Consider the following 230,686-nt stretch of genomic DNA (forward strand, 5'->3'; position numbering starts at 1 on the left):
ATGATTTTGTGCACGCTGTATAGCTTCTTGCACAAGCGCATCATTATCCAGAAGCTTATCAGATTCTTCACGAATTAATGCCTCCCGGGCTTTTGCAACCGTCATACGACGTGATTTTTCAGAACGGTTCATGAACCCTTTCATCATATCGGTAAAATTGATAATCTGGGCCGATGGCATCCCCGGTATATCCATTTGATTAACAGGAGAGGATATATCCGCCACTTTGATATCTATTTCCTTATCCTCTAAATCTCCATTAACCAGCATCTGCAGGAATTTATTACGTGTTTCTGCTGTCGCTCCATCTCCCACCAACGCCGTTACTATTCTTTGATTGGCAGCATCTTTTGCCTTTTCAACGACATTGCGACGTTTCACATCACGCAACATGACCAAAGATGCTTCAACCAAATCGCGAATAATGCTTTCCACATCACGACCGACATAACCAACTTCGGTAAACTTAGTTGCCTCAACTTTTAAAAATGGAGCTTGTGACAAACGGGCTAATCGACGAGCAATTTCCGTCTTACCACAACCCGTTGGTCCAATCATCAAAATATTCTTAGGAACAATTTCTTCCCGCATCCGGTCAGGTAACTGAGCTCTTCTCCATCGATTGCGCAAAGCGATAGATACGGCCTTTTTTGCTTCATGTTGACCAACAATATAACGATCAAGTTCTGCAACAATTTTTTTCGGAGTATAGGTCGGGATTTGCATATATTATTTACTTTCTGCGTTCAAGGTCTCTACAACAAGGGAGTGATTGGTATAAATACAAATATCCCCAGCAATTTTCATGGCTCGACGTGCGATTTCTTCCGATGTTAGTCCATCAACAGTCAAAAGCGCCCTTGCGGCCGCCAGAGCATAATTACCACCGGAACCAATGGCTACCACCCCGTCTTCTGGTTCCAGTACATCACCATTACCTGTTAATGTGTATGAATGAACATGATCAGCCACAAGCAGCATTGCCTCAAGTCTTCTTAAGTAACGATCCGTTCGCCAATCCTGAGCCAACTCGACACAAGCCCTTTCCAACTGATTGGGATAACGCTCCAATTTCTTTTCCAAACGTTCCAGCAAGGTAAAAGCATCCGCTGTCGCCCCTGCAAAACCAGCCAATATAGAACCGTTTTGTCCTATTCTCCTGACTTTCCTCGCATTACCTTTTACAACTGTATTACCCAGTGTTACCTGGCCATCACCTGCTATTGTCACCTGCTTTCCGTAACGGACACATAAAATAGTCGTACCATGCCACTGAATAGGATCATACGTAGATAAAGTGTTATTTTGCATATCTAGGGTTAACCTTACATAAAATTATATGATAATAATTATCCGAGCTGGTTAAGAAATCAATTCTTCTATACGCTTTGTCAATACCCCAAGGGAAAAAGGTTTGGTTAACAATTGTATTTTATTGTCAAAAGTCATGGTATTGATACCATGTGCATAACCAGTAATAAATAATATCGATAAATTCGGCCAGATCTTACGCGCAAATTCAGCAAGTTTGTTTCCATTTACTCCTGGCAACCCGATGTCGGTTAATAGTAAATCGACATGCATATGATTACAATCCAAATCTTGTAATAATGCCATTGCCTTTGTGCCATCTTCAGCGGCAATTACCTCAAACTGCATTTCATCCAGCAATTCCACCAATAATGGGCGTAAAATGGAGTCATCCTCAGCAACCAAAATTATTTTTTTTGTTTTTTGTTTTTGTGCTTCAATCAACATTTCCTTATGCCTTTACGTCAAAAGGAAAAATATAGTGTTCAGACTCTATAATCATTTTAAAACTATATATTCACTTCGTTATCTATATTATCATTTAAAAAAAATATTAAAAAGCAATTAAAGAATAAAAATATGCATCTACATTTTATATAAAAATCATATTAGATTGGTGACATAATATAATATTAATTTTTGATTTCTATTTAATTAATTTATATTAATATTCAAATATGTTGATGGAAATTTATTAAATATCTATCTTTCCATTTCACTATATATGGGTAAATATATACTTATATTTGTTCCTGCTCCCAATTGACTTTGCACATTAACCTGTCCCCCCGACTGTTGTGCAAATCCATAAACCATTGCCATTCCCAGTCCTGTTCCCAACCCCATTTTTTTTGTTGTAAAAAAAGGTTCAAAAATATGAGCAATGGTTTCAGCACTCATTCCCTCGCCTTCATCCTGAATGATGGTGACTGCATAAGGACCCGGATTTAAATGAAGTCGTTTGCCTTCATCCGGACCAACATCTTTCTTATCCAAAATGATAGTTATTACACCTCCATTTTTCATGGCATCTACTGAATTGATACACAAATTCATGACAGCCAATTCAAATTGTGATGGATCTGTCTTAACCGTCAAAATACCCGATACATTATTTTTAAATTCAAGATGAATTCTATTTGATTGGTTGGTTTCAATCTGTTCTTTGAACCTTCTTTCATAACGCATCTGAAGAGTTTGGGACAATAGATCGAAATTTTTTTGAATAGTCTTGGTGAGATCCACTTCCTGCAAAGATAATTTCTTTCTTCTGCTGAAACTCAAGAGTCGCTCTGTCAATGTGCTACCCTTTTTTGCCGCCTCCAAGGCATTGTTCTGTAACTGCTTAATTGTATCCATGATTTCAGAATTACCCGAAACCTCCAACAGCTCTTCGGATAATTCCAACGAGCCGATCATTGTTGTCAACAGGTTGTTGAAATCATGAGCAATTCCCCCAGCCATTGTACCAAGGGCCTTCAATTTTTCCGACTGCCGCAACTGCATTTCCAATTCTTTTTGTTTAGTGATATCCAGCTCCATCAGTACAGAAGGATGCGTAATTTCACCCTTTGCTCTATCCAGCAATAAACGGGTAATCATAAACCATTGTGACGATTGTTTGGAATTATTCGAGGGAACCTCCAATATCTCCACAAAGCGCTCCTCTTTTTTCAAACGCTGGTTAAATCTTGACAATTCTTGCGACGTAAAGGACGGTTCAGTTTCCTCTTCTGTTTTTCCAAGGCATTCGGCAATGGTCAATCCACGCCGATTGGCCGCCAACTGGTTCATACGGGTGAAACGACCCTCCTCATCTTTGAAAGCAAGGCCATAGGGCAGATTATCCAACAACCCTTTTAACAATAAACGTTCATGCATTAGTTTTCTTTGAAATTCTGATCTTTTAACGGCCCGTTTTACAATTTCCTTTACCATGAAAGGATCCAGCGGTTTTGGAATAAAAAACGATATTCCCCCTTCGTTCAACGCCTTGATCAGAATATCCGTTCGGCTTTTTGGTCCCAAAAGAATACGTGTAGCAACAATAAGATTACGAACACGGGCAAAAAAAATATTTCCGAACATGCAGGGCATGAAATTATTATAGATAATGGTGGAAAAATGAGCCCCCTTTTTAATCATATCCAAGGCATGATAGGAAGATTCTGTAAGATATAAAGAGTAATCCTGACCCAGAATTTGTTTGAATTCCTTTAAAATCCTGGAATCATTATCAATGATTAATATCGAAGGCTGCGTATTGTTACCCATACCCAATTCTCTAAAAAGTATTTATTGATATATATGGTTTGCCTAGATCAATAATTAAACAGGATCTACAAAAATACCATTCCACTTATTTTTCTCAGAATATCTGATATGGCAAGTAAATTCACTGAAAATTAATATGTTTCGGTTAATTAATTATTTTAATTCAAAAAATTAAAGATTTATATAAAGAGTTTTATTATAAGATTTATATCAATATGCTACAGTGTATCTTCTTTTTATTCAGTTTAAGGATAGTTTCGTGAATAAATTTTTCTTTAATAATACACGATCAGAAGAACGGCTAGGCCACATCAGCCAAGAATATACCGATTCAAGAAATTCATCCAAAGTGTCCAATCCATTTTTAAATATTCTCTGGTTCGCTTGTCATTTCTGCTTTTACTTGATCCAGCAAGTCGCCGAAATTTTTGCCCCGTTATTCTTGGTTATTGGTATCATATGGAAATTATTGCCTGCCATCACTTCTTCATTAATAGCCGTTATCTCCTCATCAGATCCTCAAACAGGTGAGCTTGTGAAACATGGAGGCAACCTGATTCCCCATTCAATTATGATTGCAGGACATAGTTTAACTGCAGGAAAATTAATTTTCGATGGCGTTTTACTTATTATGTTAACCGCATTATGTGCGACCGTAACTGTTTATTTGGGACGTAAATTATAATCCATTTCCTTATCTGCCATGAAACCTTTCTGCAATGATTCAACTTGACAAGGTAAGCCTTTATTACAGACAAGACTGTCCGATTTTATCAAATGTCACACTCCATATTCCCCAAGGTAGTTTTTGCTGGTTAACAGGACCATCAGGAATTGGAAAATCAACCTTGCTCCAGATGTTCCATCTTGAATTAATGCCTAATGCTGGGCAATTACAAATTTTGGAAACAAACATACATAAAAACCGTCGTTCAACTATTTGCCACTTAAAACAAAGAATAGGCATCATTTATCAAGATTTTAAACTTATTCCCAATTTAAGCATTTATAATAACATCGCTCTACCCCTTCGACTGCAGAATACGGATGAATCCATAGTAAGTCGTTGGACAAATCGAATTCTCCAATGGATGAATTTGCAAAATAAGGCTGAACTATACCCTCGAACCCTTTCTGGAGGGGAGCAACAACGCGTTGCAATTGCCCGAGCTGTCATTCACAGACCTGATATTTTGTTGGCTGATGAACCCACCAATGCGCTGGATGAGGAACAGGTATTACGTTTAATGGATCTTTTTTTTGATCTTAATGATTTGGGGTGCACAATCATTATCGCCACCCATAATGATAATCTCATCCATCAATTCCCTGCCCCTAGACTAAAATTAAATAATGGACAAATACGAATTGATGATGCTGTTAAAACATAAAACCACTGATGGATTGAAAGTCAATCTGGCTTTACCCGGACAATTTTTAATTCCCCTTGTTGCTGCAATGACCTTTTTGGCCACCCTGATGATTGCGGGAACCTATGCTGGTCAAAATCTAGCAAATCGTTGGAATACAGGGGCAGCGTCCACAGTAATTCTACAAATTCCCCAAAATAACCTCCAGATTTCGTCTCAAAATACAAAACAAGAGAATTCCGACAATAATGCATCAATCCAGCAAATTATCACCCTTCTCTCGACCTCCAGGGAACTTGTCTCTTTTCACAAACTTGATGATAATGAAATAGATGAATTATTAGCCCCTTGGCTGCATGAAGATTTTGACAATCTTGCCCTTGCCATTCCCGCAGTCATCGAATTACATTTAAAAAATAATACAAAAATTTCAGGCCAGCTTGAAACTTCCTTACGCAAAATCGAACCCAATATCGTTATTGAACAAAGTAACTTCTGGGGTCAACGCTTAAATGTTCTTGCAAATAGTTTGCAAACCTGTGCATTCCTTGCTTTTCTTACCATGATTTTTGTCGCAGCCATTGTAATAGCCATCGCCACCCGAACTGGTTTGATACAATGCAAACAAACAATCGAAATACTTCATAATCTAGGCGCGTCAGATCACTATATATCCATACGTTTTGCACGAAGGAATGCATTTCTTTCCCTTATCGGAGGTGGCATCGGCTTAATTTTCTCAATTCCCTTATTGTTTTTTTTAACCTATCTTAGTCTGCCCTTCAGCAGTAATCCAAACTGGGAAACAGTTTATCAGGGGTGGTTTAGCATTTTAACCTTGTTACCATTTAATCTATTGATTTTAATTATTATTTTACCTTTGTGCAATTATTTTATAGGCTGGATTTCAACAACATTCATTGTATATTATTGGTTAAGACATTTGACATAAAATGAAAAAAAAAATCTCTCAGAATTTTTTGATCAAGATTATTGGAATCATTATTTTTTTATGGTTAAGTGGTTTTGTTGTTTTTATATATGATTTGTTAAGTTTCTCATCTATCCCCCCTTTAACGGACGGTATCGTCGTATTGACCGGTGGAACCGGAAGAATCCATACAGCCATTAGATTTCTTGAAAAAGATTGTTCTCAATATCTGCTTATATCTGGAGTTGGAGCAACAACAACCCTGCAAGATTTAAAGAATTCAATTACGAATTTTCCTGCAATTTCATGTCAAGACCATATTTTACTGGGACATAATGCAACGTCCACCATGGGTAATGCCATTGAAACAGCGGCATGGGTTCATTATTACCGTTTGCAATCCCTGACGGTAATAACTTCAAATTATCATATGCGTCGAGCCATTCTTGAACTTAGAAACCTTCTATACGATATTCCTCTTTATCCCTTCTCGATCAAAACCATCAATAAGGATAATGTTTTAAAAATATCTTCTATTCGATTATTATTTATCGAATACAATAAGCTACTTATGGCCTATACAGGATTAATTCACACGACAAAACCAAAGCATGATTTAATCAATATTAAACATTAACGGATTTCATGACCTTTATGACTTTTATTCGATCACTACTTTTCTCAATATATTTTTTTACCCTAACCCTGTTCATGGGTCTTTTTGCTTTTTATATCCGTTATTTTGCAAAAAAACATGCCTTGGCCTATGCACAATTATGGACTGAGCTTTCAATCAAGGGTCTTACAAAAATCTGTAAAATAGAGATTGATATAAAAGGCAAGGAATTCTTGCCCAATGACTCATCTTTTATAATAGCATCTCAGCATCAATCCGCCTTTGATACCCTGATATGGATGAATCTTTTACCGCGTCCTGCCTATATAATGAAAAAAGAGTTGATACATCTTCCACTTGTCGGGCCAATGCTTCTCTTATCCGGAATGATTCCCCTTGACCGTCAAGGAGGTGCAAGGGCTTTGAAAAATCTTGTCATAAATTGTAAAAACGCTATAAAAGATCAACGACAAATTATTATCTTTCCTGAGGGTACACGTTCACAATATGGTAAAAAAGTTAAACTGCAGGCCGGTGTTGCAGCTATTGCAAGTCAACTTGACCTTAAAATTGTTCCAGTTAGCACCAATTCAGGGTTACATTGGGGGCGCCACTCTTTCTTAAAAAAACCTGGAACAATTTATATTAATTTGCATCCAGTCATTACAGACCTGTCAAATCGCAAGAAAGTGTTATTTGCCATAGAAAAAAGCTGGGATAATAATATCATGTAACATTTTTTATGAATTGTGGATAAGTTAGTGGATCTATTTATTGAAAATAAAATAACTTTAAAAAAAAGAACACAACGAAAAGATAATAAGTTGCGCCTACAAGCCATTCTTTACGATTCCTTTTCGATTTAACACACGCTTTGACAAAATGTGGATAATTTACCGATAATTAATAATTCTCCATAATTATTATCGCAAAATTAAATCTTGCTAAATCATGCATGCTTACTTAATATCCACACATTAAAAATTGAAATCATTAATTCGTAAATTATCCATCATTAATTTTAGCTAAATTGATGAAATCATTCCTTTTTAAACCTATCAAAATTGATCTTTTGCCTTACGTAAGCGTGCAAACTCCTCAACGGTCAAGGCCATCAAAAAAGGATTGGTTCTCTTTTCAATTGCCAGCATGACAGGCAAGGATGGTTTATTTTCCGAACGCAATTGCTGCACTTGCTTCAAACGATTTAACAAATCTTCATTGTTTGAATCCACTGTCAGGGCAAAACGACCATTATCTTCAGTATATTCATGAGCGGCATAGACCATAATTTCATCAGGCAGGGACTTTATCCGTTTGAAACTTTGAAACATCTGTTCTGGACTGCCTTCGAATAAACGACCACAACCAAGGCTAAATAGAGTATCTCCTGTAAAAATTATACCTAAATCATATGAATAATAACAAACAGATCCCAGAGTATGACCTGGCGTGCTTATAACTTCAAAAAAACCGAAACCCAGGTCGATCTGTTCATGATCCTTTACATAATCCGTAGCATCCACAATACTGTTTTTTTCTTTATCAGGTGCATATATCTGACAATTAAATTTGTCTTTCAATTGGCGAATGCCCCCTGTATGATCTGAATGATGATGCGTGACAAGTACCGATTGCAAATTCAGCTTTTTATCTTTTATAGTATTAAAAACGGGAGTAAAATTACCAGGATCGACAATAGCTGCATTTCTGGTTTTCTTATCATATAATAGCCACGCATAATTGGTTTCATAAAAAGGAATAGGCTTAATAAGAACAGACATTCTCTTTCTTTATTTCAATATTTTATTCTTGTATAACAAAATGATTCTTCTGGAAATCAATAATGAACCCCAAGGCTAATTCTAGTATTATACCAAATAATACTCAACCAGGATCAGTAATCTATCTTACTGATAAGTTTCTGCACCTGTGGCCAGATCTACGAGGGCTTTCTTTACTCACCCTTGGTGCCATTCCTCAAGATTTCATTCTGCAATCTTCACCCCATAATCATATTCAGGGTAATCTTGCAGAGAACTTACATGAATTATCCAATTTAGAAAATTTTCCATCAGTAAAAACATGTTGTTTTACATACAATCGTTTTCCTTTCGCAAAATGCAGTTTTGACCGAATCATGTTTTATCCATTCTTTCCGATCGGCATCTATAACATTCATAAAACTTTAAGGTCTTGTTGGGAAATTTTAAAAGATGATGGCAAAATTTTGCTTTTACTTCCTAATAAATTAAAATGGTGGGGAATATTTAATTTATCTAATTTTTTTGAGTATCAAAAAAAAAGCTTTTACATTTATCAATTAAGAAAAATATTAAAAGAACATATGTTTCAACTTGTTTATTATGAAAAAATTATTTATTTTCCATCTAAAATAATGAATTCCTTTTCCCTATATGGAAATAAGCTGTTAGAATTTTTAGGTCATTTTTTCATTCCCTTTGGAGGAGAATACCATCTGATTGAAATCCGAAAAAAACTCTATGCCCCGATTACAATCTTTTCCGCTTCGAAAAAAAGAATTTTAAAACAAAAATTACCGAAACCCAACTGGAATCGCAAAAGAAAATTGTAAAAATAACAAACGACCATCCCCTAAGGAATTCCCTGATGTCTATTTTACATTCAATCCGAACAAATATTAGTAAACCGCACAAAGCTGGATATCCTTTTCTCTGCATCTCTGCTTTGATAAGTTTTATTGGCTATCGCATTCATGCTCGGATCGGACATTTAATTGGTCTTATAGGAAGCTTATTTTTTGGGTTTTGCTGGTATTTTTTTCGTAATCCCAAGCGAATTATCCCCCATAAAAATGATATTCTTGTTTCCCCAGCAGATGGAACCGTTTCAGCCATAAACTATATTCCCCCTCCTGTTGATTTAGGTTTGGGTGACAAACCGGTCTGGCGCGTTTCTATTTTTCTTTCCATTTTCAACGTCCACTTACAACGCATCCCTGTCGCTGGAAAAATTACCGCACGATCATATATCAAGGGAAAATTTTTTAACGCTTCACTGGATAAAGCATCAGAACATAATGAACGCAACGCAATTTGCATAACTTTACCAGATGGAAAAAAGGTGGTTGTTGTTCAGATTGCCGGATTGATTGCCAGAAGAATTGTATGTAATGCCGATATAAATCAACAATTTAATATGGGTGATATTTATGGGTTGATCCGATTTGGCTCCAGAGTGGATCTTTACCTGCCCGATGGGTGTCAACCCTGCATTGAGGTTGGGCAAACCATGATCGGCGGCGAAACAATTGTTGCAAAATTATAAACGCTCTTTTAACCCAGAACATAAATTAATGTTACGACAAAAAATTCGTCCCCGAGTCAAGGGAATTTCCTTTAATCGGATTATTCCAAACTTATTGACAATTCTTGGATTGTGTGCCGGTCTGATCAGTATTCGCAGTGCAATTCATGGAAGGTTCAATGAGGCTGTTATCGCCATATTGATTGCTGCCTGTTTTGACGGGTTGGATGGGCGAATTGCCCGTTTATTACGTGGTACAAGTCGATTTGGTGCAGAATTGGACAGCCTTGTCGATTTTTTGTCCTTCGGGGTTGCTCCAAGTCTTGTCTTATACTTATGGTCCCTCAAAAATGGAGGGGATTATTCTTTTATTCCCTGTGCAATATTTACGGTATGCATGGCTTTACGCCTGGCACGATTTAATGCCGCACTTGATGATAACAAACCTCAATATGCCAGCAATTTTTTTACGGGTGTCCCTGCCCCGGCAGGTGCTGGAATAGTTTTATTTCCTGTTTTTCTTGGCTTGGAAAGCAAGCATTATCAAATTGATTTTCTTAATTCCATCGCCCATTCCGAAATCCTGACAATTACAATTTTAGTCATAACATCTTTTTTGCTGATTTCTACCTTACCAATCTGGTCATTCAAAAATTTTAAAATTCCCACTTCTTACGTCATGCCTATATTTTTAAGCACCTGCATCTTCGCAACTATTCTGGTAGCAGATCCTTGGGGAACATTGGCTTTAAGCGGGATTTTATATCTGGGTCTAATTCCGCTGAGTTATCGCAGTTACCATCGTCTAAAAGCTGATGCCCAGACAATTCTTGTGAAGACGAAAAAGGGGGAGGACTTTTTGAATAAAAATTAGAAGACGTATTCCGTTTCAATTTCATTAAACAATCCATAATTGTGGAAGGTAAAGGCGGACATCCTTCAATTTGCAAAATACATTCCTCGTCACCAACATTTTCACCCAAGATCGCATAATTACTTGCAAAAATATGTCGGTTAATTGCACATGATCCAATTGTTACAATCGCTTTTGATTTAGCAATCAATTTCCAGCTTTTTTCAATATAAGGAAGCATAGCACGAGTAATCAGCCCTGATATTAACAACAAGTCTGCATCAGCAGGATGTCCAACAAATTTTATCCCCGCATCTTTTATATCATATGCGGTCCCTTTTAAGGCCTGCAGTTCAAACGTGCATCCATTGCAGTCTCCACATCCAATATGAAATACATGTATATCCTGTTTTTTTTGACCGGCAAATTTTTGAACAGGTTTTATTTTTCCAGTTAATGAATCGATCAAGGATTTAATAAAAACCACTAGTTTTCCTTTTATAGATCTACGCCTGTTACCAAATGACCAAATGACGCCTTTATCAAGACATGATTATCAAAATGTTCATTTTTTAATACATCTTGCAAGACATAGGCCTGATTGGCACCAGGATCACGTATAAATACGTCTTTTATAACCCCCGCTTCTAATCTCACATAATACCATAAATCCCCTTGTACCCCTTCACAAACACCAATCCCTTCCCCATTTAATTTTTCGATAATAATTTCTTGAGAGGATTTGAACGCTTCCTCGCTATTTTCTTCCTTTAGAAGTATATCGATTATATTTAACGATGTTTTTATCTCAACAAACCATGACTGCATACGTGCATCAACGTCCCCTTTTGTAAAATTCGGAGGTGGCAGCCATTCCAACCGGTATTCAGACATGTACCGACGCAAATCCACATCCCGTCCGGAAGCCCGCCCAACAATTCCACCTATATTGAAATCAATCGCTTTTTTTAGAGATAAAATTCCCATATTTTGAAGATAGTCACCCAGACCAGGCAAGGTTATAGCCAAATTAAATGCCTGATCAATCAAATATTTAATTTTTTTAGGAAAATGTCTTTTTTTATCATTTTCTTGCCCTAAAAAAACGGCACCAGGAAAAACACAATCCATTAACCAGCGATGCCCAAAATAATGTATATTCCAACGCATAAGAAGTTCACGCGCCAGATCACACCGGCTGGCAACCAACTCTACTTCTAACACGCGAAATAAGCGTGTTAAATAAAGCAGATAGGCTGCAACTCTGGATAATTCAGAATATAAGATACGTTTTCTCAAAACAGGCAAGGAAGGGACAAAATTTGCAATATCTTCAATCGCATGAGAAAAGGCAATCTGATGCGCAACGGAATCAAGTGCGTTAATACGGCTTATTAAAGGTAATATTTCCAAACTATTTCTATTATACAGATTGGATAGAATTCCTCTATGCGTATATCCGTACACTGATTCAGCTCGGATAATCCGCTCACCCATATTAAGAAAACGCCACAGCACAGGCAATTTTTCTGTCGCATTGGAGGGATCAATAACCGTTATCTCCCCTCCATTATTCAGTAAATGAGAGACAGATGGATTTTCTTGTCTTTCTGGAGGCCATAAGACAGGCCCTGGTTTTTCTGACAATGGCCAGCAATTATTCCATAAACCCCGATCCAACCATGGGCGTAAATCAACAGCATTCATTGCTTCCTTACCCCATAACTCCCAGATCATTCTTTCATATATAATGGCAGCGGGTCTTACAGAAGACAAGGCCAGATAACGGTTCATTGATGCGGAAATACGAACGCCAATGGGCTTGTATCCATTCTCAAGAAATAAAACAAAAACAGTATCCTCCTTACACCACATCGTAAGAAACATAAGCCGATCAGTTTTTAATGCCGCAAGCATCTCCGTCCATTCTTGTTCATCAAGAGAAATGAAAAACCTACTATCTGTTTGATGATTTTTAAGACAATCTATTAATTTTAGGGAACGCTGAACAAATGTTTTTTTATCAACCATTTTTCAGAAACAATCACTTTTGTATAAACTGCATTGCAATTTGAAATAGCCAATATTTGGCAATGATAGGAATAACCAAAGAGGGTAAAAAAATCATGCTCAATAAACATCCACCCTCTTTTGTAAAAATATTTCGAGAAAATAATTGAATATTATTTTTTTTAAACAGAAAAAAGCCTCTTACAAAAAACAATAAAAACAAGCATGATCCCAACCAGGGAAACTGTGCAAACAAACTCGCAATCAAAATTGCACATGCAAAAAATATGCCAAATGGCGGAAATGCAGATATGGCAATGACAAACCAACCTCTAGAATCCACAGCAAAAGGACTTTTTCGAAGAATATACCCTAACGGTGCATAAATAACCAGAACGGTTATGAAAAGGCAAAAACTGTATAAACCCTGAAATCCATTGGAAAAAATACCAGCCAAAGCTGCCAAAATAGTGATCAAAAACGGGGAATACAAAAAAGGATCATCATTCTCCTTTATAATAATGATAATGAAACTGATCAACCCTAATATCATGAGAAATGATTGAGGGTTTTGATAAGATGAGATTTGAAATAATCTTATGAATAAGGAGAGAAAAGCAACTGGGATGATAAAAAAGATAATACTGCCAATTAAAGTGGGCAAATGAATGACAAAACGTAGAAAAATGATGAATACGGGAAACAACCCGATCATTTGAACAATACTAAACGCCAGGATAAAACTGCCAAAACGGGGTAACAAGGGATAGGTTTGTCCAACAGATAACTCAAGAATGAAAACACCCATCAAAGCCATTATCATAAAAAAAAGCATATAGCGGAAGTATTCCCAAGCCGCCTGTATCTGTTCTCCCCCACCATGAATAAAACAAGCCAAAAAAGACAGGAAAATCATGCTATGCAAACAAATCTGCGCTATAAAAAAATTATTAATAGCTACAGCCATCATGGCGGTACAGATAATTAATTGATAGAGGCCGAGACTATAGGATAATTTTTTTTGCTTTCCAGATGAACTTAATTGGCCAGGAACCATGAATTTCAAAACTATTGATGCAATAATGCTACCTATAGCGATCATAACCCTTAAAAAACTTGTTAACTCGTCATGTTTCCAAATAACGGAAAGATAAAAATCATCATGAATAAATGCCGATGCAACCGTAATAAAAAAAAGGATTATTGTTACAATAAAATGACATCGGATTTTTGCACGCTGATGATGACAGGCATAAATTCCTATGATTCCTGCCACGGGCCAGAGAACACAACTCCAATACAAAATTTTTGCTAAATCACCATTTCCGAACACAGTCAACCTGTCCAAAACGTTGCATGATAAAAATAGAAGCTAGCAAAAAAACAACATAAAAAGCAAAAAGAGTAAAAAATGCATAGAATTGACTATTCAATCCAACGACAAGGGTTAAAGCATTCAATACACATAGCATACCAGCAATTTGTCCTCCGATTGCTTGACTGCTCATGCTATAAAATACCCCAACCAGAATTATAGATAAAACTATTCCATATTCCAAGCGGAACAATGAAGGCGGCAATACATGGACAACAAGGGAAACAGCAAGAATGGTCAAGAATAATCCTGTAAATAAGGTTTTCAAAGTATACTGGAAATATTGTCCTTTCAAAATGACCGTAAAAAAAATTGCCACAGTGAAAAGCATAAAAAAACTCAATAACGTAATTTTACTGTTAAGTGCATTCTGCCAACCAGATAAAAGACAGCATCCCGTCAGTATAGAATGAATAACTGCCTGTAACGAAGACGAGGAAATGCCGCTTATCGTAATCAGTAATAGCAGACTCATAAAAAAGGCAAATACCATTCTATATTCCGCCCAAACCTGCAAAATAAATGACAACGGCCACAAAATTCAATACTGTTGCGATACCAATTTTGTAATAACCCTTGGACAAAAATAAGAAATTTCTCATTATAGAAATTACAAGACATTCTATGACAATTTTACCACTCCATGCCAATAATCCAAAAAAAGCGGTTAACAACCAATACATCAAGGATTTTGTCTGTAAATCAAAGATGGCAATACTCTGGGGCCATATTAAAAACGCAATCAGGGATAGCCAGATCAGAAACTGGAGACTAGAAATATAAAACAAGATTGCCTTCTCGTCTCCATCAAACCCATCTTTCTCAATAAAATTCACAAAATCCGGTATATCTAGAACAAGAAAAAATAGAGAACATGCACATATAAAAAGAGGACATAGGGCCAAATTTATCAAACTTGTGGAATTATGAAAAAAAAGTACAATATGCGAAAGTTCTGTACTTTTTGTATTTAAACGGCAAACCATAGCGATCTGTAAAATTGCAGGAATATACATGAAAGTTTGGAACATAATCCGCTGCGATTTTTTGAAACATAGCAGTGAGCAATCTTGAAAAACAAGAAAAAATATCAAAAAAGGTACAAATATTAACAATATCGTAACAAAGATAAAATCGAAATTATTGTTAACCAGGATATTTGTTGAAAATATAGGAATAGATATTGCCACAGTTACTAATAATCCAATAATTATTAAATAAATCAGGGTATTGACAGACAATATTTTTTTAAAAAGAAAATTTAAAATTCGTGAATATATAATTTTGATATTTTGTAATACATATTGGGATGATTCCAAAGGTTTTCCCTGAATTTTTCCATTCAACCTTTCCATAAACACCATAATTAAAGGTGCCATACCTAAAATCAATAATACATGAAATAGGATCATTAATAGGGACATCAACCAATACAGAAATATCATCTAGCAAAAAATCCTATTAATAACAAAGAGATAATAATTATAGATATAAAGACTTTCTGCTCATTTTCCCAAATCAATAAATTAAAATAATTTCTATAATTAGAAAAGCAACGATAAAATTTTACACTTTCTACATATCCTTTACGTTTTATAACTAAATATTTTTTAAAAAGTAAAATATCAGTCAATATATAGATAAATGTTTTTTCACCAAAACCGAAACTGGTTTTATCAACATGATCCTCATAGACATCCTGTTCTGAAACAGCATATTTTTTTGTTTGATTTATCAACGCTTTAAATTTAATTTTCTCTTTCACAAGATAAAATAAACCTACCAAGATTAATAAATATATCATTGGAAAAACAGGGGCAAACGAAAATTGCAATTCATCATTTTTGAATGCAAACCAGTGTAATTTTTCCGTGTGAATTAGATTTTTTTTTATTGGATAGATTAGAAACGATATTATGCCTGGACAAAAGGACAAAAAAAATAGACCGGATAAATAAATCCTGATCCCTTTTCCGTTTTTTTGTAAAAAATTAAATGATAATTTTGATGATAGATTAAATTGATGCCGATTTTTTTTATAAAGATTTAAAAGTAAGTTGATCCATCCCAGAACCAAAAAAAGAAAAATAACAGAATTACATCCTATAAAAAATAATGCAAATATCATATTGAATAAATAATGATTGAATATGACATTCATGCCTAGTTGCAAATTCCCCCATAACAGCGTAAATCCGGGAAATGGAGGAAAACCAGACAACAACAGTGCTAGGCAAAAAAAGGTACAAATTGAAAATGCCTGATTGATATGTCTTTTCAAAAAAAAAGTTAATAGAAAAGCCAGTGCAAATCCTAAATTCTGAATTAGTAATCCAAAGAAAAGAAAATCATACGTCAAAGACAGTATGGCTAATTTTTGAAAATGAATTGAAAATAAAAGGATGCAAACAAGCTCAAGCCATAATGCATTGTTCAAAGAATATAAATATCGTAACCGATCGTATACAGTTACACTTTTTAAACTGGACCAACCCAAACGCAATGCAGATGTTAAGCCTAGAAATCCAGTAAATAAAATCAAGATAAGGGAAAATTTGTAATCATTAACACTGATGATAAATCTTAATAATGCATAAAATCCAATCAAGCTTTTTAAACAAATCAAATAGAAAGAAATATCACCAATTCTATTAAGTTTTTCATCAGATTTTTCGTTATGAAAAAAATCAAATAATCCAAGCAGAAAACATATAGGCAAAAGCGATAAAAAAAACAGACAATCTATATTATTGGATTGCATAATCCTAGAAAAATCAATATCTCTTGGACTAAACTGGTTATCACTCATAACAGGTAAAAAGCTCATGACCCCCAACAAACATGCAAAAGCAATCCAATAAACCAAATTTTTCTTCTGATCTGCCTGATAAATAATCAATAAAACCAATGATAAAAGAAAAATCAGAAAAAAGAAATTTCCTGCAACAAAAAAGGATATGGCGATAATATTTAAAAAGAGGAAATAACAATTTTTAGACAACAACGGTTGATAATATAAGAATAAAAAGGCAGTCGTAAACAACAACAAAAGGAAAAAACAAGATAGTCCATCTAAATAGAAACTGATTTTATATACGTCACTTAGAATAAAAGGATAAAATGATAATGGATCGGAATGAAATACCAGTGCAAGAAAGGCAAGAAAAGCCCCAGTGATAGATCCATAAAGTGGAAAACTACAAGATAACTTAGGAAAGTAATATTTTTCAGATTTTATAAACCCAACGTTAACAAGATAGAGTATACTTGTTTGATAAAGCAATAAAATGATTCCTAATATGATCAAACACAAAATTAACGTTGACAGAATTTTACCCCCTCAAGACTCATAGTAATTTCAAATAATATGATTTACGAATAATATTTCATAATCGCTTGATCAACTGTATCAACCTTTTTCCCACCCTTTTTCTGTTTGTTTCCAATAAGTCAAATCATGTCCAGCCTTTTTCAGTTTACGCCACCGTTCACGAGCCGCCAATACAAACTGTTCCTCTTTTCCATCAAATAAATCGAACACCCGTTCAAATTGACTGATATCATTCACTGATTGACCATGAACAACAAACAGATAGGCTGCCTGGTTTGGATTTTCCTCAAAAGTCGTCAACCAAATTGGTTGCCATTCAGGATATTCATCCCGATAGTCTTTTGCATGACAACCATGTGGTAACCAAATAGGGTCTATAACATTCCATAAAATCTCTGTCAGTTTTTCCAACTGTTCATCATCCTTGCATAGAACAATCCCTTTTTGTTTTTGTTGTCTTGTGCGTATCAGCAAAGAGGGAAGCGCCTGCTCCATACTTGTTCGGGTCAAATGATAAAAACCAACAGAGGTCATCGAATTCCCTTATTTTTCGTAATAAGTTTCAACAAAATGGTTTAACAGATTTACACCGAAAGCTGTCGCCCCTTTTGGACCGCAATAATTGGGTTTTGCCGTGTAGGCTGTTCCGGCGATATCCAAATGAGCCCATGGAGTATCATTAACGAATCGTTTTAAAAATTGTGCGGCGGTAATGGATCCTCCATCACGCCCACCAATATTTTTCATATCCGCAAAATCAGAATTGATCGCTTTATCATAAGCATCGCCCATTGGCATACGCCATAATTTTTCTCCGGAATCATGACCGGTTGTCGACAATTTACCTGCCAGTTCATCATCATTTGAAAAAAGACCGGCATATTCATATCCAAGTGCAACAACCATGGCTCCGGTTAATGTTGCAAGATTGACCATGAAACGCGGTTTGAAACGATCCTGCGTATACCAAAGTAAATCTGCCAGTACCAATCGTCCCTCTGCATCCGTGTTCAAAACCTCGATTGTCTGTCCAGAGGCACTGCAAACTATATCTCCGGGGCGTTGCGCATGACCAGATACCATGTTTTCAACCAGACCTACAACACCAATGACATTCACCTTGGCTTTACGTTTGGCCAGAACAGACATCAATCCTGTTACAGTCGCGGCGCCAGCCATATCCATTTTCATGTCTTCCATGCCATTCGCTGGTTTTAAGGAAATCCCTCCGGAATCGAAAGTGACACCCTTTCCAAGAAAGGCGAGAGGCGGATCTTTATCATCAGGATTTCCATTCCATTGCATTACAACCGTATAAGGTTCGTTATTACTACCTTGAGCCACACCCAGAAGGGCACCAAAACCTAATTCTTGCATTTTCTCTTTATTGATAACTTCAACCATAAGGCCCAATGATTCAAGCTTTTTGATACGATTTACAAATTCGGCAGGGTTTAACTGATTAGCGGGTTCATTAACAAGATCCCTGGTCAAATAGACCCCGTCAGCCACCGCAGACAAGCCGGTCCATTGTTTTTGCGCCCCTTCATAGTCAGAAGCCATAATTTTTATCGCTTTTAATTGCCTGAATTCATCTTTTTTACTTTTATCAAGGCAATATTTTTTAAATTCATAATTTTTCAAAACGGCGCCTAAAACAAGATACCCCGCATATTCCGTGAAATCCCAATCCGCCATAATATGAAAAGATTCCACTTTCCTTTGCAAGGCCTGAAGCGCAATTCCACCCACTTCTTTGGCTTTACTGACGGAAAACTTATCCTTCATTCCCAGACCAACGACCAGGATATAATCATGATTTTCATCAGGAGAAACAAGTTTGCAAACCTGTCCAAACTTACCCGTATAATTATCTGCCTTCATCGCCCGATCCAGGGCATTATGAATAATCTTATTAATAACCTTTACAGAATCACCACCCTCATCATTCTCAAACGAGAATAACACAATATTACCTTTTTCTGGTTTATGCAGGTTCGTAAACTGAATATCGAGTGTCACGAAATTATCTCCACTAAAATAAAGTTACTATATTCTATTCAAATTTATCATTGATCGTAGTATTTATGACTATAAATTACGTCCATTTTTTGAAAAAAAGATACCGAAAATCAATCTGTCACTGATTTTAAAGTATTTTTCTCAGCTTTCTGCCTATCTTATCAGATCAATTGACCCTAGTGTTGGATTTTATTTAATGACCCATTTTTCTGATACAGAACTTGTATCGAGAGTTATCTCCATTGCTCAACAGGCTGCTGACGAGATCAATTCTATTCGTAAAACGAATTTTGACATAAAAATCAAAGACGATTCAAGCCCTGTTACCGAGGCTGATAAAGCTTCAGAAGTAATAATTATTCAGGGGCTGAAAAAATATACTCCCTCTATTCCCGTTATTGCTGAAGAGGAAATAGCTTCAGGGATACAAATTCCGGTAAAATCCGAATTCTGGTTGGTTGATCCCCTGGATGGAACAAAAGGCTTCATTCAACATAGTGACAATTTCACGATTAATATCGGTCTGATAAGGGATCATAAACCTGTTCTTGGTGTTGTGGCCTGTCCTGCTTATCACGAATATTTTTTTGGTGTTGTGAATAAAGGGGCTTGGAAAATTGATAAAACTGGCCGAATTATACCCATTCATGTTCTTTCCCCACCCAATCAACAGTTTCGTGTTCTTTTTTCACCTCGATGCATAAAAAATCCATCCTTTGAAAAATTTTTGAAATTATTTAACACTTCATCTGTTGAACGTTTTGGTTCAACCTTAAAAATCCTGCGCATTGCAGAGGGAAAGGCAGATTTACACCCTCGTTTCAGTCCAACCATGGAATGGGACACCGCTGCACCTCAGGCAATTCTCGAGGCTGCAGGTGGAATTATTCACGATTTCAATAATCAGCCATTGCAATATGGTAAAAAAAATTGGAGAAATCACAATTTCTACTGTTCAAGCATACCGATTGATTCTTATTTAAAAAATACAGACTTTTAATTTCAATGACACTTTTACTTACCAACACGCCATTCAATATCCACAAAGCCGCTTCGATTTTACATGATGGCGGATTGGTTTCCTTTGGAACTGAAACAGTTTACGGATTGGGCGCCGATGCCACCAATAACCAGGCTATCGCAAAAATTTATCAGGCAAAAGGACGTCCAAATTTTAATCCGCTTATTATCCATTTTGCACAACTTGAGCATGTTTTCCAATTTGTTGAAAAGAATGATCTGGCATATGAATTGGGTATTAAATTTTGGCCTGGTCCATTAACTCTTATTTTAAACAAACAAAAAAACACACAAATCAGCCAAGCCGCAACAGCTCATCTGTCAACAATGGCCGTCCGTATTCCAAATTCGTTAACAGCCCGTCAGCTTATTGAATACAGTCAAAAGCCGATTGCCGCACCTTCCGCCAATGTTTCGGGCCACGTCAGTCCTACAACAGCTCAACATGTCTATCAGGAACTTAATGGAAAAATCGATGCTGTTTTTGATTCTGGTCCGTGTCAAATTGGTGTCGAAAGTACAATTTTGGATGTAAGCGGTGATTATCCCAAATTACTTCGACCTGGCGGAATATCTGCTGAATCTCTGAGTTCCATTTGCGGACCGCTATCTTTTAAAGATTCTGTAGAAACAAAAATCACCGCACCCGGGCAATTAAGTTCGCATTATGCACCTTCTTTAACGGTTCGTCTGAATTGCACACATGTTTTGGCAAATGAAGCATTGCTTGCCTTCGGTAAAACCACCTTACAGGCCCCTCTTTCGGTTAACCTAAGTCCGACTTCAAATCTTGAAGAAGCTGCGAGGAATTTATTTGCAAATTTGAGGTTTCTTGATACAGAAGGGAAAAAACTCGGATTGCAAAAAATTGCCGTTATGCCTATTCCCGATTATGGCATCGGTCGGGCTATTTGTGATAGACTTCAACGTGCTGCCGCACCTAGACCATAGTTGGATTCATGACCGAAAACATTGATAAAAAAGAGCTGAAAATACTGGCCGATATCCTGGCTTTGGTTCTTGAAAATGAACCAGGTCAATCAGCAAATGCCCTTGAAACCCTGAAAAAAAGGGCAAAAAAGAATATGGTTACTGGTGGAGCAATAAAAAACATTTTTTATTCCATTGCAGAAAATCCACCAAAACCTGAAACAAAACCATCATCCCGCAGTCGTAAAAGCACTACTAACAATGCTGATCTTATCAAAGCACGATCACAGATTAGCAGCCTTACTCAAGATATTAATCGATTGGATACTGTCATTCGCAGCTTACGGGTTCAAAACGAATCGTTACGTTCCGAATTATTGTTGACGCAACAATCACGGGCAGAAATCCAATCAGTACTTTATAGTAATCAGGCCAAGGAACCCTTTAAAAAAATTCTTGGCATCATTTTTTTCATTTGTGGTTTATTAATTGGCATTGCCACTTCCGCTATTTATCACTCTGTTTCTTCAACACCCCCTCCAAATAATTCAATTTATTTAAATTAATGTGAGTTTTTATGGATAATTCTGATTTTATCAATAACCTGACCTCTATTCTTGACACACAAGGAATAATTACAGATCCTAAGGAAAAAATTTCCTATGATACGGATTGGCGCGAAATTTTTCACGCTAACAGTCTTGCCGTTGTCCGTCCAAAAACAACAGAGCAGGTTGCTGAAATTGTAAAATTATGCAATGACTACCAAATTGCAATTGTACCTCAGGGCGGAAATACAAGTCTGGTGGGAGGAGCCTCCCCCACTCCAGATAAAAAGCAAATCGTGCTTAGCCTCAATCGTATGAATAAAATCAGGGATATCAATACAATTGACTACACTATGACCGTCGAAGCGGGTCTTGTTCTTGAAGAGGCGCAAAATATTGCTCTCAAATCTGATTTATATCTCCCAATCATGATATCATCACAAGGATCAGCCCAAATAGGCGGAATTATCGCCACCAATGCAGGTGGTAACAACACCTTACGTTACGGTAATACACGTGAATTCATTCTAGGATTGGAAGTAGTTACAGCAAAAGGCGAAATTTTAAATATTTTGCGGCATTTGAGAAAAGACAATACGGGTTATGATCTTAAACAATTATTTGTAGGATCAGAGGGAACGCTTGGCATTATAACGGCGGCAGTTATCCAGCTGCATGCGAAACCAAAATCAACTGAAGTTGCGTTATGCGCCCTTGCAGACATCCATCAAGCCTTGAAACTTTTAAGACTTTTTCACAATTATAATCCTGCTGCACTACAAGCTTTTGAATATATTTCATCAACAGGAATGCAATTAGTTCGTTCTAATATCGAGGACATCTATTTTCCCCTTGAAACAGAAACATCAACTTATATTTTGGTTGAACTGGCTCTGCCTGAAAAAGGAGATAAATTAAAAGCATTACTGGAAACCGTTCTTGAAGAGGCTTTTGAAAAGGGAATTGTATTGGATGCAGTTCTGGCCGAAAGTGAAACTCAACGGCAAAACCTATGGAAATTGAGAGAGGAACAAGCCGAATCCCAAAAAAGGGCTGGTGCAAATATCAAAAATGACGTTTCCGTTCCAATTTCAGCCATTCCTGAATTTATTGTTCGTGCCACCCAAGCTTGCCAGGAAACGTATCCAGGTATCCGCGTCGCACCATTTGGTCATTTGGGAGATGGAAATATCCATTTTAACCTTGTTCAGCCTGAACATGAAGATCCTGATGAATTTATGCAAAAAAGTCACAATTTAATGAATATTGTATCCAAAATCGTGTTTGATCTACACGGTTCTTTTTCAGCAGAACACGGTGTGGGACAACTTAAAAATTATATGATGTCCGAATGGAAAAGCGAAACTGAACTTGATTTGATGAAAAAAATCAAAAAGGCACTTGATCCCGATAATCTTTTAAATCCTGGAAAAATATTCCCCAAATCTTAAAGATCACGAATAAAATCATCTGCAACTTATTCAGAAAAAAATAAATTAGCAATATTTTATTCTTGCAATATCTGCCTAGAATAAAATATTGCTATTATCATTCGTTATTATAATTAATTTTACTTTTGTATTTAATTAGAGAAAGCCTTTTAGGTATAAAGCAGGATATTAACTAATGCAATTTTTTACATTCTTGCGTCTACCTATGATTGACCGTTATATTTTACGGCAATTACTAATTGCCCTGATTGCCACCACGGGTGGATTAGCGGCTCTAATCTGGCTAACCCAGTCTTTACGTTTTGTCTCTTTGGTTGTTGAAAGAGGACTGTCTCTTAAAGTTTTCCTGCAATTAACCGGCTTGTTAATCCCATCTTTTGTCGCCGTTATTTTACCGATAACAACATTTGTCGTTGTCCAATTCATTTATCAGCGACTGGATGGTGATCGTGAAATCATTGTTATGCGCGCGGCTGGCATATCCTCCTTTTCCCTGGCAAGACCAGGTTTGATATGCTCAATTATTTCAATGATTTTCTGTTATTTATTAAATGTTTGGATTGTTCCAACCTCCTATCACACTTTCCGGAAATTTGAATACAAAATTCGCAATAAAATGGCGGCATTCATGCTGGAGGAAGGAGTATTCACTAACGCTTCTGATAATTTAACCGTTTATATTAAATCCAAAGACAGTAACGGCAATCTACAAGGAATACTAATTGAAGATGATCGCCAACCCAATAATAAGGCAACCATTCTGGCAGAGAGAGGAAATCTGGTCATTCTAAATGATCAACCTCAAGTTGTGTTATTTAACGGATCCAGAGAGGTCATTGATCACAAAACCGGCCGTTTGAATATTCTAAATTTCGAACGTAATACCATTGATTTGTCCTCTAATCGTAACGATGCCGCACGATCCCGTGATGCAACAGAAATGTCAATTTACGAGTTATTACATCCCGATCCAGAAGAGGTTGCCAATAAAGATTACGGGAAACTTGCCGTAGAGGCTCACCGACGATTAACCTCACCTCTGACAATTATATCTTTTACACTCATTGCTCTTGTCAGTGTTTTAAAAGGAAGTTTTGCTCGGTTTGGCAACATTCTAAGACCTCTGGCAGCAATTTTTACGATTGTGGGTTTGCTCGCCGCCTCGCTGATTATGCAAAATTTGGCCAGTCGCAATACCAACCTGATTTTTTTAATGTGGATTATTGCCATACTTCCAGGAATAATCGCTGGTGTAACTTTATTCGGATCTGAAATGATGGCTAAATTATATCATAATGCATCATTCCATCCTTCCTCATACAGCCGAAAGTTATAGATTATGCTCACCGCTTATACAATCTCGATCTATATCGCTCGACAATTTTTTTCGGCTTCCATTTCCATGATTCTGGCCTTGACAGGATTGGTATCATTATTCGACTTTATTGACCTTTTACGTCGCATTGCCACAAGACCAGGAGTTTCAACAAGTATTGTTGCGTATATTGCCCTGGATCATATTCCCAACTTCTGCATGCAAATCCTCCCCTTTGGAATTCTTTTGGGGGGAATAATCTGTTTTTGGAAGCTTACACGATCTTCTGAACTTATTGTTACCAGAGCAGCAGGAATTTCCGTATGGCAGTTCCTAATGGCACCTACTGCCTGTGCCTTTATAATAGGGTTATTTTCCACACTAATCATATCCCCCATTTCTTCCACCCTTTACAGACAGGCAGAAATTCTGGATCAAACCTATTTAACAACCGGTGGTGGAAAACTCACGAATATGTCAGGTGGCTCTTTATGGATAAGACAATCTGATAAAGAATTAACCTCTCGAGGTGTGGCAATTTTGCATGCCCAACAAGTACATGTTATCAACCGCAATTTACATTTAAGCGATGTTAGTGTTCTAAGATTAGATGAAGCGAATCATTTACTGGATCGTATTGAATCACCATCAGGGTATTTGCAACATAATCTTTACTGGGTATTATACAATGCTTATTCTATAAAACCGAATAAGTTCCCGATTAAATTAGGAACTATTAAAATACCAACTGATTTAACTTTACATAATATCGAAGATAGTTTTTCATCTCCAGAGACCTTATCATTTTGGGCGTTACCAGGATTTATTAAATTGCTAGACAAATCAGGTTTTTCATCCATTAGCCACAGGCTTCATTTTCAAGCGCTTTTAGCCCAACCTTTACTTGCAAGTACAATGGCATTGGTTGCGGCGGGGTTTGCCACTCGATCAACTCGACGCGGAGGTGTTGCAAGAATGATAGGCTCTGGTATTGCAGCGGGATTTGCCTTATTCACTATTTCCAAAATAGCTGAACGTTTTGGAGAATCGGGTGCCTTGCCAACTTTTATCGCGGCATGGGCTCCGACCGTAGCCGGCTTGTGTCTCGCAATATCCCTACTTATTCATCTGGAAGACGGCTAATGTCTAGATCCATATCCTCCTTACTTATTCAAAAAATTATGAAAGCAAGAATCCTTCAAAATCAATATTACTCTTTTCTTGCATTCAGTATTTTAAGCAGTTCTTTTATCGCTAATTTATGGATTTTTTGTTCTGTCACCAATGCCCAACAACAAATGCAAATGGCTCATAGTAATATTGGAAAAACCAATGCGGCACCTTTCAGTGGAAAAGACCCCATCACATTTCAGGCTGACAAAGTTTCCTATGATTCCAAGGCTGGTGAGGTTGTTTGGGAAGGTGACGTGCATATTTGGCAAAATGATCACACCTTGAGGGCTGATAAGGTTACTTTTAACAAAACAACAAACATCGCTACTGCATCAGGTAATGTCGCCATGGTCGAACCCGATGGTGAAATCTTGTTTACCCAGCATACGCAACTGGGAAATAACATGCAGGAGGGAATTATGGATCAGGTCTATGCCCTGCTTGCTGATGGAGGTAAACTTGCCGCCAACGGGGCTCGTCGGACAGGAGGTAAAGTCCATGATTTTAGTCGATCAGTTTATACCGCCTGCCCCATTTGCGCGAAAAACCCCAAAAAATCACCTTTTTGGCAGTTTCGATCCTATCAGGCTATCCGTGATATGGAAAATCAACGCATTGATTTCTCAGATACTTTCATTGATTTCTGGGGAATTCCGGTATTTTACATGCCTTTCTTTTCAATTACGGATCCATCTGTAAAACGGCGTAGTGGTTTCCTAATTCCCAGTATCAATTGGAGCAGTAAATATATCGGGGCCTACACAACCATTCCCTATTATTGGGCTATAAATAAATGGTCTGACCTAACCTTTATTCCTCTTTTTGCGACCAAAACAGGGCCACAGCTTTCCACAGTCTATCGCGCCCGTTTCAACAAGGGAATGTTAAGAGTGGAAGGTGGCATTGCCGATGATACCGTTGGTCAACATGCCTGGTACAATTCCTATGCCGACCGATCTGTAGATAAATTTAAAAAAGGTGCACAAGGCTATTTATTCCTAAAAACAGAATGGGCATTGAATGATCACTGGCGTTATGGTGGAAATATCAATGTCGCAAGTTCTGCAAATTACATGCGTGATTACCGTATTAACGGTTATGGACAAGATACTTTAGAATCTGATTTGTATCTTGAAGGGTTTGGTGAAGGATCCTATTCAAAAGTTAGCGTACAAGCCTTTCAAGGATTAAATCGCGGAGTTATAAACAATTCCGATCTTCCTTTTTCTTTACCTCGATATACTTATAGCTATTTTGGACAACCTGATGCACTAGGCGGAAGATTTTCGTTAAACACCACTGATTTTGTTCTTTATCGTCCACGTGGTGTTAATGACCAACGTGGTGAAGTTGCCTTGAATTGGGATAGACCTTTTGATGATAGTGCAGGTAGAAAATGGCTTATTACACTACATGTTGATTCAAATATATATCGAGGAACACATCTCAATGAACAGCCCGGGTTTTACAGAACCAGAAAAAGCCAATTTACAGGACAAGCACTTCCTACATTTGCCGTTAAAATGAATTGGCCCTTCCTGAGAGAGTTTCACATAGGTGACTCAACAGGAACTCAAATCATAGAACCTATTGTTCAATTAATTGCCGCTCCTCATTCAAAAGGTGGCCGCAATTTCTATATGCCCAATGAAGACAGCTGGAATTATGAATTCACAGATACAACCCTTTTTGCCTTAAACCGTTTTCAAGGCACTGATCGTTTGGATGGCGGCGCCCGTGCCAATGTTGGTGTACATGGAAATTGGACCTGGAATGGCCATCAAGTCGATTTTCTTGTCGGGCAAAGCTATCAGGAACATATTCAAGGACACATGCCAGCACGTTCAGGTCTCGACCATCATATGTCTGATGTAGTCTCTCGCCTGCGTATATCCCCTGTCCAATGGTTAACCGCAACAGGAAGAACTCGTGTTGACCCTTATGACGGTAAAGTCAATTTTGCAGACGCTTTATTCAATTTTGGATTCTCTCATTTTGGCATTAATGGTGGATATATATATGAACCTGTAACCCCTTATTATTACTTCTATAGAAATCCATATGATCATGAGGGCGCCTCCAAATTATATTGGCAGAAAACAAACGAATTGACATTGGGTGTTTCAACCGATTGGGATCATTGGCATGCCTCCGCCTTTGGAAGAAGAAGCATTTCACGAAAGGAAACAGTTGCCTATGGAGGTACTGTTGGTTATCGAAACGACTGTTTTAGTGCCGATGTAATTTATTTCAAACAAAAAACAATGATTAACGGTGAAGAAAATAGTGACATGGTCCTATTTATGCTAAACTTCAAGACAATTGGCGTATTTGGAATTAACGGATGATGACAATTATTATGTTTATGCTTTCAGAAACTGTATTAAAATATAAAAAATATATCATATCATTCCTATTGGCTGGTTACGTTTTTACAGGTCACGGTATTGCACATACCATGGCAAATATAAAACATCACGCCATTTCCAATTCCCCAATACCTCCAACAACTTTGCATGATGGTGAAGATCTCTCATCTACAGCAACCTCATCTGATGATGAAAACAAAATTATCGCCATTATTAATGGTCAATTATTGACACAGCGCGATATAGCAAATCGTGAGAAACTCTTTGAATTAACAGCCGGAATTCATTTAAGTCCTGAAGTGATGCAACATATGCGTCCACAACTGATTAAACAGATGATTACCGAGCGCCTGCATATTCAAGAAATGCTAAGACGCAGCGTCAACATTTCCCCTGAACAGATTGCCAAGGCAATTTCAGGAATTGAAAAACAAAATAATATGCCTGAACACGCCTTAAGGGATAAATTGGCTGAGGATGGAGTTTCTTTAACCACTTTAATTGATCAAATCAGATTGCAAATTGGTTGGGGAAAAGTGGTGCAACAAGAATTGGGCACCCAATCGCGAATTACTGCGAAAGAAGTTGAACAGCGTGAAAAAGCCCTTAAACAAGAAGTGGGACAACCTGAATATCTTATCAACGAAATCTTCGTACCGGTTGAAAATGCTCGTCACCCTGAACAAGAATTGCAATTTACTGAAACCATTATTCAGCAATTACGTAATGGTGCTGCTTTTCCAATTGTAGCGGCCCAATTTTCACAATCCCAGAGTGCTTTACAGGGTGGTGCATTGGGATGGGTTCAAGAAGACAATCTGGATCCAGAAGTGGTAGCTATTGCAAGAAAAATGCCTATTGGTGCAATCTCAAATCCTATTAAGGTAGCAGGCGGCTATATTATCGCAATGCTTAGCGGACGCAGAACCATTGGTAATGAGATGGGAACCCTGATGAAAATACGACAGGTTTTCCTACCTTTTAGTTCCAAACTGAACCCTCAACAACCAACCCCGCAACAGGTTGCCACATTAAACCAAACAACAAAATATAAAAGCACCTTACATTCATGCCAACAAATGGAAGACGCCAATAAAAAGGCTGGAAACATAAGACCTTCCGATCCTGGAGAACTTCAACTTGAACGCTTAAATCCTGAAATGGCTAACATACTTAAAGATTTGCAACCGGGTCAAATCAGCAAACCTTTAGTTTCCCTTGACGGTATCTCATTGCTTATGGTCTGTTCAAAGGAACGCAAAAATCTTTCCGACATTTCTGCAAGTGAAATTGCCAATCAGTTATTGAATCAACGTGTTGAACAAGCCTCTCAACAATTAGATCGCGATTTACATAGACAAGCTATTATCGAATATCACACCCCTGTACAAAATAATGACTCCGACAAAAAACAAACAAAACAACATTCTTCCCCCTCTAAAGGAAACAATTCATAAACATAATCTCTTGGCTAAAAAATCACTGGGACAACATTTTCTGCTTGATCCAAAAATCAACGAACAGATTATTGATCTTGCTGGAAATCTTGAAAATAAGAACATTATCGAGGTTGGCCCAGGCCCAGGGGGACTCACACGTGCTATTTTATCAAGTAATGCCGAAACGGTCATAGGTGTAGAAATTGATAATCGTGCCGTTATCCTATTACAAGAATTAAAAAAATATTACCCGCAACGATTTAAAATTGTTGAACGAAATGCTTTGGAGTTTGATTTAAGCACTTTATGTCAAGCACCAAGACAAATTATCTCAAATTTACCTTATAATGTTGGAACCGCTCTTTTACTAAATTGGTTAAAACAGGCAAATCACTGGGAACGCTTTACCTTGATGTTTCAGCAAGAAGTTGCCTATCGAATTTGTGCGGCACCGAATACTGAATTTTATGGTCGGTTATCCGTTATTTCTCAATGGATTGCATCCTGTACCATTCTTAAACAAATTCCACCGGGTGCTTTTTTTCCTCCTCCAAAAGTTTATTCATCCGTGATACAAATTATTCCATATAAAAAACAACCTTCCCCTGCCTTATTTAAAGCAATGGAGACCATTACTGCCGCCGCCTTTGGCCAACGTCGAAAAATGTTGCGAAGTTCTCTTAAATCAATTAACGGAAAAACCCTACTTGCAAAAGCCAGTATTGATGAAACAAGAAGAGCGGAAACTTTGAGTATTAATGAATTCGACCTGCTAGCCCGTCTTTATCTTGATAAGCAACATTCATAAAATTCAACTTGGACACTTATTTTTCAAACATATAATTTCGTGTCAAAGGTACGGCGGTTAAGGAAGGGGAAATTTGCAACTGAAAATTCATATGATTATGGTAATAAAAAGACAATTCTGCCGCTGATAAATAAAATTCAAACATTCTATAGAATTTTTCATCATACATAGCAATTATATCCTGTTGATGGTTTTTAAAATTCCCTAACCAAAAATGAATGGTTTTTGCATAATGTAAACGCAGAATTTCACAATCAGTTACCCATAAGCCGTTTTTTTCAATAGCAGCAAATGTCTCACTTAACGAAGGAGAATAACCGCCAGGAAATATATATTTATTAATCCATGCATTTGTCGAGCCTGGACCATCTGATCGACCTATGGAATGAAGAAGCATAACTCCGTCAGGCATCAATATATTTTTAATTTCCTTAAAAAAATCCGTATAGTAATGTATACCCACATGTTCAAACATACCAATTGATACAATTCGATCGAAAGATCCCTTGACCAGCCGATAATCCGTTAAATAAAATTGAACTTTATCTTGTAACTTTTCCTCTTTGGCTCGATTCCTGGCAACTTGCAATTGTTCCTGAGAAAGTGTTATCCCTGTTACTTCCACATCATATTCTCTGGCAAGGAATAAAGCCATGCCGCCCCAACCACAACCGATATCCAAAATTTTTAAATTGGGTTTATTTAACAAAAGCTTATTAGCAATATGTATTTTCTTTGCTTTCTGAGCCTCCGCCAGATTTTCATTTCCATTTTTAAAATAAGCACATGAATACTGCAAATCTTGATCCAGAAAAAGCTCATATAAATTTTTTCTTAAATCATAATGATGTGCAACGTTTTTCTGGGATTGCTGAATACGATTTAGTTGTGACCAGAACCGTTTGCAATATCGCCATATGGAAGCAATTTTTTCACCGATATGATCATGAGATAAATCATTACTCATTAAAATATTCAGAACATCGTAAATTGAACAATTGACAGGACGGATTTCGCCACTCATATAACCCTCACCAAAAGCCAACCCAGGATTTATGAGTAATCGTTTGCATATTTCAAGTGTTAGCAATTCAACACAGGCATAATGCTTACTTTGTGCATGTCCATAAAATTTACTATGCTTATCAGGATAAATAACCTCCAAATATCCTTTTTTTATCAAATGCTTAAAAATTGAATCCATTAATTTCATCATATCTTGCTTATTTCTTATCATTTTGAAAAAATAGAATAATCATATGAGAAAAATTATTTCCATTTGTAAATCAATGATATCGCAAAAAATTATTCATTAACAGATAAAAAAAACGAGAGGATAAACCTCTCGTTTTATCAAAATTCCATGAAAAAAGAATATATTCAAAATGTTTTATTCAGAAACAGCTTTTTCCTCTGAAACCGCTTCAGTTGGGTCATCCTGTGGTGTATTTTCAAAAACTTCCACAGCGGTTGCTTCACCTTGTGCCTGACGTTCAGCCTCTTCGACGGAACGGGCAACATTAACTTTAACATCCAAATGGATTTCAGGATGAAGTTGAACTCTCACCTGATATAATCCCAACATCTTAATTGGATGGTGAATTTCAACCTGTTGACGGGAAATCGTTAACCCTTCCTTGGAAACACCTTCGCTAATATCCCGTGCGGAAACAGATCCATAAAGGTTTCCGCTTTCACCTGCCTGACGAATAATCGTTACAGAAAGTCCCTCCAAACGTTCCAAGAGGCGTTCAGCTTCTTCACGATGTTTAATGTTTTGTGCTTCAAGCTGGCTACGTTCTCTTTCAAAACGTTCACGATTTATCGCTGTTGCACGAATGGCCTTACCTTGAGGAAGCAAATAGTTACGGGCATAACCAGGCTTAACTCTAACAACATCCCCCATTTGCCCCAATTTTGCTATTCTTTGAAGTAGGATAACTTCAGTTGCAGACATATTAATGTTCCTCCTCAATCCTGAACAAATGGCAATAAAGCGAGGAAACGGGCACGTTTAATTGCCTGTGCCAATTCACGCTGTTTTTTTGCGGATACGGCTGTAATACGGCTTGGAACGATTTTACCGCTTTCTGATAGAAAACGAGATAATAAACGAATATCCTTATAGTCGATCTTTGGTGCATTTGCTGATGAAAAAGGACATGTTTTGCGTCTGCGATGAAAAGGACGACGAGCACCAACAGCAATACGACGTGCAGCTATATTTACCTGAATTTCTTCTGACATGAATTAAGCCTCCCTATCCTCTTCAACTTCGATTGAAGAAACAACCACTTCTTCGTCAACCAGATCGGAAGCATCTTCATCTTCTGAAGCATGTTTACGACCACTGTCAAAGCGACCGGATGCTTTTGATACAGAACGATTTGAAGTACGTTCCTTTTCATCCCCTTTACGTGAAAGTGTTGGAGAAGGTGTATCATCAATTTCTTCCACCCTTAGGGTCAGGAAACGTAAAACATCTTCATTCAGATTAAATTGACGTTCAATTTCCTTGATGGTTTCTGGTTTAGCATCAATGCCCAAGAGCATATAGTGACCTTTACGGTTTTTCTTGACTCTATAAGCAAGGTTGCGTAATCCCCAATATTCGCGTTTTTTAACGGAACCTTCTTCATTTTCAATCAAAGAAGCAATTCCATTAGCAATGTCTTCAACTTGTTGTTGAGTCACATCATTACGTGCAATAAACACGCATTCATATAATGGCATAATATCTCCCTTCGGCTGACTTCAACCCAATTACCAAAAAATTATTGGCATATATTCCTTCATCTAGCGGGTATAGCCAAGGCATAGCCGTTAAACCTTGGCAGGAAAGAAGATTTCTAAAAACCATAAAAAATAAAAAAATGCAAGTCCTATAAACTATAATCTTCCATAAATAATTAGTTTCCTTATTGTTTATTAGAAAATATCTATATAGAAGACTACAATTTTAAGAGTTGTATCAAATTGAAAAAATCTTATTGGATCTTAGTTGTCATCCAAAAATGACCGTAATTTGCGACTGCGACTTGGATGTTTTAATTTACGCAAGGCTTTTGCCTCAATCTGGCGAATACGTTCACGTGTGACATTAAACTGCTGTCCAACTTCCTCCAGCGTATGATCTGTATTCATTCCAATACCAAAACGCATTCTCAAAACACGTTCTTCCCTTGGGGTCAAGGAAGCCAGAACACGTGTCGTCGCTTCTCGTAAATTTGTCTGGATTGCTGCATCCAATGGAATAACAGCACTTTTATCCTCGATGAAGTCCCCTAAATGGCTATCCTCTTCATCACCCACTGGAATTTCCAGTGAAATAGGTTCCTTAGCAATTTTTAATACTTTTCTTACCTTTTCCAGAGGCATCCCGAGTTTTTCCGCCAACTCTTCCGGCATTGGTTCCCTGCCAATTTCATGCAGCATCTGTCGTGAAGTCCGCACTAATTTATTTATAGTTTCAATCATATGAACAGGAATACGGATTGTTCGAGCCTGATCGGCAATTGAACGGGTAATTGCCTGACGAATCCACCAAGTTGCATAGGTTGAAAATTTATATCCTCGACGATATTCGAATTTATCAACCGCTTTCATTAAACCAATATTGCCTTCTTGAATCAAATCCAAAAATTGCAATCCACAATTCGTATATTTCTTTGCAATTGAAATGACCAACCGCAAATTCGCTTCGATCATTTCTTTCTTGGCACGAGACGCATCGCGCTCACCATACGAAACTGTAGAAAAAACCCGTCTAAATTCTGTTACCGGCAATCCCACCTTTTGAGAAAGCTCGGCAATTTGATCACGATATTGACCAATTTCTTTACCGTATTTTTCAACGTAAAGTTTCCAGTATTTGCCAGGTAAATTTCCAACCGCTTCAAGCCAGTCAGGATTCAATTCATGACCATGATATTTTGATAAAAAGTCATCACGGGAAATTTTGCATTTTTCAGCTGCACGCAACATACTTCCCTCTAGGCTGGCAAGCTTTTTGGAAACCGTTTTCAACTGTTCCACAAGAAATTCGATTTTATTACTTTGCAGATGAATTTGCTGAACCTCTTCAATAAGCTTATCCCTTAAAGCCTCATATTTTGTCTCAAATTTACTGGTAAGTTTTTCACCGGCCTGAATCGTTTCCAAGCGCTGAGCCTGTAACTCATACAATTTGGGATAGTTCTTTTCAATTTCACTGAAATGTTTGAGGATCTCGTCCTTGTGCTTTTCCTCTAGAGCAGCAAGAGAAAGATTATTTTCTTCATCCGCGCCACTCTCCGTTTCCTCACCATCCTCATTTTCCTCCTCACTGTCGTCAGAAGTATCATGATCAAGCGAAGCGGACAAAGAACCATCCATATTTGACAATTCAACCTGGTCATATTCATTCTCAGTTGCTTCCAGATCAACAATATCCCTTAACAGCACCTCTTCGGTTTTTAACTGTTCATACCACCCAATGATTGCCCTAAAAGTCAGGGGGCTTTCACATAACCCCCCAATCATCTGGTTCCGTCCAGCCTCAATCCGCTTGGCAATGGCAATTTCCCCCTCACGCGAAAGAAGCTCTACCGCCCCCATTTCACGCAAATACATCCTAACGGGATCATCGGTTCGACCTGTATTCGTTTCAGTTGCAACCGTTTCTTCCGAATCATCTTTATCTGACTCATTTTCGGATTCTTCACCATCCGCATCCTCTTCTTCATTCTCTATAATCTGGATGTTCATTTCTGAAAAAATAGCCATAACATCTTCAATCTGTTCAGAAGACATTTTATCTTGGGGCAAGATAGCATTCAATTCATCTAAAGTTACGTAACCGCGCTCTTTCCCTTTACTTATCAAACGTTTTACAACAGCGGATTGTGTATCCAAAACATTTGTATCGTTATCACTTGAATTTTCTTCAATTTTAGATGGTGTTGTGACTGCCATTTTTGCCTCAAAAAAGCTTCCTAATTCTACCTAAACCTTAACTTCAAACTTACCTTTAAGGTATGCTTTAAATTATTTATAAAATTTATATGCTTGCTAATATTAACATTGGCTCACAAAACTAACTTTCGCACGATGAATACTATAAAGAATTACTAAACAACATTTACAGCCAAATCTAAAGCAACATATATTAGACATGATATCTACGGAAAGATAAATCAAGTCTTTATCATATCCCTAGCTAACAATTATTATAAGAAATCATCCTCCCGTTCATTGTTTGAACCTGTCCTGGCAATTTCAAGGGCTTTTACACGTGCGACAAAAATATTCTGATGCTGTTCATCTGGAGATTCAACCCATGCTTTGCGAGCCAGCTCAACCTGGTTTTCAAGTTCCTGAATATTCAATAACCCATAGAAATGCCACCATTGTTTTTCAATTAAATGTAAATCAAATTTTTGCGATAATTGATCTGAAGAAGAAATAGAAAATTCATCATTAATTGCATTAATTAAATCAGAAAAACCCTCTTTTTCAAGGAAATTTATTCTATCATCTAAGGTCGTTCCTTCAAAAGGAATTCCAACAAAAAATTCTCTCAACTTAATAAATTTTGCAGGCAAGTCTAGCTGACAAAAAGCGGACTCCACAGAAAAAAGAAGTTCTGGATAATGCAGCAAGATAGCGAATAAAATGCAAATCCTTTTATAATCAATCTGTTCCTTATCAATTTTTTGAATCCGATTTGACAAATTTACATCAGTTTTTTTTGCAAATGTTCCATATCGGTCGGCTTTTGGATAGAATTGCTGATAAAAGCGATCCAATAAAATACGGCGATATTCCTTTGACAGAATCTTGTCATCAATATGCTGAGCAATTGAAATTAGCCGCGTTTTCAACGCAGCCCGTTGTTCAGGGGATTTTATATCCACATGAGCCGATACAATCCCGTATATGGCATCACATAAGGATTGTTTTTTAGGAATAAGCTTTAAAAATGCCTCTCCACCCTGATTCTTAACAAAACTGTCAGGATCCTCACCTTCGGGAAGTGTCAAAAAATTCAATGTATGTTCAGAAGTTAAAATCGGTAAAGATTCCTCAGCTGCATGCAACATGGCCTTGTGCCCAGCCCTGTCCCCATCAAAACAGAGAACAGGTTCGGGGGTTACACGCCATAACAAACCCATCTGATCTTTTGTCAAAGCCGTACCCAATGGTGCAACCGCTCCATAAAATCCTGCCTGATATAACGCAATGACATCCATGTACCCTTCAACAACGAGAACTGTATTATATAATGGATCCACCTCCTTTCTCACAAAAAGTGATGATAAATGATTTAGCCCAAATAAGGTACGACGCTTTGAAAATAAAGGGGTTTCCGGACTATTCAAATATTTCGGCTGTCCATCGCCAATAATTCTTCCGCCAAAAGCGATAGGTCGACCCTTACGATCATGAATGGGATAAATTACTCGATTAAAAAATAGCTCCCCACCCCATTCAGTATCAGATTTTTTTCGTAGAAGTCCAGCCTCACCAATAAGTTCAAGATCATATCCTTTTTCCTTTAAGAAATGGATAAGACCTCCACGACCATCTCCAGACCATCCCAGTTTAAACGTTTCAAAAGTTTCTTTCAGAATTCCACGTTCAAGTAGATATTGCTTACCTGTCTTAGCCAAAGGTGTATCTAGGGCCAAACGATAATAATCCTGTGCGGCAAGCATAACATCGTATAAACTATGCTGTTTTTCAATCCTTTGCCTGTCCTGATATGTCTGTTCAGGAATATCCAATCCCGCCAGCGCGGCAAGCTCTTTAATTGCCTCACCAAAGGTTCTTCCCTCACTTTGCATAACAAAGGAAATGACATCACCATGGACACCACATCCATAACAATGAAAATGATCCTCATAAATATAAAACGAAGGTGTTTTCTCCCCATGAAAAGGACAACACGCTTTCCAGAAACGCCCTGAACGAGTAAGTTTTACTTTCCGTCCGATAACGGTATGAATCGGGATACGTTGCCGCAATTCTTCCAGAAATCTTTGATCAAACGCCACAAATCACCCTAAATAAATTAAGAGAGTTTAGCCTTCACCAATCCGTTTACCTTAGAAAAATCAAGAACAGAACCATAATTTTCCTTTAGGTAACCCATAACCTTGCCCATTTCCTTAATAGACGAGACTCCTGTCTTTTCCACTGCCTCATCTACAACGTCCCGCATTTGATCTTCATTTAGTTGCGCAGGCAAAAACGTTTCAATAATCGTGATTTCCCCCTGCTCCTTTTCAACCAAATCCTGACGATTTGCCTTTTGGTACATTTCCACAGATTCACGACGGGACTTTACCATACTTTTAAGCATTGCGATAATTTCATCTTCGCCAACCTGATCAATGCCCTTTGGACGAGCATTAATATCCAGATCCTTCAATTTGGCCCCAATCATCCGTAACGTGGCGACTTTCCCTGCCTCTTTAGCCTTCATGGCAGTTTTCAATTCTTCTTTAAAACGTTCACGCAAACTCATTTCTTTCTCCATTCTTAAAGTATAGCATTTTTTGATAAGGAAAAAAATTCCCATCATATTTATTTACATTCAGTGCTGGGATTTTTTTTCCCAATCCTATATACATATAATATTAATAATTATATTCGTCCAACATAAGGTCTAGGGACATGACAGATATTGACACAGTTATTTCCAAGCTCGGCGGTATTGAAAAGGCGGCCAAGATTGCCAGAGTCTCTACCGAAGCAATTCGCAAATGGAAGCAGGCTCATGCCATTCCTTCTAAACACTGGGCTACAATAATACAAGCAACAGGATTAACTTTAAAAGATTTGCAACCTGAAAAAAATAATTATGACGATAATTCTATCAGCTTAAAGACCCAACGCCCATCAAAAGCAAATGCCATTCTTTTACTGGAGGATGGAACCGTCTTGTGGGGAATGGGATTTGGTGCCCATTCTTCAAAAAACAACCTTGCCCTTGGAGAAATCTGCTTTTCTACCGGAATGACGGGATATCAAGAAACCCTCACAGATCCATCTTTTGCTGGCCAGCTTATTACCTTTACCTTTCCACACATTGGAAATGTAGGTACTAACGACGATGATAACGAGGCAGATACAATTGTTGCAAAAGGACTGATCATCAAAGAAAAAATTACTGAACCTTCCAACTGGAGATCGACCAGTCATTTAAACAGCTGGCTTAAAAAGCAAAATGTGACAGGAATTTATGGAATTGACACTCGTGCCCTTACCCTCCTTATCCGTGAAAAAGGTCCACAAAATGCTTTGATCTTCTGGCCTGAAGACGGAAATTTTGATCTGGAATTTTTACGGAAAGAAATTAAAAGATGGCCTGGATTAAAGGGAATGGATCTCGCAAAAGAGGTTACTTGTCCAAAATCCCATTCCTGGAAAAAAAATGTCTGGTGCTGGAAAAGCGATAAAAAAAATCAAAACAAGCCTGCCTATAAAGTCGTGGCCATTGATTACGGTGCAAAATATAATATTTTTCGTAATCTTGTCAATGTCGGATGTGATCTTGTCGTTGTTCCCGCTACAGTATCAACTGAGGAAATATTGAGCTATAGTCCTGATGGTGTTTTCCTTTCGAATGGGCCTGCAGACCCAGCGGCAACAGCTCATTATACAGTTCCAGTTTTAAGGGAGTTGCTAAAAAGAAATATTCCAATTTTCGGAATTTGTCTTGGCCATCAGCTTTTGGCTCATGCCTTGGGCGGTAAAACTTACAAACTGGATCAGGGACATCGCGGGGCAAATCAACCTGTTAAAGATTTAAAGACGGGCAAGGTTGAAATTACCAGCCAAAATCACGGTTTTGCTGTTGATCCCAAAAGCTTACCCGATACCGTACACGAAACGCATATCAATTTGTTCGACCATTCCAACGAAGGGATTGCCTCAAAGATTTATCCGGCCTTTTCCGTACAATATCATCCAGAAGCAAGCCCCGGCCCAACCGATAGCCATTATCTTTTCAAACGCTTTGTTGAATTGATGGATCAGCATTCCTCTTCCCATAAAAGATCATAGAGTAACCAATATGCCTAAAAGAACTGATATATCTTCAATCATGATTATTGGTGCTGGTCCAATTGTTATTGGCCAGGCCTGCGAATTCGACTATTCGGGTGCCCAAGCCTGTAAGGCCCTGAAGGAAGAAGGGTATCGCGTAATTTTATTGAATTCGAATCCCGCGACAATCATGACAGATCCTGATATGGCTGATGCAACCTATATCGAGCCAATTACTCCTGAAACGGTAGAACGCATTATTCTGAAAGAAAAACCCGATGCCATTTTACCAACTATGGGGGGACAGACAGCTTTAAATACCGCCATTTCCCTTGCAAAATCAGGTTTTCTAGAAAAAAATAATGTTGAGCTGATTGGCGCAAAAGCCGATGTTATCGACCGGGCGGAAGATCGTTTGAAATTTCGTGAGACCATGGATGCCATTGGTATTGAAAGCCCTCGCAGCGCCATTGCTCATTCTATGGAAGAAGCAAGAGAATCCTTAAAAGAGATTGGATTACCTGTGGTCATCCGTCCATCTTTTACTCTGGGTGGTTCTGGGGGCGGTATTGCATACAACACGGATGAATTTGAAAATATCATCAGTGCGGGTTTGGATGCCTCTCCAACAACAGAAGTCCTGATTGAGGAAAGTATTGTTGGATGGAAAGAATATGAAATGGAGGTGGTCCGTGATAAGGCGGATAACTGTATCATCATCTGTTCCATCGAAAATATTGACCCCATGGGAATTCATACCGGGGATTCAATCACCGTCGCACCGGCACTGACTCTCACCGATAAAGAATATCAACGCATGCGGGATGCCTCGATTGCATGCCTGAGAGCGATTGGGGTTGATACAGGTGGATCAAATGTTCAGTTCGGTCTGAATCCAAAAAATGGACGTATGGTCATTATTGAAATGAATCCCCGGGTTTCGCGTTCATCCGCTCTGGCTTCAAAGGCCACCGGTTTTCCCATCGCCAAAATTGCGGCCAAATTGGCGGTAGGTTACACCCTTGACGAACTCAAAAACGATATTACCAAAACAACACCTGCTTCTTTTGAGCCAACCATTGATTATATTGTAGTTAAGATTCCCCGCTTTACCTTTGAAAAATTTCCTGGTACCCCTGCCCTGCTCAATACAAGCATGAAATCTGTTGGTGAGGCGATGGCTATCGGACGTAGCTTCCCGGAAGCACTTCAAAAAGGTCTGCGTTCTATGGAAATCGGTTTGACGGGACTTAATCCGGTAACCATTCCCGGAGATGGTGACGAAGATTCTTTCCGTGCAGCTCTTTCCCAACCAAGACCCAATCGAATTCTAGTGGCCGCTCAAGCCATCCGTGCGGGAATCTCACTGGAAAGTATCCATGAAGCCTGCCATTTTGATCCATGGTTTTTACAACAACTTCAACAGATTATTCTTGTTGAAAATCAGATCGAGAAAAACGGATTGCCCTCTGACCCATTTGAACTAAGAAATATTAAGGCTATGGGATTTTCTGACAAACAGCTTGCAGAATTGACACAAAAGTCAGAAAAGGAAATAGCGCAATATCGTCAAAAACTCAACGTTAATCCAATTTACAGACGAATTGACACCTGCGCGGGTGAATTTGCCTCTTCCACTTCTTATATGTACTCAACCTATGAGGGTGGTTTTAATACACCAATTTGCGAGAGCCATCCAACTGATCGTGAAAAAATCGTCATTTTGGGGGGTGGCCCCAACCGTATTGGACAGGGCATTGAGTTTGATTATTGCTGTGTTCATGCTTCATATGCTTTAAGGGAAGCGGGATATGAAACCATTATGGTCAATTGCAACCCTGAAACTGTCTCAACCGATTATGACACGTCTGACCGTCTTTATTTTGAACCTCTAACGGCAGAAGATGTCATTGCGCTTATTCGTCGCGAACAAGAAAAAGGGGTCTTAAAGGGATGTATCGTGCAATATGGTGGACAAACGCCACTTAAACTTTCCAAAGCACTGGAAGAAGCTAACATCCCCCTATTGGGTACTCCAGCGGATGCTATTGATCTTGCAGAAGATCGGGAACGTTTTCAGGCCCTGTTACAAAAACTTGGTTTACGGCAACCGTCAAATGGAATTGCTCATAATGCCGAAGATGCCGAAATAATTGCGGAAAAAATCGGTTATCCAGTGGTTATTCGCCCCTCATATGTGCTGGGCGGACGAGCCATGGAAATTGTCCATGATAGAAATAGTCTGCATCGTTATCTGAATGAGGTTCTTTCCTCTGCTGGTGTCGATGTATCTTCCGGCCCATTATTGATTGACCAATATCTTAATGATGCCATTGAAACCGATGTAGACTGTCTGGCCGATGGAGAGGATGTCTATGTCGCCGGTGTAATGGAACATATCGAGCAAGCCGGCATTCATTCTGGTGACAGTGCCTGCTCTATTCCACCTTACACCCTTTCACCCGCCCTGGTAACAGAATTGCAGGCACAAACCACGACCCTGGCAAAAGCTTTGGGAATTGTTGGATTGATGAATGTACAATATGCAATCAAGAATAATGAAATATTCATATTGGAAGTCAATCCACGCGCCTCAAGAACTGTTCCATTTGTTGCAAAGGCAACCGGGGTACCCATTGCCAAGATTGGGGCAAGAATCATGGCCGGGGAAAAATTGAGATCCTTTTCGTTAAAACAGCGTTCTGTTAGAGGTCATGTCGCCGTTAAAGAAGCGGTGTTCCCCTTTGCGCGGTTTCCCAATGTAGATATCATTCTCGGCCCTGAAATGCGATCTACAGGTGAAGTCATGGGTATTGACACGTCATTTGAACGTGCCTTTGCAAAATCTCAATTGGGTGCCGGTGTAACCTTACCCTTAACAGGCAATGTTTTCCTTTCGGTACGTCATAGTGATCGCCCCTCTCTATTGCCTCTGGGCAGAAAACTGACAGAAATGGGATTTAAAATTCTGGCCACACGTGGAACAGCCGAAACCTTAAAGAATGCTGGTATTGAAGCCAAGGTGGTTAACAAGGTATTGGAGGGTCGTCCACACTGTGTCGACGCGATCCTTTCCGGAGAAGTCCAGCTAATTATCAATACTGTTCAGGGTGCACAGGCAACCGCCGATAGTTTCGACATACGCCATTCCGCGCTGACCCATAATATACCCCACTATACAACTATGGCAGGTGCCGCCGCCGCCGTCCATGCCATTGCGGCTTTGCGTGAAGGCAAACTGGACGTGGCCCCGCTGCAATCTTATTTTAATCATTAAAATTCTAAGGTCATTTTCTTAACTAAAGCAGGTGATTATTATAAACCTGCTTTTTTTTATTGACTATATGTTTCCATAAATCCGGTAAAAATACTTCTTGCACAAGTACTGATTGACTGGAACAAATGAATACCGATCTTCTTGCCCATAAACCAAAATGGCGATAATCAATTGGCAGGAGTTCTCTAGGATATTTTGTTATTTCAATTTTTGACCTTTCAAAAACATCTTTTTGAAATAATACAGACCCGAGCGGTTTATTGCCAATTGCCTGAAAAAGGTTTCCCCTGCAATCCTCCCCTTTGGACAGGATAATGCTACGGGCATATATCCAGGCTTGACCTTGTCCCTCCAAAACAACCTGCCTGACCTGTTTCAGACTTGGATAACCAACCTCTAATATCCCGCATTCATCTTCCCTGATTTTTTGTTTTTGTTCAGACAGACGCTTTAATGAAAATTGATTTCGACTTAAACGAATTAACCGTTTTGTCAAAGATTCCGAATTGAACAGCCATTCATCTTCATGGGTTGAAAGACGGGATTTCCATCGGGAGTGATCTGCCCAGCATAACTTTTTATGATACATGAAATCAAATATAGAGATTGAGAATTGATTTAGAAATAAAATAATGTAATATGCTACAAAAATTTTCTTTATAGAAAAATATGTTTATAATAACAATTGTATTTATATAATATTCTTAATTTGTTTCTTAAAGGACATTCAACTTTGCAAAAATTTCCAATGACGGCTCAAGGGCTACGACGTCTGGAAGAAGAGCTACGCAGACTTAAAGATAAAGAAAGGCCAGAAATTATACGTGCGATCGCTGAGGCACGCAGTCATGGCGACCTTTCTGAAAATGCAGAATATGAAGCGGCGCGTGAACGCCAGTCTTTTACTGAAGGACGCATACTGGAACTTGAACAGATAATTTCATCGGCTCAGGTTATCGATCCATCAAGCCTATCAGGAAACACTGTTAAATTTGGTGCAAAAGTTGTTTTGATTGATGAAGAAACAGAAAAAGAGTCCACCTTTCAAATTGTTGGACTTCATGAAGCCGATATCAAATTAGGTCTATTGTCAATTTCATCCCCTTTGGCCAAGGCTCTGATCGGTAAGGAAAAAGGAGCAACGATCTCTGTCCCTGCACCTGGGGGAGATCGATCTTATGAAATCCTTGATGTTATCTACGCTTAACCCCTGATTTATACTATTATGATTTCAATTAACGACGTCCATGATGCGGCGCAACGGATAAATAAAAATATTATCCGCACTCCTACCCTGTTTTGTCAGTCCCTGTCAAAAAGAGTAAATGCAGATATCACCTTGAAACTTGAAAATCTTCAAGCCGTTGGCTCTTTCAAGGAACGTGGCGCTGCCAACCGACTTGCCCTGCTGACTGAAGAGGAAAAAAAACGGGGGGTTATCACCGTTTCAGCCGGCAACCATGCCCAAGGCGTTGCACGCCATGCACAATTACTAGGCATTGATGCGATTATTGTCATGCCGAAATTCACACCTGTGACAAAAATCAACCGAACTGCGGCCTGGGGTGCCAAGATTGTTTTGGAAGGTGAAGATTTTACCGAGGCCACCCAATATGCCAATCAACTCGCCAAGGAAGATGGACGTGTTTTCATTCATCCTTATGATGATCCCGCAGTCATGGCTGGACAGGGAACATTGGCACTGGAAATTTTCGAGGATACAAAATCAGATCTTGATTACCTGATTGTTCCCGTTGGCGGGGGTGGACTGATTTCAGGATGTGCTGTTGTAGCTGCCGCTTTAAGACCCTACACAAAAATAATTGGTGTTCAAAGCGATCGTTATTTTTCATATTCCTTTGCCACCCATAAAGCGTTAAAACCGCCTGGCGGTGCAACCATTGCGGAAGGTATAGCCGTTCGCAAACTAGGTTTTTATCCTTTTGAAGTCATAGAAAAATATGTGGAAGATATCGTTTCCGTCCCAGAGGAGGCCATTGAGGATTCTATAACCCTTGTAGCGGAACATGCCAAGCAAATTACCGAAGGAGCGGGGGCAAGTGGTCTGGCTGCCATTCTAACCTATCCAGAACGGTTTAAGGGTAAAAATATTGCCTTTCCCATCAGCGGGGGAAATATTGATACACGTATATTGGCCAACACCCTACTTCGAACCCTCCTACGGGAAGGAAGACTATTACGTCTAAGATTCTCAATTCCTGATCGTCCAGGTGTATTGGCTGACATTTCCCACATTATAGGAACTGAAAAGGGTGGAAATATCATAGAGGTATCACATCAACGGTTATTCTCGACCTCAAGCGTTCAATCGGCCATTCTCGAAATTATGGCGGAAGCACGCAGTGCAGAACATGCAGAGGAAATTATACAAAGCCTTCGAGAAAAATATACTGTCGAAAGAATTTAGTCTGAATTGATTGAATACGAATATATTTCAACCAATTCGTATTCAATCACCTTAATTAATTCAATGATTTTAAATCCTGTATAAATATTTATTTTAAAATTTATTTAAAGCTGTTGAATTAAACATTCAAAAATATTTTTTGATAAATTCATAGTCATACTTAAACTTTTATATAAAAAATTAATACAGTAAATTATAACACTTTTAAATTACTTTTATTATTCATCAAATTATTTATAAAATATTGAGTATTCACCAAATAAAGTAATTTTAAACTTAATTATTTCTTTTAAGCTGCTTTTTAAAGAAAATAAATCATATATAATCAATTCTTCATAACAATGACAATTTCAAGATTTTATGCCACTTTATTTTCTTAATCTGTTTAATTTTCTTGTAGCCGATGTTCGAGACGGTTTAGGACCTTTCCTAGGTGTGTTTCTGCAGCAAAATCATTGGCAAGTTAATAAAATCGGTTTTGTCATGACATTGGCTGGGTTAACCAGCATAATCATCACCACACCCGTAAGTATGCTGATTGATCATATTCGTTACAAAAAAAATATAGGTATTATTGCCACAATCAGTATCATTATGGGCTGCTATTTTATCTATCATTATCCCAATTTGCCAATGACAATCATTTCTCAAATGTTAATTGCCATTGCCGGAGCAACCCTTATTTCAGCAACAGTCAGCATAACAATGGGATTGGTGGGACCCGATCTCTTTGATAAACAAATTGGGTATAATGAATCATTTAATCATGCAGGAAATGCTTGTGCAGCCCTTATAGCCGGAATAGCAAGTTATTATTTTGGATTAAAGGCTATTTTTATTTTAATGAGCTGTTCAGCATTCCTGGCTATTACAGCCCTTGCATTAATCCCATCCAGACAAATTGACAATAAAATTGCACGGGGGTTAAATGTCAACCAAACCAGTCCCCAACCCTTTTTCAAACTCTTAAAAAATAAAAAACTTTTTATTCTTGCTGTTACGATCGGTTTGTTCCATCTTGCCAATGCAGCGATGCTTCCACTTTTAAGTCAATCAATGGTCGCAAAAAATATTATCAATAAACCGGGATCCTATACCGCCATGACGATCATAATTGCTCAGGCAACAATGATCCCAATGGCCATTTTTGCCGCGTTTTTTGCAAAACGGCATGAATATAGAATTCTGCTTGTTTTAGCCCTTGTTGCACTACCTGCAAGAGGATTACTGATTGGAACAATTCAACATCCCCTTGTTTTGCTTCCTGCCGAAATTCTTGACGGTGTTGGTGCTGGTCTGATCGGTGTTGCCATCCCTGGAATCGTTGCCAAGATAATGCAAGGATCAGGACGATTTAATACGGGACTAGGCATTATCTTCACATGTCAGGGATTGTGCGCATCATGCAGTCATTATCTTGCAGGAACAATAGCAAAATACCATGGTTATGATCAGGCTTTTCTCACGCTTTCACTGATTGCCCTTTGTGCCCTGGTTTTCTGGTTGGTTTTTACTAAAGACGTATCTTTTGGCTAAATGAACTATTTTATTTGTCTTTCAAAATTGAGTGCAATCCCGTTGATACAATACCTTTCCCCATTTGGCGCAGGTCCATCCTGAAACAAATGACCCAAATGTGCCTTACATCTGGCACAATGAACCTCAATCCTTTTCATATGATGACTTGTATCTACTTCCGTTTCGATCGCACCATTTATTACAGAAAAAAAAGATGGCCAGCCACAACCACTTTCAAATTTCATATTTGCCTTGAACAGGGGTGCATGACAGGCAATACATTGATACACCCCTTCTCTCCATTCATAATTCAAAGGACTGCTGCCGGATGCTTCAGTACCATGATCTCTGATAACGTGTAATTGCTCTGGAGTTAGATTCATCATCCATGAATTCTCTTTTTTCATTTTTAAAACCTTTATATTTTTAATTTTTTATAAAAAAATCTATTATTTGCAAATTATTTCAATAATAATAAATAATTTTAATTTATTTAAACAATTATACTTATATTTATTAATTATTTTTATATAATTTCGTTAAAATTACTGATATTATTTCAAGCATTAAATAAATATCCCCATGAAATCAGATTATGAATCATAATACTATGATTTTCCAAAATATGGTTAGTTTATAAGATCATAGTCAATCATTGATAAAATTTAAATTCTGGTTGCATTCATTTATCTACTTAACTAACTTTTAACTATATAACGTTCATCAAAAACAAAAATCAAAACGATCCATGAACAAATAAACAGGACATAAAAATGACTCAAAAAAAATATCGCCCCGTTATGCTGACAATCCTTGACGGATTTGGGTATAACCCAAATAAAAAAGATAATGCTATTGCCAATGCCAGTATTCCCAATATTGATGCACTTTTTAAAAATTCTCCACATGCTCTTCTTGATGCAAGTAATGAAGATGTTGGATTGCCTCATGGACAAATGGGAAATTCTGAAGTCGGACATATGAATATCGGCGCTGGCCGTGTCATTATGCAAGAACTTCCAAAAATTACCCATGCCATTAAAACTGGAGACATTCTGAAAAAACCATTGTTTAAGGATTTTGTTGAAACCCTGAAGAAAAATGGCAAGACTTGCCATTTACTCGGACTTTTCTCACCAGGAGGCGTGCACGCCCATCAGGAACATGCCATTGGTCTGGCCAAGGCCTTACACGATTATGGCATTAAAGTTGCACTACATGTCTTTACTGATGGACGTGACACTCCTCCTGAATCTGCGAGGGGCTATATTGAGATGGCTTTAAATGAACTACCAAAGGATGTAAAGATTGCCACTGTTTCAGGACGTTATTATGCAATGGATCGTGATAAACGTTGGGATCGCGTTGAAAAAGCCTATGATGTTATTGTAGAGGGCAAGGGTCCTCACAAAACGGATGCGTTAGCTGCAATCTCTGAATCATATAATCAAAAAGTTACCGATGAATTCATCGTGCCAACAGTTATTGGTGATTATAAGGGAATGGAGGATCAAGATGCCGTTTTATCCTTTAATTTCAGAGCTGATCGTATCCGTCAGTTAATGGATGCGTTATTGGAACCTGATTTTACAGGTTTTAAACGTACCAAAACCGTCCAATTTTCTAAAGTGTTGGGGATGACACAATATAGCGATACATTAATCAAGAAAATGGGCGTGCTATTCCCACCAGAAACATTAACCAATGTTCTGGGTGAAATCGTTTCCAACGCTGGATTGAAACAGCTCAGGGCTGCGGAAACGGAAAAATATCCTCATGTCACTTATTTCTTGAATGGTGGTCATGAAGACCCCTTCCCTGGCGAAGATCGTATTCTGGTCAACTCTCCAAAAGTTGCAACTTATGACCTTCAACCTGAAATGTCGGCACCCGAATTAACTGAAAAAGTTGTAAATGCCATCAACAGTGAAAAATATGACCTAATCGTTGTCAATTTCGCAAACCCTGACATGGTGGGTCATACAGGTAAGATTGATGCTGCCATTAAAGCGGTTGAAGCGGTTGACAAAGCTATAGGAAAAATTGTTCCAGCCATCAGGAAACAACATGGAGCCCTAATTATTACGGCTGACCATGGAAACTGTGAAATGATGGTTGATGAAAAAACTGGTGAACCTCATACTCAACATACGCTTGACAGAGTTCCCGTTATCCTTGACGGTGTTGAGAATGTTCAACTGCATGACGGTCGTTTGGCAGATCTGGCACCAACGATTTTAAAATTGATGAATTTACCACAGCCCAAGGAAATGACAGGTAAAGTGCTGATCAAAGAATAAAATATTTATCAACCGAGTTTTGCATGTCATTAACGAACCTTTAGAATAATTCATTCTAAAGGTTTTTTATGATCTTCATTTTATCACTGTAAAATTTTAATATATCAATGATTGAATATTTTTACATAAATTGAATTTATCGAGGCCGTTCTGAAACTCTGTCATTTATCTTCATTTTTTAAATTTCATGTTTTTATATTTATAATCCAGATAAGTATTTTCCTTACCGGACTACCCCATCATGCCTGTGCTCAACAGCAAAAGCAAACGAGATTGCAGCAAATTCTGAATAAAAGCGAACAAACACAAAAACAGCTTTTGAAAGAAAAAGAAAAAATAAATTCAAATTTGGAAACTATTCAAAAAGAAAAACAACGTGCAATTTTAAAAGCCCGGCAAGATAAAAAGCGAACGCATCAAATCAATAACAATATGGTTCAGGCAACTGAAAAACTACAGACAACCGAAACCCGAATTCAGGAAATTAACAAGGAAATAACAAATCTGAAATCTAAGATTGTAACCTTGAATATACAGTTGCAAAACGAATCAAAAAATTTTTCAAAATTCCTCCCCTTAATTGAACGGTTATCCCTGTATCCCTCAGATACATTACTCGCGGCGCCTTCGCCATCCTCCCATGCAACAATAGGTTTGTCCATCATACAGAACCTATCCAAGCAGCTGGAAAATCAGGCAAAAGTTCTTAAGCAACATAAAGAGGAAATCAATCAGCTACAAAATCAATTTACAATTCAGATCACGAATCTTGCCCAACTTCACAAAAAACAGGAAAATGAACAAAATCAATTAACCAAGGCTTTAAAGCAGGCCCGCATCACTCAACAGGAATCTGCCAAAACGGTTTTTGAGATTTCCCAGAATGCAGCTAATGCAGCTCAGAAGGCGCAAAGTCTTAATGATGCAATTCGACAGATCAATCTAACAAAAATCAGGGCACAACACGCTTTAAAAGCTGAAATTATCCGCGCGCAAAGAGCACATAATATGGCACGATTGCAGAAAGCACGGAAAGAGTCAGCCATGATCTCATCAGCCAACAACGGTCCTGGTCTCAATTCAAGAACCACATCCAAGGCCAATGCACCCGTCATCGGACCCATTGTCTCATTATGGGGAAGTAAAACAGAAACTGGTCCAGCGCAGGGAATTACCTATGCCCCCCAATCTCAAGCAACAGTCCGTTCCCCTTGCAGCGGATTAATCGAGTTCGCTGGACCTTTTAGAGGGTATGGGCACATGATCATTCTGAATTGTGGAAAAAGCTACCGGTTCGTGTTGGCTGGTATGGATAGTTTATCCGTAGCCATTGGACAATCGATCCAAAAAGGGATTATGATCGGTCAAATGCCGGCCTGGTCAGGCGGAAAAACCGGACGTCCCACCCTTTTTGTGCAATTACGACGGGGCGAGAGAGCAATCAATCCATCTCCTTTTTTATAAGATAATTTCGTTTAATGTTATAATGGTAAAGATATTTCTTAACATATAACATGATTTTAATTATAAAAGACAGGTTAACATTTCCACTTTAGGATCAAGTATTAGGAGAAAATCAGCATGAAGTTCCGTACAGGATTATTGCTAGGTACGACACTTTTTATCGCTGGCATTGGATTGGGATCACAGATTCAAAATTGGATACGGTCGGATAACCAACTGACCATTCAAGCATTGGCCGAAGATGTAAAAAAAGATCAGGTACAAAATAACAGTGCTGAAACCTATCGCTTACTCACCTTATTTGGAGATGTGTTTGAACGCGTTCGAGCCGGTTATGTTGAGCCTGTTGCGGACAAGGACTTGATCACCAATGCGTTGAATGGAATGTTGACAGGACTTGATCCCCACAGTTCATATATGACGGAAAAACAATTTGCCAACATGCAGATTCAAACCAAAGGTGAATTTGGTGGCCTTGGCTTGGAGGTACAAGAAGATGAGGGGCATATTAAGGTAGTTTCACCAATTGATGGAACACCTGCCGCACGGGCCGGTATAAAACCCGGGGATTATATCATTGCGATTGATGGCAAAAATATTGATGGAATGACCCTAAATGCAGCCGTCGATAAAATGCGTGGCAAACCTAAAACACAAATCACCCTGACTTTGATCCGTCTGAAAGAACCGAAACCTATTAAAGTAACCCTGATCCGTGAAATCATTCACATTCAAGTAATAAAGTCAGCTCTTTATGATCGTATAGGCTATATTCGAATTTCTCAGTTTAACGAAGAAACAGAGAAAAATATGCGTCAGGCCTTTGATAAACTACAAAAAGAAAGCAACCACAAACTTGCAGGTCTGGTCATTGACCTTCGTAATGATCCAGGCGGGCTACTTGATCAGGCTATTTCTGTCAGCCGGGATTTCATAAAGGAAGGTGCCATTGTTTCAACCAAAGCACGCAATCCTAAGGATAATCAAAGATGGAATGCCAAGGGGAAAGATATTACCAATGGATTGCCTATTGTCGTTCTTATTAATGGAGGTTCAGCATCGGCAAGTGAAATCGTGTCTGGAGCTCTGCAAGATCATCATCGTGCTGTGCTCGTAGGGGAAAAAACCTTTGGTAAGGGATCTGTTCAATCTGTCATGCCTATTCCTGGAAATGGTGCAATCCGCCTAACGATAGCGCGATATTACACACCATCTGGCCGTTCAATCCAGGGGTTGGGTATCAGCCCCGATATCAAGGTGCAAGATAGTTACGATGCACCAGAATTTAACATTCGTGAAGCTGACCTAAATCATATTATCAAAAATGAAGGCGGAAACCAAACCAAAGCTCCCATCAGAAATGATCTACCTGCAATTGCGAAATCAATACCGGCCCAGCCTCCTAAAGATTGGGCAAAATTTGATTATACGAACCCCTCAACTGATTTCCAGTTACAACAGGGTCTAAAAGTTATAAGATCCATGGCCGGATTATCCAACGATAAACCTTTTCCTATCCCATTAAAAAAATCGGCCTCTTTGGACAGTAAAGGTAAAAACACCGTTCAGCAAAAACCTTCCAACGATAACAAAGCCAATTCTTCAAAACAAGAACAAAAGCAGCCCAATCATCAGGACAAGTCTGTTCCTGATCATCCTGCTATCCATTCCAAATAAGGATTTTATCATGAAAGCCCTACCTTATCGTCGTAATGTTGCAGCTTTTATCCTTAACAAAAAAGGGGAAATTTTCATTGCATTACGCCATGATCTGGCAAAAGATAAGATATGGGCCTTTCCCCAAGGTGGGATCGACAAAAATGAGACCCCGCAAGAAGCGCTTAAACGTGAATTGTTGGAAGAGATTGGTACAAGTAACATAAAAATTCTGGAGGAATATCCCGAATGGTTATCCTATGATTTCCCATCCAATATGATTGGCAATCCTCTTAAACGTAAGTATAAAGGACAAACCCAAAAATGGTTTGCTGTTAGATTTCTGGGGAAAGATAGCGATATTGATCTAAATACCCATAATGAAAAAGAGTTCAATGAATGGAAATGGATTTCATCTTCCGAATTGGCGAAAATCAACACCGGGTTCAAACATGATCTTTATCAAAAAATAGCCGAATATTTTCATAAATACATATAATTAGCTATCTACCTTTTTTTTCTTTGCTGTATAGCCATCCAGAAAAAAACAAAATGGTACGAGAAGAAAAGCCAAACAACCTAAAATCATAAATACATCGTTAAAGGCCAAAATTGCCACCTGTTTAATGAAATCCTGATAAAGATACTTCATGGCTGTTTCTGCCTGATCCTGTGTTGCATATCCCAATTGCTGAGCCACTGCACGCATATGTGCCAAATAATCATTAAAAGGCTGATGGAAAGGAGACATCCAATGTACCATGTGTGCCTGATTTACCTGCCTTCTTTCAGTGATTAAAGCTGTTGCTCCAGAAATACATAAGGCTCCCAACACGTTTCTTGTCATACTAAACAATGCCGAAGCATCTGCATTATATTTTTCTTCAATTGTCATAAAGGCAATGGTTGAGAGAGGAACAAATAGGAAAGCGAGACAAACCGATTGTGATATCCTGTACATGACCAAATGCAAAAAATCCGAATTTGGCACCAAGTTGGCTGAATAAAACAACGCGCAGCCGAATAGGAAAAAACCCATCGCTATTACATAACGTATTTGAACAACATTGATCACTTTACCAATAACAGGAATTAAAATAATGATGGCAATCCCACCTGGTGTTAGAACCAATCCAGAAAGAAAAGCCGTGTATCCAATAATCTGCTGCGTAAATTGTGGAACAATTACAGCTGATGCATATAGACATCCACCCAATCCAGCCATTAAAATTGAGCTTATTGCAAAATTACGATCTTTGAATACTTTTAGATCAACAACAGGTTTTTCTGTATAAAGAAGCCATATTATTGCGCCTATGATACCAATTACCGAAAAAAAACCCAACCAACAGATGAAACCCGAACCAAACCAGTCAGCATTTTCCCCACGATCCACCATGACTTCCAGACAACCAAGTCCCAGTGTTATTAAGCTGACTCCAATATAATCAATTCGTTCACTACGCTTTCTGGCCCATGGCGGATCATCAACAAGCATGGCCACCGCAAACACTGTTATGATTCCGACAGGAACGTTAAGAAAGAAAATCCATCGCCAGGAATAACTATCCGTGATCCATCCGCCCAAGGATGGACCCAATACAGGTGCAACCACAGTGGCAATTGCCGTTAGTCCGAAAGCTGCCCCCCGTTTATCTGGAGGGAAGGTATCGAGAATTATCGATTGCTGGTTTGGTTGAAGCCCCCCCCCAAAAAATCCTTGCATTAGGCGGAATAAAACGAGCTGAGCCAAGCTATTTGCGATACCACATAAAAAAGAAGATACGGCAAACATGAATATACAAATAAGAAAATAACGTTTTCGTCCAAGGATCCTTCCTAACCATCCCGAAATTGTTAAAACAATTCCGTTAGCCGCCAGATAGGAGGTCAATGACCAAGTCGCATTATCATAGGTTGTTGATAAACTGCCGGCAATATGGGGCAAAGATACATTGACAATTGTCGTGTCCAGAATTTCCATAAAAGCGGCAAGAGTTACGACAATGGCAATTAACCATGGATTATGTTTTGGCTTCCATTCCTCTTTTACGGTATTTAAGGTAGCGGATTGACTCATTTCGTGTAAACCGTTGGCACGACTGAAAGACCTATGGCCAAGGGAACCTTGGGATCCAGTCCTTCATCAATCAATATTTTAACAGGAACACGCTGTACAATCTTGACATAGTTACCCGTAGCATTTTCTGGTGGAAAAGCACTAAAGACAGATCCTGTTCCTGCCTGGATTGAATCAACATGCCCCTTTAATTTCATAAATGGATATGCATCCACCTCAATTTTAACCTTTTGACCCGGACGAACATTGGTAATCTGTGTTTCCTTGTAGTTTCCAATTACCCAAACCTCTGGCTCAACTATGGATAAAAGGGATTGACCAACGGTTACATAACTGCCCTGCTCAACGTTACGTTTGGAAATCCATCCATCATGCGGTGCCCTGATTTCAGTCCATCCAACATTTAAAGCGGCCGTTTCCAATTGTGCTTCCGCTGCCTTAACAGCCCCACCCTGATCAGAAACCTTACTTTTGACATTGCCAATATTGGCTTCGACTGGAGTGGCAATTAAATAATTACCTTCAGCTCTGTCCACTTCCGCTTTTGCCTGGTTAAAAGCGGAAGTGGCATAATCAATCGCCTGCTGGGTTGTAGCAGGACGCGCAATATTATGTTGACGAACATAATCCGTTTTGGCCTTGAATAATTGCGCTTTCGCGGCTTCCAGTTGTCCCTCGGCAACTTTTAGCTGACCTGGATAATTCTTTTTTGCAACTTCCAATAAATATTGTGAGGCAAGATACTGGGCTTTTGCCCTTTCCAAATTACCTTGCGCCTGTAAAAAAGATGCTTTGTAATCCCTTGAATCAATCCTCAACAAAACCTGACCCTTATGGACAAACTGATTATCATTGACCAATAATTCAGTCACGTAACCATTGACATGCGGTGCGATCGTAATGGCACGCCCGGCGGTAAATGCATCATCCGTACTAACATCATTACGTGTAAACCACCAATATAAACCAATTAAAATGACAACAATGATCATAATGAAAAACATTAGATACCGGATTGCCTTTTTTTTATTTTTAGGATTGGTGGATTTTTTTTCTTCAGATGAATCAAGATCCTGTTTCGAGTCAGTTGTATCCGCTGTCATAAATGTCCATCCACAATGATAAAATTATTAATAATCCAGATTCTGCGTCTGTATCAATCTGGCATACATGCCCTGCTGTTTCATTAAATAATCATGATTTCCCTGTTCTACAACTTTCCCATCCGAAACAACGATAATGACATGTGCTGTTCGTATAGTAGACAAACGGTGGGCCACAATTAAAGTCGTGCAATCCCTTCGCAGTTTAGCCAAGGCTTTTTGTATGACATGTTCACTTTCCGTATCCAATGCACTTGTCGCTTCATCCAATAACAATAAACGAGGGTTTCTTATTAACGCACGTGCAAGGGCAATTCTCTGACGCTGACCTCCTGAAAGACATTGTCCACCATGACCAACATTTGTATCCAGGCCTTTTGGTAAATCTCCAAGAAAACGATTGATAGCTGCCCCTTCCAAGACTTTTTCGATCTCCTCTTTGCTTGCATACGGATTACCGATCCGAATGTTATCGATAATAGACATATCAAATAACAACGGATCTTGTGGAACATAGGCGATTGCTGAACGCAATTCATGAATTTTGATGTTCCGCAAGTCAACTCCGTCAAAAATGATCTGTCCCTGCTGTATATCATGTAGACGGGGGATCAAAGTCAACGCCGTTGATTTTCCCGCACCCGAGGGCCCAACCAGGGCAACAGTCTGGCCTGATTCAATTTCAAAATTCAAACCATGCAATCCAACTTCACGACCTGGATAAATAAAATGCACATTTTGAAATTGAATTTTCCCTTTTCCATTAGGTAAAGGCAGTGCATTCATTTTATCTTTTATTTTGATAGGTTGATCAATAATATTAAAAATACGGTTTAGACCAGATATGCCTTCCTGCATTGCCGCATTTAAAGATCCCAGGGCCCGCAACGGTCTTGCCGCCAAAAGCAAAGCCGCTACAAAGCCTGAAAAATCCCCCAAGGTTGCACCGCCCATCGCGGCACGCCAGCCAGCAAATCCTAAAACCGCCGCAACGGCACTTCCTCCCAAAACCTCCATAATTGGATCAACTTTTGCACGACCTCGAATAATTTTTAGAGTAGCATCATATAATTGATCAAATGATTGACCCAACCGTCTGATTTCACGCTTTTCCATTCCATAGACACGAACGGTTCTGGCCTGTGAAAAAGTCTCATTCAATAACGCTGCGGTTTTTCCAACCTGTTCCTGCATATTTCCGGAAGCTTTGCGCACTCGCTTTCCCAATTTTTGAATAGGTACAGCAGCGATTGGATATAATAGAGCCGCAATTAAACTCAACTCCCAATCCATATAGAACATCGAAACAATCAAACTAATAACCGTAATTGCATCTCCAAACGCATTAACCATTCTTATCATGGCTTCACGTATGGATAATGCATCAGTGGTAAAACGGGCGGAAAGCTGTGCGGGGGCTTCCTTTTCAACTAACGAGATATCTGCATGAACCAGATGCAAAAACATTTTTTTCTGCAGCCCCCGTATAATCTGTAAAACCAAATCTTGTACGGAAAGCGTCTGAATATATTGTGACGCGGCCTTTGCGGCCGTCACCATAACAACCAGGGCGGGGATCTGATACAAAATTCGAGGATCATTATCCTTAAACATATCCAATGCGCGCTTTATCACCAAAGGGTATAAAGCTGTCAATCCGGCCATAAAAATTGTCGAGATAACAATCAATAAAATACGTTTCGGATAAAAACGTATTTGCTCTCTCCATAAACGTTGAAGAAAAGGCCAACTTTTGTCTTCCCCCAGTATCAGGGATAAAATCATCTTTCTTTTAGTTTGTTTCTTATTGTTTTTCTGTTCTTGATTCACACTTTGATACTTTTACATGGAGCAAATGATATGAAAGCTTTTTAACCCAAATTAAAATATTAAATCGAATATTTAATCTGTATTTTTCAAACTGTGCCTTTTTAACCACTCTATACAATCCAAGGCGGAAGCATAACATCCACCATCAATCCACCATATTTTAACCGATTCAAGAATTTTCCCCATTATTGGACCTTTTTCAACTCCCAGTTCAATTAAATCCCTACCTTTTACGGGGAAAACTGGTGTCGGTATATCAATAACCCGTTTACGCCATTTATCCCATAGAATGAAATCATCATCCCGGTGTTTAATCTGTTCTAGCCAGCTTTGGCCAATAAGAACGTCAAGAGAATATAATGCCTTTAATTGAACAAGCCGCTTATCCGATGCATCGGCTTTTAAGGATAACGGTTTTTCCAATCTTGATAAGAATTTAGCATCTTTACTGGACAATTTAAACTTTTTTGCAACTAATATGGCAGACCCCTTAATTAAGGCAGACAGGCGGATAATTGCATTATCAGGCACGCCTGCCGCGATAAGTTTAACAAACGGATCAAGACGATACCCAAAAGGCATTAGAACGGTTAAAACCCCATATCTATCCATCAAATTTAATACATCCCCAGCTCTTGGACCCGTGATAATCTTTTTTAATTCTGACCAAACTCGCTCTGCCGACAAAGTATCAAGCTGTGTCGCATAAAACTGAATGGCATTCACAGCATCTAAATCCGGTTGAGTTTTTCCATAGCGCGCATAAAAACGAAAATATCTTAAAATCCTTAAAAAGTCTTCTGCAATACGTTCATGTGCCGTTCCTACAAAACGAACATGACCTAATGAAAGATCTTCCTGTCCATGGAAATAATCCCATAATTTTCCGTTTTTATCACAATATAAAGCATTAATTGTAAAATCACGTCTGGCAGCATCCTCTTGCCAGTCCTGTGTCCAAACAACCTTGGCATGTCGCCCATCAGTCTTAATATCCTTACGTAATGTCGTTATCTCATATGAATGATGATTTATTATTGCCGTAACTGTTCCATGTTCAATACCTGTAGGTATCCCCTTTATCCCTGCCCGACTTAATTTTTCAATTATACGGTCAGGGAGATCCATGGCTGCGATATCAATATCAGAAATTGGTTTCTGAACAAGCAAATCCCGAACCACACCGCCAACTAAACGTGCATCAGGAAAAATATCCCATAATTTTTTTAAATCCTTTTTGGATTGATCAGGTAATTTATCCAAAATATTCATGAAACAGTCACTTTTATAATCATTCTATTGAAACGACCCATCCTATTTCTTAGAAATTAATTCAACAATAGACCCATCAATAATTCTTTGCGACTTTGCAAACCTGTCAGTAAACAATACAAAATTAAAATTATTTTCTTGAAAATTTATATCATTCCCATTTCAATTCTTTCTTGATGAATAATGGTTATGTTATAAATCTATCATGTCCACATCATCCCTATTCTGAATTTTATCATTATGTCATAACAAATAAACTGTAAATGCATATCCATGAACTTAATATGCAAAATATCTTTTGAAATATGATATAAAGAAAGTGTTTCTTATTCATGATTGATTTGATAAAAGAAATATTAGCTTTAGGATTTTGGTTTCTATCAAGAGAATAATCACATGAATTATCAATCTCGTTTATTATCTTTGCTATTCTGCCTTGCGTTCAGCGGATATTTTACATTACCTGTCCTGTCTGGCGTTGCCCAGACAGCAAAAAACAACCCTAAACAAAAAACATCAAAAGTAACTTCTTCATCCAAAAACAACAAGCAAAATAGTCAAACAAACAAAACATCAACAAATGATGACGATGATGATCCAACTGATGATGATTCAAATGATGATGATAGCAAAAATCCAACACAATCCCTCTTTGAAGCGATCAATGTCGGAAACCTTTACGCCGCACAAGATGCTTTAAACCGTGGTGCCGATTTACATGCAACCAACGTCTTGGGTCAAACACCTCTGGAAATGTCCATTGATCTTAATCGCGATCGCATCACCTTTTTGCTTTTGTCAATGCGTGGCTATAATAACTCACCTCAAAAACTAAATGGTGATAGAGAAATATCAACGGTTTCGGTTAAAAGTGAAAAAGGATATTTATCCATTAAAGGTCAAAATCAACGTAAAACTGTTTCAAATCTCAACCAATCAAACACATATTCACATTATAACAATATTTCCAAACCTGAAATCGGCTTTCTCGGTTTTAACAAAAGCTAGGTTTTACATTTGAATTTAAGATTTGGCCAATTTAGTCATTGCATTATATTCATTACGCAATATATCAAGAGCATATAATCCTCCATTTCTTTCGAAATGCCAAAAGGTCCATCCATTACAAGAAGGTGAATTTGTTACAAGGGCCCCAATTTTATGAATGGAACCTCTTTTGTTTCCACTGATAACAGTGCTATCGGATGTTACTGTAGCAAAAACGCGTTTATTTCGATCCATCAAGATTGTTCCTGGCTGAATAAATCCCTGTTCAATCAGGTTTCCAAAAGGAACACGAGGAATCTCTCGTTTGGAAGGGGTGACTTTAATATCTTCAATCGATAACGGCTTTTCATTGTTCACACGTCGAAGGGCGGCTTTCATATAGTCTGGATGACGCTCAATCCCGATATAACGTCGCTGAAGTTTTTTTGCCACGGCAAGGGTTGTTCCAGTTCCAGCAAAAGGATCCAATACAACATCTTCAATATTTGTAGAGGACAAGATAACGCGATATAGCAAGCTTTCTGGTTTTTGGGTCGGATGTAATTTTAGTCCATGTTCATTTCGAAGTCTTTCATGTCCAGTACATAAAGGCAGAAACCAATCAGAACGCATCTGAATATCATCATTTAGGGTTTTCATGGCCTGATAATTGAAACAATATTTACTATCAGCATCTTTGGCTGCCCATATTAATGTCTCATGCGCATTGGTAAATCGTCTTCCCTTAAAATTTGGCATGGGATTGGATTTCCGCCAAACAATATCATTCAAGATCCAGAAACCAAGATCCTGTAAAATTGCTCCAATTCTGAAAATATTATGATAGGAACCAATAACCCAAATTGTTCCATTTTTTCTCAATAAACGATGACATTCCTTCAACCAGCTTCGACAAAATTGATCATATAGTTGGAAACTCTTAAATTTATCCCAATCTTCATTAACCCCATCCACAATTGTATCATCTGGACGACGCAATTCTCCCTGTAATTGCAAATTATATGGGGGATCGGCAAAAATACAGTCAATTGACGCAGAAGGTATGGTTTTCATGACCTGAATACATTCACCATTCAAAATCTGATCCAAAGGTATATTTAATTTTACTGCTTCACTCATAAAATCCTTGACCTTTTACTTGCTCTTTTTGCTCTACATCCATTGAAAACGAAAATTGTCTTACGGTGATATATCCTTGGCGATGATGTGGAGAACAACCATATTTCCTCAAGGCCTCACGATGCATAACCGTTGGGTACCCCACATTATGCTCCCATCCATACCGATCCCATTTCCGTGCCAGACCAACCATCAGCTTATCGCGCAAAACCTTTGCGATAATTGATGCCGCAGCAATTGAATATGAAAATCCATCCCCCTTGATAATGGTTTGCGTGGCACATCCAAAATCAGGATCGATCGTTCCATCAACCAATACAAGATCAGGAAGAATATTTAGTTTTGATACAGCCCTTTGCATTGCCAAGCTGGCAGATTTCCTGATATTTAAATGGAAAATTTCATCAACTGATGCCGCGGCCACACCAATCTTGACATGCGGCATTTGATTTAAAACCGCATAAATTTCTTGTCTCAATGCAGGTCTGATTTTCTTTGAATCATCAAGCAATTCTGAAATATCCTCAGGAATATTTTCCTGAAACATTACAGCGGCAGCAACAACAGGACCAGCAAGACAACCCATTCCCACTTCATCCACGCCTGCAATTGATACTTTATGATGCATTCTACTCAAATAATTCGTTTCTAAACCAATAACCTACTATACTCAACGAGTCGCAAATGAATAGCCCTAAAATGAAAAAAATAAAAAAAGCTGTTAATAACTTCTGATTAACAGCTTTTTTAAGCCTAAATTTTAAATTTAATTATTAGCTTATTTACATTTACGATGTTTACAACAACATTTAAACATCCTTGATAAAAATGTTCCGGCAATCAAAGCTATAACCAATGCTGCAACAGGACGGTTTCGAATGAAATTCATCAAGCATTCCATTTTCCCCTCAGAACCATATAGACGCGAAAATTCATTATCGGCAACACCCGCAAAATCCTCAAAACGTTTTCCTTTTTGATCAGATGCTTTATTTCTTAAATCCTGACCTTTTTCTCTGGCCTGGTCCGCGACGTTTTGAACCTTGTCTTTTAATTGATCAATAGTATCCTGTTTTTTATCCTGGGCACGAGAAAAGGCATCCTGTGCTTTATCTTTGGCATCATCAATCGAGCTGCCAATTTTTGCACCAACTTCCCTTAAAGTATCTTCCATATTCTTTGACATTGTTCCCTCCTTTAAAAAAGGATTGCAATCTTATCATTTTTTTATGTTTTTAAGTGTATCTTTTGCTTCGTTTTTCACCGATTCATAATTTTGCTTGGCATGGTCAACCGCGTCCTTTAATTTTGCCTTTCCATCCGTTAATGTATTTTCAATTTTTTCAGCAGTATTTTTAATAAAATCTTTTACATTACTCATATTATGCACCTTTTATAACAACAATTCATAGACTATTGGTAATTATGACAACTCCAAACCAAAAAGTCTATAAAATTATCAATCACTTAGATTACAATACCGCTTTTTAGAGATATAAAATCTCCAGGGTTAAGGAATATTAAAAAATGAAGTGATCAACTTTAATATTGATTAAATTCTGCAATGATTTATTTTGTCACAATTAGTTTTGTTATTTTGATTTTTAATTATATAAATTTAGATATTGCCATTAAAAATAAGTTTCTTGCATATGACTTTACCCCAAAATACAACAAATTCTGATAAATCTCACTCACGTTTGCATCCATGGTTAAAAATATTTTTATATATCGGTCTAATAGCTGTCATTATTGGGGTGGCATATCGTTTTTATGGTGTATTTTCATCAACTTCCGAGCATTCCCATTATGTTGTTGAACAACCCGTTGCAGCAACAATTGTAAAGAAAAGCCATCTACCTGTTATTCTAACTGAACTTGGAACAGTCGTTCCCATTTCCAATGTTACCGTACAAACACGAATTTCCGGCTATTTACAACAAGTATTTTTCACGGAAGGGCAATTGGTTAAGAAAAATGATTTACTTGCCCTTATTGACCCACGTCCCTCAGAAGCTTTGAAGGCACAATATGAAGGCAATTTAAAAGCCGACACGGCCTTACTGCAACAGGCAAAATTGGACAATAAGCGCTATCAAACCCTTCTAAAACAAAATAGTATCGCCCCCATGACGGCTCAAGATCAGCAATATAAGGTTGCCCAGCTTGAAGGACAGGTCAAAACAGATCAGGCCCTAATCAAACAGCAAGAATTAAATCTTATCTACTGTCACATCCGTGCACCTGTTGACGGTCGCATCGGGATCAGACAGGTTGATGCGGGAAATTATATTACCGAAGGCCAAAGCGGAGGATTGGCCACTTTAACCCAGATGACCCCCATGTCGGTTATTTTTACCTTACCTGAAAATCAATTGGGCATTGTCTTGGAAGCTTTGAAAAATAAAAAAGAACTAACCGTTGAGGCTTGGAACACCGATAATACGACCAAACTTGCCACAGGAAAAACAAGCGTGATAGACAGTCAGATTGACACATCAACAGGAACCGTTCGGTTGAGAGCCATTTTTGAAAATAAAAACTGGGAGCTTTTTCCAAACCAATTTGTAAATGCCCATTTACTAGTCAAGGTTATTAAAGATGCTTTGATTTTACCAAATAATGCCATTCAAACAGGACCAAATGGTTCCTTTGTGTATGTTATTCAAAAAGATTCAACGGTTAAAATACAGACAATCAAAACAGGATATAATGATGGTGAACATACGGTTATAACCGCTGGTTTAGTTGAGAATGAAAAAATAGTTACTGACGGAATTGATACTTTACATGAAGGTTCAAAAGTCATCATTCCCGAAAATACGCAATCTTCTGAATAATAATTAACTTGAAAATCATAACAGTTTCCTAATTTTGTCAAGTTTATAAATAAATCGAGATCTTTATGAATCCATCACGCCTTTTTATTTTGCGCCCCGTGGCAACAACCATGCTTATGATTGCCATCATGATCTGCGGAATATTAGGCTATCGTTTCTTACCCCTGTCCGCGTTACCTGATGTTGACTATCCAACAATAACCGTTTCAACATTTTATCCGGGCGCAAGTCCGGATGTCATGATGACCTCGGTCACAGCACCATTGGAAAGTGAATTGGGATCCATCCCTGGATTAAATCAAATGATTTCCCAATCCTCTGGAGGGGCTTCAGTCATCACGTTACAATTCAATCTTTCAGTCTCCATGGATGTCGCGGCCCAGGAAGTGCAAGAAGCTATCAATCAGGCCAACTCCCTTTTGCCCACTGATTTGCCTGCACCTCCTGTTTATGCAAAAGTAAATCCTGCTGATACACCTATCCTTACGCTTGGCATTACTTCAAAATCTCTACCCCTGACCGAGGTTGAGGATTACGTTAATAACAGGTTGGCCACAAAAATAAGCCAGATTAATGGGGTAGGACTGGTTACCCTATCAGGAGGACAACGTAAGGCAATCCGTGTACAAATCAATATTCCTAAAATAACTTCATATGGAATTGATCTGGACAGTATCAGAACAACAATCGGTAACGTTAATGTCAATTCCCCCACCGGAAATTTGGATGGCCCAAAACGCGCCGTCACCATCCAGACCAATGGACAAATAAAAAATCCGGAACAGTTACTTAGCCAAATTATCGCCTATAACAATAATGGACCTGTTCGATTACGTGATGTGGCCACTGTCATAAACGGTCCAGAAAATAGTCAATTGATGGCATGGGCAAATAAAACACCAGCCTTGATTTTAAATGTACAACGGCAACCCAAGGCCAATATTATCTCGGTTGTTAACAATATCAATGAAATATTACCACAATTAAAAAAATCATTGCCTTCTGGTATAACATTAACGCCATTGACCGATCGCACGACATCCATTCGCGCTTCAATTCATGATGTAAAATTTGAGCTCATTCTGTCAATTATCTTGGTTATTTTGGTCATCTTTATCTTTTTAAGAAATATTTCTGCAACAATCATTCCCAGTCTTTCCGTTCCCCTATCCTTGATCGGAACCTTGGCGGTAATGTATCTTTTTAATTTCTCACTAGATAATTTATCCTTGATGGCATTGACAATAGCGACCGGTTTCGTTGTGGATGATGCAATTGTTATGATAGAGAACATTACACGATATATCGAAATGGGCGAAAACCGGATTCAAGCCGCTTTAAAAGGGTCAGAAGAAATAGGGTTTACAATCATATCGCTTACGATTTCTTTAATCGCTGTCCTTATCCCTCTATTATTCATGGGGGATATTATCGGTCGTTTATTTTACGAATTTGCAGTTACCCTGTCTATTACAATCATCATATCCGCCATTGTTTCCCTAACCCTGGTTCCAATGTTGTGTGCGCATATTCTGACCGAAACCGAAAAAAAACAGAACAACTATTTTTTTGATCGTGTGATAGACAGAATAATAGAATTTTACAATACCGGACTACAATTTGTCTTCAAACACCAGCCTCTAACCTTATTTATCACCTGTTGCACCTTTGTCATAACCCTCATAATGGCTTACTACATCCCCAAGGGTTTCTTTCCCGTTCAAGATAACGGTATGGCACAAGGCATATCCATCATGCCTCAAAATGCCTCGCTGAAAGCGGTCGCAAACAAGCAAAAAGCTCTGGCAAACACAATTTTAAACGATCCAGACGTGGATAACCTTTCATCATTTATCGGCATTGACGGACAGAATATGACCCTTAATCAGGGACGTTTCTTGATCAATTTGAAAAACCGAAAGGAACGTAAAACATCTATTGAAAAAACAATCAAAAGAATAACCCGGGCATCAAGACAGGTTGTTGGAACACAACTTTATCTTCGACCCATACAAGATCTCTCGCTAGAAACAACTTTTTCAGCCACCCAATACCAACTTTTGATCGAAAATCCGGATTACAGGCAACTTGAACTCTGGGTACCTAAAATTGTTAATCGTCTGCAAAAAGAACCTACCCTTTCCGATGTCTCCTCAAACCTGCAATCACAGGGATTGGTTGCCAATATCACCCTTGACCGTGCCACAGGTGCTCGTTATTCCATCACACCTCAAACAATTGATAATGTTTTATATGACTCTTTTGGCCAACGCCAAATTTCCACTATTTTTACAGAATCAAACCAATACAGGATCATTCTGGAAGCCGATCCAAAATTTCAAAAACATTTGACCTCTTTGAACCAGCTTTATCTTCCCGGAATAAATGGCAACAATTCCGCTTCAACTTCTGGTCCAACAAGAAATCCAACCTCTGGTCTGGTTCCTTTATCCCAGGTGACAAGAATCACTCATGACACCGCACCCCTTCTAGTCACCCACTTCGGTCAGTTTCCAGCCATATCGATTTCCTTTAACATCAACAAGGGTCATTCCCTGGGGGAGGCAACACAAATCATCAATTCCATCCACAAGGAACTGAATCTTCCCTCAAGCTTCCAGGTCAGTTTTCAAGGAATAGCGGCTGCATTTGAAAAGAGCCTTAAAAATGAATTGTTTCTTGTTATAGCGGCCATTATTGCTGTTTATATTATCCTTGGCATTCTTTATGAAAGCTTCATTCATCCCATAACTATTTTGTCAACCCTTCCCTCGGCCACGATTGGTGCACTATTTGCACTATGGATTGATGGATGCAATTTAGATATTATGGGAATTATTGGCATCATTCTATTAATTGGAATTGTCAAAAAAAATGCCATTATGATGATTGATTTTGCGCTGGAGGCTGAAAGGAAAGACAAGAAATCCTCACTGGAGGCAATTCATCAGGCAGCACTTCTACGGTTCAGGCCCATTCTGATGACAACCCTGGCGGCCATGTTGGCGGCTATTCCCATGATGCTGGGAACAGGAACCGGATCTGAACTAAGGCATCCTTTGGGTATCAGCATTTTTTGGGGGCTTCTTGCCAGCCAATTGCTCACTCTTTTTACAACTCCCATTATTTATCTATATATGGAAAGACTTAAAAACTGGGGACATCATTTTTTTTCATCATTATCCAATCACCAACCAATTGATGAAAAACCTGAATCATGAATATAGCAAAACCCTTTATACAACGGCCTGTTGCAACAATTTTACTCACAGTTACATTATTTCTAACAGGTATACTGGGTTACGAACTATTACCAGTTTCTGATCTCCCCAACGTGGATTTTCCTGTAATCATGATACGTGCCCAACAAGCGGGCGGCACACCAGAGGAAATTGCCAGCTCAATTGCTGCACCATTGGAGAGAAGGCTGGGACAGATACCTGGCACCAATGAAATGACCTCACAATCAACCCAAAACCAGGTCAGGATCATTTTACAATTCGATCTTTCCAAAGATATCAATAATGCGGCAAGGGATGTAGAAGCCGCCTTACAAGCGGCACGTGCCGACCTTCCCTCTTCGATGCGTTCCAATCCATCCTATTTCAAGATGAATCCCTCCACCTCTCCCATCATGATCTTGGCCATGACATCCAAGACCAAAACCTTGCCACAGCTTTATGATTATGCGACAACTGTTTTGCAACACCAGCTCTCAAGTATCAAAGGGGTCGGGCAAGTTGAACTGGGGGGAAGTTCACTACCGGCAGTCAGAATTGAACTAAACCCGCATGCCCTTTACAAATACGGTATTGGATTTGAAGATGTCAGGGCGGCACTGGCATCAACCAACGCTCATACACCCAAAGGTTTTATTGAGGAAGGTGACAAACGCTATCAATTAGCAACCAATGACCAGGCAACAAAGGCTGAAGCCTATCGAAACCTCGTAATTGCATACAGAAATCATGCACCTGTCATGTTAGAGAATATTTCAACAGTAAAAGACGACGTTGAAGACTTACATCATGCGGGATATTATAACGATAAACGCTCCATCATTCTGGTTATTTTCCCTCAAGCCGGTAGTAATGTCATCAAGACAACCAGTTTGATTCATAAAAAGTTATCATTGATAAAGGCAGCCTTACCTACCGATGTGAATCTGCACATTGCCATTGATCGTTCAACCACAATCAGGGCCACCCTGTTTGATACCCAAATGACATTGGTCATATCTATTGTTCTAGTCATAACGGTTATTCTGGTTTTTCTAAGAAACATTCGAGCCATTTTTATTCCTGCCGTTGTTTTGCCAGCCTCCATTATCTCCACATTTGCCATTCTTAAATTATTGGGTTATTCACTTGATACGTTTTCCTTAATGGCGCTAACCATCGCAACCGGCTTTGTCGTGGATGATGCCATTGTTGTGCTGGAAAATATAAACCGGCATTTGGAGAATGGTATATCTCCCAAAGCTGCCGCTTTATATGGCGCAAAGGAAGTCTCGTTTACGGTAATCTCGATCACTATATCTTTGATTGCCGTGTTCCTGCCGATATTGCTGATGGGTGGTTTGATAGGAAAATTGTTTCATGAATTTGCCATGACCCTTTCCATAACCCTGATTATTTCGATGATCCTTTCCCTGACCCTAACTCCCATGATGTGTGCCTTTATTCTTATGCGACACCAAGGAAACAATAATAAACGGGGATATAAAATTAATCATTATTTTATAAAATTATTTGATTATTGTGATCAACTCTATCAAAGCACTCTTTCGCACATCCTTAAATATCCCCTTCTTGTTGTCCTATCAATTCCTGCAACGATTATCCTGATGATTTTTCTTTTTATAACCATGCCTAAAGGTTTCATGCCTAATGAGGATATCGGGGTTTTGTTATGCCATCTTCAGGGCGATCAATCCATTTCCTTTCAAAACATGAAAGAAAAAATCCAGTTTGTTCAGAAAATACTTATAAATGATCCGGATATTGCATCCATTTCCTCCTTTACCGGAGGCAAAGCGGTCAATCAGGGAAATATCTTTATTTCCTTAAAAGATAAAAAGTTACGAAAAAATAATATTTTTGAAACTCAAGCGCGACTTTCTAAAAAATTACAAAATATGGTTGGCGCGAAATTCTATATTTTCCCTCCCAATATATTACATGTAGGCGGGCGTTCAAGTAACGCAAACTATCAATATACTTTACAATCAGATTCCTCTAGCGAATTATATAAATGGATGCCCAAACTTGTTGAAGCACTAAAAAAGCATCCCGGTATCATCACAGATGTCTCTTCCGATGTCCAACAGGGAGGTGAGGCAATCAATATTGATATTCTTCGGGATACAGCCGCACGAGTTAACTTAACACCACAACTTATTTCAAATACGTTGTTTGATTCTTTTGGACAGCGTGCCGCTTCAATTATTTATAATCCATTAAACCAATATCGGGTCATTATGGAAACGGATCCGCGTTACGCCCCTCATACCGGTGCCTTGAATCAGGTATGGGTCAGTGTTGCAGGAGGATCACCCGGTGGCGGAACCGTATCAAATACAATCCGTGTCAAATCGAATGCATTTTTAAGTCAAGAGGATAAAATCGAGCAGGAAAACTTTAGAAACCAGATCGCGAATAGACTTGCCGGGGGTAATGGTGCATCCAATGGTTCAGCTGTCTCCACCAATCATGAAACCATGATCCCATTATCTTTTGTCACTAACCAGAACAAAGCATTGACCTCATTATCAGTCAATCATCAGGGTATGTTCGTTGCCGCGACTTTATCATTTAACTTGGCAAAAGGAAAATCACTGAGCGATGCCATTCAGCTCATCAAAACGGAAACCGTCAAAATTCATTTACCAAAAAATATAGCAGGAAGTTTTTCTGGCAATGCAGCCCAGTTCCAGAGCAGCATCAAAAATAATATCATTATCATATTTGCCGCAATTGCCGCCGTTTACATTACACTGGGTATATTATATGAAAGCTACATCCATCCTTTAACAATTCTATCCACCCTTCCCTCGGCAGGTGTTGGCGCATTACTGGCGCTTGATCTGTTCGGGGAAGAATTTACTATTATAACCATGATTGGCATTATCCTACTTATTGGGATTGTCAAAAAAAATGCCATTCTTTTGGTTGATTTCGCTATCAAGGCAGAAGAGTCAGAAAACATGGATACAAAATCAGCAATTTTACTAGCATGTAAATTACGCTTTCGTCCCATTCTCATGACTACCGTTGCAGCTGCATTTGGTGCAGTTCCCCTTATTCTTTCCAATGGATATGGTTGCGAGATCAGACGTCCACTTGGAATCGCGATTGTAGGGGGTTTAGTGGTCAGTCAGGCTCTGACCTTGTATACAACCCCGGTAATTTATATCTATATGGATCGATTACGACATAACCGTCTGTTAAAGAGACTATTTTTTCATGGGGGACAGCAACGTGCATAATAGGGGCATCAACCTGCTCTCCTTACGATATGTGGGGACCACTTTCTTTTTTTTGCTAAGCGGCTGTATGGTTGGACCAAATTATCATCGCCCCGCTCCAGTCATTTCACAACGGTTCAAGGAATTGAAACCAGTTAACGGATGGCAGACAGCCAATCCCAGTGCCGCCGCCTTTCCTAAAGGTGAATGGTGGACTATCTATAATGATCCTGTTCTTAATCAGCTGGAAGAACAGGTTGATATTTCCAACCAGAATTTAAAACAGGCAGAAGCAAATTATCGTTATGCGCGTGCCTTGATTGACCAAACTAAGGCAGCTCTATACCCAACATTAAATCTTGGCACGAATTTTGATCGTCAAGGTAACGGCGGTGGTGCAAGAAGTATTGGTAATGGGGGCGGAAATATTAATTATTCGACCGGGATGACCAGAAATACTTATGCATTACAAACCTCTGCGAGCTGGGATCTCGATCTGTGGGGAAAAATACGACGTAACACGGAAAGTCAGGTTGCTGCTGCACAAGCCAGTGCCGCAGATCTTGCCAATGCAAGACTATCTTATCAAAGCCAGTTGGCCCAGACCTATTTTAACTTGCGATATCAAGATTCATTAATCGATTTATTGCAAAAAACCGTTAAAGCCTATAAGCAATCCTTAAAAGTAACCCAGGATCAACATAATGCCGGTGTTATTGAACCCACGGCGTTATTACAGGCACAGACACAGCTTGAGCAAACCAGGGCACAATTGACTGCTGCAGGTATTTCTCGAGCCCAATACGAACATGCTATTGCCACTCTAATTGGAAAGCCCCCGGCAAATTTATCAATTCCTCACGGTATTTTAAATGACAACATACCTCAAATTCCAGTAGGTGTTCCATCCATTTTATTACAAAGAAGGCCTGATATAGCTTCAGCCGAACGCCATATGCAAGAAAAAAATGCCCAGATAGGAGCTGCTATTGCAGCGTTTTTCCCCGATGTAACCTTATCAGCCAATTTATCCTATAGTGGCAATCCGGTGGGCAGCCTTGTTCAAGTTGCCAACCGCATCTGGTCTTTGGGGGCATCCGCTTCAGAAAACTTGTTTGATGGCGGGGTAAGAAGTTCAATGGTCAAACAGGCAGAGGCACAATATGATGCTTCTGTGGCTCAATATAGGCAAACCATTCTTGCAGCCTTGCAATCCGTTGAGGATCAACTATCTAACCTTAATATCCTAGCCAATCAAAAAATCCAGCAACAAGCAGCGATTGAATACGCTGACAAAGCCCTTAAAGTATCCCTGGCGCAATATATGAGCGGCACTCACGATTATACCACTGTTGTAACTCAACAAGTCGCTTTATTAAATAATAAGCAAACAGCTCTTGGAATACGGCAACAACAAATGGTGGACAGCGTTTTGTTGATCGAAAACCTTGGAGGTGGCTGGAAAGATGATCGATTGCCAAGCAAATCTTCTTTAACCTCCAATATACCTTTTATACCTCCTGTATTACAGCAAAATAAAAACTAGTTCTATTATACAAAAATGAAATCATTTTAATAAATAATAATTTGTTAGTGATTTCTTTTTTTCAGAAACAAGATTTTTTTTAATTTTAAACAATATCCAAAATCCTAAAATATTTAATTTAAAATCAAACATGTAAATTATATTAAACTATCATAAAAAAATTTACATAATAAAATTGGTTTCTAAAAAAAAGCCAATATTTAAGAGATTTTTAAATCGATGATATTTTAAGCTTAATACTGCGAACTCATTCCCCGTCTTTGTTTCATGTACCTAAAAAATGACAAACAAATAAATTATTTTAACATGTTACTAAAAATAATTTATAACCCAACATTTCAAGAAATTAATTATTAAGTAATTTTCTTCCAACCAAAAACGCAAGGATAAAAAATAAAAAAGCGAATAACAGTGCAATAAAAAATATAATCTTAGCAATTCCTGCTGCTATAATTGCCATACTTGTAAAACCAAGAAGCCAAGCCAATAAAGCAATTAAAAGACAAATAAATGCAATTTTAAGCATATCCCGGCTCTCCTTTTCAATCTATCCCAAGATTCTTCCAAAAGCCTAACACGTTAACATATATTTTTTTTACAACTTAATTATAATCCCAATTTTATTCATTACAAACAAAAAAAGAGATAGGTTTCTATCTCTTTTTAAAAATCAAAAGGGTATTTTAATATTATGCAGCTAACTCGTCTGAATCTTCATCAGTGGGCTTTGGTCCACTGTCAAGCCCTTTTGCATTTACATCACGTTCAATAAATTCGATAACTGCCATATCAGCAGCATCACCATAACGGACACCCGCTTTCAACACACGCAAATATCCACCTTGACGCGCTTTGTAACGATCAGCGATAACAGAAAATAACTTGGCAACAATAGTCTCGTCACGCAACATGGCATAAGCCTGTCTACGTGCATGCAAATCACCACGTTTTCCCAATGTCACAAGTTTCTCGACAACAGGACGTAATTCCTTAGCTTTTGGCAAAGTCGTTGTAATCTGTTCATGCTTAATTAATGCAACGGCCATATTTCTGAACATTGCAAGGCGATGCGATGAAGTCACACCCAATTTACGGCCGGATATACCGTGACGCATAATTTCAATCCTCTTCTATCATACTATGCTTAAAACAGCTCATCCAGCCGTTTAGCTAACTCTTCAATATTTTCTGGTGGCCAAGCAGGCACATTCATTCCCAATGACAATCCCATTGAAGAAAGAACTTCCTTGATTTCATTCAATGACTTGCGACCAAAATTAGGAGTGCGTAACATTTCTTGCTCTGTCCGCTGCACCAGGTCGCCAATATACACAATGTTATCATTCTTGAGACAGTTGGCGCTACGAACTGACAATTCAAGCTCATCAACTTTGCGCAATAAATTACGATTGAATGGAAGCTCTTCCTTAGGCTCTTCCGTCACGACTGGTTTAGGCTCATCGAAATTGATAAAAAGCTGGAACTGATCTTGCAGAATACGCGCAGCCAAAGCTACGGCATTTTCAGGCGTTACAGAACCATCTGTTTCCAAAGTCAATAACAGCTTGTCATAATCTGTTACCTGACCAACACGGGTTGGCTCAACTTTATAGGAAACACGACGAACAGGTGAATATATCGCGTCAATTGGAATCATCCCAATCGGAGCATCCTCCTGACGGTTAGTAGAGGCAGGTACATAACCTTTACCCATTTCAACGGTAAATTCCATACCCAACTTTATTCCATCATCAAGTGTGCAAATCACAAGATCAGGATTCATGATTTCAATATCATGATCTGTCTGAATCTGTCCAGCTGTAACTTGCCCCGGACCTACCGCGGACAAAATCATCCGTTTTGGACCATCACTGTGCATACGTATGGCCAGTTGCTTAACATTCAGGACAATATCCGTGACATCTTCCCGCACACCATTGACTGATGAGAATTCATGAAGAACGCCATCAATACGAACAGCTGTAACAGCAGCCCCTTGAAGAGAAGATAAAAGTACTCGCCGAAGCGCATTACCGAGCGTCATGCCGAAGCCACGTTCAAGCGGCTCCGCCACCACGGTCGCCACATTTTGTGACGCCGAGCCCGGTTCGACTTCCAGCTTCTCCGGCTTAATAAGAGATTGCCAGTTTTTCTGGAGGACCAAGGTGGTGGCCTTTCAATTCAAATTATTACCAAAAAAAGTAACAAAATCTTAACCTCGAAGTCAGCTTTTGTTACTTGAATATTATTTCCATTCATTATTGATTGAAAATAATATACGAAAGATTAAACGCGACGACGTTTACGTGGACGACATCCGTTATGTGGCACTGGCGTGGTATCCCGGATTGAAGTAACCGTAAAACCTACCGCCTGCAAAGCACGCAATGCGCTTTCACGTCCAGATCCCGGTCCAGACACTTCAATTTCAAGAGTTTCCATACCATGTTCACGAGCTTTACGTCCCGCATCCTCAGCTGCAACCTGTGCTGCATAAGGTGTAGATTTGCGTGAACCTTTAAATCCCTGAGCACCCGCTGAAGACCATGAAATTGCATTTCCTTGAACATCAGAGATAGTGATCATCGTATTATTAAACGTAGACAAAACATGCGCTACGCCAGAAGTAATGTTTTTGCGTTCTTTTTTTCTGAGACGCGGTGTGGCGGGTTTCGCCATGGCTTTTATTATCCTGTCCGTTTAGTTATAAAAAATTAAAACAAACCAAGGGTTAACGTGTTACTTTTTTCTTACCAGCAATAGCAACCGCCTTACCCTTACGTGTACGAGCATTTGTATGAGTTCTCTGGCCTCTTACAGGCAAACCACGACGATGACGCAATCCACGGTAACATCCCAAGTCCATCAAACGCTTGATATTCATCGAAATTTCACGACGAAGATCACCCTCAACCTGATACTCGCTATCAATTAACTCACGGATTTTCAGAACCTCATCATCTGAAAGTTCGTTCACCCTACGTTCGTCAGGAATTGACAATTTATTACAAATTTCCTGCGCTTTTGTCGGCCCAATGCCGTATATATAACGCAGACCAATGGTTACCCGCTTATTCGTCGGGATGTTTACGCCGGCAATACGCGCCACGCCCAATACTCCTTAATTAGCCTTAATAATTTAGGTCTATTCTTAACAGCTAGCCACTAAAAAAGCAACAGTTACGAGATCAATAACTGTTTCATTAATAACTAACGTGTTTGAAATACTTTTAAAAGCATCAATATAACTTTCATACTAACAGAGTCAATATAGTATGATAATTTTTTCACAAAAATATAAATTTACATTTTATTTTTTTTTAAAATTAAATCAATATCTTTTGTCACCTCATCCACATTTTTCATACCATCAATGGGATACAAGCATTTTTTTTCTTTATAATATGGCAATAAGGGAGCGGTCTGTTCGCGATAGACTTTTAAACGTTCCAGAACGGTATCTTTATTATCATCAGCTCTTGAAACAAATTCCGTTGAACCGCATGCATCACAGACTCCGTCTTTTTTTGGTTTTTTAGAAAGTTTATTATAACTGGCACCACATTTTGCACAACTAAACCGGTTGGAAATTCGCTCCGCAAGTATTTCTTCATCCACTTTTAATAATAATACAGCATCAAGTTTCAGATGTTCAGAGACAAACATTTTATCCAACGCTTTTGCTTGATCCACATTGCGAGGGAAACCATCAAGAATGAAACCGTTTTTACAATCATCCTTTTTAATTCTTTTTGCAATCATTTCAACCATCAGATCATCAGGAAACAATAACCCCTTATCCATAATATCCTTGGCTTTTTTCCCGATTTCTGACCCAGATCTCACCTCAGCCCTCAGCATATCTCCTGTGGAGATTTGCGCGATATGATATTTTTCTGACAAACGTTGAGCCTGCGTCCCTTTACCTGCCCCTGGTGGGCCCAAAAATATTAGCTTCACCGTTTTTTTCCTTTTCCAAACCTGGATTTGCGTAATAGACCCTGATATTGGTGCGCAACCAAATGGGATTGAACCTGCGTTACCGTATCTATTGTCACGGAAACTATGATTATCAAACTGGTTCCACCAAAATAGAAGGGAACATTGTAATGATTGATTAAAAATTGTGGCAATAAACAGACAACAACAAGATATAGCGCTCCAATTGTTGTTAACCGTGTCAGGATATTATCAAAATAGGTTGCTGTATTTGCACCTGGACGAATACCGGGAATAAATCCACCCTGTTTTCGTAAATTATCTGCCGTTTCTTTGGGATTAAAGGATACAGCTGCATAAAAATATGAGAAGAAAATAATCATGGCAGCATAAAAGACCATATATAAAATATGACCCTGACCGAATTCCTGTCCTAGATATGCCAACCATCCTGGTGTCGATTCATTTGATAGAAATCCAGCTATTGTTACAGGTATCAATAAAACTGAAGACGCAAAAATAGGCGGTATAACCCCAGCGGTATTAACTTTTAATGGCATATGTGTTGAATCACCACCATACATTCGTTGCCCAACCTGCCGTTTGGGATATTGTATGACAACTCTTCTTTGCGCCTGTTCCATAAACACGATAAAGGCGATTGTAACCGCTGCCAATACAAGAAATGCAACGACAAAAAATGGAGACAAAGCGCCAGTGTAACCCAGTTGAAATAAACTTGCCAAAGCCGTTGGTAAATTGGCGACAATACCGGCAAAAATAATCAATGATATTCCATTACCGACCCCGCGTGCCGTGATTTGTTCCCCCAACCACATCAAAAACATCGTTCCCCCAACCAGCGTGATGACGCAGGTTAACAAGAAAAGCAATCCCGGATTGGTAACGGCAGAACCTGCGGGACTTTTCATACTTTCCAACCCAATGGCAATTCCATAAGCCTGGAATAAAGCAATGAAAACCGTCAGGTAACGTGTATATTGATTAAGCTTTTTACGTCCTTGCTCCCCTTCCTTTTTCAAGGCTTCAAGAGATGGCATCGCAGAGGACATCAACTGAATGATAATAGATGCACTAATATAGGGCATGATGTTCAGGGCAAAAATGGTCATACGACCCAAGGCGCCACCACTGAACATGTCAAACATACCAAGAATACCACCCTGGTGTTTAGCCAGCAATTGTGCCATTACCGTAGCATCCACTCCCGGAACCGGGATATAGGTACCTAGACGGTAAATAATTAACGCACCCAATGTAAACCAAATACGCTTTTTTAATTCAGTTGCTTTAGAAAACGCACTGACATTAATATTCGCCGCTAGTTGTTCGGCCATAGAGGCCATAATTTTTATCCTTTCAAAAAAAACAGCGTCACCGTAACGAAACGGGACGCTGTAATTTTACCTTAAAATTAGAATGTAACATAATGTTTTGATCTAAAAATTGATCAAACTTAAATTATATTACCTCTTCATTTCCTAGGCATCTGCAGAAACATCCCCAGATGACGATAAAAGCTTTAGAGAACCACCAGCTTTTTTTACCGCTTCAACAGCTGCCGCTGATGCTCTTGACACTTCCAAGTTGATGGCCTGATTTAGATTTCCATTAGCAAGCAAACAGACGCCAGAGTATTTTTTTCCCTTAAATAAACCGGCTTCACGCAATGCTTTTTCATCGATTAAAGATGATGCATTCAATTTACCCTGCTCAATAGCGGATGAAAGGGTCCGAAGATTAATTTCCACATAATTTTTGCGAAAAATATTCTTGAACCCTCTTTTTGGCATACGACGGTAAAGTGGAAGCTGTCCACCTTCAAAGCCATTGATTGCCACACCTGAACGTGCCAACTGACCTTTCACGCCTTTACCTGATGTTTTGCCTTTACCAGAACCAATACCTCGTCCAAGACGTTTTTTACGGTATCTCGCTCCGGCATTATCACGAAGTTCATTTAGATTCATTTATCCCTCCACCTTAACGAGGTGACGAATCTTATTGATCATTCCCTGGACAGCTGGTGTATTTTCCAACTCACGGGTTGCACCAACACGATTCAAGCCAAGACCAGTCAATGTTTGCTTTTGATCTTTCTTACGACCAATTGCAGATGCTATCTGAGTTACTTTTACCGTATTACTAGCCATTTACAGCCTCCGCATTTTGAGACGCATGGCCAGAATCACGGCGACCAAGAATTTCAGACACCTTCTTTCCACGTCTTGCTGCAACAACTCTTGGACTTGCACATCTACGCAATGCATCAAAAGTTGCCTTTACCATATTATGTGGATTACGTGAACCTGTTGATTTCGCAACAACATCATTAATTCCAAGGCTTTCAAAAACCGCACGCATTGGACCGCCAGCAATAATACCAGTTCCCGAATCGGCAGATCTTAACACGACCTTACCGGCGCCATAAAAACCTTGCACATCATGATGCAATGTTCTGCCTTCTTTCATGGGAACACGTATCATTGATTTTTTAGCCTGCTCAGTTGCCTTGCGAATTGCTTCAGGCACCTCTCTGGCTTTACCGGCACCATATCCTACACGTCCACGCTGATCACCAACGACGACCAATGCAGCAAAGGCAAAGCGTCGACCACCTTTTACAACTTTAGCAACACGATTAATCGATACCAATTTGTCGATCAAATCTTCATTTTCACGTTCACGTCCACCGCGACCGCCTTCTTTCACTTCACGTGCCATTCGCGACTCCTTTTAGAACGAGAGCCCGCCCTCACGGGCAGCCTCAGCAAGCGCTTTTACACGCCCATGATAAATATAGGAGCCACGATCAAATACGACCTGTTCCAATCCTGCTGCCTTTGCACGCTCAGCAATCAACTTGCCTACGACACGAGCAGCATCAATATCAGCTCCAGTTTTAATTTGTTCTTTAGCCGCTGCATCCAAAGTTGAAGCAGCAACTAAAGTCTTACCAGCCATATCGTCAATAACTTGAGCATAAATATTTTTGCTTGAACGGAAAACCGAAAGACGTGGACGCCCGTTTCCTTTCTGACGAAGCTGATAACGCAACCGTCTGCGACGGCGCGTTTGTAATTCACGTTGCATACCCATTATTTTTTCTTGCCTTCTTTGCGACGTATAATCTCATCTTCATAACGAACACCTTTACCTTTATAAGGTTCAGGTTTTCTAAAATTACGTATATCCAGTGCGATTTGACCAACACGTTGTTTATCATTACCTTCAACAACGATTGCCGTTGGACGTGGCGTTGTAATTTTAATATCAGATGGAATTGGATAAACAACATCGTGTGAATAACCAAGATTCATAACAAGATTTGAACCTTGAACAGCGGCACGAAACCCAGTTCCCGTGATTTCCAGGGCCTTGGTATAACCTTCGGAAACACCTTTGACCATATTCGCAATTAATGCTCTGGTAGTGCCCCACATTGTTCTTGCGGCAACACCATCATCTTTTGGCTTAACAGTAACCTGATTATCTTCAATAACAGTTTCAATATGTTCAGATATAGGCAGAGACAATTCGCCTCTTTTACCTTTGACAACAATTTTACCGTCTTTCAGAGAAACTTGTACCCCTTGCGGAATCTGCACGGGATTTTTGCCTACACGTGACATTGATCCCTCCTCTTAGAATACACGACAGAGCACTTCACCACCAACATTGGCGGCACGTGCTTCAATATCAGATAAAACACCCTGAGGTGTTGACAAAATGGATACCCCAAGGCCACCATAAACACGTGGTAATTCTTTAATTTTAGAATAAACGCGACGACCTGGTTTAGATACTCTCTGAATTTCTTTAATAACAGGAGCACCTTCAGAATACTTCAATTCAATGCGAAGCTGGCTTATTCCCTTGCGAAGCTCTTCTTTCTTATATCCGCGAATATAACCTTCACGCTTTAATGCTTCCAAAACATTAACTCTCAAATTAGAAGCGGGAACCACACAAAATGAATGACGAGCTGATTGTGCATTACGTATACGGGTGAGCATATCACCCAATGGATCAGATAATGACATCTATATATCCCTTACCAGCTTGATTTAACCATACCAGGGATTTGCCCGGTAGATGCCAATTCACGCAATGCGATACGGCAAAGTTCAAATTTACGGTAATTCCCACGAGAGCGACCAGTTAGTTTACAACGCAAACGCACTCTTACTCGTGAACCATTACGAGGAAGTTTAGCCAATTTCAAAGATGCATCAAAACGATCTTCAACTGGTAAACTTCTATCCATTACAATATTTTTTAACGCAATGCGTTTTGCTTTATCACGTGCGGACATACGTGCACGCTTCGCATTACGATAAATGGCTGAAGTTTTTGCCATGTTTAATTTTACCCTCCGGAACCTGTCGACTATATCGACCGTTTTCCAAAAAAAACAAATTTGCAAGGTAATGTATCACCTTGCAGCGAAAGAACAATTTCCTATCCAATAAATGGAAGGGAAAATGCTTTTAACAAAGCCTTGGCTTCGTTATTGGTCTTGGCTGTTGTTACAAACACAATATCCATACCACGTACTTCGTCTACTTTATCGTAAACGATTTCAGGAAATACAATCTGTTCTTTCAAACCCATTGCAAAATTTCCACGACCATCAAATCCTTTGTTTGCCGGCAACCCTCTAAAATCACGAACACGCGGTAAAGCGATTGTAACCAAACGATCCAGAAATTCATACATACGGTTTTTACGTAATGTAACTTTACATCCAATGGGTAAACCAGCACGAATTTTAAATCCAGCAATCGCTTTCTTAGTAAGTGTTTTAACGGCTTTTTGACCGGCAATCAAGGTCATTTCTTCCGTGGCAGCATCCAGTTTCTTTTGATCGCCTGCCGCTTCTCCAACACCCATGTTTAAAACAATTTTTTCAAGACGCGGGATCTGCATCTCGTTTTTGTAATTGAATTGTTCACGTAACTTTTTACGCAATTCATTTTTGTAAAGCGTGTAAAGGCGTGCTTCAGAGCGAACTTGACTATTTTCTGACATATCCACCTCTCTTAACCTTCGATCACTTCACCGGTGGCTTTGGCAACACGAACCTTACGACCGTCTTCCAAAACCCTAAATCCAACACGAGTAGGTTTCCCTGATTTTGGATCTACCAATTTAAGATTTGACAAGTGAATAGCCTTTTCACGCTCAACAATGCCACCAGCATCACCCATGCGGGTTGGTTTCTTATGATGTTTGGCAACCGCCACACCACGAACCACTGCCTTATTTTCAACAGGGGAAATTGACAGGACTTCACCCTGCACACCTTTCTGAGGCCCTGTAATAACGATTACTTGATCGCCTTTTTTAATACGTGCTGCCATTATAAAACCTCCGGAGCTAAGGAGATAATTTTCATGAATTGACGTGCACGCAATTCCCTTACTACCGGGCCGAAAATACGTGTGCCAATTGGTTCGTTTTGTTTATTTATCAATACAGCAGCATTTTTATCAAAACGTATTGAGGTTCCATCAGGACGACGAACAGGATAGCTTGTTCTGACAATCACAGCCTGATGGACATCACCTTTTTTTACTTTGCCACGAGGAATAGCCTCTTTGACAGAAACGACGATCACGTCGCCGACCGAAGCGGTTTTCCGCTTTGAACCGCCCAGTACCTTAATGCACTGCACCTCTCTTGCACCTGAATTATCAGCCACAGTTAGGTTGGTCTCGGGATGGATCATAGTTAAGCCTCCCTTAAGCTTCTATGCTGGATACTTGCTCAGCCGCACCAAGAGGTGCACCGTTGCGAGAAATCACAGTCCATGTTTTCCTTTTTGAAATCGGAGGAGATTCAATGATACGAACCATATCTCCAATTTGACACTCATTTAATTCGTCATGCGCCGCATATTTTTTCGAACGACGAATGAATTTTTTATAAAGCGGGTGCATAACGCGACGAACAACCAAAACAGAAACTGTTTTGTCCATTTTATCGCTTGTCACCCGACCGGTTAGAACGCGCCTTGGCATCGCCCATTAACTCCTCAGGACTTGCCGGCAGATGCGGCAGCACCTGCGGCGTTTTTGTTAACTTCAGTCATAATGGTCTTAATCCGTGCAATATCTCGACGGATTACCCCAATTCGACCCACACCCTCATTTTGACCAGTCGCACGTTGGAAACGTAAATTAAATTGTTCACGTCGCAAATCAATTAACAACGTCTTTAATTCGTCTACCGTTTTAGCGCGCAGATCAGCTGGCTTATTTGCCTTTGCCATTCTAGGCCTCTCCTATACGGGTTACAAATTTCGTTTTAATTGGCAGCTTCGCAGCACCGAGCGTTAACGCCTCTTTTGCAATTTCGGGACTTACACCTTCAATCTCAAATAGGATACGACCTGGTTTGATACGAGCAACCCAATATTCAGGAGACCCTTTTCCAGATCCCATACGAACTTCTGCTGGTTTACTAGAGACAGGAAGGTCTGGAAAAACTCTAATCCACACACGTCCCATACGTTTCATCGCACGTGTAATCGCACGACGAGACGCTTCAATTTGACGGGCTGTAATACGTTCTGGCTGCAGTGCTTTCAAACCATAGGTTCCAAAATTAAGCTCTGTCCCACCTTTAGCCATTCCGTGAATACGGCCTTTATGAGCTTTGCGGAATTTAGTCCGCCGCGGAGATAGCATTATTTAAAATCCTCATGCGTTGTAATAGCCTTATTAATAACTATTATGCTCCAATTAATCAATTACCTTTGTGGTGCCTGATCAGCAGCACGGCGATCCTGGGCCAATGGATCATGGGCCATGATTTCGCCCTTAAAAATCCAAACCTTTACACCACATTTCCCATAGGTTGTATGAGCTGCGGCAACACCATAATCAATATCTGCTCTTAAAGTATGCAAGGGAACGCGTCCTTCACGATACCATTCGATGCGTGCAATTTCAGCACCGCCAAGACGACCACTGCAATTGATACGAATTCCTTGCGCACCTAAACGCATTGCTGACTGCACTGCTCTTTTCATAGCACGACGAAACGCCACACGTCTTTCCAGCTGCTGGGCAATATTTTCAGCAACAAGTGTCGCATCAATTTCTGGTTTACGTATTTCAACAATATTCAATGCAACCTCTGCACCGGCCATTGATGTTAATTCTTTACGTAAGCTATCAATATCCTGACCTTTTTTACCAATAACGATTCCGGGGCGCGCCGCATAAATCGTTACACGAGGCTTTTTAGCTGGTCGTTCAATAACAACCCTGGAAACACCCGCACCTGCAAGTTTCTTGCGTAAATGGTCACGAAGTTTGAAATCTTCAAATAATAATTTGGTATAATCATTATCTGCATACCAACGACTATCCCAAGTACGATTGATACCCAAACGCAACCCAATTGGATTAACTTTTTGACCCATATTATGCTGCCTTTCCTTCAGAAGAATCGTTTTCGTCACGCTCAGCAACGACAATCTTCAAATGACTAAAGAATTTCTGAATTTGCGCTGAACGTCCACGACCCCTGGCATGAAAACGACGCATAACCATCGCTTTACCTACCTCTGCCTTGGATACAACCAAACGGTCTACATCAAGTTGATGATTGTTTTCCGCATTTGCAATCGCGCTTTCCAGAACTGTTTTAACTTCTTTAGCAATTCTTCTTTTAGAAAAGGTTAATTTTGCCAAAGCAGTGGATGCAGGTTGATTACGAATCAATCCAGCAACAAGATTTAGTTTTCGTGGACTTACACGAATATTACGTCCAATTGCCTGAGCTTCGGTTTCAGCGAGTGCACGATCATGTTTTGGTTTGCTCATATCCTAGCCCCGCTTTACTTTTTTGTCTGCTGCATGACCATTGAATGTACGGGTTGGAGAAAATTCACCGAATTTATGACCTACCATATTTTCACTGACCTGCACTGGTAAAAATTTATGGCCGTTGTAAACACCAAAAACCAAACCAACAAACTGCGGCAAAATGGTGGAACGGCGTGACCAAATTTTGATTACATCGTTACGACCTGAAGCGCGTGCGGTTTCAGCTTTCTTAAGTAAATACCCGTCTACAAACGGGCCTTTCCAGACGGATCTTGCCATCTCTATTTGCCCCTTTTATTTGCCTGTCTTACGGCGACGGATAATCAAGCTGTCCGTACGCTTATTGACTCTTGTTTTATAACCTTTAGTTGGTTTACCCCATGGTGTCACAGGATGACGACCACCAGAAGTACGACCTTCACCACCACCATGAGGATGGTCAACCGGGTTCATGACAACACCACGGTTGTGTGGACGACGGCCTAACCAACGGCTACGTCCCGCCTTACCAAAATGCTGGTTCATGTTATCTGGATTGGATACGGCACCAACTGTTGCCATACATTCACCACGTACCAAACGCAATTCATTCGACTGCAGTTTGATTTGTGCATATCCAGCATCCTTACCAACCAACTGAGCGTAAGTTCCAGCTGAACGAACCAGTTTTCCGCCAGCTCCTTCTTTTAATTCAATATTGTGAATAATGGTTCCTACAGGGATAGCTGCTAAAGGCATTGCATTTCCAGGTTTAACATCTACACGCTGACCTGCGATTACAACATCTCCAGCTTTTAATCTTTGAGGTGCCAGAATATAAGATAACTCACCGTCTTCATATTTGATCAACGCGATAAAAGCAGTTCGATTGGGATCATATTCTAACCGTTCAACAGTTGCAGGCATATCATATTTACGTCTTTTAAAATCGACATAACGATATGACTGTTTATGCCCACCCCCAATAAAACGAGAGGTAATTCGACCATTATTATTACGTCCACCCGTCTTGTTCTTACCTTCGGTAAGCGTCTTGACAGGTTTACCTTTCCAAAGCTCCTTACGGTCAATTAGAACCGTGCCACGAAGACTTGGAGTAACTGGTTTAAAGTGCTTAAGTGCCATTAATTCCTACCTCACACTTATGACAACTTGGTTGTCAAATCAATTGACTGACCTTCAGCAAGTTGAACAAAAGCTTTTTTAACATCAGAACGACGCCCTAACCGACCTCGAAATCTTTTTGTCTTACCTTTTAAAATCAGCGTATTAACACCCAACACTTTCACACCGAACAAAGTTTCAATCGCAACTTTGATCTGAGGCTTAGTAGCGTTTGATGCAACTTTAAACGCAATTTGATTTTTTTCAGACAAAAAGGTTGCCTTTTCAGTAATCAAGGGTGCGCGAATAATGTTAAACATCGCTTCACGAGACATTTTTTCCGCCTTTTGGCGAATTGAAAGAATATTCGTCATACCAGGCGCTCCTTTAACCCATCAACTGCTGCGCGCGTAATAGCCAAAATGTCATGATTTAAAATGTCATAAACATTTGCACCAATTGTTGGAAGAATATCTACTGAAGCGATATTTCTTACTGCACGTCCAAAATTCTCATCAATATTTGCATCAATAATTAAAGTTGAATTCCAGCCCAACACTTTTAATTTTGCAGCTAATTCAGATGTTTTTGCAGTATTATTGGCTTCGTCAATAACGACCAACTTACCTTCTGCCAATTTCTGTGATAAAGCAGAAATAAGACCAAGACGCCTTACTTTCTTTGGCAAATCATACCCATGATCACGCACTACTGGACCATGAACAATGCCACCGGTACGAAACTGCGGTCCACGTAACGAACCTTGACGCGCATTACCTGTACCTTTTTGCCGATAAGGTTTTTTTGTTGTTCCAGAAACTTCACCACGCCCCTTAATCTTATGATTGCCAGAACGACGTTTAGCAAGCTGCCAATGCACAACTCTTGCCATAATATCTTGACGGGGTTCAATACCGAAAATTTCATCTGGAAGCGTAATATTGCCAGCACTTCCATTATCGAAGGTTTTGATTTCTACATCCATAGTGTTCAACCTTCCTCAGCAACCATTGCCAATGCTGCCGGAAATGGTGCATCAGCATGACGAGGCTTTTTGATCGCATCACGCAAGAGAACAAACCCGTTTTTCGCACCAGGCACTGCACCTTTAATCATGATCAAATTTTTCTCTACATCTACAGCAGCAACCTCAAGATTCTGCGTCGTTACACGCTCACTACCTAAATGGCCTGCCATCTTCTTATTTTTAAATGTTTTACCGGGGTCTTGTCTATTCCCTGTGGAACCATGCGAACGATGACTAATTGAAACACCATGAGTTGCTTCCAACCCCTTGAAATTCCAACGTTTCATTCCACCTGCAAATCCCTTACCTTTACTGGTCCCAGTTACGTCCACCTTTTGTCCTACAACAAAATGAGCGGCAGTCAATCTTGCCCCCGCCTCAACAACAGCGTCTTCCGTAACACGAAATTCTACAAGTTTCTGTTTTGGTTCAACTTTTACCCGTGCAAAATGACCACGATTAGGCTTGCTAACATTTTTTACCTTAGCTTTACCATACCCCAATTGAAGGGCTGTGTATCCATCACGTTCATTTGTACGAGCATCAACTACTTGTACTTCATCCAAGTACAATACAGTGACTGGCACATGAGTGCCGTCCTCTTTAAATAGTCGGGTCATTCCCAACTTTTTTGCGATCAATCCTGTACGCATCGTCTGGACCTTATAGCTTAATCTCGACATCAACGCCAGCGGCGAGGTCAAGTTTCATGAGAGCGTCCACGGTCTGCGGGTTGGGCTCAACAATATCTAACAAACGCCGGTGCGTTCTGATTTCGAACTGCTCACGACTCTTCTTATCAATATGGGGTGAGCGGTTAACTGTAAACCGCTCAATGTGCGTTGGCAACGGGATTGGCCCCCTTACCTGTGCCCCCGTACGCTTCGCTGTATTTACGATTTCACGAGTGCTATTATCCAACACACGATAATCGTAAGCTTTAAGGCGAATACGGATGTTTTGGCTTTCCATTTATTTCTGCCTACAAAAACGAATCCTTTTCGGATCCAAGAACAACAAGATTCCCAGCCGCAAAAACAGCTGGGAATCCAAACTAATTAGCCGAGACTATTCGGTAATTTTGGAAACTACACCAGCCCCAACAGTACGTCCACCTTCGCGAATAGCGAATCGCAGACCTTCATCCATGGCAATAGGAGCAATCAATTCAACATCCATTGCCGCATTATCACCAGGCATCACCATTTCCACACCTTCTGGAAGATGTACAACACCAGTTACGTCAGTTGTACGGAAATAGAATTGTGGACGGTAATTGGTAAAGAATGGAGTATGACGCCCACCTTCTTCTTTTGTAAGAATATAAGCTTCCGCCTTGAATTTGTTATGTGGCTTAATGGTTCCTGGTTTAGCCAGAACTTGACCACGTTCAACATCTTCACGTTTTGTTCCACGAAGAAGCGCACCGATATTGTCACCCGCTTCACCACGGTCAAGCAATTTGCGGAACATTTCAACACCGGTAACCGTTGTTTTTGTTGTTGGATGAATACCAACAATTTCAACTTCTTCACCAACAGTGATTTCACCACGTTCCACACGTCCGGTGACAACCGTACCACGTCCAGAAATAGAGAAAACATCCTCAATTGGCATCAAGAATGGACGATCAATTGGACGTTCTGGCTGCGGGATATATTCATCAACAGCATTCATCAGGTCAAGAATACGGTTTTTACCCAATTCTGGATCACCGTCTTCAAGAGCAACCAAAGCTGATCCTTTGATAATGGGAATATCATCTCCAGGAAATTCATACGAAGAAAGTAATTCACGAATTTCCATTTCAACAAGCTCAAGAAGTTCAGGATCATCAACTTGGTCACATTTATTCATGAATACAACCAGTGCTGGAACGCCAACCTGACGAGCCAAAAGAATATGTTCACGAGTCTGTGGCATAGGACCGTCAGCAGCTGAAACAACCAGGATAGCACCATCCATCTGTGCCGCACCTGTGATCATGTTTTTAACATAGTCAGCGTGACCAGGACAGTCAACATGAGCATAGTGACGTTTGTCTGTTTCATACTCAACGTGTGCTGTTGAAATAGTAATACCACGGGCACGTTCTTCAGGTGCCTTATCGATCATGTCATAGGCAGTAAAATCCGCACCGCCTTTTTCCGCCAAAACTTTCGTTATAGCAGCTGTTAATGTTGTTTTACCATGATCAACGTGACCAATAGTTCCAATGTTACAGTGCGGTTTATTCCGCTCAAATTTAGCCTTTGCCATTGTCTCTCTCCGTTAACTCGGTTTTTACCAAGAAATTCGGTTAAAATAAATTAAGTTCAAACTTATACTTACCAGCGATAATGACTGAATGCTTTATTTGCTTCAGCCATACGGTGAGTATCCTCGCGCTTTTTAACAGCCGCTCCACGATTATTGATAGCGTCATGCAATTCGTTTGACAATCTTTCTTGCATAGTATTTTCGCCACGTTTGCGGGAAGCGTCAATTAACCAGCGAATTGCTAATGCCTGACGACGGTCAGCACGAACTTCTACAGGCACCTGGTACGTTGCACCACCTACACGTCGTGAACGAACTTCAACGGCTGGCTTAACATTATCCAAAGCTTCGTGAAACAGGTTTACAGGGTCCGCTGATTCACCGCCACGGGCGCGTAGAGATTCCAATGCACCATAAACGATTTTTTCAGCAATAGATTTTTTACCATCATACATCAACGCATTCATGAAACGCGTGATGACCACATCACCAAACTTAGGATCGGGAAGTATCTCACGCTTTACTGCGCGGTGTCGGCGACTCATGCCTTTTAATTCCTCTTATTTTGGACGTTTAGCACCATACAAAGAACGACGTTGACGTCGCTTTGCGATTCCTTGTGTATCCAGAACACCACGTAAAATATGATAACGCACGCCTGGCAAATCCTTAACACGTCCACCACGTATTAAGACCACACTATGTTCTTGCAAGTTATGACCTTCACCAGGAATATAACTCACCACCTCATAACCGTTCGTCAGACGTACCTTTGCAACTTTACGCAATGCTGAGTTTGGCTTTTTAGGTGTTGTTGTATAAACACGAGTACATACCCCTCGTTTTTGCGGGCATCCCTGCAAAGCAGGAACCTTATTGCGCTTGGCAGCAGGTTCGCGGCCTTTAGCGATTAATTGGTTAATGGTCGGCATTCGCCTTTCCCGATCCTTACTATTTCTAGGTCAAGCAACGCAATATTGTTACTCGACGGTCATTACAACAATTAACATTTAATTAAATAAATGCCACTAAAGTTGGCATAAAAATAAAACCATATACCTTATAAACGATGTTTTATCTAATGTGCCATAAATTTATTCAACAGATAACGATGCTTTTTAACAAGACCCTTGTTAAATTGCAAGCTATTTTTAAAACAGCTTAAAATTGAACTAAGTATCCTTGTAAAAAAACATTTTATTTTTGCCAAAAGACAAAAATGACCCGTATTTTAACTTATTAAATGGGTAGTAATACCCATTTAATAAAACTGAAAACGAATAAAGTTATATACCTATACCTTATTCAGTGACCTGAGTCACGTCCTTTATTTCATTATTTTCTGATGTAACAGAAGAAAGTTCAATTTCCGCTTCATCATTCATCTTATTTGCATCCAGAATTCGCTGTCTATCTCTTGAATAGGCCATGGCACGGAATCTGTTCATGACACTACCCGTTCCTGCAGGAACAAGACGTCCGACGATTACATTCTCCTTTAATCCCATCAAGGTATCAACCTTTCCCGCAGATGCTGCCTCTGTCAATACACGGGTTGTTTCCTGGAAGGACGCCGCTGAAATAAAGGATTTGGTTTGTAACGCAGCTTTGGTGATACCCTGTAAAACTGGTGAACCAGTTGCCGGACGCTCGTTGGCGTTCATCCGTTTGATATTTTCTTGTTCAAATTCCAAGCGATCTACAGTTTCACCAATTAAATAAGTCGTATCACCTGGATCCGTCACCTCAATCTTTTGCAGCATTTGACGAACGATCACTTCAATATGTTTATCATTGATCTTCACGCCCTGAAGACGATAAACACTCTGAATTTCATCAATCAGATAATCCGACAAGGCTTCAATTCCAAGAACCTTTAAAATATCATGAGGAACACGGGGCCCATCAACAAGAGGGTCGCCCTTACGAACAAAGTCACCTTCCTGTACAGAAATATGCTTTCCCTTAGGAATCAAATATTCTGTTTCTTCACCAGTATCCTCATTACATACAACGATCCGACGTTTTGCCTTATAGTCTTTTCCGAATTCAACCACACCATCATTTTCAGCAATAATCGCATGATCTTTCGGACGACGTGCCTCGAAAAGTTCAGCCACCCGTGGAAGACCCCCGGTAATATCACGCGTCTTGGAACCTTCTCTTGGAATACGGGCCAAGACATCACCGGCATTAACCTGCGCCCCATTTTCCACAGAAAGCAGGGAATCTGGAGACAAGAAGTAACGTGCGTCGTTACCGTTCCCCAACTTCATGACTTCCCCATTTGAATCCTTTAACTGCAAGCGTGGTCTCAAATCACGAGATTTACTTGTTTGCTTATAGTCAACAACAACTTTTGAAGAAAGCCCCGTGACTTCATCCATCCGTTCAACCAGTGTAATACCTTCAATCAGATCCTGATACTCAATTGTACCTGATTTTTCAGTAATAATAGGTAGGGTATATGGATCCCATTCTGCCATTTTCTGATGACGCTTGACATTCGATCCATTTTTAACAAGCAAACGTGCACCATAAGGAATACGATAATGAGCGCGTTCAATTCCATTATCATCCAACAGGATAATTTCACAGTTTCTGGACATGACAATGTCAAATCCCTGACTGTTTTGAACAACATTCAGATTTACAATCTTGATCTTGCCATCGCGGGAGGATTCAACCATAGATTGTTCTGCACCTTTTTGTGCTGCACCGCCAATATGGAATGTACGCATTGTCAGCTGAGTCCCGGGCTCACCAATTGACTGAGCAGCAATAACACCGACAGCCTCTCCTATATTAACAGGAGTTCCGCGAGCAAGATCACGACCATAACAATGAGCGCATACGCCAACCTGACTGTCACAGGTTAAAACAGAACGAATCATCACACTTTCAACATTGGCCTTTTCGATCGCCTCAACCTCGGCCTCCTCCAAAAGCGTGTTACGAGGATAAAGAATTTTACCAGTTGCTGGATCCGTTACATCTGCCGCCAATGTACGTCCAAGAATACGTTCTGCTAGTGAAGAAATAACCTCACCACCATCCATTACCGCACGAACAACCAATCCGCGTTCTGTTCCACAATCTGGCTCAACAATAATGCAATCCTGAGCAACGTCAACCAGACGACGAGTAAGATATCCAGAGTTTGCGGTTTTCAGGGCCGTATCAGCCAATCCTTTACGTGCACCATGAGTCGACGTAAAATAATCAAGAACAGAAAGACCTTCCTTGAAATTGGCAATAATAGGTTGTTCAATAATTTCACCTGACGGTTTCGCCATCAGACCACGCATACCGGCCAACTGCTTCATCTGGGCTGGGGACCCACGAGCTCCAGAATGACTCATCATCCAGACAGAATTGATGGGTTGGCCAGGCTCTACATGCGAAATCTTTTTCATCATCGCTGCCTGAACCTCATCCGTACAACGTGACCAAGCATCAACAACCTTGTTATAACGCTCTCCTGCTGTAATCAAACCGTCCTGATATTGCTGTTCAAACTCCTTAACCTCTTCGGTTGTCTTAGCGACCAGTTCCTTTTTCGCATCAGGAATGATCATATCATCCTTACCAAAGGAAATACCAGCTTTAGCAGCGTAAGAGAATCCTAGTCCCATCATACGATCCGCAAAAATCACACATTCCTTCTGACCACAATGACGATAGACAATATCGATAATATCTGAAATTGTCTTTTTCGTTAATTGTTGATTGATCAATGAAAAATTGATTGCTGGGTGTTTTGGAAGAATCTGTGAAATCAACATTCTACCTGCGGTTGTCACTACCTTTTGATAAACTAGCTCACCATCCGCATTCTTTGTTTGAAAACGACAACGAATTTTATCGTGAAGCTTCAAGGTTCTGGATGACAATGCATGTTCAATCTCACCGATATTCGCAAAAAGAGGTGCACCCTTTTTAATAAGATGACCTTCAGAATCATATTCGGATTGATCTGGAGTTAATTTAAATTCAGGAATTTCCAGACTTAGATAATACAGCCCCAATACAATATCCTGAGATGGAACAATAATAGGCTTACCACTAGCAGGACTAAGAATATTATTTGTGGACATCATCAAAACACGTGCTTCGAGCTGCGCTTCCAAACTCAATGGCACATGAACCGCCATCTGATCACCGTCAAAATCTGCATTGAAGGCAGTACATACCAATGGATGCAACTGAATCGCTTTACCCTCAATCAAAACAGGCTCGAAAGCTTGAATACCCAAGCGGTGTAAAGTTGGTGCGCGGTTAAGCATGACAGGATGTTCACGAATAACCTCTTCAATAATATCCCAAACTTCTGGACGTTCTTTCTCAACCATGCGCTTAGCTGCCTTAATAGTCGTCGCATGCCCATATTTTTCAAGCTTGGAATATATAAATGGCTTGAACAATTCCAATGCCATTTTTTTAGGCAAACCGCATTGATGCAATTTCAATTCAGGACCAACCACAATCACTGAACGTCCAGAATAATCCACACGTTTACCAAGCAAGTTCTGACGGAAACGTCCCTGTTTTCCTTTAAGCATATCCGCCAAGGATTTTAATGGTCGTTTATTCGCCCCTGTAATTGCCCGTCCTCTACGTCCATTATCAAACAACGCATCAACAGATTCCTGCAACATACGTTTTTCATTACGAATGATAATATCCGGTGCACGCAATTCCATTAACCGTTTCAACCGATTATTACGGTTGATAACACGACGGTACAAATCATTGAGATCTGATGTGGCAAAACGGCCACCGTCCAATGGAACAAGCGGTCTTAATTCAGGTGGAATGACTGGTACAACACTCATGATCATCCATTCAGGACGACAACCACTTTCTGCAAAAGCTTCCACAAGTTTTAAACGTTTTACAAGCTTCTTACGTTTGACTTCAGAAGTCGTTTCTTTTAATTCGGCGCGTAATTCGACTTTTTCAACATCACAATCGATATTGACCAGAATTTTCTTAATCGCTTCCGCACCAATCCCTATTTCAATACCCTCATGCCCATATTCTTCCATGGCATCAAGATATTGATCCTCAGTCAGCAGGCTATATTGTTTTAATGGCGATGTCCCGGGTTCTAAAACAACATAATTTTCAAAATACAAAACCCTCTCGAGATCTTTCAAAGTCATATCGATCATTAATCCGATACGACTTGGAAGAGATTTCAAAAACCAAATATGTGCAACCGGGCTTGCAAGCTCAATATGCCCCATACGTTCACGACGCACTTTGGCAAGCGTAACTTCAACACCGCATTTTTCACATACTATGCCACGGAATTTCATCCGTTTATATTTACCACAAAGACATTCATAATCCTTGATCGGACCGAAAATGCGCGCACAAAACAATCCATCCCGTTCTGGTTTAAAAGTACGATAATTGATTGTCTCTGGCTTTTTCACTTCACCATAAGACCAAGACCGTATCTGTTCAGACGAGGCCAATTGAATTTTAATCTGATCAAACGTCATTGCTTGGCCAGTCTGACCAAGAATTTTCATAAGTTCATTCATTCGCCAAAAACCTTTTGGGGGGTTGAGGTATCCATAAACTGAATACCTCATTGATAATATTTAAAAAACCTAACAATCTACTTTATTCAGCACTTTGTTCAAGTTCAACATTTAAGCCAAGGGATTTTAATTCCTTCACCAGCACATTAAAGCTTTCAGGTATACCAGCCTCAAAATCGTCCTGATCTTTAACGATCGCTTCATAAACCTTAGTACGGCCTGAAACGTCATCTGATTTAACCGTAAGCATTTCCTGCAAGGTATAGGCAGCCCCATAAGCCTCCAAGGCCCATACCTCCATTTCTCCGAAACGCTGGCCACCAAATTGGGCTTTACCACCCAATGGTTGTTGCGTCACCAATGAGTAAGGACCAATAGAACGCGCATGGATTTTGTCATCAACCAGGTGATGCAACTTAAGCATGTAAATATAACCAACCGTCACTTGGCGCTCAAAAGGATCTCCCGTACGTCCATCAATCAATGTACTTTGCGCCGAAGGATTAAGCCCCGCCTCTTTCAACATGTTTTCGATATCAGGAATGCTTGCTCCATCAAACACCGGAGTCATAATCGAGACACCCTTACGAAGATCATTACAGAAATTAAGCAGTTCAGCCTCTGAAAGATTGGCTATTTTTTCATTAAACGTTTTTTCGCCATAAATCAATCTAAGGCGATCCAAAAGTTCCTGTTTCTTTTCACCAGTCTTCATATACTGATCAACAACTTGGCTGACTTGTCTACCCAGATTTGCACAGGCCCATCCCAAATGGGTTTCAAGGATCTGACCGACATTCATACGGGAAGGCACACCCAACGGATTCAACACGATATCAACAGAGGTTCCATCCTCAAGAAATGGCATGTCCTCAACTGGCACAACACGGGAAACAACACCCTTATTTCCATGACGACCGGCCATTTTATCCCCAGGCTGTAATTTTCTTTTAACGGCAATGAAAACCTTAACCATTTTCATAACACCAGGAGGAAGCTCATCACCACGCTGGATCTTATCAACCTTGTTGTTGAAACGCGCCTGAATATTGGAAACCTCACGATCAAAGTCACGTTTAATCTGTTCAATATTAGCCATTACATCATCATCGGCAACAATGATATGACGCCATGTTCCACGGGGATGTTCGGCCAACACTTCTTCTGTTAAATCCGTTCCTGATCTAATTCCCTTGAATCCTGCCCCAGCTTTCTGATTGAGAAGATTCTCTTTCAACCTGTTATAAAACGCACGTTCTTGAATGGCCAACTCATCATCACGATCCTTGCTTAACCGTTCAATTTCAGCACGTTCAATAGCCATTGCACGTTCATCTTTATCAATACCACGACGAGAGAAAACACGAACGTCAACAACGGTCCCACTTGTTCCAGGCGGTAATTTCAATGATGTATCACGAACATCAGAAGCCTTTTCACCAAAAATAGAACGTAAAAGCTTTTCTTCAGGTGTCATCGGGCTTTCGCCCTTGGGGGTGATTTTACCCACCAAGATATCACCGGGATTTACTTCAGCACCAATATACACGATACCAGCCTCATCCAGATTGCGCAGCGCTTCCTCCCCGACATTGGGGATATCCCGAGTTATTTCCTCTTGACCCAATTTTGTGTCACGTGCCATCACCTCAAATTCTTCAATATGAATAGAAGTAAACACATCATCCCGCGCAATACGTTCTGAAATCAGTATTGAATCTTCGAAATTGTAACCGTTCCATGGCATGAAGGCAACAAGAACGTTCCGGCCAAGCGCCAATTCACCAAGCTCTGTTGAAGGACCATCAGCGATAATATCGCCAGCCTTAATATGATCACCAACATAAACCAATGGACGCTGATTGATACAAGTTGACTGGTTAGAACGCGTGTATTTCCGTAAACGGTAAATATCAACACCTTGCGTTGCACCATTTTCATCCGTTGCACGGACAACAATACGAGCTCCATCAATCTGATCAACAATACCACCACGACGAGCCACAATCGTTGCTCCAGAATCTCTTGCAACTGCAGCTTCCATTCCTGTTCCAACTAATGGCGCATCTGACCGAATTAATGGAACGGCTTGACGCTGCATGTTTGATCCCATCAAGGCACGGTTTGCATCATCGTTTTCAAGGAACGGAATCAGGGCGGCGGCAACAGAAACCAATTGCTTTGGCGAAACATCACAAGCAGTAACCTCTTCTGGTTTTACCAGTTGAAAATCGCCATTTTGTCTTACAGAAACAAGATCTCCTGTCAAATGTCCATGACTATCCTGTTTGGCATCTGCCTGTGCGACGATAAGCTTTTCCTCTTCCATGGCGGAAAGATATTTCCACCCATCTTGCAACTGACCATCCTTGACCAAACGATAAGGTGTCTCAATAAACCCGTATTTGTTTACTTTTGCATACGTTGCCAAAGAATTGATCAAACCAATATTTGGACCTTCGGGCGTTTCAATCGGACAAATACGTCCATAATGTGTCGGATGAACGTCACGAACTTCAAATCCGGCACGTTCACGGGTCAGCCCGCCCGGTCCCAAAGCGGATAAACGACGTTTATGTGTAACTTCTGACAATGGGTTCGTTTGATCCATAAATTGCGATAACTGTGACGAACCAAAAAATTCACGAACAGCGGCAACAGCCGGTTTTGCATTAATAAGGTCATGCGGCATGACTGTATCAATATCAACAGAGCTCATTCTTTCACGAATGGCACGTTCCATTCTTAACAAACCAAGACGATATTGGTTTTCCATCAATTCACCCACAGAACGTACACGACGATTTCCAAGATTATCGATATCATCGACACTTCCTTGTCCATCTTTTAATTCGCACATGATTTTGATCGTCCGCAAAATATCAATTTTACGAAGTGTACGAATAGTGTCATCCCCTTCCACACCAAGACGCATATTCATTTTTACACGTCCAACAGCAGAAAGATCATAACGATCAGCATCAAAGAATAATCCGTGGAACAACGCCTCTGCCGTTTCAGCCGTTGGAGGTTCACCAGGGCGCATGACACGATAAATATCAACCAGCGCATCATCTCTGGACGTATTTTTATCAACAATCAATGTATTTCTGATCCAGGGACCGACATTATTGTCAATCGCCAGCGTTGGTATTTCTTTTAAACCAAGCTCTTCCAGCGTATCCAGTATAGCTTCGGTAATCTCTACACCAGCCTCGGCATAAATTTCACCGGTTTCTTCATTGACCAGATCATGAGCAAAATAACGTCCAAGCAAATCTTCCCGTTTAACAAGCACGTTTTTCGTTTTTTCAGCAATCTTGCGAATAAGCCTTGCAGTCAACTTGACATTTTCTTCAGCTACAATCTCACCAGTATCCGCATCAACCAAAGGAGACAGTAATTTTAAATTGCGAAAAGCATCCTGCTCAAAGGTGCGAGACCAACCATCAGCAACTTTTTTGAAAACTACTGTATTATAAAAATATGAAAGGATTTCATCATCATCCATTCCATGAACAAGAACGGAATCCACATCCCCACCCTCTTTAATTTTCGCCTCTCGCAAAGCGATCGAATTTTCACCCTCAAGAGCATACAGAAAGGTTGTAACAGGAATTTTTCTCTTTCGATCTATTCGGACGTAAATTAAATCTTTACTATCAAATTCAAAATCCAGCCAGGAACCGCGATAGGGAATTATTCTTGCCGTAAACAAAAATTTGCCTGATGAATGGGTTTTCCCACCATCATGGTCAAAAAACACCCCTGGACTGCGATGCATTTGAGATACGATTACACGTTCAGTACCGTTAATAATAAAGGTACCATTTTCTGTCATCAAAGGCATATCGCCCATATAGACAGGTTGTTCCTTAATATCACGAATAGAACGAGACCCCGTATCTTCGTCAATATCCCAAACGATCAAACGAAGAACGACCTTTAATGGTGCCGCGTAAGTCAATCCCCGCTGAAGACATTCCTCAACATCATATTTAGGTTCTTCAAATTCATAATTTACAAATTCAAGACGACCATTACCTGCAAAATCGCTGATTGGAAAAATAGATCGAAAAACCTCTTCCAAACCAGTTAATGAACGATTTTCCGGCTTTACATCTCGCTGTAGAAAAGCCTCATAACTTGCCCGTTGCACATCAATTAAATTTGGCATCGGAGCAATTTCAGGAATCCGTCCAAAATTTTTACGAATGCGCTTGCGCCCAGTGAACGATTTGCTTACCGCGTTCATCGTGTATTGTGCCCTATCGCCTGCTTCCGGATAAATTTGTCACACAAACCATCTGGATAATTATAAACTCATGATCCCAATAAGGGATCACACTCTCAACTAATCCCTAATATATAAAGGGAATACTATTTTACAATCGTTAAATATTTTTCCTTTTAACGACCAAGCAGGCGGAAACCCCTACTCACGAGTCCCGCCTTACCTTATTTTAAAGTCTAACAGCAGAAAGAAAATTTTCTACCGTTTGCTTCATAGCCTTATTTAATTTCGACTGAAGCGCCTTGTTCTTCAAGGGTCTTTTTAATTTTTTCAGCCTCATCCTTACTTACGCCTTCTTTAAGCGTTTTAGGAGCCCCCTCAACCAAATCCTTAGCTTCTTTCAAACCAAGACCTGTGATGGTGCGCACTTCTTTAATAACATTAATCTTCTTATCACCAGATTTAGCAAGAATTACATCGAATTCACTTTTTTCTTCAGCTGGAGCAGCACCACCAGCAGCTGGAGCAGCAGCAACAGCAACAGGAGCGGCAGCAGAAACACCCCATTTTTCTTCCAACATTTTAGAAAGCTCAGCAGCCTCTAATACGGTTAAAGCAGATAATTCATCAACAAGTTTAGCTAGATCAGCCATTTACATTCTTCCTATTTATATACTAATAAGTGATTTGAGATAAGTCCACTGATTATTCAGTAACTTTTTAAAGACTTAAATTTTATTAAGCCGCTTGCACATCACCTTTGTCCGCATAAGCACCAAAAACCCGTGCCAATTGACCAGCAGGAGCTTGCAATACACCAGCAATACGTGTGGCAGGTGTAGAAATAAGCCCAACCAGTTGTGCACGAAGCGCATCCAAGGATGGAAGCTCTGCAAGGGCCTTGACCTGATTCAAATCAAGTAATTGGCCACTTAACGCTCCACCAAGCACAACAAGTTTTTCATTGGTTTTGGCGAACTCGACGGCTACTTTCGCAACAGCAACTGGATCCTCTGCCCAAGCAAGAGCTGTAGGCCCAGTTAGCATTGGCGTAATGCCTTCGAATGAGGTACCTTTTGCGGCGAGGGTGACCAAGCGGTTTTTCCCAACTTTATAAGTTGCCCCAGCAGCACGCATACGACGACGCAAATCCGTAACATCAGCAACCGTTAATCCCGCATTGCGCGTAACAACGACCATTGAAGTGTTTGCGAAAACAGATGCCATGGAAGCAACAAAAGCTTGTTTTTCCGTGCGGTCCAAATCCCGTCTCCATTTTGATCAGTTAAATTTATAACTGTTCAGGTTACCATTTAGATCAATAAAATGAATTTTATTGATCCGGTTCGCCTGTCCTCAACGGAATCACTAGCATATAAATAATTTTTCAATCTATAATACCAGCCCCGTCTTCCATGCGCGGCTCTAAACCTTTAAAATCTTAAATTACGTACGGTCTTGGACAGGTTTGAGACATTTTAAAATGTCTCGACAATACTATCCCCTTATCAAAAAGGGATAATAAAACTTTTTTATTAACCAGCGTTAACGCTAGCAATATCCACTTCAATGCCAGGACCCATTGTTGAAGAAAGATAAATCTTTTTCATATAGGTACCTTTTACCCCTGTTGGGCGTGCTTTTTGCACAGTATCAACAAAAGCTCGGATATTTTCAAGAAGATTTTCAGCACTAAATGATGCCTTACCCACACCAGCATGAATGACACCGCCCTTTTCGGCACGGTATTCAACCTGACCTGATTTTGCAGCTGTTACAGCAGACTTAACATCCATTGTAACCGTTCCCAATTTGGGATTAGGCATCAAACCACGTGGACCAAGAATCTTGCCAAGACGCCCAACCAGCGCCATCATGTCAGGGGTTGCGATACAACGGTCAAAATCAACCTGACCCGCCTGCACTTTTTCCGCAAGATCTTCATCACCAACAATATCTGCGCCAGCCGCTTTAGCCTCTTCGGCTCTTTCACCCCGTGCAAAAACAGCAACACGCAAAGTTTTTCCTGTTCCATGTGGCAGTGACATTAAGCCTCGAACCATCTGATCCGCATAACGAGGATCAACACCTAGATTAATGGCAATTTCAACTGTTTCGTCAAATTTAGCCTTCGCATTACCACGAATCAATGCAACAGCATCTTTCAATGCGTAAAGCTTATTTCTTTCAATTGAAGCATAAGCTGCAGCAATACGTTTATTCTTTGCCATCTCTTAAGCCTCCTCAACCTTCAAGCCCATGGAACGTGCAGATCCCATCAACATACGAACAGCACCATCAACGTCATTCGCATTCATATCTTTCATCTTTTGCTCAGCGATTTCACGCAATTGGCTGATTTTTACTGTACCAACAGTTGCACCCTTACCAATAACAGAGGCACCTTTGGAAATTTTTGCAGCTTTCAACAAAAAATAAGTATTAGGGGGTGTTTTAGTGATGAAACTAAATGTACGATCTGCATAAGCTGTGATCACGACAGGAATAGGCATTCCTGGTTCCAGGCTTTGTGTTGCAGCATTAAACTCTTTACAAAATTGCATAATATTTAAGCCACGCTGACCTAGGGCAGGCCCAACAGGTGGGGATGGATTCGCCTTTCCAGCAGGAATTTGCAATTTAATGTAGCCAACAATCTTTTTGGCCATATCCGGGTCTCCTTAACATTAATCTACCCAGACCGCGGTTCACACGAAAACCCAAAGAAAAATTCTTTTTTCCTTGTTGCTAAAGTAATCTCCCGCGTTCCGATAAGAGTTGATATTTTTCTTATAGTTTACAAAGTTTGTCAAGATTTTATTTAAAATCCAATAAAATATTATTCTTAAAGATTGAAAAAAAAAATTATTCTTTTAAAAATTACAATTAATCAATAATTAATATAATCTAAAGGTAATCAATCAATGAAACATCTCATGATTTTACGTTGCGGTACAAAATCCATTCACAAATCATGGATACACCTTATACAAAAAATAATGGACATCGCTTTTGTATATTATGATAATGCTGATTTTTCACAAGACAACCCTACTTACACATATAAAGTTGAAGGAACAAAATTAAGTGGGGTTCATGACTTCATCATTAATAACCCAGATATTATTAATCAATATGATTTCTTTTGGCTATTTGAAGACGATTTATATATTTCCTATCAATCAGCAAGAAAAATCGTTAATTTTATTAATAAATATCAACCTGTCTTATCTGCCCCATCTTTAACGTTAGAAAGTTTTTTTACTCACCCTATTACACTGCAACAACAAACATTACTCTTACGAGGAACAGATTTTATTGAATGCATGGCTCCCATAATGAGCAGAAAATTTTTGAAAAACACCTTAGCTCAACTAAAAGAATTCCCACTATGGGGTATTGAAAGATATTGGCAGCATCTATTATGGGAAATGCAAGAGATTGCTTTTATCTACGATCAATGGCCTATAATACATACCAGAGCCCTTGGAACAGGAAGTTTATATCAAACAGCAGAAAAATTGCACATTGATTTTTTGGCGGATGATTCTAAAGCACGCGACCTATATGGGGGAAAATTCAACCACTCCTTACCTACTATACTTTTTGGATTAACCAATCAAAGTGATCCTGAGTTTTTAATTGCTTCTCAATTAAAAAAACATATTAACTTCAATTACTATATATTCGAAGAAATCTTCGAAAACGTAGCGAATCCCATTCATAATGAGCTTCTCCATCAATCAAATCATCGTAATACTTTATTCTCACAATTTCTATCTTTTTCCACGGTTCAAAAGCTTTTATCTATTAGAAATTTTTCACCTGATGAAAGTAATATTATTGTTCGTGAGTGGGCTTATGGCAGTCAAACAGACAATGTTTGTTGGTGTAATAATATGCAATTTGACATGAAAGGCCGTGTTCATAATTATTATCATGAAAACGAATATTATTGGAAAATCATTAATGGAAATTTAAATTTAATTTCCAAAGATCAGAAAATATCCACTATATTTGATCATAAAGAAATAACTCCTGATAATAAGATAAAATTAATAGGAAAATTCAATGGCAATGAACATCAATTACATTATTTAGAAGAAAGACATTAATTTCTTATCTGATGAAATTAATATTGAATCTTTTTATTTTTTGTAGGTAGGTTTTTATCAAATCCTAGATGATTATACTGCAAAACTTTAAAAGATTCTAAATTTTTAATAGGCAAATTCTGTCTACCCCATCCCCCACCTAATGCCACCACCAAATTAACTGAAGCCTGCATTAAGCTAATTTGACTTTGAACTTCAGCCAATTGGGCGGCTAATGCGGCATTCTGGGCTGTAACAACGTCTAGATAAGTGGTTAATCCTCCTGTATATAATGACATTGCCATTCCCTGTGTCCGTAAGGCCGCTTCAGAGGCCTCCTTATTTTGTTCTAATTCCAGCCGCATCTTTTGCGTTAAGGTAAGATTATCCTCAACCTCGCGAAACGCATCCAAAACAGTGGAGCGATATTGATCCCGTGTTTGTCGGTAGACTGACCAGCCCTTTTGTAAACTTGCCCGACGTAATCCCCCCTGAAACAAGGGTAAAGCCCCCTGAATTGCCGCAGACCACATGCTGTTGGCCATATTTGCCAAGCCAAATCCCTTGTCCTGAAAACCACTTGCCGCGTTAATCGTGATATCAGGATAAAATGCAGCCTTTGATATGCCTATATGGCGATTGGCAGCGGCCATCTGTCGCTCAGCACTGGCTATATCAGGTCGACGTTGTAATAGAGATGATGGAAATTCCACCGGTATATTCGGTATATAATCATTTAGATTTGTTTTTACCGATTTTATATGAAAATCTGCGGGGAATTGATTAACCAAAACAGCGATCGCATGTTCGGTCAAATCCCGTCTGGCCTGTATCTCTGTTTGTTGTGCCTTTGTAATTGCCAATTGATTTTCGGCACGTGAAACGTCTATCCCAGCCGAAATAGCACCTGCCTGACGCATACGCGTGATATCAACCGCAGCTTCATAATATTGTATGGATTGGCTTAAAACCTCATTCTGAGCATCATACCCACGTAAAAGCATATAACTGCCTGCCAGATCCCCTTCCAGAGATAGTTTTGCAGATTCATAATCAGCAGCTTTCGCTTGAACCAGGTTTCTTTGCATCCTTATTTCATTTCTAATTTTACCCCATAAGTCTGCTTCCCATAAAACAGAAGCCTGATATTGAATATTTGTTTCTTCAATTGGAGCATGACTGGTTTTACTTCGGAATAACCGGTGATGGGATTGTTTATATCTTCCACCACCAGCTTCAAGATTTAATTGTGGGTACAAATTCGATCTAACCTCTCCAAGAACAGCGCGACTTTGCATATAGGTTTCTGCTGCCGCTTGCAAATCAGGATTATTTTTTTCCAGATCGCTTTCCAGTTGATTTAACACAGGATCATGGAATATCTCCCACCATGCACCTTTAGGAATCTGATCCTCAGGTTGTGCAATATGAAAAGGGGCTGTTCCATGCCAATTTTCAGGCAGAACATAATGAACAGGTTTGTAATGCGGGGCTAAATCACATCCATTCAGAAAAACAAGACATGCCATTAACAAATAACCATATGGTATATTGGCTTTATCTGCCTTCTTATTCCACATTGGATTCAGCCGCATTTTTCTTGAACGAATCATTATCATATTTTTTTGTTACAGATTCGCTATTTTGAAAATTATCGTTATATCCTGGTGTGCTATCTACAATTTTAACCTGTTGCCCATTTAATAACCCAGCTGATGGATTATTCACAATCCAATCCGTTTTTTTTATCCCTGCCAATACCTGAATTGATTTACCAAGATTATTTCCTAATTTTACCTTCTGCATCCGAACCCGATGATCATTCCCGACAACGGCAACTTGCATACCCTCACTACGAAAAATTAAAGCCTGTTCTGGAATGATCAAAATATCTGGATCTGCTGGGGTTATAAAATGAACCTGTACAAAAGTTCCGGGCCATAATATATGAGAGGCGTTTTCAACGGTCAATTCAGTTGTCACTGTACGGCTGGCCATATTAAACGCCCTTGCAGATGTCAAAAAATCCGCCTGAAAGGTTTTTCCTGGATATTGAATTGTTGTCAATTCAGCCTTTAACCCTTTTTTCAGGATTGATGCATAATCCTGCGGCACATCTACAAAAATACGGAGTTTATGAATATCAGAAACCGTAAACAACTCGGTTGCCTTACCTTGACGGCTTAAATCTCCATTATTATTCACAAAATCCCCTACATCCGTTAATCGCGATGTAACAACGCCACTAAAGGGAGACTTGATTTTTTTGAATGCCTGTAAAGCTTCATACCGGGCCACTTCATGGCCCGCTGCATCCACTTCAGCCTTTTGAACTTTAGCATTGGCGACTTGAACATCAACTTCCTGCTGAGATACCGCTTTGGTTCCTGACAAGGCCTGCCAACGTTTTGCCGTAACTGCCGCCAATTGGTAGCGTGTCTGGGCAACTTTCAAATTTGCTTTTGCTGCCTCATACTGCGCGTCCAGACCAGGAGTGTCAATTGTTGCCAGTAATTCACCCGCTTTTACAGTCGCACCATAATCCTTATACCAATGTTGGACATATCCTGATACCTGTGCATAGATTGGCGCCTGATACCATGCCGATACATCTCCAGGCAAAGTGAGACTTCTTATCGCTGGACCTTTTTGTGGCTGGATACATTGAACAATGGGAAATGAATCTTTCCTGGCCTGTTCTGTCAGTTTGACAACATCGTGCTGTCGCTCAACAATTCCAAAAATTGCGTAAATACAAGCGCAAATTCCAATCATTAAAAAAATAGCCTTGGTTTTTTTTGAAAAGTTGGACATCCACTATTCCTTTATCCGGCCATGACGGTTATAAACCAATGCAAACACACATGGAACAAACAACAAGGTTGCAAATGTAGCCAGAGTTAGCCCCCCCATAACGGCTTTACCTAAAGGGGCATTTTGTGTGTTACTGAATGACATCGGTATCATGCCAATTATCATTGCGGAAGCCGTCATTAAAACAGGCCTGATACGACCATATCCGGCCTCAACTGCGGCTTTTACCGCATCTCCATGCTCAGTAAGCCGTTCCCGAGCGAAAGAAACAACAAGAATGGAATTAGCAGTGGCCGTTCCCATGCACATAATTGCCCCTGTCAACGCGGGAACAGACAATGCATTATGACTGATAAACAAACTCCAAGAAATCCCTGCCAGGGCACCCGGCAATGCAGTGATGATAATAAATGGATCTAGCCAGGATTGAAAATTGACAACGATAATCAGATAGACAAACAATATAGATAATGCCAATCCCACCAGTAATTGCATATAAGTATTATACATTGTTGTAGCCTGCCCCCGAATGGCTATTGTAGAGCCACGGGGTATTGTCGCCTTTTCCCTTTTGATAACTTTTTTGATATCCCTGCTGACAGCCCCCAGATCTCGCCCTTCATTACTGGCATAAATCTCAAATACGGGCATGATATTGTAATGGGATATTTCACCACCTGATCCTGTATGATCAATACGGCTCAAGGATCCCAAAATCTGCGACTTGATTTTCTTTTCCCCTCTTTCGGAACCATTGACAGGAATGGTTTCCAGATCATTCATATTCTGTAAATCAGATTGGGGGGTTTGAATATTCACCAAATGAGACACCCCTGTCTTGATATCCAGCCAATAAGTGGGTGCGACCTGTCCGCTTCCCGATAAGGTTGCAAGAGCATTATTTGCAATATCCGCCTCAGTTAATCCTGTACTAAGAGCAAAATCACGACGGGTATTAATCATCAGGGTTGGTGTAGAAACCGTTTGTTGAACCCTTACATCCGCAATACCAGGAATACGCTTTAATTTTGCGGCAATATGTTTTGCATATTCATAGTTACCTGCCAAGTTTCGACCCACGATCTGCACATTGATCGGGGCAGGTAAACCAAAATTTAAAATTTTGGCGGTGATATCACCCGGCGTGAAGGCAAAGTCTGTTCCTGGAAATTTTTTTCTTAATCCATGTCTGAGAATCTGGCGATATGCCGCAACAGGAGATTCAGAATTCCTTAATGAGATTGTCATGTCACAATCTTGTGACCCTATTGTCGGAGTTGCAACATAAGCCTGGTTGATACTGCTAAAGGGCAAACCACAATTATTGACAATTTCATAAACTTGCCCAGGTAACAAATCACTGATTTCTGAATTGACTAGATAAGAAATTTTACCTGTTTCCTCAATTCTTGAACCCAGAGGAGCACGCATGTGTAAATCTAGTTCACCAGATTTAATTTCTGGAAAGAAATCCTGTCCGACAAAAAATAATAAACCTACAGACAAAAAAGAAAAACTTAAAAAAATTAGGATAAATTTTTTCTTAACAAAAAGAATTTTATGCAAAAAAATCCGATAGTATCTTCTGAATTTCTCAAATCCCTGATCAAAATCATGCTGGAATCGTGCGAAAAAAGTTTCTTTTTTTTTATTGACGCCATGATTTTCCACTTGTCCACGCAACAGATAATAAGCCATGGTGGGAACAAAAGTTCTGGATAAAATAAAGGATGCTATCATTGCAAAAATGATCGCTTCAGCCATGGGCATGAATAACCATCCTCCCACCCCGGTCAGTTGGAACAACGGAAACCAGACGACACAAATACAGAGCGTTGAAACAAAAGTTGGAATCACAATTTGATTGGCCGCATCCACAATTGCATCATACAAGGGTTTACCCATTTCAAGATGCGTGTCAATATTCTCAATCATGACGGTGGCATCATCCACCAAAATCCCGACAGCGAGGGCCAGACCTCCCAATGTCATGACATTGATTGTCTGATGCATTGCCTCTAGACCAATCAGGGCGGATAAAATCGCCAAGGGGATGGAGGTTGCTATAATCAGGGTTGATCGCCATGAACCCAGAAATAGAATTACCACAATACTGGTCAGAAATGCAGCCGTGACCATTTCCCTTACAACATCATGAACGGAATCCTTAACAAAAACTGAGGCATCTGATAGAATGCTAACATCAACTCCTGGTGGCAGTGTCTTTTGCACTTGTGGCAATAACCTTTTGATACCAGCCACTACCTGAAGGGTGGAAATATCCCCTGTTTTCATAACGACCATCAAAATTGCCTTGTGCCCCTTCACCAAGACAAGATTGGTTTGCGGCGGTCCACCTCGATGTACCCAGGCAACGTCCCTTAAAAAAACCGTTGCATTGCCGACTTTTTTAATTGGAATATTGTTAAATTCGTCAACAGCTCTGGGACTGGCATTGGTTTGAACCATAAAATCAATGGAACCGACTTTCTGGTCTCCAGCTGGCAAGACAATATTTTGCTTGCCAAGGGCATTACCTACATCCGTTGCCGTTAACCCGTAAGCCAGTAAGCGAGCCTGATTCAAATCAACTTGAACATAATTGGAAACACCTCCATAAGGTGAGGGTAATGCCGCCCCCGCAACAGAAATCAAGGCCGGCCGTATCAGATTAGATGCCATATCATAAAGCTGGGACCCGGTAATAGTTTTGGATGAGACCTTTAACATCATGACAGGGATGGATGAAGCACTGTATTTAATGACCAGGGGGGGCGTCGTACCTTTGGGCATCTGTTTTAAAACAGTTTGGGAAACCGAGGTAATTTGTGTCTGGGCCTCTGCAATATCAGTACCGGGTTGAAAAAAAATCTTCACAATTCCACGCCCATAGTAAGAATTGCTTTCAATATGCTCAATATTATCAACCGTGGATGTCAAGGCCCGTTCATAATAGTAAACAATCCGCCCCGACATATCCTCTGGCATCAAACCTGTATAATTCCAGACAACAGCTACCACTGGAATTTTAATATCAGGAAATATATCAGTTGGTGTCCGGAATATAGCCAACACCCCAAAAACAAGAATTAAAATAGCCAGAACAACAAATGTATATGGACGCTTTAATGCCGTAATTACAATTGCATTCACCTTATTAAGATCCCATCCGTTTTTCTTTAATTAACCATATGATTTGCTCGTTCCTTGATAAAATGCTGTTAAACTATTTTAAAACATACCCATCTCTCGTTAAAATAATCTTATCCATTCTGGTTATTCAGTTTCCTTTTCCCCAATTTTTTCCAGCGATTGAATAAGTTTTTGGGTTTTACGACGGGCATCAGTGACGGAAGTGGCCGTATTTTCTATATAACGGGTCAATTTTTCAAAAATCATGTCAATTTTTATCATTTCTTGTCTGGTCTTGCCCAATAAACTTGAAACAAATTCCGTTTTCTCACTCAATGCCAATGAAACATAACCGAGATGAATAGTCCGTAATAAAGGCGGCATTAAGGCGGGGGACATAATTAAAATATGATAAACTCTGCCGATTTCGTCGATAAGACCGGGAATTCGAGCGATTTCCGTATAAAGTCCATCAGTTGGAACATATAAAACAGCGAATTCAACCGTTTTTGGCGGTACAATATATTTTGAAGCGATCTTTTTCGCCTCCTGCTTGACACAACTTTCCAGAGCTTTACGGGCAGCCTGTTCCGCGCCACTATTTCCTTCTTCAATAGCTTGTATTAATCGTTCATAAGCTTCCGTTGGGAATTTAGAATCAATGGCCATTAAAGGTTTATGGGAACCTTGTGCAGGCATATGAACGGCGAATTCGACAATTTCCATGCTGTTATCCTTTAAACGCACATTCCGTTCATAAGTTCCAGTTGGTAAAATATCATCTAATATTGATTGTAGCTGCGCCTCACCCCAGCCGCCACGCGTCTTAACATTTGTAAACAATCGCTTTAAATCGCTCATCTGCGCTGTTACAGAGTTAACCTCACCCATCAATTTTTGAATCTCGGAAAACTGTTCAACCACACGCTGAAAAGATGACTGCATTTGAGTTTCAACAGCCTTGTTCAGTCTTTCCGTTACAGATTGGCGCAACTCTGTTAAATTCTGTGAACTTTGCTCTGTTAAAAGCTGCATCGCCCTTGCCTGATCCAACCGTAACGTGGATTGTTCCTTCATCAAACTTTCGTTCATGACATGCAATCGCTCAGCCAGTTGGTTTTGACCATTCTGTAAACGGTCGAACAATTCCTTCTCAATTTTATCAAGATGCTGCTGCTGACGGTCTTGATCCTGTATTCGTGCGGAAGATTCCTTCTCGATTAAAAATGTTATTCTTTTTAAAATATCCTCCTGCCGATCATTTTTTTTCATTGATTGTTTCAATATAAAAACAGCAGCCAAACCAAAGCCAATCAATACAATAATGAAAATAAAAAAATATTCCGTATAATTACTTATCATTGATCTATCGTCTCAACTTCAATTGTCTATACAATTATTAAAATAGATTTCGTAAAAAGCCCGGAGTTAGCAACATTGAAGGATATGCCTCCATATGAGGGTCTTTGAATTTTCCGTTAATGACAAAGGGAACGGCAATAAACCCCCCCCCTTTTTCTGGAACAAATAATTTTCCCACCCCCGGGACATGACTGAATAGTTTATTCACCGCATAAATCGGCACTATTGTTCCCTGCAAATCCAAAACCGCTTTATCAAGATTGATATCGCCCTTCAAAGTCGCTCCAAGTTCATCATTGAAAACACGACCATTTTTTATTTTCAGAATCCCCTTATTCAAAAAGATATTTCCTTTGAGAGCATCAATATTCAACGCATCCGCCTTTTGCCTTTTGAACCAACCATAAACAGAAAGATTACTGATCCGTTTTAAGGCGGTGGGAACATGATCAACAACAAAAGGCTCGATTTGTATCTTGCCGGTAAACGGGGCCTCAGGATCATTGTCATCAAAATTACCACTCAGAACACAATGCCCTCCTGAAATTCTATTTGATATTCCAACAATATCCAATAAATTGCCAAGATTCTGAGCATCCAGATAAAATTGTCGATTTGAATCCTTGGGAAATAATGACGCAGTTACCAAAGTTGGTTGGCGCATTCCATAAGAAAGACGCATCAACCGTAATCCATTATATTCAATATAGGCTGTCACTTCGCCCAGCTTCTTATTCTTATCATAAAAGATTTTCTTGGCCTGAAGGTTAAAGATCCAACGTCTTCCCTTAAGTCCTTTGTACTTTCCTGTAGCTGCAACAGGAATATTATAATTCTGTGATTTCTTGGAAACGGCATGTTTTTTCCTGGATGATCCCAGATAATCCTGAATAAATGGGGAAAGATCCAATGTATCTGCCTTGACAGAAATACGTACATCACCTTTTAAAGGGTTATGAAACGCTTCCTCCGTCATTGGAAAATTAATGGTCGCTTTTCCTTCTGACCGTCCAGTTTTAAAATATTGAATATTTAATTGGGTTGGAATTCTATTTTCGATATTCATATTGGCATGCACCAACAAGTCACTTCCCTGAGCATGCAAGTCTTGAATACCGACCAGTTTGTTGTCATTCAATATTATCGTTCCCGAAGCCTTCGCGGGTTTTGCAATTAGCTTGTGCCAAATTGGGAGTTTCAATTCAGTTCTTGATAGATCCAAATTTAAATTGATTATCGCTTTTTTGTCGTAAAATTTTGAATAGTTTAAATCTAGATAGGCTTGGCCCCCTATATCCTTAGCCATATCAAAACCTGTTTGTTTCAAGGTCTCTGACGTAATGGTCAAGCCAACTTTTGCTTTTTCAACAAGCGACCCAAGATGTTGATGCGTAAAATTTTGTCTATACTCAATACGTGCAGGAAAATAAGATAAAAGACCATACCCATGTAAATCAAGTTGACGGGCATTCACGTCCACCACTAAATTCCCCTGTCTCAAATCCTGTCCTAACGCTATATCTTTTAGATAGACATTTTTAATCTCATTATGTCCCTGAATATCAATCTGTTCGATTTTCACCTTTTTCTTGAGGGGGATTTCCAAATGTAAATGCGTAGACAAATCCCCGGAAGGATTTTTAAAAGGGACAGGATGACGAGATAGCAAATGCAATCGTTGTTCAGATAATAAAGTTAATAAATCTTGCAACTTACCTTTTATCAAAAGCGTTATAATACCCAAATCCCGATGATTGCTTAATCCTGTAATCCACATATTGCCAGAAGGTATATTCAACTTGCGTAATTTCGAGGTGGTTCCATTTCCTGACCTGACAATTTGATAACCTCCTCGATATTTAATCAATATCCGATCAGGATTTACAAATATCATTTGTGCATTCATTTTCTGTAAAGGTGGGATGGGCCTTAACCAGTGAACCTCCAAACCCGTTGCCTGACCAATTCCACCCTCCAAGTTAACCAGTCTCAAATGATGCCAGCCCTCATGCCCCGTAAGCCTTGCATGAATTGAAAAATCTCGCGCTTGCCCTCTTGTAATATTGCCCGTAACCCATTCATTGGCCCCTTTGGCTATGTGACGAGGCCAATATTCTTTTAATGTTGAAAAGTCTAGCAACGGACTACCTGCGGAAAAATCTGCATCAACCACTTTTGGATTTAACAGTGAGGATAATTTCAACCAACCCTTGAAATGAAAAAAAGGCCCGCTTTTCGCATTTTCCAAATCCGACGGCGATCTCAATTGCAGACAAATGTCGGAAAAATCAATCTTTGCAGGATATTTGGCATCTTCACCAAAAAAAGCGCTTATACGAGCATTGAAAAAAGATGGGAAATATTCCATATTTCCAACCCTTACATTCCCCTGAGCAGAATTTATTTTAATATCTGCCATATAAGGTTGCATGAAAGCTTTATTCTGGATAGAAAAACCTATATTCGCCTCAGCTGAAATAGGCATATTAACAGATTGCAAATAACGCAATTCCGGTATCATTTCTGCAATATTGGCGGGATTGACCTGATCGATCTCCATATGCCATTGGAGCTTTCCCGTTTTTTGCAAATTAACAATATCTGATGAAGTTATGGACTGAACAGAGCTTTGACCTTTAATTTGAACCTTATGACCATTAATATCAAAATTGAAATAGACTTTTCCAATAATGGTCAATGTTTTGTCAGCATAAAAAGGATGCACATCAACATCAATCTGTCTTGATTGAATCAAATTATGATCAATGTCATCTTTAAAAGATAAAACGGTTTTCTCAATTTTGACATGATACAAACGATGAAAGTCGATATCCAGCCTGGATTGTCTCGACAAACCCAATCCTGACAAATCCAGATTAACATGATTGTCTTTATATCTTCTTAAATGTAATTGTGCACCTGACAACTTGATATACAAAGGAACAATTTTTTTATGTCGTAATGATGATGTATCCAGCGTTAATTTTGCAAAGTCCAAATGATCCCTTACCTGATTATAGACATCCAGTAACTTTAATCCTTCCAGTTCGAAAGTGACTGGTGTATTAAAGCCTTTCTTTAGAACAGGCCATTTCATAACCAACTTGTCAAACGTCAGTCTTCCAGCAGGTTTATCCTTCTCCATACCTTCTATAACCGTTAAAGGAAGCCAATATCGGGCGATAAAGGTAAGGTTGGCAGGTGCGCTTAATATGAATAATATAAAAGCTGACACCATCACGACCAGCAATACAATTACCGAACAGCCTGCCAGTAAAAATTTACGCAACCAGTTTCGTCTGTGTTTTATTTTTGAATCTTTATGAAATTCTTGCTCTTTCTTTATGGGCATTTTCATCTTAATATTTGTAAACTGAAAAAAACCAAATAACAGAAATCATGTATCATGTCTCACAAAAACCTGTCTTCTATCCCTTGGTTTGATCAGAATTGGCCAAAAGCGGCGGATCAACGTTCAGCAGACCTTTTTTCAAATGCAGTTAAAGAAGCATGGGTTAAAAATAACAAGGATCCAGTATTAATTCAGCAACCCGGTATTGTCCGCCTTATCCATACCATTGGTGGGAACAGCCCCTTTCTTGCTGATTTGATTATAAAAAACATTCATTTCTTTGAATACCTTATATTAAATGGACCTGATAAGGCCTGCAATAAAGCCTTTACTTGCCTACAAAATTCATCAATACAAGAATCCAGATCCAGTATCGCCAAAATATTACGGATTACCAAACAAAAAATTGCCATTGCCTGTGCAATTGCAGATATTGGAAATGTATGGACTTTAAAAAAAATAACCCACACGCTCAGTTATCTTGCAGAAATCACCCTTCATTTTGCAATCAATTATCTTTTATTACAAGCACATCAAAATAAAAAAATTACACTTTCCCACCCAGAAAATCCTCAGGAAAACTCAGGATTTATTGTTTTGGGAATGGGCAAACTTGGTGGTAGGGAACTTAATTATTCTTCTGACATTGATCTTATTATTCTTTATGATCCAGACAAATATCCGAATCATCCCGATCTTGCCACACTTTTTATCCGGATCACACGACAACTCGTAACCCTCATGGAGGATCGAGATGAAAATGGATATGTTTTTCGTGTTGATCTGAGATTACGGCCTGATCCCTCTTCTTCCCCACTCGCCGTTTCGTTACCCGCCGCCATTTCATATTATGAAAGCTTGGGACAAACCTGGGAACGAAGTGCCATGAGTAAGGCACGACCTGTCGCGGGAGATCTTGCAGGAGGATATTCTTTCCTGGAGGCTGTTCAACCCTTTATATGGCGCAGGCATCTGGATTTTGCTGTTGTCGAGGACATTTATGCCATGAAAAACAGGATTGATTGTCATAAAAATTCAGGCAAACCCAACCCGCCAATACTCTCTGAAAAAAAATTTGGACAAGATGCCCTGCACTGGTTAATCGGTCAAAATGTGAAGTTAGGTTATGGTGGTATTCGTGAAATCGAATTTTTACCCCAAACCTTGCAATTGATCTGGGGAGGACGTTTTCCAAAACTGCGTACACCACAAACAATCAAAGCCATACAGCAATTGACCAGAAAAGAGTTAATTTCCGATGAATCCGCAACGATCCTAATTAAAACCTACTATTTCCTTCGTAAAATAGAACACCGCCTGCAAATGCAATCCGATTATCAGACCCATTCCCTTCCCAACACACAACAGGCATTTGATGCATTTTGCATTTTCATGGGATATGAATCAACAGACAAATTTGTTGAAGATTTATTCCCGCTTATGCAAAAGGTCCGACATATATTCGAGGGATTTTTTACGTCTCCGGATAATGAAGAAAATTTTATTCTTGATTTACCTAAAAATGAATTAATCAATTATCTGAATGAAAAAGGTTTCCCCGATGAAGCCGCATCTATTTTACAATCATGGAGCAATAGCGGCCCCCGTACTTTAAGAACCGCACGGGCCAGAATGATTCTAAAAAATATTTTACCTAATATTTTACAGGCTTTTGCAGAACAGAAAAACCCTCTTTTGATCCTACAGCGTTTTGACAGTTTGCTGGCACGACATCATGCGGGGATACAGCTTTTGTCCCTTTTCGAACGTAATCCCATTTTAATCGAAAAATTGGCGTCAATATTGGGTTCCTCACAATTCATGGCTGATTATATTACCAATAATCCTGCAGCACTTGATGCGTTAATTCATGTCGATATATTAAAAACAAAAACAAATCTACTGCAAAAAACGATCCATGAGCATCTAAACAGCACCCAGTCTCTGGAAGAAATTCTGCCCATTCTTCATAACATTATTCAAAGCGAGGAATTCAGGCTTTCCGTTTCCTATATGGAAAACCGCCTTTCTCTAAATAAAAGTCAAATCCAGCGTACACGAATGGCAGATATCATTTTAAACGAACTTCTGGCAAGAGTAATCAAAGATCATGAACAAAAATATGGGATTATTCCGGATGGAGGCATATGCATCATTATCTTGGGGAAAGCCGGATCATGGGAAATGACGGTGGGTTCCGATCTTGATATGATGCTGGTCTATGACCATCCACCTGAAATTGCTGCCAGTGTCGCAGAAACAGGATTGGCCAATAAAGCATTCCGTTCGTTAGCCATCAATCCTTATTATATACGATTAACACAAAGTTTTATCACTGCACTGACCAATACAAGCTATACAGGTCCATTATATGAAATTGACATGCGTTTACGTCCATCTGGCAGCAAAGGGCCCGTTGCCGTATCCCTGAACTCATTTCAGCGATATCATGAAAAAGAAGCCTGGACATGGGAACGGATGGCTTTAACGCGGGCCAGGGTTATAGGTGGACCTAAAATCTTGCAGGACCGGATCAATAATGCCATTGGCAAGGCTTTGGATTCTTCCCCTTCTGGCGTGACCAATAAAATTATTTTACAAGACGCCGTTCATATGCGCAAAAGGCTGGAAAATGATATGCCCCCCACCACACAATGGGATGTCAAATATCTTAAAGGTGGACTTATAGAAGTGGAATTTATTGCTCAAACTCTGCAATTAATCTCGCATAATAATAAAGTAAGACATCCTTGCACAAGAATAGCATTCAGAAAATTGGCGCAAAATGGCTATCTTTCTATTGAAGAGGCAAGATATTTGATTCAAGCTGATTATTTCTGGCGAAATTTGCAAAGTCTTTTAAGATTATTTTTCGGTAAATATCCTCCCGAACATTTGGAAATGGATGCAACTCCAATCATTATTGAAATCATGACCGAAAAACTTCTGGGAAAGATTTTTCACACAAAAGATTCCTTTTCTCTGATTATGGAGAAAATACATCAAACCAGTGAACAGGTTCGTGATCTCTTTATAAAACTTCTTGGTCCTGTCACCTAATAACTATATTATTAACTTGGAAAAAATATTCAATTTTCATTATATCCATCTAGAAAAGTAAGTTACATGACCCAACTAAACGAAGGTTCCCAGGCACCCAATTTTGATCTCCCCACCCAACTTGAAAGTTCAATTTCACTGACGGCATTAAAAGGAAAAAAATTTGTTCTTTATTTTTATCCAAAAGCCAATACATCTGGATGCACGAAAGAGGCCTGTGCCTTTGAAGAAAACCTGACCGCATTCAAAAAGCTCGATATCCCTGTTATTGGTGTATCCCGTGATCCAGTTAAAAAACTGAAGGATTTTGCCCAAAAACACAACCTCACCTTTCCATTGGCATCCGACGAAAAAGGTGAAATGACAGAAGCCTATGGCGTTTGGGTAGAAAAATCAATGTATGGCCGAAAATACATGGGTATTGAACGATCGACCTTTTTAATAGATGAAAAGGGTAGAATCCTTAAAATCTGGCATAAAGTCAAAGTTACCAACCATGTAAACGAAATTTTGAAAACTCTCGATGCACCTGATCGATAATCTTCTGTGAACCTTACGGATGTGCCGGTGCCAACATCTTCAGATCAGAAGGTATTCGATACAAACTGGCATCTTGATGTGCGTAAACAACTTTTAAGGCCACAACTAATGGAATGTTATTACGTACAACGCGTAACATAACTCCATCATTTGTATAACATACATCATTAATATTGCCCTCTGTATCTGCTACCTCCCATTCATTACAAAATTGTCCAGCAACCGTGGCCTCACCAACCTTGACATAATCTCCCTCTGCCCTTTTTCCCATGCCCTGAATAGATGCACCCGGCGCGACAAGTTCGGTTTTTTTCTTTAACTGGGGGTTTAAAACGGTTAATCGCTGCGTGCGATAATCAGTTATCATGTATGTATCAATCCCCTGGGAATCAATTCTTTGTTTCCATTGTTCCACGGACCAGCGCATTCTCTGATGAAATGGAGGTAAACCAGGCATGGGACCAGCGATTGCATAAACCACATCAACATCCCTTTGAGGAGTAATAAAAGGATTTTGGCTGGCATCCACCTTATTCCCATTTTCCGATTTTTTAGCCTGGATAGGTGAAAGAGGCTGAGCGTTGGCATTGGGTGAAACCAAGGTTGGACTTTCCCCCTTTTGCTGGGGAAGTCTAACCTGCTGATATCCTACCGGAACTTGAAATATGGAGGGAGACAAAGCATCAAATTGCACTGAAAGGGCTTCTGTTTTACCATCAATACCATCAATATCCATTCCTTCCTGCCGTAATAATATGCCTTCATCAGTTACACAAACATCCGAATGTCCTTTTGTTCCTTGAACTAACCAATGATGACACAAAATACCCAATATACGATCTGTTCCCTTTTTTCTGAAATGCAGACTTTCATCCAAAAAAAGACCACCCGTGCCCGATTTACTTGGTATCACCGTATAAACTCGCGACTTATTGGAAACAACCGTTGCCGTTTGCTTAGCTGAATCAATAAGGGTGAACCCAATATTGTTGGGACCATCAATTCGAAATAGAGTTCCATTTCCAGAAAAATATATCTTGCGTTTTTGGGCCAATGATGAATTTTCCGGCTGCACGGCATAAACAACCGTTACATCTCGTTTCGGCATAAATAAAGGATGCTTTTCTTGGGCATAGGCCGGTAGGGCGGCAAAAAAAGTGGTACCAATAAGAATTGATCCCGTATAACCCTTTTTTTTATAAAAAGAAGAGCATAGCGCCCTAAAATTATACAACATCACTTTATCCTTAATATATTGACTTTACAAATACCGAATTATAGACGGAATCAATTCCGTTTCAATCCCCCTTAAACTAAACTTAATTGATATCTCGTTAACTAAAAATCTATAATGCCTTAATCTTGAATAAACTTTGCACGTCCAATTCTATTGTAATGATTAAATCATGATAACATGAACATGATCTGATCATGTCATTAAAAAAAATTATCGGAATTTATATGATTTTTACAAATATACTCAATTGTTTCCCGAGCTAACATTCCATGTTCACGTTCCAATCGACGTATAACAAAATGTAGTCTTGCCAAAGAACGATAATGATTTAAAAAGGCCATATTTAATGAGGCGCCACATAATGCGCTAACAACAGGCATCATCTGCATACTCAGTTTTTGGGAAAGGCTCAATCCATATTGGTGAGAAACGTCAGCCATGAGCAAAATCATCGGACGACCACGCAACATTAATCTGGCTGAAAAAAAACCCAGCTGATTATCTTTATCTATACCCAAATTAGCAAAAGACCGTAATGCAAATACCTCTAGACAGGCGCGTTTAGTATCTTCATTTTGCAGATTCTCCCCTTCCTCTTGCGCAACATGAGCAATTTCACGCATAAGGGCAAGGGTAGTCAGACTGATATCAGGCAACATACCACCCAATCCAGTGAACCCTCCAACTGCACCTGACGTAACAACCATGGCTTTCATCATTCGATCACGCCAGACAGCTTTTGATAAATTTGAATCCTTTTTCTCTGTTTTTCTGTTCAATCCTAAAATGGCAATTTCAAAAGCGCGCTGAATGGAAACATTGGTGAATTTCTCTATTTTTTTCTGTATCCTTGGTGAAAGACTCAGTCCTCTTTCACCTAATTTTATGGCTTGTCCTACAGCTCCTCCCATAATATCGGCCAATCGCAATAACACGCCGCGTCCTGCTTCCAGCTGTTCCAGCGCAACTGTAAGATCCTGAACCTCTTGGTCATTTAAAGAATAAGGAACAATCGTCTGATTATTTTCTGTATTCATTTGTCAATACCTATTCCAATGATGATAAATTGGTTATAATTTGATATCATTAACCATAATCCCTTTTAAGGGAAATAATATGACAAAAAAGTCATCTTTTTTAGAAAAGAAAAAGTTGCCAATTGATTACTTTTAAAAATAGATTATTTTTATATATTAAGTAAGAATTTAAAAATAATGGCATATAACAAAATGAAATCTGTTTCTCATTTTCGAACCGGTCTGATTTTAACTATTGGTTTATTGACAGGCATCATTCCTATGGTTGTTCAGGCTCAAATTTCTGGTGCAGTTTCAAATAATACGAAAAACCAGGCTCCAAATCCATTACCTCCACCTCCTTCAAGACCTGGTATGTCAGAATATAAACCTGTCAGCTATGATAATTCAATGACAACCACACAGTCGGATTCCATAACTTCTCAAAAAGGTGAGGGATTGCCAGGATCCACACCAAGCCAATCGCCTGTCAGACCCTATAACGGTCCTTCAGTCAATATTCCCGGGACAGGAATTCGGGCGTATTTTAACGCACCTGTACAACCTCCCTATAATGCAAGTGCATCCTATGATACATTTGCCGGGCAACCAGGAGGCAATCGCAGTGCAATTTTACAACAAAACAAAGTGCGCTAGCTAGTTAACCTGTTTCTGTTATTTTTTTTCTGGCTGACGTGGCCAACTGATCAACCCGTTCATTTTCAGGACATCCATTATGTCCTTTTACCCAATGCCATTGAATTTGATGCCTGGCAGCGGCACTTTCCAATCGCTGCCATAAATCAGTATTCGCAACCGGTTTTTTCCCCGCTGTTTTCCAGCCGTTTTTTTTCCAGCCTTCAAACCATTCAGTAATTCCCCGGCGAACATATTGACTATCCGTATACAAATCCACATGGCAAGAACGGGTCAATGTCTCCAAAGCCACAGCCGCGGCAGTCAGTTCCATACGATTATTTGTCGTTTCCATTTCCCCACCACTTAACTCACGTTCAATTCCCTTGAAGCGTAATAACACTCCCCATCCGCCAGGACCTGGATTGGGACTGCACCCTCCATCTGTCCAGATTTCAACAAGACCTTTTTGAAAATTGCTTCGATCAAAATTCATATGTTTCAACTTTGTTAAGTTGATGATATCTTAGCCTGTATAAATAAGGTTGCGGATCTTTAGGAGTAACCAAAGCTGTTGAAGGGGTATAAACCAGATCATGTAGGCGCGTCAGTAAAAAGCGCAATGCCGCCCCCATTTTAAAAATGGGTAACAACAATCTTTCTTTTTCAGTCAGAATACGAACAGACTGATAACCTGCGACCAAAGCCCTTGCCCGTTTGACAAGATACTCACCCGTTTCTTTAAAACACCATGCATTTAAAGCAATTGCCAGATCATAAGCCAGAAAATCAGTACAGGCAAAATAAAAATCTATAAATCCACTTAGACGATTATCTTGAAAAAAAACATTATCAGGAAATAAATCTGCATGTATCTGACCCACTGGCAAACCCTCTTGTTGGGTAGGCCAGGATTGAATGATTTTTCTTAGGACAGGATCGATTTCCCTTATTAAATCATCATGCCCGTGATTAACCGATTTTTCAAGTAACGCATTCCAGCTGTCCGGTCCCACATGATTTTTTTTATTCTGCTTGAATTCCAGACCAACCTGATGCATCCGAGCCATCGAGACGCCCAAGGCAAAACAGTGTTCCGGCAAAATTTCCGAAACTTCTTTTCCATCCAAAAAAGTAAAAATTGCTGCCGGACGTTCATTCAGCTCAATCAGGCATTCCTTCTCTTTTGTTCTGACAGGTAAGGGGCAACGGATATGATGTTGCGCAAAAAACTGCATCAAATCCATATACCATGGAAGTTCTTCTCTTTTTATACGTTTTTCATAAAGGGTAAGAATATATTTCCCCTGGGTGGTATCAAGAAGAAAATTGCTATTCTCGACCCCCTGGGCAATACCCTTTAACCGAACAAGTTGACCGATAGGATAATTTTGAAGACAAGATGATACTTGTTGTTCAGAAACATTTGTATAAACAGCCATGTATTAACTCTATGTTTCTCTATTTTATCCTAGGGGAGCTGGCAGACTGAATGTAACATGTTCCTCTTTGACAATCCGTTCTTCGATATCGAGCGTAAAATGTTTGGACAAGGCTTCAAGTATTTCTTGCACAAGGGATTCAGGTGCAGAGGCTCCTGCCGTGATCCCCAATACATTCACGCCTTCCAGATCTTTCCAATCCATGTTTTCCAGTTTCGGTATCAAAATTGCCCGTGGCGCTCCCGAACGTTCAGCAACCTCACGCAACCGTTGTGAATTGGAAGAGTTTGGGGAACCGATCACGAACATCAAATCACACTCTGCCGCAATTCTTTTTACGGCTTCCTGTCTATTTGTAGTTGCATAACATATATCCTCACGCTTTGGCCCCTCGATCTTGGGAAATCGTTGCCTTAAAATGGCAACTATTTCTGCGGTATCATCCACAGAAAGCGTAGTTTGTGTTATAAATGCCAAACGATCTGGATTTTCAGGTTGTACAGTACGGGCTTCCTCTGCATCCTTAATAAGGGTTACCGCACCTGGTGGCAATTGCCCCATCGTTCCAACAACTTCGGGATGACCTGCATGACCAATCATCAAGATATGACGGCTTTCTTCACCGCCATTGGCAAAATGCCGTTCCGCCTCTCTGTGAACCTTGGAAACCAAGGGACATGTAGCATCAAGATATAACAGGTTACGTCTTTGGGCTTCTAGGGGCACAGTTTTGGGAACACCATGCGCTGAAAAAACCACATGTGCATCTGCTGGAACCTCATCCAGTTCCTCCACAAAAATAGCCCCCTTTTTTTCTAAATTTTCAACAACTGTCCGATTATGAACGATTTCGTGACGAACGTATACCGGTGCCCCGTACCGTCGCAAAGCTTCTTCTACAACACGAATAGCTCGATCAACCCCGGCACAAAACCCACGAGGGCCAGCCAATAATACTTTTAACGCACGAGTTTGATTTTCTGAATTCTTTAAATGTTGGTCAGACATAATTTTTCCAAGTTATTAAAAATCTATAAACTTTATATTTGGATTTTATCAGGTAAACAAGCTGTTATTAAACATCAGAACTTAAAATTAATTATAAAGAATATATTTCACATTAAAACAATTTGTTTTATGGTATATATTTTATTATTTATTAACAACCTCTTCTCTATAAATGGCAGGAAAGCGATGATCCTTTCAAGTGTTTTGACAAAAAAGACGATAAAAACACCCCTCGTCTTTTTACCCTTCACATTTTTTCTGTGGGGATGTGCAGAAAAAGTAACATATGATTTTCCTCCTGCCTGTCCCAAAGTTAGTATTCTTCCTGCAGCATCAGATTATTTTGTTTTTGAAAATAATCAGGATAGTCTCCCTCATCTTATAACTAAAGCCAGCATCATAGAAATATCAGGCAATTGTACTGATGATCCAAAGAACGAAAAAAATAAAGAACGAAGAAAGAGAAATTTAAGCTATCAAGACTACATTGATACACAACTGAGTGTGACCCTTCAGATTCAGCGAGGACCAGCAGCCCAGACTCATTCTTTCAAAATCCCATATTTCATTGCAACCATTCATAATGGAAAAGTCGTTGATAAACAGGAAATGATTGCGGAAGTTAGTTTCCCCAATAATATTGATCAAGTGAAGCTTGAATCCAAAAAATTGATGTTCAAAGTTCCCGCCACAACTGCCCGTACCCCTGATGGGTATGAACTTACTGTTGGCTTTCAACTATCTCCAAACCAGCTTGAATATAATCGTCACCATTTTGGATCTGTTCAATATAATTCCTATTAAACTATCCATTATAATTTGCTTAAAAAATCTAATTTAAGCAAATTAACAATTGCATGAAAAATCAGGGGATCATTGTACCTGTATCGATGTACCGTTCATGCCATGACAGGGCTTCCTTAAGCAAAATAGGAGTATGAGCCATATTATTTTTTAGGGCCATTTGATAATATTCCCTCAATAGAGGTCTAAAAGTGGGATGCGTACAATTTTCAATAACAAGTTTTGCCCTTTGACGCGGTGACAGTCCCCGTAAATCTGCCAATCCCCGCTCGGTTACAATAACCTGGACATCCTGATAAATATGATCCACATGAGACACCATCGGAACAATTGAGGAAATCTTTCCTCCTTTAGCCAAGGATGGAGTCATGAAAATCGATACATAGGCGTTTCTTGCATAATCCCCAGAACCACCAATTCCATTCATCATTCTTGAACCCATAATATGGGTGGAATTGACATTGCCGAAAATATCCGCTTCGATGGCGCCGTTCATGGAAATGCATCCCAACCGGCGAATAACACCGACATGATTACTGATTTCAGAAGGCCTTAAAATGATTTTGTCACGGAAAAAATCAGTGTTATCGTTAAAATACTCCGCTTTTTCAGGACTTAGAGAAAAAGATGTCGCCGAAGCAACCTTCATTTTCCCAGTTTCAAGCATATTCAACATACCGTCCTGAATCACCTCCGTAAATGCGGTCAGATTGTCAAAATCCCCTTCGCCCAAAGCCTCCATAACCGCATTGGCAACATTGCCAACCCCGGATTGTAACGGAAAAAGTTGAGGCGGCACTTTACCTCTTTTCACTTCATACCTGAAAAATTCCATTAAATGTCCAGCAATCAATTTTGCATTTTCATCACTGGGACTAAAAGGGGCATTTCGATCTGGAGCGTTCGTTTCCACAACAGCAACCACTTTATTCAGATCAACAGTCATATATGGTTGACCTATACGATCACAAGGAGAGGACAATGGAATAATTTGATGAGGAAAGGAGGTTGAAACCTCCCATGCATCATGCATACCCTCCAGACCTGCACTTTGCCATTGATTGACTTCAAGGATAATTTTTTTTGCACTATTCAACCAAAGCTGATTGTTGGCCAGAGCCGAGGAAGCAACCAACCGACCATCTTCGCAAATACGTACGACCTCGATAATGGCGACATCCATTTCACCCAAAACACCTGTACGATATAAGGGGGCAACCTGTCCCAAATGCATATCAAGATAATCAGTATCCCCACTATTGATCCGTTTACGCATAATTGGATCAGTATTAAACGCGGAACGGTAAGAAACTCCGTTAACCTCCGCCAATGCACCATCAAGTTCTGGCCCTGTTGACGCTCCAGTTATCAGTTTGACTTTAAATTCCTTACCTAACGCATGAGCTTCCTTAATTCTATTAGCCAAAGCCTGAGGAACTGCCTTCGGATATCCTGACCCCGTAAATCCACTTGTACCTATCAAATCACCCGCATGAATAAATTGCGCGGCCTCTTCAGCCGAGCAGACTTTTCGTTTTAATCCCTGATGTTGAATACGATTATTTTGAGACATGACTAATCCTTTAAAAATCTTAACTTAAATAAAACTATATATTTTTTTTTCTTTTAATTAAGATCATAAAGTTCAATTCTCCCAACAAAAAAAAGTGAGATATTCAATAAAAAAAACATTTTTGCAATATATAGATGCAAAATAAAAAACTTTATGGTTTATACTATAGTAATGTTTGCCACATTATCCACTCGTTTCAAAAATTTCAGAATTATCGGGGATGTCCATGGTGATATTAACGGTTTTCGACATGCTGTTGAAACAGATCACTTCATCATTCAACTGGGGGACTTGGTCGATTACGGACCGGATAGTGGTGCTGTAATGGCGTTAATGTTACAGGTTCAGGATGAAAAAAGAGGAATTTTCTTGATTGGCAATCATGACCGAAAACTGGGATTGTTTCTCAAGGGATTCAGGGTAAGAAAAGATAATATCCTGACCAGAACCCTTGATCAAATCAACCAACATCCTGATAAAAAACTAACCGATAAAATCTTGCAAGCTTTGGAAAAAGCTCCTGCCTGGTTAATTTTTAAGAATTTTATTTTTGTTCATGGCGGATTTCATACCAGAATGCTGGTTGAACCCCCGCCAGCCAATCCATTGACACCGATAAATGCCTTATTATCCCGCACATTGTATGGAGAGACAACCAATAAAACCCTTGCAAATGGTTATCCGGTCCGCAGACTAAACTGGGTTAATCATATTCCATCAGGTTATACCCTATATTGCGGACATGATTGCAGATCCACGGACGGACGTCCCTGGATCCGCAAGGGGTATGCCGGAGGGACAGCCGTTTTTATGGATACTGGAGCGGGTAAAGGCGGTCATTTATCGTGGATCGATATTCCAATTTAATTCAAATTAAAAATTATTATCCAAAATTTATGTAAAAAGGTAGATTGTATGATTAAACAACCACCACTTTCCACAGAAAAAGCTAAACAAGAATTATTAAAGTTACGCCAAAGCATTGATAATATTGATAATGCGTTAATTCATATTCTGGCTGAACGATTTTGTTTGACCCAAAAAGTGGGTGAATTGAAAGCAACTTATCAGTTACCCCCTTCTGATCCTCAAAGAGAATCTGAACAAATTACACGATTGAGAGAAATGGCCAAATCCGCCCATCTGGATCCCAATTTCGCTGAAAAATTTCTTCATTTCATCATTACGGAAGTTATTCAACATCATAAAGCAATTGCCAAACAAAAAATTGATAAGAAAAATTAAATCATCTCTTATTTTTTATTTTTGGTTGTGCATGCAATTCTTTATATTAAGACTCAGCAAAACAATTTTAAATATAATTTATTTAAATGCCAAGCTCTCAGAGACGTGAAAAAACTTCTCTGTGTATTCTGGTATGGTGAAGATTGAGCATTTTTATGCATTAAATTTAAAGACATTGTTAAATCACAATAAGGTTGAATATAGTATGAAACAGTCAGACACGGAAGCTATGTCTTTCTCACCTCCTCAAGATGACGGAACCGTTACCATTACTTTTCAGGGGAAAACAGCTACATTACCAGTTCTATCAGGGGCAAGCGGAAATAGTGTCGTTGATATTCGCAGTTTAACCAAAGAATTGGGCTTATTTACCTTTGATCCTGGATTGGGCAGCACTGCCGCTTGTGAAAGCAAGATCACATTCATTGATGGTGAAAAAGGTATCCTTTTATATCGCGGGTATCCAATCGAACAGCTTGCTGCAAAATCAAGTTTCGCAGAGGTGGCATATCTTCTTTTGTACGGAGAACTTCCATCCAAAGAAGAGCACGAGGATTTTAAAGAACGGTTACTTAATCATTCTCTTCTTCATGAGCAAATTCGAAATTTCTTTAACGGCTATCGTCGCGATGCCCATCCAATGGCCATGTTATGTGGAACAGTTGGTGGGTTATCAGCCTTCTATCCCGAAGGCATTGACATATCTAATGAAGAAAGTCGTGATCTTTCCGCTGTTCGTCTGATTGCAAAAATGCCCACTCTTGCGGCATGGGCCTACAAATATTCCCGAGGGGAACCTTTTGTCTATCCAAGAGCAGATTATTCATATTCAGAAAATTTTATTAACATGCTGTTTGCCCGTGCGGATAGACCCTATAAGGTCAATCCAATCCTCAGCAATGCATTGGACCGTATTTTGATTTTACATGCTGATCATGAACAAAATGCCTCAACATCCACAGTACGATTGACAGGATCAACAGGATCACATCCGTTTGCCTGTGTTGCCGCAGGTATTGCCGCTCTTTGGGGACCCGCGCATGGTGGTGCAAATGAAGCGGTTTTACAAATGCTCGGAAAAATAGGCTCAAAAGAAAATATCCCTGATTTTATTGCAAAAGTGAAGGATAAAAACAGTAATGTCAGGTTAATGGGATTTGGGCATCGCGTTTACAAAAATTTCGATCCACGGGCAAAAATCATGCAACAGACCTGTTATGAAGTCCTTGAGGAATTGGGTATTAAACACGATCCATTACTGGAACTCGCTATTGAACTAGAAAAATATGCACTGAATGATGATTATTTCGTTCAACGTAAACTTTATCCGAATGTAGATTTCTACTCTGGAATCATTTTCAAGGCAATGGGAATACCCAAATCAATGTTTACCGCATTTTTTGCTGTTGCACGCACCGTAGGATGGGTAAGTCAATGGAAAGAGGCCTTTAATGACCCATTACGGAGAATTTATCGTCCTCGTCAGCTATATACAGGTTATCAGCGTAGAGACTTAAAAAAATAAACTAACTTAGATAAGAAAACTTTTCAGGTAAGGAAATTCAAATAACAATTTCCTTACCTGGTTTTTCCTCTAGTTGCAATCGCATCCATTGGTTTTGCCATTCTGTTTTTTATCATAAATATGATAGTCAATCCATTCAGACACGAGAAGACGAGCCTCATTTACTGAAGATTCCGGATGATAAATTTGATATAAAAGAACGCAGCTCTGAAAAATTTGCATTTCGCCTACACCAACAGCTTTTAACTCTTGATAGGCAGTAATAACCGATTTTTCACACCGACGATGAATGTGGTCTAATTGAATAGCCATACTTTTTCTACTTAATACCAACGATTTACTTTGACTTTGGTAGTATATCCCAAAATCAGTATCTATTGATAGAAATATATTATTAATTTGGTTTTTATCAATTTTTTTATAAAAAAATTTAATTACTGCACTTTTTTTCTAAAAAGTATATAAGAAAACCTTATTTACCTGCTTTCTCTACTTTACGAATAAGGCAATCACTCTATGTCACAAACTCATACTTCACTTTTTAATAAAAAACAGCCACGTTCACCTCGTGTAACTGAATGGGATCGTGACGCCGCTCTTATTACCGCTCGGCTTCTTTTGGAAATCCAGGCTGTAAATTTTCGTCCTGATGATCCGTATCTACTTACCGCCGGTTGGAAATCCCCTGTTTATATTGATTGTCGTAAAATTATTTTTTATCCTCGTGCCCGGGCAAAGATTATTGAATTAGGGGTTGAAAAAATTTATCGTCACGTTGGATATGAATCTTTTGATGCCGTCGTGGGTGGTGAAACAGCTGGAATTCCATTTGCTGCATGGTTCGCAGACCGAATGATGACTCCAATGGCCTATGTCCGCAAAAAACCTAAAGGATTTGGTAAAAATGCACAGATCGAAGGGGATATACCTGAAAATATGCGTACTCTTTTGGTGGAAGACTTAACTACAGATGGTATTTCCAAGGTTGGGTTTGCCAAAGCTTTACGCAAGGCTGGTGCAATTGTTGATCATGCTTTTGTTGTTTTCTTTTATGGAGTTTTTTCAAGCGCTTATCAGACACTAAACGATATTGGTATCAGTCTGCATTCCCTTTGCACTTGGTGGGATATTTTAGAAGTCAGTTCAGAATACCCAGCCTTTTCAAATGGAGATACCTCAGAAATCAGACGTTTCCTTGAAGATCCTTGCGCATGGTCTGCCAAGCATGGCGGAGTCAGCAATGAACAGGAGGCTCTAGCTCATAAACAATCCCGTTTATAATCTTTTATACCCTATGCCTTATCGTGTTTTAGCATTCGATTCTGGTATTGGAGGTTTAGGCATCGTTCAAAACCTCCAAACACAATTGAAAACAACTGATTTACAGGTTTCAATTGACTATCTTGCCGACAATCTTGTTTTCCCTTATGGTGAGCAAGAAGATAATTTTCTGGTTGAACGAATTATCAATCTTATCGGACAGGCGATTCAGTCAATTAAACCAAACCTTGTTGTCATTGCCTGTAATACCGCCAGTACTATTGCACTCGACAGGCTGAGGAAAATATATCCTTTCATTCCATTTGTTGGCTGTGTTCCACCTGTTCGATGGGCCGCCCGTGTGAGTCAAAGCAAAATAATTGGATTATTGGCAACACGTGCGACCATTGCACGACCCTATTTATGTCATTTAAAAGAACAATTTGCCTCGGATTGCAAACTTATCGCTTATGGTTCTCCTGTACTTGCAAAACTGGCAGAGAATTATTTCCGGACAAAGTCTTGCGATATACATCTAATCCAGCAAGAACTTGATAATATGTTTAATCATCCATATTCTGATCAAATGGATGCAATATGTATAGGATGTACCCATTACAGCTTTATTCTTGATCTTTTACGTCAGAACACATCCCCATCCATTCAATGGCTGGATCCTGCAGCTGCTGTAGCCAAGCACACTATTGACATTTTACGGCAAGAGAAATTTTCACATACTGATAATAACGTAAATAACTGTTTTTATTCTACTGCACCATTAACTAAGGACAAACCTCTTTTAAGTCGGCTTGCCCTGATGAAATTTACACAAATCAAAACATTTATGTTGCAATAAACCAATTTTAAAAATGTCTATGCACGGTGTAATTAGCAATATTTTTTAAGATAGTATGTAATTCACTCTCTGGAAAAACATCGAGCGCTGAACTGGCTTTATTTGCAAAAACCATAGCTTCTTTAAGGGTTTCTTCAATTACATTGTACTTTCGAATAAGGACTAGCGCCTGTTTTAAATCGCCTTTTTCCTGCTTGCCATCCTGTATTACCCGTTGCCAAAATTCCTTTTCCACTGGAGTGGACTTTTCATAGGCAATCAAAATTGGATAGGTTATTTTACCCTCACGGAAATCATCGCCAATCGTTTTACCCAATTCTTCCTGTTTCGCTGAATAATCCAATGCATCATCAACCAGCTGAAAAGCCATTCCCAAATTTGTACCAAAAGATTCCAACGCCAATTCATGCTGTCTTGATTGATTGGCTACAATAGCCCCAACTCGACAAGAAGCCGCAAATAATGCCGCAGTCTTTCCATGAATAACTTCAAAATAGCGTGATATTGAAGTTGACAAATCATTCTGTACGGTCATTTGCAAAATTTCACCTTCAGCAATGGTTGCCGAAGCCTTTGAAATGATTCGCATAACTTCTAAGGAACCATCTTCTGTCATGATCTGAAATGCACGGGAAAAAAGAAAATCTCCCACCAGTACAGACGCTGAATTGCCAAAAACAGCATTTGCACTTTCCGTCCCCCGTCGCAACATACTTTCATCAACCACATCATCATGCAACAGGGTCGCGGTATGAAGGAATTCAATACAGGCAGCCAACCGGACATGACGTGTAATGTGATCTGCAGAATCTTTTTCGTATCCACATAATCGTGCTGAGGCCAAGGTTAGTAAAGGTCTTAAACGCTTTCCTCCTGCCACAATTAGATGTGCTGCCAATTGTGAAACTAACGGTACGGAGCTTTGCATCCGATCCATAATGACATGATTACAAGCTTGCATGTCAACAGCTAAATAATCCACTAATGCTTGTAAAGGTTCTTCTTTCCCCATCAGAACAGGCATTTTACTTTCTACCTTCTGTCTCATTGGCATATGTTGATCCAACCGACCCTATATAAAACTTATAAAAATTTATTCAAGTTGTAAAAATAAAAACAGAATTGATCATTATCATTAACATTTCATTATCGGTTACGCTAGAATACATTTTATTTGTCTAACATATTTATTTGGTTAATGATTTATGCAGTCGCTTTCTTTTACGTCACCTTATATACACCATAAATCAAAAAATACATCCAATGGAACGTTATTAGAAGGAAAGATATTTTATAAACAATTCCAAAAAGGATACAGGACAGCCCTCGAGCCCATATTGATGGCAGCCAGTATTCCAGCCAAAAAAAAACAGATAATTATTGAGGGTGGATGTGGAGCCGGTGCAGGATTGATGTGTCTTGCCTATCGTATTCCCTTGATTACTGGAATAGGTTTTGAGCAACATCCAGAGATGGTTGAACTGGCAAATGAAAATTTTCAACTTAATGCGATGTCCAATCTAAAGGCAATGCAGGTCACATTACCGAAACTTCCAAAACGTCCTTTTACATTTTTACCTAATGGTCAGGAACTTGTTGATCATGTCTTCGCCAACCCTCCCTGGCATCAACATAATAGCTGTCCTTCACCAGACCCAGAAAAAAATCTGGCAAAAAAACTTCCCCGAGGCTTGCTTGCTGAATGGATTTATGCTTTAAGCCGTCCATTACGACAAGGAGGAACATTAACTCTGGCCCTTTCAGCCAGCCTGTATAGTGAAGCAAGTGCCCTTATGTATCAATATAAACTGGGATCGGTTATTCTATTTCCTTTATGGCCAAAACTAAACCGGCCACCCCGAATTATACTTTTACAAGGACGAATGGGATCGACCGGAGGTAGTCAGATTGCACCAGGCCTTATACTACATAATGACAATGGAGAATTTACCAATGAAACAAATCGAATCTTGCGCCAGGGAAAAAAACTAACCTTGTTATCTTGATATAAGCGTTTATATGGGATGAATCTAAGTCAAGAAGTTTATTTTCTATAAAACACTATATATCGATATTAAATTTATTTATATGACTATATATTGATAAAAGAGCATAATTAAATCATAAATCACCCAAGGAGTTAAAACTGTGGAAAAGCAAGATTCAAAACCAGCACAAACACATAATCTGATGACGTATAACCCAGTTTACAAACCCTTTCATTATCCTTGGGCCTATGATGTATGGCTGACCCAACAGAGACTACATTGGTTACCTGAAGAGGTTCCATTGGCGGAAGATGTCAAGGACTGGCATAAAAAATTGACCGAACCCGAACGGAATTTGATCACCCAAATCTTTCGATTCTTTACGCAATCAGATGTCGAGGTAAATAATGCCTATATGAAATATTACAGCCAGGTATTCAAACCTATTGAGGTTCTTATGATGCTGTCAGCATTCTCCAATATCGAGACGATTCATATCGCGGCATATAGTTATCTTCTTGATACTATTGGTATGCCGGAAGTCGAATATTCTGCTTTCCTCAAATATAAGGAAATGAAAGATAAATACGACTACATGCAGAATTTTTCAATTGATAATCCACTCGAAATTGCCAAAACAATGGCGGTTTTCGGAGCATTCACTGAAGGATTACAATTATTCTCATCCTTTGCCATCCTTATGAATTTTCCACGTTTTAATAAACTAAAAGGAATGGGGCAGATTATTTCGTGGTCGGTAAGAGATGAAACATTACATTGCCTATCCATTATCAAGCTTTTCCGTACGTTCATCCAAGAAAATCCCCATTTGTGGACGGAAAAATTTCAACAAGAGCTGATCCATATATGTAAAACTATCGTTGAACATGAATTTGCCTTTATTGACCTAGCTTTCGAAATGGGTTCTGTCGAAGGATTAACCGCACAGGATGTCAAAAATTATATTTGTTTCATTGCCAATCGTCGCTTAACACAGTTAGGCCTGGATACAATTTACGATATTGATAAAAATCCGTTACCCTGGATGGATGAAATGCTCAATGCTGTTGAACATACCAATTTCTTTGAAAATCGTGCAACCGAATATAGCCGAGCCGCCACAGAAGGAACCTGGGAAGAAGCTTTTGAAAGCATGACAGTTTAGGAATTCCCTGTTATTCCTCAGGGTCAAATAGATATTAATCCTGAGGGAATAATATTAAGAATTAAAATTCTTCATATTTTGAGGGATCCTGTCCTTTTAAACGACCATCTGGTTTTGATAATGCATCAATTTTTTGCATATCTTCTGTCGTAATATCAAAATCAAATATGTCAAGATTTTCCTTTTGCCTTTGATCTGATGTTGCTTTTGGAATGGGAACAACACCAAGCTGGACATGCCAGCGCAAAATTAGTTGTCCTACCGACTTATGATAATTTTTGGCAATTTCTTTCAGGATCGGGTGTGTCAACAGATCATTGGCACGGCCCAGTGGACTCCAGGCCTCTGTAACAATTCCCAATTTTTTATCATAGGCACGCTGTTTTGCCTGGGAGAAATATGGATGCAATTCCACTTGGTTAATACTTGGTGTCACCCCTGTTTCCTTAATAATACGATCAAGATGCTCAGGCAGGAAATTTGAAACGCCTATGGATTTAATCATCCCTCTTTTTTTCGCCTCGACCAGAGCTTCCCAGGCTTCAAGATATTTTCCTGTTATCGGGTTGGGCCAATGAATCAAATATATATCATAATAATCAAGCTGTGCACGATATAAAGATTCCTCAATCGTTAACAATGCCTGATCATATTGATGACGACGTCCTGGTAATTTGGAAGTGATTCGCAACTGATCACGGGAAATTCCACATTGTCGGACCGCTTCACCAACAGCACCTTCATTTTCATAATTAAAAGCTGAATCCAACAAACGGTAACCATTATAAATGGCACTGATGATAGATTTTACCCCTTCCCTACCGTTAAGTTTGTAAGTGCCAAATCCAACAGCAGGAATATTCGTCCCATCATTTAATTTAATTTGAGGAATAGATGACATTCAATATGTGTCCTTTTTACAAAAATATTAAAGACAAAATCAATATTTCTATTGATATCATAAATAAATGTCTGTTTAAAAAGCAATATCATCTTGTTTATGAATGAATATCACCTATATCGGCCAAAAATCTTCCTAAATCTTAAAATATTAGGGATATAGAAAGAATAAAATCCGTTTAGATCAGACTTTTGCCCAGTTAACAAAAAAGACCTTTTCCTCTAAAAAAGGCCTTCAAACCAATATTATTGACAAGATAGACATTCTTCATAACTTGTCGAGGTATCAGCCTGTATCTGATCACCTTTATTTAGAATATCCTCTTTAACTGCCAAATTGCTAACAGTATCTGCACGCTGGATAGAAAGAGAACGGCAATAATACAGGGATTTCATTCCTTTTTTCCATGCCTGATAATGCATCATATGTAAATCACGCTTGTGAACATTGGCTGGAACAAATAAATTAACTGATTGAGACTGACAGATAAAAGGTGAACGGTCAGCAGCATGTTCAATGATCCAACGTTGATCCAATTCAAATGCTGTTTTGTAAATATCCTTTTCATCCTGAGTCAGAAAATCAAGATGTTGAACACTCCCTTTGTTTAAAGTGATAGAAGACCAGACTGCATCAGTATCCTGGCCTTTTTCCTGCAATACCTTACGTAAATGCCTATTTCTTACGGTAAAGGAGCCTGATAAGGTTTTCTGCAAAAATACATTGGCCGTAATTGGTTCAATACCGGGACTTGCATTTCCCGCAATAATCGAAATGGAAGCCGTTGGCGCAATCGCAATCTTGTTTGAAAAGCGCTCATTAATGCCATAATCGGCAGCATCCGGACAAGGTCCACGCAAATTCGCCAGGGTAACGGATGCCTTGTCTGCTTCCTGACGTATATGCTGAAACATTTTCTTGTTCCATACTTTTGCCATAACGCTTTCAAACGGAATTTTATGAGCTTGAAGAAAAGAATGAAAACCCATTACACCCATACCAACGGAACGTTCACGTGCAGCAGCATATCTTGCACGTTCCATTTCGTCAGGAGCATGATCAATGAAATCCTGCAAAACATTATCAAGAAACAACATGACATCCTGGATAAATTGTGGGTTTCTTGACCATTGATCCCAATATTCAAGATTTAAAGAGGAAAGGCAACAAACAGCCGTCCGTTCCTTTCCTTTATGATCTATTCCTGTAGGTAACGTAATTTCAGCACAAAGATTAGAGGTTTTTACTTCCAGTCCAGCCAGTTTATGATGTTCAGGACGGGCATTATTCACCGTATCGGAAAAGACAATATAAGGCTCACCCTGTTCAATTCGTGTCGTCAGCAGCCTGATCCACAAAGAACGGGCAGAAACTTTCCTAATGACTGACTGATCTTTTGGGGAGACAAGCGCCCATTCCTCATTATTTTCAACTGCACGCATAAAAGCGTCAGAAATTAGAACACCATGATGTAGATTCAAGGCTTTACGATTGGGATCTCCACCCGTTGGTCTGCGTAATTCAATAAATTCCTCAATTTCAGGATGCCAGATAGGCAAATAAACAGCTGCTGAACCCCGTCTCAAAGATCCCTGACTAATTGCCAGGGTCAGGCTGTCCATCACCCTTATGAATGGAATGACACCTGAAGTTTTGCCATTCCGACTAACATTTTCACCAATAGAACGCAAATTTCCCCAATAAGATCCAATTCCCCCGCCACGAGAGGCAAGCCAGACATTTTCATTCCACAGTTCAACAATTCCCTTCAGGCTGTCTTCCGCTTCATTCAAAAAACAGGAAATAGGCAACCCTCTGGCCGTCCCACCATTTGACAGTACTGGAGTGGCCGGCATAAACCAATGCTGAGACATATAGTCATATAAACGCTGGGCATGTTCCGCATCATCCCCGTAGTAGGAAGCCACCCTTGCAAACAGCTCTTGGTAGCTTTCACCCTCAATAAGATAACGGTCATCAAGCGTCGCTTTACCAAAATCTGTCAATAAAGCATCACGAGAATGATCTAATTTAACCTGATAACGCCCATACAACTGTATTTTTCCTGCCAAGGCATCTGTAAAAAGAGAACCATTATCTGTTTTACCTTTTCCAGCATTGGCAACAGGCTTTTTTTCAAGCAGATCAACTGGGGTCACAACCATATCCTCGCAAAACAACAAACCTTTAAGGATTTTACATCCTTACTATACCATTATAAAATTTTAAATGTAATGATAAATTTCTATATATAGTATATTAAAAAACATACATACCTATATGATGATATAAAATCAACATAACATTAGGCTTGACATGCAAGATTTTGATAAAAACAAAAACTTTAATTTAACAATCGAAAAAGATCAGAAATGATAACAAGATAGTATAATATAGGTCAGACTTTATTGGTTTAACAATATATTTAATTTTAAATTTTTTTAAAAAAATATATTAGCCAGAAACCTCTGTATATTTATCGGGTTTAAAAAATAGAATGGCTATACAATTATATTGTCATAAATTCCTTAAATAAAAAACAAGTCTTTAACTTGTCAATGCGTAATCTAAACAATAGATATCACCCCAATCAAACCTATGAAATAATTGGGGTGACACTTTCTCAAGATATTGATTATCTTGCAATCTTATTCCCATTCAATGGTTCCGGGTGGTTTTGATGTAATATCATAAGTTACACGATTAATGCCTTTGACTTCATTAACAATCCGCCCCGCCACTCTGGTAAGGAATTCCATATCAAAAGAATAAATATCGGCAGTCATGCCATCCACACTTGTAACTGCCCGCAATGCACAAGCCTGATCATATGTTCGGCCATCCCCCATAACGCCAACCGTACGAATAGGCAACAAAACAGCAAACGCTTGCCAAATTTTGTCATATAACCCAGCCTTGCGAATTTCATCCAAATACACGGCATCAACACGACGCAACAAATCAAGCCGTTCACGCGTAATGTCCCCTAAAATTCGTATGGCAAGGCCTGGTCCTGGGAATGGATGACGACCAACAATATTTTCTGGAATACCCAATTCCCGACCCAAATCCCTGACTTCATCCTTGAAAAGTTCACGTAAAGGTTCGACAAGCTTCATATTCATCCGTTCAGGCAATCCACCCACATTATGATGAGACTTAATAGTTGCTGATTTTCCCGTGACACTGACGCTTTCAATAACATCCGGATAAAGGGTACCCTGAGCCAGAAAATCAGCCCCACCCAGTTTTTGCGCCTCCTGTTCAAATACCTCGATAAACAAACGGCCAATGGTTTTACGTTTAACCTCTGGATCGGTTACTCCAGCCAATTCTTTCAGAAACAAGTCAGACGCGTTTTTAGCAATCAAATGAATATTAAATTTCTCTTTGAATGTTTTAACAACCTCATCCGCTTCATTTTGACGCAGCATGCCGTGATCGACAAAAATACAGGTTAGCTGATCTCCAATAGCTTCATGAATCAATACAGCTGCCACTGCGGAATCAACCCCACCTGATAAACCGCAGATGACTTTTTTGTCACCAACCTTTTGACGAATACGTTCAATTTCCAAATTACGAAAACCGGCCATGGTCCAATTACCCTGACACCCGGCAATATTATGCGTGAAATTCTTTAATAATGCGGCACCACGAGGTGTATGAACAACTTCAGGATGAAACTGAACACCATAATAGTGACGATCCTCATCAGCAATCATGGCATAGGGTGCACCCTCACTAACCCCTACCACCTTGAATCCGGGTGGGATTTTTATAACTCGATCACCATGACTCATCCATACTTGTTCACGGTTCCCCTTTGACCATACACCCTGACATAAGGCACTATCCTCAAGAATTTTAATATACGCACGGCCAAATTCACGGTGGTCACCGGATTCCACCTGTCCACCCAATTGATGACACATTGCCTGTTCACCATAACAAATTCCTAATACGGGAACCTTTAATGTAAAAACTTCATTCGGAATCCTTGGGGCATCCATTTGAATGACACTGGAAGGGCCACCAGATAAAATAATCCCTTTTGGTGCAAATGAACGAATCTTTTCATCATCACTCGTATAAGGCCATATTTCGCAATAAACGCCACTTTCTCTTATTCTGCGTGCAATCAACTGGGTTACCTGACTGCCAAAATCAAGAATAAGAATCTTTTCTTGATGTAAAGATTGTTCCAATTCGCTTACCTGGGTCATTTTTATCAATCACTTCCTCTTTCAGTAAAATACGTTTTCATATCACAAATAGATAAAAAAAATGTAAATTAAACAATTTATCTGAAAAAAAAACTATTTCTCCTTTATATAGAAATAAATTCCTTTTCATATTTTTTCACTCTGGAGCATTCCGTGAACAAGTATCGCCTGAAATTAGTCCATCGCAAAATACGGATTATCCCTATTTTTATATTAGTGTTGACTGCTGCCTGCAGTCATTTAGCCGAAGACCACCCCACAGGAATATGGTTAGGCAAAATGGAAACACAACAGGGAATTTGTCCACATGATCGTATGGCCGCCCTGAGAATCGATAAAAAGAAAATATTGTTTTCACCTGATAATGGGGCATTGGTCTTGACAGGTATCTATCATAAAAAGGAACATCCAAGGCATCTTGTCGCTGTCCTCCACCGTACGGATATGGATCATAAACCCTACGATCTCATTTTTGAAGGGAAAGCCAAGGATAAAAATATAATTGGAACCTATGGAACTCCTGACTGTCGGGCGACAATTACCTTTTATCGTCCACATCATTACGGATTATCAAACGCTATTGCGCATTAAAATCACAAAAAGTTAAAAAAACACTTGCAGAGGGGAAAAAGATCGGTTAAAAGCCTAGGGCAAGACGCACCCGTAGCTCAACTGGATAGAGCACCAGACTACGAATCTGGGGGTTATGGGTTCGATTCCTGTCGGGTGCGCCACTTAAATTAGAGGTCAATTTCATACCTAGATTGAAAACCTGATTAAAAAGTTAAAATAAGCTTTATTAATATTATTTAACTACTCCTTTATACATATTAAATTATACTTTATTTATACGTTTTTTTTTGGTATAAAAATAAAAAAGTAATTTTTTTGATAGATTTCTAAATGCTTTCTAATACGTCTCTTCTTATTATAGAAGATCAGCCTGAGATATGCGATCTTGTTAAGTTAAGCTTTGCCAATCGAATTCCAACAATTCAACTGGCACATTCTCTTGCTGAAGCTGCTGAACTAATCAAAGAAATTTCATTTACCCTCATGATTGTCGATGTTTATTTACCTGACGGAGATCCATATCCGCTGATTCTTAAAATGTTGCAAAAAAAATGCAGGGTACTTTTGATGAGTGGAAATTTTCAAATCAACCAGCGTATTAATGATTTACCATTTCCACGTATTGAAAAACCATTCAGGATAAAGAATTTAATTAAAAAAGTGGAAGAAACCGTTTCCAATCCTTTATCAGATGAATTGATAGAACTCGCTTCCTAATTGAAATTTTCATTAGGGCAGATAAACGATTTCATGCTGGTTAGCATTTGAATAATTTAACTCTACTTTATAGATATTATAGGTTTCCGCAATTCTCTGTTTGATTTTTCTTATGACAATCCCCTTTTTTTCTGAATTTAAAAAATAAACAGAAGGTGGCATATCTTTGCGACGCTGTGTACGAATTAAATAGCCATTTTTCCCATGGTAATCAGCTAAAGCAAAATATTTCCAGCGTCTATCAACCAGAATAATTGGATGATGCACCTCATAAAATGCCAATTCTGCAGCTATGCCATATTCATCAACAATGATTGGAACTGAATCAGGAATTTGACATGAAACCACTTTAGCTAATTCAGCCCACCCCCCCAATCGTTTTAACATGAGATCATATTTGGCCGGAATTGGAAAATATGCAAAAACCGATTGAATGTAAATCAAACCAACCATTATATTCCCGAGGATACAGGCTGACTTGATAAAACGATGAAAATAAATTGCCGTTATGACAGACAGGACTGGATATAATATTCCCACCCAGTTGGCCTGTACACGATCCCCAAAGGCATGCTGAACAAATACACAAACTGGAATAATAACCCATAACCACAATAAAAAATCATTCTCCGCTTTACTCTGCCAAACAATTTTTGTCAGTTTAATCATGGCCCAACAAAAACAAACAAAAAAGATGGGAGTGGCCAATCCGATCTGGCCGATCATTAATTCAGACAAAAACTGAACCGCACGACTGGGATGCCAATCCGCTGTTCTTCCACCCTGTTTTAAAAAACTGATCCATTGATGTCTTGAATTCCAAATAATCACGGGTAGGAAAATAAGTATCGTTAAAAACAGCCCTCCCCATAATTTCCAGGATTTTAAAGAAGATCGACCCAAAACTGTCAGAATGCACCAAACTCCTAATCCCGCAATCATTAACAACGCAGTATACTTGCTGAGCAATGCGCATCCTGCAGCTATACCAATAACCAGCCACCATCCCAATTTTTGAGTGGCAAGTAAACGTCCACATCCCCATATAAAAATACAAATAAAGAAAATTAATGGAGTATCGGGAGTTATTGTTACACTACCGACGCTAATAGCGAGGGTTGTATTTAATATCAAAACCGCAGTAATCGCATTTTTTTCTTTATCATGACTGGTATGACAAAAATCCATAACACTAAAATATATAAAAACACTTCCTATCAAACCGGCAAAAGGGGCAAGAAAACGGACACCCAGAGCGGTTTTATTACCAATCCAGCATCCCAATTTTATCCACAACGCCACCATTGGTGGATGATCATAAAAACTGTAATCTAAATGATTTGACCATAACCAATAATATGCTTCATCTGGCGAAAGCGGGCTGGCGGCAGCAACCCATAAACGAATGAGTGTCACGATAGATAAACCAAACCAAAACCATAATAAACAAGGTTTTACCGTTAACTTTTTTACCCATTCAAAATCAGCTTTTACAGAACACATATCAATAACCAAAATTCATGAAATCATCTGTTTTACATATTTTAAATTATAATTCGTTATCAAGAATGATTGGATGGCCCAGTATATAAATATTTTAATTTTCGTCAGTTTTTTTGATAAATTCCTCAAAGCAGCAAAATGGATTTATCAGATTGTCATCATTAAATTTGAATTATCTAGGATATCTTTTTAATTTTTTTTGAAGCAGCATTACAATAAATTGCATCATTATTTTTAAACCAAGTTTACTTTGTCCTGAAAAACGTTTTCGAAACTGAAAGGGAATTTCGATAACACGTATTGTAGAAGGACAGGATAATATCAAATCAAGTAATATTTTAAAACCGGTTCCTGTTAATGTCGGCATAAGATTTAAAAACAGCTTTCTTTTCAATACAAAAAAACCGCTCATTGGATCCTTTAATGGAACAGGTAAAATTTTTTGTGATAATGCAATGCCACGATCCGATAAAAATCTCCTCCAGTAATTTGCCAATCCCTGATTACTGCCACCCGATACATGACGGCTGCCAACTGCAAAATCAAAATTTCTATGAATTACAGCCTCAAGCATATCTGGCAGTCGTGTCTCATCATGCTGCATATCTCCATCAATTACCGCTATATAATCAGCAGAAGAGGATAAGACACCATCAATCACTGCAGACGACAAGCCTCTTTTGTTAACTCTAAGTATTCCACGTGCCCTTATATCTTGTCTGGCAAGTTTTCTAATCTCTTCAATTGTACCATCCGGAGAATTATCATCGACATAAATAGCCTCCCATCGCCACCCTACCAAAGCCGTTTCTAAAGCTCTAAAAAGAGGAAGGACATTATTTTTTTCATTATAACACGGAACAATAATACTAACTTCCGCGCCTATCGCTTTTTCTGAAGCGGATAAATATTTCATTTTTCAATAAAAGTTTACATTTGATCATCAAGCATTTATTTGGATATATCTGGATGATCGTATTCCAATGGAACGCCATGTCGATTAAAGCTGGTATGAATAACTTGTAATGTCTGAACCCTAGCAATGTGAGGATGCGTTATCAATTCATGCGTTATTCTATTTTCATCTTCGGTATTTCGCGCAATAAAACGAATTAAGAAATCAACGCCACCACGGACCATATGACATTCCCTTACCTCGGGAATATCCGCCATTTCCTTTTCAAATTCTTTTAATATGGCCTCTTTCTGGCTATCAAGACCAACCAGCACAAATACTGATAGGCACCATCCTACAGATTTCATATCTATATCCGCATGATAACTTTGAATAACCCCCATCGTTTCCAGACGTCTTACCCGCCTTAAGCAGGGGGGAGCAGAAATGCCAACTCTTTGTGCCAATTCAATATTTGTTATTCGCCCATCTTTTTGAAGCTCATCTAAAATGAGCCAGTCAATTTTATCAAGATCCGCTGCCTGATTCATAAATCGATTATCCTACCAAAACTTTCACTTTGTATAATTTAACAATTTATTCTTTAAACAATAGTTTCTTATTATACTATAGATGACTTATATATAAAAAATCTTTGTAATAATAGGACGAATAATATGGGTGAGACATTTCTTACGGATTTATTAATTATTGGGGCAGGCCCGGCAGGATACACAGCGGCAATCTATGGAGCCAGAGCAAATCTAAGCCCAACTCTCCTAACTGGATTACAGCCCGGTGGTCAGTTGACCATTACTAATGAAATCGAGAATTTCCCTGGTTTTGCTGATCCCATACAAGGCCCCAGGTTGATGGAACAGATGGCTCAACAAGCCATAAATGTTGGCGCCAAGATTATCAATGACAGCGTAACAAGGTGCTCCCTTCAACAGAAACAAAAAGAAAATAATTATTTCATATTGCAAACCGATATGGGAAATACCTACAAAGCAAAAACCGTCATCATTGCTACAGGTGCCCAAGCCCGTTGGCTAGGTCTCGAGGCTGAAGAAAAACTGCAGGGATTTGGTGTTTCCGCCTGTGCAACCTGTGATGGATTTTTTTATCGTGGTAAACAGGTTGCGGTAATTGGTGGAGGAAATACCGCTGTTGAAGAAGCTCTTTATTTAACCCATCATGCAGCTCATGTTTTCCTCATTCATCGTCGCAACAGTTTACGGGCGGAAAAAATCCAACAAACACGCCTCATGAAAAATCCAAAAGTTACGATTATCTGGAATAGCGTTGTAGAGGATATTTTGGCGGAAAGTAATCCTCCTTCTGTTACAGGACTTACATTAAAAAATACACTTACAAAAGAAATAAGCCAATTACCTGTTGATGGTGTTTTTATAGCAATCGGTCACACACCAAATACAGAACTTTTCAAAAATCAAATTGATCTTGATGAGGAAGGCTATATACAAACAACACCGGGAACGACAAAAACATCTGTTCCTGGCATATTTGCCGCTGGAGATGTTCAAGACAAAATCTACCGTCAAGCGATCACCGCAGCGGGTTCAGGATGCATGGCTGCACTTGAAGCCGAACGTTTCCTTTCCGCCTCAGAAGGATAAATATCGAAAAATAGAGGTCAAATATCTGGATTTTCTGAATAGTCGTATCGTATTCATACAATACGATGATACTGATCATCCAGTCTTACAATATCACTTTCATCAAGATAAGAACCAGATTGTACTTCAATGACAATTAGAGGTATGTCACCCGCATTTTTCAATCGGTGCACCATTCCCAGAGGAATGTAAACACTTTCGTTTTCATGCAGAAATATAACTTCATCTCCACGGGTTACCTCAGCAATACCGGAAACAATAACCCAATGTTCTGAACGATGATGATGTTTTTGCAGAGAAAGCTGCGCTCCAGTTTTTACAATAAGCTGTTTGACAAGAAACCGTTCTCCATGTGCCAACGTTTCATAATGCCCCCAGGGTCGATAACATTGGTTATGCCGAACAGCTTCCTGTTGTTTTACAGCATTCAATTTTTGAACAATTTTCTTAACATTTTGCGATTTATTTCGATCAGAAACCAAAACGGCATCTTTTGTCACAATCACAACAACATTATCTATATCATTAACAGCCGCTACCATTTCTTCAGAACGAATATAGCTATTATGCGTATTTTCTAAGAATACATTTCCTATAACCACATTCCCTGACCGATCCTTCTGGCTTACATTCCATAATCCATTCCAGCTTCCGATGTCTGACCAGACAAGATCGGCAGATACTACGACCATGGCTTTTGTTTTTTCGGCAATGGCATAATCAATTGAAAGATCAGGAACCTTTATGAAATCATCATATAATATACGCTCGAAATATAAATCTGACTGTCTATTGTCAACAGCCTTTTTAACCAAGGATAATAATGTTGGGGTATAACGTTTCATTTCCTGCAACATCGTTTGTGCAGAAAACATGAACATGCCCGAATTCCATAAATATCCTCCCGACTCAACCATTAGCTGAGCCTGTCGAATATCAGGTTTTTCAGTAAAAGCCTTTACGGCATAAATATTCTTGATCTTATCAATAACTGAACCTTTCTCAATATATCCATATCCTGTTTCTAAACGTGTAGGTTGAATGCCGAAAGTTACAATTTTCCCGTTTTGTGCAAAAGCAACTGCCTCTTCTACCAATTTCACCAGTTTTGGAACATCTTGAATATATGCATCTGCCGCCATTACCCATAAAATTGTCTGAGCATCCAGTTCATTCGCCAACAAACTTGCAGTTGCTATAGCTGGTGCTGAATTTCGTCCAACTGGTTCCAAAACAATACGGGCATTTTCAACGCCAATTTCTCTCAATTGCTCTGCAATCAAGAAACGATGATCCTGATTGCAAATAACGATTGGCTCTAAAAAAATATCCCCTTTACCGCGTAAAACCGTGTCTTGAAACATGGATTTTTCAGTAATAAGGGGCCATAACTGTTTAGGGAAACTGGCACGAGACAGGGGCCATAACCGACTACCCGTGCCACCTGACAAAATAACAGGAACAATTTTCATTATGGATGTATCCTGCATTGCTGTTTCCCTTTATAATGTTTTAAAATTTATTGCTGATTTATCCTTTCCCTTAATTCCTTCCCCGTTTTAAAAAAGGGAACATATTTTTCCTCCACAGTTACAGTTTCCCCTGTCCGAGGATTTCTTCCCGTACGGGCTTTACGATTTTTTACAAAAAAGGCACCAAAACCACGAAGCTCAACCCGATCACCCCTCGCCAGCGTTGTCTCTATTTCATCAAAAACTATTGAAACAATTTCCTCAATATATTTCAACATTAAATTAGGATGTTCGGATGCAATTTCTAATATTAGTTCAGATTTAGTCATTAACTCACTCAAATGTTATTATAGCTTATAATGATTCTTTTATGGGTGCCAAATCGCTAAAATACCACCAAAATTTTCATTTTCCTTATAAAAAATTTGATTGGCAATTGTTTTTAACGAAAAATTCATGATTGATTTGCCGCCAAGCCCAAACCAGTTTTCACTTTTATCTTTTTTTAATGTAACAACTTCAATGTCTGTTGGAAGATGATATGTTTTGATCATCCATTGTTTCGCATCCTCTTCATTACCGATCTGATCGACCAATCCCAATCTAACGGCTTGCTGACCACTATAAGGTCTCCCATCCCCCAATTCCTTGACACGGGCGATATCCATATGTCGCCCTTCAGCAACCATATTCGTAAACTGATCATAAAAATTGCCAATCAATCCCTGCAGCATTTTTTGACCAGCTGGAGACAAGGGTTTGACCATTGACGGCTGACCCTTTAAAGGACCTGAAACAAGCTGATCAAATGAAATACCGACCTTGTCTAACAACCCAGAAAAATCAGGAGATTCCATAATGACGCCAATTGATCCGGTTAAGGTAGAATTAAATGCAAAAATACGTTTTGCAGGTACTGAAATCATATAGCCTGCTGAAGCTGCCACACCTCCCATTGAAACAACAACAGGTTTGGTTTTTGAGAATTTTACCAGCGCATCATGTAACTGTTCCCCACCGGTAACCGCCCCACCAGGACTGTTTACATAAAGGATCATTCCCTTGACAGATTTATCCTTTAAAGCAGTATTGATCAGGGTTACCTGTTTGGAAACATCATTTCCAATAACACCCTCAATTTTCAATTTCACCAAATGCGCGTCATGATTACCAAGCCTCTTCGTTATTAATTTGGCAGAACCTGCCATTATCGATAAAACAAACAGACAGACAGCAAATAAACGCCATAAAACCAATTTGCGTTTCATCTTTTGCCGTTCCATTAATAAATCACTATCCACGTAAATTCATTCTCCACTTTTTAATAAAAGCATCAAATCTATCAATCTAAAATTTATAACGATCACGAAGCAAACAGTCAAAACATTATATAAAGATTACTTAATAGGGTTCTATTTTGTCTTAAGAGGCCTCTCTTCTCCCTCTCCTTACACTGCGAATATCACTGATGGTATTTTTACGACCAAGACCGATTTCTCGAGCCAGACTGGAACGACGTTCAGCATAGTTGGGGGCAACCATTGGATAATCAGGAGGCAAATTCCAACGTTCACGGTATTGTTCAGGAGTTAAACCATAGGCACTCTGAATATGCCGTTTCAACATTTTCAATTTTTTACCATCTTCGAGACAAATGATGTAATCCGGAAATACAGACCGTTTTACAGGAACAACAGGCTGTAATTTTTCTGCCTCATGACCATTTTTTTCAATTGAGGAAAGCGTTTGATATACCTGACGAATAAGTTCAGGCAATTGTTCGGCCTCCACTGAATTATTGGATATATGTGATGACACAATCTTGGACGTCAATTGTAATAATGATATTTTCTTGTCTTCTAATTCCATTTTTATTCACCAAATAATTTTTTAAATTCTAAAATAAATAAAGTATATCAAATACTTCATGTTAAAATAATTTAATATCGAATAATACTTAGCATTATTTTTTGAAAATTAAAGAAGATAATTAATAAAATATGCACAAATGTTAATAGTAACTTACTTATGATCAATAATTATGATATTGCTGTACAATATATTGAATAACACTATTTGCAAAAACAATGAGTAACTTCGGAATTAAAAGAATTTTAATTTTATCTTTGATAACAATATTGTTATGCACAACAAATTGTAAAAATAATACACCTCACAATTCTACCGGTCCCTATATAGGGATCAATAATGGGGTTCAACCATAATAATAAAATCTATAATATTACGAATTATAAATATTTAACCACGATAGCAGGAAAATATCATTTTTGATATTCATTTATTTATTCAAACATGGCGGAGAAAGTGGGATTCGAACCCACGGTACAACAGAATTGCACAACGGTTTTCGAGACCGCCCCATTCGACCGCTCTGGCATCTCTCCACAAACAGAAACAACCATGATTTTTTATAAAACCAACGAATATATAATCTATTCCTTCAAAGAAAACCAGATAAAATATTCAAACTTAACGGAATTATGAAAAGAAATTTATTAAACAATTTGTATTTATTTAAATAGCTTATTGACTTTTTACTTTAAAAATCAATATAAACAAGACTTCACAATAAATATATTCCTGTTTTGTGGGATATTGATAAAAAGAAACTAAGTTAGGTTTTCTAACAAGAGTTTGAAAAATTAAAGGGTTTATTATGTTCGCAATCATCCGCACAGGTGGAAAACAATATCGCGTTACACCTAATATGGTTCTAAAAGTTGAAAAACTGGATACCGAGGCAGGTAATACAGTCACATTCACCGAAGTTTTAAGTGTCGGTAATGAAGGAAACTGCACAATCGGAACACCTGTTGTTGAAGGTGCCAGCGTTAAGGCAACAGTTATTGCGCAAGATCGTCTTAAAAAAGTCATTATTTTCAAAAAACGTCGCCGTCAAAACAGCCGTCGTAAAAACGGACACCGTCAACCTGTAACAGTTTTACGAATCACTGAAATCAACGCTGCTTAGTTCTAGCCTAAACAGACCATATTGATATTTTTAGAATAGGAGAAAAAAATGGCCCATAAAAAAGCCGGAGGTTCATCCAGAAACGGACGCGATACCATTGGACGTCGTCTTGGCGTTAAGAAATTTGGTGGACAGCATGTTGTTGCTGGAAACATTATCGTTAGACAACGCGGTACAAAAATCAAACCAGGTCAAAATGTCGGTTTAGGTCGTGATCATACCATTTTTGCCCTTATTGATGGAAATGTACGATTTGAAAGCCGTTCAAAAGGTAACGTGCATGTTTCTGTGGATGCAATCAGCAACGCTGCAGAATAGATCAAAATATACTTAAACAATTTTAAGTATTGACTATTATACGAAGGGTCGATTCAATAAGAATCGGCCCTTTTATTTTAAAGGTTTTAGAACATGAAATTTCTGGATCAAGCTAAGATCTATGTTAAATCAGGAAATGGAGGCGATGGTGCGGTCGCCTTTAGAAGAGAGAAATATATTGAATTTGGTGGTCCGGACGGGGGCGATGGCGGACGTGGTGGCGATATCATTTTTGAGGCAGTTGACAATTTAAATACTTTGATAGATTTTCGCTATACCCAACATTTCCGTGCCAAAAAGGGTCAAAATGGATCCGGAGCCAATAAAACTGGTGCAAATGCAGAAAATATCTGTATTAAAGTTCCCATAGGCACACAAATATTTGCCGAAGATAAGGAAACCTTGCTTGCAGACCTAAATCAAAAAGGGAAAAAGATAGTTCTTTGTCGGGGGGGAGATGGAGGATTTGGCAATACACGTTTCAAATCCAGCACAAACCGGGCACCCCGTCATGCTGATAAAGGTTGGCCTGGAGAAGAACGTTGGGTCTGGTTGCGATTAAAGCTTATTGCCGATGTAGGATTAGTAGGCTTACCCAACGCAGGAAAATCAACCTTTCTTTCTGTTGCCTCTGCTGCCCGGCCAAAAATTGCCGATTATCCGTTTACAACCCTGCATCCACAACTGGGAATGGTAAGATTGTCACCAACTGAGGAATTTGTCCTAACAGATATACCCGGTCTCATTGAGGGGGCCCATGAAGGCAATGGATTAGGTGATCGTTTCCTAGGACATGTTGAACGATGCAGTATGCTATTGCACCTTATCGATGCAACAGCTGATGATGTTGTCAACAACTGGAAAATTATTCGCAATGAATTGGAATCCTATCAAACGGAACTTGCCAATAAACGGGAAGTGATTGGACTTAATAAAACTGATCTGCTTACCCCTGAAGAAATTCTGCAAAAACAAAAAGAACTGGAACAAGCAAGTGGACATAAGGTTTTCCTTCTTTCAGGGGCTACCCATAATGGGGTGAAAGAAATTTTATTTTATTTACAGAACTACATAACAAAATATAAACAGGATATAATTTTAAAATCAAAACATTTCAGTCCTATATAATGAAAAATCTACATCTTAACCAAGCCCGCAGAATTGTTATAAAAATTGGCAGCGCCTTATTAATTGACGGGAAAAATGCTTGCGTTCGTCAATCATGGCTAGAAAGCCTGATAGAGGATATAATCCATTTACGTCAGCAAAATTGCCAGATTTTAATTGTATCTTCAGGTGCGATCGCTTTGGCACGTTACAAGTTAAAATTAAATCGATATAAGCTTCGCCTCGATGAAAAACAGGCTGCCGCCGCAATAGGTCAAATCAAACTGGCTCAGACCTGGCATGAGGCTTTCGCTGCCCATAAAATCACAACTGCACAAATTTTATTGACTCTGGATGATACGGAAACGCGGTTACAATATAGCAATGCCCGTTCAGCCATTGAAACACTTTTGAAATTAAACTGCATTCCCATCATTAACGAAAATGATACCGTTGCCACTTCCGAAATTCGTTTTGGAGATAATGACCGGTTGGCAGCAAGAGTTGCAGAAATGGTCAAAGCTGACCGGCTTATCCTTTTCTCGGATATTGACGGGTTATATACCGCAGATCCCAAAACCAATCCATCAGCCAAGCATCTTGCCTCAATTCCTGAACTTACTCCACAAATTTACGCCATGGGAGGCAAGGCGCCAACTGGATATTCATCAGGTGGCATGGCAACAAAACTGGCAGCTGCAAAAATAGCCACAACTGCAGGATGTGCCATGGCAATCGCTTATGGAAAACTGCTTCATCCTCTCAAGGCCCTTCAAGAAGGAGCAAGATGTTCATGGTTTCTTCCCAATCGCAAACCCTATCCTGCCCGTAAACGCTGGATTGCTGGAAGCATCTCGACCAAAGGCACTATTTTTATTGATAATGGCGCGGAAAAAGCATTGAAAAACGGAAAATCTTTATTGCCTGCCGGTATTATCAAAGTTGAAGGCCATTTCCAACGGGGAGATATCATTAAAATTGCCAACAAGAATGGAAAAATTGTCGGAAATGGTATTTCTGCTTATGATTCTTCAGAAATCACTCAAATTATAGGTCTTCAAACTGATAAAATTAATTCCCAACTGGGCTGGGACGGCCCCAATGAGGTTATCCATCATGATGATATGGTGATTATTCCCCCACTTACAGCGGCGGCCAACGTAAAATAGGTTCTTTACGTTTTTTTAAATTAATAACCTCCTTTTTTTCATCATGAGAAGAGGGAGGGTCATATAATCCCCCCTCCCCATTTTCTACATAAATTTTCTGAGCCTGCTTATCAAAGTTATTTTCCGGTTTCTTAACCTCTACCTTACCAATATTCTCACCAAATTTATTCAGGGATGACCGCGATACATCACATGAATTCTGATTTGAAATATCAGAAGCTGCAAAACGCTTTTTCAAGGCAGGTAAGGGATAAACATAATTTTCAGGCTCATACAATTTTTTTTCTGAATTTTCTATTTTACCTGCTTTTTCTGTATCATCTCGATGATTGGCAACCACTTGTATTTTAGTTTCCGAACGAGGCCGCAAATCAGCCGTGCGCTTTAACAAGATACGTAATTGGGCCTGAATATCCTCCATTTGTTGACTTAAATAATTTAAACGTCCTTTTAGCCCAAAAACAGCAAAAGGCATAAACAAAAAACAAATTCCAAAAGTAACAGTCAATATTAGGATAACAAACTGCGCCCAAGAAGGGATCCACTCTGGAAAAGTTAAATTCATGATATTATTTCAACAATTTTATTAAATCTATATTCTACTACATACCCAATGCACGACGATAAACATCAAAAAGGGTTTCCTGTTCTTCCACTTCAGCAGGCTCCTGTTTACGTGCCCGAATTATCCTTCTGATTACAGGAACGTCAAATCCCGCCGATTTTGCCTCAGCATAAATATCTTTGATATCATTTGCCAACCCTTTTCGCTCCTCTTCCAAACGCTCGATACGTTCAACAATTGTCCGAAGACGATCAACGGCGATCCCTCCGACTTCGGGTTTATTATCAAATTCATTCATCCACTTTTCCTATTTTGATTTTTTTTAAAATATATTTAAAGCTGTTTCTATTCATTACGTAACCCTGCATGCCAGGTCAATCGCCAATAGCCTCAGAATATGAAAATTTTAATCCTTTGAAAATTTAAAGAATATTTTTTCCTGTTTTGAAAACCATGTTACTATCAAAAAAAATATTACAGAGTAGATTCACAAAATATATACGATTCAAAATAATATTCAAAAATTAAACTTTATAGAATGTAGAGAGACCAAATTTATGGAACAGACACAAGCCTATGCGCCTTTTGATATTATCATTTTTGGGGCAACAGGCGACCTAACTGCAAGGAAATTATTACCCGCATTGTATTATCGTTATCTGGACAAACAAATTCCACCCCAAACTCGTATTATCGGTACAGCAAGATCACCTTTGACAGACGACGATTTTAAAAAACGCATTCATGACGGATTGGTTGAATTTGTTCAAGAATCCTATCAAGATCCAGAAAATATTAGAAATTTTTTAAATCTTATTTCCTACGTCAGCTTAAATGGTGCAGAAGCTGATAGCAACTGGCCAGAACTGCAAGCGAAATTCGAACATAACAAGGCTAATGATATTCGCATTTTTTATTTCGCGACTGCACCAAGGTTGTATGGTGATATTTGTGACAATCTTGCATTGAAAAAACTGATCACTCCGACAACCCGTATAATCCTTGAAAAACCCATTGGAACCTCGTTAAAAACTGCCGAAGAGATCAACCAGCGTGTTGGCAAGCATTTCCCTGAAAATAATATCTACCGTATTGATCATTATCTTGGCAAGGAAACTGTTCAGAATGTTATTGCCCTTCGTTTCGCCAATCCAGTTTTTGAACGGCTTTGGAATTCGGATGCCATTGACTACGTCCAGATTACAGCTGCTGAAACCGTAGGGGTGGGTAAACGGGGTGGATATTATGATGGAGCTGGCGCATTAAGGGATATGGTTCAGAACCATCTTTTACAGGTTTTATGTATGGTGGCCATGGATCCTCCCATTTCATTAAATGCCGATGACCTGAGAAATGAAAAGTTAAAAGTCCTTCGTTCTTTAAAACCCATGACGGAACAGGATATCAAGAATAATACTGTTCGCGGCCAATATACATCATGCGTTTACAAAAATGAAAAAATACCCGGATATCTTGAGGATCTTGGTAAGGATCAAAGCAATACAGAAACTTTCATTACTTTAAAAGCCGAAATCAATACCGCCCGTTGGGGAGGTGTACCATTTTACCTGAGAACAGGAAAGAGGCTTGCAAAAAAAGTCAGTGAAATCATTATTCAGTTCAAACCCTCCGCCTGGAATCTTTTTGCCACGCCACCAAAAGCGAACCGTCTTGTGATTCGTATTCAACCAGACGAGGGTGTTTCATTATCCCTGCAAATCAAGGATCCACAAAAAACCTATACGAATTTACGCAGCACCTCAATCAATATCGAATTTCCTACAGCCTTTCATATCCGCTACCCCGATTCCTATGAAGGGCTTTTGATGGATGTCGTCAAAGGGGATCCCATTCTTTTCATCCGTCGTGATGAAGTCGAAGCTTCATGGCGCTGGATAGAACCCATTCTTGATGGTTGGGCAAAAAATCTAACCCCACTGACATATTATAAGGCTGGTAGCTGGGGACCACAAGAAGCTCTTGACCTATTAGATCGGGCAAATCATGTTTGGCACGAAAATATGACAGAATAGTGATTGTTGATCACCATGATTTTATCAATTCAAGTCATGGTGGTTAAAAAACTGCATTTAAAGATAAAAAATTTAATCCATAAGATGGATAGATGTTAATGAATTTTTACTTATTAATAACTACCTAAAAATTATTTATAGAATGAATTCATGGTTTTTGTTTTTATCTTTTCCATTCTAATTTGATGTTCTTTGCAACGACTTCATTTTGAATTAAATAAAGTCTTAATATTGATTATCCAATTCCATTTTTTAACTTAATTATATAATTCCATTATTTGATCAATCTGAAAAACTGATGACAAAATCCGATAGACCTGCATTTTCTCCATCAAGAAACTCTTTAAAGAAAAGGATAATACAACGCGTGATTGTTGCGCTACTCTTATCTGGCGGTATTATTTTTTGCCAAGAAATGGGTTGGTTAAATCAATTGACCGATCAGTTTGTAAGACAGAAAATCGACTGGTCTAATAATCAATCTGTAATAAAATATCTAAAACAGACCATCACAGATAAAAATCTAACAGAAATCCCTCTTAGATGCTTAATTCCCGTGATCAACAATGATGATGGATCAACAATTTTAAATGTTGAAATTCATGAAAAACACAATCAGGAATGTCTGAATACAAGAAAGAATTTTCCGACAATTTTTACCTTTCGTGTTAATAGGCGAAATGGTAGTATACAAATTGATAAAAATACACCCAATCATTTTTATCCGCTTCATTAAATAATCATTATATCAACTTTCATAATGAATCAATCTTCCTCTCCCCCTACTGTACCACGTCGTAGTTTCCTAACCCTGCTTACCGCAAGTTCAGTAACGGTAGGAGGTGTGGTTTGCACATGGCCTTTTATAAACAGTTTAAACACTCAAAATACCACCATCACTCATAATTACACGGATGTTGATATTTCCTCGCTTAAAGAGGGTCAGCAAATTACCGTTATGTGGCAGGGACATGCTGTATTTATTCTTCATCGTCCAGCCAAAACACTTGCACTTTTACAGGACAAAGAACTTTTGATCCGTTTACGTGATCCAAGCAGTAAAGAGTTGCAACAACCTCCCTATACAAGAAACTGGCACCGATCAATTCAGCCAGAAATTGCGGTTTTGATTGGTGTATGCACGCATCTCGGATGTATTCCAAGCCTTAATTTGGGAAATTCACTTGGCGGATATTATAATTGTGCGTGTCATGGATCTAAATTTGATTTGGCGGGAAGAGTATATAACAATGTTCCAGCGCCTTATAACCTTCCCGTTCCCCCCTATAAAATTTTAAAACCCGGAATTCTTCGTATTGGTGAAAACCCAGAAGGGGAAAATTTTAGTTTCACATCCATAATGCAGCTTTAAAATCATTCACCTGTTGGATATTTTATAAAATCATCTTGCTTTTTGCACGAAATAGCGACATCTTAACACCATCAGATAGCCAGATGATCGCTATTTACATGATCTGCATCGTAAATAGAGGAAAGTCCGGGCTCCACGGAAAAACGGTGCCAGTTAACGACTGGCGAGGGCGACCTTAGGGAAAGTGCCGCAGAAAACAAACCGCTTGCCAATTTATTTATAAATGCAAGTAAGGGTGAAAAGGCGTGGTAAAAGCACACCGCATGACTGGCAACAGGAATGGCATGGTAAACCCCACCGGGAGCAAAACCTAATAGAGGTAACAGATTTACAGCTAAATCAGGGTTTTTCCGCCCTGTTACCTGGGTTGGTTGCATGAAATACGGTGCGAATCGTATTCAAGATGAATGATCGTCATTTATGTTTCATAAAAACAGAACCCGGCTTACACGCTATCTGATTTTAATTTTATCCATAAATTTCCATCAAGATGCAAAACTATAATTTTTACGGCATTTTAACGATACTTCATATACATCTCAATCATGATTTTATGAAATAAAAGTGATTTCCAGCGTAATTATTTGACCTCCCATATTTACCCATGATATCCCAAAGGCTATAATGTAAAACAAAAGCAAAGATCAATATCAATTCAAATTAAATCTGGGATAGCCTGTAATGAATTTATTCCTTGGATCACATCAAAATCGACTGGATGCCAAAGGAAGAGTATCTATTCCAGCAAATTTCCGTTTAAATTTACGCAAAGAAAAAACCACCAAGGAAGAACTTTCCTTTATTCTTCGCCCCTCTCATACTTTACCCTGTATCGAAGGATGGCCATTTGCCATTTTCAACAAACTGACCGCCGTATTGGATGATGTCAACATTCTTTCAACAGAACATAATGACCTCGCAACCCTTATTTACGCCCAGGCCTGGCCTATTGAAGTTGATCGTGAGGGAAGGATTATCCTTCCTGACATTCTAAAACAACATGCCAACTTGACCAATAAGGTCACTTTTATGGGACTTGGGACAATTTTCCAAATTTGGGAACCTGTAGCCGCACAAAAACATTATGAATCCGTGCTTAAACGAACAAAAATGGTCATTCTGCCACACGCCGCCAAGGCTAAAACTGAGCAAGCGGACCAATAATCATGGCCGACAATTATTCAGCAATTGATATCAATGGTCATTTCCCCGTCATGCTTAACGAAGTAATTGACCTTTTACAACCAAAATCCGAAGCGGTTTATATTGATGCAACCTTTGGTGGAGGTGGGTACAGCAAGGCCATTCTTTCCGCTGCCAATTGCAATGTATGGGGAATTGATCGTGATCCCGATGCCATCAAGCGAGGACAAAAAATTGTTGACGACTATCCCACGCTTCGTCTTTTACAGGGAGATTTTGCTCAACTTGAAACGCTTGCTCATGAAAATAACATCCTATCTCTGGATGGTATTGTTCTTGATCTGGGAGTTTCCTCTTTTCAGTTGGACGAGGCAGAAAGAGGTTTTTCATTCCGGTTTGATGGACCGCTGGATATGAGAATGAGTAAATCTGGAAAAACTGCGGCTGATCTTGTTAACCAGTTGTCCGAAACCGAATTGGCAGATATTCTATGGTATTATGGTGAGGAACGTTTCTCACGTCGTATCGCTCGAGCCATCATTCAGAATAGACTTGAAAAACCTTTTGAAACAACACAACAACTGGCAAACCTGATTAAAAGGATTGTTCCATCCAAAAAAAATGAGATTAATCCCGCAACTCGATCTTTTCAGGCCCTAAGAATTGCCGTCAATGATGAATTGACACAAATCAGGCAAGTCTTAACAAGTGCACTTTCCCTTCTTAAACCAGATGGAAAACTGATTGTTGTCTCATTTCATTCCCTGGAAGACCGTATTGTCAAAGAAATCATGAATCAGGCAACTGGCAATATTGCAGGTCCTTCAAGACATCATCCTCAATCCCTACATCAAAAATCCGAACTGATTAAGTTTGAAGCCCTAACCCATAAGCCTCTTCGCCCTTCAAAACATGAAGCCCTTTTAAATCCCCGTTCACGAAGTGCGAAATTACGAGCCATTAAACGTCTTGCAGGGCAGAAAACAAGGAGTATATCCTGATGATAATCCGTCCATTAACGTTATTTTGCTCAGTACTTGCCGGTCTATCTGGAATGATCCTGTACACTCAAAAACATAAAACCACCGTACTGGACCATCAAATCGCCAAGATTGTGCATGATACGGAACGGCTAAAAGCCCGGACGGCAATGTTACGGACAGAATGGACTTTACTTAATCAGCCTGACCGTTTAAAAACTCTGGCCAACAATTTTCTGCCAAAATTGCACCCTTTGGCTCCCACTCAATTTGTACAAATGTCATCCTTGCTCAATGTGCTTCCTCCCATTCAAAAGGAACAGATCGAGGATAAAACACGCAAACAGCTACTCCTTGCGGTCGCTAATAATCATGGACAAACCTTGAACAACCCTGATGACAAGCCCAAACCTGCTATTGTTTCAAGTAATAGTAATATGACCAGGCAACATCATGACTCCCCAACAAAACCGAGCACTTCGGATGAAGAAAACCAATCTGCATCCTTCAATTCCCCTTCCAGAAAACCCGAAATCTACACTGCTAAAAAAACAAACAATACAATTGATTCCTCTGATGATATTTCAAACAAAAACATTAAAAAATCTCCTATCAGAAGCAAACCTGTTCAAAATGTTAGGGATGATGACGAAAATCTAGCAACCAATGATTTCCCTGATATCCCACGAATTGATAAAAAAAATATCAAAACAACAGCCTTAATCAAAAAATCCGCTCATAAACCTGCAGTTCGACCTGCATTTTCAATTGCTGACAGTTCCGAGCCGATGTCAATTGTAAAAGAAAAGAATAACAATGGCACCATTGGTAAAAAAGAAATACACACCGTCGTATCGACCAAAGCAAAACCAAAACATGCGGCGCCGGTAAAAATCGCCCAAAACAGCAAACAAAAACAGCATTATCATTCTGAATCAGCCTTTGGGGACGACGCTAATGATTCCCTACCCGCACCTGTTCCTTTTTCTCAATGAATTCTATAAAGTTAAAATAAATGATAAATTATGGAAAAGGTTCACAAAAGGGTCAACCTTATAGACAATCTTTTGAAAAAAGAAAAAAAAATCAAAAAAAAAAAATTAATACCTATCAAATAGATAAAACCAGACTTCGCTTATTTATCACAGCATGCGGCTTCTGCGTCATTTATGGCGCGGTTATGCTAAAATTAATTTTCGCAACCATCATAGCACCTTTGCCCCCTCAAAAACAGCAAATCGCTCCCCAGGTTCCTCCAATTCCAATTAGCGATCCAAAAGGAACCATTGCTGGAGATTTTTCGTTACCTCAAATCCACAGAGCCTCTATTATTGACAGAAATGGACAGATTTTGGCCATTTCTCTCCCCGTGGCACAGTTATATGCAAATCCTGTTGAAATTATTGACCCTGACGATGTTGCTCAAAAACTGAAATCCATTCTCCCCAATCTAAATCTTGAAAAAACCACTCAAAGACTCTCGTCTAAAAAACAGTTTGTTTATATAGCTCGCGATATTTCTCCAAAACAGGAAATTGATATCAATAACCTTGGCATTCCAGGAATTTATTTTGAAAGTGGCGAACGCAGACATTATCCACTAGGACGATTGGCAGCCCATATTCTCGGCAGCGTGGATATTGATGATCACGGTATTGCAGGTATTGAGAAATATCTTGACCAGCGCTTGATGAATGATCATTCCTCTTTAAGATTATCCATTGATACTCATGTTCAAACCGCGGTACAGGAAGAAGTGGAGGCAGCGATGCAAACTTTTCAGGCAGAAGCTGCATGCGGTATTATTATGGATGTTCATACCGGGGAAATTCTGGCAATGGTGAGTTTACCCGATTATGATGCAAATTTTTTCAATAAAGCCCCCCCAAATCAAAGATTCAATCGCGCCACAAACGGGATGTACGAACCTGGATCAACCTTTAAGCTTCAAAACGCAGCTATGGCTTTGGAGGTTGGCGGTATACACATTTGGGACCGTTTTGCAACAGCACCAGTCAGGGTGGGTCGCTTTACCATTCACGACTTGAAAACAGATCATTTTGCTCCCTATCTTTCCTTACCTGAAGTATTGGCATATTCCTCAAACCCTGCATCTGCACACATCGCCCTTGATGTTGGGGGAGAAAAACAGCGTGCCTGGTTACAAAGAATGGGTTTTTTAGCACGCGTTCCAATTGAACTACCCGAAGCAGGTCGTCCTTTGGTGCCCTCTGCCAGAAATTGGGGAATATCCACCATCATGACTGTCGCCTTTGGTCACGGTATCGCACAATCCCCATTAGCCATTGTTCGTGGAACCGCGGCAACAGTGAATGACGGTTACCTGATCAGGCCCACTCTATTATCAAGACAGGATGAGACAATGCCTCCGGTAATTATTGATCCAACCTCATCTAGAACTGACATACCTGATGGAGAAAAAGTTATTTCCGATAAAAATTCCCTTATTCTAAGGAAAATACTTCGTTTAGATGTTACACAGGGAACGGGCAAAAACGCAGAGGTTCCGGGTTATTTTGTAGGAGGGAAAACTGGTACCAGTGAAAAAGTGGGAAAAGGTGGGGGTTATTTAAAACATGTCAATGTATCAGCCTTCACTGCTGTTTTTCCGATGAACAATCCCCGATATGCTGTCTATGTCATGCTGGATAGTCCAAAGCCAACCAAATTTACCCATGGCTGGACAACAGCCGGATGGAATGCGGCACCAACTGTATCCAAAATCATTGCACGTATTGGACCCATGCTTGGATTATTTCCAGATATAAAGAATGCCGGAAGGATAGATAATGAGTTATCCATTCCTCTACGTCCTGCAGTTCCTAGAGGAGTAAAAGCTCTCGGTCCAGGAAATGATCCGGGCGATCCTCGTCTTAATCGACAAACAAAATCCGCATTAAAAACAAAATCTAGACACAAAAATATATCACCCTCTTCCCCCTCAGAATAGTCAGTTCCGTTTTACCATGATTTCACTTGATACATTACGATCCTATATCAATATTCCCGATTATTTCCCCAATCATGAAATAAGGGGAATTGCACTGGACAGCCGGAAAGTGCAAAAAGATTTTCTTTTTGCCGCTTTGCCTGGAAATCAGCTTGATGGACAAGCATTCATTCAACAGGCCATTGAAAATGGAGCCAATACGATTCTCTTGACCAATGGGTCAAACATGGATTTGCCGAGTCAGTGCGTTCCCATTTACTGTAATAATCCCCGTCAAGTGATAGCAAAAATAACTTCCTTATTTTACCCGAAGTTACCCCATCATAAAATAGCGGTTACAGGTACAAATGGTAAAACAAGCACCGTCGATTTTGCCAGACAGTTATGGGAACTGGAAAATCTGAAATCCGCTTCAATTGGCACTTTGGGCGTTCTCAATAATGCTGGCTATCATTATACAGGACCGGTATTAACCACACCTGACACTATTATTTTACATGAAATTATGCAAAATCTTTCCAAAAAACATGTAACACACGTTGCTATGGAAGCATCTTCACATGGATTGGCTCAATACCGGCTTGACAATATTGAATTAGAAGCGGCAGCTTTTACAAATCTAACCCGGGATCATCTGGATTACCATCACAGTTTTGAAGCATATTTTCAGGCAAAACAAAGATTATTTACAGATATATTACCATCAAATGCCATTGCCGCATTGAACAGTGATATGAATGCATCCGTTCTTGAAACATTATTAAATATAATAAAAAAAAGAAAACAACAATTGAGACTGGTTGGCATCAAAGGAAATTTTTTGCGTCTAAATCATGTTAAACCTTTACCCCATGGTCAGGAAATAACATATAAAACAGCTTCAGGAAACCGTGTTACAACAACCCTTTCTTTACTTGGCCGTTACCAGATAGATAATATTCTACTTTCTATGGCACTTATCGCAAAAGATTCTGAACATCTTGAATCCCTTGTTCCTCTACTTCCCAAACTAAAAGGCGTGAAAGGACGCATGGAACAGGCTGCCATCTTACCAAATGGGGCAACTGTTTATGTTGATTATGCCCATACACCTGATGCATTGACCCATCTTTTACAATCTTTGCGTCCACATGTTCATCATGAGTTATATATTATATTTGGGGCAGGTGGGAACCGTGACAAAGGCAAACGCCCTCTGATGGCTCTTGAGGCGGGAAAATATGCAGACCATGTCATTATTACGGATGATAATCCCCGGCATGAAAATCCCGCATTGATCCGTAATGAAATTAAAAAAGGTTTTCCACGGGCCGTTGAAATCGCTGGCAGAGAAGAGGCCATTGCACAAACAGTTAAAAAACTTCAACCTGGCGATATTTTAGTTATTGCTGGTAAGGGGCATGAACAAGGCCAGATTATCGGGAATACTATCCATCCTTTTGATGATGTAAAAATAGTACAGAAATATATGAGATATTTATGACATTCCTTTGGAACGAAACTGATCTTATCCAGGCCACTGGAGGTGCCTTATCCATTCATCAGGCCATACATGGAACGGGTGTCTCCATTGATACCAGAACCTTGCGACCCGGGGATATCTTTATTGCCATTCAAGGTGAAAATAGCGATGGTCACGACTATATTCAACAGGCTCTTGCCAATGGAGCATCTTGTGTCATTGTCACGCATATTCCTTCCCAATTCAACAGTCAATTACCCTTTTTAATTGTCTCGGATACTTTACATGCCCTTACAAAAATGGGGATTTATGCCAGACAGCGTTTTCATGGAAAAGCCATAGCGATCACTGGAAGTGTCGGTAAAACCACAACAAAGGAAATGCTTAAAAACGCTTTGCAGCCTTTTGGAAAAATTCATGCTGCCGAAGGTTCATATAACAACCATCTGGGCGTTCCTCTCACTTTGGCAAGACTTCCCTCTGATGCCGACTATTGTATCAGTGAAATTGGCATGAACCACAGTGGCGAAATAGCCCCCCTTGCTGCCATGGTTAAACCTGACATAGCAATTATTACTACGGTATCATCCTCCCATCTTGGATTGATGAAAACCCTGGATGCAATTGCCGAGGAAAAAAGCCAGATTATCACCGCTCTGTCAAAAAACGGCATCCTTATTCTGCCTGAAACAGTTTATGATTTCACTTTATTTGAAAAACGAGCAATGCAATATCATGTTCATCTTTACAGAACAGGTTTATCAGAAAAGGCTGATTTTCAAATCCAGTCCATAAATCTTGGTGCAGATTATTCAATCTTCAAATTTAAAACAGTTAATGAAATCTTTTCCGTCTCTCTTGCGTCTCCCGGGCAACATCTCATTCATGATGCCTCCCTTGTACTCGGTGCAATATTCTCCTTGAAACTCGATTTGCAACAGGCAATTACCGCCCTGCATCAATTTACAGCTGGGTCAGGACGAGGAGAAATCTTACCTTTGATAGATAAAACAGGAATTCTTCTAGATGAAAGCTATAATGCATCAACCCTTTCAATTCAGGCCGCATTAAAAACCCTGACATTATTGAGTCCCAAACGACGTATCGCAGTTTTAGGGGATATATTCGAACTGGATGAACATAGCGAAAAGGAGCATCTCTCCTTGATTCCCAGTATTATACAGAATTCTGATCTTGTTTTTACTTGCGGCTCCTCAATGAAAATTGTATTTGATCAACTTCCCCGATCTATACAAGGGAAATGGTGTAAAAATGCAGAAGAGCTAATCCCTTTCATTCATCAGCAATTGCAAGATCGAGACACTGTTCTGGTAAAAGGAAGTCATGGAATGCATATGGAAAAAATTGTTAGGGCGTTAACTCAAAAAATGAATCAAAGGAAAAATTAATGCTATATGATCTGATTATGCATCATGGGCTGGCCTATGCCTTTTTACTTAATCTTTTTCGTTATATAACATTTCGTGCTGTTGCCGCCTGTTTCACGGCTTTTTTCCTTAGCATTTGGTTGGGTCCCTATATAATAGCCAAACTTCACCAGATTCAGCGTGAAGGTCAGCCCATTCGTGCCCTTGGCCCGGAACGGCATTTGAAAGAAAAAGCAGGAACTCCTACTATGGGAGGAATTTTAATTTTATCCACTTTATTAATTTCAACGCTTTTATGGGCTGACCTGACCAACGGATTTATCTGGATCGTACTATTTGTCACCTTTGGATTTGGCCTGATAGGTTTTTTTGATGATTATAAAAAACTGGCAAAACATAACAGTGATGGATTAAGTAAACGCACACGTTTGGGCGGGGAATTTTTAATCTCACTGGTTGCAACTTATTTTTTACAACAACTGACCCCTTCAGGAATGGCCAATGATCTAGCGCTTCCTTTTCTTAAAAATGTCCTTATTCCATTAGGCTATTTTTTCCCTCTTTTTGGGATGATTGTCATAAGTGGTTTTGGTAATGCGGTTAATTTCACGGATGGACTTGACGGGCTTGCCATTGTTCCAGTTGTTATCTCCTTTTTTGTTTTTGCGCTGATTGCCTATATTGTCGGAAATAGTGTTTTTGCCGATTATCTACAATTGCATTTTATTCCTAAAACTGGGGAATTGGCCATATTCTGTGCTGCTGTCATAGGGGCAGGACTAGGATTTTTATGGTTTAACGCCCCTCCAGCTTCTGTTTTTATGGGGGACACAGGCTCTCTTTCATTGGGTGGCGCCATTGGATCTGTTGCCGTTGCCGTAAAACATGAGCTGGTCTTGTGTATCGTCGGCGGTTTATTTGTAATTGAAACGCTATCCGTCATTATTCAAGTCGCATGGTATAAAAAAACTAAAACAAGAATCTTTCTCATGGCACCTTTACATCACCATTTTGAAAAAAAAGGATGGGCCGAATCAAAAATTGTCATTCGTTTCTGGATTATTTCCATTATTTTAGGCATTATTGGTTTAGCAACATTGAAACTGCGTTAAAATGGATTTCCCAAAAGATTTATTCAAAAATAATCATTACGCCATTTTAGGGTTAGGTAAAAATGGCATTGCCGCTTCCCAACGTCTCTTGCAAATGGGAGCAACAATACAGGTCTGGGATGATCAACCCAAAGCTCGTCAGCAAATCCCTGAAAAGTTAAAGCCCCATCTTGCACCTTTTAAAAACCTGGAAAATTTCAATGCCTTAATTTTATCTCCTGGTATTCCGCATTTTTTACCAAAACCCCACCCTGTTGCAGAACTTGCCCGGATGAATGCAATTCCAATTCTTTCAGATGCAGAGATTTTATATCAAGCTATCAAAAAATCAGGGTCCCGAGCACGTTTCGTGGCTATAACTGGCACAAATGGTAAATCAACGACCACAGTTTTACTAAACCATATTCTAACAGAAGCTAAAATACCATCTGTAGCAGGAGGTAATCTGGGACCGGCATCCCTATCCCTTCCATATTTGGAGAACGATGGTGTTTACATTCTTGAAATGTCCTCCTATATGCTTGAGCGCTTATCCAGTTTCAAAGCAGATATCGCATGCTTGTTAAATATTACGCCAGATCATATTGAACGGCATGGAGACATGAAAGGATACGTTCAAGCCAAATATCATATTTTTGATCATCAAAATCAACAGGATATGGCAGTTATTGGAATTGAGGACGATTACTGTAAATCTATTGCAAAACGGCTTGTCCAAAATGATATTCCCGTTAAAAAAATATCTGGGAAAAAAGATATCAATGCCGATTTTTGGGTTGATCAGCATCTTCTGCAAGACAAGAAAGGCATTATTGCTGATTTAAATCAAGCAAGGCTTCTTCCAGGGCAACACAATGCACAGAATGCTGCGGCTGCAACGGCAATGGCCCTCGCTTTGGGCGTTGCACGGCAACAGATAGCAGAAAGTCTTAATTCTTTTAATGGACTTGCCCATCGACAGCGACCTGTCGCAACCATTGATTCAGTGACTTTTATCAATGATAGTAAAGCCACCAATGCAGATGCGACCTCGAAGGCACTTACCTGCTATAATAAAATCGTATGGATTGCTGGTGGATTGGCCAAGGCTAAAGGAATAGACGATCTTGCACCCTATTTTTCTAAAATAAAATTCGCTTTATTGATTGGTAAAGATGCACCACTGCTAGCAAAAACCCTGGACAGATATCATGTCCATTACCAGATTGTTCACACACTTGATCAAGCAGTCCCTCTCGCTTTTGCATTTGCCAAACAACATCATATTCGTACTGTAATGCTCTCTCCTGCCTGTGCCAGCTTTGACCAGTTTGATAGCTTTGAGGAAAGAGGGAATGTGTTTATTCAACTTGTCAATCAACTAGAAACATCATTCCGTCAAACCCTAAACGATTAGGAAATTTATCATGTCCAATGTTTCCCGTCTCGATAATTCATTACTGGCACGATGGTGGCGAAATATCGATCATTGGATGTTGGGAAGTGTCGGTTTGTTGATCGGGTTTGGCTATATTTTAATGCTGGCCGCCAGCCCAGCCGTTGCACAGAGAATTGGAGCATCACGAGACATGTTTATCTTTAAACAGATCATGTTCCTGAGCATTGCAGCCCTGATTATCATGGTTACCTCAATGCTGTCTGTGGAGGGGATAAAAAGACTTGGAATTATTGGAAGTTTTATCGCCATACTGGCAACCGCCTATACCCTTGTTCATGGTATGGAAATCAAGGGGGCCCGTAGATGGATTGCCTTACCAATGATGTCTGTCCAGCCTTCTGAATTTTTAAAACCCTGCTTTGCGGTTTTAACGGCTTGGTTTTTAACTCGATGGAACAAAAGATTTTATATTCCTAACCTTCTCATAACTTTTATTTTTTATGGTGTTATCCTTTTCCTTTTAAAATCTCAACCCGATATCGGCATGCTTGTCGTAATTACCGCTGTTTTGCTAACCCAGCTTTTCGTAAATGGTCTCAACCTGTTTTGGGTATTTTCTGCTTTTGGGGCCATGATTGCCGCTTTTATCGGTGCCTATACCGTTTTTCCACATGTACGTTCTCGTGTTGAACGCTTTCTTCATCCCAATGTTGGTGATCATTATCAGATTGACACCGCTCTGCGTGCGTTTGGAAATGGTGGAATGATGGGACGTGGACCGGGTGAAGGACGCGTGAAAGATCTCTTGCCCGATGCACATGCTGATTTTGTGTTTGCTGTTGCGGGTGAAGAATACGGAATGATTGTTTGCATGATTATTATTTTAATATTCTGTTTCATTGTTGTACGTTCTTTGTTAAAAATGATCAAGGAAGACAATCCTTTCATCATTTTGGCAACAACAGGCATCATTACCGGTTTTGGATTACAAGCTTTTATCAACATGGCCTCTACCCTTCACCTTATTCCAACAAAAGGCATGACCTTACCTTTCATCTCATACGGTGGTTCATCCGCCATGTCTGTTGCATTGGCCATTGGTATGGTGCTTGCTTTGACAAGACACAGAATAGAGGCCCCCAAATTTTCAAAAAATGGTTTCCAGCCATTCAGTAAGAGAAATTTAGTTCAATGAACAAACCTGCTATAGCCATTGCCGCAGGAGGAACAGGTGGTCATTTCTTCCCAGCCAAATCCCTTGCCCTACAGCTCACCAGACGAGATTATCCTGTGGTTTTTATGACGGATAAAAGGATTGAAGATCGAGAATTGGCTTCATGGCATGACATTCGTCAATTCGTTATTGATAGTGCTGGCATCAACAAAAAAACAATAATGAAAAAAATAGGTAATACCTTTTCCTTGATGAAGGGGATTATCGAGGCAAGAAAGATCCTGGTTCAGAATCACGTTTCTGCAATTGTCGGGTTTGGTGGATATCCTTCCATTCCGCCTCTTTTTGCCACACGATTATTGTCCAAAAAAAATAGACCCATCATCATTCTTCATGAAGGTAACGCAATTATTGGCAAGGCCAATGCCTTTCTTGCACCTTTCGCCACCAAAATAGCGACATCTTTTCCTGTCACGAAAGGGCTTTCCAATTCTGATAAAATAGTAGTGACCGGTCTTCCCGTGCGACCTGATATCACCTCCCTTTATCCATCCGTTTATGAACCTCCTAAAGAAACAATTCATCTATTAATCTGGGGAGGATCTTTAGGAGCAAGAATTTTTGGTGAAATTGTTCCTTACGCTTTGGGAAATCTCTCTCTATCCTTACGAAAAAAACTGCGCATCACGCAACAGGTACGTCAAGAAGATATTGAAACAATGACCCGATATTATCAGAAAAACGAAATAAAAGCAAAGCTATCACCTTTTTTAACGAACATTGGAGATCTTTTGCAAAAAGCCCACCTGGTAATTGGCCGATCAGGAGGATCATCCACGGCAGAACTTGCCCTGACTAACCGTCCGGCTATTTTAGTTCCCTATCCCCATGCCGCCAACAAGGAACAGTATTATAATGCCCAAATTCTTGAGAAAGAAGGAGCGGCATGGTTGATTAATCAACCTGATTTTACTGTTGCAAACCTAACGCAATTAATTAATGATTTGTTCAGCCATCCAGAAAAATTGCAAAAAGCTGCCTTATCCCATAAAACTGCCTATCCCAATGCGGCAAAAAATCTGGCTGATTTAATAGAGCGATCTGTTGCAAATCTATCATCCTAACTTCATTTAACAAGAGCATTTTCATGAGATCCCTTCCTCTTTCAATTGGTATCATTCATTTTGTCGGTATTGGTGGTATTGGCATGTCCGGTATTGCTGAAACTCTACATTATCTAGGCTATCATATTCAGGGTTCTGATATTGCGGAAAACGCTAATGTGGAAAGACTGCGTAAATTAGGCATTCCAATCAAAATTGGTCATAGGGCGGAAAACCTTGGAAAAGCTCAAGTTGTCGTTGTCTCTTCTGCCATTAATAAAGACAATCCAGAGGTTATAGAAGCCAGGGCTCATTTTATACCTGTTGTACAAAGAGCGGAAATGCTTGCGGAACTTATGCGGTTACGCTGGTCAATTGCTGTGGGCGGAACTCATGGAAAAACAACAACTACAAGCCTTATCGCAACATTGCTCGAATATGCCAAACTTGATCCAACAGTTATCAATGGCGGAATAATTGAAGCATACGGTACCAATACAAGAATGGGATCTGGAGACTGGATGGTTGTTGAGGCAGATGAAAGTGATGGCTCCTTTCTTCGCCTCCCCGTTGTTATAGCAGTTGTTACCAACATGGATCCAGAACATATGGATCATTGGGGAACAGTCGAGGCCATAGAAGATGCCTATCAGCAATTTGTTTCCCATATCCCCTTTTACGGTTTTGCTGTCTTATGTATTGATCATCCCAGCGTCCAAAAAATGTTACCCCGACTTTCAGACCGTCGTCTCATTACTTATGGTTTTTCCCCACAAGCTGATGTGCGGGCGGAAAAGGTTATTATGGATAAGTTAGGAACAACATTTAACGTTGTCTTTACAGATCGGCAAAAACAGATCAATCGACATCTGGGTCCATTCCGTATTCCAATGCTCGGGCAGCATAATGTACAAAATGCCCTTGCCGCTATTGCCGTAGCCTTGGAAATGGATATCAGTGAAGACAACATTCGTTCTGCCTTTGCCGGTTTCAAGGGAGTGCAACGTCGTTTTACTCGTGTCGGGGAAGTCAACAAAATTACTATTATTGACGATTACGGACATCATCCCGTCGAAATTGCAGCGGTTTTGAAAGCTGCCAGACAGGCAACCATTCATAATGTCATTGCAGTCATTCAACCACACCGTTATTCAAGATTACAAAATTTATTTCCCGAATTCTGCTCCTGCATGAATGATGCCAGCACTGTCATTGTTGCTGATGTCTATCCAGCAGGAGAAACTCCTATTCCAGGTATCAATAAAGAGGCGCTTGTTGAAGGATTGCGAGCGCATGGACATCAATCTGTCGTTGCATTGCCCCAACAGGATCAATTGGCAGAAATGATTAATGCAATTGCCGAACCTGGAGACTTCGTTATCTGTTTGGGAGCAGGTTCCATTACAAATTGGGCCCATGCTTTGCCCGAACAATTAAAAGCCTTACAAAAAAAATGAAATAAAGGATAAAATTAATGTCTACGGGGCTTTTCACCAAAGAAGCAATTTCCGATTTATTACCCGAACTGAGGGGACGCGTAACCTACAATGCCCCGTTGAAAAACAGAAGCTGGTTTCGTGTAGGAGGTAATGCCGAAATCCTTATCAACCCCGCAGACACGGAAGATCTTGCCTATATTCTCAGAACAATGCCCTTGGAGTGGCCTTATTTTACCATAGGGGCCACCTCTAATCTTCTTATTCGTGACGGTGGGCTTCAAGGAATAAGTTTTCAATTGCGCAAGGGATTTCATGAAATTATTCCCGACCATGAAGGACTTGTTGCAGGTGCAGCTTGTTTGGATATGACAATCGCGGAATATGCCGCCCAGCTTGGTTTAACAGGTATGGAATTCTTGAGTGGTATTCCCGGTAGTATTGGAGGGGCAATCAAAATGAATGCAGGAGCCCATGGTTCCGATATTGCAACAATTATGGACTGGGCAGAAATACTTACTCGAAACGGAGAATTATTCCGTCTTTCCTCATCTGACCTAAAATTAAGCTATCGTCATTCTGTTTTACCACCCGATGGTATTGTCACTCGTGTAAGATTGCGGGGTAAACCCGGCAACAAAGATACCATACACAAAACAATGGACGAGATAAAAGCTCAACGCGAAAATTCACAGCCAATTCATTCAAGAACAGGTGGTTCCACTTTTCGCAACCCCTCACCGAATATTTCCTCTTACAAGGCCTGGGAACTTATCGATATGGTTAAAGGCAGAGGGCTTACCATGGGAGGGGCAAAAGTCAGTGAAAAACATTGTAATTTCTTAATCAATACAGGGGAAGCGACAGCTGGCGATCTTGAAAATTTAGGCGAGGAATTAAGAAAACGGGTTTTCAACGATTTTGGTATTGAACTTGAATGGGAAATAAAACGTATCGGAATACCTTATGCTCAAAGGGAAAATAAGTATGTCAGCTAAACGAGTAACCGTTCTGCGGGGAGGATTATCATCTGAACGAGAAGTCAGTCTGGCCAGTGGTAAGAACATAATCGAGGCATTGAATACGGCAGGCTATGAAGTAACGGATTTAATCGCCAACGATAATTTAAATGAAATTGTCAATTCACTGACCAAAAACCGTCCCGATGTTGTTTTTAATGCTCTGCATGGAAACTTTGGCGAAGATGGAGCCATTCAGGGTGTTTTGGAATGGTTGAATATACCCTATACCCATGGAAATATATGTTCCTCAGCAATCGCGATGAATAAAAAGATTACCCGTATTTTACTTCATGAAGCCGGTCTTCCGATAGCTAAAGGTAAATCTGTTCCTATCACGCTGTTGGATTCAGGGGATCCCTTTCCTGTTCCATATGTGGTAAAACCCATTCAAGAAGGATCATCTGTAGGTGTTCATATCATCCAATCAAACGATGCCAGTATCCGACAGAAACAACGTGAAAAAATCATAAAGGAATGGATCTTTGGTCAAGAGGCCCTGATTGAACAATTTATTCCAGGAAAAGAACTAACAGTCTGCGTGCTTGATGACAAAGCCCTTACCGTAACCGATATATCATCTGGAACACATATTTTTTACGATTATAACGCAAAATATCAAGCTGGACAATCAACCCATACTGTCCCCGCGGTTATACATCCGCAAGCTTTTCAGACAGCGTTAGACTATGCGCAAAAAGCTCATAAGATTCTAGGATGTGATTCTGTTTCCCGTACTGATTTTCGTTACGATAATCACAATGAAACACAAGACCAACCTGGTGATTTGTATATTCTGGAAGTAAATACACAACCCGGCATGACCAAAACTTCTCTGCTGCCAGAACAAGCCGCTTTTTGTGGGATAACCTATCCTGAACTATGTTCACATCTTGTGGAAAAAGCAAAATGTCGTACTTGAAAAGGCGACCGAATCATCAGGATGATCGTCCCTCAAAACAAAAAATAGCCTATCGCCGTTTGAAACGGATGCTTCGACCCTTTTTCTTTCTTCTTATCATCCTTGGGCTTTTTATCGGGGGTGGATGGGCCATTTATAAGTTCGCATCGGAACAGGAATTTTCACTTTTCAGAACAAAAACAGCCAAACTTGTTCCGATGAAACTGGCTCATATCATTATTGATGGCTGTAAACTGACCACTGAATATGAAATAAAACAGGCCCTTGGTATCAACATTGGTGATCCGATCCTTAATTTTTCCATCAAAGATGCGCAAAAACGCCTAAATGGCCTAACTTTTGTCAATTATGCCGTTATCAAACGTCAATTACCGGATACTTTAATTGTCCACATTATTGAACGCAGTCCCTTTGCCGTTTGGCAAAACCAAGGAAAATTCAAACTTATTGATAAAAAAGGAAACATTGTCAACGATCAGGGAATGAATGGAAAAGATGGACAGGCTTTTTTAAAACTTCCCTTGGTTGTCGGTATTGGTGCAAATACAGCAGCTTCCGATTTGATCGACATTTTATCCGTTTATCCAGATATCAAAAATCGTATGGTGGCAGCCGTAAGAATCGGGAATAGACGCTGGAACCTAAATTTGAAGAATGGTACAATCATTTTACTTCCCGAAAATCAGGAAATTGCTGCCATTCAACGACTGATTCAATATGAAAAACAGTTCCAGTTACTGGATCGTCCCCTGAAACATATTGATTTGCGTCTTCCCGACCGCTTAATCATACAAAAAGATAAAGAACCGACACCACCCAATCCTGAAAATGATAATCCGGAACCCTCTAATGACAATGACGAAAAAACACCTTGATCAAATCTTTTCTGGTATAATGTAATTCTTGAGGAAATGGTTAAGTGCATGAAACAACTGAATTATAAAACAAGTCAAGGAAATTCCCCCAATCATGCAAAGCAGACCATCGCTATTGCCCGATCCAGACAATTAGTAAAGAGTAATATATTTCCCCCTGACGACTTACCCGCGCAAAAACAATTTTTACCCGGTGTTTTCGGTGTATTGGATATTGGCAGTACAAAAATCACCTGTCTAATTGGACAGGGTAAATCCAACGGAAAACTAAAAGTTCTGGGATATGGATGGAGACGCTCTCATGGCGTAAAACAAGGTGGTATCATTAATCTTAAAAGTGCTGAACGTGCAATCCGTTCAGCCGTTGGACAGGCAGAAGAGGCAGCCGAGCGTCGGTTAAATAAAATTTATGTAAATCTTTCTGGCGGTAAACCTGACAGCCAGCTTTACAATATCGAATGGCCAATTGGCGGAAGAGAAATCACCAATCATGACATATACCGGTTGGTTAACGAAGGAATTTTGAGAGCCCAAGTTGAAGGTCGTGAAATTATTCATGCCTTGCCTCTAAGTTTTAATGTTGATGAGACCGCTGGAGTTGAAGATCCCAGAGGACATCAATGTGAAATACTGAGTACAACATTACATATTATCAGCACTTCCGCCACATCCCTTAAAAATCTGGCAACTGTCTTAATGCGTTCTGAATTGGAAATTGAAAGCATCATATCCACCCCTCTAGCTGCTGGACTGGCAGTAATGGCACCAGACGAAAGGGATTTAGGCGCCACTATTGTGGACATGGGTGGCGGAACAACCTCTATTGGCATTTTCGGCGACAATCAACTTCTCTACACTTCACAAATTCCGATTGGTGGATCCCATATTACCAGGGATATAGCAGGTATTCTTTCAACCTCAATTGATACAGCGGAATGGCTTAAAACTAAATATGGCAGTGCTGAATATTCCTATAACGACGAATATCAGCAATTGCCCATTCAAATGATCGGTGACGATGATTACGAAATCATGACAAAAGTTCCGCTATCAAGAGTTATTTCTATTATCAGGCCACGGATAGAAGAAACACTTGAATTGATTCGAGACCGCCTGGATAATTCAAATATTGGCAAAGCAGCAAATGGCAGGGTTGTATTAACGGGAGGAGGTTCTTTACTTGAAGGACTCGGTCCCTTAGCAGCCCGTATCCTGAACCGTCAAATCCGCTTGGGAAAACCCAACAATATTATAGGATTACCCAATGATAGTACAACCTCGGCTGCCTTTTCTACTGCTGCCGGTTTACTCTGCTGGGCGGCTGGCGAGGGAAGAACCCTTGCGGATCTCGATTTCTCGAATAAAAAAAACAATGGTTTCCTTAAAAAAATAATTGAGTTTATAAGGATACACATATAAATATTTTCTTTGTATAATAGTAACTTTCCATTGTAACCTTACACATAGTTTACGAAATATCGGTTCGAGGACATTCATGACACTCAATTTAACGATTCCACAGCCCGCTTATGAAGATTTCACCCCTCGTATTACTGTTATTGGTGTTGGTGGAGGGGGAACCAACGCTGTGGATAACATGATTTTATTGCATTTGAAAGGCGTAGAATTTGTTGTTGCCAATACCGATGCGCAACAATTGATGAACAGTCATGCTGATAATCGTATTCAATTAGGTCCCCATCTAACCCAAGGGCTGGGAGCTGGTGCAAAACCGGATATTGGTCGCGCAGCTGCAGAGGAAGCCGCTGATGAAATAGCCCGGCATCTTGACAATATTCACATGGTTTTTATCACCGCCGGGATGGGTGGTGGAACAGGAACCGGTGCCGCACCAGTCATTGCAAGAATGGCACGTGAACGTGGAATTCTGACCGTCGGAGTTGTCACTAAACCCTTTACCTTTGAAGGAATTCGCAGGGCTCGATTGGCGGAAGCTGGCATTGCCGAACTTCAACAATTTGTTGATACTCTGATCGTAATCCCAAACCAAAACCTCTTCCGTACAGCAACTGAAAATACAACATGGAAAGATGCTTTCAAAATGGCGGATGAAGTGTTGTATATGGGGGTTAAAGGGGTGACAGATCTTATGATGTCGCCTGGACTTGTCAATCTTGATTTTGCCGATATCAGAACAGTCATGGCTGAAATGGGTAAGGCTATGATGGGAACAGGAGAGGTGGAAGGTGAAAATCGGGCTATCCGTGCAGCAGAGGAAGCCATTTCCAATCCATTGCTTGAAGATACGTCTATGGCTGGGGCAAAAGGATTGTTGATTAACATTACGGGCGGTGACGATCTGACCCTGTTTGAAGTCGATCAGGCAGCCAACCGTATTCGTGAAGAAGTTGCCGAAGATGCCAATATTATTTTTGGGTCCGCCATTGATGAGAACCTGACAGGAAAAATTCGTGTATCAGTGGTAGCAACCGGCATAGACAGCCCGGTGCAATATGAAAAGCAATCTCAAACTGTACAACAAGAGCAGCAGATATCTTCAAACGATACCGCACAATCAAAAGATTCAGATAACGCACAAACAGATACACCTTCTGAAAATAATCAGACACAGTTTGATACAGAAAAAAAATCGGATGAATCTTCTTTAAATGTATCATCTGAGACCAGAGCATCATTTGATCAATCGAAAGAAAAGAATCAAACAAATTTTTCTGATGATCCAATCCCTCCCTCCCCTGATTCTGTCCCAGAACGTGTGTCAAAAACATCACCACGTTCAGGTTTATTTTCAGATTCACGTCATCAGGAACCCGAAACTAACACTGCTCCCTCACGCAGTCTTTTTGGTATTGTTACCGGTGCCTTACGAGGAAGAAGCAATAATGGTTCACCTTCCTATCATCAAAAAAAGAATGAACCCTCTGTCTCCAATAGTGAGAATTCCAACAAAAATGACCAGGTAAGTAAATCTTCAGCTGAAGAGGCAAGCCTGGATATACCAGCTTTTCTTCGTAGAAAATCAAGATAATATTATTTATTATAGGCTTCAAAAGTTTTGAAGCCTCTAATAAAATATTAAATGCGTAACACTATGCAATAATCTTTGACTAGTATTCCCTTACTAAAAATTATAATGAAATTCATGTGAGTTATTAAATCTTGGTAATTATTTAGAGGAGAAAGCTATGAATTGTCCGCAAGTTCTACCCGCTTCAAAAAAGGTAAACATCGCATATAATTCATTGCTATCTTCCAAATTTACAAATGATATAAACTTATCCTTGCAATATACCCTTGCCTCTCCTGTTAATTTCTCAGGAATGGGATTGCACACAGGCAAGTTAGTTCATGTAAAATTGATTCCAGCCCCAGTAGGAACAGGAATTGTATTTTTTAGAACAGACCTTGATGACACACCAATTCCAGCCCATTATAATAACGTTATTGATACAAGTCTTAGCACGGTTATTGCTTCTCCGAATAACCCAAATATCAGAATAGGAACGGTTGAACATATTATGTCTGCGCTGGCAGGCTATCAAATTAACAATCTTTTTATCGAATGCAATGGGCCTGAAATACCTGTTTTGGATGGATCTGCCGCAAAATTCACCACGCTTCTACATAAGGCTGGCCGACAATCTCTTTATGCAGACAAACCCGCCATACAAATTATGAAACCTGTTCGGGTAGAGTATAACGACGCTTTTGCTGAATTTCATCCATCATCCGAAAATCAACTATCATTGTCATTAACGATTGATTTTCCAAATTCTCTGATTGGAAAACAAACCTTTGACATGGATCTAACCCCCCAGAATTTTCAAAGAGAAATAGCCTTCTGTAGAACATTCACCTTTAAAAAAGAAATAGATACACTTCATAAAATGGGTTTGGCAAAAGGGGGTAGCCTACAAAATGCCATTGTTGTTGATGACGGAAAAATTCTAAATCCGGAAGGATTATACTGTCCAAATGAATTTGTCAAACATAAAATGCTTGATGCCATAGGCGATTTATCTTTGGCAGGCCACCGACTGTATGGAAAATTTATTGGATATAAATCAGGACATAAACTAAACAATATGTTACTTCACGCCTTGATGAAACAAACAGATGCATGGCGCTTTCAATTTTCCCATCAATTATCAGGCAGGATTTACCATGATTCCCAGGTCATTTCTCTAGACAGATATCCTCTCAGACAAGAAACATAAAAACCTCACCTGCAAAACAAAATTTAATTTTACTAAATTAAAATCTTCCTCTTCCTTTCTTCCATGTTATAAAAGAAACATTATTTTTATTTTGTGCCATTTTATAGAATAGAAAGTCGTTAAAACTGTGGATACAGTGAATCAAAAACGTTATTTTTATCCAATACGACATTTTTTCCCATTATTACTTGCGACGAGTCTCGTTGCATGTGGTGGCGGTCATAAAGATCAAAAAAAGTTGAATGATAATTCAGCAGCAACATATCAGGAAAATACTCCTGAACAACTGTACAACAACGGTATAGATGGCATCAAGATTAGGAAATACAAATTAGCCACTAAACAATTCGAGTTATTACAGGAGAATTTCCCTTATTCAGGCTATACCCCTAATGCCCAACTAATGGAAGGATATGCTTATTATCTGCAAAATAAGTATCCAGAAGCGGTAAAACAATTGGAAACCTATTTACAGCTTCATCCAAATAGCCCTGATGCACCCTATGCCTTTTATCTTCGCGCCTTATGTTATTACGAACGCATTTCAGATGTCACAAGAGATCAGCAAGGCACAATGGAAGCGCTTAGTGCCTTGAATGATGTAGTAAGCCGTTTCCCCGGGACCTCCTATGCCCGTGATGCACAGCTCAAGATTGACTTATGCCGTGACCATCTCGCCGGTAAAGAAATGCTCATCGGACGCTTTTATGAACAGCAAAAAAACTATGAGGCCGCTGTTACCCGTTATCAACGGGTTATTTTAGACTATCAAACGACCAATCATGTAGCAGAAGCATTACATCGTCTCGTTGAAGTCTCCTTAAAATTGGGACTTATAGATCAAGCCCGTAAGACAGCGTCTGTATTGGGATATAACTATCCCAACAGTCACTGGTATCGCTATACATATAATGATTTAAGAAAATATCACCTTGTTTCAGAACAAACAGCCAAACCAACCAGTAAAAAACCTGGTTTCTTCAAACGAATGTGGTATTCACTCACTTCTATTTTTTAATAAAACATCCCTGTTTTATATACTGAAGCCCCAATGTTAATACAACTCTCTATACGTAATGTTGTTTTAATTGAAAAGCTGGATTTAACCTTCGATCAGGGACTTACGGTTTTTACTGGAGAAACAGGGGCAGGCAAATCTATTTTACTAGATAGCCTTGCCTTAACATTAGGAGAAAGAGCAAGCTCTTCCTTGATCAGGGCTGGATCAAATCAGGCTTCGGTCACAGCTTGTTTTGAAATCGAGAAAACACATCCTGTCTATCAGCAATTACAATTACAAGGTTATGAAATTCCAGAAATAACCGATCAGCCATTGGTCATTCGTCGTACTATTTCACAGGATGGACGTTCACGCGCCTATGTTAACGATCAGCTTATCAGTCTTAATTTTTTACGAGAAATTGGTCAACTACTTATCGAAATACAGGGACAGCACGCACAAATTGGTCTAATGGATATGCGAAATCATCTTTCTCTTCTCGATAATTTTGGCACTCCACTAAACTTATTGAATGAAACTCGCAAAACCTATTATCAATGGACTGAAACAACAGCAAAACTTGCCGCTCTTAAAAAAAATCTTGAAAAAACATTACATGAAGAAAAATGGTTACGAGAATCAGTTGAGGAATTAAAAAATCTTTCTCCACAAGCTGAAGAGGAACAAGAGCTTGTTCATAAAAGACGATCATTACAACAAAATGAAAGACATCTGGAATTACTGGTTTCTGCTCTTAATCAGCTTGCTCCCCAGGACCGTAAAAATAACCAGCCTTCCCAAGTCTTGCTAAATGCAAGCAAAACTCTTCAACGTCTCTTATCCAATTCTGAAAACACTTCATTTTCCGAATCTAATAAATCCATTCAAGCAGCATTGGAGGCGATCACTCAAGCAGAAGAATCTTTAGCGGAAGCGGAAACAACACTTTCACAGCTTGTAAACACGATTGAAATTGATCCTCAACAAATTGATGAAATAGAGGAACGATTATTCTCCCTACGCGGCGCAAGCCGGAAATATGGCGTGACTATTGATGAATTGTCCCATCTGCTTCAAGAATTTGAAATAAAACTCAATCAACTAGATATTGGAACAACACAAATCAAGACCCTCGAAATAGAAGTTAATCAACACCGCCAAAAATTTGAGGAAGCCGCCGAAGCACTATCACAACATAGACAGAAAATTGCCAAAAAGTTGGAACAAGCTGTTACTGCCGAATTAAAACCCTTAAAACTGGAACGCGCAAAATTCCTCGTATCTTTGAAGCCACTTAACAGAGACGCATGGAATCAAAACGGTAAGGAACAAATTGAGTTTTTGATTGCAGCCAATCCCGGTGTCCCTCCTGCCCCTTTGAACAAGTCCGCTTCCGGCGGGGAACTATCCAGACTTTTATTGGCTTTAAAAGTTGTTTTAAGCCAAAAGTCTACCTTATCAGCGCTGATTTTTGATGAAATTGATTCCGGTGTTGGCGGGGCGACCGCTTCGGCAATCGGTGAAAAATTACATCATGTCGCTCAAACTATGCAGGTATTTGCAGTCACACACAGCCCTCAAGTTGCTGCCAGTGGAGATACGCAATTTCAAATTAGCAAATTAATTAAAAATGGCGTAACCTATACCACAACAAAATGCCTGAATTCAAACGAGCGTAAAGAGGAAATCGCCCGTATGCTTGCTGGGAACCAGATTACTGACGCTGCCCGTTCCGCCGCAGATAGCTTACTAAATAAATAATAAAAAAAAATTAAGTACTCAAAATTATGCAAAAATTTCAAACTGATTTTCACCAGATTTCCATATCTGAACTATCTTCCGAACAGGCTCAAAAAGAATTGTCACAACTTGCCAATTTATTAAAATCATTGGATCACGCATATTACAATCAAGACGAACCTTTGGTGGAAGATGCTACCTACGATAAATTGCGCCAAAGATATAACAAGATCGAACTCCTTTTCCCACAATTCAGACAAAAAGACAGTATTAGCCAAAAGGTTGGAATCAAACCGACGGGAGGATTACAGAAATGTAAACATCTAATACCCATGCTTTCCCTTGATAATGTATTTGATATTAGAGAATTTGAAGATTTCATAAAACGAATCCAGCGTTATCTTGATCTCAAACCAGATGAACTTGATAATCTTCATTTTGTTGCAGAACCAAAAATTGATGGATTATCCATTAACCTTACCTATAAACATGGTAAACTAATCCAAGCCAGCACACGTGGTGATGGAACAACGGGAGAGGATGTTACCGAAAATGTCAAAACATTGCGGAACCTACCCTTGACACTTCCAGAAAATTATCCAGACACAATTGAAATTCGGGGGGAGGTTTACATCTCCAAGCAAGATTTTTTCAATTTAAATGAAGAACAGGAAAAAAATAACAAACGTCTTTTTGCCAATCCAAGAAATGCCGCAGCCGGCTCTCTCAGACAACTTGACCCTGAAATTACACGCTCAAGACCCCTTTCCCTATTTGTGTATGCACAGGGTTATACAGATAAATCAATCGCGGATACACATGAACATTTTTTAGAACGCTTACAGCAATGGGGCTTCACCGTTAATCCCTTATTCAAGGTTGTTAAAAATGCCCGGGAAGCGGAAGAATTTCAACAGTCCATTATCCATCAGCGTTCCGGATTGCCCTACGATATTGATGGAGTGGTTTATAAAATCAATTCTGTCACCTTACAAAACCGATTGGGATTTATCGGACGATCCCCACGCTGGGCAACTGCATGGAAATTCCCGGCGGAACAGGCAATAACCCGCATAAAAAAAATCGAGATTCAGGTTGGACGTACGGGCGCTTTAACGCCTGTGGCCCTCCTTGAACCCGTAAATGTTGGTGGCGTTATCGTAACAAGAGCCACCCTTCATAATGAAGATGAAATAATCCGTAAGGATATCAGGGAACATGACCAGGTCATTATACAACGTGCCGGTGATGTAATTCCCCAAATTTTGCGAGTTGATATATCCTGCAATTCTCAAAATCGTGCAGCGCCTTTTATATTCCCCACACATTGCCCTGTTTGTGGAGCTATTGCCGAAAAACCAAAAAACGAAGCTGTAAGTCGTTGCACAGGTGGATTGTCCTGTAAAGCCCAGATTGAGGAACGATTAATTCATTTTTGCTCTAAGGATGCTTTCAATATCGAAGGTATGGGGGAAAAAACCGTTCTCGATTTTTTCCGTATGGATTTAATCGAACAACCTGCGGACATCTTTCGTTTATATCAACATCAACAAACTATACTAAAACTTGAAGGCTGGGGAGAGCTTTCTTTAAAAAACCTTTTAACCGCCATTGACCAGCATAGAAGGATTTCACTGGACCATTTCATTTATTCCCTTGGAATTCGAAGGATAGGGCTTGCAACAGCCAAAATTCTGGCCAGATACTATACATCATATACCAACTGGAAGGAACAAATGCTGGCCGCCCGGCAAACTGGCTCTGAAGAAAGATTGGTATTGGGTTCCATTGAGGGAATTGGTCCTGCAATCGCGGATGAAATTGTTGCGTTCTTTACCGAAACGCATAATTTGACAACCCTGCAGGATCTTGAAAAGGAACTGACCATTCAGGATGTGCAGTATCAGCAAATGGGAAAACTTGCTGGTAAAACAATTGTTTTTACAGGAACCCTATCTTCCATGACACGTTCCGAAGCTAAAAATATTGCTGAACGGCTTGGGGCAAAAGTAACAAGTTCCGTTTCACAAAAAACCGATTTCGTGATCGAGGGCACAGATGGTGGCAGTAAAGCACGAAAAGCAAAAGAACTTGGTTTGCAATGTCTCGATGAACAAGAATGGAATGAATTGATTGGATCTGAAAAAACATAATAATCAAACAAGATTTATTTCAAATATCTTGGTAAAATATTCTCTTCAATATGATTTAAAATAAACCTGCCGGAAGCTTCAAAACTTTCCTCACTGTAATGCTGTTGCATATATTGACGTGCATTAGCAGCATAATACTGTGTTTTGCTTGGATTATGATAATATTCCAGAATTTGTCTAGCTAAAAGTTCTGGAGAATTTTTATCAATTAATGTTCCTATTGGATTATTCCTGAAAGCACTCCGCATCTCCCCAACATTTGTTGAAATAACCGGAATACCGACTGCCAAAGCTTCATGAACGGCAATACATAAGCCTTCATAAACAGAAGTTTGCAAATATAAATGAAGTTTTGATAAAAAATTCATGACATCATCTGAAAAACCGATCAATTCGACATTATCCACTTTTAATAAATGAATAAGGTTTTTCAAATGCCGTTCCTCCTTTCCCGATCCAGCAATGGATAATTTTATCCGTTTTCCAACCTCGGGATAATGATGGTTGATGTAAGCCATCGCCCTGATCATTAAGGGAAAATTTTTTACGGTATGTAAACGCCCAACTGAACCAATATGAAATATTCCTTTGCCATTCCATACTGAACCCATAGGTAGATTGTGTGGAATTTTAAATAAAGACCAGATTTTTATACGATCTTCAGGAACTTTCATTTTCGATTTCAAAAAATTGGCAACTCCTGTTGAGTCAGCAATCCAAAGCCGACTTAATCGCTGCATCAGAATTGTTTTGATTAATCTCAAAGAATAGCTGTTTGCACTATGTTTCCAACTGACAACCGGAATCCGGTTCCATAACCCCACCAATTGGCCGTCCACCGTCGCACGTGTCAATGACGTCCATATAACATCGGGAGGGGAACGTTTTACAATTTGGTTGAAATGAAAAGTGGATTTATATCTATTTTCATTATTTCCTGATAATAAACGGTAAGAAATATTACTTTTTTTAAATAAATCAACAGTTTCCATATTTCTCGGTATACAGCCGAACAATTCAACGGAATGCCCCAGTCTCTTGAATAAATTTATCAGATCAGGAATTACGAATTCAGCCCCACCCCCATCAAAACTGCTAACAATATAATATATCTTCATATAGATAACCGAAACAATAATTACAAAACATACTGATCTTACCAACCTTTTACAGAAGATTACGTTATTTGCCAATATCAATATAAAATATTAACAAATAAATAAATAAATATTAATTATCCTTAATAAAAACATAAAACAGGCAAGTAATAATCCAATAATATATTTAAAACTCAAATAGTTACTTTTGAATTATTGATTGTATGATACAATTATTGGGTCAAGAAAATAACAATTGGCTTATGAAACAAAAATAAAATAAGGAGCTACAAATGAGTAAAAAGGTTTTTACTACAGCTGAAGGTATTCCTGTTCCCGACAACCAGAATTCCAGAACCTCTGGACCTCGTGGTCCAATTCTATTGGATGATTTCCATCTGGTTGAGAAACTTGCTCATTTTAACCGTGAAGTTATACCCGAACGGCGTGTTCATGCCAAAGGGGCGGCCGCTCACGGAAAATTTGTAGTTACCCAAGATATAACCAGATATAGCTGTGCCAAAATATTTAGCGAAATAGGTAAAGAAACCCCGATGTTTGCACGCTTCTCACAAGTTGCAGGCGAAAGGGGATCAGCCGATACGGTAAGGGATCCACGCGGTTTTGCCTTGAAATTCTACACTGAAGATGGAAACTGGGATCTTGTCGGAAACAACACTCCCGTGTTTTTTATTCGTGACCCCCTGAAATTCCCCGATTTCATCCGTACCCAGAAAAGGGATCCTCAATCCAATCTAAAAGATCCCAATTTTCAATGGGACTTTTGGTCTTTATCTCCCGAGGCCCTGCATCAGGTCATGATCCTTTTCTCTGACCGGGGTATTCCCGCCAGCTATCGATGCATGCATGGTTATGGAAGCCACACTTTCAGTCTAATCAATAAGGATAATGTCCGCACTTGGGTAAAATGGCATTTCAGAACAGAACAGGGTGTTAAAAATCTTGATCCTAAAAAAGCTGGAGAATTAGCCGGTTCCAATCCGGATTACCTTACCGAGGATTTATTCAATGCAATCAAGGAGGGCCATTTCCCAAGATGGAAAGCCTATATACAGGTTATGTCGATTGAACAGGCAAAGAATCACAAGGATAATCCTTTCGACGTTACCAAAGTTTGGTCACAAAAAGAATTCCCATTGCATGAAGTTGGATATTTTGAATTGAATCGTAATCCAGGAAATTATTTTGCCGAGGTAGAACAGGCGGCTTTTTCCCCTGGCAACGTTGTTCCCGGCATAGGCGTTTCCCCGGACAAAATGTTGCAAGGACGTATATTTGCCTATGCTGATGCCGCACGGTACCGGGTTGGAACAAATCATCAGCTGCTGCCCATCAATGCCGCAAAAAGCCCTGTAAACAATTACCAAAGAGATGGATATATGCGTTTTGATGATAATGGAGGCGGAATGACAAACTATGAACCAAACAGCGATCCAGATGCACCAAAACAAACGAACACTCCTGAAAACTATTTCCCGGATTATACATCCGGTGAAGGGGGAAGGTACGACAACCGCGTTGACCAAGACTATTACAGTTATCCAAGGGCCTTGTTTCATTTGATGAAACCAGAACAAAAGAGTCTGTTGATCAATAATTTTATTGAATCCCTGCAAATGGTTCGAAAGGATATTCAAAAACGCGTGTTGGAACACTTCCAGAAAATTGACCCGGAACTGGAACAAAAAGTAGCGACGGGTCTAAAATGACAAAGTAATCATCCGATTTTTCAAATATAGAAATTAATATTTGGTTTTTTAAAGTAATCCCTTGATTAAAACCCATAATCGGGGGATTATAATTTTGTAAAATTTACAAACATACTTAATAAAAAGAGCGCGACTCTTCCCCTTATTTACTTAGAGTAAAGACTTTAATTTTATTAAATTACTCTTATATATCTCTAAGAAACTATAATGGTGATAAAGGATATACAATATTATGAGTACTACATTCTTTCTTCCACCTGTAAATATTATTGGTAAAAACGCCTTACAAGACGCTATTTCCCACATTCAGGGACATGGTCTCAAGCATGGCCTTATCGTTACAGATTCATTTCTAAGCAAAAACGGAGTAGTCAAAAAAATTGCTGATATGCTTGATCAGCAAGGAATTAAAACAAATGTTTTTGATGGCACCCATCCCAATCCTACCGTAACAAATGTTAATGACGGATTAAAAATACTCAAAGAAAATAATTGTGATTTCGTTATTTCCCTTGGGGGTGGTTCTCCGCATGATTGTGCCAAAGGGATTGCCCTGCTTGCCACCAATGGTGGTGAAATCAAAAATTATGAGGGAATTGACAAATCCAACAAACCTCAACTTCCATTAATCGCAATCAACACAACTGCTGGAACAGCCAGTGAAATAACCCGTTTTTGCATTATCACGGATGAAACACGCCATGTTAAAATGGCTATCATTACACCTCATGTAACACCTATTTTGTCTGTCAATGATCCCGCTTTAATGGCGGGTATGCCTCCTGGACTGACTGCTGCGACAGGTATGGATGCTCTGACTCATGCAGTTGAAGCCTATGTTTCCACTGCCGCCACACCCATCACAGATGCGTGTGCCTTGAAGGCCGTAACCCTAATCGAAGAAAATCTGCGCAATGCAGTTAAAAATGGCCAGGACATGCAAGCTCGTGAGAATATGGCCTATGCAGAACTGCTCGCAGGAATGGCATTCAATAACGCATCCTTGGGATATGTCCACGCAATGGCACATCAGCTTGGTGGTTTTTATGGTTTGCCACATGGGGTTTGTAATGCAGTACTGTTGCCTCACGTTCAGGAATACAACCTCCCCAAATGTGCCGCTCGTTTAAAAGATATTGCAAAGGCAATGAATATTGATGTCAGTAGCATGAATGATGAGGAAGGCGCCAAAGCCTGTATCGCGGCTATCCGCAGCCTCTCAAAAGATATTAACATTCCTGCCAATCTGACAGAACTGAAGGTTCAGGAAAAAGATATTCCCACCTTGACTGCCAATGCGCTTAAGGATGCTTGCGCCCTGACCAATCCCCGTCAGGGAAATGCTGAAGAAGTTGCGGCAATCTTTAAATCAGCAATGTAATTAATAAATTCATAACTTAAAAAAAAGGATATGGATAACCATATCCTTTTTTTATCATCTATCTAATGTAAATTACTGAAAGATATTTAAAAGTCTACACGACTTTTGAATCCGAGAAAGGCTGCGTTAGGAATATTTTTTTGTGCATTTGGATGAATCTCGTATTGAAAATCAGGTTGAAACATAACTCCATCATAAATATGAATTAAATAAGTAAGCTCTACCGTTGTTTCTGCTGATTGTATTCCAGATGCTCCTGAAACAATATCCCCGATGGGAAAACCTGACATTATGTTATATCGTTGTGCCTTGCGTGCTTCCCGACTCATAATTTGATGAACAAATAGAACACCTATTCCATCCATAGGCCGTGATTTCCAAAATCCGGTATTGATAATGGCCGCCAGAAATTGATTTTGTCTTTGAAATGTTTTTGGATTACTGTGAACAAAACCAAGATATCCTATCAACCCGTCCAAATCACCCGGCCCATTTCGCTGAATCATCTGATCCAGTAAAACCCATTCCTCATCCCGTCCCCTTTTCCATTTCTGATCTATTCCATTAGCCGAAGTGATATGCCCCCCGTAAATGGAACGGCCCCAAACAGGATAAGGTGACGTATCATAGGCAAATCCAATTTTATAATGTCCCGTTAATTCATGCTTTCCCCATTTTGGTTGATAGATCATTTCTATAGGAAATTCCCCACCGGCATCTTCACCTGTTCTCACCACAGCGGCCCAGCCTGCCCGATGGCCGGCCCTATTGCTATAAGCCGCCCGACTTACCTGATACATGCCTATACGTATAAAATATTGAGGAGTGGCCTGAAACAGAATATTAATTCCCCATTCTGAATCCGGCCATGCTGAAAAACCTGCCGCCTGTCCACTTAAGGGTTTTGGATTACCGCAAATTCCATTATTCATGAAATAACACTGAATGGGGCTGGTTGCAAAGCTTGCCCCGACATCCATCCTTCCAAAGGACATGATCATGCGATCTTCCAAAAGATGTTTATCCAGATACAGATTTACTAGTTTTGCAACAACATTCCCACCAGCACCATATAATTCCTGCACCTGTGTTATATTTTCCCCAAGCCCTGCACTCAGATTGCTTCCATAACGACCAATGACTGTCATATGTCCAACCAGACCATTCGTGATCCAGTTATCCCCAATCAATACTTCCCAATCAATATCTATATTTGCATCCACTGCACCTGTATTGGTTGATTTCTTTTGATGATATCCTGAAATATTTCCTGCAAATTCATTTTGGTTGTCAAAATTGATATTAATGCCCCGGTTATACAACCACGAATGCAATCCCCACCAATTTCCAAGCAAATGTTCCGGTTGGGGCAAATAGGGATTTGTTCTCTCTTTCTGCATTCTTTGGATATCAATACGGTTACTTTCTGCACGACTGACAGCTGTTCTCCATCCACCACTACTACCAGCCGGAATCATGTGCCAATCCGTTAACTCATCATCATATTTTCGATTTTGTTCCAAAGAATCTGTTTGTGAATTTTGAGCATGAACAATTAAATTATTATTTTCTAATTGTATAAAAATAACAATTAAAGAAAAACATAATAATTTAAATATTTTTGATAATAAAATATCTTTATTAAATATTTCTTTCATGTTTTCCCATAATTTATTTATTTTTTTATTACATTTAACAATAAATAAATATTATTTTTCAATATAAAATACTTGATATGTATTTTAATTTTAAATCAATGTATTTTATTTACAGCTAGTTTAATATTAATTCTTGTTTTTTTCACATTTCATATTTAGAATTTAATAATAAATATTTTAAATTTATGAATTCTAACGGTAAATTTTCACTATAAATCAAATATCATCACTAAATATGTCAAACAGAATATGTCTTTTTGCCTCTTATAATTTAACAGATGAACTTCTTCCCGACACAAAACATTTTTTAAGGCAACTTTATTTATGCGGATGGGAAACACATTTAGCCCTTTCCGGGAAAGAAAAAATTTCAAAGGATATACACGATTTTTGCCAAAAACATTCAATAACACCCCATTCTCGTCCTAATCAGGGACTGGATTTTGGAGCATGGCAAGATTTAATAATAAAAAAAGTTACCGATCATGCTGATTATATCCTACTAACTAATGACAGCATTTTTGGCCCCATATATCCCCTGCAGCCTGTTTTTAAAAAAATGTTTACCGAAAACTTGGATATATGGGGGATGGTTGATAGTTTTGAAGTGAACTGGCATTTCCAATCATGGTTTCTGTGTTTTAACCATACCACATTTTTTAATCCAGCAATTCAAGACTTGTTTATGCAACCATTCAAACAAATGGACAGACAGGCCATTATCCAGCAAGGTGAATTAAAGCTGGGACGCATTTTGCAATCAATTCCGGAAATTAAATGCAAAGCAGCTTGGTCACCAACAAAAACAAGACTTTTTAGAAATAAAAAAAACGTCAATCCCATGCACCTGGATTGGTATACTATCCTGCATTCTGATAACGTCCCTTTTATTAAAAAAGAACTCATCCGTGATAATCACTTTGGAATTTTCTGGCTAAACTATTACCGTACACTTCTGAAAAACAATCAATTTTTCAAATTAAACTATATTGACACCTATTTAAACAACCATACTAACCGACCGATGATCCCCCATACCGTATGGTGGAAACGGCTGAAATATCTTGCCATAACTTATGATACAAAACTTGCCTGGACATATTTCATAAAACAGGGTGTTTCTTGTTCTCCGCCACTTTAACACTGTTATAGATTTCAAATAATTCATCAGCCTGTTGTTCATAAGTCATAATATGATCCTTATATGGATTAAGATAGGCATCCAAAAAGGATGGTTGTTCCAGAAATCCTTCAATAACCTTTTTTAATTCTTCCGAACCATCATATAATGAAATATAGGTACCATTTATACCGTCCATAACATCCTCTGACTGGCCACCAGGATGGGTACACACAACCCAAACATCTCGTAGCAAAGCTTCCCTGACTGTCAGCCCATAGCTTTCTTTCCATTGGGAAGGAAAAAGCAATATATCTATTTCATTAAAGAAATCATCTTTTGAATTTTCATCATAGGGTGGAATAATGATAACCTTATCCTGCCCCTTCCAGGAATCTATATCAAATGATGAATATCCAAGATTGTTTTTGCTATCTACAATCGTCAATTTCCAGTTTTCATGTTTTAATGATGTAAATACGTCAAAAATGAGATTATAGCCTTTTATTATCTCATTTCCGGCAACGAAACCAAACCTCAAGACAGAACCCGCCATACGCTTTTTACGCAATTTTCTTGGACGGGAAACTCCGTTACGATTTACTATAATTTTATCGGGATCAACATCATTCACTATATAAAGCTGACGATGTGTTTCACTTGGACTTAATAACAACGAGGCTCCTTCAAGTGATTTTTTCATCATTTTCATTCGTTCTCTTAAATAGAAAACCTGGGGTTCACATGCCTGACAAATATTCAGGTCTATTTTTTCCTGAAAACAATATTTATGATTATTTTTAACCATAAATGTACGGTCACAAAGCCACCACGTGTCATGAAGAGTAATAATATAAGGAATATCTTTCAGTTGACATGAAGCAATCAAATGCAGTCCAAGATTTTGAATTGCATGAAAATGTACAATATCTGGTTGAACAGCCTGTAAAACCATTTCAAATGGATCCACAATTTCTGTATTATTGAATTCTTCAGATGGATATGATTGCGGTGAAATCTCTACTGAATAGACCAAGGATCCATTATCACAATAACGCCTTAATCCTTTATGTTGTGAAAAAGGTCGGGAGGTAAAAATTGCTATTTCAGTATTCTCTTTTTTTTGTATCCGACGGGACATTTCCTCTGCAACCATGGTGGCACCACCGTAAGAATATGGTGCATAATAAAGATTAACCACCAAAATCTTTAATTTATCCCTGACTTGTTTATTCGGTATTCCAAAAATAGGTTCAACCTGTTTTTTTAAAATTGTATCGGGAGAATAATCCTTTAAGACATCATAATAAGCCTGTCGTCCTAAACGTTGACGTAACTGGGAGTTCCCAGCCAGTAAACATATTTTTTCCTTCCATTCAGATGTCGAATTAGCAATAAAGCCATTTTCACCATCCCGAATTATTTCTTTGAAATTCTTTCGGGGAGAACAAACAGAGACAATACCTAAAATGGATGCCTCTAAAAATTTAATATTGCTTTTAGCATCATTAAAGGCAATATCTTCCAACGGTGCTATGGCTATATCAGCATGTGCCAATAATTTCATGTATTGATCATAGGACCGAAAAGAAAAATAACAGATCCGGTTTTTGAAATCCTCAAATTGATTTGGTAATTCAAGTTCCCCTATTATCCATAATCTTAATTTTTTTTCATGAATAAGTGCCGAAATAATTCCATCGGCCGCAATCAGAAAATCAGCATTATGAGTTTTAGTCCCGGATCCATAAAGAACAATTATTTCATCTTTTTTCTTAAGATCACCATCTATTTCCAATTTACGTGGATAAAGGTCTGAAGCAATTCGTAAAGTATTTTGATCCAGGGCATTTTCTATAACCTTAACTTCATGAACTCCAACCTGTCGTATATTTTGTGCCAAAGAGGATGTAGAGGCAATTGCATGATCACAAGCCAATAACGCTTTACGGAATAATCCTGATCCAAAAAGTAATAAATCCAACTCCTCTTTGGGTAAATACTTCATAAACCCGCATTGTAAATATAATTTTTTATCAAATATTAAATCATCAACTTCCCACCAGGTTTTTAAACCCAATCGTTTAGCCTCAGAAATCTGATCCAAAACATTTTGAAAAGCAGGAACCCTGTAAAAAATCACTTCTTTACAAATTTGTAAGACTGACAAAACCTCACTTTGATTTCTCCAGTCAACAATTCTGCATTGCCATCCCAATTTTTCAAAATATTCTTTTTTTTGCTGTACACGATATTTATAACATTGTGGTAACGTAACTTCCGCAACAATTAAAATTAGATGTGATTGATTAAACTGTTGGTTTTCAAAAAATTTGTAATGAATAATAAAATTATTTTTTTCATTTATTATAAATTGTCTACAATTAATTTTTTTAAAAATTTTTTCAAGTATATTTACACAACGATCTATTCCAAAATAGACGATCTTTATAAACTTTTTTACAGGAATAATATTTTCCAGCCGATCTATGACTTTCCTATAATATTCTATACGAGCATGTAAATTTGAAATACGATTTTTATAATGCTGTAATTGAGCAATTTGTAAATTCAATATTCTGAAGGTTAAATGATATTCATCAATAAGCCGGTTTTTTTTTTTAATTTCAGCCTTTAGATATTCAATATCATTTTCTTTTTTATACATAAATTACAACTGGCTAGTGAAAATAATGATCATAATAACAGAAAAGCTTACTATTTATAAAATAGCAAGCTTTTCGAAAAAACCAAATATAGATCTAGTCTTTTATTTTTTTACTGGATCATTGATATAAGTAAACTGTGTCCCTTTAAGATCCTTAACTGAAACACCTTGCAGAATCAATTGATGGTTACCAAGATCAAGAACAGCATTTCCTTTATCATCCTGATGTGCATTCTGAAGAATACGATCAACATCACTTCTATTAAATCCGTAGTTGAGGAATTCAACCATATTATTTTTGGATTTGGAGAAGTCGGTAATTAATGTCTTACCACCCTGATCTGTATCTTTAGTAAAGATAAACAAGTTGTTACCTTCACCACCGGTCAATGTATTTGAGCCAACACCACCAACCAGAGTATCATTACCAGCACCACCAACACCAAGTAGTTGCGTTGTAGCACCCTTGGTTGAATCAGAGTAAATCAAGAGATTCGAAGAAGATGTCGAACCATCCAATGTCTGGTTTCCACCACCGCCAGCGACAAGTAGAACTGGATTATTTGGATCATTAACATCTTTTGCTGTCAGGTGGAAGTTTAACCCATCCGCACCAAATATTTGAGTTTGTGTAGTTATATTCTGCCCACCAGTTAGGGTAACATTCGTATTGCCTGTACCATTGAAGAACTTGAAACTACCATTGATATTGAATGTGTTGTTAACACCATGAATTACATCAAAATTATCCGTAGAAGCTGTAATCGTGTTGTTTTGACCACCCAAAAATTCGTTACGGTTATGATTGTTATTATGACCATCATTAGAAGCGGCATTGAATGTAACATTGCCCGCGTTACCACCAATAACAGTACTGCCACCCCCAACAGTGATAACGTTATTGCTACTTACATCATTGATAAGACTATTGTCACCAATATTGATCAATGAATGACCGCCACGAATGGTAATAGAATTAAAACCACCATTAGGCGCGGTGATTGTATCCTGTCCATCCGAAGTAACCTGGTTATTACCTGTTCCCAAGGTTATCTTATTCTTGCCGGCACCCGCATTTATGACATTATTTCCTGAACCGGAGGCAATGGTATCATCTCCGTCACCGGTTGCTATTTGCCATCTACCACCCTCTTGATCGTTACCGATAAAATTGATTGGATGATCCTTGGATCCGCCAGCAAATTGCCCACTTTCCTTGCCCGCCTTATAAGTGACTTGACCATCAATCCCCGCCAATACACGAACGTACTGATTGGCGCTCATTGCTGAATTTACCGTTACGGGTTCATTTAGGAATCTAAAGTTATTTGCATCAAATTTATCATTGGCATCAAGTTTCTGTCCGTCCTTGATTAGCGTTCCAACGGTAATGAAATTAACGCCATCCTTAACGTTATAAACACCTCCGTTCCTGATAACGCCGTCAAATAAAAGATTTGATCGTGATGCTAATGGAGAAATATCATCCCCGTTATAAAAATTAGTAACATCAATATCTCTGTCAGTTTTATAATAATGACTTACAATATCATCTCTGATTTGATTAGCCAGTGCTAAGGCCTGAGAACCATCTACAGTCACAGCTATAGAAGAATCTGAACCACCTGGAACCGTTATAATTGCCATCTCTACTTTACTCTAAAATATCCAAATTATTATAATTTATCAAAATTAATTCTACTTTGTTAAAAAAGTAAAATATTACTTAAAAATTGTCAAATTTATTTTTTACTTGCAACATTGTATGTTGTAACAAAACACTAATGTTAAATCAAACTTAAAAACAAATCGTTTATTCAATTTTATGATAGGATTATGACCTTAAAATCATACTTTGTATACTTCAAATATACAATATTATTGTAACATAATTCATATAGTTAATCAATTCCAGGCTTATATATCATGATAAAAAATCAACCTTTACAAGAAAAAGAGACGAGTTCATTAAAAGATCTCTTAAAAAACGATAATGAGAATCTGTTTTTTCATATTCCCTTTCTAAAAAATGAAATTCATCACCATTATTCTATTCTCGTATGGTTGATAACAAACCTAAAACCAAAAAAAATTGCAATATTTGATAATGATATTGAAAGAATCATTCATAAGAATATATGCGAAATTATTGACAGTTTTGAACTATCCAGTCAATGTTTCAGTGAAAAACAAAAGAAAGAAAGCCCCTGTTCATATCCGAACACCTTGTTACCCATCAAACCTGATATTTCCGATTACGATTGTATTTTCATCAACAGTCTGAACCAATCCCTTAAAAAAGCACCCATTATAAATTCGCTATATGAAAAACTTCCTGAGAATACCACGATTGTTATTGATAATATCTTTAGCGATCATTCAATTGCCAAGGAAAACTCCTCGATCATAACAGCATGGCAGACACAATATCCCCATTTTGATTTTTATCATTATTCTGGACTGACCATTCTCTACACTGGTACAGCGGTTCCTTTTTCGTTAAAAAATCTCTTTGACCTCAGTTACTCACCTGTTCTGGCACAACGATTCCAAAAAAAATGTGCTTTTTTTGACCAATATTGGTCGATGTATAACTCACTGGATAAAAAAAACGAAGCATCAACGCCATCTCTATTTCTGGAATCAAAAATTGAACAAAATTTATTGGGCAGAAAACTTCAATATTCTGAAAAGGAAATTGCAAATCAAACCCAAAAAATCAGGGAAAAAAACAAGATATTAAAAGATTTAACCAATCAGGTTGCCAAAAATGGATGTAATAAAAAATTAATATCTATTAAAAATTTATATCCAAAAAGTATATCTGAAATAATCTATAGACAATTAAAAAGAAAAACTCCTGTATTCGTCAAAAAATATATCAAAAACAAAATAAAAATGGATATAGATGCTCCTAATTTTATAAATGTAATTAAAAGAAAATTTTATAAAGAAAATAACATTATCGGAAATTCCCTTCCAAATTCTAACTCTTTACATTCAATGGATAGCCTGAATTACTTTGCCAGGCCTGATTACAATTCCTATAATCCCATAAGAAAAATTCTTTTTGTTGCTGGAGAACCCGATACACCGGGTGTAATTTATCGTTGTTATCGTAATGCCAAAGCTTGCATTATGGCCGGCCATGAAGCTAAGGTTTCAAACGCGGCTGATGTTAGCGTTAACGATATACAATGGGCTGATATCATCATTTTATGGCGTGTTGAGTTTAGCGGTCACATTGATGGAATTCTGAAACTAAGCAAGGAATATAATAAATTAACCGCCTTTGATGTCGACGATATTGTCTTTAAACCCCATTTTGCCCATATTGAGATCATAGATGGTATACGTACCATTGGTACAACCGAGGCAAAAACGGCCCATACATTTCACAACATGCGTCAGACCCTCATGCGTTCAGACTTTGCGATTGCAACTACAAAAGAAATGCGTGAACATATGGCGCAGGAACTTATTCCTAGACATGCCGGCCCATTAATATATACCCTACCCAATATTTTTGATGATGAATGCGTAAAATTATCACGATTTGCCGCCCGTATTGTTCAAGCAACAAAAAATGATGATTACATCCGGATTGGCTATGCAAGCGGCACCCGAACACATCAGCGTGATTTTGCCCTTGTCATACCTGCACTCATTTCAATTTTTCAACAACGTTCCAATGTACGCCTTGTTTTATTCAGGGAACCCGTAAACCACCGTCCCATTTTGCATATGAATGAATTTCCGGAACTGAAAAATTATGAAAATTTCATCGAGTGGCGCGATACCGTACCTTTAGAAAAACTTCCCCAAGAATTGGCAAGATTTGATATCTCAATTGCCCCATTGGAAATTGACAATGTTTTCTGCAATGCAAAAAGTGAGCTTAAATATTTTGAAGCTGCATTGGCAAATGTCTGTTCAATCGTTTCACCAACCCAACCCTTGAAACGATGCATTCAACACGGCGTCACTGGATATCTGGCATCTACCGCGAAAGAATGGGAAGAATATTTACTATCGCTTATTGACAATAAAACACTTAGAAAAGAAATGGCGCAAAATGCATATCATGCCGTTTTATGGAATTTCAGTTTGCAACGTCAATCCAAACTTTGCGATACAATGCTTTTAAGTTTGGTTAATGAAAAAGGCGCAGCACAGGCAGCGGAAACTATTATTTCACGCAAAAACTATAACCCTCGCAATTTGCCCGTCATTCCACACAGCAACATTCTTTTTGAACATGATAACTTGCGGGAATCTGAGGTAACGGTTGTCATTACTTCCTATAACTATCAGCAATATATACTGGAGGCACTGGAGTCCGTTTTTATTCAGACATTAAAGGATATTGATTTGATTATTGTTGATGATGGTTCGTCTGACGAATCAATCACCCTAATTCTTGAATGGTCAATAAATCACAAGCATCGATTCAATCGATTGCAAATCCATCAATCAGTAAATAATGTCGGTTTGGGAGGCGCACGAAATATTGGTATTGCAGCCAGTGAAACACTGTATTCCATGCAATTGGATGCGGATAACCGTTTAATGCCTGACACATGTGAAAAATTATTGCAGGCCATACAGAATACGAATATTGGTTATGCCTATCCAGAAATACAGCATTTTGGCGCAGGAGAGGCCATTGGAGGGCACGTTCCCTTTAATCCCCTACGCCTCACCGTCGGAAACTATATTGACGCAATGGTTCTTATTGCCAAATGGGCCTGGGCTGCAGCTGGTGGATTTTATGTAAAACGGGATGCAATGGGGTGGGAGGATTTTGATATGTGGTGCTCCCTTGCTGAAATGGGTATCAGCGGAAAACAGGTAACCAATACTATTGCTGAATATAGGGCACATTTTGCATCAATGACCAATGTACTCACTGAACAAAATACCCACAAACCCAAGGTTGTTTCTCATCTTGAAAATAGACATCCTTGGCTTGACCTGGTTTATCCCGAAATTTCACCCTGGAATAAAAAACAATAATTTCTTAAACTCATTTAATATTATTAATAAATAGTTAGTAACTACATTAAATTACTTATAATATTTTAATATAAAATCACTAAAATAAAATATTACATTTTAGTGATTTTAAAACAACAAATAAAAAAAATAAAATTATTGAATAGATAAGATTTTTATTTACGCTAATATTGTTTTTAATAAATAACTATTAAGGAGCGTAATAATGGATTATCAAAATAATAATATAAATAAAAAAAGAATATGCTGGGGAAGTATTATTGCTGGTATTTTTACAGTTCTGGCAGTATTTTTTCTTCTTTTTATTTTGGGAAGCAGCCTGGGTGTTTCAATGCTGTCTCCTAAATCCGATGATATTATTAATGGTGCAGGAACAACAGTTTTAATCTGGACTGTGGTTTCAATTATCCTCAGCCTTGCATGTGGCGCTTTTGTGACTGGACGCTTGGCTGGCGTAAATGGCCTCATTCATGGGTTTCTTGTTTGGGCCACTTCGCTTATTTTATCCATTATTATTGGATGCATGATTTTAAGTTCCATCCTTACCATGATCGGGGGAACAATCGGAACAGTGACCTCATCTACAGGTTCCCTATTAAGCGGCATTGGTTCTGCATCCCAAAATGGTATTTCAGGAATTTTTGATCTTAGCAAAAACACTCTGAAAAATTTTGATTTCAAATCAAATGCGAATAATCAACAACTTAATCAAAATGTGATAGAGGCTTTGAAAAAAAGTGATATTCCAGCTTTACATCCAGACTATCTATCCTCACAATTTAAGGAAGTTAAAAAAGAAGCCAAAAATGCTATCAAGGAAATTAGCATCAACCCAAATAATTCCGACAAGATTCTTTCTGATTTAATAAGCCATCTCAAAACCCGTACCGAAAACATCTATCAGTCCATTGATCGTAATGATGTAGAAAAGGCAATTGCCAATAATACTAATTTAACCCCTAAAGAGGCAGAACGTTCGGTTGACAATATTATTGCCATGCATAACCAGGCAGTACAAGAAGCAAACAATAAATTGAATGATTTGCAAAACAATCTTCAGGAAGCAAAAGAACAATTAAACACATGGAAAGAACAGGCTAAAGAAAAAGCGGATATGACTGTCAAAGCCATCGCACGTCTTTCATTCTGGTCTTTTATCGCCTTGCTAGTTGGTGCACTGGTTAGTACCGCTTGTGGATTATTGGGGCAAAGAACCGTTTGCAGAAAACTAGAAAATCAAACTACTGATAATGAGCATCATAATTATAATCACTAAATAACAATATCGCTTATCCTTAAAAAATAACCAAAAAACTAGTATTTCCAAAAATACTAGTTTTTTTACTTTTTAAACCTTTTGAACAAAATCAATCGAAAGGAACATTTTCAAGTTCTCTTAACCATATATTCGCATTTCCATCTGAAGGGGCACGCCAATCTCCCCGTGGAGAAAGACTTCCTCCCGCAAGAATCTTGGGACCATTTGGCATGGCTGATCGTTTGAATTGGCTAAAAGCAAAAAACCGTTTAATGAATATTTCCAGCCAATGCCTAATTTCACATAAATTATAATCGGTTTTTTTTGTATCAGGATAACCTGCAGGCCAGCTCCCCTTACGTGAATTTGACCATATATGATAGGCCAAAAAAGCAATTTTTGAAGGTTTTAGACCATATCTTAGAAAATAATATAAATTAAAATCTTGCAATGCGTATGGTCCAATTATTGATTCAGTACTTTGAATGGATTTTGCATCTTTTGCAGGAATGAGTTCTGGCGAGATTTCAGTATTCAAGATTTCCTGCAAAACCCTGCCAGTTTCCTCTGAAAAAAATCTGGATTGAACAACCCATCGTATCAAATGTTGAATTAATGTTTTGGGTAACCCGGCATTGACATGATAATGGGACATTTGATCCCCTACGCCATAAGTACACCATCCCAGCGCCAGTTCTGATAGATCCCCGGTCCCAACAACAATACCATTATGCAGATTGGCCAGACGAAACAGATAATCTGTTCTTAATCCCGCCTGGACATTTTCAAAGGTGATATCGTATACAGGCTTATTTTCTGCATAAGGATGTCCTATATCTTTTAACATTTGTCTGGCTGTATCAGAAATATCCAAGCATTCCCAATGAATACCAAGGCTTTTCATCAATGATTCGGCATTATTTTTCGTCTCTTTGCCTGTTCCGAATGCCGGCATTGTATACCCATAAATAGACTGTCGATCCATTTCGAGATCGTCAGCAGCCTGTACAGCAACCAGCAAAGCCTGTGTCGAATCAAGTCCTCCAGAAACACCAATGATCATTCGCTGGGCTTTGCTGGCTTGAATACGTTGTTTCAATGCTGAAACCTGAATCATGTAGGCTTCATAACAGTCCTGTTCCAACCGATGGACTTCCGAAGGGACAAAGGGAAAACGTTCCAAGGGACGTTGAAGCCCTATGGTGTCATTTGAAGGTTGCAATTTGAATGCAATCAAACGATAAGGTGGGTGTTTTTCATAGCACTGATGAAATGTTCCGCGTTGCAACCGTTCCTGACGTATCAAATCAAGATCAATATCTGCATATAGAAAATTATCGCCTTTTGGAAAACGCTCTGTTTGCGCCAGAAGTTCACCATTTTCAAAAATTGACAATTGTCCGTCCCAGGCAAGATCCGTTGTAGATTCACCATTTCCTGCAGCAGTATATAGATAAGCGCAAATTCCACGTGAGGATTGCGTTTGACACAACAAAGAACGCTGATCCGCTTTACCTACAGTTATGTTACTTGCCGAAAGATTGGCAATCACGGTGGCACCAGCCATACAGGCATAACTACTTGGGGGAATTGGTACCCACAAATCTTCGCAAATCTCCGTCCCTATAAGCAAATCGGGATAATCCTCTGCTTTAAAAAGCAGATCAACACCAAAAGGAACGTTCTGTTTGTTAAAAACTATGGACTCATTGACAATCAATTGCCCATCAACAAATTGTCTGGCCTCATAAAATTCCCGGTAACCAGGTAAATAGGATTTGGGAACTACTCCCAGAATCTTACCTTTATGAATAACAACCGCACAATTATACAAAGCACCCTTAAAAACAACAGGAGCTCCAAATATGAGAACAGGCATAAGGGATTGGCTTGCATCACATATCAGTTCAATAGTTTCCTTAACAGCACTTGACAGGCTGTCCTGTAACCTGAGATCCTCAATTGAATATCCCGTCAGAGACAATTCAGGAAAAACACAAAGTGCAACACATTCCTGATGGGCCTTTAAAGCCAGTTGAATTATTTTCTCGCTGTTCGAATAAGGATCTGCCAAACAGACTGTAAAATTGCATAATCCCACCCGGGCAAGGTTATGTTTATACAACGAGTAAAAATTTTTCAAGAAGAATCTCACATACTAAATATAATTTAAGGATCTAGAAATATATTCTACGATTATGTCTTTCTTCAACCAACCGCCAAATCAATATAGCAAATAAGAAGAGGGAATATAATCCGTTTACCATTGTCAAAGAAACTGGCAGCCAAGAAAAAGGATAAGAGGCGACATCACAGGGTTTGCCTGGACGATCCGGCATAGCGCCAAGCCGATCGGCAAGATTGTCCGTTGCGACAAGATTGGCGCTACACTCAGGTAACGGACTTGCCCACCATCCCTGTTCCACCCCAATATGTAAACAGGAAATGCCAATACTCATCAACAAAACCATAAATCCAACCCATAAAATCAAGGTCAAATATCGTGTTGGAATAAAAATACCCAAAATACCCAAAATAATCAGAAAACGATATGGCCATCTTTCCAATAAACACAAACCACAGGGAACCATATGCAAAACATGCTGTAAAAACCACGCTGCACCAATAGCAAATGCGCCTGCCAATATAAAGAAAATTGCGGTAATCGTTTTCATATAATATTTATTATAATTGGTCACGACTGATACCTAGACTGGTTTACACATGAATGATGAACGGTTAAATATGAAATGGACTTTATAAAAAAGCGAGTTTACCATATTTTTTTTAATGTTGCGATTGCAAAGACTTCTCTAACGAATTTTCAATTGATTCTGAAGATTGCTCAACAGGGTGCTGTATATTTTTTTCATCTTTTTTTTGAACCTTTTGGGAATCATTCATTGAATTACCCGCACAGCCAACAACACTTATATTATATAGAGGATGCTCAAAAACAGCTATTCCAGGTTCAGATAAAAACATCCATGAGGCAAAATGAATAGATGTTAATTTTGTGTCTGTTACTTGAAGAAATGCGGCACTATCAAAAGGTGTTGAGGGAGGACGTATTACACAATTAAGAGCCTCGATTGTCAGGGTCTGGTATCGCACTGATTGTCCAACCGGTATATTTAAAATTTCAGTATGGGCTTCAAGTTTATTCAAAATTCGAACAACAGCTTCGGATTGTCTTATCCACTGTTCAGCAACATTGGGATTTTGTTTTGCTGATTTACTGGTTTCAGCCAAACTGTTTGAAATATTACCTATTCCCAGTATGACAACAGCTAAACAGCAAAAATATTTTTTCATTTTACCGGACTCCGTAATTGATCAACCATATCTTTTAGAAAATCCCGCATGAATTCCTCATCCACTCCAATCAGCAATGCGTCCTCAAATACATCCTGCATATATTGTGTTAACTCGGTTTTGTTTTCTTCCAGAATTTTTAATTTTTCTTTGCAGGTTACAGGTTTTCCATCAGATTGAGGCCAGTTTAATGAAGATGTTTGAACTTCTGCTTTCATCTTAACCAACCCTTAAATTCTTAAACTAGTCAATGTAATTCATTATTATGGAATTGATCAGCAGAATTGTCCGCCTTTTTCTTTTCATTCTTACTCATATTATCTGTAACAGAGAAAATAAATTTGCTTAAAAGCTGTTGCAAACTGATAGCCCCTTGGGTATGGGTCAGAAACTGACCAGGTTTAAGAACCGTTTCATCACCACCTGGAGAAAGATCAATATATTTTCCACCTAGCAGACTATCACTTGTAATAATTGCCGCCGTATCAACTGGTAATTTTACATCTGGCCGAACCGTAAAAGTTACAACCGCATTAAATCTTTTTGGGTCAACTTTTTCCTGAATAACTTGACCTACACTCACCCCTGCCAATTTTACGTCTGAACCGACTTCCAGCCCGTCAATCTGGCTAAACGATGCGCATAACGGATACCCTCCAATATTTTTCTGCCCATGTCCAATAATGGCCATGATAACAGCAACAACAAAAACAACCAACACTATCAAACCTGTGACAAGTTCAATTATTTGCTGTGTTTTTTGAGAGGGCATCAATACCATGAACTATCTTTTCAACTAAGCCTCAGGAACCCAGCTTTCATAATCACCCGTAGCCTTGGCTCGTTGACCACCGGCATAATCGCTCCCTTGTGGATGATAAGCCTTGGCTGTTCCGGTTAAATTGGAATGATAGGGAATTTGCCAGGGATGACGCTTTGATACCGGAACTGGTGCATCCGCCTCATAATGTAGCCAGACCCACCACTCTGGGGGAACCGCGGAGGGATCATCACCTTTTTTATAAATAACCCACCGCTCACGACGACGTTCACCTCCGCCAAGACGGTTTAGTTTGCGAGATTCATAATAGGAACGTCCATCAGAATCTTTTCCGACCAAACGTCCTTTTAAAAGTGTGTGTAAACGCGTTCCAAGTGTTGTCATAATATAATTCAAACAAAATAATTATGTAGTATCTTTATCAAATAACTTCTAACAACCATATACCTTTTTTCCATAAAAATCACAAAAAAAATTAAATTGGATTCTAATTAGACCGAATAATCAAAAGATTACACGCTAAGATAAATAAAAAATTGAAAACAAATTTAACCGGAATTTTATCCACAATATCCACTGAATACAGATACCTGTATAACTTTTTACCTATTTATTCAGCTTATCGACATTCCAAAAAAAATGTAAACTTGATTATTATGAACACAAGACATATTTGGAATGGCGTCAGGATGCGTAATCTGCAAGCCGCGATTGATCCCGACGCATCTCTTTATTCAGTAACCATGCCCGCTCGATGGGAGGATCAAACTGCAACAGCGATCTTACAGTTATGCTCATCCTATCAACTGGAATCCTCCTCTGTTAAAACAGATCAGATCACTGCCAACTGGTTATTGCCTCTTTGTGATCATGCGGCAAATGCAGGGATAAAAAATTGGACAGTTTCTGACTGGGAAACAATTCTGCTAAACCAACAGGCCTGTCCCAATCAACGTATTTGGCAAAATGACAACAGTCAAAAACCCGCCTTTACCATAAATTTGGCTGCCTTTGCGTCAACTGAAACAGGGTTTGACGCGCATTCTTATCGGAAAGTTCTGCAAATTGTTATCGATAGTATCCGTATTCTCTATAAGCAACAGTTCAATTTCATTAACAGTGAGCTCCCCTTTCCAGATTTGCAGATTTCCCCAAAGCAAAAGCCTGTAGATTCTGAAAATGCAGAATCATATCACAATATTGCCGGGACAATTTATCTTACCAATTTAGATGCCTGTCTTGCACAACTCGGTCTGGAATATGACAGTATCCAAGGACGGGATGTGGCTTGTTGCCTTACCTGTTTTGCAACCTTACTCTCAACTGCGGGTTGTGGATCTGATTATCTTCCCTTGTCACCAGACTGGAATGCATTACCAGAATTAACTAGCCTTGCCAAAGAAATATGGAGTCTTGCCTCTGAGGAAAAAACTTTGCCTCTGCCCAGGATAGAAACCAGTTTCTCAATTCCCGGACCTGAAGATCTATTTCTAGGATCAGAAGCATGTGGACTTGCCCCCATATTTTCCCCTGTTACCGAAGACGGACATCTGGCAATAAGTACTATTGCGCGAATGGCAAAACAAAAACTAACTCCTGAAAGTGCACTGGCTGCAACCCTATCGGGAAATTTGATACTTCAACCCCCTTCTCATCAGGCGCATTGCGCAATGCATCAGGCATTGATCGGTTTTACAACTTCAATGCCCCCCCGTCCCCATCCAATGGAATATCCCCTCGCTTCAAAAACCATATTACCCCGGGGAATTCGAGAACCTCTTCCACCACGTCACAAAGGAATTACACAAAAAGCGAGTATTGCTGGACGTGGATTGTTTTTGCGTACAGGTGAATACGAAGATGGCAAGCTTGGTGAGATATCGATTACGCCTTTAAAAGAAAATGCCATGGTTAAAGGTTTGTTAGACAGCCTTGGCCAGGCTGTCAGTATTGGTTTGCAATATGGGGTTCCTTTAAAGGAATTCGTTTCCGCATTTGCCTATAGCCGCTTCGGCATTGCCGGAACCGTTGAAGGGGATCCGGGAGCGATTTACGCGACCTCGTTTCTGGATTATAGCTTCCGGCTATTATCAGATGTTTATTTAAACCAGCCTTTACCTGACGCACCTAATAATTTACAGTCTGATGAGGAAAAACTCCCCATGCTGCCTTTGGATCTACCAGAGGAAGAAATGAATCAATCTCACTCTTCCCCACGGAAACATTCAAAATTCAAACTTGTAAGCTGAGAAAGGATCAAGACATGTCATCTATTGAGGAACGCATTGCCAAACTTGGAATTCAACTTCCTACCCCGACAGCCCCTGTTGCAAATTATCTTCCTGCAATCAAAACCAATAATTCCCTGATTATTTCTGGTCAACTTCCTTTTATAGACGGGAAACTTTATGCAACCGGAAAGTTGGGCGCTACCATTGACCTTAAAACTGGGCAACAAGCAGCCCGCTATTGCATGATCAATATTTTGGCACAGGCCAAGGCCGCTATTGGACAGTTAAATGAAATCAGCAAATTAATCCGCCTGGGGGGGTTCATTGCCAGCATACCGGAATTTACCCAGCAGGCTGTTGTCATGAATGGAGCATCAGATCTAGCTGTAGAAATTTTTGGAGACAAAGGACGACATGCACGTTCTGCCTTTGGTGTAGCATGTTTACCAATGGATGCCTGTGTTGAGGTTGAAGCTTGGTTTGAATTGAAATAAATCTATTCTGCCAGTTGATCTATACGAGTATAATAATTAATTATACTCTGTATATATATCTGGTATGCATTTAAAATGCAATCAGCATACCGATTTACGGTTATTATCTAACTAAATATCAAAATAACTTTTTATATCTCGACATACAATTGTTTTAGATCTACAACTTGCTGAGAGATTACCTTTTTAATATCGAAAAAATTCATTATTCATTTTATCAGGTGCATCTAAATTTGTAAAAAATCTATATACCCTGCCATTTGCAAGAATGACTATACGAGCTTCCGTTACTGAAAAATACCGTGAATTTGTGAGGCCTGTATTTATATTAAGATCATCGCCAATTTTTTACATTCAATTAAAATTTGATTTTTTTCATCTTTTAAGGTCACAAAATCCATCTTTTCATCCATTTTAACACCGTATCTGCAATTATATTCCTGCATAACCCCAAGATGACTGAATACGTCATGCTCCAGAATCATCTGGGCAAAGGGAAGGATAAAAAAGTTTTTGGTGATTTCTTCTGTCTGCGTTAATAAACCCTGCCACTTAATTTTATTCACATTCCATTTTGAATTTTCTCCATTTAGATCATTTGAATGCAACAATTTAATAATCATAAACTATTAAATTTATCAATTTCTATACAACAAATTGATAAATGAAGAAAATTAATAACTAGCTATCTCACAAATCATCAGTCCCGATAGCCATATCATCCATCGAGCCTTCACCAATAATACCAGAATGCTCACGAATACGTTGCTCAATAACCTGACTTATCTCCGGATGCTCTCGCAAGAACTGCTTTACATTTTCCCGGCCCTGACCAATACGCTGACTGTCATAAGAAAACCATGAACCCGCTTTTTCAATAATCCCTGCTTTTACACCCAGATCTATCAATTCTCCCATCTTACTAATTCCTTCTCCATACATAATGTCGAATTCAACCTGCTTGAAAGGAGGAGCCATTTTATTTTTAACCACCTTAATCCGCGTCTGGTTTCCTGTGATTTCGTCCTTTTCCTTCACCTGACCGATACGACGAATATCCATACGTACAGAAGAATAGAACTTCAATGCATTTCCGCCTGTAGTTGTTTCTGGTGATCCAAACATAACACCAATCTTTTGACGAATTTGATTGAGGAAAATCAGACAGGTATTGGAACGAGAAACAGATCCGGTCAATTTTCTTAAAGCCTGGCTCATCAAACGGGCATGTAATCCAACATGATTGTCCCCCATATCCCCTTCCAACTCTGCACGGGGAACCAATGCCGCCACACTGTCCACTACCAAGACATCAATAGCGCCAGAACGAACCAAAGTATCCGCAATTTCCAATGCCTGTTCCCCGGCATCAGGTTGAGAGATGAGCAAATTATCAATATCAACGCCGAGCTTACGCGCATAAATGGGATCAAGAGCGTGTTCGGCATCCAAAAATGCACATGTACCACCCTTTTTTTGAGCCTCGGCTATAATATGCAATGCCATTGTTGTTTTCCCGGAACTTTCTGGACCATAGATTTCAACTATACGTCCACGAGGGACACCACCAATTCCTAAAGCAATATCCAGACCAATCGAGCCTGTTGAAATTGCTTCCACTTGAACGACAGACTGCTCTCCCATCTTCATGATTGAACCTTTACCAAAGGCACGTTCAATCTGAGACAAAGCTCCTTCTAATGCTTTATTCTTGTCCATTATTTTTAGAATTTCCTTATAAATAAATAACGTGGGGACCGTAAATTCTCAGATTAACCCCAGTTAAACATTTATTGCTGCTTTTGAAGATTTTAAAAGATAAAAATACAATATTTACATTTACAATATTGGTATTTTTATCAAAATATCAATGATCCATAACAGCAATAATTATCTTAACGGCTAATTGCCAATCCCATACCATTTGGATCTGTATAAGCATGACATTGCCTGTCATTTCCTGGCAACCCATCAGAACAATAAACGGCATTTACCCGTCCTTTTGAGCCGCTCGAATTCGATAATGAAACACCCTTTTCCCGTTTATTTCCTTGTTTGTTCAAAAAAGAATTCATGGTCACGGCAGCCTCTTGCGCCGCATCATTCTGTCCAGAGGCAGAAACTCCTGCAATAAAACGCTGTTTATACGTTGAAATCGATCCTGTTAACAAAGGTGGCGGCAGCTGGCGAGGAGACGCAGCCATGACGATACCGGTTGTTCCAGAAATACGTCCTGTACCAAATAAATTATTCATGGTTAAGGCACAAGAAACGGCTCCCCCATCACGATCAACAACTACAAAAGATGTAGATGCAGGCAATGCTGGCAAACTGCCGCTGCCCGCCTTCCCATTATCAAGCCAGTCTTGAGCTTTTTTTGTCATTCCTTCAATGGATGACTTCAAATAAGTAGAACTGTTTTCTGCACGCCATTTTGCAACTGTACCCTGGGCAACATCATCCCTATTTTGTCCATTATGCATCGCCATTGCCATACCCAGACCTCCATCTGCAGGAGGAGATAAAAAATATGTAATATTTTGTCCTTGTGTCAAAGACAAAGCTGAGGTTTGAACAGGCAGGGCATTTCTAAAGTCCTCGTTATACAACCCCCCTCCCGCAATCTGGGATCCCAAGGCATAACTTCTTGCAAGAGAACCAATATAAAGATCTGCAATACCTGCACTAATCAATCGGTCATAAATAATCTTTAAACGAGGCTGATATAGAATATCCCCAGCCTTAAGAGGAAGTCCATTTGCGTTTGTAAATGCTCTCTGCATGGCAGAATCTTCAAATAAGGGCTGCTGAACAGCTGCCAGATCACTCGCCAACGTGTCAGAAACGGGAGCACCATTTCCTGCCAAATTACCAACCAACCGTAAAATATCATTAATATCTGACTTGCCGTAACTTGCTTGTAATAAATATAATCCTCTTGCCATCATTGGAATCGCAGCTGGACGATCACTATTACTGGAAGGTTTTCTTCCTGCCTGAGGAAGGAAAATAATTGACTGTGCCGGCTGTCCGGGATGATACGCCAGACATGCTCCACCTCCTCCCAGCGAGGCACGGGAAGGCAAAGTTACTGTCAATGCCATACCTAGGGCCGTAGCTGCATCAGCCGCATTTCCCCCACGAATCAGGATATCCCGCGCCAACATGGCGGCTTGTGGTTCATCTGCAGCAACGCTCCCCACATATCCTGTTACACGATGATTCAAATTTGCAGATTTTGATAGTTTTTTCTCGTGATGATCCCCACCACATGCCGTTATTGAAAATGCCAAGGCCAAACCACAAACAGCCTTCTTAAACAAAACTATCTTTTGCCTTGATCCGTCCCTGAATTTTTGAGTAAATTTTGTTGTCTTTGCCTCAACACGACCTTTTGAAATTTGATAACGTTTTGACACGTGGCAGCGCTCCACTTAAAAAATCAATAATACCATAATAGGGTTCGAAAGTTATATTTAACTCAAATTATCAAGCCATACTCTATCGAGATTCATTTTATATCACAACAATTACAATTCTGTATAATATTATCCATCCATATGATAAAATCCCAATTTTACCAATCGGAAAACGCTTTATGAAAAAATTATCCTTTCGTCCTTTGATGACAGGTTCATTACTCTCCTGTCTTATCTCTTTCCCTGTCATTGGTCATAGTGAAGATCCAGCAGCAACTTTCTCATCCCAACAACGTAAAGAAATCATTTCCATTGTCAGACAGGCTCTAAAAGATGATCCAACCCTATTAGAAACTGGAATTCAAACCCTGATGAAAAAGAAAGAGCAACAACGCGCTTCACTTTCTACCCAGACAATAAAAGAGAAAAAAGGATTACTGTTACGTCAGCTACCCACTGACGGACTGATGGGCGATCCAAACGCAGCTACAACCATTACTGAATTTTACGATCCAAATTGTGGATACTGTAAAAAAATGCTGCCTATTTTAATCGATCTGGTCAAAAAACATAAGGATGTCAAGATAATCTTAAAAGTCATTCCCATCCTTTCTGAAAACAGCAAATTGCAGTCTCAGGCCATAATTGCGGCAACTAGACAAAACAATTATGTTGCAATGATGCGCTCCTTGATGACCAGTCAGGAAGATATCAACCTTAATACTATCAAATCTATTGCACAGAAACTTAAACTGAACGCCGATCAATTGGTAATCGATATGAAAGCGGATTCCGTCACCAACGCTTTAAACGGCAACCTTCAATTAACTCATGATCTTGGTATTGAAGGTACTCCAGCCTTGATCATTAATGGTGAACATATCATTCAAGGTGCAATAAGCTATGACAATCTTGAACAAGTTATTGATAAACTTAATAAATAATATCATAGCTAAACTAAAGGCGACCCGCAAATCGCCTTTAAAATTCATTTTTTAGGTAACAAAGCTTTCAAGGCATCTACCATATCATCCATCATTTTATCCGTATGATAAGGATTGGGGGTCAATCGCAATCGTTCCGTTCCTTTGGGCACGGTTGGATAATTTATTGGTGGTGCATAAATTTTGTATTCATCCAGTAAACGTTGACTTATTTTTTTGCATAACTCAGCCTCTCCAATAATTACGGGTACAATCTGGCTTTTTGTCTCGATAAAAGGAATATTGGCCTGTCTCAATTTTTCCTGAAACGTATGAATACGTTCAAACAATTTTTCACGACGCCAATTCTGCTGACGAACCAAACGAACACTTTTTAATGCCGCTGCCACAACGGATGGGGGTAGGGAAGTCGTAAAAATAAATCCAGCAGCAGCCAATCGTAAATACTCAATAATTTCACGTTTCGCCGTTACATATCCCCCATGTACACCAAAGCCCTTTGCAAGGGTTCCTTCAATAATATCAACCTGATTCGCTACACCATCCCTTTGAGAAACACCTCCCCCCTCTTTTCCATACAAACCGACAGCATGTACCTCATCTAAATAAGTTAAGGCATTATATTTGTGTGCCAATGCACAGATAGCCCCAATATCCGCAATATCGCCATCCATAGAATAGACACTTTCGAAAGCAATCAGTTTGGCAACATTTTTTGGAGCATTTGCAAGTTTATGTTCAAGATCCTGCAAATCATTATGTTTGAAAACCACACAATCAGCATTTTTAGCTCCTTTTATACCAGCAATCATAGAATTATGATTTTGCTGATCGGAAAAAGTCATCCAGTTCCCAGACATACTCGTTAGGATAGTTTGCAAACTCGCCTGGTTTGATACATAACCTGATACAAATAACAAGCCAGCCTCTTTACCATGCAAGTCTGCAAGTTCAGCCTCGAGCGCTTCATGTAAGGGATGGGTTCCGGCAATATTTCTTGTCCCACCTGCACCTGCACCATATTTTTGAATAGCCATAATGGCGGCATTCATGACTTCAGGTTCAATTCCCATACCCAGATAATCATTGGCTGACCAGGCTATAATCGGGGTTTCCTCTTTTGCATTAATCTTTCTATCATAAACAGGATAATGCATTGACTGACGACTTAATGGGGTAAAACGCCGATACCGTCCCTGTTTCTCTATATCTCCAAGCGCCTCTTTGCAATAGGCATAAAAAGGATGTGAAGATATTATGGGTTCTGACACAATTTATTCTCCTATTTTAAATCCCTCGGGATTTAAATGATTCAACATGACAAAACATTGTCTGAATAACCAATCCATTACGTCCTCATATAGAACATATAAAAATTTATCCAATAACCTTATTGTATAGTGACTTGGACAACATTTTTCTTGACCCCACCATCTGCCTTGGCATTCATTTGAATTTGCTCCGCCTTTGCACCCGCTCGGATTATTTCATTTGCAATTGCCCTGCCTTCATGCGCTGCAATATTAGTCATTTGTTCCTGCTGCATTACAGGATCAGATGAAATTGGGGTGACAGAAGTAATAACAAACAAGGCATCCGCTTTTCTTGACAACGCATCCTTTACCAAATTTGTCAAAGGTTTTTCCCATTGATCCTGGGGCGTTCCCTCTACAATTTCGATCGGTGGTGCGGGCGGAGGCGGAGGAGGTGGAGGAGGCGGGGGAATATAAGGAGCGGGCCTACGTCCTGCACTCGGGTTAAAAGTCCTTTGATCAACCAGCTTACAAGAACTTAATAAAAAAAAACCACTTAATAACAAGGAAACATAACGCAAATGACTGATCATAAAATTGACTTAAAGTGCAAAGTTGGAAAAGAACGCTAACAATCTCAATTAAACCTTAATAATTGATTTTACAATATAAAGAAATCCTTTACCCTTATATTTCTATTATTCAATAATCGAATTTATTCAATTACCCGAAATAAACCGTAAACTAAGACTGCTATTGACATGAAAGTTTCATTAAAAAAATTTGATCCTACACTTAATTCATATAAAAGATTGATAATCCTGTGCAATCACAACCTCATTTAGCATATTGTTAAAAAAGCTAACAAAAGATCAAATTTGTGGTAAATTATTAAGATTAATATTCACGTTATCAAAAAAACGTGATTAAATAGAGTTAAAGACGAAGAAAAGTTTTTATATTAATTTTCACAAGACGATTCGCCTTGGAAAATCTTTTTAACCTTAAAGGGAGATTTAACTATCATGGCTATTAAACTTGCAATTAACGGTTTTGGACGTATTGGTCGCTTGGTACTACGCAGCATCATTGAAACCGAACGCACTGATGCGGAAGTCGTATTGATTAACGACCTTGGCAGCCCAGAGGCCAATGCTCACCTTCTCCGTTATGATACGGTTCACGGTCGTCTTCCTGCAGATGTTAAAGTCGAAAATAATACAATGACCATTACAACACGTAATGGACGTAAAATTGGCCCAATCAAAATTACAGCCGAAGCAGATCCAACAAAACTTCCATTACAAGGTGTTGATGTTGCAATGGAATGCACAGGACGTTTCACAAGCAAGGAGGCCGCAAGTGCATTGCTTCAGGCTGGTGCCCGTAAGGTTCTTGTTTCCGCCCCCGCAAAAAATGTTGATGCAACCATTGTTTACGGTGTTAACCACAAAATTATCAATGGCAACATGACTGTCATTTCCAATGCATCATGTACCACAAACTGTCTTGCTCCTATCGCAAAGGTTCTTCAGGATACAGTCGGAATTGAACGGGGCAGCATGTTGACCATCCACTCTTACACAGGTGATCAACGCACGGTTGACACATTACATAAAGATCTCCATCGTGCCCGTGCCGCTGCACAAAACATCATTCCGACAACAACTGGTGCCGCAAAAGCCGTTGCATTGGTTATTCCTGAATTAAAAGGAAAACTGGATGGAATTGCCATTCGCGTTCCAACCCCTAATGTTTCTTATGTTGCTTTGGACTTTGTTCCAACCAAAACACCCGCTTCTGTTGAAGAGTTAAATGCCTATTTCAAAAAAGCGGCCGAAGGCGAGCTAAAGGGTATTCTTGGCTATAATGATGAACCACTCGTAAGTTCCGATTTCAACCATTGCTTTAACTCCTCAACCTTTGATGCAACACAAACCGGATTTATTGACAATGGTAAATTGATCCGTGTTGCTGGCTGGTATGATAATGAATGGGGTTTCTCAACCCGTATGACTGATACAGCTGTTGCCCTTGGGAATGCAAAATAATGGTTGAACAGAAAACTTTCAAAACCCTTGATGATCTTGATTGCAAAGGTAAGAAAGTTCTCTTGCGCGGGGATCTGAATGTCCCCATGCATGATGGCAGAATTACCGATACAACGCGTCTGGATCGTTTGGTCCCCACCATCAAGGAACTGGTTAAAAAAGATGCAAAGGTTATTCTGTGCAGCCATTTTGCCCGTCCAAAAGGCAAGGTGGTTCCAGAAATGTCTCTAAAACCAGTCGGTGAAGCTTTATCCAATATCTTAAAACAGCCTGTGGCTTTTGCTGATAATTGTGTTGGCCCTGATGCCCAGAAAGCTGTCACGTCAATGAAAGACGGTGATATTCTCTTACTTGAAAACACCCGCTTTCATGCTGGTGAAGAAAAGAATGATCCAGCGCTTTCTAGAGAGCTTGCTTCTTTGGCAGACGTTTATGTTGATGACGCTTTTTCAGCCTCCCATCGTGCCCATGCATCAACCGAGGGTGTTACCAAATTCCTGCCTTCATTTGCAGGTCGTCTAATGGAGGCTGAATTAAATGCATTGAATGCCGCCCTGGAACATCCTGACCGTCCAGTTGGTGCCATTATCGGCGGGTCAAAGATTTCCACAAAGCTTGATTTGCTTTCCAATATGATCAATAAGGTTGATGTATTGATTATTGGTGGGGCTATGGCCAATACCTTTCTTGCCGCTCAAGGTGTCAAGACTGGTAAATCCCTGCAGGAAGCCGACATGCATGAAACAGCTCGTGACATCATGGAAAAGGCAAAAGAACAAAATTGTAAAATTCTATTACCTGTAGATGTTGTTGTGGCCGCTGAATTAAAAAATAATCCAGCGACACAAACTGTTGATGTCCATGCCGTTCCCGATAACCAAATGATTTTGGATGTTGGGCCAAAAACGGTGAAATTACTTAACAAGTATCTAGCTGAGCTCAAGACCTTGGTATGGAACGGGCCTTTGGGTGCTTTTGAATTCACACCTTTTGATAAGGCAACCAATGAAGTGGCTCAAGAAGCTGCCAAATTAACCAAGGCTGGCAAGCTTAAAAGTATTGCTGGCGGCGGTGATACGGTTTCTGCCTTAAAACATGCTGGCGTTATCAATGAAATGTCTTATGTTTCAACCGCTGGTGGCGCATTTCTTGAATGGCTGGAAGGTAAAGCTCTTCCAGGTATTGTCGCCCTAACAACATTAGCTCAAGAAACAATGCCTTTATAGGTTTTTTAAAAAAACTTTTGAAACAAAAAAGGCTGATTTTTCAGTCTTTTTTGTTTTTCTACTTGAAATATGACAATCATATTCCCGATGAATTTTTTAATATCAATAGCAGTTTTATATTTTTCATAAGTATAAGTATAGGTTTTATAACTATCAACATCTGTTAAACCTCTATGAAAATTATGCCATTTTAACATAACAAAAATATTTTGTTTTCCATGAATTGGAAAAAATGGAAATATAAATAATCCTAAAATAATTTTTGCGATCTTGTTAACTGAAATCTTTTTACTTAAATCTATTGACTAGCCTTGGTTAACCCCAAATAATCTGCCAAACGATTAAATGCATTCAATCTTGCCTGATAACCATTTTGGCCTCCATTAACTTTACGTGTTACGGCCTTGACTGTAGCATCTGCTGAAATTGCAAGATCATGAACATTTGCAATATCAAACCAGTAAACAAATGCTGTCTCCACAGCATATTCATAATGATTTCTATCTGCAACCAAATCAGGATTGTTTAATAAATTATTAATATCATCGGGAAATTCTTGATGATGATAATCCTGCATTCTTCTATACAGATTTTTGCCTGTTATTTGAAGAAACCCCCTGCCTCTATATCTATATCCATCGCCACTTGCCTCATCACCATTCCCCATACGATCAGCATATACATAGTTACCTAATGCTTGTGGATGATGAGCATAATGAGAAGTTTGTGTCCACAATTTATCTCTTCGGACTCTTATTTTTTTGCATAATTTTTTTTTACACATCCGTAATGCTTGGTAACCAAATTTATCGCGCATTGCACTTACACGGTAATTTAAATTTTCCGCTATTGGTTGAAGTCCACTTTCAGCAGATATCTGAGATAGGAAATAAGCAATTTCCCGCTTATCTGTCATATTAAAATGATTGGCATTTCTATTAAGGTAAGGCAATGCTGTAGCGTTAACTCCATTCTTTCCTTTACCTGATGGATTTACAGCATCCAGCATACCAATCGTTATAATTTGAGGATAAACGGCATTTTTTGTTGCCTCACTTGCGGAGCCCTTTTGCTTTTCTCCTTCTTTTTGCCAGGGTTGAATAGATGACAGTTTCCTTTCAGCATGATTTATTACAAGCGAGGTTGAAGAATCTTGGGTCAGCAAACCCGTAAAATTATTCAAGTATATTGAAGTTTTTTTACCGGGTGTTATAACACCATCAGGATGTGTATAAAATTTACTCTGAAACTCAATGATTGTCTTTTTTGTAAGCGGACCACATATTTCACCAACATCGACATATGATGCCCCATGCCGTTTGAGTAACGACTGTACAATTATAACATCTTGACGGTTATTTACAGCATTACGCCCAACCGAATGACGAATGTTACGCATTTTAATTACTCATTGAATCCATTGACATTCATAATGATTTCTTTGGCACTGCCTTCACAAACTCCAAATTCTGGATGATATTCAAAATAAACATCAACCGAGCAAACATCCTCATATTGATCTTCCGCATTGACAAATGAACTTTCTATGGTTACTTCATCGCTATAAAGAGGAAAAAATGGCGCTTTATATTGCTCAAACTGATCACTTGCCCAGGAATCATTAAATCTGACTATAAACGACTTGGCCATTTGCAGTGCTGGAACATATTCGTTTCCAACGAACATCAGGGTCATTGTAATCTGCGATCTTGACCTGAAAATCTTATGACACCCCCGATAATAGCTTTCATTACTTGAAAGACGGTTTTCATCAACGATATTCATGAGTATATAGGGTGCTTTGGGGGTTGAAACTCGATTACCGCGACCTTGTATAATCGTTAATTCAGTTCCTTTAATAGGGATAGCCTTTTTTATGAATTTTCCTACCAAATTATACATTTCTTTATAACTTAAAGTGTATAATTCTGGAAATTCTCCATCTTTGGGAGCAACAACCATGACTTTGACATGTTTATTATCCTTTTTACTCATAGAATTAAGGCTTTCTTAAATTTTTTGTTTTGGAAATTAATTGGAATATTGATGTTATTGTTTTGGCATCTATTGAAAAAATTCTATTGATAAAAAACAAAAAAACGACCTACTATCAAGGTCGCTTCATCAAGCTATACTAATACTAACTTACTAAAATAATCTCAAAATCTGACAGAAAATTCAATAATGTTTGACTGTTTGTATCAATTTTTTTAGATATATTATAAGTGGCTTTTGCAAATATAAACTATAAATTCGCAACTTTGTTTTCAAACATTATGGAGCCATCAACGATATCCCTATAAAACCATTTATTATAGAAATAATCAAAATAATAGCTCAGTTATCAATATTAACTTCTGTAGTGGAAAGTTGAACTGTATCTCCCACCAATCCCTTGGCGAATTCTTCTGCAGAAAAATCGCGAAGATCTTCCGCCTTTTCACCAACTCCTACTGCATGGATTGGCAACTTAAATTTTTCAGCCAAGGCAATGACAATACCTCCTCGTGCTGTACCATCCAATTTGGTAATGATTAATCCACTAACATCAACCATCTCCTTAAAGATACGAACCTGTTCAATTGCATTTTGACCTGTTGTGGCATCCAAAACCAATAAAACAGAATGCGGCGCCGTTTCATCAAATTTACGCATGACACGAATGATTTTGGCAAGCTCCTCCATCAGGGCACTTTTATTATGCAAACGACCTGCCGTATCAATCAACAGCAAATCTGTTTTCTCATTTTTTGCACGTTTCAGGGCTTCAAAAGCTAGACCCGCCGCATCTGCCTGCGGTTTTCCTGATATAACCGATACACCAACCCGATCACCCCACACTTGCAATTGTTCCACTGCTGCCACACGAAAAGTATCCCCGGCAACCATCATCACCTTAAGCCCCTGATCAGTAAAAAACTGTCCCATTTTTCCAATCGTTGTCGTTTTTCCTGTCCCGTTTACGCCAACCATCAAAACAACATGGGGTTTCAAATCAGGATTGGGCTGAAATGGTACGGCAACTGGTTTTAGAATCTTGGAAATTTCTTCTGCAAGGGCCTGTTTTATTTCCTGATCCGTAACTTCCGAACCGAACCGGGTCTTACGAAAGGATTCAATAACATTTTCCGCTACTTCTGGGCCGAAATCAGCAGAAATTAGAATATCCTCCAATTGTTCAAGTGATTCATCATCCAATCGTCGTTTTGTAAAAACAGATGTTAAGTTGTTTCCCAATTTTTGCGTTGAACGGGAAAGCCCCTGTTTAAGACGAGAAAAAAAACCAAGCGCCATTTATATTCTTTCTACTATAATACCATCAGAATTACCCGAAATTACACGGGCTGAAATAATTTCACCGGGAGTTGCCTCCTTACCTGTTAAGGTTGCTGCGGAAAATTGTTCACTGTGACCACGATCAACCGTTTCCATCAAGATGGAAACCGTTTTATTAACAAAACATTCATGATATGAACTGGCTATTTTTGCACCCAAATTTCGCAACCGGGCCGCACGCTCTTTCCTTACGGAAACTGCAACGGCTGGCATCTGGGCCGCAGGTGTGCCCTTTCTTTCACTATAGGGAAAAACATGAAGATAGGGAATGGCAACTTTCTTTAGAAAATCGTATGTCTCCTGAAAATACGATTCATCCTCCGTCGGAAAACCTGCAATAATATCGGCACTTAGTCCGATATCAGGGCGTATTGAACGAAGTTGTTCAACCAATGATCCAACATCTTTGGTTTGATGACGTCTCTTCATCCGTTTTAATATCATGTCGGAACCTGCCTGAAGCGACAAATGAAGATGGGGCATAAAACGAGATTCGCTGGCCATTAAATCCCACAAAACCGGATCCATACCAATTGGATCAATTGATGATAATCTTAACCTTTTTAATTCCGGAACATCTTTTAGAATAGCCTTACACAGATCCCCCAACCTTCCTTTATGTTTCAGATCCCTTCCCCATGAAGCGATATCAACTCCTGTAAGAACAATCTCATTGTATTGCTGTTGGGTCAAAGCTTTTACCTGATCAACCACTCCCTTAACAGAAACAGACCGGGAAGGTCCCCGCCCAAAAGGAATAACGCAAAAAGTACAACGGTGATCGCATCCCTGCTGAATTTGAACAAAAGCCCTAGTCCGACCGGTAAAATCAGTTACAATCCGTCCCACGGTATTTTTCACCGTCATGATATCGGAAACCTGATTTCCTTGAGATAAAGCTGCCTCTGTCCAATTTTCCCCCTTTAACTTGTCTTCATTCCCCAATATTTGCTTCACACCCGGTAATGACGACCATTGTTCAGGATTGATTTGTGCGGCACAACCCGTGACGATAATACGTTTTTCGCCATCTTTTCGGTGTAGCCGACGAATTGCCTGTTTTGCCTGCCGTTCTGCCTCAGCTGTCACGGCACAGGTATTGACAATAACGACATTGTCAAGTTGCTCGGCATGCTGGCTCATTACCTCACTTTCATAACGGTTAAGCCTGCATCCAAAGGTAATGATCTGCGGTTTTTCCTTTTGGGTCTTTGACGTCATAAAGGGTAATGATCCAAATTAAATTGCCCGGTAAAAGAAAAATGAACAGGACCTGTCATCAATACATCATTAGAGGCTTCATCCCATTCAACAATCAAATTCCCACCATCCATTCTTACCTCGCAATAACGATCAGCCAAACCTCGCCGAACCGCATTCACAACAGAAGCACATGCACCGGAACCACAAGCCAGTGTTAACCCTGCCCCGCGTTCCCAAACACGAACCCGCATGTTTTGACGATCCAGCATCTGTACAAACCCTATATTTGCCCCTTCCGGAAACAAGGGGTCTTTTTCCAGAACCTGACCGCAAAATACAGGATCGACCGTAGATAAGTCCTCAACGAAAAATGTTACATGGGGATTTCCCATAGAAACCGCTGCCGGTTCCCCGGATAATGGCAAATATAAACTATCAACATCACGTTGTAGTGGAATATCACGCCAATTCATTTTTGGCTGTCCCATATTTACTTTTACTGTAAAAGCATCAATGACCTCGGTTGGCAGTAACCCAGCGCTGGTTTGTATGGTAAAATTCTTACGTTGAAATTTATCATGCAACCATGCCGTGACACAGCGTGAACCGTTTCCACAGGCACCTGCCTCATCTCCGCCAGGATTGAAAAAACGAACATAAACATCGGCTTTTTTATCTCTTGGAGCAGATAATATAATCAACTGGTCACAGCCAATCCCATAACGACGATCACATAGTTCGGCAATACGATTATTATTTAGCTGAATTCTGTTGACAGAATTATCGATAATGACAAAATCATTACCGATACCATGCATTTTACTAAAAGAAATATCCATTATTATTCTAACGTAACTATTGGTACTTAACTTGACTTAATTTATCAATGTAACACAAAAAACGCCAATTTTTTATGCCCATGACCGAATTAAACGATTTCCATCCCCATTCTTTTGATATTGCTGGTACAGAAAATGATCTTGAATATTATACGCACCATAAACCTGTACCTCTTATCGACCAAGGGGGATATAAAACTATTGAAGCCTTATATCATACTCTCATACAAAAAGGCGATACCATCCTCGACCTAATGTGTGGATCAAACAGTCATATTCCCGCGAATGTTCCATACCAAAATTTAATCGGTATTGATATCGATAACAATGCCTTACAACAAAATCATCAATTAACAAAAAAAATTCTTCAGGACATTAACCAAAATTTATCCCTTCCTTTACAAGATAACAGTGTCGATTATATTTGTCTGTGCTCAGTCATTGAATATTTGCGAAATCCTTTCGCTATTCTTGAGGAATGCTATCGGATATTAAAACCCCGAGGCAGAATAATCTTTTCTTTTTCCCCCCGATATTTAGCGACCCGCACTATTGCCTTATGGCAGGCACTTGATAACGGGGAGCGCCAGCGCTTTATCAAAATTCTTCTGAAACGATCAGGATTCAACAATTTCGATCAGGGAGAAGTTCACCCACCCGATAATCAGCCTCTCTGGAAAAGCAGCATATATAGTGTTGTTGCCAGTAAAATTTAATTTATGCTAATCATATTGGAATGAATCTGTAATGCGTCAACCTGCTTGTTATCTTCCCCATGGGGGCGGTCCGTGTTTTTTTATGGATGATCCTTATAATATATGGACCAATATGGGTGATTTTCTACATAAATTCCCTAAAACATTACCTAAAAAACCAGATGCCATCGTTGTCATTGCGGCTCATTGGGAAAGCGATCCGATCAAAATCCACCATCACCAAAATCCATCCTTGTATTATGATTATTATGACTTTCCCGAACATACTTATCAATTACAATATCCAGCATCAGGATATCCGCTTCTTGCCGAACAAATCCATACCCTTTTAACAGAACAGCATATTCAAAGTGAATTTGAAGAAAAAAGAGGATGGGATCATAGTGTTTTTATTCCCTTAAAAGTCATGTTTCCTGATGCCGATATTCCAATTGTGGAAATATCGCTACATAATAACCTTGATCCGGCATACCATTTTAATATCGGTCGGGCCCTTTATCCGCTACGCAATAAAAATATTTTAATTATGGGAAGTGGGATGAGCTATCATAACCTGCCCTTTTTATTTTCTGGTCAAGGCACCAGAGAGGCATATGCTTTTGATAACTGGTTAACCGATGTCATTTCCCTTCCCGCTTGTGATGATCGTGATAGATTATTGATTGAATGGGAAAAAACCGCCGGCGCACATTCGGCTCATCCACGTGCAGAACATCTTCTACCCTTGATGGCGGTTTCTGGCGCAGCAAGACAAGATCATGGAAAATGTATATTTAAAGATATAATTTTACATAAACCAATTTCTGCTTACCAATTTGGTTGATTATTATCAAAACAGAAAATATTCTCTTAATCATGCTTTAGTTTTTAACATATTCTACAGTATTAAATAATACTGACATTAATTTTCTTTTTTTATAAAAATTGTTTCATGATAATACAAAATAAATCCTTAAATATTTATTTTTAAGTTTGAAAAAATTTGTATTTAGAATATTTTATAAATATTGTAGATATGTTTTAACCCAATAAATATTGATAAACCGCTTTATGATATTATATCAACCTTGAATGTATCTGATAATAACCCCCATTTCACTCATTCTGTTTTTACAATTTCCCACAAAACCTTCATTTATTTAACAAAATCCACTTTGTTATATAGTTGATTTTTTGTTTAGATTTATAACCTACGTTTCGGATTCCTATATGCCATTTACTCAAATTCATTCCTCCCTTGCAAAAGCTATAGAAAATAAAGGCTATACAGCCTTGACTGCTGTTCAACAGGCTGTTCTTGAACAACAGAATAATGAACAAGATTTACTTGTATCTGCTCAAACCGGTTCAGGTAAAACCGTGGCTTATGGAATTGCCATGGCAACAACATTACTTGCTAATAAAGATCAGTTTGCCGCTGCAAAATTACCGCTAGCCCTGATTATCGCTCCCACTCGCGAATTAGCGTTACAAGTTCACCAAGAATTATCCTGGCTATATACAAATACCAAGGCCAAGATTGTAACCTGTATTGGCGGAATGAATGTTCGTAAAGAAGCTTATGCACTGGAAAAAGGCTGTCATATCGTTGTGGGAACACCCGGACGACTTTGTGATCACGTACGGCATAATCATCTTGATCTGTCTGGCCTGGACACAATTGTTCTTGATGAGGCAGATGAAATGTTGGACTTGGGTTTTCGTGATGAACTGGAGGAATTATTATCCGCATGTCCATCAAATCATAGAACCCTGCTTTTTTCTGCAACCATTGACAAAGATATTGAAAACCTGGCCCGACGATATCAGAAAAAAGCATTGAGAATTAATACAGTTCCCACCAATCAGCATAGAGACATTGAATATCACGCTTCTTTGATTCACCCAAAGGAGGTTGATAACGCCGTTATTAATTATTTACGTTTTATTGACAGCCCCACAGCAATGGTTTTCTGTGCCACCCGAGAACTCGTTCGTCATATGCAATCAACTTTGATTGAACGGGGCTTTTCATGTGTTGCCCTTTCTGGCGATCTTGGACAGGAAGAACGAAATCATGCCATTAAAAGTCTTCGTTCTGGTCAAATACGAGTCTGTGTTGCCACTGATGTCGCTGCCCGTGGTTTGGATCTACCCACTCTGGATCTTGTCATTCATGCTAGCCTTCCAACCAATTCCGCCACCTTATTGCATCGTTCAGGAAGGACTGGACGTGCCGGAAGAAAAGGTCGGTGCGTGTTAATTGTTCCTTCAAATCAACGCAATCGTGCCGAACGCCTATTGGCTCACGCTAAAGTAACAGCAAGTTGGGAAAACCCGCCTGATATGATGGCCATCCGTGAAAAGGATAACCAGCGTCTTCTTTCCAATCCTGCACTTTTAAGCAGCAAGGATATTATGGAAGAAGATCAACCTTTGATTCAGCAGTTGATTGAACAGTTCAATCTTAATGAACTTGCGAATGCTGTCATTTCATTTTATCGTTCAATTATTCCTAATCCCGAGGAAATTACAAACATATCCCTGCAGAAACAGCGCTCCGCCCCTTACAATAAGGAAAATAGAAGACAAAAATCATCAGAAAAATACGCATTTACAAACGGGGTCTGGTATGAAATTCCAGTTGGTCGAAATGAAAAAGCAGATCCTAAATGGCTTATTCCAACCATTTGCAAATCTGGTAATATCCAGAAAAAAGATATTGGAAATATTCGTATTTTTGATAACGCCACAAAATTCGAGATTTCCTCGGAAAAAAAAGATATTTTTAACAAAAATATTGCAAATGACAAATCCGTAAACATTTACCAAACGTCAGCCCCGTCTATTGGGGAAGGTGATAAAAAACCGGATTACAGGCGCAAAAGAAAAAATGGGTCGGATTTAAAAAAAACAAGAACCAGAAAGAAAACCGATTTTAAATACAAAGATAAATCGGGTCCATCATCTTCATCAAGAAAACGCAAAAAATAAATAAAGGGGCTTATGCCCCTTTACCAAATTCGTGTCACAAATTAAAAATTTAATTTGAAAATGGATGTGTCAAATCATGTATATCCTGTTTTGTATTATTTTTTAAATCTTTCCATTCCTGACGTCTTTGTTCCTGACGATATTTCATTTCTCTTCTGGGTTCATTCAGACGATCCTTGAAATCCTGCTTTTGTTGATCCCAGCGTGCTCTCTGATCCCTTTGATAATCCCTATAACGGTCCATACGTTCCTGCGCTTCTCTTTTGGGTCCATTCAGACGATCCTTGAAATCCTGTCTTTGTTGATCCCAGCGTGCTCTCTGATCCCTTTGATAATCCCTATAACGATCCATACGTTCCTGCGCTTCTCTTTTGGGCCCATTCAGACGATCCTTGAAATCCTGTCTTTGTTGATCCCAGCGTGCTCTCTGATCCCTTTGATAATCCCTATAACGATCCATACGTTCCTGGTTTTGCTGCATACGATCGCGAATTGCCTGATTATGCTGTATAACACGGTTATGAAAATTATCTTCCTTTTGTTGCAAATTCTGTATTACATCCTGAGCATGAACCTGAGAGACCAAATTCCCCATCATAAATACACTTAAAAAACTTGCAGAGATAATTAAACGTTTTGACAACATTTTCTTTCCTTCTTTATGAATCTAATCATCTTAAATCAAAACAAAATTCGGGCTATATTAAGGCATTAATGTAACAATAAATATCATAAACAGCTCCTGAACTGAATGAAACGAAAGGATGAAAAGTTATTAAATACCATCAAACTGATCCATGGCAGATGTTACATGTTTATTGTCATTTCACGAAATTGACAATAAAACCGCTTCCAACCTTTGCCAATCTGCTTGCCTGTATAACAATCCAAAACGCAACCAATTGGGATTATAATCAAATTTGCGTACCCAAATCCCATGAGAGGCCAAATGTTTCCATATATCATTCGCAGACCGATGATAAAATAAGCGAAATAAAAGCGTCCCACCCACAAGATTAAAGGAATGACTTTGCAAAAAAGCATCCAGACGTTTTTGTTGAATTCTCAATTTTTTTTCAGTTTCAATTTTCCACAAACCATCTTGTAAGGCCTCAGCAGCTATATGCAAGGCGGGTCCATTTACAGGCCATAAACCAAGCATATATCGTATTTTTTGAATAATTTCAGGTGAAGCCAGCAAAAATCCAACCCTTAACCCAGCCAAACCAAAAGTCTTTCCAAAAGATCGCAATACCAACAATCCTGGTGAAGGTAATAAATAAGCCATACTCTGCCCTGAAAAATCCATATAAGCTTCATCAAGGATAAGATGATTACCGGATGCACTCCATTTTTTTATCAAAGACTCTAATCTGGCCATATCAATTTTTCGACCATCTGGATTATTTGGATTACAAATAACCCCCACTACATTTTTTTGGGGGCAAAGCGTCTCAAAATCTTCAAAATTAACGACCCGTGTTACTTTTACCCCAGCCTGCCACCAAGATGAAATATACTCTTCATAGGTTGGATATAAAACATAAACCTCTTTTGCATTAAGCACAGTCGGCATTAACGATATCAAGATTTGGGTACCGGGCGCAAGCGCAACACAAGATTTATTCTTGCAACCATAATAGTCTGCAGCAACCTGCCGCAAATTTTCTTCATGAGAATAAGAGGGCAATTTTTCATATAAAGATATATCTAAAGAGGGAAGTGGATAGCTGTAAGGGTTAATTCCTGTTGATAAATCCAGCCATGATCCCGTAACCTCCGGAAAAAGCTTTTTCGCTTGGTCAAGGTTCCCCCCATGTTGAATATTCATATATTTATCTATATCCACTTTATTTAATTTATAGTTAAAACCATCTAAATTATGAAAATATCAATAAATCCACATGGCAGATTATGACAATTTAAATGATAAAGATTTTAAACATATTTTACAGAAAACGTAATATTGAAATCATGATTATTGCGCTCATGATTGACATGATATGGGGCGATCCAGAGAAAATTTATAAAAAAATTCCGCATCCGATATGTTACGTTGGAAAATTAATCCACTTTCTGGAACTTAAGCTCAATAAAAAAAATAAAAATGCAAATATTCAAAAAAGAAATGGTTTCATCACTTTATTTTTTAACTTTCTAGTCCCGGGATTAATAGCCCATCTTTTCCAAAAATTCGTGTTTGCCTTTTTTCGTCCGTATTTAGCAACTTTTTTATCAGGGATTTTTGGCAGTATTTTCATTGCACATCGCTCACTTTACGAACATGTTCACGCAGTTAGGGAAAAAATTGATCAAAATGATCTGGCAGGTGCTCGTATTGCGTTGAGTCACATTGTTGGAAGAAAAACAGATAATCTCAATATGTCGGAAATCTGTTGTGCAACCATTGAAAGTTTGGCTGAAAATTTTTCGGATGGTGTAATCTCTCCTGTTTTTTGGGGATATATTGGGGGATTACCCGGGCTACTTGTTTTTAAATCAATTAATACTGCAGATAGCATGATCGGGCATTTAACAGAACAATATCGGAATTTCGGCTACGCTTCAGCCAAAATGGATGATTACATGAACCTTGTTCCAGCACGACTATCCGCCCTTCTGATTTTACTTACAAATCCTAAAAAATTATTCCATAATCTAAAACCCGTTTGTAAAGATGCGCGAAAACACAATTCACCCAACGCTGGATGGCCAGAAGCAGCCATGGCTTACACTCTTAATATTCAGTTATTATGCCCACGCCACTATAAAGACCATATTGTTGAATCCCCACGAATAGGCCGAGAACGTAGTCAATTATATTCCGAGGATATTTGTAAAGCCTGTAAAATTTATTATTATGCAAGTTTTATAAAATTAGTTGTTTTAATAGCATTATACAAAATAATGACATATTTTAAATAAATAATAAAGGATTTTATATTGCTAAATTATAATTACATATGATATAAATGCTCAGGTTTTTTAGAAAAAATAATTATATTGATATTTTATATTTATTAAATCGATAAAACCCTACTTGCAGAGATTATTATAATCTCTCAAACCACCTAGCTACTTAACTTTATACTTAACCTTCTCAAATATTTGAGGAGGTTCTTTTTATACGATAATAGTTATAACAACGAAATTAAATTGTCAACTAAAATATTATCATTTATGAAATTCGCCCAATTATTCATCACCGAATCAAGCTGTTGTTCATACAATATTCCATCTCCTGACGAACCGAAATATGACAATAAATAATCCCTTACTTCATCACAATGAAAAATTCCGTGAAGATAGGTTCCAATCACTTGCCCATTGTCAGATATGGCTCCCTCAACCCGAGAATCATCCAAATAGGCAAAAGGCTTGTAGGTGCCATGATGTTTTGTCTGCCCTACATGCATTTCATAGCCTTCGCAGTCAATATCTTTTAAAGCCAAATGACCTGTAACCGCCTCTAATTTTTTTTCTGAGGACAGAATCGTATCACTTTTAAAAAAACCCAACCCCTTTATTCGATCATTACTCGATTCTTCAATGCCCAAAGGATCGAGAATCTGTTGTCCCAACATTTGATAGCCGCCACAAATTCCAAAAACATATCCCCCTCTCCTGACATGCGCCTTTATATCGATATCCCAACCAGTTTGATATAGAGCATTCAAATCTGAAATAGTATTTTTCGATCCGGGAATAATTATCACTTTGGTAAAAGCTGGGACAACTGATCCCGGAGAAATAAATTCAAGCAGAATATGCGGCTCATTTTTCAGAGGATCAAAATCATCAAAATTTGCAATATTTGGCAACAATAAAACAGAAATATGCAACTTGCCATATTGATATGATGATTTATCTGCTTTTAAGTCTGCGGCATCCTCAGCAGGCAATTTTCTCAATTCATCAAAAAAAGGCAACAAACCGCAATTTTTCCACCCTGTCTTATGGCTTATCCATTCCATTGTTTCCGTAAATAGGAAGGGATCCCCACGCATTTTGTTTACGATAAACCCTTTAACCAATTTTAAATCATTTGGCGATAAAATTTTATGCGTTCCAATCAAGCTGGCAATAACACCACCGCGATCAATATCCCCAATTAATATAACAGGTGCTTTCACAGCCTGAGCAAACCCCATATTGGCAATATCATTTTTCCGTAAATTTATTTCAGAGGCGGATCCAGCCCCCTCGATTAATATGATATCTGCTTTCCGTTTTAATAAATTAAAGCTTTCAATAACATAATCCAATAATTGCGGCTTGATTTCCTGATATTCCCTTGCCGATGCCTGCCCCCATATTTTGCCCTGAACAACTATCTGTGACCCTTGAACATTATGCGGCTTAAGCAAAACCGGATTCATATGAACAACAGGATCAACCCTACAAGCAAAAGCTTGCAAAGCCTGCGCCCGTCCAATCTCACCCCCGTCTACCGTTACCGCCGCATTGTTCGACATATTCTGTGGTTTAAAAGGTAAGACATTATATCCTTTATTTGTCAGGGCCCTTGCAATTCCAGCAACCAGAACCGATTTTCCCACGCTTGAACCTGTTCCCTGAAACATCAGGATTTTAGCCATTAGTACTCTATCCCTTTTTGTGCCTTGATACCAGCATTGAATGGATGTTTGATTAATTTCATTTCTGTGACCATATCTGCTGCATCAATAAGCTTTTGGGAAGCATTGCGACCTGTTATAACAACATGCTGCATTTTGGGGCGCTGTTGTAAATCCCTTATAATCTGGTCAGGGTCAAGATAATTGTAACGTAGGGCTATATTCAATTCATCCAAGACAACCAGCGATATATTTTCACGGTTCAAATAGTCCAACGCCAACGACCAGGCCGCCTGACAGGATTCAATATCCTTTTGTTTATCTTGGGTGTTCCAGGTAAAACCTTTACCTAAAGTATGCCATTCAAGCAAATCAGGAAAAAATTCAACCATTCTTTGCTCACCCGTTTTCCACTCAGGTGCTTTGATAAATTGAATAACAACACTTTTAAATCCGTAACTCAAATGACGAAACAAAAGACCGAAAGCAGCCGTTGACTTGCCTTTTCCCGTTCCGGTATGCACCATCAACAGCCCTTTTTCTTCTGTCTTGGAGGCAACAATGGTTTTTTGCAATTGTTGCCTTTTTTGCATTTTTCGTTTGTGATGAAGCGCATCATCATTCATATCAATTTTCCTGTTTCAACTAAATTTTAATATTCAGGGGACATCCGGCAACAACCATCGTAAATTTATGAGCAATGGCTGCCATTTTCTGATGTAAAATTCCCGCTTCGTTAATAAATTTTCTCGCTAACGCATTATCTGGAACAATACCCTGTCCAACCTCATTACTGACAATTATAATATTTCCATGAAATGTCGTTAATGCGGAAAGAAATTTATCAGTCTCCTCTTTTATATTTCGGTTATCCATTAATAGATTGGTCAACCATAAGGTTAGGCAATCGACCAGAATTGAATGAACATTATTCGTATTTATAATATCTGCAAGATTGACGGATTCCTCTATGGTTTGCCATCCCTGTCCTCTTCTTTTCTGATGAACGGCAATTTTTTCCTGCATTTCATGATCCATGCAACGCGCCGTTGCAAGATAAATCCACGGTGACGGATAAAACATAACCTGATTTTCGGCAAATCTGCTTTTCCCCGATTTCGCCCCACCCAATACAAAATGAATCATGATTCCATTACTTTTTATAAATATACCTTTCTTCTAAAAAGATATACCATATTCGTAAACATATCACCTGCTTAAAACCCTTGTAAAAAGGAAAAACTATGAAACCTCAAATTCTCCAATTAGTACCTGTCTGCAAAAAATTCCAGGAACAAATCAATACTCACTTCACCAATCATATTAGCCTTAATAAATTGCCTGATTCTCCTGAAATTCTCAAAAAAATCGAAGCTGTAATTACAAATGGTGTTGTTGGTGCTCCATCAGATATGCTTGATCAACTTCCCAATCTAAAACTCGTGACAGTCCATGGGGTGGGATATGACAATGTTGACTTGCAGAAATTAAAAGAACGTCAAATCAAACTAAGTATTGCTACAAATGCACCAACTCAGGACGTAGCCGACATGGCAATCGCATTATTATTGGATGTATCCCGTCAAATAACCCTGCGTGACCAATATATACGCAAAAATGAATGGGAAAAAGGAAACTATCCTTATCAAGGAAGTTCCATTTCCAATAAGAAAATAGGAATCATGGGAATGGGTCATATTGGTCAGGCCATTGCCCAACGTTTACATGCATTTGATAATGAAATTGCCTACACAGCAAGACATCAGCGTCCTGGAGTAAAATGGAAATATATTCCCTCCTTGATCGAATTGGCCAAGATATCAGATATCCTAATAATTGCCGCCAGCGGCGGTCCCTCATCCAGACACGCTGTTAATCGCGAAATCCTTGAGGCACTTGGTGAAAGAGGGTTCGTCGTTAATATCGGACGCGGCAGTATCATTGATGAAAATGCATTGATAGACTGCCTGAAAAACAAAAAAATAGCTGGAGCCGGACTGGATGTTTTTGAACATGAACCTCATGTTCCAGAAACCTTACGTTTGTTAAAAAATGTTATCATGACCCCTCATTCAGCAGGCGCGACTTATGAAACCTCAAAACGTATCGGCGCAAAAATCCTAAATTCCCTGGAATGTTTTTTTAAAGGTGAAAACCTCCCTGATGAAGTGCATTTTTAAAAATCAATTTTTCAAAAATTGAAGAAATACAAAAACATGTAACTCAACTCTATTTAATGTTCACTCTTTCCTGACCCTGTTCTTTAATGGATCAGGAAAGATATCCCTCTTCCCATAATTGTTTTCAAGTTAGCATTTAAGTTTGGCTAGGCATTTTCTACAAATAAATATTTTTCTCAACACCTCCATACCTTTTCACCCAACTTCTCTTGGACACATCCATCCACTCAATCACCAATTCCACCTCTGTTCGATTATTTTCGATTAACCGGGCATTCGGTTCATCCGTTTGTTCAACCCAGGTCTTTGCCTCTTTAGGCGTACGACCGAAATAGCAATGCCGATTGATTAAACGCTGCTGCCGTTCCTGTTGAGGTGCCATAACAAACCATTTCTCGTCAAACAGTTCAGCCAGATTTTGCCAGTCCCCTTGTGTCAAACATAAATAATTACCCTCGGTAATGATCAACTCTGTTTCAGGAAAAACGGGAATGGAACCGGCAATTGCCTCTTCAATGGTTCGATCAAATTCCGGGGCATAAATGACTTCATCATGCTTTTGATTTCTCAGTCTCTGAAGTAAGGCAAGATAGCCTTTCACATCAAATGTATCCGGTGCCCCTTTACGTTCTTTACGACCCAATCTTTCCAATTCTTTATTTGCCAAATGAAAACCGTCCATCGGAACAAGAACCGAACAGTCTGGTAAGGCTTGCTGCAAAAGACGGGCAACCGTTGACTTTCCCGATCCTGGAGCACCTGCGATGGCCAAAATTTTACGCATTCCCTCTGCACAAAGCGCCTTTGCCCTTTCTATGTAAGAAACAGGCAAGATTAAGTCTTCCAATGGTGTCTCACTTTTATACTGCATTTCAACCTATTCTATTAAAACAAGGAATCTCATAATATTCAATAATATATCGTGACGTTGTATTTCAACAAACGTCTCTTGCCTTGGTTTTGTAAAAATCGTAAATTCAATCTCTCACAACAATTTATGTAATTTCCGATTAAAGGTTTTTTATGCAACCATCTCGCATCCCGGCAACCATTATTTCAGGCTTTCTTGGTTCAGGAAAAACAACCCTATTGCGTTCAATCATGAAAAAAAACGCCAATAAGCGAATAGCCATTATAGTTAACGAATTCGGCTCTCTGGGTATTGATGGTGAGATCCTAAAAAAATGTGCTGTTCCAGGATGTGAGGAGGAAAATATTGTTGAACTGGCAAATGGATGTATCTGCTGCACAGTTGCGGATGAATTTCTGCCAACAATGGAGTCATTATTAAACCGTCCGTCTCCACCTCAACACATCATTATAGAGACATCCGGGCTGGCATTACCAAAACCTTTAATCAAGGCGTTTAACTGGCCTGATATCAAAACCAAAATGACTGTTGATGGTGTGGTTACTGTTGTGGATTCCCCCGCTGTTATTGCTGGACGTTTCGCGGATGACCCAGAAAAAATCGCTCAACAACGTCAGGCTGATCCATCACTCGATCATGACAATCCCCTGCAGGAAGTTTTTGAAGATCAGCTTAATTCCGCAGATCTTGTCCTTCTCAATAAGGTGGATCTCATCACCTCAGAACAACTTGGGTATCTAACTGATGAAATTAAAAAACAAATTCCAAAAGCCGTGAAAATTCTGCCTCTTTCACACGGAAAAATCGAGCCAGAAGTGATCCTGGGTATTCACGCCGGGGCTGAAAATGATTTACAGACACGTCCCTCTCATCATGATGGTGTGGATGAAGATCATGAACATGATGACTTTACAAGTTTTGTTGTCAATATTCCTCCAATCTCGAGTCCAAAAGCCTTGGAAAACAAACTCCTTCAACTCACAAACCTGCACGATATACTACGCATTAAGGGTTATATCCAGGTTATCGATAAACCGATGCGCCTTGAAATACACGGGGTCGGTGAACGCTTTAGTTATCATTTTGACCGTCCATGGTATCAAGATGAAAAACCTCAAGGACGATTAATCATCATTGGACAGAAAAGCATCAATCAAAAGGCCATTCAGGCAGCCTTGGAAACACAAATTTAATAATGCATATCCTGGTTCGAGAAATTACAAGTCTGGATGAACAGGCACCGGCTGAAGATTTGCAACATGAACCAGCCGATATTGTCTTTCTATCCTTTTCCGATAATGACCTGAATGTGATGGCGAGTTGCATAGCGCAGCAACCTGAAAATTCTCCATCAATACAGCTAGTTTCTCTTAACCGTCTTCGTCATCCAATGTCTGTCGACCTCTATCTGGATCAGACAATCAGTAAGTCCAAATTCATAATTTTAAGATTATTAGGAGGAATTGAGGCATGGCGCTATGGTACGGAAGAAATCCACAACTTATGTCAGTCCCGTCACATTCCCCTGGCCATTATTTCTGGCGAAAATTATGAAAATCCCCATTTTGATAATCTTTCCACTATTCCCGCCAACCTGTTAAATCAATTCAAGGAACTGTTCCTGGCTGGTGGAAAAGAAAATTACAGTCACATCCTAAATCTTGCCGCCCATCATCTTGACCATAAAATAGGGCAATCAATTACCCCACACATTTTACCGATGGTTGGGGAATATCCCTTACCTTATCCATTTCATGCCCATCAAAATCTAGCGGTAATATTGTTTTACCGCTCTCATTTGCTGGCCAACAATATCGAACCTATTCTTTCCCTCGCACAATCCTTATTCAGAAAAGGCATAAATATCAAGGCTGTTTATCTGACCTCTCTAAAAGACCCAGAAATTTCCCATTGGGTTGGGCAATATCTCTACCAAAATCACCCAACAATAATTTTAAACGCCACATATTTTTCTATACAGCAAGATTATAATCATTCCCTTTTTAGAACATTTAATGTGCCAGTCCTGCAAATTCTTCAGCCTAGTAACAGTAAACATTTATGGAAAAAAAGTTTTCGTGGCCTATCCCAAACCGATCTTGCCATCCAGGTTGTTTTACCTGAACTTGACGGTAAAATCTCGACAACTGCCATAGGATTTAAAAAAGAGAAAAATAACCAAACACGGTATGAACCTTATCAAAAAGGAATAGATCTCGTTACAAACCGTGTTAACGGATGGGTTAATTTAAGAAAAAAAAACAATCATGACAAGAAAATTGCTATTATTCTTTCAAATTACCCAGGTGTCAGCGGACAAGAAGGACATGCCGTCGGTTTGGACAGCTTTGCCAGTCTTGAACATATTTTACAATGGTTGAAAAAGAATGGATATCAAACAGGATCCGTAATTCCCGACTGTAAAAATTTAATCCAGATTTTATGTCAGTCAGGTACCAGGGCCACTTTATCCCTGACTGATTATAAACAATATTTTTCCACACTTTCGACGACATTCAGAGAAAGGGTTTTGGCATACTGGCCAGAATTTGAAACAGATGAAACGCTGCAAAAAGAAAATTTTACCATACGATATATTCAATTAGGCCATATCATCTGCGCGATCCAGCCTGAAAGAGCTGATTCAAAAAATCATAAAAACACTTATCATGATCCAGATATTCCACCATGCCATGGTTATATCGCTTTCTATTTATGGTTACGCCATCAAGAATCCATTGATGCCATCATTCATCTGGGAACGCATGGTACACTGGAATGGCTACCAAGCAAGGCAACCGCAATTTCCGATCATTGTTCCCCTGCTGTATTGCTGGGTGGCTTACCCGTCATCTATCCCTTTATTGTTAACAATCCAGGTGAGGCAGCCTGCGCAAAAAGACGTCTCGGTGCTGTTACCATCGGACATTTAACGCCTCCTGTCAATAAGACAATCCTTAGCGGCGATGCCGCAGAACTAGAACGGTTAATCGATGATTATGCTGAAGCTGATGGTTTGGACCATCGACGCAGCAAACTTCTTCTCGGGACTATTCTAGATAAAGCAGAATCCTGCGGTTTATTGGCTGAAACAGGCATCAACCGCAAGGAAAGCGGCGATGAGGTCGCCCTGAACCATCTGGATGCCTATTTATGTGATGTCAAGGATTTGCAAATACGGGAAGGGTTACATATTTTTGGTAAACCTCCAATTCAATTCCAGCATCTTCTAGAAACAATAAAACATTATGCCCCCGATAAAATATCAGAGATTGAATCAAATCTTTACCAATGTGCCGAGCAGGAAAAACAATCTCTCCTAAACGCTTTGAATGGAGAATTTATTCAGCCTGGCCC

The 230,686-nt window shown here is 39.2% G+C and carries 207 protein-coding genes, 2 tRNA genes, 1 other RNA gene and 1 pseudogene (2 of these 211 cut by a window edge); 92 read left to right on the forward strand and 119 right to left on the reverse strand.

Going from position 1 to position 230,686, the window contains the following annotated elements; translation table 11 throughout:
* The 4 genes from hslU to GM552_RS06320 form a co-directional block, all read right to left on the reverse strand.
* A protein-coding gene (hslU, locus tag GM552_RS06305; RefSeq protein ID WP_122123848.1) for an ATP-dependent protease ATPase subunit HslU crosses the window boundary here: on the reverse strand, nucleotides 1-726 show its 5' portion. The gene continues 597 nt to the left of window position 1, outside the view; 726 of the gene's 1,323 nt are visible here — the first part of the coding sequence; its start codon is at nucleotides 724-726; its stop codon lies beyond the left edge, outside the window.
* A 3-nt stretch (nucleotides 727-729) separates the two neighbouring features.
* Nucleotides 730-1,311, reverse strand: a complete 582-nt coding sequence (gene hslV, locus GM552_RS06310; RefSeq protein WP_155565730.1) for an ATP-dependent protease subunit HslV — start codon at nucleotides 1,309-1,311, stop codon at nucleotides 730-732.
* A gap of 51 nt (nucleotides 1,312-1,362) precedes the next feature.
* Nucleotides 1,363-1,758 carry a response regulator gene (locus GM552_RS06315; protein WP_110438330.1) on the reverse strand — a complete coding sequence of 132 codons (396 nt, stop codon included), beginning with the start codon at nucleotides 1,756-1,758 and terminating at the stop codon, nucleotides 1,363-1,365.
* Between the two features lie 255 nt (nucleotides 1,759-2,013).
* Complete coding sequence (locus GM552_RS06320; RefSeq protein WP_155565731.1) at nucleotides 2,014-3,585, reverse strand: ATP-binding protein; 1,572 nt, start codon at nucleotides 3,583-3,585, stop codon at nucleotides 2,014-2,016.
* 259 nt (nucleotides 3,586-3,844) lie between these two features.
* On the opposite strand from GM552_RS06320, the gene GM552_RS06325 reads away from it, so the two are divergent.
* Genes GM552_RS06325 through GM552_RS06345 form a run of 5 tightly spaced genes read left to right on the forward strand, consistent with a single transcriptional unit; the run spans nucleotide 3,845 to nucleotide 7,236 of the window.
* The gene (locus GM552_RS06325; protein ID WP_155565732.1) at nucleotides 3,845-4,270 is read left to right on the forward strand and encodes a hypothetical protein; all 426 of its coding nucleotides are present in this window, start codon (nucleotides 3,845-3,847) and stop codon (nucleotides 4,268-4,270) included.
* Nucleotides 4,271-4,304: 34 nt separating this feature from the next.
* The gene (locus GM552_RS06330; protein WP_155565733.1) at nucleotides 4,305-4,976 is read left to right on the forward strand and encodes a cell division ATP-binding protein FtsE; all 672 of its coding nucleotides are present in this window, start codon (nucleotides 4,305-4,307) and stop codon (nucleotides 4,974-4,976) included.
* Nucleotides 4,957-5,907, forward strand: coding sequence for an ABC transporter permease (locus GM552_RS06335; RefSeq protein WP_196424863.1), 951 nt, complete (start codon nucleotides 4,957-4,959; stop codon nucleotides 5,905-5,907). Before GM552_RS06330 ends, GM552_RS06335 begins: the two co-directional genes overlap by 20 nt.
* A 1-nt stretch (nucleotide 5,908) precedes the next feature.
* Nucleotides 5,909-6,523, forward strand: coding sequence for a YdcF family protein (locus tag GM552_RS06340; protein WP_155565735.1), 615 nt, complete (start codon nucleotides 5,909-5,911; stop codon nucleotides 6,521-6,523).
* 17 nt (nucleotides 6,524-6,540) lie between these two features.
* Complete coding sequence (locus tag GM552_RS06345; RefSeq protein ID WP_230882770.1) at nucleotides 6,541-7,236, forward strand: 1-acyl-sn-glycerol-3-phosphate acyltransferase; 696 nt, start codon at nucleotides 6,541-6,543, stop codon at nucleotides 7,234-7,236.
* Nucleotides 7,237-7,560: 324 nt separating this feature from the next.
* Here GM552_RS06345 and gloB read toward each other — a convergent pair whose 3' ends face one another.
* A complete protein-coding gene (gene gloB / locus GM552_RS06350) occupies nucleotides 7,561-8,286 on the reverse strand; it encodes a hydroxyacylglutathione hydrolase (protein ID WP_155565736.1) in 726 nt (241 codons plus the stop codon).
* 62 nt (nucleotides 8,287-8,348) lie between these two features.
* On the opposite strand from gloB, the gene GM552_RS06355 reads away from it, so the two are divergent.
* Genes GM552_RS06355 through pssA form a run of 3 tightly spaced genes read left to right on the forward strand, consistent with a single transcriptional unit; the run spans nucleotide 8,349 to nucleotide 10,664 of the window.
* A complete protein-coding gene (locus GM552_RS06355; protein WP_155565737.1) occupies nucleotides 8,349-9,098 on the forward strand; it encodes a hypothetical protein in 750 nt (249 codons plus the stop codon).
* A 32-nt stretch (nucleotides 9,099-9,130) separates the two neighbouring features.
* On the forward strand, nucleotides 9,131-9,811 hold the full coding sequence (locus GM552_RS06360) for a phosphatidylserine decarboxylase (protein WP_255487949.1): 681 nt from the start codon (nucleotides 9,131-9,133) through the stop codon (nucleotides 9,809-9,811).
* Nucleotides 9,812-9,839: 28 nt separating this feature from the next.
* Nucleotides 9,840-10,664: a CDP-diacylglycerol--serine O-phosphatidyltransferase gene (gene pssA, locus GM552_RS06365; protein ID WP_155565739.1), complete on the forward strand. Its 825-nt coding sequence runs from the start codon at nucleotides 9,840-9,842 to the stop codon at nucleotides 10,662-10,664.
* Between the two features lie 28 nt (nucleotides 10,665-10,692).
* Here pssA and GM552_RS06370 read toward each other — a convergent pair.
* The 8 genes and pseudogenes from GM552_RS06370 to GM552_RS06405 form a co-directional block, all read right to left on the reverse strand.
* A pseudogene (locus GM552_RS06370) lies at nucleotides 10,693-11,130 on the reverse strand (NADH-quinone oxidoreductase subunit B); the annotation flags it as partial.
* A gap of 11 nt (nucleotides 11,131-11,141) precedes the next feature.
* Nucleotides 11,142-12,674: a hypothetical protein gene (locus GM552_RS06375; protein WP_155565740.1), complete on the reverse strand. Its 1,533-nt coding sequence runs from the start codon at nucleotides 12,672-12,674 to the stop codon at nucleotides 11,142-11,144.
* A gap of 13 nt (nucleotides 12,675-12,687) precedes the next feature.
* Nucleotides 12,688-13,986, reverse strand: coding sequence for a hypothetical protein (locus GM552_RS06380; RefSeq protein WP_155565741.1), 1,299 nt, complete (start codon nucleotides 13,984-13,986; stop codon nucleotides 12,688-12,690).
* Complete coding sequence (locus tag GM552_RS06385) at nucleotides 13,970-14,503, reverse strand: hypothetical protein (RefSeq protein ID WP_155565742.1); 534 nt, start codon at nucleotides 14,501-14,503, stop codon at nucleotides 13,970-13,972. Before GM552_RS06385 ends, GM552_RS06380 begins: the two co-directional genes overlap by 17 nt.
* Before the next feature lie 19 nt (nucleotides 14,504-14,522).
* Nucleotides 14,523-15,059: a hypothetical protein gene (locus GM552_RS06390; protein ID WP_155565743.1), complete on the reverse strand. Its 537-nt coding sequence runs from the start codon at nucleotides 15,057-15,059 to the stop codon at nucleotides 14,523-14,525.
* 410 nt (nucleotides 15,060-15,469) lie between these two features.
* On the reverse strand, nucleotides 15,470-16,855 hold the full coding sequence (locus GM552_RS06395; protein WP_155565744.1) for a hypothetical protein: 1,386 nt from the start codon (nucleotides 16,853-16,855) through the stop codon (nucleotides 15,470-15,472).
* 582 nt (nucleotides 16,856-17,437) lie between these two features.
* The gene (locus tag GM552_RS06400) at nucleotides 17,438-17,893 is read right to left on the reverse strand and encodes a DNA polymerase III subunit chi (RefSeq protein WP_155565745.1); all 456 of its coding nucleotides are present in this window, start codon (nucleotides 17,891-17,893) and stop codon (nucleotides 17,438-17,440) included.
* A 9-nt stretch (nucleotides 17,894-17,902) separates the two neighbouring features.
* Nucleotides 17,903-19,381, reverse strand: coding sequence for a leucyl aminopeptidase (locus GM552_RS06405; RefSeq protein WP_370533604.1), 1,479 nt, complete (start codon nucleotides 19,379-19,381; stop codon nucleotides 17,903-17,905).
* A gap of 196 nt (nucleotides 19,382-19,577) precedes the next feature.
* Between GM552_RS06405 and cysQ the strand changes: the two genes are divergently transcribed.
* From cysQ to rsmA, 9 genes are all read left to right on the forward strand, one after another.
* Complete coding sequence (cysQ, locus tag GM552_RS06410; RefSeq protein ID WP_110438346.1) at nucleotides 19,578-20,381, forward strand: 3'(2'),5'-bisphosphate nucleotidase CysQ; 804 nt, start codon at nucleotides 19,578-19,580, stop codon at nucleotides 20,379-20,381.
* A 5-nt stretch (nucleotides 20,382-20,386) separates the two neighbouring features.
* Complete coding sequence (locus tag GM552_RS06415; RefSeq protein WP_155565746.1) at nucleotides 20,387-21,352, forward strand: L-threonylcarbamoyladenylate synthase; 966 nt, start codon at nucleotides 20,387-20,389, stop codon at nucleotides 21,350-21,352.
* A gap of 8 nt (nucleotides 21,353-21,360) precedes the next feature.
* Complete coding sequence (locus GM552_RS06420; protein ID WP_155565747.1) at nucleotides 21,361-21,897, forward strand: hypothetical protein; 537 nt, start codon at nucleotides 21,361-21,363, stop codon at nucleotides 21,895-21,897.
* An 11-nt stretch (nucleotides 21,898-21,908) separates the two neighbouring features.
* Nucleotides 21,909-23,330 carry an FAD-binding oxidoreductase gene (locus GM552_RS06425; protein WP_155565748.1) on the forward strand — a complete coding sequence of 474 codons (1,422 nt, stop codon included), beginning with the start codon at nucleotides 21,909-21,911 and terminating at the stop codon, nucleotides 23,328-23,330.
* A gap of 175 nt (nucleotides 23,331-23,505) precedes the next feature.
* The gene (gene lptF / locus GM552_RS06430) at nucleotides 23,506-24,666 is read left to right on the forward strand and encodes an LPS export ABC transporter permease LptF (protein ID WP_110438350.1); all 1,161 of its coding nucleotides are present in this window, start codon (nucleotides 23,506-23,508) and stop codon (nucleotides 24,664-24,666) included.
* A 3-nt stretch (nucleotides 24,667-24,669) separates the two neighbouring features.
* Complete coding sequence (gene lptG, locus GM552_RS06435) at nucleotides 24,670-25,788, forward strand: LPS export ABC transporter permease LptG (protein ID WP_110438351.1); 1,119 nt, start codon at nucleotides 24,670-24,672, stop codon at nucleotides 25,786-25,788.
* Nucleotides 25,788-28,166 (forward strand): LPS-assembly protein LptD, encoded by a 2,379-nt coding sequence (locus GM552_RS06440; RefSeq protein ID WP_230882771.1) that lies wholly within the window; start codon nucleotides 25,788-25,790, stop codon nucleotides 28,164-28,166. Before lptG ends, GM552_RS06440 begins: the two co-directional genes overlap by 1 nt.
* Complete coding sequence (locus GM552_RS06445; protein WP_155565749.1) at nucleotides 28,163-29,644, forward strand: peptidylprolyl isomerase; 1,482 nt, start codon at nucleotides 28,163-28,165, stop codon at nucleotides 29,642-29,644. Before GM552_RS06440 ends, GM552_RS06445 begins: the two co-directional genes overlap by 4 nt.
* The gene (gene rsmA, locus GM552_RS06450) at nucleotides 29,583-30,434 is read left to right on the forward strand and encodes a 16S rRNA (adenine(1518)-N(6)/adenine(1519)-N(6))-dimethyltransferase RsmA (RefSeq protein WP_155565750.1); all 852 of its coding nucleotides are present in this window, start codon (nucleotides 29,583-29,585) and stop codon (nucleotides 30,432-30,434) included. Before GM552_RS06445 ends, rsmA begins: the two co-directional genes overlap by 62 nt.
* A 16-nt stretch (nucleotides 30,435-30,450) precedes the next feature.
* Here rsmA and GM552_RS06455 read toward each other — a convergent pair whose 3' ends face one another.
* From GM552_RS06455 to GM552_RS06485, 7 genes are all read right to left on the reverse strand, one after another.
* Nucleotides 30,451-31,650 (reverse strand): cyclopropane-fatty-acyl-phospholipid synthase family protein, encoded by a 1,200-nt coding sequence (locus GM552_RS06455; RefSeq protein ID WP_155565751.1) that lies wholly within the window; start codon nucleotides 31,648-31,650, stop codon nucleotides 30,451-30,453.
* 174 nt (nucleotides 31,651-31,824) lie between these two features.
* Nucleotides 31,825-32,391, reverse strand: coding sequence for a 50S ribosomal protein L9 (gene rplI / locus GM552_RS06460; RefSeq protein WP_155565752.1), 567 nt, complete (start codon nucleotides 32,389-32,391; stop codon nucleotides 31,825-31,827).
* A gap of 14 nt (nucleotides 32,392-32,405) precedes the next feature.
* Complete coding sequence (gene rpsR / locus GM552_RS06465; RefSeq protein ID WP_110438356.1) at nucleotides 32,406-32,681, reverse strand: 30S ribosomal protein S18; 276 nt, start codon at nucleotides 32,679-32,681, stop codon at nucleotides 32,406-32,408.
* 3 nt (nucleotides 32,682-32,684) lie between these two features.
* Entirely contained in the window at nucleotides 32,685-33,167 is a 483-nt protein-coding gene (rpsF, locus tag GM552_RS06470) for a 30S ribosomal protein S6 (protein ID WP_122123875.1), read from the reverse strand.
* A gap of 264 nt (nucleotides 33,168-33,431) precedes the next feature.
* Nucleotides 33,432-35,387 (reverse strand): RNA polymerase sigma factor RpoD, encoded by a 1,956-nt coding sequence (gene rpoD, locus GM552_RS06475; RefSeq protein ID WP_155565753.1) that lies wholly within the window; start codon nucleotides 35,385-35,387, stop codon nucleotides 33,432-33,434.
* Nucleotides 35,388-35,641: 254 nt separating this feature from the next.
* Nucleotides 35,642-37,468 carry a DNA primase gene (gene dnaG / locus GM552_RS06480; protein ID WP_155565754.1) on the reverse strand — a complete coding sequence of 609 codons (1,827 nt, stop codon included), beginning with the start codon at nucleotides 37,466-37,468 and terminating at the stop codon, nucleotides 35,642-35,644.
* Nucleotides 37,469-37,485: 17 nt separating this feature from the next.
* Nucleotides 37,486-37,941 carry a GatB/YqeY domain-containing protein gene (locus tag GM552_RS06485; RefSeq protein ID WP_155565755.1) on the reverse strand — a complete coding sequence of 152 codons (456 nt, stop codon included), beginning with the start codon at nucleotides 37,939-37,941 and terminating at the stop codon, nucleotides 37,486-37,488.
* A 149-nt stretch (nucleotides 37,942-38,090) separates the two neighbouring features.
* Between GM552_RS06485 and carA the strand changes: the two genes are divergently transcribed.
* Both carA and carB read left to right on the forward strand, forming a co-directional pair.
* Complete coding sequence (carA, locus tag GM552_RS06490; RefSeq protein WP_155565756.1) at nucleotides 38,091-39,482, forward strand: glutamine-hydrolyzing carbamoyl-phosphate synthase small subunit; 1,392 nt, start codon at nucleotides 38,091-38,093, stop codon at nucleotides 39,480-39,482.
* Between the two features lie 10 nt (nucleotides 39,483-39,492).
* Complete coding sequence (gene carB, locus GM552_RS06495; protein WP_155565757.1) at nucleotides 39,493-42,741, forward strand: carbamoyl-phosphate synthase large subunit; 3,249 nt, start codon at nucleotides 39,493-39,495, stop codon at nucleotides 42,739-42,741.
* Nucleotides 42,742-42,763: 22 nt separating this feature from the next.
* On the opposite strand, the gene GM552_RS06500 is transcribed toward carB, so the two are convergent.
* Nucleotides 42,764-43,330 (reverse strand): chorismate lyase, encoded by a 567-nt coding sequence (locus GM552_RS06500; protein ID WP_155565758.1) that lies wholly within the window; start codon nucleotides 43,328-43,330, stop codon nucleotides 42,764-42,766.
* 144 nt (nucleotides 43,331-43,474) lie between these two features.
* Between GM552_RS06500 and greA the strand changes: the two genes are divergently transcribed.
* The 3 genes from greA (at nucleotide 43,475) to GM552_RS06515 (ending at nucleotide 46,705) form a co-directional block, all read left to right on the forward strand.
* A complete protein-coding gene (greA, locus tag GM552_RS06505) occupies nucleotides 43,475-43,948 on the forward strand; it encodes a transcription elongation factor GreA (RefSeq protein ID WP_110438619.1) in 474 nt (157 codons plus the stop codon).
* An 18-nt stretch (nucleotides 43,949-43,966) separates the two neighbouring features.
* The gene (locus GM552_RS06510; protein WP_122123881.1) at nucleotides 43,967-45,169 is read left to right on the forward strand and encodes a threonine ammonia-lyase; all 1,203 of its coding nucleotides are present in this window, start codon (nucleotides 43,967-43,969) and stop codon (nucleotides 45,167-45,169) included.
* Nucleotides 45,170-45,529: 360 nt separating this feature from the next.
* Nucleotides 45,530-46,705 (forward strand): MFS transporter, encoded by a 1,176-nt coding sequence (locus tag GM552_RS06515; RefSeq protein WP_155565759.1) that lies wholly within the window; start codon nucleotides 45,530-45,532, stop codon nucleotides 46,703-46,705.
* A 5-nt stretch (nucleotides 46,706-46,710) separates the two neighbouring features.
* Here the strand turns inward: GM552_RS06515 and msrB are convergent, their stop codons facing one another.
* Entirely contained in the window at nucleotides 46,711-47,094 is a 384-nt protein-coding gene (msrB, locus tag GM552_RS06520; RefSeq protein ID WP_155565760.1) for a peptide-methionine (R)-S-oxide reductase MsrB, read from the reverse strand.
* Nucleotides 47,095-47,460: 366 nt separating this feature from the next.
* On the opposite strand from msrB, the gene gpmI reads away from it, so the two are divergent.
* The 4 genes from gpmI to GM552_RS06540 all read left to right on the forward strand — a co-directional run bounded on the left by gpmI (nucleotide 47,461) and on the right by GM552_RS06540 (nucleotide 52,606).
* Nucleotides 47,461-48,987 carry a 2,3-bisphosphoglycerate-independent phosphoglycerate mutase gene (gpmI, locus tag GM552_RS06525; RefSeq protein ID WP_155565761.1) on the forward strand — a complete coding sequence of 509 codons (1,527 nt, stop codon included), beginning with the start codon at nucleotides 47,461-47,463 and terminating at the stop codon, nucleotides 48,985-48,987.
* Nucleotides 48,988-49,260: 273 nt separating this feature from the next.
* Nucleotides 49,261-50,451 carry a murein hydrolase activator EnvC gene (locus GM552_RS06530; RefSeq protein WP_155565762.1) on the forward strand — a complete coding sequence of 397 codons (1,191 nt, stop codon included), beginning with the start codon at nucleotides 49,261-49,263 and terminating at the stop codon, nucleotides 50,449-50,451.
* 117 nt (nucleotides 50,452-50,568) lie between these two features.
* Nucleotides 50,569-52,128: a S41 family peptidase gene (locus GM552_RS06535; protein ID WP_155565763.1), complete on the forward strand. Its 1,560-nt coding sequence runs from the start codon at nucleotides 50,569-50,571 to the stop codon at nucleotides 52,126-52,128.
* Between the two features lie 10 nt (nucleotides 52,129-52,138).
* The gene (locus tag GM552_RS06540; RefSeq protein ID WP_155565764.1) at nucleotides 52,139-52,606 is read left to right on the forward strand and encodes an RNA pyrophosphohydrolase; all 468 of its coding nucleotides are present in this window, start codon (nucleotides 52,139-52,141) and stop codon (nucleotides 52,604-52,606) included.
* Here the strand turns inward: GM552_RS06540 and GM552_RS06545 are convergent, their stop codons facing one another.
* The 4 genes from GM552_RS06545 to GM552_RS06560 all read right to left on the reverse strand — a co-directional run bounded on the left by GM552_RS06545 (nucleotide 52,607) and on the right by GM552_RS06560 (nucleotide 58,392).
* On the reverse strand, nucleotides 52,607-54,187 hold the full coding sequence (locus GM552_RS06545) for a DHA2 family efflux MFS transporter permease subunit (protein WP_155565765.1): 1,581 nt from the start codon (nucleotides 54,185-54,187) through the stop codon (nucleotides 52,607-52,609).
* Complete coding sequence (locus GM552_RS06550; protein ID WP_155565766.1) at nucleotides 54,184-55,290, reverse strand: HlyD family secretion protein; 1,107 nt, start codon at nucleotides 55,288-55,290, stop codon at nucleotides 54,184-54,186. Before GM552_RS06550 ends, GM552_RS06545 begins: the two co-directional genes overlap by 4 nt.
* A gap of 27 nt (nucleotides 55,291-55,317) precedes the next feature.
* Nucleotides 55,318-57,075 (reverse strand): ABC transporter ATP-binding protein, encoded by a 1,758-nt coding sequence (locus GM552_RS06555; protein ID WP_155565961.1) that lies wholly within the window; start codon nucleotides 57,073-57,075, stop codon nucleotides 55,318-55,320.
* 117 nt (nucleotides 57,076-57,192) lie between these two features.
* Entirely contained in the window at nucleotides 57,193-58,392 is a 1,200-nt protein-coding gene (locus GM552_RS06560; protein ID WP_155565767.1) for a CCA tRNA nucleotidyltransferase, read from the reverse strand.
* Between the two features lie 396 nt (nucleotides 58,393-58,788).
* Here GM552_RS06560 and GM552_RS08880 point away from each other — a divergent pair, with 396 nt between their 5' ends.
* A complete protein-coding gene (locus GM552_RS08880; RefSeq protein WP_196424864.1) occupies nucleotides 58,789-59,400 on the forward strand; it encodes a hypothetical protein in 612 nt (203 codons plus the stop codon).
* A 15-nt stretch (nucleotides 59,401-59,415) separates the two neighbouring features.
* On the opposite strand, the gene GM552_RS06570 is transcribed toward GM552_RS08880, so the two are convergent.
* The 4 genes from GM552_RS06570 to GM552_RS06585 all read right to left on the reverse strand — a co-directional run bounded on the left by GM552_RS06570 (nucleotide 59,416) and on the right by GM552_RS06585 (nucleotide 61,900).
* Nucleotides 59,416-60,519, reverse strand: a complete 1,104-nt coding sequence (locus tag GM552_RS06570; protein ID WP_110438373.1) for a site-specific DNA-methyltransferase — start codon at nucleotides 60,517-60,519, stop codon at nucleotides 59,416-59,418.
* Entirely contained in the window at nucleotides 60,512-61,147 is a 636-nt protein-coding gene (locus GM552_RS06575) for a ribonuclease HII (protein WP_155565768.1), read from the reverse strand. The genes GM552_RS06570 and GM552_RS06575 overlap by 8 nt, the downstream gene beginning before the upstream one ends.
* 150 nt (nucleotides 61,148-61,297) lie before the next feature.
* Nucleotides 61,298-61,705 carry a hypothetical protein gene (locus GM552_RS06580; protein WP_110438375.1) on the reverse strand — a complete coding sequence of 136 codons (408 nt, stop codon included), beginning with the start codon at nucleotides 61,703-61,705 and terminating at the stop codon, nucleotides 61,298-61,300.
* 33 nt (nucleotides 61,706-61,738) lie between these two features.
* A complete protein-coding gene (locus tag GM552_RS06585; protein ID WP_155565769.1) occupies nucleotides 61,739-61,900 on the reverse strand; it encodes a hypothetical protein in 162 nt (53 codons plus the stop codon).
* A 271-nt stretch (nucleotides 61,901-62,171) separates the two neighbouring features.
* Here GM552_RS06585 and GM552_RS06590 point away from each other — a divergent pair, with 271 nt between their 5' ends.
* From GM552_RS06590 to GM552_RS06605, 4 genes are all read left to right on the forward strand, one after another.
* Nucleotides 62,172-63,359: an efflux RND transporter periplasmic adaptor subunit gene (locus tag GM552_RS06590; RefSeq protein WP_155565770.1), complete on the forward strand. Its 1,188-nt coding sequence runs from the start codon at nucleotides 62,172-62,174 to the stop codon at nucleotides 63,357-63,359.
* A gap of 65 nt (nucleotides 63,360-63,424) precedes the next feature.
* On the forward strand, nucleotides 63,425-66,580 hold the full coding sequence (locus GM552_RS06595; RefSeq protein WP_155565771.1) for an efflux RND transporter permease subunit: 3,156 nt from the start codon (nucleotides 63,425-63,427) through the stop codon (nucleotides 66,578-66,580).
* Nucleotides 66,577-69,846, forward strand: coding sequence for an efflux RND transporter permease subunit (locus tag GM552_RS06600; protein ID WP_155565772.1), 3,270 nt, complete (start codon nucleotides 66,577-66,579; stop codon nucleotides 69,844-69,846). The genes GM552_RS06595 and GM552_RS06600 overlap by 4 nt, the downstream gene beginning before the upstream one ends.
* The gene (locus GM552_RS06605; protein ID WP_155565773.1) at nucleotides 69,824-71,371 is read left to right on the forward strand and encodes an efflux transporter outer membrane subunit; all 1,548 of its coding nucleotides are present in this window, start codon (nucleotides 69,824-69,826) and stop codon (nucleotides 71,369-71,371) included. The genes GM552_RS06600 and GM552_RS06605 overlap by 23 nt, the downstream gene beginning before the upstream one ends.
* 346 nt (nucleotides 71,372-71,717) lie before the next feature.
* Here the strand turns inward: GM552_RS06605 and GM552_RS06610 are convergent, their stop codons facing one another.
* The 37 genes from GM552_RS06610 to rplK all read right to left on the reverse strand — a co-directional run bounded on the left by GM552_RS06610 (nucleotide 71,718) and on the right by rplK (nucleotide 100,014).
* Nucleotides 71,718-71,897, reverse strand: coding sequence for a DUF1328 domain-containing protein (locus GM552_RS06610; protein WP_155565774.1), 180 nt, complete (start codon nucleotides 71,895-71,897; stop codon nucleotides 71,718-71,720).
* Nucleotides 71,898-72,060: 163 nt separating this feature from the next.
* Nucleotides 72,061-72,486, reverse strand: a complete 426-nt coding sequence (gene rplQ, locus GM552_RS06615; RefSeq protein ID WP_155565775.1) for a 50S ribosomal protein L17 — start codon at nucleotides 72,484-72,486, stop codon at nucleotides 72,061-72,063.
* Between the two features lie 29 nt (nucleotides 72,487-72,515).
* Nucleotides 72,516-73,535, reverse strand: coding sequence for a DNA-directed RNA polymerase subunit alpha (locus tag GM552_RS06620; protein WP_110438382.1), 1,020 nt, complete (start codon nucleotides 73,533-73,535; stop codon nucleotides 72,516-72,518).
* Between the two features lie 122 nt (nucleotides 73,536-73,657).
* On the reverse strand, nucleotides 73,658-74,050 hold the full coding sequence (gene rpsK / locus GM552_RS06625) for a 30S ribosomal protein S11 (RefSeq protein ID WP_110438383.1): 393 nt from the start codon (nucleotides 74,048-74,050) through the stop codon (nucleotides 73,658-73,660).
* A gap of 52 nt (nucleotides 74,051-74,102) precedes the next feature.
* The gene (rpsM, locus tag GM552_RS06630; RefSeq protein ID WP_110438384.1) at nucleotides 74,103-74,480 is read right to left on the reverse strand and encodes a 30S ribosomal protein S13; all 378 of its coding nucleotides are present in this window, start codon (nucleotides 74,478-74,480) and stop codon (nucleotides 74,103-74,105) included.
* Between the two features lie 194 nt (nucleotides 74,481-74,674).
* On the reverse strand, nucleotides 74,675-75,331 hold the full coding sequence (locus tag GM552_RS06635) for an adenylate kinase (protein WP_198197429.1): 657 nt from the start codon (nucleotides 75,329-75,331) through the stop codon (nucleotides 74,675-74,677).
* Nucleotides 75,328-76,677: a preprotein translocase subunit SecY gene (gene secY / locus GM552_RS08970; protein ID WP_155565778.1), complete on the reverse strand. Its 1,350-nt coding sequence runs from the start codon at nucleotides 76,675-76,677 to the stop codon at nucleotides 75,328-75,330. The genes GM552_RS06635 and secY overlap by 4 nt, the downstream gene beginning before the upstream one ends.
* A gap of 135 nt (nucleotides 76,678-76,812) precedes the next feature.
* The gene (gene rplO, locus GM552_RS06645) at nucleotides 76,813-77,301 is read right to left on the reverse strand and encodes a 50S ribosomal protein L15 (RefSeq protein ID WP_110438387.1); all 489 of its coding nucleotides are present in this window, start codon (nucleotides 77,299-77,301) and stop codon (nucleotides 76,813-76,815) included.
* Entirely contained in the window at nucleotides 77,302-77,484 is a 183-nt protein-coding gene (rpmD, locus tag GM552_RS06650) for a 50S ribosomal protein L30 (protein ID WP_122123900.1), read from the reverse strand.
* Entirely contained in the window at nucleotides 77,477-78,055 is a 579-nt protein-coding gene (gene rpsE, locus GM552_RS06655; protein ID WP_110438389.1) for a 30S ribosomal protein S5, read from the reverse strand. Before rpsE ends, rpmD begins: the two co-directional genes overlap by 8 nt.
* 12 nt (nucleotides 78,056-78,067) lie before the next feature.
* Entirely contained in the window at nucleotides 78,068-78,430 is a 363-nt protein-coding gene (gene rplR, locus GM552_RS06660) for a 50S ribosomal protein L18 (protein WP_155565779.1), read from the reverse strand.
* The gene (gene rplF / locus GM552_RS06665; RefSeq protein ID WP_155565780.1) at nucleotides 78,430-78,963 is read right to left on the reverse strand and encodes a 50S ribosomal protein L6; all 534 of its coding nucleotides are present in this window, start codon (nucleotides 78,961-78,963) and stop codon (nucleotides 78,430-78,432) included. The genes rplR and rplF overlap by 1 nt, the downstream gene beginning before the upstream one ends.
* A gap of 12 nt (nucleotides 78,964-78,975) precedes the next feature.
* The gene (gene rpsH, locus GM552_RS06670; RefSeq protein WP_110438392.1) at nucleotides 78,976-79,374 is read right to left on the reverse strand and encodes a 30S ribosomal protein S8; all 399 of its coding nucleotides are present in this window, start codon (nucleotides 79,372-79,374) and stop codon (nucleotides 78,976-78,978) included.
* An 11-nt stretch (nucleotides 79,375-79,385) separates the two neighbouring features.
* A complete protein-coding gene (gene rpsN / locus GM552_RS06675; protein ID WP_110438393.1) occupies nucleotides 79,386-79,691 on the reverse strand; it encodes a 30S ribosomal protein S14 in 306 nt (101 codons plus the stop codon).
* 101 nt (nucleotides 79,692-79,792) lie between these two features.
* Nucleotides 79,793-80,362 carry a 50S ribosomal protein L5 gene (gene rplE, locus GM552_RS06680; protein ID WP_155565781.1) on the reverse strand — a complete coding sequence of 190 codons (570 nt, stop codon included), beginning with the start codon at nucleotides 80,360-80,362 and terminating at the stop codon, nucleotides 79,793-79,795.
* A gap of 11 nt (nucleotides 80,363-80,373) precedes the next feature.
* The gene (gene rplX, locus GM552_RS06685) at nucleotides 80,374-80,694 is read right to left on the reverse strand and encodes a 50S ribosomal protein L24 (protein WP_155565782.1); all 321 of its coding nucleotides are present in this window, start codon (nucleotides 80,692-80,694) and stop codon (nucleotides 80,374-80,376) included.
* Nucleotides 80,694-81,062, reverse strand: coding sequence for a 50S ribosomal protein L14 (gene rplN / locus GM552_RS06690; RefSeq protein ID WP_110438396.1), 369 nt, complete (start codon nucleotides 81,060-81,062; stop codon nucleotides 80,694-80,696). Before rplN ends, rplX begins: the two co-directional genes overlap by 1 nt.
* Nucleotides 81,063-81,075: 13 nt before the next feature.
* A complete protein-coding gene (gene rpsQ / locus GM552_RS06695) occupies nucleotides 81,076-81,354 on the reverse strand; it encodes a 30S ribosomal protein S17 (protein WP_110438397.1) in 279 nt (92 codons plus the stop codon).
* Between the two features lie 14 nt (nucleotides 81,355-81,368).
* A complete protein-coding gene (rpmC, locus tag GM552_RS06700; protein WP_110438398.1) occupies nucleotides 81,369-81,605 on the reverse strand; it encodes a 50S ribosomal protein L29 in 237 nt (78 codons plus the stop codon).
* Between the two features lies 1 nt (nucleotide 81,606).
* Complete coding sequence (gene rplP, locus GM552_RS06705) at nucleotides 81,607-82,023, reverse strand: 50S ribosomal protein L16 (protein WP_110438399.1); 417 nt, start codon at nucleotides 82,021-82,023, stop codon at nucleotides 81,607-81,609.
* A gap of 62 nt (nucleotides 82,024-82,085) precedes the next feature.
* Nucleotides 82,086-82,763 carry a 30S ribosomal protein S3 gene (rpsC, locus tag GM552_RS06710; RefSeq protein ID WP_155565783.1) on the reverse strand — a complete coding sequence of 226 codons (678 nt, stop codon included), beginning with the start codon at nucleotides 82,761-82,763 and terminating at the stop codon, nucleotides 82,086-82,088.
* A 1-nt stretch (nucleotide 82,764) separates the two neighbouring features.
* Nucleotides 82,765-83,166, reverse strand: a complete 402-nt coding sequence (gene rplV, locus GM552_RS06715) for a 50S ribosomal protein L22 (RefSeq protein ID WP_155565784.1) — start codon at nucleotides 83,164-83,166, stop codon at nucleotides 82,765-82,767.
* 3 nt (nucleotides 83,167-83,169) lie between these two features.
* Complete coding sequence (gene rpsS, locus GM552_RS06720; RefSeq protein ID WP_110438402.1) at nucleotides 83,170-83,448, reverse strand: 30S ribosomal protein S19; 279 nt, start codon at nucleotides 83,446-83,448, stop codon at nucleotides 83,170-83,172.
* Between the two features lie 15 nt (nucleotides 83,449-83,463).
* Entirely contained in the window at nucleotides 83,464-84,294 is an 831-nt protein-coding gene (gene rplB, locus GM552_RS06725; RefSeq protein ID WP_110438403.1) for a 50S ribosomal protein L2, read from the reverse strand.
* 17 nt (nucleotides 84,295-84,311) lie between these two features.
* The gene (locus tag GM552_RS06730; protein ID WP_196424276.1) at nucleotides 84,312-84,608 is read right to left on the reverse strand and encodes a 50S ribosomal protein L23; all 297 of its coding nucleotides are present in this window, start codon (nucleotides 84,606-84,608) and stop codon (nucleotides 84,312-84,314) included.
* Nucleotides 84,609-84,643: 35 nt separating this feature from the next.
* Nucleotides 84,644-85,258: a 50S ribosomal protein L4 gene (rplD, locus tag GM552_RS06735; RefSeq protein WP_110438405.1), complete on the reverse strand. Its 615-nt coding sequence runs from the start codon at nucleotides 85,256-85,258 to the stop codon at nucleotides 84,644-84,646.
* A 5-nt stretch (nucleotides 85,259-85,263) separates the two neighbouring features.
* Nucleotides 85,264-85,953: a 50S ribosomal protein L3 gene (gene rplC / locus GM552_RS06740; RefSeq protein WP_155565786.1), complete on the reverse strand. Its 690-nt coding sequence runs from the start codon at nucleotides 85,951-85,953 to the stop codon at nucleotides 85,264-85,266.
* 10 nt (nucleotides 85,954-85,963) lie between these two features.
* Complete coding sequence (gene rpsJ, locus GM552_RS06745) at nucleotides 85,964-86,272, reverse strand: 30S ribosomal protein S10 (protein ID WP_110438407.1); 309 nt, start codon at nucleotides 86,270-86,272, stop codon at nucleotides 85,964-85,966.
* A 96-nt stretch (nucleotides 86,273-86,368) separates the two neighbouring features.
* Nucleotides 86,369-87,559, reverse strand: coding sequence for an elongation factor Tu (tuf, locus tag GM552_RS06750; RefSeq protein ID WP_110438408.1), 1,191 nt, complete (start codon nucleotides 87,557-87,559; stop codon nucleotides 86,369-86,371).
* Nucleotides 87,560-87,627: 68 nt separating this feature from the next.
* On the reverse strand, nucleotides 87,628-88,104 hold the full coding sequence (gene rpsG / locus GM552_RS06755) for a 30S ribosomal protein S7 (RefSeq protein WP_122123905.1): 477 nt from the start codon (nucleotides 88,102-88,104) through the stop codon (nucleotides 87,628-87,630).
* A gap of 15 nt (nucleotides 88,105-88,119) precedes the next feature.
* Nucleotides 88,120-88,491 carry a 30S ribosomal protein S12 gene (gene rpsL / locus GM552_RS06760; RefSeq protein ID WP_003621118.1) on the reverse strand — a complete coding sequence of 124 codons (372 nt, stop codon included), beginning with the start codon at nucleotides 88,489-88,491 and terminating at the stop codon, nucleotides 88,120-88,122.
* Between the two features lie 369 nt (nucleotides 88,492-88,860).
* A complete protein-coding gene (gene rpoC / locus GM552_RS06765; protein WP_155565787.1) occupies nucleotides 88,861-93,111 on the reverse strand; it encodes a DNA-directed RNA polymerase subunit beta' in 4,251 nt (1,416 codons plus the stop codon).
* Nucleotides 93,112-93,193: 82 nt separating this feature from the next.
* Complete coding sequence (gene rpoB, locus GM552_RS06770) at nucleotides 93,194-97,366, reverse strand: DNA-directed RNA polymerase subunit beta (RefSeq protein ID WP_155565788.1); 4,173 nt, start codon at nucleotides 97,364-97,366, stop codon at nucleotides 93,194-93,196.
* A gap of 257 nt (nucleotides 97,367-97,623) precedes the next feature.
* Nucleotides 97,624-97,998, reverse strand: coding sequence for a 50S ribosomal protein L7/L12 (rplL, locus tag GM552_RS06775; RefSeq protein WP_155565789.1), 375 nt, complete (start codon nucleotides 97,996-97,998; stop codon nucleotides 97,624-97,626).
* A gap of 85 nt (nucleotides 97,999-98,083) precedes the next feature.
* Entirely contained in the window at nucleotides 98,084-98,608 is a 525-nt protein-coding gene (gene rplJ / locus GM552_RS06780; RefSeq protein ID WP_155565790.1) for a 50S ribosomal protein L10, read from the reverse strand.
* Nucleotides 98,609-98,880: 272 nt separating this feature from the next.
* On the reverse strand, nucleotides 98,881-99,576 hold the full coding sequence (gene rplA / locus GM552_RS06785) for a 50S ribosomal protein L1 (protein ID WP_155565791.1): 696 nt from the start codon (nucleotides 99,574-99,576) through the stop codon (nucleotides 98,881-98,883).
* A gap of 3 nt (nucleotides 99,577-99,579) precedes the next feature.
* Nucleotides 99,580-100,014, reverse strand: coding sequence for a 50S ribosomal protein L11 (gene rplK / locus GM552_RS06790; protein WP_155565792.1), 435 nt, complete (start codon nucleotides 100,012-100,014; stop codon nucleotides 99,580-99,582).
* Nucleotides 100,015-100,269: 255 nt separating this feature from the next.
* Here rplK and GM552_RS06795 point away from each other — a divergent pair, with 255 nt between their 5' ends.
* Complete coding sequence (locus GM552_RS06795; RefSeq protein WP_155565793.1) at nucleotides 100,270-101,460, forward strand: hypothetical protein; 1,191 nt, start codon at nucleotides 100,270-100,272, stop codon at nucleotides 101,458-101,460.
* Nucleotides 101,461-101,477: 17 nt separating this feature from the next.
* On the opposite strand, the gene GM552_RS06800 is transcribed toward GM552_RS06795, so the two are convergent.
* The 5 genes from GM552_RS06800 to GM552_RS06820 form a co-directional block, all read right to left on the reverse strand.
* Nucleotides 101,478-103,034 (reverse strand): efflux transporter outer membrane subunit, encoded by a 1,557-nt coding sequence (locus tag GM552_RS06800; RefSeq protein ID WP_230882772.1) that lies wholly within the window; start codon nucleotides 103,032-103,034, stop codon nucleotides 101,478-101,480.
* Nucleotides 103,009-104,253 (reverse strand): efflux RND transporter periplasmic adaptor subunit, encoded by a 1,245-nt coding sequence (locus tag GM552_RS06805; RefSeq protein ID WP_155565794.1) that lies wholly within the window; start codon nucleotides 104,251-104,253, stop codon nucleotides 103,009-103,011. The genes GM552_RS06800 and GM552_RS06805 overlap by 26 nt, the downstream gene beginning before the upstream one ends.
* 3 nt (nucleotides 104,254-104,256) lie before the next feature.
* Complete coding sequence (locus tag GM552_RS06810; protein ID WP_370533605.1) at nucleotides 104,257-107,406, reverse strand: efflux RND transporter permease subunit; 3,150 nt, start codon at nucleotides 107,404-107,406, stop codon at nucleotides 104,257-104,259.
* Between the two features lie 123 nt (nucleotides 107,407-107,529).
* Nucleotides 107,530-108,747 carry a DNA recombination protein RmuC gene (locus tag GM552_RS06815; protein WP_155565795.1) on the reverse strand — a complete coding sequence of 406 codons (1,218 nt, stop codon included), beginning with the start codon at nucleotides 108,745-108,747 and terminating at the stop codon, nucleotides 107,530-107,532.
* Between the two features lie 37 nt (nucleotides 108,748-108,784).
* Complete coding sequence (locus tag GM552_RS06820) at nucleotides 108,785-112,099, reverse strand: AsmA-like C-terminal region-containing protein (RefSeq protein WP_196424865.1); 3,315 nt, start codon at nucleotides 112,097-112,099, stop codon at nucleotides 108,785-108,787.
* A 54-nt stretch (nucleotides 112,100-112,153) separates the two neighbouring features.
* On the opposite strand from GM552_RS06820, the gene GM552_RS06825 reads away from it, so the two are divergent.
* Entirely contained in the window at nucleotides 112,154-115,159 is a 3,006-nt protein-coding gene (locus tag GM552_RS06825) for a bifunctional [glutamine synthetase] adenylyltransferase/[glutamine synthetase]-adenylyl-L-tyrosine phosphorylase (protein ID WP_155565797.1), read from the forward strand.
* A gap of 66 nt (nucleotides 115,160-115,225) precedes the next feature.
* Entirely contained in the window at nucleotides 115,226-115,699 is a 474-nt protein-coding gene (gene bcp / locus GM552_RS06830; protein WP_155565798.1) for a thioredoxin-dependent thiol peroxidase, read from the forward strand.
* Nucleotides 115,700-115,712: 13 nt separating this feature from the next.
* Here the strand turns inward: bcp and GM552_RS06835 are convergent, their stop codons facing one another.
* Complete coding sequence (locus GM552_RS06835) at nucleotides 115,713-116,936, reverse strand: DUF4412 domain-containing protein (protein ID WP_155565799.1); 1,224 nt, start codon at nucleotides 116,934-116,936, stop codon at nucleotides 115,713-115,715.
* Between the two features lie 200 nt (nucleotides 116,937-117,136).
* A complete protein-coding gene (locus tag GM552_RS06840) occupies nucleotides 117,137-117,973 on the reverse strand; it encodes an EcsC family protein (protein WP_155565800.1) in 837 nt (278 codons plus the stop codon).
* A gap of 192 nt (nucleotides 117,974-118,165) precedes the next feature.
* Here GM552_RS06840 and GM552_RS06845 point away from each other — a divergent pair, with 192 nt between their 5' ends.
* Complete coding sequence (locus GM552_RS06845; protein WP_155565801.1) at nucleotides 118,166-118,609, forward strand: hypothetical protein; 444 nt, start codon at nucleotides 118,166-118,168, stop codon at nucleotides 118,607-118,609.
* A gap of 4 nt (nucleotides 118,610-118,613) precedes the next feature.
* On the opposite strand, the gene rnhA is transcribed toward GM552_RS06845, so the two are convergent.
* The 3 genes from rnhA to ispH are packed head-to-tail and all read right to left on the reverse strand — an operon-like array spanning nucleotide 118,614 to nucleotide 121,038.
* Complete coding sequence (gene rnhA, locus GM552_RS06850) at nucleotides 118,614-119,084, reverse strand: ribonuclease HI (protein ID WP_155565802.1); 471 nt, start codon at nucleotides 119,082-119,084, stop codon at nucleotides 118,614-118,616.
* A complete protein-coding gene (locus GM552_RS06855) occupies nucleotides 119,074-120,030 on the reverse strand; it encodes a homoserine kinase (RefSeq protein WP_155565803.1) in 957 nt (318 codons plus the stop codon). The genes rnhA and GM552_RS06855 overlap by 11 nt, the downstream gene beginning before the upstream one ends.
* Before the next feature lie 24 nt (nucleotides 120,031-120,054).
* A complete protein-coding gene (gene ispH / locus GM552_RS06860; RefSeq protein ID WP_110438429.1) occupies nucleotides 120,055-121,038 on the reverse strand; it encodes a 4-hydroxy-3-methylbut-2-enyl diphosphate reductase in 984 nt (327 codons plus the stop codon).
* Between the two features lie 186 nt (nucleotides 121,039-121,224).
* On the opposite strand from ispH, the gene GM552_RS06865 reads away from it, so the two are divergent.
* Entirely contained in the window at nucleotides 121,225-121,842 is a 618-nt protein-coding gene (locus tag GM552_RS06865; RefSeq protein ID WP_155565804.1) for a hypothetical protein, read from the forward strand.
* Between the two features lie 61 nt (nucleotides 121,843-121,903).
* On the opposite strand, the gene GM552_RS06870 is transcribed toward GM552_RS06865, so the two are convergent.
* Entirely contained in the window at nucleotides 121,904-123,415 is a 1,512-nt protein-coding gene (locus GM552_RS06870) for an acetyl-CoA hydrolase/transferase family protein (RefSeq protein WP_155565805.1), read from the reverse strand.
* 153 nt (nucleotides 123,416-123,568) lie between these two features.
* Here GM552_RS06870 and GM552_RS06875 point away from each other — a divergent pair, with 153 nt between their 5' ends.
* From GM552_RS06875 to gltA, 3 genes are all read left to right on the forward strand, one after another.
* The gene (locus GM552_RS06875) at nucleotides 123,569-124,282 is read left to right on the forward strand and encodes a metallophosphoesterase (protein ID WP_196424866.1); all 714 of its coding nucleotides are present in this window, start codon (nucleotides 123,569-123,571) and stop codon (nucleotides 124,280-124,282) included.
* A gap of 48 nt (nucleotides 124,283-124,330) precedes the next feature.
* Nucleotides 124,331-124,660, forward strand: a complete 330-nt coding sequence (locus GM552_RS06880) for a chorismate mutase (RefSeq protein WP_155565806.1) — start codon at nucleotides 124,331-124,333, stop codon at nucleotides 124,658-124,660.
* 229 nt (nucleotides 124,661-124,889) lie between these two features.
* Nucleotides 124,890-126,185, forward strand: a complete 1,296-nt coding sequence (gene gltA, locus GM552_RS06885) for a citrate synthase (protein WP_196424876.1) — start codon at nucleotides 124,890-124,892, stop codon at nucleotides 126,183-126,185.
* A 69-nt stretch (nucleotides 126,186-126,254) separates the two neighbouring features.
* Here gltA and GM552_RS06890 read toward each other — a convergent pair whose 3' ends face one another.
* On the reverse strand, nucleotides 126,255-126,497 hold the full coding sequence (locus GM552_RS06890) for a hypothetical protein (protein ID WP_122123929.1): 243 nt from the start codon (nucleotides 126,495-126,497) through the stop codon (nucleotides 126,255-126,257).
* A gap of 204 nt (nucleotides 126,498-126,701) precedes the next feature.
* Between GM552_RS06890 and GM552_RS06895 the strand changes: the two genes are divergently transcribed.
* Nucleotides 126,702-127,466 (forward strand): orotate phosphoribosyltransferase, encoded by a 765-nt coding sequence (locus tag GM552_RS06895; RefSeq protein WP_155565808.1) that lies wholly within the window; start codon nucleotides 126,702-126,704, stop codon nucleotides 127,464-127,466.
* 13 nt (nucleotides 127,467-127,479) lie between these two features.
* Complete coding sequence (murI, locus tag GM552_RS06900; RefSeq protein WP_155565809.1) at nucleotides 127,480-128,301, forward strand: glutamate racemase; 822 nt, start codon at nucleotides 127,480-127,482, stop codon at nucleotides 128,299-128,301.
* Nucleotides 128,302-128,308: 7 nt separating this feature from the next.
* On the opposite strand, the gene GM552_RS06905 is transcribed toward murI, so the two are convergent.
* Entirely contained in the window at nucleotides 128,309-129,349 is a 1,041-nt protein-coding gene (locus GM552_RS06905; RefSeq protein WP_230882773.1) for a polyprenyl synthetase family protein, read from the reverse strand.
* A 157-nt stretch (nucleotides 129,350-129,506) separates the two neighbouring features.
* On the opposite strand from GM552_RS06905, the gene GM552_RS06910 reads away from it, so the two are divergent.
* Both GM552_RS06910 and GM552_RS06915 read left to right on the forward strand, forming a co-directional pair.
* Complete coding sequence (locus GM552_RS06910) at nucleotides 129,507-130,307, forward strand: tRNA1(Val) (adenine(37)-N6)-methyltransferase (protein ID WP_155565810.1); 801 nt, start codon at nucleotides 129,507-129,509, stop codon at nucleotides 130,305-130,307.
* A 184-nt stretch (nucleotides 130,308-130,491) separates the two neighbouring features.
* On the forward strand, nucleotides 130,492-131,454 hold the full coding sequence (locus GM552_RS06915) for a ribonucleotide-diphosphate reductase subunit beta (RefSeq protein WP_110438623.1): 963 nt from the start codon (nucleotides 130,492-130,494) through the stop codon (nucleotides 131,452-131,454).
* 61 nt (nucleotides 131,455-131,515) lie between these two features.
* Here GM552_RS06915 and GM552_RS06920 read toward each other — a convergent pair whose 3' ends face one another.
* From GM552_RS06920 to guaA, 3 genes are all read right to left on the reverse strand, one after another.
* Nucleotides 131,516-132,355 carry an aldo/keto reductase gene (locus tag GM552_RS06920; RefSeq protein ID WP_155565811.1) on the reverse strand — a complete coding sequence of 280 codons (840 nt, stop codon included), beginning with the start codon at nucleotides 132,353-132,355 and terminating at the stop codon, nucleotides 131,516-131,518.
* A 245-nt stretch (nucleotides 132,356-132,600) separates the two neighbouring features.
* Nucleotides 132,601-134,520 carry a ribonucleoside-diphosphate reductase subunit alpha gene (locus GM552_RS06925; RefSeq protein ID WP_155565812.1) on the reverse strand — a complete coding sequence of 640 codons (1,920 nt, stop codon included), beginning with the start codon at nucleotides 134,518-134,520 and terminating at the stop codon, nucleotides 132,601-132,603.
* A 483-nt stretch (nucleotides 134,521-135,003) separates the two neighbouring features.
* Complete coding sequence (gene guaA / locus GM552_RS06930) at nucleotides 135,004-136,581, reverse strand: glutamine-hydrolyzing GMP synthase (RefSeq protein WP_155565813.1); 1,578 nt, start codon at nucleotides 136,579-136,581, stop codon at nucleotides 135,004-135,006.
* 153 nt (nucleotides 136,582-136,734) lie between these two features.
* Between guaA and GM552_RS06935 the strand changes: the two genes are divergently transcribed.
* The 3 genes from GM552_RS06935 to GM552_RS06945 all read left to right on the forward strand — a co-directional run bounded on the left by GM552_RS06935 (nucleotide 136,735) and on the right by GM552_RS06945 (nucleotide 137,871).
* Nucleotides 136,735-137,172 carry a hypothetical protein gene (locus GM552_RS06935; protein ID WP_155565814.1) on the forward strand — a complete coding sequence of 146 codons (438 nt, stop codon included), beginning with the start codon at nucleotides 136,735-136,737 and terminating at the stop codon, nucleotides 137,170-137,172.
* Between the two features lie 66 nt (nucleotides 137,173-137,238).
* Nucleotides 137,239-137,315, forward strand: a tRNA-Arg gene (locus GM552_RS06940).
* 169 nt (nucleotides 137,316-137,484) lie between these two features.
* Nucleotides 137,485-137,871, forward strand: a complete 387-nt coding sequence (locus GM552_RS06945) for a response regulator (protein WP_155565815.1) — start codon at nucleotides 137,485-137,487, stop codon at nucleotides 137,869-137,871.
* A 12-nt stretch (nucleotides 137,872-137,883) separates the two neighbouring features.
* Here the strand turns inward: GM552_RS06945 and GM552_RS06950 are convergent, their stop codons facing one another.
* The 3 genes from GM552_RS06950 to GM552_RS06960 form a co-directional block, all read right to left on the reverse strand.
* Nucleotides 137,884-139,374 carry a glycosyltransferase family 39 protein gene (locus GM552_RS06950; RefSeq protein WP_155565816.1) on the reverse strand — a complete coding sequence of 497 codons (1,491 nt, stop codon included), beginning with the start codon at nucleotides 139,372-139,374 and terminating at the stop codon, nucleotides 137,884-137,886.
* Between the two features lie 172 nt (nucleotides 139,375-139,546).
* A complete protein-coding gene (locus GM552_RS06955) occupies nucleotides 139,547-140,290 on the reverse strand; it encodes a polyprenol monophosphomannose synthase (protein ID WP_110438444.1) in 744 nt (247 codons plus the stop codon).
* Nucleotides 140,291-140,325: 35 nt separating this feature from the next.
* Nucleotides 140,326-140,820, reverse strand: coding sequence for an Lrp/AsnC family transcriptional regulator (locus GM552_RS06960; protein ID WP_110438445.1), 495 nt, complete (start codon nucleotides 140,818-140,820; stop codon nucleotides 140,326-140,328).
* A 126-nt stretch (nucleotides 140,821-140,946) separates the two neighbouring features.
* Between GM552_RS06960 and trxB the strand changes: the two genes are divergently transcribed.
* Complete coding sequence (gene trxB / locus GM552_RS06965) at nucleotides 140,947-141,909, forward strand: thioredoxin-disulfide reductase (protein WP_155565817.1); 963 nt, start codon at nucleotides 140,947-140,949, stop codon at nucleotides 141,907-141,909.
* Between the two features lie 53 nt (nucleotides 141,910-141,962).
* Here the strand turns inward: trxB and GM552_RS06970 are convergent, their stop codons facing one another.
* The 5 genes from GM552_RS06970 to GM552_RS06990 form a co-directional block, all read right to left on the reverse strand.
* The gene (locus GM552_RS06970) at nucleotides 141,963-143,399 is read right to left on the reverse strand and encodes a mannose-1-phosphate guanylyltransferase/mannose-6-phosphate isomerase (RefSeq protein ID WP_155565818.1); all 1,437 of its coding nucleotides are present in this window, start codon (nucleotides 143,397-143,399) and stop codon (nucleotides 141,963-141,965) included.
* Between the two features lie 29 nt (nucleotides 143,400-143,428).
* On the reverse strand, nucleotides 143,429-143,710 hold the full coding sequence (locus GM552_RS06975) for an integration host factor subunit beta (protein ID WP_155565819.1): 282 nt from the start codon (nucleotides 143,708-143,710) through the stop codon (nucleotides 143,429-143,431).
* 39 nt (nucleotides 143,711-143,749) lie between these two features.
* Nucleotides 143,750-144,682, reverse strand: a complete 933-nt coding sequence (gene sppA / locus GM552_RS06980) for a signal peptide peptidase SppA (RefSeq protein WP_370533606.1) — start codon at nucleotides 144,680-144,682, stop codon at nucleotides 143,750-143,752.
* Between the two features lie 121 nt (nucleotides 144,683-144,803).
* A complete protein-coding gene (locus GM552_RS06985) occupies nucleotides 144,804-145,250 on the reverse strand; it encodes a MucR family transcriptional regulator (protein ID WP_155565820.1) in 447 nt (148 codons plus the stop codon).
* Nucleotides 145,251-145,695: 445 nt separating this feature from the next.
* A tRNA-Ser gene (locus GM552_RS06990) sits at nucleotides 145,696-145,786 on the reverse strand.
* 272 nt (nucleotides 145,787-146,058) lie between these two features.
* Here GM552_RS06990 and rplU point away from each other — a divergent pair.
* From rplU to proB, 4 genes are all read left to right on the forward strand, one after another.
* Entirely contained in the window at nucleotides 146,059-146,373 is a 315-nt protein-coding gene (gene rplU, locus GM552_RS06995) for a 50S ribosomal protein L21 (protein WP_155565821.1), read from the forward strand.
* A 48-nt stretch (nucleotides 146,374-146,421) separates the two neighbouring features.
* A complete protein-coding gene (rpmA, locus tag GM552_RS07000) occupies nucleotides 146,422-146,691 on the forward strand; it encodes a 50S ribosomal protein L27 (protein ID WP_110438451.1) in 270 nt (89 codons plus the stop codon).
* A 93-nt stretch (nucleotides 146,692-146,784) separates the two neighbouring features.
* The gene (gene obgE / locus GM552_RS07005) at nucleotides 146,785-147,819 is read left to right on the forward strand and encodes a GTPase ObgE (protein WP_110438452.1); all 1,035 of its coding nucleotides are present in this window, start codon (nucleotides 146,785-146,787) and stop codon (nucleotides 147,817-147,819) included.
* Nucleotides 147,819-148,967 (forward strand): glutamate 5-kinase, encoded by a 1,149-nt coding sequence (proB, locus tag GM552_RS07010; RefSeq protein ID WP_155565822.1) that lies wholly within the window; start codon nucleotides 147,819-147,821, stop codon nucleotides 148,965-148,967. The genes obgE and proB overlap by 1 nt, the downstream gene beginning before the upstream one ends.
* Here proB and GM552_RS07015 read toward each other — a convergent pair.
* Both GM552_RS07015 and GM552_RS07020 read right to left on the reverse strand, forming a co-directional pair.
* Nucleotides 148,942-149,532: a hypothetical protein gene (locus tag GM552_RS07015; RefSeq protein WP_155565823.1), complete on the reverse strand. Its 591-nt coding sequence runs from the start codon at nucleotides 149,530-149,532 to the stop codon at nucleotides 148,942-148,944. The genes proB and GM552_RS07015 overlap by 26 nt on opposite strands.
* A gap of 37 nt (nucleotides 149,533-149,569) precedes the next feature.
* A complete protein-coding gene (locus tag GM552_RS07020; RefSeq protein WP_110438455.1) occupies nucleotides 149,570-149,830 on the reverse strand; it encodes a DUF2312 domain-containing protein in 261 nt (86 codons plus the stop codon).
* A 259-nt stretch (nucleotides 149,831-150,089) separates the two neighbouring features.
* Between GM552_RS07020 and zwf the strand changes: the two genes are divergently transcribed.
* The 24 genes from zwf (at nucleotide 150,090) to ligA (ending at nucleotide 178,992) form a co-directional block, all read left to right on the forward strand.
* Nucleotides 150,090-151,565 carry a glucose-6-phosphate dehydrogenase gene (zwf, locus tag GM552_RS07025; RefSeq protein WP_110438456.1) on the forward strand — a complete coding sequence of 492 codons (1,476 nt, stop codon included), beginning with the start codon at nucleotides 150,090-150,092 and terminating at the stop codon, nucleotides 151,563-151,565.
* Nucleotides 151,566-151,863: 298 nt separating this feature from the next.
* Nucleotides 151,864-152,301, forward strand: a complete 438-nt coding sequence (locus tag GM552_RS07030; RefSeq protein ID WP_155565824.1) for a hypothetical protein — start codon at nucleotides 151,864-151,866, stop codon at nucleotides 152,299-152,301.
* Between the two features lie 24 nt (nucleotides 152,302-152,325).
* The gene (gene petA / locus GM552_RS07035; RefSeq protein ID WP_110438458.1) at nucleotides 152,326-152,937 is read left to right on the forward strand and encodes a ubiquinol-cytochrome c reductase iron-sulfur subunit; all 612 of its coding nucleotides are present in this window, start codon (nucleotides 152,326-152,328) and stop codon (nucleotides 152,935-152,937) included.
* Between the two features lie 71 nt (nucleotides 152,938-153,008).
* An RNA gene (gene rnpB / locus GM552_RS07040) (RNase P RNA component class A) lies at nucleotides 153,009-153,401 on the forward strand.
* 217 nt (nucleotides 153,402-153,618) lie between these two features.
* Entirely contained in the window at nucleotides 153,619-154,101 is a 483-nt protein-coding gene (gene mraZ / locus GM552_RS07045) for a division/cell wall cluster transcriptional repressor MraZ (RefSeq protein ID WP_122123948.1), read from the forward strand.
* A 2-nt stretch (nucleotides 154,102-154,103) separates the two neighbouring features.
* Nucleotides 154,104-155,081 carry a 16S rRNA (cytosine(1402)-N(4))-methyltransferase RsmH gene (gene rsmH, locus GM552_RS07050; RefSeq protein WP_155565825.1) on the forward strand — a complete coding sequence of 326 codons (978 nt, stop codon included), beginning with the start codon at nucleotides 154,104-154,106 and terminating at the stop codon, nucleotides 155,079-155,081.
* Nucleotides 155,081-156,055: a hypothetical protein gene (locus GM552_RS07055; RefSeq protein ID WP_155565826.1), complete on the forward strand. Its 975-nt coding sequence runs from the start codon at nucleotides 155,081-155,083 to the stop codon at nucleotides 156,053-156,055. The genes rsmH and GM552_RS07055 overlap by 1 nt, the downstream gene beginning before the upstream one ends.
* Nucleotides 156,056-156,075: 20 nt before the next feature.
* Nucleotides 156,076-158,031 carry a penicillin-binding protein 2 gene (locus GM552_RS07060; RefSeq protein ID WP_155565827.1) on the forward strand — a complete coding sequence of 652 codons (1,956 nt, stop codon included), beginning with the start codon at nucleotides 156,076-156,078 and terminating at the stop codon, nucleotides 158,029-158,031.
* Between the two features lie 16 nt (nucleotides 158,032-158,047).
* The gene (locus GM552_RS07065) at nucleotides 158,048-159,514 is read left to right on the forward strand and encodes a UDP-N-acetylmuramoyl-L-alanyl-D-glutamate--2,6-diaminopimelate ligase (protein WP_155565828.1); all 1,467 of its coding nucleotides are present in this window, start codon (nucleotides 158,048-158,050) and stop codon (nucleotides 159,512-159,514) included.
* On the forward strand, nucleotides 159,511-160,902 hold the full coding sequence (gene murF / locus GM552_RS07070; RefSeq protein ID WP_155565829.1) for a UDP-N-acetylmuramoyl-tripeptide--D-alanyl-D-alanine ligase: 1,392 nt from the start codon (nucleotides 159,511-159,513) through the stop codon (nucleotides 160,900-160,902). Before GM552_RS07065 ends, murF begins: the two co-directional genes overlap by 4 nt.
* Nucleotides 160,902-161,993 (forward strand): phospho-N-acetylmuramoyl-pentapeptide-transferase, encoded by a 1,092-nt coding sequence (gene mraY / locus GM552_RS07075; protein ID WP_110438465.1) that lies wholly within the window; start codon nucleotides 160,902-160,904, stop codon nucleotides 161,991-161,993. Before murF ends, mraY begins: the two co-directional genes overlap by 1 nt.
* Nucleotide 161,994: 1 nt before the next feature.
* The gene (murD, locus tag GM552_RS07080) at nucleotides 161,995-163,389 is read left to right on the forward strand and encodes a UDP-N-acetylmuramoyl-L-alanine--D-glutamate ligase (protein ID WP_155565830.1); all 1,395 of its coding nucleotides are present in this window, start codon (nucleotides 161,995-161,997) and stop codon (nucleotides 163,387-163,389) included.
* Between the two features lie 10 nt (nucleotides 163,390-163,399).
* Nucleotides 163,400-164,566 (forward strand): FtsW/RodA/SpoVE family cell cycle protein, encoded by a 1,167-nt coding sequence (locus tag GM552_RS07085; protein ID WP_155565831.1) that lies wholly within the window; start codon nucleotides 163,400-163,402, stop codon nucleotides 164,564-164,566.
* Nucleotides 164,563-165,669: an undecaprenyldiphospho-muramoylpentapeptide beta-N-acetylglucosaminyltransferase gene (gene murG / locus GM552_RS07090; protein WP_155565832.1), complete on the forward strand. Its 1,107-nt coding sequence runs from the start codon at nucleotides 164,563-164,565 to the stop codon at nucleotides 165,667-165,669. Before GM552_RS07085 ends, murG begins: the two co-directional genes overlap by 4 nt.
* 23 nt (nucleotides 165,670-165,692) lie before the next feature.
* On the forward strand, nucleotides 165,693-167,105 hold the full coding sequence (gene murC / locus GM552_RS07095) for a UDP-N-acetylmuramate--L-alanine ligase (RefSeq protein WP_155565833.1): 1,413 nt from the start codon (nucleotides 165,693-165,695) through the stop codon (nucleotides 167,103-167,105).
* 17 nt (nucleotides 167,106-167,122) lie between these two features.
* Nucleotides 167,123-168,082, forward strand: a complete 960-nt coding sequence (gene murB / locus GM552_RS07100) for a UDP-N-acetylmuramate dehydrogenase (protein WP_155565834.1) — start codon at nucleotides 167,123-167,125, stop codon at nucleotides 168,080-168,082.
* Nucleotides 168,072-169,025, forward strand: a complete 954-nt coding sequence (locus GM552_RS07105) for a D-alanine--D-alanine ligase (protein ID WP_155565835.1) — start codon at nucleotides 168,072-168,074, stop codon at nucleotides 169,023-169,025. The genes murB and GM552_RS07105 overlap by 11 nt, the downstream gene beginning before the upstream one ends.
* The gene (locus tag GM552_RS07110) at nucleotides 169,013-169,900 is read left to right on the forward strand and encodes a cell division protein FtsQ/DivIB (protein ID WP_196424867.1); all 888 of its coding nucleotides are present in this window, start codon (nucleotides 169,013-169,015) and stop codon (nucleotides 169,898-169,900) included. Before GM552_RS07105 ends, GM552_RS07110 begins: the two co-directional genes overlap by 13 nt.
* A gap of 48 nt (nucleotides 169,901-169,948) precedes the next feature.
* A complete protein-coding gene (gene ftsA, locus GM552_RS07115) occupies nucleotides 169,949-171,319 on the forward strand; it encodes a cell division protein FtsA (RefSeq protein WP_196424164.1) in 1,371 nt (456 codons plus the stop codon).
* Between the two features lie 76 nt (nucleotides 171,320-171,395).
* Nucleotides 171,396-172,910, forward strand: a complete 1,515-nt coding sequence (ftsZ, locus tag GM552_RS07120; RefSeq protein WP_155565837.1) for a cell division protein FtsZ — start codon at nucleotides 171,396-171,398, stop codon at nucleotides 172,908-172,910.
* 157 nt (nucleotides 172,911-173,067) lie between these two features.
* Nucleotides 173,068-174,099, forward strand: a complete 1,032-nt coding sequence (gene lpxC, locus GM552_RS07125) for a UDP-3-O-acyl-N-acetylglucosamine deacetylase (RefSeq protein ID WP_155565838.1) — start codon at nucleotides 173,068-173,070, stop codon at nucleotides 174,097-174,099.
* A 136-nt stretch (nucleotides 174,100-174,235) separates the two neighbouring features.
* The gene (locus GM552_RS07130; protein ID WP_370533607.1) at nucleotides 174,236-175,117 is read left to right on the forward strand and encodes an outer membrane protein assembly factor BamD; all 882 of its coding nucleotides are present in this window, start codon (nucleotides 174,236-174,238) and stop codon (nucleotides 175,115-175,117) included.
* A 33-nt stretch (nucleotides 175,118-175,150) separates the two neighbouring features.
* Nucleotides 175,151-176,860, forward strand: coding sequence for a DNA repair protein RecN (gene recN / locus GM552_RS07135; protein WP_155565839.1), 1,710 nt, complete (start codon nucleotides 175,151-175,153; stop codon nucleotides 176,858-176,860).
* A gap of 26 nt (nucleotides 176,861-176,886) precedes the next feature.
* Entirely contained in the window at nucleotides 176,887-178,992 is a 2,106-nt protein-coding gene (gene ligA / locus GM552_RS07140; RefSeq protein ID WP_155565840.1) for an NAD-dependent DNA ligase LigA, read from the forward strand.
* 14 nt (nucleotides 178,993-179,006) lie between these two features.
* Here the strand turns inward: ligA and GM552_RS07145 are convergent, their stop codons facing one another.
* The gene (locus GM552_RS07145) at nucleotides 179,007-180,110 is read right to left on the reverse strand and encodes a glycosyltransferase family 4 protein (RefSeq protein WP_155565841.1); all 1,104 of its coding nucleotides are present in this window, start codon (nucleotides 180,108-180,110) and stop codon (nucleotides 179,007-179,009) included.
* Nucleotides 180,111-180,382: 272 nt separating this feature from the next.
* Here GM552_RS07145 and GM552_RS07150 point away from each other — a divergent pair, with 272 nt between their 5' ends.
* Entirely contained in the window at nucleotides 180,383-181,819 is a 1,437-nt protein-coding gene (locus tag GM552_RS07150) for a catalase (protein ID WP_155565842.1), read from the forward strand.
* 232 nt (nucleotides 181,820-182,051) lie between these two features.
* A complete protein-coding gene (gene yiaY, locus GM552_RS07155; protein ID WP_110438481.1) occupies nucleotides 182,052-183,200 on the forward strand; it encodes an L-threonine dehydrogenase in 1,149 nt (382 codons plus the stop codon).
* Nucleotides 183,201-183,286: 86 nt separating this feature from the next.
* On the opposite strand, the gene GM552_RS07160 is transcribed toward yiaY, so the two are convergent.
* Nucleotides 183,287-184,858 (reverse strand): carbohydrate porin, encoded by a 1,572-nt coding sequence (locus GM552_RS07160; protein WP_155565843.1) that lies wholly within the window; start codon nucleotides 184,856-184,858, stop codon nucleotides 183,287-183,289.
* 235 nt (nucleotides 184,859-185,093) lie between these two features.
* Here GM552_RS07160 and GM552_RS07165 point away from each other — a divergent pair, with 235 nt between their 5' ends.
* Nucleotides 185,094-185,999 carry a rhamnan synthesis F family protein gene (locus GM552_RS07165; RefSeq protein ID WP_155565844.1) on the forward strand — a complete coding sequence of 302 codons (906 nt, stop codon included), beginning with the start codon at nucleotides 185,094-185,096 and terminating at the stop codon, nucleotides 185,997-185,999.
* Here GM552_RS07165 and GM552_RS07170 read toward each other — a convergent pair.
* On the reverse strand, nucleotides 185,962-188,646 hold the full coding sequence (locus GM552_RS07170) for a glycosyltransferase (RefSeq protein ID WP_155565845.1): 2,685 nt from the start codon (nucleotides 188,644-188,646) through the stop codon (nucleotides 185,962-185,964). The two genes, GM552_RS07165 and GM552_RS07170, sit on opposite strands and share 38 nt — an antisense overlap.
* Nucleotides 188,647-188,748: 102 nt before the next feature.
* Nucleotides 188,749-190,293: a hypothetical protein gene (locus GM552_RS07175; RefSeq protein WP_155565846.1), complete on the reverse strand. Its 1,545-nt coding sequence runs from the start codon at nucleotides 190,291-190,293 to the stop codon at nucleotides 188,749-188,751.
* 279 nt (nucleotides 190,294-190,572) lie between these two features.
* Here GM552_RS07175 and GM552_RS07180 point away from each other — a divergent pair, with 279 nt between their 5' ends.
* Together GM552_RS07180 and GM552_RS07185 are read left to right on the forward strand one after the other, a co-directional pair.
* Nucleotides 190,573-193,662 (forward strand): glycosyltransferase, encoded by a 3,090-nt coding sequence (locus tag GM552_RS07180; protein ID WP_155565847.1) that lies wholly within the window; start codon nucleotides 190,573-190,575, stop codon nucleotides 193,660-193,662.
* 205 nt (nucleotides 193,663-193,867) lie between these two features.
* Nucleotides 193,868-194,938: a TIGR04086 family membrane protein gene (locus GM552_RS07185; protein WP_155565848.1), complete on the forward strand. Its 1,071-nt coding sequence runs from the start codon at nucleotides 193,868-193,870 to the stop codon at nucleotides 194,936-194,938.
* Between the two features lie 91 nt (nucleotides 194,939-195,029).
* Here GM552_RS07185 and GM552_RS07190 read toward each other — a convergent pair whose 3' ends face one another.
* From GM552_RS07190 to GM552_RS07215, 6 genes are all read right to left on the reverse strand, one after another.
* Complete coding sequence (locus GM552_RS07190) at nucleotides 195,030-197,063, reverse strand: NAD(+) synthase (RefSeq protein WP_155565849.1); 2,034 nt, start codon at nucleotides 197,061-197,063, stop codon at nucleotides 195,030-195,032.
* A gap of 34 nt (nucleotides 197,064-197,097) precedes the next feature.
* Nucleotides 197,098-197,619, reverse strand: a complete 522-nt coding sequence (locus GM552_RS07195) for a disulfide bond formation protein B (protein ID WP_347401044.1) — start codon at nucleotides 197,617-197,619, stop codon at nucleotides 197,098-197,100.
* Between the two features lie 88 nt (nucleotides 197,620-197,707).
* Nucleotides 197,708-198,235, reverse strand: coding sequence for a DUF2155 domain-containing protein (locus GM552_RS07200; protein ID WP_155565850.1), 528 nt, complete (start codon nucleotides 198,233-198,235; stop codon nucleotides 197,708-197,710).
* Nucleotides 198,232-198,453 (reverse strand): hypothetical protein, encoded by a 222-nt coding sequence (locus GM552_RS07205; protein WP_155565851.1) that lies wholly within the window; start codon nucleotides 198,451-198,453, stop codon nucleotides 198,232-198,234. Before GM552_RS07205 ends, GM552_RS07200 begins: the two co-directional genes overlap by 4 nt.
* A 29-nt stretch (nucleotides 198,454-198,482) precedes the next feature.
* The gene (gene mlaD, locus GM552_RS07210; protein WP_230882774.1) at nucleotides 198,483-199,007 is read right to left on the reverse strand and encodes an outer membrane lipid asymmetry maintenance protein MlaD; all 525 of its coding nucleotides are present in this window, start codon (nucleotides 199,005-199,007) and stop codon (nucleotides 198,483-198,485) included.
* Between the two features lie 24 nt (nucleotides 199,008-199,031).
* Nucleotides 199,032-199,400, reverse strand: coding sequence for an NADH-ubiquinone oxidoreductase subunit NDUFA12 family protein (locus tag GM552_RS07215; RefSeq protein ID WP_155565853.1), 369 nt, complete (start codon nucleotides 199,398-199,400; stop codon nucleotides 199,032-199,034).
* 305 nt (nucleotides 199,401-199,705) lie between these two features.
* Between GM552_RS07215 and GM552_RS07220 the strand changes: the two genes are divergently transcribed.
* Nucleotides 199,706-201,265, forward strand: coding sequence for a vitamin B12-dependent ribonucleotide reductase (locus tag GM552_RS07220; RefSeq protein WP_155565854.1), 1,560 nt, complete (start codon nucleotides 199,706-199,708; stop codon nucleotides 201,263-201,265).
* 14 nt (nucleotides 201,266-201,279) lie between these two features.
* Nucleotides 201,280-201,741 (forward strand): RidA family protein, encoded by a 462-nt coding sequence (locus GM552_RS07225; RefSeq protein WP_155565855.1) that lies wholly within the window; start codon nucleotides 201,280-201,282, stop codon nucleotides 201,739-201,741.
* Nucleotides 201,742-202,064: 323 nt separating this feature from the next.
* On the opposite strand, the gene GM552_RS07230 is transcribed toward GM552_RS07225, so the two are convergent.
* The 3 genes from GM552_RS07230 to GM552_RS07240 all read right to left on the reverse strand — a co-directional run bounded on the left by GM552_RS07230 (nucleotide 202,065) and on the right by GM552_RS07240 (nucleotide 205,160).
* Nucleotides 202,065-202,307, reverse strand: a complete 243-nt coding sequence (locus GM552_RS07230; protein ID WP_155565856.1) for a hypothetical protein — start codon at nucleotides 202,305-202,307, stop codon at nucleotides 202,065-202,067.
* A 124-nt stretch (nucleotides 202,308-202,431) separates the two neighbouring features.
* Nucleotides 202,432-203,460: a recombinase RecA gene (gene recA, locus GM552_RS07235; protein ID WP_110438496.1), complete on the reverse strand. Its 1,029-nt coding sequence runs from the start codon at nucleotides 203,458-203,460 to the stop codon at nucleotides 202,432-202,434.
* A 176-nt stretch (nucleotides 203,461-203,636) separates the two neighbouring features.
* Complete coding sequence (locus GM552_RS07240) at nucleotides 203,637-205,160, reverse strand: gamma-glutamyltransferase (protein ID WP_370533608.1); 1,524 nt, start codon at nucleotides 205,158-205,160, stop codon at nucleotides 203,637-203,639.
* A 179-nt stretch (nucleotides 205,161-205,339) separates the two neighbouring features.
* Between GM552_RS07240 and GM552_RS07245 the strand changes: the two genes are divergently transcribed.
* Entirely contained in the window at nucleotides 205,340-206,104 is a 765-nt protein-coding gene (locus GM552_RS07245) for a DsbA family protein (protein WP_155565857.1), read from the forward strand.
* 44 nt (nucleotides 206,105-206,148) lie between these two features.
* Here GM552_RS07245 and hemA read toward each other — a convergent pair whose 3' ends face one another.
* Complete coding sequence (hemA, locus tag GM552_RS07250) at nucleotides 206,149-207,375, reverse strand: 5-aminolevulinate synthase (protein ID WP_231504020.1); 1,227 nt, start codon at nucleotides 207,373-207,375, stop codon at nucleotides 206,149-206,151.
* Nucleotides 207,376-207,494: 119 nt separating this feature from the next.
* Complete coding sequence (locus GM552_RS07255) at nucleotides 207,495-207,950, reverse strand: hypothetical protein (protein ID WP_155565858.1); 456 nt, start codon at nucleotides 207,948-207,950, stop codon at nucleotides 207,495-207,497.
* A gap of 432 nt (nucleotides 207,951-208,382) precedes the next feature.
* Here GM552_RS07255 and gap point away from each other — a divergent pair, with 432 nt between their 5' ends.
* Complete coding sequence (gap, locus tag GM552_RS07260) at nucleotides 208,383-209,408, forward strand: type I glyceraldehyde-3-phosphate dehydrogenase (RefSeq protein WP_155565859.1); 1,026 nt, start codon at nucleotides 208,383-208,385, stop codon at nucleotides 209,406-209,408.
* The gene (locus GM552_RS07265) at nucleotides 209,408-210,634 is read left to right on the forward strand and encodes a phosphoglycerate kinase (RefSeq protein ID WP_155565860.1); all 1,227 of its coding nucleotides are present in this window, start codon (nucleotides 209,408-209,410) and stop codon (nucleotides 210,632-210,634) included. Before gap ends, GM552_RS07265 begins: the two co-directional genes overlap by 1 nt.
* 298 nt (nucleotides 210,635-210,932) lie before the next feature.
* On the opposite strand, the gene GM552_RS07270 is transcribed toward GM552_RS07265, so the two are convergent.
* The 5 genes from GM552_RS07270 to dapF all read right to left on the reverse strand — a co-directional run bounded on the left by GM552_RS07270 (nucleotide 210,933) and on the right by dapF (nucleotide 216,012).
* Nucleotides 210,933-212,033 (reverse strand): peptidoglycan-binding protein, encoded by a 1,101-nt coding sequence (locus GM552_RS07270; RefSeq protein ID WP_155565861.1) that lies wholly within the window; start codon nucleotides 212,031-212,033, stop codon nucleotides 210,933-210,935.
* 5 nt (nucleotides 212,034-212,038) lie between these two features.
* A complete protein-coding gene (locus tag GM552_RS07275) occupies nucleotides 212,039-212,629 on the reverse strand; it encodes an LIC_12616 family protein (protein ID WP_155565862.1) in 591 nt (196 codons plus the stop codon).
* 342 nt (nucleotides 212,630-212,971) lie between these two features.
* The gene (gene ftsY, locus GM552_RS07280) at nucleotides 212,972-213,928 is read right to left on the reverse strand and encodes a signal recognition particle-docking protein FtsY (RefSeq protein WP_155565863.1); all 957 of its coding nucleotides are present in this window, start codon (nucleotides 213,926-213,928) and stop codon (nucleotides 212,972-212,974) included.
* Nucleotides 213,929-215,191 carry a tRNA (N(6)-L-threonylcarbamoyladenosine(37)-C(2))-methylthiotransferase MtaB gene (gene mtaB / locus GM552_RS07285; RefSeq protein ID WP_155565864.1) on the reverse strand — a complete coding sequence of 421 codons (1,263 nt, stop codon included), beginning with the start codon at nucleotides 215,189-215,191 and terminating at the stop codon, nucleotides 213,929-213,931.
* Entirely contained in the window at nucleotides 215,188-216,012 is an 825-nt protein-coding gene (dapF, locus tag GM552_RS07290; RefSeq protein WP_155565865.1) for a diaminopimelate epimerase, read from the reverse strand. Before dapF ends, mtaB begins: the two co-directional genes overlap by 4 nt.
* An 80-nt stretch (nucleotides 216,013-216,092) precedes the next feature.
* On the opposite strand from dapF, the gene GM552_RS07295 reads away from it, so the two are divergent.
* The 3 genes from GM552_RS07295 to GM552_RS07305 all read left to right on the forward strand — a co-directional run bounded on the left by GM552_RS07295 (nucleotide 216,093) and on the right by GM552_RS07305 (nucleotide 219,701).
* The gene (locus tag GM552_RS07295; RefSeq protein ID WP_155565866.1) at nucleotides 216,093-216,728 is read left to right on the forward strand and encodes a class I SAM-dependent methyltransferase; all 636 of its coding nucleotides are present in this window, start codon (nucleotides 216,093-216,095) and stop codon (nucleotides 216,726-216,728) included.
* 31 nt (nucleotides 216,729-216,759) lie between these two features.
* Nucleotides 216,760-217,551, forward strand: coding sequence for a class III extradiol ring-cleavage dioxygenase (locus GM552_RS07300; protein ID WP_155565867.1), 792 nt, complete (start codon nucleotides 216,760-216,762; stop codon nucleotides 217,549-217,551).
* 386 nt (nucleotides 217,552-217,937) lie between these two features.
* Nucleotides 217,938-219,701 (forward strand): DEAD/DEAH box helicase, encoded by a 1,764-nt coding sequence (locus GM552_RS07305; protein WP_155565868.1) that lies wholly within the window; start codon nucleotides 217,938-217,940, stop codon nucleotides 219,699-219,701.
* A gap of 49 nt (nucleotides 219,702-219,750) precedes the next feature.
* Here GM552_RS07305 and GM552_RS07310 read toward each other — a convergent pair whose 3' ends face one another.
* Nucleotides 219,751-220,347, reverse strand: coding sequence for a hypothetical protein (locus GM552_RS07310; RefSeq protein WP_155565869.1), 597 nt, complete (start codon nucleotides 220,345-220,347; stop codon nucleotides 219,751-219,753).
* A 180-nt stretch (nucleotides 220,348-220,527) separates the two neighbouring features.
* Entirely contained in the window at nucleotides 220,528-221,532 is a 1,005-nt protein-coding gene (gene cobD / locus GM552_RS07315) for a threonine-phosphate decarboxylase CobD (protein WP_155565870.1), read from the reverse strand.
* A gap of 95 nt (nucleotides 221,533-221,627) precedes the next feature.
* Between cobD and cbiB the strand changes: the two genes are divergently transcribed.
* A complete protein-coding gene (gene cbiB, locus GM552_RS07320; protein ID WP_155565871.1) occupies nucleotides 221,628-222,626 on the forward strand; it encodes an adenosylcobinamide-phosphate synthase CbiB in 999 nt (332 codons plus the stop codon).
* Between the two features lie 212 nt (nucleotides 222,627-222,838).
* Here the strand turns inward: cbiB and GM552_RS07325 are convergent, their stop codons facing one another.
* The 3 genes from GM552_RS07325 to cobU are packed head-to-tail and all read right to left on the reverse strand — an operon-like array spanning nucleotide 222,839 to nucleotide 225,424.
* Nucleotides 222,839-224,284: a cobyric acid synthase gene (locus GM552_RS07325; protein WP_196424878.1), complete on the reverse strand. Its 1,446-nt coding sequence runs from the start codon at nucleotides 224,282-224,284 to the stop codon at nucleotides 222,839-222,841.
* A 14-nt stretch (nucleotides 224,285-224,298) separates the two neighbouring features.
* Nucleotides 224,299-224,904: a cob(I)yrinic acid a,c-diamide adenosyltransferase gene (gene cobO / locus GM552_RS07330; protein ID WP_155565873.1), complete on the reverse strand. Its 606-nt coding sequence runs from the start codon at nucleotides 224,902-224,904 to the stop codon at nucleotides 224,299-224,301.
* Between the two features lie 19 nt (nucleotides 224,905-224,923).
* Nucleotides 224,924-225,424 carry a bifunctional adenosylcobinamide kinase/adenosylcobinamide-phosphate guanylyltransferase gene (cobU, locus tag GM552_RS07335; RefSeq protein ID WP_155565874.1) on the reverse strand — a complete coding sequence of 167 codons (501 nt, stop codon included), beginning with the start codon at nucleotides 225,422-225,424 and terminating at the stop codon, nucleotides 224,924-224,926.
* A gap of 98 nt (nucleotides 225,425-225,522) precedes the next feature.
* On the opposite strand from cobU, the gene GM552_RS07340 reads away from it, so the two are divergent.
* The gene (locus tag GM552_RS07340; RefSeq protein WP_155565875.1) at nucleotides 225,523-226,458 is read left to right on the forward strand and encodes a 2-hydroxyacid dehydrogenase; all 936 of its coding nucleotides are present in this window, start codon (nucleotides 225,523-225,525) and stop codon (nucleotides 226,456-226,458) included.
* 157 nt (nucleotides 226,459-226,615) lie between these two features.
* On the opposite strand, the gene GM552_RS07345 is transcribed toward GM552_RS07340, so the two are convergent.
* Nucleotides 226,616-227,329, reverse strand: coding sequence for a nucleoside/nucleotide kinase family protein (locus GM552_RS07345; RefSeq protein ID WP_155565876.1), 714 nt, complete (start codon nucleotides 227,327-227,329; stop codon nucleotides 226,616-226,618).
* A gap of 152 nt (nucleotides 227,330-227,481) precedes the next feature.
* Here GM552_RS07345 and cobW point away from each other — a divergent pair, with 152 nt between their 5' ends.
* Entirely contained in the window at nucleotides 227,482-228,522 is a 1,041-nt protein-coding gene (cobW, locus tag GM552_RS07350; RefSeq protein ID WP_155565877.1) for a cobalamin biosynthesis protein CobW, read from the forward strand.
* A 2-nt stretch (nucleotides 228,523-228,524) separates the two neighbouring features.
* Nucleotides 228,525-230,686 carry the 5' portion of a cobaltochelatase subunit CobN gene (gene cobN / locus GM552_RS07355; protein ID WP_155565878.1) on the forward strand. The gene runs 1,189 nt beyond the window's last position, so 2,162 of the gene's 3,351 nt are visible here — the first part of the coding sequence; its start codon is at nucleotides 228,525-228,527; its stop codon lies beyond the right edge, outside the window.

Origin of the sequence: Commensalibacter sp. ESL0382 (genome assembly GCF_009725775.1) — a bacterium.
Classification (GTDB): Bacteria; Pseudomonadota; Alphaproteobacteria; order Acetobacterales; family Acetobacteraceae; genus Commensalibacter; species Commensalibacter melissae.

What these genes read in the sequence shown, in the direction of transcription:
- hslV (WP_155565730.1), bottom strand. Translation starts at nt 1,311, where the DNA reads ATGCAAAATAACACTTTATCTACGTATGATCCTATTCAGTGGCATGGT.
- GM552_RS06315 (WP_110438330.1), bottom strand. Translation starts at nt 1,758, where the DNA reads ATGTTGATTGAAGCACAAAAACAAAAAACAAAAAAAATAATTTTGGTT.
- GM552_RS06320 (WP_155565731.1), bottom strand. Translation starts at nt 3,585, where the DNA reads ATGGGTAACAATACGCAGCCTTCGATATTAATCATTGATAATGATTCC.
- GM552_RS06330 (WP_155565733.1), top strand. Translation starts at nt 4,305, where the DNA reads ATGATTCAACTTGACAAGGTAAGCCTTTATTACAGACAAGACTGTCCG.
- GM552_RS06335 (WP_196424863.1), top strand. Translation starts at nt 4,957, where the DNA reads ATGATGCTGTTAAAACATAAAACCACTGATGGATTGAAAGTCAATCTG.
- GM552_RS06340 (WP_155565735.1), top strand. Translation starts at nt 5,909, where the DNA reads ATGAAAAAAAAAATCTCTCAGAATTTTTTGATCAAGATTATTGGAATC.
- GM552_RS06345 (WP_230882770.1), top strand. Translation starts at nt 6,541, where the DNA reads ATGACTTTTATTCGATCACTACTTTTCTCAATATATTTTTTTACCCTA.
- gloB (WP_155565736.1), bottom strand. Translation starts at nt 8,286, where the DNA reads ATGTCTGTTCTTATTAAGCCTATTCCTTTTTATGAAACCAATTATGCG.
- GM552_RS06355 (WP_155565737.1), top strand. Translation starts at nt 8,349, where the DNA reads ATGAACCCCAAGGCTAATTCTAGTATTATACCAAATAATACTCAACCA.
- pssA (WP_155565739.1), top strand. Translation starts at nt 9,840, where the DNA reads ATGTTACGACAAAAAATTCGTCCCCGAGTCAAGGGAATTTCCTTTAAT.
- GM552_RS06375 (WP_155565740.1), bottom strand. Translation starts at nt 12,674, where the DNA reads ATGGTTGATAAAAAAACATTTGTTCAGCGTTCCCTAAAATTAATAGAT.
- GM552_RS06385 (WP_155565742.1), bottom strand. Translation starts at nt 14,503, where the DNA reads ATGAGTCTGCTATTACTGATTACGATAAGCGGCATTTCCTCGTCTTCG.
- GM552_RS06390 (WP_155565743.1), bottom strand. Translation starts at nt 15,059, where the DNA reads ATGTTCCAAACTTTCATGTATATTCCTGCAATTTTACAGATCGCTATG.
- GM552_RS06395 (WP_155565744.1), bottom strand. Translation starts at nt 16,855, where the DNA reads ATGAGCTTTTTACCTGTTATGAGTGATAACCAGTTTAGTCCAAGAGAT.
- GM552_RS06400 (WP_155565745.1), bottom strand. Translation starts at nt 17,893, where the DNA reads ATGACCTCTGTTGGTTTTTATCATTTGACCCGAACAAGTATGGAGCAG.
- cysQ (WP_110438346.1), top strand. Translation starts at nt 19,578, where the DNA reads ATGACCCATTTTTCTGATACAGAACTTGTATCGAGAGTTATCTCCATT.
- GM552_RS06415 (WP_155565746.1), top strand. Translation starts at nt 20,387, where the DNA reads ATGACACTTTTACTTACCAACACGCCATTCAATATCCACAAAGCCGCT.
- GM552_RS06420 (WP_155565747.1), top strand. Translation starts at nt 21,361, where the DNA reads ATGACCGAAAACATTGATAAAAAAGAGCTGAAAATACTGGCCGATATC.
- GM552_RS06425 (WP_155565748.1), top strand. Translation starts at nt 21,909, where the DNA reads ATGGATAATTCTGATTTTATCAATAACCTGACCTCTATTCTTGACACA.
- lptF (WP_110438350.1), top strand. Translation starts at nt 23,506, where the DNA reads ATGCAATTTTTTACATTCTTGCGTCTACCTATGATTGACCGTTATATT.
- lptG (WP_110438351.1), top strand. Translation starts at nt 24,670, where the DNA reads ATGCTCACCGCTTATACAATCTCGATCTATATCGCTCGACAATTTTTT.
- GM552_RS06440 (WP_230882771.1), top strand. Translation starts at nt 25,788, where the DNA reads ATGTCTAGATCCATATCCTCCTTACTTATTCAAAAAATTATGAAAGCA.
- GM552_RS06445 (WP_155565749.1), top strand. Translation starts at nt 28,163, where the DNA reads ATGATGACAATTATTATGTTTATGCTTTCAGAAACTGTATTAAAATAT.
- rsmA (WP_155565750.1), top strand. Translation starts at nt 29,583, where the DNA reads ATGACTCCGACAAAAAACAAACAAAACAACATTCTTCCCCCTCTAAAG.
- GM552_RS06455 (WP_155565751.1), bottom strand. Translation starts at nt 31,650, where the DNA reads ATGATGAAATTAATGGATTCAATTTTTAAGCATTTGATAAAAAAAGGA.
- rplI (WP_155565752.1), bottom strand. Translation starts at nt 32,391, where the DNA reads ATGTCTGCAACTGAAGTTATCCTACTTCAAAGAATAGCAAAATTGGGG.
- rpsR (WP_110438356.1), bottom strand. Translation starts at nt 32,681, where the DNA reads ATGTCAGAAGAAATTCAGGTAAATATAGCTGCACGTCGTATTGCTGTT.
- rpsF (WP_122123875.1), bottom strand. Translation starts at nt 33,167, where the DNA reads ATGCCATTATATGAATGCGTGTTTATTGCACGTAATGATGTGACTCAA.
- rpoD (WP_155565753.1), bottom strand. Translation starts at nt 35,387, where the DNA reads ATGGCAGTCACAACACCATCTAAAATTGAAGAAAATTCAAGTGATAAC.
- GM552_RS06485 (WP_155565755.1), bottom strand. Translation starts at nt 37,941, where the DNA reads ATGAGTTTGCGTGAACGTTTTAAAGAAGAATTGAAAACTGCCATGAAG.
- carA (WP_155565756.1), top strand. Translation starts at nt 38,091, where the DNA reads ATGACAGATATTGACACAGTTATTTCCAAGCTCGGCGGTATTGAAAAG.
- carB (WP_155565757.1), top strand. Translation starts at nt 39,493, where the DNA reads ATGCCTAAAAGAACTGATATATCTTCAATCATGATTATTGGTGCTGGT.
- GM552_RS06500 (WP_155565758.1), bottom strand. Translation starts at nt 43,330, where the DNA reads ATGTATCATAAAAAGTTATGCTGGGCAGATCACTCCCGATGGAAATCC.
- GM552_RS06510 (WP_122123881.1), top strand. Translation starts at nt 43,967, where the DNA reads ATGATTTCAATTAACGACGTCCATGATGCGGCGCAACGGATAAATAAA.
- GM552_RS06515 (WP_155565759.1), top strand. Translation starts at nt 45,530, where the DNA reads ATGCCACTTTATTTTCTTAATCTGTTTAATTTTCTTGTAGCCGATGTT.
- msrB (WP_155565760.1), bottom strand. Translation starts at nt 47,094, where the DNA reads ATGAAAAAAGAGAATTCATGGATGATGAATCTAACTCCAGAGCAATTA.
- gpmI (WP_155565761.1), top strand. Translation starts at nt 47,461, where the DNA reads ATGACTCAAAAAAAATATCGCCCCGTTATGCTGACAATCCTTGACGGA.
- GM552_RS06535 (WP_155565763.1), top strand. Translation starts at nt 50,569, where the DNA reads ATGAAGTTCCGTACAGGATTATTGCTAGGTACGACACTTTTTATCGCT.
- GM552_RS06540 (WP_155565764.1), top strand. Translation starts at nt 52,139, where the DNA reads ATGAAAGCCCTACCTTATCGTCGTAATGTTGCAGCTTTTATCCTTAAC.
- GM552_RS06545 (WP_155565765.1), bottom strand. Translation starts at nt 54,187, where the DNA reads ATGAGTCAATCCGCTACCTTAAATACCGTAAAAGAGGAATGGAAGCCA.
- GM552_RS06550 (WP_155565766.1), bottom strand. Translation starts at nt 55,290, where the DNA reads ATGACAGCGGATACAACTGACTCGAAACAGGATCTTGATTCATCTGAA.
- GM552_RS06555 (WP_155565961.1), bottom strand. Translation starts at nt 57,075, where the DNA reads ATGATTTTATCCCTGATACTGGGGGAAGACAAAAGTTGGCCTTTTCTT.
- GM552_RS06560 (WP_155565767.1), bottom strand. Translation starts at nt 58,392, where the DNA reads ATGAATATTTTGGATAAATTACCTGATCAATCCAAAAAGGATTTAAAA.
- GM552_RS08880 (WP_196424864.1), top strand. Translation starts at nt 58,789, where the DNA reads ATGAATTATCAATCTCGTTTATTATCTTTGCTATTCTGCCTTGCGTTC.
- GM552_RS06570 (WP_110438373.1), bottom strand. Translation starts at nt 60,519, where the DNA reads ATGAGTGAAGCAGTAAAATTAAATATACCTTTGGATCAGATTTTGAAT.
- GM552_RS06575 (WP_155565768.1), bottom strand. Translation starts at nt 61,147, where the DNA reads ATGCATCATAAAGTATCAATTGCAGGCGTGGATGAAGTGGGAATGGGT.
- GM552_RS06580 (WP_110438375.1), bottom strand. Translation starts at nt 61,705, where the DNA reads ATGTCAAAGAATATGGAAGATACTTTAAGGGAAGTTGGTGCAAAAATT.
- GM552_RS06585 (WP_155565769.1), bottom strand. Translation starts at nt 61,900, where the DNA reads ATGAGTAATGTAAAAGATTTTATTAAAAATACTGCTGAAAAAATTGAA.
- GM552_RS06590 (WP_155565770.1), top strand. Translation starts at nt 62,172, where the DNA reads ATGACTTTACCCCAAAATACAACAAATTCTGATAAATCTCACTCACGT.
- GM552_RS06595 (WP_155565771.1), top strand. Translation starts at nt 63,425, where the DNA reads ATGAATCCATCACGCCTTTTTATTTTGCGCCCCGTGGCAACAACCATG.
- GM552_RS06600 (WP_155565772.1), top strand. Translation starts at nt 66,577, where the DNA reads ATGAATATAGCAAAACCCTTTATACAACGGCCTGTTGCAACAATTTTA.
- GM552_RS06605 (WP_155565773.1), top strand. Translation starts at nt 69,824, where the DNA reads ATGGGGGACAGCAACGTGCATAATAGGGGCATCAACCTGCTCTCCTTA.
- GM552_RS06610 (WP_155565774.1), bottom strand. Translation starts at nt 71,897, where the DNA reads ATGCTTAAAATTGCATTTATTTGTCTTTTAATTGCTTTATTGGCTTGG.
- rplQ (WP_155565775.1), bottom strand. Translation starts at nt 72,486, where the DNA reads ATGCGTCACGGTATATCCGGCCGTAAATTGGGTGTGACTTCATCGCAT.
- rpsK (WP_110438383.1), bottom strand. Translation starts at nt 74,050, where the DNA reads ATGGCGAAACCCGCCACACCGCGTCTCAGAAAAAAAGAACGCAAAAAC.
- secY (WP_155565778.1), bottom strand. Translation starts at nt 76,677, where the DNA reads ATGGCCTCTATGGCCGAACAACTAGCGGCGAATATTAATGTCAGTGCG.
- rplO (WP_110438387.1), bottom strand. Translation starts at nt 77,301, where the DNA reads ATGAATCTAAATGAACTTCGTGATAATGCCGGAGCGAGATACCGTAAA.
- rpmD (WP_122123900.1), bottom strand. Translation starts at nt 77,484, where the DNA reads ATGGCTAGTAATACGGTAAAAGTAACTCAGATAGCATCTGCAATTGGT.
- rpsE (WP_110438389.1), bottom strand. Translation starts at nt 78,055, where the DNA reads ATGGCACGTGAAGTGAAAGAAGGCGGTCGCGGTGGACGTGAACGTGAA.
- rplR (WP_155565779.1), bottom strand. Translation starts at nt 78,430, where the DNA reads ATGGGTATGCAACGTGAATTACAAACGCGCCGTCGCAGACGGTTGCGT.
- rplF (WP_155565780.1), bottom strand. Translation starts at nt 78,963, where the DNA reads ATGTCACGTGTAGGCAAAAATCCCGTGCAGATTCCGCAAGGGGTACAA.
- rpsH (WP_110438392.1), bottom strand. Translation starts at nt 79,374, where the DNA reads ATGTCATTATCTGATCCATTGGGTGATATGCTCACCCGTATACGTAAT.
- rpsN (WP_110438393.1), bottom strand. Translation starts at nt 79,691, where the DNA reads ATGGCAAAAACTTCAGCCATTTATCGTAATGCGAAGCGTGCACGTATG.
- rplE (WP_155565781.1), bottom strand. Translation starts at nt 80,362, where the DNA reads ATGTCAGAAAATAGTCAAGTTCGCTCTGAAGCACGCCTTTACACGCTT.
- rplX (WP_155565782.1), bottom strand. Translation starts at nt 80,694, where the DNA reads ATGGCAGCACGTATTAAAAAAGGCGATCAAGTAATCGTTATTACAGGG.
- rplN (WP_110438396.1), bottom strand. Translation starts at nt 81,062, where the DNA reads ATGATCCATCCCGAGACCAACCTAACTGTGGCTGATAATTCAGGTGCA.
- rpsQ (WP_110438397.1), bottom strand. Translation starts at nt 81,354, where the DNA reads ATGCCAAGGCGCGTTCTAACCGGTCGGGTGACAAGCGATAAAATGGAC.
- rpmC (WP_110438398.1), bottom strand. Translation starts at nt 81,605, where the DNA reads ATGGCAAAGGCAAATAAGCCAGCTGATCTGCGCGCTAAAACGGTAGAC.
- rplP (WP_110438399.1), bottom strand. Translation starts at nt 82,023, where the DNA reads ATGCTATCTCCGCGGCGGACTAAATTCCGCAAAGCTCATAAAGGCCGT.
- rpsC (WP_155565783.1), bottom strand. Translation starts at nt 82,763, where the DNA reads ATGGGTCAAAAAGTTAATCCAATTGGGTTGCGTTTGGGTATCAATCGT.
- rplV (WP_155565784.1), bottom strand. Translation starts at nt 83,166, where the DNA reads ATGAGCAAACCAAAACATGATCGTGCACTCGCTGAAACCGAAGCTCAG.
- rpsS (WP_110438402.1), bottom strand. Translation starts at nt 83,448, where the DNA reads ATGGCAAGATCCGTCTGGAAAGGCCCGTTTGTAGACGGGTATTTACTT.
- rplB (WP_110438403.1), bottom strand. Translation starts at nt 84,294, where the DNA reads ATGGCACTTAAGCACTTTAAACCAGTTACTCCAAGTCTTCGTGGCACG.
- GM552_RS06730 (WP_196424276.1), bottom strand. Translation starts at nt 84,608, where the DNA reads ATGTCTCGTGAAGCGATGTTTAACATTATTCGCGCACCCTTGATTACT.
- rplD (WP_110438405.1), bottom strand. Translation starts at nt 85,258, where the DNA reads ATGGATGTAGAAATCAAAACCTTCGATAATGGAAGTGCTGGCAATATT.
- rplC (WP_155565786.1), bottom strand. Translation starts at nt 85,953, where the DNA reads ATGCGTACAGGATTGATCGCAAAAAAGTTGGGAATGACCCGACTATTT.
- rpsJ (WP_110438407.1), bottom strand. Translation starts at nt 86,272, where the DNA reads ATGGAAAGCCAAAACATCCGTATTCGCCTTAAAGCTTACGATTATCGT.
- tuf (WP_110438408.1), bottom strand. Translation starts at nt 87,559, where the DNA reads ATGGCAAAGGCTAAATTTGAGCGGAATAAACCGCACTGTAACATTGGA.
- rpsG (WP_122123905.1), bottom strand. Translation starts at nt 88,104, where the DNA reads ATGAGTCGCCGACACCGCGCAGTAAAGCGTGAGATACTTCCCGATCCT.
- rpsL (WP_003621118.1), bottom strand. Translation starts at nt 88,491, where the DNA reads ATGCCGACCATTAACCAATTAATCGCTAAAGGCCGCGAACCTGCTGCC.
- rpoC (WP_155565787.1), bottom strand. Translation starts at nt 93,111, where the DNA reads ATGAATGAACTTATGAAAATTCTTGGTCAGACTGGCCAAGCAATGACG.
- rpoB (WP_155565788.1), bottom strand. Translation starts at nt 97,366, where the DNA reads ATGAACGCGGTAAGCAAATCGTTCACTGGGCGCAAGCGCATTCGTAAA.
- rplL (WP_155565789.1), bottom strand. Translation starts at nt 97,998, where the DNA reads ATGGCTGATCTAGCTAAACTTGTTGATGAATTATCTGCTTTAACCGTA.
- rplA (WP_155565791.1), bottom strand. Translation starts at nt 99,576, where the DNA reads ATGGCAAAGAATAAACGTATTGCTGCAGCTTATGCTTCAATTGAAAGA.
- rplK (WP_155565792.1), bottom strand. Translation starts at nt 100,014, where the DNA reads ATGGCCAAAAAGATTGTTGGCTACATTAAATTGCAAATTCCTGCTGGA.
- GM552_RS06795 (WP_155565793.1), top strand. Translation starts at nt 100,270, where the DNA reads ATGAAACATCTCATGATTTTACGTTGCGGTACAAAATCCATTCACAAA.
- GM552_RS06800 (WP_230882772.1), bottom strand. Translation starts at nt 103,034, where the DNA reads ATGCGGCTGAATCCAATGTGGAATAAGAAGGCAGATAAAGCCAATATA.
- GM552_RS06805 (WP_155565794.1), bottom strand. Translation starts at nt 104,253, where the DNA reads ATGTCCAACTTTTCAAAAAAAACCAAGGCTATTTTTTTAATGATTGGA.
- GM552_RS06815 (WP_155565795.1), bottom strand. Translation starts at nt 108,747, where the DNA reads ATGATAAGTAATTATACGGAATATTTTTTTATTTTCATTATTGTATTG.
- GM552_RS06820 (WP_196424865.1), bottom strand. Translation starts at nt 112,099, where the DNA reads ATGCCCATAAAGAAAGAGCAAGAATTTCATAAAGATTCAAAAATAAAA.
- GM552_RS06825 (WP_155565797.1), top strand. Translation starts at nt 112,154, where the DNA reads ATGTCTCACAAAAACCTGTCTTCTATCCCTTGGTTTGATCAGAATTGG.
- bcp (WP_155565798.1), top strand. Translation starts at nt 115,226, where the DNA reads ATGACCCAACTAAACGAAGGTTCCCAGGCACCCAATTTTGATCTCCCC.
- GM552_RS06835 (WP_155565799.1), bottom strand. Translation starts at nt 116,936, where the DNA reads ATGTTGTATAATTTTAGGGCGCTATGCTCTTCTTTTTATAAAAAAAAG.
- GM552_RS06840 (WP_155565800.1), bottom strand. Translation starts at nt 117,973, where the DNA reads ATGAATACAGAAAATAATCAGACGATTGTTCCTTATTCTTTAAATGAC.
- GM552_RS06845 (WP_155565801.1), top strand. Translation starts at nt 118,166, where the DNA reads ATGAAATCTGTTTCTCATTTTCGAACCGGTCTGATTTTAACTATTGGT.
- rnhA (WP_155565802.1), bottom strand. Translation starts at nt 119,084, where the DNA reads ATGAATTTTGATCGAAGCAATTTTCAAAAAGGTCTTGTTGAAATCTGG.
- GM552_RS06855 (WP_155565803.1), bottom strand. Translation starts at nt 120,030, where the DNA reads ATGGCTGTTTATACAAATGTTTCTGAACAACAAGTATCATCTTGTCTT.
- ispH (WP_110438429.1), bottom strand. Translation starts at nt 121,038, where the DNA reads ATGTCTGACCAACATTTAAAGAATTCAGAAAATCAAACTCGTGCGTTA.
- GM552_RS06865 (WP_155565804.1), top strand. Translation starts at nt 121,225, where the DNA reads ATGATCCTTTCAAGTGTTTTGACAAAAAAGACGATAAAAACACCCCTC.
- GM552_RS06870 (WP_155565805.1), bottom strand. Translation starts at nt 123,415, where the DNA reads ATGTCTCAAAATAATCGTATTCAACATCAGGGATTAAAACGAAAAGTC.
- GM552_RS06875 (WP_196424866.1), top strand. Translation starts at nt 123,569, where the DNA reads ATGGTTTATACTATAGTAATGTTTGCCACATTATCCACTCGTTTCAAA.
- GM552_RS06880 (WP_155565806.1), top strand. Translation starts at nt 124,331, where the DNA reads ATGATTAAACAACCACCACTTTCCACAGAAAAAGCTAAACAAGAATTA.
- gltA (WP_196424876.1), top strand. Translation starts at nt 124,890, where the DNA reads ATGTCTTTCTCACCTCCTCAAGATGACGGAACCGTTACCATTACTTTT.
- GM552_RS06890 (WP_122123929.1), bottom strand. Translation starts at nt 126,497, where the DNA reads ATGGCTATTCAATTAGACCACATTCATCGTCGGTGTGAAAAATCGGTT.
- GM552_RS06895 (WP_155565808.1), top strand. Translation starts at nt 126,702, where the DNA reads ATGTCACAAACTCATACTTCACTTTTTAATAAAAAACAGCCACGTTCA.
- murI (WP_155565809.1), top strand. Translation starts at nt 127,480, where the DNA reads ATGCCTTATCGTGTTTTAGCATTCGATTCTGGTATTGGAGGTTTAGGC.
- GM552_RS06905 (WP_230882773.1), bottom strand. Translation starts at nt 129,349, where the DNA reads ATGAGACAGAAGGTAGAAAGTAAAATGCCTGTTCTGATGGGGAAAGAA.
- GM552_RS06910 (WP_155565810.1), top strand. Translation starts at nt 129,507, where the DNA reads ATGCAGTCGCTTTCTTTTACGTCACCTTATATACACCATAAATCAAAA.
- GM552_RS06915 (WP_110438623.1), top strand. Translation starts at nt 130,492, where the DNA reads ATGACGTATAACCCAGTTTACAAACCCTTTCATTATCCTTGGGCCTAT.
- GM552_RS06920 (WP_155565811.1), bottom strand. Translation starts at nt 132,355, where the DNA reads ATGTCATCTATTCCTCAAATTAAATTAAATGATGGGACGAATATTCCT.
- GM552_RS06925 (WP_155565812.1), bottom strand. Translation starts at nt 134,520, where the DNA reads ATGGTTGTGACCCCAGTTGATCTGCTTGAAAAAAAGCCTGTTGCCAAT.
- guaA (WP_155565813.1), bottom strand. Translation starts at nt 136,581, where the DNA reads ATGACCCAGGTAAGCGAATTGGAACAATCTTTACATCAAGAAAAGATT.
- GM552_RS06945 (WP_155565815.1), top strand. Translation starts at nt 137,485, where the DNA reads ATGCTTTCTAATACGTCTCTTCTTATTATAGAAGATCAGCCTGAGATA.
- GM552_RS06950 (WP_155565816.1), bottom strand. Translation starts at nt 139,374, where the DNA reads ATGTGTTCTGTAAAAGCTGATTTTGAATGGGTAAAAAAGTTAACGGTA.
- GM552_RS06955 (WP_110438444.1), bottom strand. Translation starts at nt 140,290, where the DNA reads ATGAAATATTTATCCGCTTCAGAAAAAGCGATAGGCGCGGAAGTTAGT.
- GM552_RS06960 (WP_110438445.1), bottom strand. Translation starts at nt 140,820, where the DNA reads ATGAATCAGGCAGCGGATCTTGATAAAATTGACTGGCTCATTTTAGAT.
- trxB (WP_155565817.1), top strand. Translation starts at nt 140,947, where the DNA reads ATGGGTGAGACATTTCTTACGGATTTATTAATTATTGGGGCAGGCCCG.
- GM552_RS06970 (WP_155565818.1), bottom strand. Translation starts at nt 143,399, where the DNA reads ATGCAGGATACATCCATAATGAAAATTGTTCCTGTTATTTTGTCAGGT.
- GM552_RS06975 (WP_155565819.1), bottom strand. Translation starts at nt 143,710, where the DNA reads ATGACTAAATCTGAACTAATATTAGAAATTGCATCCGAACATCCTAAT.
- GM552_RS06985 (WP_155565820.1), bottom strand. Translation starts at nt 145,250, where the DNA reads ATGGAATTAGAAGACAAGAAAATATCATTATTACAATTGACGTCCAAG.
- rplU (WP_155565821.1), top strand. Translation starts at nt 146,059, where the DNA reads ATGTTCGCAATCATCCGCACAGGTGGAAAACAATATCGCGTTACACCT.
- rpmA (WP_110438451.1), top strand. Translation starts at nt 146,422, where the DNA reads ATGGCCCATAAAAAAGCCGGAGGTTCATCCAGAAACGGACGCGATACC.
- obgE (WP_110438452.1), top strand. Translation starts at nt 146,785, where the DNA reads ATGAAATTTCTGGATCAAGCTAAGATCTATGTTAAATCAGGAAATGGA.
- proB (WP_155565822.1), top strand. Translation starts at nt 147,819, where the DNA reads ATGAAAAATCTACATCTTAACCAAGCCCGCAGAATTGTTATAAAAATT.
- GM552_RS07015 (WP_155565823.1), bottom strand. Translation starts at nt 149,532, where the DNA reads ATGAATTTAACTTTTCCAGAGTGGATCCCTTCTTGGGCGCAGTTTGTT.
- GM552_RS07020 (WP_110438455.1), bottom strand. Translation starts at nt 149,830, where the DNA reads ATGAATGAATTTGATAATAAACCCGAAGTCGGAGGGATCGCCGTTGAT.
- zwf (WP_110438456.1), top strand. Translation starts at nt 150,090, where the DNA reads ATGGAACAGACACAAGCCTATGCGCCTTTTGATATTATCATTTTTGGG.
- GM552_RS07030 (WP_155565824.1), top strand. Translation starts at nt 151,864, where the DNA reads ATGACAAAATCCGATAGACCTGCATTTTCTCCATCAAGAAACTCTTTA.
- petA (WP_110438458.1), top strand. Translation starts at nt 152,326, where the DNA reads ATGAATCAATCTTCCTCTCCCCCTACTGTACCACGTCGTAGTTTCCTA.
- mraZ (WP_122123948.1), top strand. Translation starts at nt 153,619, where the DNA reads ATGAATTTATTCCTTGGATCACATCAAAATCGACTGGATGCCAAAGGA.
- rsmH (WP_155565825.1), top strand. Translation starts at nt 154,104, where the DNA reads ATGGCCGACAATTATTCAGCAATTGATATCAATGGTCATTTCCCCGTC.
- GM552_RS07055 (WP_155565826.1), top strand. Translation starts at nt 155,081, where the DNA reads ATGATAATCCGTCCATTAACGTTATTTTGCTCAGTACTTGCCGGTCTA.
- GM552_RS07060 (WP_155565827.1), top strand. Translation starts at nt 156,076, where the DNA reads ATGATAAATTATGGAAAAGGTTCACAAAAGGGTCAACCTTATAGACAA.
- GM552_RS07065 (WP_155565828.1), top strand. Translation starts at nt 158,048, where the DNA reads ATGATTTCACTTGATACATTACGATCCTATATCAATATTCCCGATTAT.
- murF (WP_155565829.1), top strand. Translation starts at nt 159,511, where the DNA reads ATGACATTCCTTTGGAACGAAACTGATCTTATCCAGGCCACTGGAGGT.
- mraY (WP_110438465.1), top strand. Translation starts at nt 160,902, where the DNA reads ATGCTATATGATCTGATTATGCATCATGGGCTGGCCTATGCCTTTTTA.
- murD (WP_155565830.1), top strand. Translation starts at nt 161,995, where the DNA reads ATGGATTTCCCAAAAGATTTATTCAAAAATAATCATTACGCCATTTTA.
- GM552_RS07085 (WP_155565831.1), top strand. Translation starts at nt 163,400, where the DNA reads ATGTCCAATGTTTCCCGTCTCGATAATTCATTACTGGCACGATGGTGG.
- murG (WP_155565832.1), top strand. Translation starts at nt 164,563, where the DNA reads ATGAACAAACCTGCTATAGCCATTGCCGCAGGAGGAACAGGTGGTCAT.
- murC (WP_155565833.1), top strand. Translation starts at nt 165,693, where the DNA reads ATGAGATCCCTTCCTCTTTCAATTGGTATCATTCATTTTGTCGGTATT.
- murB (WP_155565834.1), top strand. Translation starts at nt 167,123, where the DNA reads ATGTCTACGGGGCTTTTCACCAAAGAAGCAATTTCCGATTTATTACCC.
- GM552_RS07105 (WP_155565835.1), top strand. Translation starts at nt 168,072, where the DNA reads ATGTCAGCTAAACGAGTAACCGTTCTGCGGGGAGGATTATCATCTGAA.
- GM552_RS07110 (WP_196424867.1), top strand. Translation starts at nt 169,013, where the DNA reads ATGTCGTACTTGAAAAGGCGACCGAATCATCAGGATGATCGTCCCTCA.
- ftsA (WP_196424164.1), top strand. Translation starts at nt 169,949, where the DNA reads ATGAAACAACTGAATTATAAAACAAGTCAAGGAAATTCCCCCAATCAT.
- ftsZ (WP_155565837.1), top strand. Translation starts at nt 171,396, where the DNA reads ATGACACTCAATTTAACGATTCCACAGCCCGCTTATGAAGATTTCACC.
- lpxC (WP_155565838.1), top strand. Translation starts at nt 173,068, where the DNA reads ATGAATTGTCCGCAAGTTCTACCCGCTTCAAAAAAGGTAAACATCGCA.
- recN (WP_155565839.1), top strand. Translation starts at nt 175,151, where the DNA reads ATGTTAATACAACTCTCTATACGTAATGTTGTTTTAATTGAAAAGCTG.
- ligA (WP_155565840.1), top strand. Translation starts at nt 176,887, where the DNA reads ATGCAAAAATTTCAAACTGATTTTCACCAGATTTCCATATCTGAACTA.
- GM552_RS07145 (WP_155565841.1), bottom strand. Translation starts at nt 180,110, where the DNA reads ATGAAGATATATTATATTGTTAGCAGTTTTGATGGGGGTGGGGCTGAA.
- GM552_RS07150 (WP_155565842.1), top strand. Translation starts at nt 180,383, where the DNA reads ATGAGTAAAAAGGTTTTTACTACAGCTGAAGGTATTCCTGTTCCCGAC.
- yiaY (WP_110438481.1), top strand. Translation starts at nt 182,052, where the DNA reads ATGAGTACTACATTCTTTCTTCCACCTGTAAATATTATTGGTAAAAAC.
- GM552_RS07160 (WP_155565843.1), bottom strand. Translation starts at nt 184,858, where the DNA reads ATGAAAGAAATATTTAATAAAGATATTTTATTATCAAAAATATTTAAA.
- GM552_RS07165 (WP_155565844.1), top strand. Translation starts at nt 185,094, where the DNA reads ATGTCAAACAGAATATGTCTTTTTGCCTCTTATAATTTAACAGATGAA.
- GM552_RS07170 (WP_155565845.1), bottom strand. Translation starts at nt 188,646, where the DNA reads ATGTATAAAAAAGAAAATGATATTGAATATCTAAAGGCTGAAATTAAA.
- GM552_RS07175 (WP_155565846.1), bottom strand. Translation starts at nt 190,293, where the DNA reads ATGGCAATTATAACGGTTCCAGGTGGTTCAGATTCTTCTATAGCTGTG.
- GM552_RS07180 (WP_155565847.1), top strand. Translation starts at nt 190,573, where the DNA reads ATGATAAAAAATCAACCTTTACAAGAAAAAGAGACGAGTTCATTAAAA.
- GM552_RS07185 (WP_155565848.1), top strand. Translation starts at nt 193,868, where the DNA reads ATGGATTATCAAAATAATAATATAAATAAAAAAAGAATATGCTGGGGA.
- GM552_RS07200 (WP_155565850.1), bottom strand. Translation starts at nt 198,235, where the DNA reads ATGAAAAAATATTTTTGCTGTTTAGCTGTTGTCATACTGGGAATAGGT.
- GM552_RS07205 (WP_155565851.1), bottom strand. Translation starts at nt 198,453, where the DNA reads ATGAAAGCAGAAGTTCAAACATCTTCATTAAACTGGCCTCAATCTGAT.
- mlaD (WP_230882774.1), bottom strand. Translation starts at nt 199,007, where the DNA reads ATGCCCTCTCAAAAAACACAGCAAATAATTGAACTTGTCACAGGTTTG.
- GM552_RS07215 (WP_155565853.1), bottom strand. Translation starts at nt 199,400, where the DNA reads ATGACAACACTTGGAACGCGTTTACACACACTTTTAAAAGGACGTTTG.
- GM552_RS07220 (WP_155565854.1), top strand. Translation starts at nt 199,706, where the DNA reads ATGCGTAATCTGCAAGCCGCGATTGATCCCGACGCATCTCTTTATTCA.
- GM552_RS07225 (WP_155565855.1), top strand. Translation starts at nt 201,280, where the DNA reads ATGTCATCTATTGAGGAACGCATTGCCAAACTTGGAATTCAACTTCCT.
- recA (WP_110438496.1), bottom strand. Translation starts at nt 203,460, where the DNA reads ATGGACAAGAATAAAGCATTAGAAGGAGCTTTGTCTCAGATTGAACGT.
- GM552_RS07245 (WP_155565857.1), top strand. Translation starts at nt 205,340, where the DNA reads ATGAAAAAATTATCCTTTCGTCCTTTGATGACAGGTTCATTACTCTCC.
- GM552_RS07255 (WP_155565858.1), bottom strand. Translation starts at nt 207,950, where the DNA reads ATGATCAGTCATTTGCGTTATGTTTCCTTGTTATTAAGTGGTTTTTTT.
- gap (WP_155565859.1), top strand. Translation starts at nt 208,383, where the DNA reads ATGGCTATTAAACTTGCAATTAACGGTTTTGGACGTATTGGTCGCTTG.
- GM552_RS07265 (WP_155565860.1), top strand. Translation starts at nt 209,408, where the DNA reads ATGGTTGAACAGAAAACTTTCAAAACCCTTGATGATCTTGATTGCAAA.
- GM552_RS07270 (WP_155565861.1), bottom strand. Translation starts at nt 212,033, where the DNA reads ATGCGTAACATTCGTCATTCGGTTGGGCGTAATGCTGTAAATAACCGT.
- GM552_RS07275 (WP_155565862.1), bottom strand. Translation starts at nt 212,629, where the DNA reads ATGAGTAAAAAGGATAATAAACATGTCAAAGTCATGGTTGTTGCTCCC.
- ftsY (WP_155565863.1), bottom strand. Translation starts at nt 213,928, where the DNA reads ATGGCGCTTGGTTTTTTTTCTCGTCTTAAACAGGGGCTTTCCCGTTCA.
- mtaB (WP_155565864.1), bottom strand. Translation starts at nt 215,191, where the DNA reads ATGACGTCAAAGACCCAAAAGGAAAAACCGCAGATCATTACCTTTGGA.
- dapF (WP_155565865.1), bottom strand. Translation starts at nt 216,012, where the DNA reads ATGGATATTTCTTTTAGTAAAATGCATGGTATCGGTAATGATTTTGTC.
- GM552_RS07295 (WP_155565866.1), top strand. Translation starts at nt 216,093, where the DNA reads ATGACCGAATTAAACGATTTCCATCCCCATTCTTTTGATATTGCTGGT.
- GM552_RS07300 (WP_155565867.1), top strand. Translation starts at nt 216,760, where the DNA reads ATGCGTCAACCTGCTTGTTATCTTCCCCATGGGGGCGGTCCGTGTTTT.
- GM552_RS07305 (WP_155565868.1), top strand. Translation starts at nt 217,938, where the DNA reads ATGCCATTTACTCAAATTCATTCCTCCCTTGCAAAAGCTATAGAAAAT.
- GM552_RS07310 (WP_155565869.1), bottom strand. Translation starts at nt 220,347, where the DNA reads ATGTTGTCAAAACGTTTAATTATCTCTGCAAGTTTTTTAAGTGTATTT.
- cobD (WP_155565870.1), bottom strand. Translation starts at nt 221,532, where the DNA reads ATGAATATTCAACATGGGGGGAACCTTGACCAAGCGAAAAAGCTTTTT.
- cbiB (WP_155565871.1), top strand. Translation starts at nt 221,628, where the DNA reads ATGATAAAGATTTTAAACATATTTTACAGAAAACGTAATATTGAAATC.
- GM552_RS07325 (WP_196424878.1), bottom strand. Translation starts at nt 224,284, where the DNA reads ATGTTTCAGGGAACAGGTTCAAGCGTGGGAAAATCGGTTCTGGTTGCT.
- cobO (WP_155565873.1), bottom strand. Translation starts at nt 224,904, where the DNA reads ATGAATGATGATGCGCTTCATCACAAACGAAAAATGCAAAAAAGGCAA.
- cobU (WP_155565874.1), bottom strand. Translation starts at nt 225,424, where the DNA reads ATGATTCATTTTGTATTGGGTGGGGCGAAATCGGGGAAAAGCAGATTT.
- GM552_RS07340 (WP_155565875.1), top strand. Translation starts at nt 225,523, where the DNA reads ATGAAACCTCAAATTCTCCAATTAGTACCTGTCTGCAAAAAATTCCAG.
- GM552_RS07345 (WP_155565876.1), bottom strand. Translation starts at nt 227,329, where the DNA reads ATGCAGTATAAAAGTGAGACACCATTGGAAGACTTAATCTTGCCTGTT.
- cobW (WP_155565877.1), top strand. Translation starts at nt 227,482, where the DNA reads ATGCAACCATCTCGCATCCCGGCAACCATTATTTCAGGCTTTCTTGGT.